We start from the raw sequence: 230686 nt of genomic DNA, 5'->3' as shown, positions 1-230686 counted from the left end.
AGCCGTCGGCGGCACTGATCGGTGCGGAGGCGGAGACGGCACGAGTGGACACGTTCGAATCGTCGACGAACTCCGTGTCGGTGCCCTCTGCCTCGTCATCGGTCAGAAGTGGGCCGGGGCAGATCACACGGGTGTCGGCGGTGGGCATTCTCACCTGCTCGGGGCTGCGGTCGAGTGTGCCCGGTGTCAGCGGGGTCAGGAATGAGGTCGTGGCTACGAGCACTCCAGGCACGGCGATCGCCGCGAAGGTCACGATGCTGCGCATGTGTTTCATGGCTTCGCCTCCACAGGATGCTCGGTTGTTCGGCCGGACTTCCGCTTGGATCTCACACCAGTCGGTCGCTTGGTTTTCGCACCAGTAGGTCGCTTGGTTTTCGCACGAGTTGTTCGTGACCAGGCCAGGGTCTGGCGCTGAGATCCGAAGGGGATCGCAACGATGATGGTGAGGAGGCCGAGGATCCAGCCGACGATGATGCCCGGGGCATAGAGCGCCGAACCGTAGGTGAGATCAACTCCTCCGCCTGCGGCGGGCAGTGAGAATTCGGAGGCCCAACCGATCGCGGACTTCTCCGGCTGCGGCAGGTCCTTGCCTTCGATGCTGGCGGTGATGTTGTCTGAGCTGTCGGACACGATCAGGGTGCGGCCATCGTCACCGGGGGCCACCTCGGCGATGCTGCCGTGCATCGGTGCGGTGCTCATCGAACCGTCGGGTTCTCGGATGAGGAACCGGCCGCTGTAGGGGGTGTCGACCCGCCACAGTCCGCCCGATTCGGTCGGTCCGACCTGGACCACTCCATCGGCGGCGGCCACCGAATTCGCCAGGTTCTTCGCACCCGAGTCGACGAGGACGAAATCCACGCCCAGCTGACCCAGAATGGATCGGACATCTCCGGCGTCATCGCCCGAAAGCGCTGCAGCGGCCTGCGCGATGAGTGTCTGGTCTTCGCTGATGGGCAGGGGTCTGCGCTCCCACGGCCAGCCACCGACCGCCTTTGCCGACTGGATGGTCGAGGTGCCGATGACGGTTCCGTCGGCGGATGAGAGCAGTCGGGCGCGGACCTCGCCGTCGAGGACATCGAGTCGCAGGGTGCGTGCCTGGGTGTCACCAGCGGCACGGTCGGCGGCCAATGCCGGGACGGTGCCGTGTTCCTGGGTGGTGACGATGTCCGCCGAGGCGGTGCTGCCTCCGGCGCTGACGACGATGAGGCCGACGGCCGCGATGACCACGAGCCCGGACAGACCGCGCATGGGCAGTCGGCGGGAGTTCGTCGATCGCGTCGTCGTGGTCTGTGCACCGAGCGTGAGCAGCATGATCGCGCCGAGGCTGAGCAGGGTCAGGCCTGCGGCAGGATAGGAGCCGATGAGGTGGAAGGGGCCGGTTTGGGCCGGGATGAGGACCTGGACTGTGGCCAAGAGCAGACCGGCGAGGTAGAGGCCCACGGCCCACACCAGGCGGGAGAGTTGGAGGTGAGCTTCGATGAGCGTGAGGAACCCGAGGATGAGCATCGGCAGCACCAGGATCGGGGCCCACAGCTGCAGGATCCCGGGACTGACGCCGCTGACGCCGACGGCGGACAGCAGGTCTGCCAGCCAGCTCATGTCGATCTGCGAGGGGAAGCCGACCGCAAGAAGGTAGGTCGGAGGAGCAGGTGGGGCCAAGGTCTGGCCGGGCATGACGAAGACCGCACCCGGGTCGCTCACGAGCGCGACCAGCCATGGCCAGGCCAGGAACAGGGTCGGGGCCAGCAGCCACAGGTGACGCAGACCGCAACCGGTACACAGCAGCACGACAGTGAGGATGATGCCCAGTGGCAGCATCAGCGGCACGCCCGCGATCATCAGGAACAGCAGGAGTCCCGCACTCGCGGCAGCGGCGATCGACCCGGTGCGCAGGCTGCGACGCAGGGCGATGACGAAGAGCGGTGCCGCAATCCAGACGAAGATCACACCGAGGCGGCCGGCCGAGAGCGCGGTGACGAAGAGTGGAGCGGCGATCCACAGCAGACCGGCGAATCCGCGCACCCATTTCCGTTTCACGATCGCACCCGCCGCGCTGTAGGCGGCGATGACGGCAAGGATCGGGGCGAGGAGAATCAAGGTGCGGACCATGATGTCGACGTCACCCAGGAACGGAACACTGAAGGCTGCGAGGACTAACTGGTAGGGGTCGGCGACAGCCGCGGCCCCAGTGGAGACGTCGAGGTGAGGGCTGAGCAGACGGCCGACGAGATCGCCCAGAGTCACGTCGGTGGAACCCAGCCCACCGCCGACAACGTGGCCGGGACCGAAGAGGCGGAACGAGGCGAAGCCGCTCAGCGCCGCGGCCGCGAGGAGGAGGTAGGTCAGGGGATTGCGGAAGAGCCCCGAACCTCCGGTGACCTCGAGGCGTGAGAACGAGTCGATGGCCTCTTCCGTGTCACCTACAGGGTTGAGCTCGGTTTCGTCGATGTGCTCCGGGCCTGTGCCGGCTGCCGAGCCGGCCTGGGTCTGCCGGGCTTCCTCGGCGGAATTCATGCTCCGGCGCTGGACGGCGAGTTCGTCCGGGTCCGCGTAGAGCGCGGCCACATGGGAGTCGGTGGTGCGTTTCGCCAGACGGCTGCGACGGGCGTTGGACCGTCTCAGATGCGAGGTGGTGCGGGCGTCGGCGACGAGCCCGAGCAGCGCGGAGAAATACCAGGAAGCGGCGCGGACGTTGTTCGACAGCAGACCCGCCAGGGTGTTCTTGAGCTGGGTGAGGATGAGGAGGCAGAAGATGCCGCCGAATCCGGGGCTGGCGAGGCTGAGTCGGTAGCGCTGTTCGCTCCGGATCTGAGACTTCGAGCGCGGTGGCAGCGGTGAGGACCCCAGCTGGGCGGCCGAGGTTGCGGACACCGTGAGTCTGGCACGTGGGGCGACGACGACCCGACGGCCGAGATCGCGCAGTCGACGCGAGTATTCGAGGCCACGATAGGCCACGCCGAGTACACGGGACGGAGCTCCGATCCTCTCGAGCTCAGAGGTGGAGATGAGCATGCCGGGCAGGTCGAGGCCCAGCGCCTCCGACTGGCCGTCACGCTGCCCCTGATCGATTTCTCCCTCCGCCACCGGGTTGACCCTGGCCCCCGCCGAGGTGGTGGTGACACCAGCGGAGACGATGTGGTCTGTGTGCATGATCTTGGGGCCCACAGCAGCGATCGATTCGGTCGCACCGATGGCGTCGAGCAGTTCTCCGAGGCAGTCGGACTCTGGACGCGAGTCTGCGGTGAGGAACCACAGATAGGTGCTGTCGGCAACAGCAGGGAGGGCAAGGGCCTCCCTAACGGCAAGACCCCCGAGATCCACGATCGGAATCCCGGGGTAGGTCGTACTCAGAGCTGTTTCGAGCTCCATCCTGCTGTTGTCGTCGCCTGAGGCGACGACAACGGTGACGGCAGATTTCACACGACCTGTTTCTTGAGTCGACGGCGTTCACGTTCAGACATGCCACCCCAGATTCCGAAGCGCTCGTCATTGGCCAGCGCGTATTCGAGGCAGTCCGAGCGGACGTCGCACGAGGCACAGACACGTTTGGCCTCACGAGTCGATCCGCCCTTCTCAGGGAAGAACGCCTCGGGGTCGGTCTGAGCGCACAGCGCTTGGTCCTGCCAGGAAAGTTCGCCGTCCTCTGCCGCCCCGAAGAGCAGTGAGAGCGGCGATACGGCGGAGTTGTCCGTGGGCAGCGGTGTCAGATCGTTCGGATCGATCGCCAATGGATCAGGCAGAGTATCCGGTGTACGCGCCCCTGGTTCGACGAACCAGTCTTCGGCACTTCGTGAAGTGACTCCGGGCACGACTGTGGAGAAGTCTTCCCTCTCCTGCCTTTTGCTCTGTGCGCTTTGCACGGTTTTCCCCTTTCTCACGCTCAGCTCACCTACCACTGCGAGCTCCTGTTCCGGTACCGTTCGAGGAGTGAAATGGTCTGGGTGCGACCGACTCCCCGGATGGTTCCGGAGGTGAAGCTCGTGCTGACGGCATCAGCGTGGTGGATGCTCGAATCCGAGGATTCGTGCTAAGTGCGTTCCCCTGTTAAGTCTAAATTACACGCGTGTCATTACCGCCTCGTCAAGCCCTCGTGGAGTATTGAGGGGGACACTTGCGGGTTATTCGAACACACCTTCACATACACACGCGCCAGGAACACCACATATAGCGACCACTGTCTGGCGTTGACACAACCTGTGGTGCCCACCTGATCAAATCTGGAGAATTTCGAAAACATTTGCCGTCGGTGGGATTATGGAGGCATGAGAGTCGAATCACTCGCGATCGTCGCCCGATCCCCGCATCTGCCCACTGAACTCGGGCGCCGAGGCTGCCCGACGACGATACGGACGCGATGATGAATGACCGACTGCTCACCGTCTATGCGCCGCCCGTCGAAGAGGACATCGCGCCCGGTTCCGATCTGACAGCGATACTTGTCAACTCCTTGCGCCGAAATCGGATCGACCTCAAGGACGGCGACATCCTCGTCATCGCGTCGAAAGTAGTGTCCAAAGCTGACGGACGCCTGCGCAGCGTGAATGATCGGGCGGAGTTCGAGGACCTCGTCAAGGAGTGCTCGAACCACCTCGTTGCCGAACGGACTTATGCCTCCGGGTCGACCGTCCAGATCGTGCGCACCCATTCAGGCACCGTGCAGGCGGCGGCCGGACTCGACCAGTCGAATTCGAGCGGCGCCGTCGTCCTCCACCCTCATGACAGCGATGATTCGGCTGAGAAGCTGCGCCTTCGGGTCGAAGAGTCCTTCTCCGTGCGGATCGGGGTCGTCATCTCCGACACCATCTCGCGGCCTTGGAGGATCGGCGTCGGTGACTTCGCGCTCGGTCTCTCCGGCTTCTCCGGCCTCGACGATCAGCGCGGCAAACCTGACGACGATGGCCGCGTGCAATCGGTGACTGTCCGCGCGGTGGCCGATGAGATCGCCGCCGCAGCCGATCTGGTCAAGGGATCATCACGAGGTCTGCCCATGGCACTCGTTCGAGGTGCCGGCGGATACCTGGACAACGGCCGAGCCGGGGCAAAGGCTCTGAGCCGCGACCTCGGTGAGGATTGGTTCCGCTACGGCCATGTCGAAGCAATCCACAGGGGACTCGGCGTCACCGAGTTGCCGGGCCGTGCCGCTGCCGGTGACAACAGCGACGACATCCTCGAACGCGTCTCCCGCGCCATCCGGGTCGTCCGCGCCGGAGCCTCACGCACCCCCGGGCAGGCTGCTTGGCGAATGCGCATCGAAGGGTCCGGATCCCGGATCACGATGGGGCCCTCCGACTCACCCGCAACGCCGCAAGCCGGTGGCCCTCCCCTCCTGGAGGCGATGGTCGGCCTCGGCTCTCTCGTCGAGCGCATGCACACTGCACTCTTCGCCGAGGATCTCAGCGCGACCACGAAATGGGAGTGGGCCGACGGAGAGCTCGGAGCATTCCCCCGCGGGGTCCGCATCAACATCGGGCTTCTGTCCCACTGAACGCCTCACAACCATTGAGAAAGCAGGTCATCCCTCGTGGATCTTTCCATCATCAGCCGCACAGGCGGACCCGTCCTCTTCTGGCGCGGCCCAGACTTCGACCGACTCGACCTCACCGGTCCGGTCGTGGCGAACTGGGTGAACAAGGGCGTTGGCCTCTTCGGAGACTACGATCTCGGCCCTGATTTCACACTCTTCGTGCCGATGCCTGCTGGACTGCACTGGCGGGAACTCGTCGCGATTCTCAGCGTCCTCCTCGCCGACGGTCGTGTCGTCCTCGGCACGGACGCTCAGGCCAGCGGATCGGCAGCACCGGATGCCGACTTCCACGCGTTCGTGCCACTGGGCCACGAGGACGATGAAAGCCTCACCGCGGCAGAGGAGATCTTCGTCTACAACCCACCCGCCCTGGCTCTGAGCACACCGATCGATGAGGACTTCATCGACGTCAACTCGGCGATCCGCGCCTACCCGGACGTGACACCTCGGCGCCTCCAGTCCACCGGGACTCTCCTCGTCGGTGACCAAGAGATCCAATGGACCGAGTCTCCGAACGACTCCAGCTCAGGCATCCTCGTCTCGAACTCGACACCCCGCCCCGAGGAGTGGGCGACGTTCCTGTGCCACCTTCTTCGCGGGGGTGAGTCTCTGCTGGCCAACGGGATGGACGATGGTGGCATGACGGACCTGGCGAGCAGCCTCGGCGAGGTCCGTGGCAGACTGGGATCATGGACAAAGTAGTTGATACCCCCGCTGCAGCGGTAGCCGATATTGCAGATGGATCATCGATCGCCGTAGGCGGTTTCGGTGTCGTCGGCGTGCCTGAGTTCCTGATCCGAGCGATCAAGGACCAGGGTGCCAAGGACCTCGAGGTGATCTCGAACAACGCCGGAGTCGACGGGCGGGGCTTGGGCCTGCTGCTCGCTGATCACCGCCTCCGCCGCATCATCGCCTCCTACGTCGGCGAGAACAAGGAATTCGCTCGCCAGTACCTCTCCGGCGAACTCGAGGTCGAGCTGACCCCGCAGGGAACCCTCGCCGAGAAGCTGCGCGCCGGTGGAGCCGGAATCCCCGCGTTCTACACGATCACCGGTGCCGGCACCCAGGTCGCAGACGGCGGGATGCCGTGGAAGTACGACGCGCAAGGCAACGTCGTCAAGGAATCACCGGCCAAAGACACACGCGTCTTCGACACCTTCGGCGAAGAGAAGGAATACGTCCTCGAAGAGTCACTGGCACCCGACTACGCGCTCGTCCGCGCCGCTGTCGGAGACCGCCACGGCAACCTCGTCTTCAACTCTTCGGCCAGGAACTTCAATCCCCCGGCCGCACAGTCGGCCCGGATCACCATCGCCGAGGTCGAGAAGCTCGTCGAGCCCGGAGAGATCGATCCCGATGACGTCCACGTTCCCGGCATCTTCGTCCACCGCGTCGTCGAGCTGACTGCGGAACAGGTGGCGGACAAACCCATCGAAAAACGCACCGTTCGCACAGATCCAACTGTTGACAAGGGCTGAGGAGAACCAGATATGTCATTGACAAGAAACCAGATGGCGGCCCGCGCAGCCCTCGAGCTCGAAGACGGCAGCTACGTCAACCTGGGCATCGGAATGCCGACACTCGTGCCCAACTACCTGCCCGAGGGGGTCGACCTCGTCCTGCAGTCGGAGAACGGTCTCCTCGGCGTCGGCCCCTACCCCACCGAGGACGAGATCGACCCTGATCTCATCAACGCCGGCAAGGAGATCGTCACGATGCTCCCCGGTGCTTCCTACTTCGATTCTGCCGCCAGCTTCGGCATGATCCGCGGCGGCAAGGTCAATGCTGCGATCCTCGGCGCCATGCAGGTCGCCACGAACGGCGACATCGCGAACTGGATGATTCCCGGCAAGATGGTCAAGGGAATGGGCGGTGCCATGGACCTGGTCCACGGAGCGCAGCGCGTCATCGTCATCATGGACCATGTCGCCAAGGACGGCTCACACAAACTCCTGTCCAGCTGTGAGCTGCCACTGACCGGCAAGGGCGTCGTCAGCCGCATCATCACCGATATCGCCGTCCTCGACGTCTCCGGGGACTCCTTCACCCTCGTCGAACTGGCTCCCGGTGTCACCGTCGAAGAAGTCAAGGAGAAGACCGGCGCCCAGGTGAACGTCCCCGACGACGTCCCCACCATCAGCGTCGACGCCGCCTGAGGCACTGACCGCCGGGTGGCTGGAGGGTTGCGGCGTTCAGCCTCCTGATGCACCCAAGCGCTGGGTGGTACCACGAGGTGCTGCTGTCCTGGTAGTTTGCTGCGAGGCCGTTCTGGGCCGATTCCTTCCGAGGAACTCTGCCCGGGGCGGCCTCTTTGCATGTCTCAGGGTGCCGCGAGTGACCCGGGTGAGCACTTCGCAAGCGCGTCTCGGCGATCAGAGCACTTGCCGGCCCGGTGCACCACGCACCACCAGTCGCTGAACACCGCGTTAGCTGCATAGACACCATATAGTTCAGCAACCCCTACACTCAGCAGCAAACGGCACCTCAGCAACGAGTTGATCTGCTGCTGACGGTACGGGGTGCGCGAGGCCTCAGTGCCCAAATCGCCCGCTGCCCAAATCGCTTGCGCCCACCAACACACATCGAATATGCGAGAGGCACAGGCGGAATCTGCGCGACACGTCCAGCAACGGCAGGTGGCTCGGACCACCGCCAGTCGGCTCGGACCCAGCGCAGACGGTTCAGGCGAAGGGCAGCGAGGTATCGAGACCGGTAGTCGCCACGAACAGATCCCCATGGCCGTCCGCGGTCACTGTGGGCTCATTTGCCGGGATGAACACGCTCTGACCACGTGTGAGTGTCACTGTGGACCCGAGGGAGGCCACAGTGATGCTTCCCGACGTGCACAGGGCGATGCTCGCGCCTCGGCGTTCAACCTGCGTCAGTCGTGGGCACCGCAGCGACTGCAGTGCGAAGTCCTCGGTCGTGCCGAGGAGGATTCCGTCACGGTCAGGTTCAACCATGCGAGGCTTGGCCGCGGTGAACTTCGCAACCTTGCCCAGCTCCGGGATATCGATGTGCTTGTTCGTCAGTCCCCCGCGCAGAACATTATCGCTCGAGGCCATGACCTCGATCCCGGTCCCACCCAGGTAGGCGTGCAGCACGCCCGATTCCATCGTCAGGGCTTCCCCCGGTTGGAGATGGACGCGATTGAGCATGAGTGCCATGAGCACTCCCGGATCGGAGGGGTAGTCAGCCACAAGTTCGTGAAAGGTCTCAGCAGGATCGACTGCTGTGCCTGAACGACTGATGTGGCCTTCGGGCAGTTCTGCCAAATCCTGACTGGCGACCTCGTCAACGAAGCCAGCAGACCGCGAGTCGCCGAGGACGAGCTCGACTGCTTTGGCGAAGGCCTTGGCCTCGGTCACGGATTTCAGCGCCGAGATCACGTCACCCAGAAAGTCCAGGGAGGTCGGTGACAATGACAGTGACAGCAGACGCTCGAAGGTTGCACGCACGGCCTTGCGCGACCGGAATCCGGTCAGCGCGTGGAATTCGGTGAGGGCGTAGATGAGTTCCGGTTTGGCGGAGGTGTCTTTGTAGTTGCGAGTCGGGGCGTCGAGATCGGGGCCCTCAGACTCCTCCCGGGCGAATCCGATGACCGCCTGCTCCGGATTCGGATGCACCTGGATCGAGAGCGCCTTCCGCGCGGAGAGGACCTTGAGCAGGAATGGCAGACGTGGACCGAATACCTGCAGCGAATCGTGGCCCAACAGGCCCGCAGGGTCGCCGGCAAGGTATTCGATGAGGTTGGGGCCAACCGTGCTGCTGTCCGTCTTCACATCCAGAGATGATGATCCCTGCTGCGCGGCACGGCAGGTCGAGCGCTGCTGATCAAACTGTCCGGTGTCCAGATGAGAGGGGCTGAGGGGGTGCGCTCCGAGCCAGAGCTCTGCGCAGGGAGTGCCGTCGGGTGCGGTTCCCAGAATTGCTGGGATCGCGTCCGTACTGCCCCAAGCGAAATTCTTGACCGTGTTGTGCAATCGACGCACTGTCTTGGTCCCCTTCGGCTGGACTCATCGGATGAACATACGCAATTGTCGTGCGTGTTTCTCCACGTTAGCGCGTTCACCTGGACTAATCACGGTTTTCCGAGGTGGCTTCACTGACTGTTCAGACCAGGACATCTGCAATTCATCGCATGGTCAAAGGCGCATGGAACCGCAACCAAAAGTGCCTCGCGGCCGGTTCATTTCAGAACCGGCCGCGAGGCACTGGAGCTATCTGCCGAGTCTTACCCGACCGATGCAACCTTGCAGTCATCAGCCGACGACGCGAATGACCTTCGCTCCACGATTGAGCATCCAGCTGTAGCTGCGCTTCGTCGTGTTCGTCCGGGTCGAGCCCGCATCGTACATCTGCCCCTTGGTCTCGGAGATGATGCCGATGTGTCCTGGGATCCAGATCATGTCGCCTGCTTTGGCTTCGCTGGCCGGGATGACCGTGCCGGCGTTACGCTGCTGACTAGTAGTTCGCGGCAGGTTGATGCCGTGTTTGCCATAGACGTACTGGGTGTATCCCGAGCAGTCCCAGCCCCTCGTCGGTGAGGTTCCACCCCAGACGTACCTCACGCCGAGGTGAGCTTTCGCTTCCTTGACGATGGAGTCACGCTGAGCCTGGATCTTCTCAGCCTTCGACGGCTTGTCGTCCTTCTTGTCGTCCTTGGACTTTTCGTCCTTAGACTTTTCGTCCTTGTCTTTCTTGTCATCCTTAGGCTTGTCCGACTTCGGCTTGTCGTCGTCCTTGGACTTATCGTCCTTGGACTTGTCGTCCTTGGACTTATCGTCCTTGGACTTGTCGTCCTTGGAATCCTTGTCGTCACCCTTGGCGTCTGTATCGTCTGTAGAACCTTCCCCGGAGTCTGCAGCCGAACCGCCATCGGTGGCGTTGTCCCCCGGTGGCGCCGACTCATCGGCACCACCGGAGGCCTTGGCATCATCGGGATCACCCGGACCATTGGTATCGACTACGCCGCCGTCAATGGTTCCGGTGGGCGAGAACTCTGTGGTTCCATAGCCCTCGGCCCAGACGAGTCGAGCACCTTCGAACAGCTGCTCTCCTCGTCCGTCCTTGTACACCGGATCCGACTCGGGGTAACCGAGGTGTCCTTTGACGGTACCTTTGTCACCCCAATACTTCAGAAGTGTTCCGGTGGTGTAGTGAGCACCTGTGTCTTTCGACCAGTAGATATTGCCCTTCTGGAACGACTGCGCCGCTCCCCCGTCCTTCAAGCCACCCTTCTCTTTCGAAGTGGGCAGGCCCAGCTGGGTCACGACATCACCCTTATACGAGTTCTTGATCGCTCCCGAGAGGTGGTAAGCACCGGTCTTCTTGGACCAGTAGACGTTGCCCTTCTCGTAGGCACGGGCACGTGCGCCGTCCACGCCCTTGAGGTCGTGTTCCTTGCCTGTGGCCTTGCCGAGTTCCTTCGCGTGGTCCGCAGCGTACTTCTCGATCTCGGTCTTCGGCTTCGGCGTCGCCGTCTTGCCGTCGTCCTTCTTGGAGTCGTCCTTCTTGGAGTCGTCCTTCTTGGAGTCGTCCTTCTTCTTGTCGTCCTTCTTGGAGTCGTCCTTCTTGGAGTCGTCCTTCTTGGAGTCGTCCTTCTTCTTGTCGTCCTTCTTGGAGTCGTCCTTCTTGGAGTCGTCCTTCTTGGAGTCGTCCTTCTTCTTGTCGTCCTTTTTGCTGTCGTCCTTCTTCTTGTCGGACGGCAGGTCACCGGACTTCATGACGTCGGAGACGGTTGAACGGATTTCGCCGAACTTGGCGTAGAAGGCATCGCCCGGGCAGGCAGTGGTGCCGAGGTTACGGTGACCGACGATGGTCGACTTACCGGCCTTGACGTTGTTGAGAGAGAACTTCCAGGCGATGGCCGCTGCCACCGCATCGCGGGTCTTCTTCGGCGGCGCCTTGGTGTCGAAGCTGCCCATCACGGAGATTCCGACAGTGCCTGTGTTGTGTCCGGCAGTATGTGCACCGATCACTGCTTTGTTGATGTCACCGCCACGGCCCTGCCACAGACGGCCGTACTTGTCGGCGAGGATGTTGTAGCCGATGTCGTTCCATCCACGGCCTTTCTGGTGGAAGCTCTGGATACCGCGCAGAATTGCCGGCACGTCTTCCGCGGAGTAGCTGTTCGATCCATCGGTGTGGTGGATGACGGCCTGTTTGATTCCGCTGGCGTAGTCGGGGCTTCCGCTGTAGGACTTCGCCCCCCATGAAGAGCGCGAGCCGATCTTGGGCTTCGGCACCTTCTTCGACTTCGCAACAGTCGTCACTGAAGACGAGTCAGGTACGTAGTTCTGATTGCTCACCTCAGCCTGACCGGGGGCGGCAACTGTCTCCACAGTTGAGTCATCTGAGGCGGCCGGTGAAGAGCCTCCGACGCCTTCGGATGGGTTGGAGCTCTGCGGCTCGATCTGAACCGGGTCATTTTCAGCCACAGCGGCAGCATCGTTGGCGTCGCGTTTGGGATCAACGAGGACGAGTTCGGCGTCGCTGGGCGCCTTGTCGCCCAGAATGCGCATCTGCACACCCGAGGCATGGTTGATCGTAAACGGCTCGGAACCCCGGTTCTTCGATTCGTCCTGCCGGTCCTCATCGAGAGAATCCCAGCTGCCCCACTCAGAACCGCTCTTGACCCGGACCTGGATGCGGATGTTGGACTGCGACTCGGAGAAGGTGAAGCCGACGAGGCTCGGGTTGTTGGTGGGAACGTCGAGCACGTCGGAGATCAGCGCGATATTCACGCCGTCCTCGGTCTTCTGACGAACCGAGCCGGAGATGTCGTCGCTGTCGCCGGATTTGTCGGACGATTCAGCCCCCTTGGACTTCTCGTCCTTCGTTGCTGAGTCCTGCTTACCTGATTCATCGGCAGGAGCAGATGGAGCGGCCTTCGAGGCGGACTCTGCAGGGGCACTGGCTTCGCTTCCGCCCTCGGGTGACGACAGTCCCGTGGAGACGGGATTGATCGAACCGGTGGAAGCGCCGACAGCAGAAGCGCCCGAACTCACGTTGACGGTGGCAGGCACACGCGTAGAGGCGACAGCGGTCTGCGACTTGAAGATGTTCGGCAGGTTGCTGGTTGCGCTCTGGTTGGCGACATTGGCAGAGGAATCACTGGAAGCGCGGGCGCCGGGGACGTTGAGTCCGTCTTCGCTCACGCTCAGCGCCTCTTGGGTCACTTCCGGCTCAGTCGACGCCGCGAAGGCAGTCGGTGCCGTGACCGCTAAGGTGCCGACGAGTGCGACCGAAGCGCAGCCCGCGACTGTGGGCAATAAAAGTTTCATCGTTACAGCCTTTTCGAGGAAGTCAGGGAAGTTCAGGCCCTGGAATCATCTCACCGTTGGCAGGACGGTGGGTAATCCCAACATCTCAAAATTGTTACACATATACGGCGTGTCAGACTAGCCAAATAACAAAATAATCAAGTTACACCGGTGTGATTCCCAGTGTTTGCAAGGGACACACCGAGCGAAACTTTTTCCTGGAATCCGTCGCAATTCCCGGCTGCGGTCAGCCAGCGCACAAGGTCGACTGGGTCATCGATGCCTCAAGGCACGTAGCAGATAGCTCTCTCTGCACTCTCTTTGCCCTCGTCAGAGCCGCTTCCGGTGCCACGTTGAGCACTGATCTGGGTGCTGATACCGGTTGCGAGTCCACGGCTCGCATTGACCCCGGCGAGTGCTCCGGACGTGTCGCCTGGCGCTGCTTGAGCGTCTTTGTCCTTCTCAGCATCCTTGGATGATTCTGCGATCGCGTCCGCAACCAAGGTCCTGGCGGCGTCAAAGTCAGGGTGTGATGGTGTCACGTTCGGCGGAGTGAGGTCAAGCGATTCAATCTTCTGCGACTTCACCTTCAGCGCCAGATCCACGAACTCGTCCACCTCGGAGGAGGGAATGTCCGTCGACAGTGCCCCTGGGGTTGCCTTGGCGATCTCCTGGTACCGAGTGAGAACTGTGGCGGGGTCGAGCTGCTTGACCATAGCCGTCTGCACGCAGCGCTGCCGGATCATCCGTTCGTAGTCGCTGGAGAACTCACGAGAACGCGCGAACCACAATGCGTGGAAGCCGTCGAGCTTCTGCTTGCCCGGCTCAATCCACCCCTTGACTGGACCATGCTCGCCGGTGGTCGGATCGACTTTCGAGGAGATCGGCACCCGCTTTCCCGAAACCAGCGTGATCCCGCCCAGGGAATCGATGAGATTCTCGAATCCCTTGAGGTTGACCATGGCGAAGTATTGGACTTCGAGACCCGTGACCGCCGAGGCGGCATCCATCGTGGCCTGCTCCCCTGCTCGTTTCGGGTTCTCGAACTCGTCCTTGTGTCGCTCACCTTGCTGGAAGACCGCATTGAGCAGGCATTCGTCGCCGCAGTTGAACCCCTGTGGGTACTGCTTATGCAGCGGCGAATCCTTGGGAAAAGGCACATTCTCCATGTTGCGCGGAAGACCGACGATGACGGTCTTGCCGGTCTTCGCATCGATCGAGACCAGGGACAGCGAATCCGGGCGGATGCCGGTGCGCCCCTTGCCCGCATCTGAGCCGAGGAGAAGGATGTTGTAGCGACCGTCCACGGGTTTCGCGGCCTTCCCTGAGGCGAAGAGATCAGCCATCAGTCCGCGCTGGGAGTCCAGCAGCGTCGTGCCCCAGGCCAGCGGGCCCACAACGACGAGAACCAGAGCGCAGAACGCGGCGAGGAAGCGTTTGCGCGCCCTCGCCGACAGAGTGACCAGCTTGATCCGGCGCAGAGCATCGAAGAGGCACACGATCCAGTTGATGGCGATGACCGGCAGCCAGATGGTGAGGAACGTCAGCAGGAAGGTATTCGTGCCGATGGTGAAGAGGAACTTCTTGTCGATGAGAACCACGATCAGTGCAATGATCGCGAGTATCCAGCTGAGCGCGGTGATCGACAGCGAGATCTTGGCCCAGCGACGAGCCCGGAACAGCAGCTGCACTCCCCCGGGAATGAGAACGGTGACCAGGAGAAGAATCCACGCCCGTACATCCCGCGTCGGCTGTGAAGCGTACGACGGATGATGGATGGGGTCGACGTATCTCGTTTCGGCCACTGACCTACCTTTGCCTCGCGCTCGTTGCTGTTATGGCCACCTGCGCGGACCCGAAGCCCGCGGCGACACAGACCACTGTGCCAAACCTTCTGGAGAGTCCACTGTGTTCATCTATTGTGGCGCGTGCGAACCCGGGATTCCGGCACATTCGGCCTGCGCATGTCGCGTCGGGACAGGTGTACTTGATCACAGACGCTCGGCGCGTGTGCCTCAGTGTGAGCGCGCAGAGAAGAAGGCCACCTCCCGCAGGCGGTGACCTTCTTGCTTGAAGCATGAGCTCCTCCCCGCCGAGGCGGGTCTGGACTCAGCTGATGAGCTTGCGCCCCATCACCATGCGCTGGATCTGGTTGGTGCCTTCGTAGATCTGTGTGATCTTCGCATCACGCATCATCCGCTCGACAGGATGGTCGACGACATATCCGGCACCCCCGAGCAGCTGCACGGCATCGGTCGTGATCTCCATGGCTGCGTCCGAGGCGAAGGCCTTCGCCGCGGCTCCGAAGTACGTCAGGTCGTCATCGAAACGCTCGCTCTTGGCTGCCGCCGTGTACGTGAGCTGACGGGCTGCTTCGAGTTTCATGCCCATATCGGCGAGCATGAACTGGATCGCCTGGTTCTCGGCGATGTTCTTGCCGAACTGCTGGCGTTCCTTGACGTAGCCCAGCGCATAGTCGAGCGCCCCCTGGGCGATGCCGACGGCCTGCGCGGCAATCGTCACGCGAGTATGGTCCAGAGTCCGCAGAGCGATCTTCAGGCCCTCACCGGGGGCACCGATGATGCGGTCGCCGGGCAGACGGACATTGTCGAAGAGGAGTTCGCGCGTCGGCGAGCCTTTGATGCCGAGCTTGCGCTCCTTCTCACCGAAGGTGAATCCTTCGTCGGACTTCTCAACGACGAAGGCGGAGATGTTGCGTCCGCGCGCACCGTCTGGGTCAGTGACGGCCATGACCGTGTAGTAGTCGGAAACGCCGGCGTTCGTGATCCAGGTCTTGACGCCGTTGAGGATCCAGTCGTCACCATCGGCCAAGGCACGGGTCTTCATCGAGGCCGTATCGGACCCGGCTTCGCGCTCTGAGAGCCCATAGGAGAACCCGGCCTCACCGCGGGCCACTGACGGGAAGTACTTCGCCTTGATCTCTTCGCTGCCGCCGAGCTGGACCGGCATGCTGCCGAGCTTGTTCACGGCGGGGATCAGAGAGGACGAGGCGCAACCACGGGCGACCTCTTCGATGATGATGGCCACTGCCAGCGCGTCAGCACCCATGCCGCCATGTTCCTCGGGGATGTGGGCGGCGAAGAAGTCGGTCTCGACGAGAGCGTCGTGGGCTTCCTGCGGGTAGCGGGAATCGGCGTCAACCTCGGCGGCAAAGGGTGTGATCTTCTTCTCGACGACGTTGCGCACTGCGGCGCGAATCTCTTCGTGTTCTTCGCTGGGCTGATAGAGGTCGAACATCATTCTCCTATAACTGATCGATCGTTAAGTACCACCATTATCGCCGCAGGGCCTGCCCTTTGTCGAGAGCGATCTGCCGCAGCTGGCTCCGATACTCGTCGAGCCGGCCGCGGATCGCCTCCGCTGCAGCGGTGTCACCGGCGCCTAAGATTCGGGCGGCGAGGAGTCCTGCATTCTTGGCTCCGCCGATGGAAACGGTGGCCACAGGGACGCCTCCGGGCATCTGCACGATTGAGAGCAGAGAGTCCATACCATCGAGGTACTTCAGCGGGACGGGGACCCCGATGACCGGAAGTGATGTCATCGAAGCGATCATCCCGGGCAGGTGGGCCGCTCCCCCGGCGCCGGCGATGATGACACGCAGTCCGCGGTCTGCGGCGGTCTTGGCCCATTCGACCATATCCTCGGGCATGCGGTGGGCTGAGACGACCTCGGCGGTCGACTCGATGCCCAGTTCCTCCAGGGCCTCGGCCGCGGCCTTCATCGTCGGCCAGTCCGAGTCCGAGCCCATGACGATTCCAACGACAGCGGTGCCTGAATTCGCAGAGTCCGGCACCGAGGTGGCTCCTGGGTTGTCGTGAGTCGTGGAGCTGGCGTCATTCGCTGGAGACATATCAGACCCTTTCGTCGCCGGAGATGGCGGGAATGCCTGCGGAGTCATCGGCACCTGAATTCGTATTCGCGTCAAGGTCTGCCGGGGCCGGCATCTGAGGATGCGGGTTGACGTCGACGCCGGCGATGAAGTCCGCTGCATGACGGGCGCGAGCGAGCACGAGGTCCGCGTCCTGCCCGTAGGCGTTGACATGGCCGACCTTTCGGCCCGGGCGCACTCCCTTGCCATAGAGGTGGACCTTGACCGCCGGGTCGTGGGCCATCACATGCAGATAGGGGTGGTAGAGGTCTTCGTGGTCGGCGCCGAGGATGTTGACCATCACGGAGACATCTTCCCGCGCCGCGGGACTGCCCAGGGGCAGGTCGAGGACCGCGCGAAGGTGCTGTTCGAACTGGCTGGTCACGGCCCCGTCCTGGGTCCAGTGACCGGTGTTGTGAGGACGCATCGCAAATTCGTTGATGAGGAATCCCTCGGCGGTCTCGAACAGCTCCATCGCCATCACACCGGTGACGTCGAGGGCACCGGCGACCTTGAGGATCGCCTCGGTGATCTCTCTCGCCTTATCTGCGGCCAGCCCCGGTGCAGGCGCGATGGCCTCCTTGCACACACCGTTCTGCTGCCAGGTCTCGACGACGGGCCACACCGCCGTCTGGCCCATCGGGGAGCGTCCGACCATGACTGCGAGCTCACGGGTGAAGTCCACCTTCTCCTCGGCCAACAGCTGCCCGACCTCGTCGAGCCAGGTGAGAGCCTCATCGATGGTGTCAATGACTCGCACACCCTTACCGTCATAGCCACCGCGAGGTGTCTTGAGGATGAAGGGGAATCCGACTCGCTCCGCGAATGCGACAACATCGGCGCGCGATGTGATCTCCGCCCAGGCTGGATTCGGCAGCCCGAGTTCGTCCATCCTCCTGCGCATGAGGATCTTGTCCTGAGCGAAGATGAGGGCCTGCGGTCCCGGGCGGACTGCGTGGCCCGCCTCGGCGAGAGCCTGCAGGTGTTCCGGGGGAACATGCTCATGGTCGAAGGTCACCACGTCCACCGTCTCGGCGAAGGCCTTGAGGGTCGCGAAGTCCGTATAGTCTCCGACGCTCACCTCATTGATGACCTGAGTGGCCGGGGCATCGGCGGTCTCAGCGAGAACTGAGAAGCGGATGCCGAGGGCTTCTGCGGCAGGGGCAAGCATACGTGCCAATTGGCCTCCGCCAATGACACCAACACGAGGAAAAGTCACATTCTCCATCCTATCGTCCACCGCAGACATGAGACGCGCAGGTTCAGCATGCGAGTCCCGGCCGCGCTGAGGGAGCCCGGCCTCAGTTGGAGAGTCTCAGGCGCCATAGCGAGGTCACCTCTACGCCGCGTGCCCTGTGAAGTTCGTCCTCGGTGTCCGAGGCACGAGGGTGGCGTGGAGCTGTGTCGTGTCGATCATGGACTCGCAGCCCCGCAGCGGTGATGCGCTCAAGCAGAGCCTCTCGGGTCCTCAGACCAAGGTGCTCGGCAAGATCGGACAGAATCAGCCATCCCTCGCCGGCAGGGCTCAGATGCGCAGCCAGACCCTCGATGAAGCGGTGGAGGACATCGGAGTCGGGGTCGTAGATACCGGCCTCGAGCGCAGACGTCGGGCGGGCGGGCAGCCACGGCGGGTTGCACACGATGAGGTCGGCGCGTCCCTGCGGGAAGAGATCGGCCTCCACCACCTCGGCGGACTCAGCGAGACCCAGATGCTCCAGATTCTCCTGGGCACAGGTCACCGCACGGGGATTGATGTCCGTGGCCACGACGCGTTCGACCCCGCGGCGCAACAGCACTGCGGCGAGCACGCCGGTGCCCGTGCCAAGATCGAAGGCCGTCTCGGGTGCAGATGAATTGCCTGTCACGGACTCGGGAAATGGTGTCTGAGCGACGAGATCGACGTATTCGCCGCGGATCGGGGAGAACACACCGTAGCGGGGGTGGATGTCCTCACCGAGGGCGGGAATGGCCACGCCCTTCAGTTGCCATTGGTAGGCACCGAGCACCCCGTTCAACTCGGTCAGCGAGACGCACATCGGTCCCGTCGACGGCCCGTAGGCGGCCTCACAGGCCAGCCTCACATCGGGGGCGCGGCGCAGGTTCAACTGGTAGCCATCGTCGAGTTCGACGATCAGCGCACCGAGCAGACGGGCACGATCGGCGATGGAGCGACGCTGCGCTTCGAATGCCCCCGCACCGCTGCCTCCGCCGCCACCGTGTTTGCCGGCTCCGCGGCGGGCACTGTGGCGTTTGACACGGCGGTCCATCGCCTGCAGCAGCTGACGACCGTTATGGTAGTCCCCGCGCCACAGCAGCCCAGCCCCGGATCGGGCCAGACGGTAGGCGGCATCGGCAGTGATGTCGTCGCTGATCACCGTCACTTGCGTCGGGGCTGCGGACTGGTTCTCCGAATGCCAGTGCGCCGACCGTTGGGCCCCGTCCTCGGTCCAGTCGAGTGCGGTCGTTGAAGGTTCGAGGCCGGTCACTGGGGGTTCCTGAAGGCGCTGATCACGGGCCCGGCTCACACCACGAGCAGAGGAATCTGCAGCTCTCGTGCCGTCGTCGAACCATGGTGTCCGATGAGCGCGATCGCGGAGGCAGATTCGTTGTCCGAGTCGACGATGGCGAATTCGTCCTGGCAGATGACCATGAAGTCCCCGATGCGCTGCCGGAACCGGGGATCGACAGGGCCGAAGTAGCCGCGCCGGATGGCCTCATCGCGACTGAGGATGAGCGCCCTGTCCCCCACCGTCTCGGTCCAGGCCGAGTAGACGTCGGCCTCGGCACCTTCCTGGGCATAGAGATGGACCGCGCGCGGCTCGCCGCCGACGTGTCTGACCCCCGAACGCAGCGCGGGGGCATCGGCGAGGTCGAGACGCAGAGTGTGGTCGATGTCGACCATTCCGTGATCGGCGGTGACGATCATCGTCGAATCGGCCGGCAGGCCGTTGGCCAGCTGCGACAGCGCCAGGTCGACGTGTTCGAGTTCCTCGGTCCACTGCGAGGAGTTCGACCCGTGGACGTGGCCGGTTTTGTCGAGGTTGCCCCAGTACAGGTAGACGAGTCGACGGCCGGGGGCCTTCGCCTCTTCGATGGCCTGGGCGCAACGCTGTTCGAGTGTCTTCGAAGCCCGGAACCGTCCCCCGCGCAAGGAGGCTCTGTTCAAGCCTCGTCCGGCGAACTTGGCCTCGCCGAGGCTGACCACGTCGACCTCGGCCTCGGTGAGACGTTCGAACAGTGTTGCGTCGGGCACCCAGGAGACCGGATCGACGTCGAGGTCCCAGGTCAGCTGGTTGAACACGGCGTCTTTGGCCGGGTCGAGCACACGGTATCCGACGACTCCGTGGCCACCGGGCAGACGTCCTGTGGCCAGCGAGGACAAGGAGTTCGCGGTCGTCGAAGGGAACCCTGTGGACAGAGTTCGTCGCGAAGCCGCCAGGGACCGGAAGAAAGGGGTGTAGCCGCTGTACTGCTTGAGCTGACTCTCCCCCATACCGTCGATGAGCACGACGATCGTTGTCCTCGAGTCCCTATCGAGGCCCAGAGACTGAGCCCGAGCTCGCGCCGTATCGTCGAAGATGTCCCCCGCGCCGAGGCTGAGCGCCGCGGCCGGAACCACGTCGGAGAGGATGGGACCCGAATAGTCGGGCGGCCCCGTCAGCGGTGAAGCGCTCGCATCCGCCATCAGCGGCGTGACCGGAGCCTGGCGTGGAACACGGCGGCACGCAGCTTTCCGGCGAATTCCGCGATGCGGTCAACCGCCGCCTGCCCTTCGGCCTCGGCGGACACGCGCAGCATGACGTCTTCTGAGAAGATCGATCCGCCGTAGCCGTGGTCAGCTGCGCATTCCGGGTCGCCGCAGGTCTCAGGGAAGGCTTCGATTCGTCGGGAGGCACCCCATGACATGGTCAGAGACACCTCAACCGGTTTATCTCCGGGAATGAATGCGGCCGGGTCTGCGAAGGTCCGGCCGACCATGACGGTGCCAAGACGCTCGAGTTCGATGTCCTCGCTGCTCGTCACGGCCCGCGGTTTGGAGCCGGGGGCAGCGTTCGGGTCATCGTCGACGTGCGCGAGCAGCAGTCGCGTTTCGGTGAGCACGAAGGCAGTGACGTGACGGTGGATGGATTCGATGTCGACATGTGTGTCGATGTGGACGAAGTGAGCGAGGACCGGTTCGCCGAACAGAGAATCAGCCAGAATCCCCTGTGTGAGCTGTGGGTAGTATCCGGCCGACTGCAGATCGTGAACGAGAACTTCGGGTAAAGCCATGACTCCCATTGTGCCGTACTCGACCGGCTCTTCCCACTTTGCCCCATTCCTTCGGTGCCTGTTCTGCGACCTTGCAGTTCACGGACGGCCGGGGACCCTCGCCATCCGCTTATGCTGGGAACATGGAAAACTATCCTGCCGAGTGGGAAGCGGATGTCGTCCTCCGCGACGGTGGCACCGCCCATCTGCGTCCGATCGTCCCTGCCGATGCCGAAGCCCTGTCGAAGATGCACGAGGCCCAGTCACCCGAGTCTGTCTATCTGCGTTTCTTCGCGCCGCTGCCTCGGCTGCCCAAACGCGACCTCGACCGGTTCGTCACCGTCGACTACCGTGACCGTGTTGCCATGGTCATGCTCGTCGGATCCGATATCATCGGGGTCGGCCGCTTCGACAAGATTTCGGCCACCTCCGCCGAGGTGGCCTTCAACATCGCCGATGCCCACCAGGGTCGCGGCATCGGCTCGATCCTCCTTGAACATCTCGCCGCCGCGGCCCGGGACCTGGGGATCCGAAAATTCACCGCCGAGGTGCTGCCTCAGAATCGACCGATGCTGCAGGTCTTCCAGGCCGCCGGCTACGAGGTCTCCCGCGGTTTCGACGACGGCGTCGTGGCCGTGAATTTCGACATCGACCCGACTGCGCGGTCGATCGAGGTTCAAGCCTCCCGGGAGCACCGTGCCGAGGCACTGAGCGTGCGCACGGTCCTTCACCCCACCTCGGTGGTGGTCATCGGTGCCAGCCGCAAACGCAAATCCACCGGTCATCTCCTCATCCGCAACATCACCTCGGCGAAGTTCACCGGCGACCTGTGGGTCGTCCACCCGGAAGCGGACCAGATCGCCGGAGTCCAGGCGTACCCGAGCCTGGGCGATCTGCCTGGCAAGGCAGACCTCGCCGTGATCGCGGTGCCTGCAGAGTCCGCCACCGAGGTGGTCCAGGAGTGCGCGGCCCACGGGGTCAAAGCGGTCCTCGTCATCTCCTCGGGCTTCGCCGAGACCGGTGAGGCCGGGGCCGAGCTGCAGCGCCAGATGGTCTCCACCGCCCGCGCCTACGGGATGCGCGTGGTCGGCCCGAACTCGTTCGGCCTCGTCAACGAGTCCGAGGAGATCTCCCTCAACGCATCCCTGGCCCCGTTCCTGCCGGCGTCGGGCACACTCGGCCTGTTCAGCCAGTCGGGCGCGCTGGGCACTGCCCTGCTGGCGGCCGCGAAGAAGCGCGGTCTCGGCATCTCCACGTTTGTCTCCGCAGGCAATCGTGCAGACCTCTCCGGCAACGACGTCCTCCAATATTGGGAGGAGGATCCTGCGACGAAGACCGTCGGCCTCTACCTCGAATCGATCGGCAACCCCCGCAAGTTCGCCCGTATCGCCCGCCGGGTCTCGCGCGTCAAACCGGTCGTCGTCATCAAATCCGACCTCACCGGCCGGGAGCTGCCACCCGGGCACATCGTGCGCACCTCGTCCCTGGCACCGAACACCCTCGATCAGGTGCTCGGGCAGGCCGGGGTGATCAGGGCGGATACGATCCACCAGCTCTTCGACCTAGCCCAGGTGTTCTCAACTCAGTCTCTGCCGGCAGGCAGGCGCCTGGGAGTCATCGGCAACTCGGCGGCGATGGCCACCCTCGTCGCCCAGCGCGCACGCGCGGAGGGTCTGCACGTCGAGGCCGAGCCGGTGTCGCTGCACCCGGAAGTCGAAGCCGAGACGTTCCAAGCGGAACTCGAGGCGATGTACTCCCGCGAGGACGTCGATTCTGTCGTCGTCACCTTCACCCCCTCGGCAGGGGCGCAGGAGTCCGAGATCGCCGCTCACCTCGCCGAGGTGGCCGCTCGTTCGAAGAAGACAACCGTGGCCTGCTTCCTCGGCATCCAGGGTGTCCAGGACGAACTGACCACCCACCTCAACGAAGGCGAAGGCTCGCGAGTCTCGCACACAGTGCCCAGTTACGTCGGCCCCGAGGATGCCGTGTGGTCTCTGGCCAGAGCCACCGATTATGCCCGCTGGCGAGGCGCCGACCACGGCCGCTTCCTTGAGGTCGAAGACCTCGACGACAAAGGGGTGCGATCGATCATCGAATCCGCACTCTCGAAGGCACAACCGGGCCGACCCCACCAGCTCGAGCGGGATCAGGCCAGGACTCTGCTGTCCTGCTATGGGATCGAGGTGCTGCCCCACATCACGGCTGCCTCGGTGGACGAGGCGCTGTCCGCCGCCGAAGAGATCGGCTATCCGGTCGCGCTCAAAGCCGTGTCGAGCACCCTGCGCCATCGGATGGAGCTGGGCGGCGTGCGGCTGAACATCGACTCACCAGAGGAGTTGCGCGAGGACTTCCAGGCGATCCAGGAGACCATCAGTACCCTCCTCGTCGATGAGGACCCTCGGGTCGACGTTCAGGCCATGGCGCCCCCGGGGGTGCCCTGCGTCATCCGCGCCGGCGAGGACCGACTGCTGGGGCCGCTGCTGTCGTTCTCCCTGGCCGGAGATACGACCGAGCTGCTCGGCGATGTCGAACATCGCGTGGCCCCACTGACGGACAAGGATGCCGAAGACATGATCCGATCGGTCAAGTCCTCGCCGAGGCTGTTCGGCTACCGGGGTCTGCCACCGGTGAACATCGCCCCCCTCAAAGACGTACTCGAACGCCTGTCGGTGCTCGTCGAGAGGCACCCGCAGATCCTCGAACTCGAAATCCACCCCATGGTCGCCACCGTGACCGGGGGACATCTGCTGAGCGTGAGGATTGATCTGCTCACCGACTCCACACGCATCGATTCAACGCGGAGACTGCTGAGCTGACACCTCCGAGGAATTGAGATATGCCTCATTGAGTGGGAACCGACTGGCAGTTTGGCGAGTCTTATACCAATTCTTCTCTATTGCAGGTAGTGTCTGTATCCGTTCGACACGAAACGTTATGAATTTGTGTTTTAGTATGTGGTCAAACATTGGCCATAGTCCATGGCCAACCGTTGGTCACCCACCGTCCACAAGGCACCAGCACCGCAGGTGCCACAAAAGAGTGAGGCCCGAAAGAAATGATTTCACGAAGAGACGTCGTCACCGACTCCGCAATAGCCGTCGTCGCCGAACAGGGAGTTCGTGGACTCACCCACAGGGCAGTCGATGCCCTTGCCGAGCTGCCCGTCGGCTCCACGTCGAATGTCTACCGCACCCGTGATGCACTGATCACCGGAATCATGGAGCGAATCGGAGAACTCAACTCCCAGCAGCTCGAGCGCCTGACGGACACGTTCCGTGCCGATACCAAGCCCGACCTGGAGATCGCCGTCGATTTCTGCATGAACTGGCTGACCACGGACCGCAACCGCTTCTACACGATGATCATGCTCAGCCTCGATCCCGCCCTTCCAGACGAAGCGTTGACTGCGAAGCAGAAGAATATGGCGAAATTCGAAGAGTTCGTCATCAGACTGGCCGATGTCGATGCTGAAGTGGCGCACACGATGAACAGCTCAGTGATAGGAATGATGGTCACCGAACTGATCGCAGGAACGGCCGATCGCGCCCACGTCGAAACGTTCATGGACCAATTCCTGACGTCGATTCCCAACACCGCGAACCAAGCCTGAACCTCTCTGCTGACACACTTCTGAAACCAGCCCAGAGCACCGGCGCGGGCACACGTGCGAACGACACGGACGCCTCGGAAATGCGGGCTTGAGCCGTAGAACTCAAATCGAACGCTAGAATCGACAGGTGCTCTCAGTTGTCGATGCCGAACCTCGGCGCGTGAGAGGGCACCCGGAGCGGAAAATTCGTGCGTCAAAGGAGTTCCATGACCGAAGGAAGAGTCATCGATGTCGACGTCTCGTCAGAGATGGAGAGTTCGTTTCTCGAATATGCGGTCTCGGTCATCCACTCTCGCGCCCTGCCCGATGCACGCGACGGTCTGAAGCCCGTCCAGCGTCGCATCGTCTACCAAATGGGCGACATGGGCCTGCGCCCCGAGCGCGGACATGTGAAGTCCTCTCGCATCGTCGGCGATGTCATGGGCAAGCTCCACCCCCACGGTGACACCGCGATCTACGATGCGCTGGTGCGCCTGAGCCAAAGCTTCATCATGCGTGTGCCGCTCGTCGACGGCCACGGAAACTTCGGTTCCCTCGACGACGGTCCTGCCGCCCCGCGCTACACGGAGGCCCGGCTGACTTCGGCCTCCATGCAGATGATCGCCGGCCTCGATGAGGACGTCGTCGACTTCGTCGGAAACTACGACAACACGCTCACTCAGCCCGAGGTTCTGCCCAGTGCGTTCCCGAACCTGCTCATCAACGGCACGTCCGGAATCGCCGTGGGCATGGCCACCAATATGGCTCCGCACAACCCGGGCGAGGTCATCGCCGCCTGCTGCCACCTGATCCGCAATCCAGAGGCCGGCCTGGCCGAGCTCATGCGCTTCGTCCCCGGCCCCGATCTGCCCACCGGTGGACGGATCATCGGCCTCGACGGGGTCCGTGAGGCGTACGAGACCGGTCGCGGAACGTTCCGCACCAGAGCCACAGTCTCGATCGAGAACATCAATGCCCGCCGCAAGGGCATCGTCGTCACCGAACTGCCCTACCTCGTGGGACCTGAGAAGGTCGTCTCGAAGGTCAAGGACGCTGTCGGCGCGAAGAAACTCACAGGCATCGCCTCGATCGACGACTACTCGGACCGCAAGAACGGAATGCGTCTGGTGATCGGCATCAAGAACGGGTTCAATCCAGAAGCCGTGCTCGCCGAGCTCTACCGGCAGACGCCGCTCGAAGAGTCGTTCAGCATCAACAGCGTCTGCCTCGTCGACGGTCAGCCGCGGACGCTGGGACTGCGCGAGCTGCTGACCGTCTACCTCGCCCACCGCATCGACGTCATTCGCCGCCGCACCGCGTTCCAGCTCCGCAAGGCCAAGGACCGCCTCCACCTCGTTGAGGGTCTGCTCATCGCGATCCTCGACATCGACGAGGTCATCCAGCTCATCCGCTCCTCCGACGATGCGGCCACAGCCCGCACTCGCCTGATGGACGTCTTCGAACTCTCGGAGCTCCAGGCCACCTACATCCTCGATCTGCAGCTGCGCAGGCTCACGAAGTTCTCGCGTATCGAGCTGGAGGCCGAGCGTGACGAACTGCGGAAGAAGATCGACTACCTCGAGGCGCTGCTCGCCGATGAGGCCAAGCTGCGTGAGCTCGTCGCCACAGAGCTCGAAGCAACGGCGGAGGCGATCGGCTCACCTCGGCGCACGGTTCTCATCGAAGGATCGATGAAGGAGCTCTCCGCCAAGGGCAAGAAAGCTCAGTCTGACCTCAAGATCGCCGACGCCCCCTGCCGGGTCCTCCTCTCGACCTCGGGGCGCATCGCCCGAACCGCTGATGCCTCGCCTTTGCAGAGGAACGGGAAGCGCTCGAGCCATGATGCGCTGCGTTCAGAGATCGTGTCGACAACTCAAGGCAAGGTCGGGGCGGTGACCTCAACAGGACGTCTGCACATGGTCGATGTCGTCGACCTGCCGGCTCTGCCACCGGCCGCAACACGTCCGAATGTCGCCGGCGGCGTCAAGATCGCTGACTACATGACGCTGGATAAGAACGAGACCATCCTCGGCCTCATCGACCTCGACGCCGAATTCGTCATCGGCACCGCAAGCGGTGTCGTCAAACGCGTATCCGTGGCCGCCCGGCCGAACAAGAGCGAATGGGAGGCGATCACGCTCAAGGGCAAGGACTCCGTCATCGGGGTCGCTCAGCCGAAGAACATCGATGAGTCCCTGGCCGTGTTCGTGACCTCGAACGCGCAGCTGCTGGCCTTCGATGCCTCGGGGCTGCGGGCCCAGGGCTGGAACGCCTCAGGTGTGGCGGGAATGAAGGTCGCCGCTGATGCGCGAGCCCTCTTCTTCGGCATGACTCCCAAGGAGGCCAAGACCGACGAAGAAGGGGACGCCGATACCAGCATCGGCACGTTCGCCGTAGTCACCGTCGCCAGCGGAGAGAATTTCTACGGCGCACCGTCATCATCGATTAAGGTCAGCGACTTCTCCGAGTACCCGACCAAGGGTCGTGCGACCGCGGGTGTGCGTGCCCACAAGTTCCTCAAGGGCGAGACCGAGCTGTCTCTGGCGTGGGTCGGTGACACGCCGCAGGCTGCTGCCCAGGCTGGCGGGGCTAGGACTCTTCCGGCCGAGATGTCCAAGCGCGATGCCACGGGCTCGCCCCTCGAGTCCAAGATCGATGTCATCGGAACGGTCCCCCGCCTCGGCGACGCCGAAGATGCTGCCGGAGACGGTGACACAGACGACAGCGGCGCGGGCGACGGCGCTGTTGCGGGGGCGGGCTCCGACGCTGGCTCGACTTCCTCAGGTGCGACGCGCAGCCAGGGGTTGGCGACGAGCTTCGACGAACTGGACCTCGACGTTGAGAATGGGCGTGATCTCGATGAGGCGAAGGAAGAGATCGCTCGCTCGAAGATCGACTCCGATGGCGCTGTCATCGTCTCCCATGACGATGACGACGACACGGCACTGTTCTGAGAAATTCGGTGCGAAAAGCCACCCTGCCGTCAAACGTGATTTCCATCACAGTCCACTTCACACGTGATATTCGCACTCGCAAAGACAACCACTGCAGCTGTACTACTTCCGACTAACGGTGCGTAGTGCAACCAGCGGTGCCGCGGGTGAGGTATGGGTATACGGGTACGTGCCGGTGTGTGACGCACACCGGTGTGCTGCGCGGCGGCGTCTGACTCAGCTTTCGTCGTCGTCGAGGTCCAGCTGCATCCGAGCAGCCGTTCCACGCTTCATCTCGCCGATGCCGGTCTCCCCCAACCCATGGAGTGAGAGAGATTCGCGTCGCTCGAACACATAGGCATCCGAAGCGGAGAGCACCCGAGCCGTGTCCTCATCGGTGAAGATCGTGCCCGGATCGGCCACAGCGGTCAGCCGGGCGGCCAGGTTGACACTCGACCCGAAGATGTCGCCCAGGCGAGACAGAACCCTGCCCCAGACGAAGCCGACGCGGGCCTGCGGCAGGTCCTCTGCCGCGCTCACACGCTCCATCAGCGTCATCGCGATCTCCGCTCCGCCCAGCGGCGTCTCGGCGGCGAAGAACACCTCATCGCCGACGGTCTTGATGACTCGACCGCCGCCGGTGGCCACGATGTTGTAGGCCATGCCCTGAAATTCCTGCACCAGATTCGCCAGCTGCCGCGGCTCCATCTTCTGTGACAAACGCGTATAGGAGACGAGGTCGATGAAGCCGACCGCACGCGCCAGCGGCATCGAGGAGTCGTACCAGCCCTGCCTGTTGTCGATGGCCAGACCATCGGAGACGTTGACATTGAGCCGACCCATCACCTCGGCGAGGTTGCGCCGCCACGAATATGTCAGCATCTTCTGCAGCGGGTCGACCATGTCCTCGACAACCTGCAGCGCGTCGCGTCTGGCCTCGGGGTCGGTCAGCCCCTTCTCCTCGGTGAGGAAGTCGACGAGAGTCTCCATCTGCCATACGACGAGACGGTCTGTGGTCTGTCCGATTGCGCGGGCCAGGGACAGAGCGGTGCCCTGATCGATGAGGCCCTCGGCCACGGGCTTGGCCCACATGCGCAGCGCATGGGCATCGCTGACCGTGTAGGCCTTCTCCTCCGCGTCCGTCTGAGACATGCCCAACGCACGCCACATCTTGCGAGCCGAGACCGTGGAGATGCCGCCGAGTTTCGCCGCTTCGCGCCGGTCGAGCACGCGTTTGCCGTCGAGCAGAATCTCCTCGAGCCGTTCGGCTGCGCTGCGGGTTTCGTAGATGGTGTCGTCCTCGTCTGCCTCGTCAGCCTCGTCGAGGATCTGCAGTGCCACGGTACGCGGATTGTTATGCAGTCCCCCGGAGAAGTCACCGGCCGCCTCATCGCCGGAGGCGCCTTGGTCATCCGCTTCCTCGTCGTCTGCCCACGGGACCGTCGGCATCACCGAGGTGGCAGGCAGGTCCTCGTCGCCGTGTTCGATCCCGTAGACAGAGGCAGGCGCTGAGGTGGCCGGCGGCTCGGCGGCGTTCGGTGACGAGCCAATCTGGTCATCCGTGATCACCGGAAACGAGTTCAGTCCCTGGTTCGAGTCGCCGGGTTGGTAGGAGTCCTCTGCGTCGGCCGCTCGGGGACTCCGTCCGCTGGAGTCCCGGGTGTCAGAAGACCCTTGAGCTTCGCTGCTGTCTCGCACCTCGACAGAATCGTGCTCTTCTGTCCCGACCGAATCTGTCCCGACCGAAACCCTCCCACCTGAAACTGTGGAGTTAGAATCGGCACCGTTCGAAGAGGTGCCGTCGGTGCCATCGGAATTGTCATCGGCAACGAGGTTGAATTCTGCGGTGAAGTCCGAGACACCCGTCATCTGCAACCCCCGGCTTCCGTCCCCAAGGATTGCGGCCCCGTAACGTGCCCGGCCGGTCGCAGGTGGTGGACGTCGCCTGCGCTGACACGGATGTCATTGTCGATGATGAGGTCGCCGCCGGCGTCGAGCCCGGTGGCACAACCGTGCAGGTTACTTCCGTCGGGGCGTTCGACCCTGACCTGCGTCCCAAGAGTCACCATGTTCGCACGCACCTCATTGCCGACTGTGCTGCGGCTGAAATCGTCATCGTCATACTCGACAAGCTTCCGGTAGGCAGGAATCAGTGTGCTCAGAATCGAGATTAACAAGTCTTCATGAGCAACTTCTGAACCGTCCGTGTCCTTCTCAATCGCAATGGAACTCGCGCTTTCGCGAGGCAGATCCTCACGGTGCAACCGCGTATTGATCCCCACCCCCAGAACGATTCGCGGCCCGGCCGGCAGCGGCTCGACTCGGGCGAGGATCCCGCAGAGCTTCTTCCCGTCCTTCGTCAGCACATCGTTGGGCCACTTGAGCACGGCAGGCACGCCCGCCTCGGCGATGGCGGCTCGCACGGCCTCACCGGCGATCAGAGGAACCCACCCCCACGAGTCGAAGACGGCACCCGGCTCCAGCAGAATCGAAAACGTCAGTGAACGGCCTGCCGGCACCGTCCAAGTCCGACCCAGTCGACCGTGTCCGGCGTTCTGATGATCGGTGCCGTAGACGCAGAACTGGCCAGGCACCTCGGCGAGGTCGATGCCGTCGGAGCTCGCGATCAGGCGCGTGCGATCGGTGGGAAAGTCGGTGAGCGTGGACTGTCCCCGCACCAGTGCAGCCAGTTCGTCGTTCGTCGACGGGCACACGTCGTCCCAGATGACTGCGGGTAAATCGATGCCGCGGACCGCTGCCTTGCGATGGAGGGATTCGACATCGACGAGGAGGGGAATGTGTTGGCTGTTCACCAGTCCACTTTAGATTCTTTTGGCGCGAGTGCACAATGATCGCACCGTGCGTCGTTATTGTGGAGTCATGACGGATACCCCACGTACAACAGCTGAGCGCATCGACGCTTTCACCCAGCGCCGGGATGCGGCCCACACCGGCAATGTGAAGTCGGTGGAGAACCAGCACAAACGCGGCAAGCAGACCGCCCGCGAACGCATCGAAGCGCTCCTCGACGAGGATTCGTTCCAGGAGATCGACGAATTCGCGCGCCACCACAACCACCAGTTCGGGATGGAGAACAACCGCCCCGACGGCGATGGTGTCGTGTGCGGTCTGGGCACGATCGAGGGCAAGACGGTGGCCGTGTTCGCTCACGACTTCACAGTCCTCGGCGGTTCCCTCGCCGAGGCGAATGGTCGCAAGATCGTCAAGGTCCAGAAGCTTGCCATCAAATTGGGCTGTCCCATCATCGGCATCAACGACTCCGGCGGCGCCCGCATCCAGGAGGGCGTGGGCTCGATCGCTCTGTTCGCGGAGATCTTCCGCCTCAACGTGGCCTCCTCCGGCGTGATCCCACAGATCTCACTCATCATGGGCCCCTCGGCCGGCGGTGCCGTGTACTCCCCCGCGCTCACCGACGTCACGATCATGGTCGATCAGACCAGCCACATGTACATCACCGGCCCCGACGTCATCAAGACCGTCACCGGCGAAGAGGTCGGCCATGAGGAACTCGGCGGCGGGCGCACGAACAACACCGTCTCCGGCAACGCCCACTACCTGGCCAGCGACGAGGACGATGCGCTGAACTATGTGCGCGATCTGCTCTCGTTCCTGCCGCAGAACAACCTCGATCCCGCCGATGCCGATGAGTTCGAATCGGACCTGTCAACCGGTCCCGCCGACGAGGCTCTGGATTCGCTCATGCCTGATTCACCCTCGCAGCCCTATGACATCCTCGACGTCGTCACGACTGTCCTCGATGACGCGGAATTCCTGCAGGTCTCGGAACTCTTCGCCCCGAACGTCGTGACCGGCTTCGGCCGTGTCGAAGGTGTCAGCGTCGGCGTCATCGCGAACCAACCGATGCAGCTGGCGGGAACATTGGACATCGACGCCTCGGAGAAGGCTGCCCGTTTCGTGCGCCTGGCCGATGCGTTCAACATTCCGATTCTCACCTTCGTCGACGTGCCCGGCTTCCTGCCCGGCACCGACCAGGAGTTCAGCGGCATCATCCGCCGCGGGGCCAAGCTCATCTACGCCTACGGTGAGGCGACAGTTCCCCTGATCACGCTCATCACCCGCAAGGCCTACGGCGGAGCGTACTGCGTCATGGGTTCCAAACAGTTGGGCGCCGACATCAACCTCGCATGGCCCAGTGCCCAGATTGCTGTCATGGGCGCTCAGGGTGCGGCGAATATCGTCTACCGGCGCAAGCTCAAGGCTGCCGGTGAAGCAGGAGAAGACGTCGATGCGCTGCGCGAGGAACTGATCCAGGACTACGAGGATGCGCTTCTCAACCCGTATCTGGCGGCCGAAGAGGGCTACATCGACGCGGTCATCAAGCCCAGCGAGACCAGGAACCGGATCGTTCGCGGGTTGCGGGCGCTGAAGAACAAGCATGTTGACGCTCCAGCGCGCAAGCACGGTAACATCCCACTATGAGCCAGGAAGCACAGGAGGCCACAGCCACCTCGGCTGAGGACCAGGCCCCAGCCACCTCGGTCGACGACCGAACACAGGTCAAAGCACACGACGGAGAACCCGTCAGCGATGACATGGCCAGCGCGGCAGCGGTTGCGGCAGTCGTGGCGATCCGCCAGGTGGCCCTTGCCTACGCTGCCAATCAAGCGGCGGCCGTGGACCAGATGGAGACGACGAAGCACGATCGTGCAGGGTTCAATGCTCCGCGCCGCAACGTGCGCCGACGCCTCCCCCAGACCTGGACGCAGACCCTGGGCCGTTGACAACTCGGCAGCTGACCGCAATGGGAAGCGCTGAGCAGTCAGACACACTGAGCAGTCACACACTTCGGGCGCCGACAGTTCTTCTGTCGGCGCCCGAAGTGTGTCAGCCCGCGTCCGCTCGTCGTAGGGACCACTTACCGTCGAGCGGACTGATTACAGCTGGTCCTCTCGATGACAAGTGGTCCCCACGGCACCACCGGCAAATCAGCGGCATCGCATCAGCTCACTTCAGCCGATACTGGTCCCTGTCCGGGTCATGCCCGTCCTCGACGGTGACCGTGCTCAAACGCTGTTGGCCGCGAACATTCGCCCTCGCTGAGGAGGATGCTGCGTCCGCACCAAGCGAACCATCCGCACCGAGCGGACCATCCGCACCGAGCGGACCATCCGCACGAAGCGAACCGTCCGTGGCGGCCGAGTCTTGCGCAGGGATCGTCACGCCTCGCGTCGGACCGCCCATGTCGTCACCGTAGACAGCTTCACCACGGGCCACCATTCCGGCGACATCGGAGAGCTTGAGCTGCGGCAGGAACCAGGCGAGGACGAAGGCGACGAGGAACACAGGCACCATGTACCAGAACGAGGGTGCCAAAGCATCCGCATAGGCGTTGACGACAAGGTCGTGGATGGGTCCGGGCAGCGAGGCGACGGACTCAGGGGTCATCGAGTCAGTGCTCGGACCTCCACTGCCTGCGCCACCGCCGGGGGCCTGCGACAACGCTTCACCGAGCTTGTCTGCCAGTCGGGAGGTGAAGATCGACCCGAACAGTGCCGTGCCCACAGCGGCACCGATCTCGCGGAAGTAGTTGTTCGTCGAGGTCGCGGTGCCCACCAGCTCCGGTGCCACGGAGTTCTGGATGACGAGGACGATGATCTGCATGACCAGGCCCAGACCGAAGCCCATGGTGAAGATCATGGCGCCGATGAGCACCATCGAGGTGTCGGCCGTCAGCGTGGTCATCCAAGCCAGGGCAATGCCGGCGATGAGGGTGCCGAAGAGCGGGTAGATCTTGTACTTGCCGGTCTTTGACACGATGAAGCCGGAGACGATCGAGGTCAGCATCACGCCGGCCATCATCGGGAGCATGAGCAGGCCGGAACCCGTCACATCGGTCCCAGATGCCATCTGCATGAACGTGGGCAGGAACGCCATTGCGGAGAACATGCCCAAACCCAGCAGCAGGCCGATGGCTGTGGAGAGGACGAAGGTCTTGTTCTTGAACAGGTTGATCGGGATGATCGGGTTGCTGACCTTGGACTCGACGTAGACGAAGACGAGGGCAGAGACCACCGTGCCGATGATCAGGGAGATGATGGTCGGCGAATTCCAGTCATAGTCGTGACCGCCCCAGCTGGTCACGAGGATCAGCTGCGAGGTCGCGGCCACCATGAAGATGATGCCGAGAACGTCGACCTTCTTATCCGACTTATGGCTCGGCAGCTTGAGTGCGAAGAGTGCGATGAAGAACGCGACGATGCCGATCGGGACATTGACCCAGAAGCACCAGCGCCAGTCCATGTGCTGTGTGAAGAATCCGCCCAGGACCGGGCCGAGCACGCTGGAGATTGCGAACAGGCCGCCGAGCGGACCCATGTATTTGCCACGTTCGCTGGCGGGAATGATGTCGGCGATGATGGCCTGCGACAGGATCATCAGACCGCCGCCGCCCAGACCCTGGAAGCCGCGCCAAGCGATGAGTTCCCAGAAGTTCTGTGCCATGCCGGACCCGAACGAGCCGACGACGAAGATCGCGATCGCGACGAGGAAGATGACCTTCCTGCCCCACATATCGCCGAATTTGCCATACAGCGGCATGACGATGGTCATCGCCAGCAGGTAGATGGTGACCAGCCATGCCTGATGCTCGACGCCGTCGAGTTCACCCACGATCGTCGGCATCGCCGTCGACACGATCGTCTGGTCAAGGGTTGCCAGGAACATGGCGGCCATGAGCGCGGAGAAGATCAGGACGATCGTCTTCCTGGTCAAGACGATCGGCGCCGTCTGCGCAGTTGCGGTTGCTGAACTCATGCGGACTCCTCCTCAAAAACATCTCGCAGCTCGTCGAACAGTTCTCTGATGACCAGGGCGGGGGCGCCCTCAACCTTGCGCAGACGCATGAACGTCGCCTTGATCGCCATCATCGCCAAGGCGGCAAGGGCCTCGGCCCGAGTGGAAACCGGTACGGCTTCGTCGTCATTGCAGTGACCGGAGTCGGTGCCGGCAGATGAGGAATCCATCGCCGAGGTGGCGCTGAGATTCTTCTCGGCCGCTGGGTTCTCGTCGACTGCGGGCGTTGCCGAGGCCGACGCTGCCCCGTCGAGACGACGTTGGATCATTTCCCGAAACAGGCGCTCGTTGTTGCCCATGCGCGACATCTGCACCTGCATCAGCGAGGGATCCTGCTTCATCAGCAGGTGATACTGATGCATCTCTTCGCGCTTGTTCAGACGCGTCCGCACCACCGAGGCCAGCAGGTGCTGGAGGTCGGCCAGGAGTCGTCCGTTCGGACCGCCGGCTTCGAAGGCGGCGATGTCGGGCTGATCCTCATCGTCGAAGACTGTGTCGGCACGGCCCAGCAGGGCTTCTTCTTTGCTTGAGAAGTAATTGAAGAAGGTGCGCCGGGAGACCCCGCAGCGTTCGCAGATGTCTTCGACGGTGACGTTGGTGTACCCGTTCTCGAGCGCCAGGTCGAGGGCAGCCTGGCGCAGAGCCTGACCGCGCTCGCGCTTCTTCCGCTGCCGCAGCCCCTCGGACTGGTCGGCGCAGCCGGTGGCGTCGGAAGGCTCGGTCGCGGCAGAGTCGGTGCGCGTGGATTCGCCGGAAGGTGTGGATTGCATAGCTACATTATTGCACCCAGTGCATTTTTGCCTCAAGTGCAACTAATGTGCTTTGCGGCACATTCCCAGCCCGCTCCCCGACTTCAATCGGTTCGCCAGCGCCCGGGCGCTGGAAGGTTATTCCTCAGTACCCGAGCTTCGCGTTCCTCAGCACCGGAATCGCCTCGGCGGCCTTGTCAGCTCCGGCAAGGTCCACCTCGACGACCTCGAGAGCCTCTTCACCCTCGAGTGAGGAGATGACATGACCGAAGGGATCGGAGACGAGACTGTGGCCGACACCTGTGGGCCCCTTCTTCGGCACCTCGACACCACTGACCTCGGGATCGGCCTGGCCGATGGCTGCCACGAACATGTTGGAGTCCAATGCCCGAGCACGGGTCAGAGTCTGCCACTGCTCGACCTTGCCAGTCCCAGCACCCCAAGAGGCGGCGACGATAGCGAGTTTGGCACCACGACGGCTGACCTCGGCGAACAGCTTCGGGAAGCGGATGTCGTAGCAGAGTGTCAGCCCTACGCTCTCACCGCCAAGGTCGATGACGACGGGATCCTCACCGGGGACGACGGTGTCGGATTCCTTGAAACCGAAGGCATCGTAGAGATGGATCTTCGCATAGTCGCGGCGTTCACCCTGCGGCGGGTAGACGGCAAGCAGGTTGATCACCTTCTCACCTGAGGTCGCGAACTCGCCCACGATGACGGTGATTCCGGTGTCGGCCGCCAGCTGGGCCATCGCAGCCCGCCACGACACGGTGTTCGCCTCGGCGACTTCGCGCAAGCCGGGACCGAACGCGGACATCGTGGCCTCGGGGAAGACGACGAACTCGGCTCCGGCCTCAGCGGCCTTGTGCGTGTAGTCCCGAACCTTGTCGAGGTTGTCCGCAACTGTGGTGGTGGAATTGATCTGCGCGAGTGCGAATTTCATGGCCAGTCCTTGCGATCCGGGAGTGTCAACGATGCGTTCAGGCTATCGCGATCACGCGGGCGGAGAAACCTCCACCCAGCTGAGAGGGACCTCAGTGCAGGTATTCGCGGCCGGGACGGCCACCTCGGCGACGGCCGTGGACGATGTAGTACACGACCATCCCGAGGGCCACAAGCACGGCACAGAGCATGAACATGCCGTTGCCGCCGGTCAGCGGCATGATGGCGCCGAGGATGATCGGGCCGATCCCCGACCCCGCGTCGAGGAGGAGGAAGAACGAGGCCGTGGCCACCGGCACCCGCGACATCGGTACGGATTTCACGGTGATCGCCTGCATGCACGGCATCAGCGACCCGAAGCCCAGGCCGACGAAGACGCCGGCGAGGATGATTCCCGTCATCGTCGGCCACATCGCCAGCAGAATGTTGCCGACGAGGTTGAAGACGAAGACAGGATAGATGACGAAGTTGTCGCCGAGAGTGTCCTGCAGGCGACCGACGAACAGTCGCGCAACCAGTGACGCCACCGCGAAGGCGACGAAGAACAGGGATGCAGCGCTCGCAACACCGTTGTCCGCGGCATAGCCGGCCAGGAACACCAGGGCCGCTGCATAGGCGGTACCGGCGATGAGCATGATCGACCCGATGCGCAGACCATCGCGATCGACGAGCGTGCTGATCTTCAGATGCCATTTGGTCCGGCGCTGGTAATCGCTGAGTTCCTGCTTGGGCAGCTTGATGCCGACGCAGAGGATGAAGGCGACGAGCGACATGAACGCTGAGGCGCCGAAGAGCATCGGGAAGTCGTAGGCACGCGGGAGAACTACACCCAGATAGGGTCCCAGAGCGGTGGACAGCGTTGTTGCGGTACCGAAGTATCCGGTGCCCTCACCTCGGCGAGAGGCCGGGATGACGCTTTGGATCGCGGTCATGATGGCTGTGTTGCCGGCCCCGAAGGCGATGCCGTGGATGATGCGGATGGCGAAGAGCCAGACCAGGGTGTCGGCGAAGATGTAGGCCACAGAGGCGAGGATCGAGACCGCCATCGTGATGATGAGCAACTTCCGGCGACCGATGAAGTCGAGGTACTTTCCGGTCAGCACACGGGCTGCGACGGCGCCCACGACGAAGGACGAGGACGCGAACCCAGCAGCTGCTTCACCAGCGGAGAACCTGGCGACGGCATAGCCGGCCATAGACGTCATGAGGAGGTAGAACACCATCGCCATCGACAGGTTGAGACCGATGCCGACGACGAAGTCCTTGGTCCATAGCTGTGCCCGTGCCACTGAAGATCAGTCTCACTTCCTGTTGAATGATGCGTCCAGTCCCCCGGGGGTGCCGCTGAGATGGGTGATCTGCTGTGATGGCCCATCGGCTGTGATCGACTGATCCGCTGAGATCGAGGCGGGAACCTATCCATGCTATCCGGTGGCTCCTGTCGCTGGCGCCCCACCGCGGAGTGATCTTGCTCTAGTCGTCCGTCAACAACCACCCGATCTCCTGGCCGAATATGAGTCGACGCGGCCGGGCTGTGGGTCCAAATCGACACAAGCTGGTGTGTTCTCAGTCATATAGGGTGAGAGACATGACCCAGAAGAGAACCCCCTCGGCCATTGACGCCGTCGCTGAAGAATACGTCGACAGATCACTTGCACTCTCCCCCTCCCTCGCCCTCTACCTCGGTCTCGACGGCGCGACGGGTTTCGATGACTTCTCCCCCGCTGGTCTGGCTGCCGCCAACGATCTCACCGTGGAGACCCTGGCCAAGCTCACAGAGGCTGAGAAGTCAGCAGACCTCGACGACGTCGACCTCGTCACCATCGATGCGATGCGCGACCGGCTGACCGTGGATCGCGACTATTTCGAGGCCGGCCTCGATCATTCGAGTCTCAACGTCATCGAGTCTCCCTTGCAGTCCATCCGCGATGCCTTCGATCTCATGCCCACCGAGACCACCCACGACTGGGAGACGGCCTGCACCACGATGGCGGCGGTTCCAACTTCGGTCGCCGGCTACCAGGAGTCCCTGTCCCTGGCCAAGAGCCGCGGCCAGGTATCCGCCCGCATCCAGGTCGAGAAGGTCATCGAACAGGCTCGCACACTGGCCGAACCCGGCAGCAACTTCGACCAGCTCATCGCCGGGGCCACCGCTGTTCCGTCGTCGTTGCGTGAGCAGCTGAACACCCACGCCGAGGCGGCCCGTGAGTCGTTTGCCCACCTTGCCGATTTCCTCAGCTCGGAGCTGCTCCCGGCAGCGCCGGAGAATGAGGCCTGCGGTCGTGAGGCCTACGCTCTGCACTCCCGGAACTTCCTCGGTGCCGAGGTCGACTTCGACGAGACCTATGCGTGGGGACTCGATGAACTTGCCCGCATCGATGCCGAGCAGCGTGAGGTCGCAGCCGCGATCCAACCCGGTGCCGATCTGTTCGAGGTCATGGAGACGCTGAACAATGATCCCGAGCGGACCCTGCACGGAGCCGACGGGCTGCGTGAGTGGATGCAGAAGGTCGCCGACGAGGCGATCACGGAGCTCGGGAAGTCCCATTTCGACATTCCCGAGCCCGTGACCACGATCGAATGCATGATCGCACCTTCGGCCACCGGAGGCATCTACTACACCGGACCCACCGACGACTTCTCCCGCCCGGGACGCATGTGGTGGTCGGTGCCCGAAGGTGTCACCGAGTTCGCCACCTGGCAGGAGAAGACCACCGTCTATCACGAAGGCGTGCCGGGCCATCATCTGCAGGTCGGCCAGGCCACGTATGTCTCTGACACCCTCAACCGCTGGCGCCGGCTCATGTGCTGGGTCTCCGGGCATGGTGAGGGCTGGGCCCTCTACGCCGAGAAGCTCATGGCCGACCTCGGCTTCATGGATGACCCAGGTGACTACCTGGGCATGCTCGACTCGCAGCGTCTGCGTGCCGCACGAGTGGTCCTCGACATCGGCTTCCACCTGGGACTCGACGCCCCGGCCAGCCTCGGCGGAGGAGTCTGGAACCGGGAGAAGGCATGGCAGTTCCTCACAGACAATGTCGCCATGGACCGCAGCTTCCTCGCATTCGAGCTCGACCGGTACCTCGGTTGGCCCGGGCAGGCCCCAAGCTACAAGATCGGTCAGCGGCTGTGGGAGCAGTTCCGTGACGAGGCCAAGGCCGAAGCCGGAGCAGACTTCGACCTCAAGGCATTCCACACCAAGGCCCTCAACCTGGGATCGGTCGGCCTGGACACCCTGGGCCGAGCCATGAAGCGCTGAACTTCGGCACGAGGCTGAGTGGTGCTGAGATGCTGATGAACACTGGTGGGAGAATGACCTGGTGAAGAACAATGGCAGTCCGCGCAGCGATGGCCCGCGCTCTGAGACCGTGCGGGTCACCGAGGTGCTGCGCGACGAGATCATCGACGGCGTCAGGCTGCCCGGCAGCAGACTGGTCGAGCGGAATCTAGCGACGGAGCTCGGTGTCAGTCGTGTGCCGATCCGCGAAGCCCTCAAACAGCTCGCCGCTGAAGGGTTGGTGGCGAATCGGCCCAACACCTGGTCAACGGTGCGCGAGTTCTCCCCCAGTGACATCGCCGACCTCAACGAGGTGCGGACGGTCTTTGACATCCTGTCCTTCGAACTCGCCGCGCAACGGCATAATCGGGAGGGTCTGGCCAAGCTCGAAGCCACGCTGGCCAAGGGCAAGGAACTGTCGAAAGCCGGTGACGTGGTCGGCGCCCATCGCTCGGCGGCGGACTTCCATGCCATTGTCACCGAGCTCTCCGGCAACCGGCTCCTGACCGAGATCGGTGAGCTCCTCGACTCCCGCATGCGCTGGCAGCTGAGCCAGCACGACGACCTCGATTTCGTCGCCACGGAGCACGCCCAGCTCTATGATGCGATCGCCCATCGAGATCAGGCGAAGGTCAGAGATCTGGCTGCCCGCCACCTCGGGGCGAGTCAGGACCAGCACGACAAGCACAAGGAACGCCTCGCCAAGGCCGTCGACGAGGGACGCGAATCAGGCGAGGACTGACATCACGCAGCGGAGAAGGGCCACCCGCTCAGCTGCTTCGGACGGGCCGGCGCGTAGGTGCGGACCTTCGAGGTCTTCAGCCCCAGCCCCACGAGTGATTCGGCCAGTTTCACTGCGGCGGTGACCCCGTCGACGACGGGGACATCGCAGCGTTCGACGATGACCTGCTTGAGGTCGGCCAATCCCCCGCACCCGAGGACGATGGCCTCTGCACGGTCACGTTCGACCGCCTCGGCGGCCTGATCGGCGATCGCTTCGACGGCGCGCTCGGGCTGATTCTCCAGCTCGAGCACGGCCATTCCCGAAGCCCTCACCGAGGTGCAGTGAGCGTTCAGTCCGGCCAAAAGGAGCCGGTCCTCGATGAGCGGAACGGTGCGATCAAGCGTCGTGACGACCGCGTACCTGTGGCCGAGGAACATCGCCAGGGCGGCCCCCGCCTCGGTGATGTCGATAACGGGCACGTCGAGGAGTTCCTGCAGTCCTTCGCGCGCATGCTCGCCGTACCCGGCCTGGATGACGGCATCGAAGCTCCCCTGGTATTTCATCACCGCATCCATGACCCCCAGCGCCGCAAGGTAGCTTTCGACGTTGCCTTCGCAGGATTCGGCTCCGAAGTTGGGAGTCAGCGCAATGGTCTCGGTGGTCGCCGAGGCGGCCTCCCGTGCCGCACGGGCGATGCCCTCGGTCATTGACTCAGTTGTATTCACGTTGACGACGAGAATTTTCATGATGAGCTCTCAATCAGTGAGTGGTGGGGACGGCGATCTCTTCGCCATCGACCTCACGGAAGGTGAAGTTGCGACGGGCGATGATGAAGTAGATGACCGCGGCGATGCCTGCCCCGCTGAACCAGGAGAACTCGGAGAATCCGGCGAATGCGGGAACCAGGGCGAAGACAAGTGAGATGAGGGCGGCCGGGATGAAGGCTCCGATGGCGCGCCAGTTGATCCCACGGTGGTAGAAGTACTCGCCGTCGTTGGCTTCGGTGTAGAGCTGGGGAACGTTGACTTTCGTCTTCCGGATCACCCAGTAGTCGACCATGATGACGCCGAACAGGGGTCCCAGCAGTGCGCCGAGTCCGCCCAGGAAGTAGACGATGACGACCGGTGAGTCGTAGAGATTCCACGGCAGGATGACGAAGCCGATGACCGCACTGATGATTGCCGCGCTGCGGAAGTTGAGGTAGCGCGGAAACATGTTCGTCAACGCGTAGGTCGGGGCGACGAAGTTGGCCATGAGGTTGACCGCGACCGTGAGGATCAGCAGGGCCAGGGAAGCCAGCGCCAGCAGGATCGGATTGCCGATGGTCTGCACGATGTCGGCTGGTGAGGTGATGACCGTGCCGTCGATCGTGTACTGAGCACCGGCCAGAGAGATGACGACGAGGCCGAAGACCAGCATATTGATCGGAATGCCCCAGAAGTTGCCGACGACGATCGACCCCTTGTTCTTGGCTGCGCGGGTGAAGTCAGAGAAATTGAGGACGAAGGTGCCGTAGATCGCGACCCACAGGGGCCCTCCGCCGAGGATGTGCATCCACATCGGCCAACCGGACAGGGCACCGTCTCGGGCCCAGGAAATGGAGAAGTCGACGCGAGCGAGCATCCAGATGGCCAGCGAGACGAAGGTGACGAGGATGATCGGCCCGGCGATCGCCTCATATCTGCGGATCATCTCCATGCCATAGCTGACGATGATGACCTGGACGATCCAGAGCAGAGTGAACGAGAACCAGCCCAGCCCGGAGAGACCGAGGAACTCGACCTCGGCCCACGACTGGAAGCCGGGCACAAGGGTGATGAGCAAGACGCCCAGGACACTGGAGGCCAGGTAGGTCTGGATGCCGAACCAGGCGATGGCGACGATGCCACGCACCGAGGCTGCAAGCTGCGCACCGTGGATGCCGAAGGCGATGCGGCTCATCACGGGATAGGGCACCCCGGTCTTGTGGCCCATGAAGCCGGAGAGCGTCAGCAGGAAGAAGAGCAGGCCGGCACCGACGAGAAGTGCGACGAGGATCTGCCAGGCACCGAGGCCGAGCGCGAAGAGTCCGAAGGCGAAGCCGTAGTTGCCGAGTGAGTGGACGTCATTGGCCCAGAGGGTGAAGACGCTGTAAGCGGTCCAGCTGCGCCCTTCTTTTCGACTCGGCGCCAGATCCGAGTTGTAGAACCGTGGGCTGATGTGATGAGCCGCCAACTGCTCGGGGCTCGGCCCCATCCACTTGGGCGCGGAGTCCTGTGTGGCCTCAGTCTTTGCCATGGGGGTCCCTCACATCTGAAAAGCACACCCCTGGGATACCACATGTCGGATCACAGCGCTGTGGTGGTGATTTCTGTCCCGGTCAGCGTAACCTGAGTCACAGATCACACGCAATGGACCTGCTCGGAAATCCACGCTGAAATGCTCTACGACAACGGTTGCGCGGGACACAAGATCGCTGACCACAGGCTCGTCGATTGCTGAAATGAGCGTCATTTTTTGGCATACCATTATCTCGCTATGCGAGAGAAAGGGCGCCACCGGCTGACAATCAGCCGATGGCGCCCGAGTGCACTCAATTCCTGCGTCAGAGCGTCACAGCTCCTCTTCGACGTCCTTCGCCGTCGGATCCCACTTGACGATGCCCACTGCGATCGCGCCGGCCAAGGGTGCACAGGCGACGATCCAGAAGACGCCGGTGCCCATGGAGCCGGCCAGAATCGGGAACATGATGAGGGAGACGATCGAAAACGCACGCAGCACGGACTGGTTGAAGCCGATGCCGATTCCGCGCAGCCTCGTCGGGTAGGACAGGGTCGCGTAGTTCATCAGGTTGGCTCCTGGCCCACCGGCCTGGGCGAAGACGAAGGCCGCGAGCATCGCCACGGAAACGAGCACGAGAGCACCGGTCGGGATGCCGACGATGGCCAGCAGAGCCAGTGCCACTGCCTGGATCACGAAGCCCACGAGGGTGATGCGGCGGGTGCCGAAACGATTGACGATCGTCATGCCCAGCAGTCCGCCGATGGCTCCGAATCCGAGGTTGATGACGAGCGAGGCGATGATCGTGACCAGTGGCGTCTGGTGGAACAGGGTCGTGATGATCAGCGGGGTGCCGTAGGCGACGGCGTTGTACCCGAAGGTGGAGAACACCGACACGCACAGTGCGACGATCGTGCGCACACGATACTGCGGGGCGAAGAGTTCCGCGAACCCGCTCCACTTGCCGCCGCTCTTCGACACCGCGGGTGTGCCTGTCCCTGCGGTGCCCACATCCGCGGCGAGTTCCACGTCGAGGTTGTGGTGTGAGCGCATGACGTCAACTGCCGCGCGCAGGTCGCCCTGGTTCGCGAGCCATTCGGGTGATTCGGCGAGGTAGCGGCGGCGGACGATGAGCACCACGAGTGCTGGGACCGCACCGAAGCCCACCACGAGGCGCCACAGGATGGCGTGCTGGTCATAGGGCAGGCTGATGAAGATGATGAGGACGACGAGGTAGCCGATTCCTGTGGCGATGTACCAGGCAGGAGACCAGGCATTGACGCGCTGCGAACGGTTGCCCTTGCCCTTGAGCTTGGAGAATTCGGCGAGGAAGGCCATCGCCACGGGCAGATCGAGCCCGACGCCGATGCCCATGACGAAGCGGAAGAAGATGAGAACCCATTCGTCGGGGGCCACGGCACAGCCGATGGCGGCGACGACGAAGAAGACCATATCGGCCATGAACAGTTTGTAGCGCCCGAAGCGGTCGACGAGGTATCCGCCGAACAGTGCACCGATGACGGCTCCGACCATGATCGAGGCGTTGACGAGCCCGGTCATGAAGCCCGAGAGCCCGAACTGCTCCTTGATCGCGGTGATGCCGAAGGCCAAGGATGAGAAGTCGTAGGCATCCATGAAGATCCCACCCAGGGCGAGGATGATGACCGCCTTGGTCTTCGTGCCCTGGGACCCGAATTCGGCGAGGACGGAGTGGATGTCCGAGGCGCTGCGGATGATCCGTGGGGACGCCCCTCCCTCGCTTGTTCGCGTTCCATCGTCTCGGCAGGTGGTATCTGGTGCGTGTGCCGAAGTACCGGCAGGTTCTGGACTATTCACAATGACTCAGTATTGTCTGGGCAAGCCCCAGCCCGGCGCCCCGGCCGTCACAATATGTCATGGACGCCGATCGTCCCCGTTGGGACTGGCCCGATATGCCGCCTGGCCGCCGTCGATGTGCCTCCGTGATACCGACGTCGATGTGGACTTGCGTGCGACTATTGGGGATATTTCGAACGCCGGCCCACAATGACGCAGCATACGTCCGAAAGTCGTTGGCCTTTGCACGACCTTCGTCCGAGCTGACGGGGCCGAACCTGCCTTCAACTCGCGTGCACAGCTCCATGGCGGGGGCCACCACTCATGTGCAAATGGCCTGTGGATGCCAGATCTTCCTCCACAGGCACGCTCCTCATTGTTCCGTTGCAGGTGGGAAAGTGTCACTGTCACTGGTTATGAAGACCGACCACGACATGGCAGGACAGTCCAGCCCAGCGCCACTAGATCACCACCGCCTGACCGGGAACCGCCCAGTCCAGTTCCTCACCGCTCCTGTGCCATTCACCCGCCACGAAGCGTCCGCCCGTGGCATCAGCCCGTATCGGCTGCGAACCGACTCCAGGTATGTTCAGCTCATTCGCGGTATCTGGATCGACACTCAGCCCGAGACCTCTGTCATCGCCCCGCTGTGGGCTGATCACCAGTGGCTGCGGAAGCAGATGCATGTGAAAGCCATGCTCAAGCTCGACGACGAAGTCGCCGGGTGCAATCTCACCGCTGCACGACTCTATGGGCTCCCCCTCCCAGCTCACCTGAATGAGCGGAGCGTGCATGTCGTTACCCCAGCACTCAACGCGTCGATGACTCGACCCGGGGTAGCACTCCACCGGTACAAAGAGTTGAGGACCTCGAGCTTCTTCGACTTGCCACTCATATCTGTGCCGCAGCTTTTCGTCGAGCTTGCCCCGATTCTGAACGTCGCTGAACTCACAACGCTCGGCGAGGCAGCAATCGGCCCGTGGCATGGTGAGGCTCTTACCTCGCTGTCGTCGCTGAGGAGAGAGGTCACCGACCGTGACCGCATTCACGACAGGAAGACTACGGAAAGCGCTCTTGAAATGATGCGTGAAGGCGTCGACTCTCCGCGTGAAACCTGGCTACGACTCTGGCTGATCAATCATGGCTTCCCTGAACCTGTCATCCATCCTGCCATCCGCTGTTCAGTCGTACCCGGCGTGCTCCACCCCGACCTCGGATACCCCGAGAAGAAGGTGGCAATCGAGTATGAAGGTGACCACCACCGAAGCTCCGACGCACAGTTCGCCGCGGACAATCGTCGGTTAGAGGCGCTGAACGCCGCAGGCTGGACCGTGCTCAGAGTGTCGAAGAAAACCAACATGATGCAATTCGCAAGAATTCTCAAGCACCACCTCACATAGCGGCGAGGGCACAAACCTTTTCTGAGTGGCTCTCCCCTAGGTGTCCCTCCCTGCGAAGTTCTGGCTGGTCGAGTGCTCATCATTGTGGCCTAGCGTTCGACAACCTGGGTAATTTCGAACGCTAGGCCACAATGACGCGGGAATGCTCCGACCGTCCCTGGCCGGACGGGCCTGCCCGCTCCAGTTCGATGCCGCTATTCCAGTTCGATGCCGCTATTCCAGTTCGATGCCGCGCTTCTCCGGCAACAGGAACATGGCGAGGAACTGGATGATGTAGATGATCGGCAGCAGCGCGAGTGCGAACGCGAACCCGAAGGAGTCGGCGAGCAGGGCGATGACCACGGGTGCAAGTCCGCCCAGGGCACGTCCGATGTTGAAAACGACGTTCTGTGCTGTGGCTCGCACCTGCGTCGGGTACATCTCTGCCAGCAGTGCCCCGTGCCCGCCCAGCATGCCGTTGGCGAAGGCTCCCATGAAGAATCCTCCCACCAGCAGCGCGGTGGGATCGGTCATTTGGCTGTACACCAGGATCGAGACGATAGCTCCGGCCTGAAAGATCCAGAACGCCGGACGCCTGCCCAATCGATCGGCGACCTGACCGAAGATGAGGATGCCGGCGAGCATTCCGATCACCGTGACCGCAGTCCACAGCGATCCCTTCGTCACACCGAGCTCCATCTTCTCGGAGAGGTAGTTCGGCAGCCAGGCGATGATGCCGAAGTATCCGAAGTTCTGCACCGTCGAGAGGACGATGAGCGCGAACGTGATCTTCGCGGTCGCTTAGTCCCTGACCAGCGCACGGATTTTCGCGCCGAAGGTCGGAAGGTTCACTGCGGGTGCGCCGGCACCGTCGGACTCCGAGCCCTCCGACTCCCCTGGGCCCTCCGACTCCCCCACTTCATGACCCTGCCGAGACTGCACGAACTTGTCCGGTTCCTCGACACCTCGGCGGATGGCGAAGGCGAAGACGGCCGGGAACAGCCCGATGACGAAGAGTGCTCGCCACCCCCACAACGCTATGACGGGAGCTGCGACGATTGCGGCGGCGAAGACGCCGATCTGGAATCCCACACCGACCCATGATGTGGCGCGGGCACGCTGATGGGCCGGGACCGCTTCGGCGGCCAACGCCATGCCGATGCCGAACTCACCGCCGATTCCGATGCCGGCGATGAACCGATAGGCGGCCATGTCCCAGTACCCCTGGGCGACAGCACTCAGGCCGGTGAACACGGCGAAGACGAGAACGGTCCAAGTCAGAACCTTCACGCGTCCGTAGCTGTCGGCCAGGGAACCGAAGACGATACCGCCGAGGACTGCGCCGAAGAGGGTGATCGTCGACAGCGATCCCGCCTCGACATCGCTGAGCCCGAAGGTGGCGATGATTCCACCCAGTGCGAAGCTGAGAATGAGCAGGTCGAAGCCGTCGAGCCCGTATCCGACAGCAGCGGCGAAGAGTGCCTTGCGTTTGTAGGCGGGTGCCGAGGTGGTCTCGGCGGATGTCTGGGGCGTCGCTGCGCTCATGCGGGATCCTTGGTCAATCGGCGGATCGGAAAATGGCCGCAGACCATTATCCACCAGAAGTCACCGGTGGATGAACTCGCAGGGTCGCAGCGACCAGCTCACACGAGAGCGTTGGCACCCAAGCGGAATCCGGCACCCTTATGGTCATCGGCCAGGTGGGGGCCCTGTCCGGTGAGCTGTTCGCGGGCGGTCGCGCACTCGACCGGTTCGGGCAGGAGACCGCGGCGGCGCAGTTCGGGCGAGACATATTTCGTGAATCGTTCGGCGTCGGCTGGGCGCACGGCAGCGGCGATGTTGAATCCGTCGATGTCGGCCTCGGACATCCAGCGTTCCAACTCGTCGGCAATCGTCGCGGGTGAGCTGGTGATGACGGGTCCGCGTCCGCCGATGGCGACGAACTCGGCAAGGTTGCGGATGGTCCAGGTCCTATCACCGGCCAGGGTGGTGAAGGAGGCGAGCGCGAACTGATTCGCCTCGGTGGCCACGTGCTCCAGCGGGTCGTCCGGCTTGGTGCCGGAGAGGTCGACGCCGGTCCAGCCGCCGAAGAGCGAGAGCGCGGATTCGGTGTCGACATAGCGTGTGTAGTCGGCAAGCCTGAGTTCGGCTGCTTCCTCGGTGCCGTCGACGATGGCGGTGGCTAGCGCGAAGATCTTCACGCTGTCGCGGGACCGTCCTCGTTCCTCGAGGCCGTCGCGGACCTTGTCGACTCAGGTGCGCAGGATCTGCGGTGTGGGACCGGAGAAGAAGATCGCCTCGGCGTGGTCGAGGGCGAACTCCTGTCCGCGCTTTGAGGCACCGGCCTGGAACAGCAGCGGTGTCCCCTGAGGTCCAGGCACGGCGAGCGCCTGCCGGGGAAGGGTGAAGAACTTGCTTTGGTGGTTGATGTCGTGGACCGGCTCGGGATCGACGAACACGTTTTCCTCGGCGTCGGCGCGCAGCGCCTCGGGGGTGATCGAGCCTTCGAAGAGTTTGTACATGACGTCCATGCGCTCATCGGCCCGGTCGTAGCGTTCATCGTGGGGATTCTGGCCCTCGAGTCCCAGGTTGCGTGCCGTGGAGTCGACGTAGCTGGTGACGATGTTCCAGGCCACGCGCCCATTGGTGAAGTGGTCGAGGGTCGTCAGTGTCCGGGCCAGCAGGTAGGGCTGTTCGTAGGCCACCGAGGCGGTTGCGACGAATCCCAGCGTCTTCGTCGCTGCGGCCATGGCGGGGACTGCGACGAGCTGGTCGAGAAGGGGGAACTGGACTCCCCCCACGGTTTGTCTCCTCGGCGTTGCCGTTGTCGATGTCGTAGACGCCGAGGATGTCGGAGAGGAACAGGGAGGAGAATCCTCCTCGCGCGAGAGTCTTGGCCAGATCCGTCCAGAGGGACAACTGGGTGAATTCCTCGACCCTGGGTTCGGGATGGCGCCAGAGGTCTGGTCCCTGGTCGCCAGCTCACCAGCGGGGCCCTTCGCCACCAGTGCCGCGATGAGTGAGAGCAGGCACAGCAGCGTGAGGTAGCCGCAGATCTGCCACGGCGAGTGGCGGCCGACGACGAGTGGCGACCGACGACGCAGAGCAGAGCCGCGACCGTCGGCATGATGGCCGCGCCGATGACGGTGCCCAACTGGCAGCCCATGTTGACTCCTGAGTAACGGATCTCGATGGGGAACTGTTCGGCGAACCAGGCTGCCTGAGGTCCGTAGATGGCGTCGTGGGCGAGGTTCATACCGATGATGCCTCCAATTCTCACGCGCTTACGAGCGACTTTGTCAGAGCCCCCCCCCAAAGGGGCTCGGTGAACAGGCCGATGGCGGAGGCGATCATGACGGCGGTGACACCGGCGGTCGAGTCATCACGGTTATCGGCCAGGTAGCTGAGCGTGTAGACGGTGATGAGGTAGAAGACGCTGTTCTGCGCCAAGTGGAGTCCACTTGTCACGAGGAGGAGCCGCGGGAATTTGGTCAGGGCGTCGTGCAGGGGTGTTTTGGCGACGTTGCCGGAGTCCTTGAGTTCCTTGAACGCTGGAGCATCGGAGACGCCGAGGCGGATCCACAGTCCCAGTGCCACCAGCATCGCCGAGGTGAGGACCCGCTTCTTCCCGTCCAGGAGCCGCCGAGGTGGGCCCTGGGTGATCGTCTCCGCTACGGAGGACTGTGGCATGGGGGTATCCCTCATCGGCATGGTCAGGGTTCTCATCTGAGTCAGATTCCTCATCAGAGTCGACGTTTCGTTGAGCAATCCAGGGACTCCGCCGTGACCCGTGCCGCAGCCCTGTCACTGTGGGACTTTGATCGTCATATTGGAACACACGATGACCGGATGGCGTTCTAGACGGATGTGCTTGTCCTCAAAATCTGTGATGATCACACAAGACCAGTGGGGTATTGTTGAGCAGTAAACTTCATCATTCACAGCGCCGCAACACTCACATTCCACCGGAGGCAAGTTCATGACGACGATCACACGAGCCGCAGCTGTGTCACCGGATGCTCTGCGCGAGACCTTTTCGCATTTCCCACAGGGTGTCGCACTCATCGGAGCGGAGGTCGCCGGAGCTCCCCTCGGGCTGGTCGCCTCGACGGTGACTGCGGGTGTCTCACTCGACCCGCCGTTGATCAGCGTCGCGGTCCAGACCACCTCGAGCACGTGGCCACTCCTGCGGACTGCGCCCGCGCTGGGGATCTCCCTCCTCGGCACCCATCAGTCACTCCTGGCCAGGCAGTTGGCGTCGAAAGACCGCGCATCGCGTTTCGCTGGGATCGACCCCGAGATCACTGCCGATGGCGCGCTGACCATTCCGGGCAGTCCCGCCCGCCTGTGGACGCGCCTCTACAACGAGGTCGAAGCTGGCGATCACACTGTCGCACTGCTGGAGGTCCTCGACACCAGCAGCGCTGATGTCGGCGCTGATGCCGGATCAGACAGCGACGCACTCGTGTTCCACCGCAGCGAATTCAAGGGCATGACGGTCTCATAGCGCGCATTCACGACCGCCGCACATGCCATTGACTTCGACTAGAACACGTGTTCGAATGTAGTCATGAGGTGGAATCAGCAGAGCGCGCTTGACCCGACTTCCGGAGCAGACGCCGGATCAGACGCCGACACTGAGGCCGGCACTGAGGCCGCCGGCGCCGATGCCCCGCCTGCCGAACTCTTCGGCCTCAAGGGCCTGGTGCGCAGTGTTCGAACACCGGAGTTCGCCGGCGTCACCTTCCACGAAGTGTTGGCCAAGTCAGCCCTGAACAAGGTGCCAGCCGCCAGCTCGATGCCTTTCACCTGGACGATCAACCCCTACCGCGGGTGTTCTCACGCCTGCGTATACTGCTTCGCCCGCAGCACCCATCGCTACCTCGACCTCGACTCCGGTGAGGATTTCGACCGGCAGGTCATCGTCAAGGTCAACACCCCAGAGGTCCTCGCTGCCGAGGTCGCCAAACCGAAGTGGTCACGTGAGCTGGTTGCCTTAGGTACGAACACGGACCCCTACCAACGCGCTGAGGGTCGCTACTCACTCATGCCGGGTATCATCACCGCCTTGGCCGAACACGGGACTGCGATGTCGGTTCTGACAAAGGGCACCCTGCTGCGCCGCGACCTGCCGCTGCTCGCCCGCGCCAAAGAGGACGTCGACGTGGAGATCAGCATGTCCATCGCCGTGTACGATGACGCCCTCCAGCAGACGATCGAGCCAGGCACACCGACGACAACAGCACGCCTGGCCACAGTACGCGCGGCCGCGAACCTCGGCTTCGATGTCACCGTCTTCCTCATGCCGGTGATGCCCAAGCTCACCGACTCGGTGGACCATCTTGATGCCGCGCTTCGCGCCATCAAAGAAGCAGGTGCGAGCAGGGTGGTCTATGGAGCCCTACATCTGCGTCCGGGTGCCCGCGAATGGTTCTTCGCCTGGCTGGAACGTGAGCATCCGGAACTGCTGCCCCGCTACCGTCGCATGTATGCGAAGTCCTCTTATGCGTCGAAGGACTACCGTGCTTGGCTGAGTCGACGCATCAACCCGCTCATCGACACCTACGACCTGCGCGGCTCCGCCGACGATGATTACCCGATGACCAGGCGTAAGGACCGTATGCAGGCTGCAGCGGCGTCGTCGACCCTCACACACGCCGCAAGCCTGACTCCCCCACCCCAGGAAGCACTGTTCTGAGACACTTCCATTCCCTCGGGACGTCTCGGCTTCGTCTACCTCGCCGTCACCGAGCCCAGAGATGACGGTTTTCGGTGTGGATGAGACCGGGGAATAACCCGCACGAACTCCGGGTTCAAACTGCCATGAGGATTGAAATCTGGTCGGATATCGCCTGCCCCTGGTGCTTCATCGGAAAACGTCGCTTCGAGACCGCCCTGGACGGCTTCGCACATAAGGACGACGTCGAGGTCGAGTGGCGCAGCTACCAGCTCGACCCGAGCCTGCCCGACCACTATGCGGGCACAGAGACCGAATACCTCAGTCAGGCCAAGGGCATGCCTGCCGATCAGGTTCGGCAGATGTTCGACCACGTCACTCAGCAGGCTGCTGGTGAGGGGCTGGACTACGACTTCGATGCCATCGTCGTCGCCAACAGCTTCACCGCTCACCGCTTCCTCCACCTGGCCAAGACCCACGGGGTCATGAACCAGGTCAAGGAGGAGTTGCTGTCCGGGCACTTCGAAAAGGGCCGCAACATCGGTGACGTCGATTATCTCGCCGCGGTGGCACAGACGGTTGGCATCGACGACGATGAAACTCGTCGAGTCCTCTCCAGCGACGAATACACCGCCGAGGTCAAAGCCGACATCGCCGAGGCTCAGGCACTTGGCGCCACTGGAGTCCCGTTCTTCGTCATCAACCGAAAGTACGGAATCTCCGGCGCCCAGTCGCCCGAGGTCTTCGCCCAGGCCCTCGAGACCGCGTGGGATGAAAGCCAGAACCTCACCGTGCTCGCCGGGGCCGGATCGGGCGCGGACGATGCCACCTCAGACAAGGGTGACGACGAGACCTTCCGCGATGGCGCAGTGTGCGGCCCCGAGGGCTGCGACTGATCCAGACCCCACGGCGGCACCAGTCAGACCGGAGACACAGCCCAGAGAAAGCGGCATCGACGGATAGCGACCTCGGGTGACGTCACAGGTTCGACCGAATACACGGCCGCCACCGCGGGTGACGGGCTGACGCCTCATTCCGCCGTGTGATCGTTTGGCTGCTTCCGATGCGTCAGATGTTCCGAGACTCAGATGCACACGATTCCGATGGAACGAACGATGGGGATACAGTCAGGAGGACTATGGGTTCACACATCGACTTCTTCGGTCCGACCGGCCTCATCCAGGCCGAGTTGCTCCTGGCCAGCTTCGTCCTGTGCTCGCTGATCGGATTCGAACGGCAGTTTCGGCAGAAGAGCGCGGGCTATCGCACCCACGTTCTCGTGGGCATCGGTACATGTGCGTTCACGTTGGTCTCCGCCTACGGGTTCGCCGGTGTGCTCGAGAATGACATCCGCTTGGATCCGTCGAGGATCGCGGCGCAGATCGTCTCAGGCGTGGGCTTCCTGGGTGCTGGTGTGATCTTCAAGGGCCGGAACATGGTGCGCGGACTCACTACAGCCGCCACCGTATGGGTGACGGCTGCCGTCGGCATGGCCTGCGGAGCGGGAATGCTGTCCTTGGCTATGATGCTCACTGCGCTCCACCTGCTGACGTTGTTCGTCATCGCTCCCCTGATCCGGCAGATCCCCGACAGCGATCACCGCAAACTGCTGCGCATCACCTACAAGGACGGTTCTGGGGTCCTCCGCGATATCCTCGCTGTGGCCGGCACCATGGGCTACTCGAACACGATCGTCGATTCCAAACGCTTCGAATCCGAGGACGGAGTGCGCATGGTCCAGATCGATGTGAAGTTCGAGGGCAAACCACCCCTGCATATGCTCACACCGTCGCTGATGGAACTGTCCGGCGTCGACAAGGTGAGCATGCGCGAGGATCAGGTCCACTCGGTCGACGAAGACGGCGACACCGTCTGACCCGAAACCACCTGCCCCGCACTGCCCTGACCTCAGACCAGCACTCCGCTCTATCCCGAGTCGGTCAGCCTCGCAGAGACCGCTCCCATGCAAGGGTGGCCAGCGCCGCAGCCTGGTCCGGCAGGTATGCGTCATCGAAGAGGACCTCAGGCGAGTGGTTCGTCGCAGCCGTCGTAGGATCGATGTCGTCCGGGGAGATGAAGAGGAAGATGAACGCACCGGGCACCTCATTGAGCACGAAGGAGAAGTCCTCGGAGCCCATGATCGGATCGGGTGCCTGTACGTAGCGGTCAGCGCCGAAAGTCTCCCTGAGCGTCGCCGCGACGAACTCGGTTTCGTCCGCATCGTTGATCGTCACAGGATACTGCTCGTTCCACACCACCCCGGCGGTGCATCCGTGTGCAGCCGCGATCGATTCGGCCAAGCGGGTCGCGGCTTTGGGGAACTTCTTCGTGGTCTCGGTCGACAGCGTGCGCACGGAGGCACCGAGCTTCGCTGTCGGGGGGATGATGTTGACGGCGTTGCCGGCCTCGAGCTGAGTCACCTCGGCGACGATGGGGTCGAATACGCTGAACGTTCCGGTGATCATCGAATACAGGGCCTGTCCGAACTCCATGAGCGGACGAATGGGATCGGTGGAGTCCTCGGGGCGTGAGCTGTGCCCGCCCTTGCCGTGCATCGTCACATGGAGAGTGTTGGCTCCGGCCATGATGGTGCCTGGGCGGCTGACGAAGGTACCGGGAACGCCGGGAGCGACGTGGATCGCGTAGGCGGCATCGGGTGTCGTGCCGATGGACTCGAACATTCCTTCCTCGAGCATGCTCTTCGCTCCGCCCAGTCCCTCTTCGCCGGGCTGGAACATGAAGGCAACGGTACCGGCAAGTTCGGCCTGGTGCGCGGACAGCAGTTTGGCCGCACCGACGAGACCCGTCACGTGCAGATCATGGCCGCAGGCGTGCATGTTTCCGTTGATCGATGCGAAGTCGAGACCTGTGGCCTCGGTGACGGGCAGGGCATCCATGTCTCCGCGCAGCAGAACCGTGGGGCCGGGCTTGCCACCGCGGAGCACAGCGATGACCGAGCTGAGACCGGTACCCGTCGCGATCTCCAGCGGCAGACCCTCGAGGGCATCAAGGATCTTCTGCTGAGTGAAGGGCAGCTCCAACCCCAGCTCAGGATTGCGGTGAAGCTCACGGCGCAGGTCACGCAGCTCGGTGGTCAGGGACAGCGCCTCTGTCTTGAAATCAGTCGACATGGTGGTTCCTCTTCTGTGGCGGAGATGATGTGATCTGTGGTGGAGATTGTGTGTGTCGTTTTCGGCGTGTTGTGGTCTCTGTTCCCGAGAGTTCCCGTGAGGGATCAGCTCAGGTTGCCGATGAGGTGAGACAGCGAGTGCAGTGTGGCGATGTCGGCTGCCTCGAACTCAATGTTCAACGCCTGGAGAGCGTTGGGCAGACGATCGTACCCGCTGCCCCCATCATTCTGAGTCCCCCCACCGTTGTCGCTACCCTCGTCTGCCTCGGCGAATCTGTCGTCGGGATCGGGTATTGCATCGACACGTGCGCTGGGGTCGATGTGTGCGAAGTGCAGATGATGGTCGGTACCGGCCTGGAACGCCTCGCCGATGTCGAGGATCACCGAGTTCCCGCGGTTCGGGGACTGCACATCGAAAGGGCCCACCAGTTGCAGGGACAGCGGCAGCCCACGCTCGTTCAATCCCATGGGCAGTGCCAGCGATGGGTGACCTGTGGCGCAGAAGGCTGCGGTGAGATTCCACTCCTCCTCCGGGGTGCCGCCGGTGAACACATAGGGTGGTGCAGGTTCTGGCCATGTCGGCAGGGCGAGGGCGTCGACGCCGGACAGAGCCGCATCGAGGCGAGCGCCACAAGCACGGTGCCCACAAGCACGGAGATGATTCCGATCCGCAGCATTCGCCTATGGCCGAAGATGTCACCGAGTTTGGCAAGAATCGGCACACACGCCTGCCGCCAGTGTCTGTACGGTGATGAACCAGGCGATCGAGGCATCAGTGACGCCGAGGTGGTCACGGATATTGTCCAACAGCGGCACATAGTAGCCCTGCAGGAAACCGCTGGAGAATTCGACGAAGACGAGGAAGCCGACGACCGCCAGCACGCGTTTCTGTGAATTGTCTACCAGTGAAGTCGGAGTCATGGACACACTGATTCCTTTCTTTCAGGATTGCTCGTCTAAGGCACGGCAGCAGTGCCGTGTCATTTGGGGTGTATGAGTTTGGACAAAGAGGTGGCGCAATTTGTGAGGCATCTGAAGGGCTTGGGGTCTCACAGATGATTCGCTGGCCGGGTTGCGATTCGCGAACCAGGCGCAGCCCGGTGGGGCGAAGTCAGTCCGGTGGGGCGACGTCAGTCCGGGGACGCGACCAGGGACCGCACCAGTTTTCGGTGGGAATCCTTGAGCTCGGCATCGCTGTGAACTCTGGCGTCGGGTTTGAGCGAGAGACGGAACAGAGTCAGCCCGGCTATGGTGTCGATGATCAGATCCTGATCGAGACTGCTGCTCGCCTGTCCACGGGCAACGGCACGGTCCAAAATCTCCCGGCCCATCGCGTGACGCTTCTTCATGTAGCGCGCCTCGATGAGTGGAATGACCTCAGCATCGAACATCGCCAGGAGTGTGCGGTTGTGTGTAGGCGTGAGCTGCCCGTCGTGTTTGAAGTTCCGGACGTGCTGCCAAGCATGTTCGACTAGGCCCTCGACGACGTCACCCGTATCCGGTGTTTCACCGGGGTCGACCCCATCGAGAATTGCCGCCGCCACGAACTCAGCCTTGGTCGGCCAGCGACGATAGATCGTTGTCTTGTCACAGCCGACGGCAGCGGCGACCTTCTCAATCTTGAGATTGACGAAACCCTCATCGCCGAGAGCCTCGCGCACTTCGTTGAGCACTCGTCCGGTCAGCTCGTCGTCGAGCGGTCGGCCATTAGGTGTGGCTTGCGTCTTATGTGTGTCGTGGCACACTCATGGTGACTTACGCAACACTACGTTCCGTTTCGTATGTGCAGTTGGGCAGGCTCAAGGCAGAGCTATGCGGCCCCAGACCAGCCTCAGCCCACGGGGCCGAACGCCGCAGCGCCTCAGTCCACGAGCTCAGCAAGTAGCGCTTCGACAGCACTCGTGATCCGCGCGTGCGAACCGTCGCCGAATATCGCGGTCTGGACAATGGCGCCCTGCATGACAGCCAGGACCGCCGGTGCGAGCTGATTCGCCCTGGCCTGTGCGACATCTTCAGTCAGCCCCGCACCCCGGTGGAAGTACACACTCAGATAGGACGCGAAGCGCCCGATGAGATCCTCGTATACCTCGGCGGCGACCTTAGCGAAGTCGGGGGAATGCGATGCCTCCCCCCACACCTGCAGCAGCAGTGGGGCGAAAGGGGTGTCGTGGAGGATCGTGTCCAGAAGCTGGCGGAAGACCTGCTGCGGAGGTGGAACCTCTTCTGCTGCACCGAAGTCCTGCAATTCGGCCGCACGCTCTTCCATGATCCGCTTGCCGGCATCGAGCGTAAGCTCCGCCTTCGACGAGTAATAGACATAGACAGCCCCGGCGGAAAGTCCCGCCTCCTTGATGATGTCGGCCATCGAGGTACCCGAAAAACTCTTGCGAAAGAAGCATGCGAGCGCGGCATCCTGGATGCGAGCGCGCATGGCTTCCCTGTGTTCGTCCGTGACCTTCGGCACCAAACCCCCAAAAACGAATGACCATTCTTGATATATCGTACTCGACAGAGTAAAAAGAACGAGCATTCGTTTTCAATGATTGGACAGGCATGCAGGCGAGACTCCTCACCACCTCGGACGGCGCAGAGAATGGCCGCGGCAGCAAGAACACTGTCAGCAGCGAGAACGCGGCCAACGCAGCCATGTCCGACCCCGGATCCGCTGTCGCTGCCGACACAAGTGCACGGAAGCCCAGCATCAAACAGGCTCTGCTCGCCGCTGTCTTCGCCGCGGCCATCGTCACGGTCATCTTGCTCGCGTTCAGCTGGCCGACCGTCACATCTGATCCCAAGGATCTTCCTATTGCGGCCGTCGGCGATCAGGAGCAGATCGATCAGATCACGGCCAACGTTCCCGACGGGATGCTCGATCTCAAGAAGGTCGACTCCCGCGCCGAGGCAGGGCAGCTCATTCGTGACCGTGAGGCCTACGGAGCATTCGTGTTTGGCGACGACCCCGAGATTCTCACCTCGACCGCTGCCTCCCCTCCAGTTGCCCAGCAGCTCAATGGGATCGCCACTCAGATGCAGCAGAAGATCGACAAGCAGGCGATCTCGGGCATGCAGGATGGAATGAAGCAGATGCAGGACGCACTCGCTGCTGCCGCTCAGTCGCCTGCCGGGCCCCAGGCCAACCCCGGCGCACCAGGGGACAACCCCGGGGGCAACCCGGGCGACCAGGCACAGACCCCAGACGCCTCGGCAGTGGAAGTTCCTGAGGTTACGGTCACGGACGTCGTCCCGCTCAACGAAAACGACTCCACCGGTGCCGGTCTTGCGATCGCCGGTCTGCCCCTGACCATCGGTGGAATCGTCGGCGGTGTGCTCACCAGCATGATCGTCCACTCACGCCGCATGCGTGCTGTCGCGGTTGTCGCCTACGGCGCAATCGGCGGCCTTGCCTTGACCCTCGTTCTGCAGTCGTGGTTCGGCATTCTGCAGGGCAATTTCGGGCTCAACGTGCTGGCTGCCGGCCTTGCCGTAGCGGCAACGGCGGCACTCATCAACGGCTTCGTCTCACTGATAGGCCCGGGCGGCATTGCGATCGGCGCGGTGCTCACAATGTTCATCGGCAACCCGATCGCGTCGCTCCAAGTGCCGAAGGAGTTCCTCGCAGGGGCTTGGGGAGACATCGGCCAGTTCTTCGTCCCGGGCGCGTCGGGGACCCTTCTCCGAGACCTGTCCTACTTCCCGAATGCACCCATGGCGATGCAATGGTGGGTACTCGTCGGCTGGTTCGCCTTGGGCATCGTTCTCATCCTCGTCGGGCACCTCAAGGCTCACGCGAAGAAGCGGGCTGCTGCGGGCTGATCTCTAGGTTTTCCACGACGACGTGGAGCCGATGATCGAGGGACACGCGACACCTGCTACCTGTCACCTGGCCCCACCTGCACTCGAGGACTATCCTCAGGTGCAGGAGGTGCACACCGATGACAGCACTGACGAACGTGACGATCTGCCGGACGTGCGGTGTCGAGACGAGCACGCCTCCACCGGAGGTGTGTCCGATCTGCTCGGATGAGCGCCAGTGGCTGCCAGCCTCGGGGCAGGACTGGACGACGCGCGAAGAACTCGAATCCGAACACCACAGCGTCTCCATCATCGAGCGCGAACCAGGTCTCTACGCTCTGCGTGTGGAACCGAAGCTGGGCATCGGGCAGACGTGCTATCTGGCGCAGACCGAACACGGCAATCTGCTCTTCGACGTCCCGCCCTACATCGACGAGGACGTCATCGCCGCAGTCTCAGACCTCGGCGGTGTTCACGCCATCGCGGCCAGTCATCCTCACATGTTCGGTCTGCAGCTGGAGTGGAGTGCGGCTTTCGACGATGCCCCGATCTTCGTCTGCCGTGCAGACGCGAACTGGGTCCAGCGCGAGGGCCCGAACATCTGGCGCTACTACCATGTTGCCGAGCCCGTTCCCGGGGTCCGCTTGGTGCGCACGGGAGGCCATTTCCCCGGCAGTGCTGTGGCCCTGTGGACTGGCCAGGACGGCCGAGGCGTCATGCTCAGTGGAGACTCGATCGCGCCGGTGGCCAGATCGGGCTGGGTGACGTTCATGCGCAGCTTTCCCAACTATCTGCCACTCTCAGCCGGAGTTGTCCGACGCATCGCAGCCTCGGTGGCTGACCTCGACTTCGATCGGATGTACGGCAACTTCGGTCAGACGATCTCGGCCGAAGCCAAAGAGGCGGTGGCGACCTCGGCCGAACGCTACGCTGAATGGGTCACAGGCGTTCACGACGACCTCACCTGAGCAGCCGGTACGAGCAACTGCCCCGGCACGATGCCCCTGTCCTGGCACGAAGGAAATCCGGGCACGAAAAACCGGCCAGGTCCGGGTTGACGGACCTGGCCGGAAGAACCAGCGATGCTGAGAAAGTCAGCGTGAGCGGAACTGCGCGGTGATCGGGCAGTCGAAGGGGTCGGCCTGGCCCAGTCCGGCCCGGTTGAGGTAGCGGACGATGATGCCGAATGATTCGAAGAGCGTTGTCTCCGTGTATTTTATGTCCTTCTGAGCACAGTATTCGCGGACCATCGGCTGGACCTTGTGCAGGTTGACGCTGGGCATGCTGGGGAACAGGTGGTGTTCGATCTGGTAGTTCAGTCCGCCCATGAGGAAGCCCATCGGGCGACCGCCCGAGATGTTGCGTGACATCAGTGTCTGGCGGCGCAGGAAGTCGATCTTGACGTCCTTGGGAACGATCGGCTGTCCCTTGTGGTTGGGAGCGAACGAACCGCCCATATGCAGTCCGAAGACCATGACCTGGACGATCGTGAAGACGATGCCGATGAGTGGGCCGGCGGCCCAGATGGCGATGAGGGGGAATCCGATGATGCGGATGGCGATGAGGATGCCTTCGATCCAGCGGCGCTTGATCGAGGACTGTCCCTTGATGATCGCCTGCACAGAGTTCACGTGCAGCTGCAGGCCCGCCAGAGTCAGCAGGGGGAAGAAGAACCAGCCCTGGTGTGCGGCCAACCACTTCCGCAATCCGGTGAGTTCGTGAGCATCTTCTGGGTCGAAGATCAGGGCGCCCGGTGCGATGTCACCGTCGACGCCGGCTTTGTTCGGGTTGGCGTGGTGGAGAGCGTTGTGCTTCTTCAGCCACCAGCCGTAGCTGAGACCGATGAACAGGTTGCCGACGATGGTGGAAACCCACTCGCCGACCTTACCGTTGGTGAAGATCTGACGGTGCGCCGCGTCGTGGGCGACATATGCCGTCTGGGTGAAGAGGATTCCGAAGACGACTGCTGTGGCCATCTGCCACCAGCTTTCGCCGATGAGGAAGAGCATTGCGAAGGCAACGACGTAGGAGAGTCCGAGGAGGACGAAGCGCAGAGTGTTCCAACCCGGGCGTCGAGCGAGCAGACCGGCCTCTTTGACCTGCGCCATCAGCGCGCTGAAGTCGCTGGTGAACTCCTGCTTATCGGTACCGCGATTAGCTCGCCTCTGTTCGAGCACCTCAGCCCTTGATTCCTGCCCAAGGGTGGGTGTCGACAGCGGCCTATTCACGACATCTACTGGTTCCATATACTCACAGTACGAGGCGGGCCATAGATCTGGCGTCACCCCAGAGCACCGTATTTCACCCCCTACTCGGGTAGGGGGTGGCCGATCAGACCTGTGCGCCGGGCACTACGAGCCCGGACTCGTAGGCGGCGATGACTGCTTGAGCACGGTCTCGGGCGTCGAGTTTGTAGAGGATCCTCGAGACATGAGTCTTGACCGTCTGCATGGCGATGAACAGTGAGGCCGCGATCTCTGAGTTCGTCTCTCCGCGTGCCACCAGCACCAGGATCTCGCGTTCGCGGTCGGTGAGGTCGGGCAGGGCGGCAGCATTCGATTGCTGCGGTCCTGCGGCGAAGTGCTCGATGACGCGACGGGTGACGCTCGGGGCCAGCAGGCCATCACCAGAGGCCACCACCCGCACCGCCTCGGCGAGTTCACTGGGTGGGGCATCTTTGAGGAGGAAGCCACTGGCACCGGCACGGATCGCATCGAAGACATAGTCGTCGATGTCGAAGGTCGTGAGCATAATGATGCGCGGAACGTCATCGCCGATGGCGCTCGTATCCTTGGCACTCGTATCCTTGGCGCTCAACGTCGACTTCGGCGTTTGCGGGTTCGTGGTCTGCCGAGACCAAGCCGAGAGGATCTCACGGGTGGCTTCGATGCCGTCGAGTCCCGGCATGCGCACATCCATGAGTACGATGTCGGGTTTCAGCTCGGCAACGAGGCTGACGCATTCGACGCCGTCCTGTGCCTGGCCCACCACCTCGATGTCGGGGTGCGCGTCTAGCAGCGCCGCGAAGCCGGCTCGAACCATTGCATGATCATCAGCAATCACAATGCGAATCACGCGTTGCTCCTCTCGTCACCCGGCGATTGATCTGCCGTGTCATCTGCATCTGCGCCCGTGTCGTTTTTGGCTGTGGCGCCTGCGCCCGTGCCGGTGAGAACCTCGCGACCGCTGGTCTTGTGTGGGTCAGCCTTGAGTGAGTCAGCCTTGCGAGATTTGCTCGTGTCCGAATCACCCTTGCGCGAATCGGCCACTGCCAGCGGCAGCACGGCCTCTACTTCGAAACCGCCGCCGCTGCTCCAGCCGGTCCGGAGTTCCCCTCCGACCGAGGCGGCACGTTCCCGCATCCCAATGAGGCCCTGATGACGGTGAGCCTCGTTCTTCGCCGCTTCCGTCGGGCCTTTTCCAGCAGTGTTGACGACGTTGATCCACAGGGCAGTGCCGCCGCTGTCGACCTTGATGTGGATCTGTGATTCGGCGGCGTGACGGATGGCGTTGCTCAGCGCCTCCTGGACGATGCGATATCCGGCCAGCCCTGTGCTGTCGCGCAGGCTGTGATCGAGCGGTTCCCCGCTGCGTTCCATGGTGACGTTGACTCCGGCCTGCTGTGCCTTCTTCACCAGGCCCTCGACTTCGGAGAACTTCGGCTGGGGCGCGAGCTCCTGGCCCGAATCGTCATTGCGCAGCACGCCCAGCAGCCCTCGCATCTCGGTGAGGGCATGACGTGCGGAGACAGAGATGTCTTCGAACTCCTTCTCCACGTCCGAATCGATGTTGGGATGGCGGAACGGTGCGCTCGAGGCCTGGATATTGATGATCGACATGCTGTGGGCGACGATGTCGTGCAGTTCACGGGCAATCCGCGTCTTCTCCTCGACGACGACGCGCTTCGAATGTTCCTCTGCAGTGTTCTCCTGTTCTTGCAGCAGCTGCGATCGGATCAGATGCCACTGCTGGACGATGACTGCAGCCACATAGAAGCCACCGGCGATACAGGAGAAGACGACGATGTTGACGATCGCGGAATCCGACCTGCTTTCGGGGTACTGAATGTGCCCGAAGACGGCCGCGGCCGCAGAGATCGCGATGCTCGCCAACAACGCGGCTAAAGCCACACCCCAGTGGGCACGAAGTCCGACGATGAGGATGATGAGGGTTTGAGTGATCATCATCGGCACCATCCACGGCCAAGGTGCACCTGAAAGATACGGGCCGAGCAGCGGCAGGACACCGCAGGCGATAACGGAGACGATCGCACCGAAGAGTGGACGCAACATCGACAGCGGCATCGACCCCGCGTGGATCACGGTTACGATGAACGCCAGGGCAACGGGAACTTCATGGACTCCCACCGCGATCGAGGATTCGACGGCGAGCATTACGATGGCAGTGAAGATCACCGCCACCCAGGCCAGGGCCTCAGGATTGAATCTGCGGTCTGGTGGCAGAAATCTGTCGAACAGCTTGCTGAACAGCACGAATTCCGGTTCTCCTTCTGCGGCCTTGAGCCGACCTGAAAGATCGAATCACTTGGCACACTACGTCAGTGTGACATTAGCAAACACGGCTATGCGTCCGGTGAGAGTTCCGAGCCTGCACCGCTGCGAATCGGAAAATGGGAAAGCAGAAGCCAGAGACCGCCGAGGTGGTCTCTGGCTTCTGCCAGCTGTTCAACCTGATCCGATCGTGTTCAGCCTGATCCGATCACGTCGCTCAGCCGAGTGAGATCTCGATCGGGTCGGAGAAGAGTCCGCCTTCGAATGTGAGTTTGTCCGGTGAGACATCGGCGGGGACGTCGAAGACGAGCACTCCCTTGGCTGTGTTGCCCGGGTTGATCTCTTCGGCGAAGAGGATGGAATCCTCTGCCGCATAGAGTCCGGCTTCCGAATCCGCGGAATAGGTGTTCCCGGATTCGTCGCCGAGCTTGATGTTGTCTTCCCAGAAGAAGTCCGGTGCTGAAGCCGTGTTCTTCACGGACAGGTCGACGACGACGAACTGTCCCTGAGCTTCTGTTCCCATGAACTCGTCACCGACAGAGGAGATACCGTCCTTGACGGAGTTGACGGTGACTTCCCAATCGTCGGCAGCCACCGCATCGCCGATGCCATAGCTGGCGGCAGCGTCCTCTGCAGCTGGCTCGCCTGCGGCTGGTTCTTCCTTCGCCTTGTCCCCGCCTGCTTCCTCATCCTCGGCGACGGCAGCGGATGATTCGGTGTTCTCTGTCGCATCGTCTCCCCCGCCGGAGATGGCACTGCCGATGACGACGACGACCAGAATGAGAACGATCCAGAACCACCAGCGCTTGAGCAGCGGCTTCTTCCGTTTCGGCGGCTTCTGTCCCGAATTGCCGGGACCATTCGCGCCTGGACCGTACCCACCGGGTCCTGCTGTGCCGGTGCCCGGATAGGCAGCACCTGGGTACCCCGACGCCTGCGGATCAGTCATCTGCGGGCCGGGCACGCGATAGGTGGGGCCTTGCGCATGGGTATCAGGCTGTGTTTGGGGCTGGGCACCGGGCTGTGTTTGAGGCTGGGCACCGGGTTGCACGTGAGGATCGTTATGAGTGGACATCATGCTCCTTTGAAGATGAGCGCCGCACTCCGCTGCGAGGCGGTTCGAAATGGCGGGCGCAAGGGAAATAGCGAGGTTCGCGTTGATACCCCTTCAGCATTTCGCCTCGGCGAAGAACGAACATCAACCGATCGGATCGACCTCGATCATCGATCGGCCAGGCGACGGTATCCTGATGGTTGACCTCTGGTGTCAGTCCGTGCGGTTACGATTCCTGTTGTGACAGGACATCCGCTTCCACCGCCGCATCATGGCTCCCCCGTCCCACCGAGGCCGGCCCAGCCACCAATGCCTGCTGCTCCCACAGCACCTCACACCACGTCCCAGAACCCCCGGCAGTCGGCTCCGGCGGCTGCCCGTGCAGATGGTCATGTGGCCTCACCTCCCCCTGTTGCCTCGCGTCCCCCTGTCGCCTCGCGTCCCGACCGCAAACGGCACCTCGGGCACGGAGTCCAGCTGGCGGTGAGCATCCTCGTCGGCGTTGCCGCCTATGTGACGGGCTTGGTCATTTCAGCGATGGCGCTGCAGGCGAACCCGTGGGCCTACGGCAGCAACGGTGAGCTCACGAACACGGGAATCGTCGTAGTCTTACTGCTGAGTCTCGTCTGGCTCAGCGTCTTCTTGCGTCGTCGGTGGCCTCTCGTCCCGTTCATCGTCGGTGCGCTCCTCGCGGCGGGCTGGGGCGATGGTCTTCTGCTCCTCATCGGCATGTTCCATGTCGTCGTTCGTGGGCCCCGAGTGCGGATGCTCGTCACCTCCGTCATCGGGTCGGCGCTCATCGCCGCCGGAGTGATACGCCACTGCCTCCTGCCGCCCGAGCTCAACCCATTCGGGATCATGATTGTGGGAGATCCAGCGGTGATCACCGACGCCGAGGCTTCTGCCCCGTCTACGGACTCTCTGCTGGCCATGAACCTGATGACGATCATCGTTGGTGTCGTTGGACTCGGCGTGAGCATCGGGTTCGGGCTGCTGCTGCGTCGGACTCGCAGAATGAGGGCAGTCGAGACGATCGCCCAGCGTGAGGCCGAACGCAGCGAATCGCTGACCTCGGAACTCGCTCGTCAGTCCGAGCGCAATCGCCTGGCCCGGGAGCTTCACGACACCCTCTCCCACCGCTTGTCCGTCATCTCCCTGCACTCCAGCGCCCTGGAAGTCGGAACCCAGGACGACGCCGAGGTGGCAACTGTCGCCTCCGCGCTGCGGCGAGAAGCACGTGCCTCGCTGGAAGATCTGCGCCACCTCGTCGGTGGTGTGCGTGAAGGAACCTTGAGTGAGCACAGCCAACTGGGACCGACATCGACCCCGCCGAGCCTGGCGTCCATGGATTCCATTCCGCAGCTCATCGCTTCGGTACAGGCAACCGGCACCCAGATTCGTCCGTCAATCATCTTGCAGGACGTTGAGAGTGCTCCCACGGTGCTTGACCGTGCGGTCTATCGCATTGTGCAGGAGTCGCTGACGAACGCGTTGAAGCACTCCCCGGACGCACCTGTGGATCTGAACCTGAGCGTTTCAGCGAATCAAGGAGCACGCATCGTCGTCTCGAACTCACTGCCGACGGCCACGACGAACCGAGATTCAGACTCAGTCTTGTCGACGAGCGGTTCGGGAGCCGGGCTTGAGGGGATTCGTGAGAGGGCGCACATGCTCTCGGGCACGGTCGATATCGGTCCTCGTGAGAGTTTTTTCGTCGTGGACGTGTCCTTCCCACCGTTCGAACGCCAGCCTCAGCGCTGAGGCTTCTCACCTGCCAGACGGCGTCCGTTCGTGGTAACTCTTCTCTGCCGATGCGGTGCCCGCACAGTTCCACCACTCCCGTGTCCTAGGCCTCCTGTAGTCTGTTTTCATGGCTCAGACTTCTCCCAGCATTCGTGTCCTCCTCGTCGACAATGACTCGATGGTGCTGACTGGTCTCAAGGCCATACTTCAGGTCGCTGACGACATTGACACGGTCGGAACCGCTGTCAATGGTGAAGGGGCGCTGGAGCAAGCCTCGCTGCATTTCCCGGACATCGTGCTCATGGATGTGCGGATGCCGGGAATCGGCGGCATCGAGGCGACACAACGGTTGACCAACAGTGTGCGACCGCCCAAGGTCATTGCTCTCACCAGTTTCGATTCTGATGACTATCTCTTCGGCGCTCTTGAAGCGGGCGCCAGTGGCTTCCTCCTCAAGGACATCGGTCCTGCGGAGCTCGCCGAGGCCATCAGGAAGGTTCACTCCGGCGAGTCGATTCTGGCACCACAGGCCACGTTGAGAATCATCAGAGCCATCACGTCCAAACAAGACAATCGGACCAAACGCGAAGCTGCCGAGCTCATCTCCACACTGACAGCGAAAGAACGTGAGATCGCCGTCCTCGTCGCACAGGGGTTGTCGAATCGGGAGATCGCCGAGGCAACCTATTCCAGCGAGGCCACCGTGAAGACTCATCTCAACCGAGTGAACGTCAAATTCGATGCCAGCAACCGAGTCCGCATCGCTGTCCTTGTCGAGAGGTCTGGCTTGACCGAGGGATCCAGCATCAGCTGAAGGTTACCGGCCCGCTCACGCCCGAAGATCACCACTGATATGTCCTCATGATGGTCTGGTCTGGTCTGGTCTGGTCTGGTCTGGTCCGGTCTGGCCTGGTCTGGTCCGGTCTGGTCTGGTCCGGTCTGGTCTGGTCTGGTCTGGTCTGGTCTGGTCTGGCCGGATCCGGTCTGCTCAGTAGCCTCGCGTCTGCACCTGGCTGGCACAGTTCTGCTGTGGTTCAGAACGGTGGCGGATCATTCGCGAGATCGTGTTCCCATTGAACGCGTGCGGATCGCCAGGCCTTGTTGATGAGAACGTACTCGATCTTCGAAGTCCGGTTATCGGCTGACTTCTTCGTTCTGTAGTAGGGATGGATTCTGCGACGACCCCGCGGTAGTCGTTTCATTGTCACAGGGTTCGGCCCCTGCGGCAGGCAGCGTTGGAATGCTGCGTTTTCCCAATCCAACATTCGATCGATCATCAGTTGTCGGCGCTTGACCCTCGCCAGGTCATAGCTCTCCTGCAGGCGCCGCTGCTGGTCAGCACGTTCCCATTCGCGCCGCCTCGCTTCGTCACGTTTTCGAATAGCTGTCTCACCTGGCATAAGTTCCAAAACGTACGGCGGTGGAGGAACTTTGTCCTTCGGAAACCGCCACTTTCTAGGACTGACCTCAGTGAGTGCGTAGAACTCGAGCGCTTGAGCGGCGTCGACGGGCTGATCGGGAGCCGCGACCGTGGCCGTCACACCATGAGAGAACTCGTATTCGACCAGACCAGACTTTGGCATACGCACTGAGTAATTTCGGGCAGTCTTCACCGCATGGTGCTTTTTGCACAAAGGATGCAAGTTACTGAATCGAGTCAGCCCGCCCTGGTCAGTGTGTCCATGGTCGAAGGGAATGATGTGGTCGATCTCTGACTTCTCTGCTGGTCGACTGCACCCCGGTACTGTGCAGATCGCCCATTTTGCAATCAGTGTTTTCCGAACATCGTTTGGAATCCGATAGGTGGTGGCCTTTGCGTCAATGGGCGTGCCAGTTGCCGGATCTGTCAGTATTCTTGTCAGCGTTTTCGAACGGGCCCCGATACGTCGTGCGGTCTCTGCTGGCACCGGCGAACCGTCCGCCAGAGTTCCCGGAAGTTCGGATTCGCCGGCCAGTGTCAGGAAGGGAACCGTGACCACGACGGCCGCTTGGTTTGATATCCACCACTGGTCGGTGGGCATGCCAACCGTGACATCATATTCGGCGATTTCTTCTTGCCGTGGCGAGCCGGGTGAAAAGGCCGTGCTGCTCGAGGCTGACCCTGCAGTACCTTTCGCACAGTCGGTTAGCCCGCTGACACCTTGATCATCGAAGTCGAACAGTGGATTCCCGTTGTCGTCAAGAAGCGAGAACTCGGAGGTGTTTTGGATTCCGGTCACCGGTTCGATCCGCTTGACCTTGATGTTCAACTTCGGCTGTGGGCGGGTTGCAATGTCAAACATGAGATTGCTGATGGTGCGCTCGTCGACGACTTCAACACCGGGCGCCAGATTGAAAGTGTTGGTCTGTCCTGCGTGAATCGCTCGCGCCATGGCTTGGATGCGCTGAAAACTGGCATGGACCTCAGCCGCCGGACCTGTCAGCGTCATGCACGCGGTTCCATCCTTGAACGTGTCGACATCTACTCGACGACGACGAGCGGCTGCCTCCGCCCGGTCTTCTGCCGGTTCGAGGAGTTGAATCTTCTTACGCAGTGCGGTTCGGAAGTACTCGCTCGTCACGTCGGCTCTTCTGACGGAGAGATGCTCGTCCAGTCGGGGCAGGAAACGCATGGCAACCGTTTGGCACAGGTCGGCGGCGGCATCAACGTGGGCCTGGGTGAATTCTCCGTCGCGGACGCGGTCGGCGAATAGTGGGAGACCGTGTATCACCGTCATCGCCGAGGTAAGGCGCCGGTATGTGCGGGGCGTGGAGGTTCCAAAAATTGCGGAGATCTCAACGAGGTCCTCGGTGAACACATTGTCGTGGATCCAACGTGAGAAGTCGGTTTCAGGGTCGAAGCCAGGGAAGTCCGGAGGTTCAACGGTTTCGGGTTCAGGTTCAACCTCCGGCGTACGAACGTTCTGCGCAAATTCGGCGTCATAGTGCATCACTGTCGTCGGTGTGTCGACGACGACTACGAGATCGGTGCAGGGCTGGTCGAAATCGAATTCGTCCAGCGGTCCCGAATTCCAAGCAATATCGCTGACGGTCACACGTTCCGCGGCCTCTCTGACCCGTTCCTCTCCTGAGGATTCTCGACATCGTTCGACTGAGCCGGCAATCGTGGCGAACGTGTACGGGTCGTCTCCATCAGGAACATCGGTTCCGTGGTGCTGGATGACCTGCTCGAGGATGACTCCAGCGCCGAGTTCGAATACCTTCAGCTGCGCTTGGTCGCACTCAGCAGATGCACTGCCGAGACGGGTGACACTGGATTCGTAGCGAACGCTGTACCGAGGCGACGCACTTTCATCTGCACTTGCGCCGGCGTCTTTGCCAGCGGAGCCGGGCTTTCCCGTTTCTTCGCGGCGTTGGTCGTTGTGGATTTCGGATGTGCTTTTCATCGTGTGTCACCTGCCTCGTACATCTTTGTCGGGAAGAGTGAGTAGAGCATTGACTGAATCAGATGTTATCTACAGTTTATATTATTCGAATGACATTTGTACATACTTGACTTCGATTTACTTGTGACTCTTTTCAAATGCCTTAGCTGCTCTCAGGTCCTTTCGTTATTCAATACTCTCAGGCGGCACTGACTCGAGTGCGTTGTCATGACACCCCACAACCCACGGCCCACATAAGGGTCAGTGCCCCGATAAAGGCACCCGGCCTCACCTCTGCCAAGAGCGACTCACTCACCGGCCATACCATCGCCTGCATTGCGAGATAGCGCTGTCAGCAAATGAGATTCTGCTGAAGTTGAAGGGCACGTGGTGTGCGGTTTCATCTACAAATCGTCCTCGGGCTGATGTTCGTCATCGGCACCTGGCGTGACATCAACATGGGCCTGCTGGGCTTCGTTGCGGCGGCAGGAGTCAGCGGGCTCGTCCTCCACCAGGCCCCAGAAGAGTTTCTCGCCGGCTTTCCCGTCGACCTGTTCCTTACACTTGTGGGTCTGACCTATCTGTTCGGCTTCGCCCAGAACAACGGAGTCATTGAGGTCATCGTCAGTTGGTGCGTCAGGCTCGTCGGCGGTCGAACAGCTCTCATGCCGTGGATCTTCTTCACGCTCACCGCGATCCTCATCTCGCTGGGTGCGCTCTTCGCCGTGGCCATCATCGCGCCGTTGGCATTGTCGTTCGCGCGTAAGCACCGGATCAACCAGTTCATGGTCGGCCTCCTCGTCGTCCACGGCGCATTGGCTGGAGCCTTCTCCCCCATCAGCGTCTACGGCATCTTCATCAACGACTACCTCGCTAAGAACGGTCTGACTCCGACCCCGGTGTCACTGTTCTTGGCACCGCTGATCTTCAACGTGGTCTTCGCTCTCGTCGTCTACTTCGCCCTCCATCGTCGACCTGGATTGCGCGCCGAGCCAGACGATGCCCTGTCCCGTGGAATCGAGAGCTCCGAGACCGGGAGTTCCGTAGCCGCTACAAACATCACCTGTACAAGCATCACCCGGTTGACCCGGAGCCAGGTGCCGACCCTGATCGGACTCATCGCTATGGCGCTGTCGGTGCTGATCTTCGGCTGGGACGTCGGCATCGTAACGATCACAATCGCGGTCGCTCTCACCTTCATCAGCCCGGCCGCGGGTAAGGCTGCGATGACCAAGGTCTCGTGGTCGGTCGTCATTCTCATCACCGGTGTCCTCACCTACATCTCCGTCCTCCAGGCCGCTGGCACCGTCAAATGGGTCTCGGCGGGGATTTCGGCGATCGGCGTTCCACTGCTGGCCGCCCTTCTGCTCTTCTACATGTCGGGGCTCATCTCTGCGCTGGCCTCATCGCTGGCGATCATCGGCGTCGTTATCGCCTTGGCCGTCCCCTTCCTCGAGTCAGGGGACGTGCATGTGGGCGGATTCGTCGCAGCATTGGCGATAGCGGCGACGATCGTCGACATCAGCCCGTTCTCAACCAACGGTGCGATGCTGCTGGCCAATGTGCACTCGACGATCCGTGACCGTTACTACAAGCAGATGATCGGCTACGCCGGCCTTATGTCCCTCATCGGTCCCGGACTGGCTTGGGTGGTCGCAGCGGTGCCGACCGTGCTGACGGTGTGAGGGTCGACCGTGCTGACGGTGTGAGGGTCGACCGTGCTGGCCGCATGCGGCCACCGACGAGTGGTGTGCTGTCGACTGAGACAAGAACTGAGACATGAACTGAGACATAGCCTCAGACCGATGAGCCGGGTGCGACAAATTGGCCGGGGCCAGTCCCCGACTCACAGGTGAGCTCGGCAGAGGAGACGACATGATCACGGACGCAGCGATACAGCGAATACTTGCGGCAGTCGACGCCGGGTTCGATAACCAGCTAGCCGCGACCGCTGAGCTGGTGAACTCGCCCTCCAGACGTGAACATGAAGAACCCGCACAGGATCTCATCGAGTCCCACCTGCAGAATCTCGACCTCGGCATCGACCGGTGGACCATCGACTCCCCCGAACTGAAGGCGCACCCTGGCTTCGGTCCTTCCACAGTCGACTACACGGGGATGACCAATATCGTCGGCACATACCAGCCCGCCCAAGACGACGGGAGGTCCCTGATCCTCAACGGCCACATCGATGTCGTGCCGCAGGGTCCGGAGGACAAATGGTCGCGCTCACCCTGGGACGCCGAGGTGCGCGATGGCTGGATGTACGGCCGCGGTGCCGGTGACATGAAGGCCGGGCTGATCGCCAATCTGTTCGCGTTCGACGCCATCCGCCAGGCTGGATTCGACCTCACCGGTCGTGTCCACCTTCAGTCCGTCGTCGAGGAAGAATGCACCGGAAACGGGTCCTTGGCCGCACTGCTGCGCGGATACACTGCAGACGCCGTCATCATCTCGGAGCCCGAGGAGGATGCCCTCGTGCGTGCCAATGTCGGCGTCTTGTGGTTCACAGCCCGCGTGACGGGCAACCTGACGCATTCACGGGAGATGGCCAATGGCTTCAACGCCATCGATGCTGCCTACGAGGTGATGCGCGCACTGCGCACCGTGGAAGAATCGTGGAACGAGAGGAAGGGAGAGCATCCCTATTTCGAGGATCTCGACTACCCCATCAACTTCAACTTCGGCGGAATCGAAGGCGGCGACTGGCCCTCCAGCGTCCCCGCATGGTGCGAACTCCAGGTCCGAGTCGCCACCTATCCCGGCACCAGTGCCGACGAAGCGTGGGAGGAGATTGTCGAGGCCCTCGCCGAGGTGGGGCGCGGCGGATCGGCGAGCCAGGGCTCGTCGTCGGCACCGTCATTCGAGATCGAGCTCACCCCGAATGGCTTCTACGCCGAAGGCTACGTCCTCGAACCGGGCAGCGATGCGGAGAGATTGCTCGAACGCACACACCGAGAGGCATTCGGTGCGCAGCTCACCAGTTTCACCACTCCGGGCTATCTGGATGGTCGGGTCTTCGTCAACTACGGCAACATGCCCACCCTGGTCTATGGTCCCGTCTCTGAGAATATCCATGCTTTCGACGGACGCGTGAACATCGAATCCGTGCGCAAGTGCACGAAGTCGATGGCGCTCTTCATCGCCGAGTGGTGTGGGATCGACGAAGGCTGAATCACCTCTGGCAGCTACGACTTCGCCGGTGCAGATACCGGTGCCGGTGCCGGTGCGCCTCGCAAGCTCGGTATCGTCACATCCGCCCGGTGGCCTGAAAATTCCCGTGCCAGGACAGGGCCTCCCCCAGCAGGTGCGGGGTGTGGCGTCCATGCGGGTTGGCCGCGATCGCCCGATCCAGATAGTCGCCGAGGCGGTCCCGATAGTCCGGGTGCGCGCAGTTGGCGATGATTGTGCGCGCTCGTGCCACCGGTGAGAGTCCGCGCAGATCGGCCAGTCCCTGTTCGGTGACGAGGATCTGGGTGTCGTGTTCGGTGTGGTCGATGTGGCTGGCGAAGGGCACGACCGAGGAGATCGCTCCGTCCTTGGCCAGAGAGTTCGAGACGAAGAAGTTGAGGTAGGCGTTGCGGGCGAAGTCACCGGATCCGCCGATGCCGTTGATGATCGACGAGCCCATGACGTGGGTGGAATTCACATTGCCGTAGATGTCTGCTTCGACCATCCCGTTGATCGCGATGACGCCGAGGCGGCGGATGGCTTCCGGATGGTTCGACATCTCCTGCGTGCGCAGCAGGATCCGTCCCTTGTAGGACTCGATGTTCTCGTTGAAGTCGGCGGCGCGCTCGGCAGACAGTGAGAAGGCGGTGGCCGAGACCGAGGCGAGTTTGCCGTTGTCGATGAGGTCGAGCATTCCGTCCTGAATGACCTCGGTGTAGGCGGTCAGTCCTTCGAATTCGCTCTCGGCCAGGTTGCCCATGACGGCGTTGGCGACGTTGCCGACGCCTGACTGCAGCGGCAGCAGTTCGGGCGGGAGTCGGTCGGCGCGGATCTCGTGGCGCAGGAAGTCGACGAGGTGGGAGGCAATGGCCGTCGAGTCCTCATCGGCGGGTTTGAACGGCAGGTTGCGATCGGGCGCGTTCGTCTCCACGATGGCAACGATCTTGGCCGGATCCACGCGCAGGTACGGGTCGCCGATGCGCTGCATGGGTTCGAGGAGTTGGATCGGCAGTCTCTCGGGTGGTCGACGGGTGCCGTAGTAGACGTCGTGGAAGCCTTCGTAGGCGCGCGGATGCCAGGAGTTGACCTCGAGGATGACCTTGTCGGCCAGGTCGAGCCAGGTCTTCGAGTTGCCGACCGAGCTGCCGGGGACCAGCAGACCGTTGGGCAGGATCGCAGCGACCTCGACGACGGCCACGTCGAGGTTGCCGTAGAAGCCGAACCACGCCTGCTGGGCGGAGTGGCTGAGGTGGGTGTCGACGTATTCGGTCGAGCCGTCGTTGATCGCCTTCCGCATCGCCGGATCGGATTGGAAGGGCAGACGTTTGCTCACGGCGTCCGCCTCGGCGAGGGCACCGTCGAGCTCCGGGGCCGTCGAGGCTCCGGTCCAGAGTTCGATGGCGAAGTCACGACCGTCTTCGTGCTCAGTCCGAGCTTGGGAGGCAAGCGCACCAGGCACGGCCTTCGGGTAACCGGAGCCGGTGAATCCGCTCATGGCGACGCGATCGCCGTGGCTGATATGGACAGCCGCCTGTTCAGCGGTGACGACCTTCGAGCTCAGGTCCGAGCATGTGATCCTAGACATCACTTGCAGTTTATAGGACGCATGATGGACCACCTACACAGCCCTCGCCGAGCGCACAAAGCCCAGCACAACGCCCCTCAGACCTATCGCCCCAGCCCGGCCAGGAACTCCCCCGCTCCCAGCGCAACCTTCGTCTCCGCCTCGACCCCAACGGCGAGCATGTCCTCGTCGACGTCGAAGCGCTCGGTGTGGTGGCCCCAGGAGGTGGCCATGCCGATCTGGACGTAGGTCGCCAGCCCCCCGCACTCCTTGACCCGCTTCATCATCGCCGTCGCGTCCTCGGATCCGCCGATACCACTCGTGTCGCTGATCGTCGAGACTCCCTGTACCCCCGAGAAGCTGTCCCGGATGTATGGCAGGAGTTCGGGGCTCGGGTCCTCCCTGTCTGCTCTGCCCTCGACCGTGAGCTCATGATCGAGGTCGTACATGCGTGCTGCCCCGGCGACGATGTCCTGGGCCCGGGCAAACATGAAGTCGTTGATCTCGCTGTTCAAGCCCCGCGTCTCGACCCTGATCGTGGCGGTACGCGGCACGACGTTGCGTCCTTCGCCGGCCTGGAATGTGCCCACGTTGATGCGGCTCGCACCTTCGGAATGCCGTGGGATCGCGTGCAGGTTCAGTGCCGCCGATGCGGCCGCCAGCAGCGCGTTCTTCCCCTTCTCCGGGTCCCCGCCAGCGTGCGAACCGAGCCCGGTGAACGTGACGTCGAACTTCGTGCTCGCGAGGTATCCGTCGGCGCCGGTGACGATCGCGCCTCTCTCGCCGTCGGCCATCAGGTGTGTGGCGACGAACAGGTCCACATCATCGAACCATCCCGCGGCAACGATCGAGTGTGCCCCGCGCACCCCCTCCTCGGCGGGTTGGAAGATGATCTTCACGGTGCCGGTCAGCTCGTCCCGGCGCTCTGCCAAGGTCGTGGCCAACCCGAGGCCGATCGCTGCGTGACCATCGTGGCCGCACCCATGCATGGCGCCAGCGTTGATCGAGGCGAACCCCTCGGCGAAGGGCCGGTGCGAAGCCTCGGAGCACTCGACCAGGTCGTTCGAGTCGATGTCGAAGCGAAAGCACACGACCGGTCCGGGCCGCCCGGACTCCAGCACGCCGAGGACACCGGTGAACCCGTCCCCCATCGCCTCGACGAGACCAGGATCCGCACCCTGGTCAACGGCGCGTTTCCGCTCGGCGGCGAGCACCTCGGCGCTGGGCACCCCCAACCGGGATCCTGCGGCATGGAGCTTCGGTCCGTACACCGTGTCCCACCCCAGGTCACGAAGGACGGAGATAATCGCCGAGGTGGTCCGGAACTCCGTCCATCCTGTTTCGGCGAACGTGTGGAAGTCTCGTCTCCAGGTCTTGAGCTGGTCGCTGATCTGGGGTGTCACAGTCACGTGGGCGGCCTCGATTCGATCGGCAGAAGGATGTCTTCGCATCCTATTCCTTCACACCAACGTGGATCGCTGGTATCGCCGTTGAAATCTGCGGGGCAGATGGCTGTCTGATAGAACGGATGCATGCGCACTCCCCGACCAGCATCTGGACTCCGTCTCCTCACTCCATTGTCCTTGCTCACTGCTGCGATCGTGATCTCCTTTGCCTTCCAGCCGCAGTGGTCGACGATTCCTCTCATGCTCGTCCTCGTCGGCATCGGTGGCGGACGGAGTCTCTTCCGTGAGGAGAACTGGCAGCCCGCCGATGACATCACGACGCTTCGCCTCGGGCTCTTCTTGATCTTCACCGCCCTCGTCCTCGACTCGGTGGGCTTCTCGTGGCCCGCCATTGCGGTAGGCGCAGCGGCACTCATCCTCGACGCAGGCGATGGGTATGTGGCACGCCGGACCACACCCACATCGGCAGGGGCGGGCTTCGACGAATCCGTCGATGCACTCATCGTCCTCATCCTCTCCGTCGCGCTCATCCCGGTCTGGGGATGGTGGGTGATTCTGCCGGGCATCTTCTACTACCTCTTCCGCGCAGCACTCTTTCTGCGACCTGCTTGGAGACAGCAGCTGCCGCCGTCTCTCCGGCGCAAGACGATCGCGGCGAGCCAAGGCATTCTCCTGCTCGCTGCCGGGTCCCCCGTGGCGCTGGCGAATCCGTGGTTCGGCTTCACGTGCGCCGTGATCGCCCTCGTCTCCCTTGTCTATTCCTTCGGACGAGACCTCCTCTGGCTCGAGCAGCACGCCGGAATTCCGACACCGGCACATGCCCATTGACCTCGAGAAGGACCCCAGCCTTCCTCGCACAGACCCGCCTGACCGTACACTTGGATAATGACCGCCTGGCAACGAAGCACGGACCCGATCGGACTGAGCAGTGGACCGCCGAGCAGGCTGCCCACCGCCCATGGAGTCTTCACGCTTCGCTCGTTCACCTTTGATGGGATGACCCACGCGGTGATGTCGCTCGGCAACCCGGCGATGGTCGATGCTCCCTTCGTGCGAGTCCACAGCGAATGCCTCACCGGCGACGCTCTGGGCTCACATCGCTGCGACTGCGGAGACCAGTTGTCGGCCGCTCTGGCGGCCATCGCCGACGCCGGTGACGGCCTCCTCATCTATCTGCGCGGGCACGAAGGTCGCGGCATCGGGCTGGAGAACAAACTGCGCGCCTATGCCCTCCAGGATGATGGCCTCGACACCGTCGCCGCCAACCGTGCACTCGACCTGCCCGACGATGCCCGGGACTACACTGCCGCAGCGGCGATCCTCCAGGAACTCGACTGCCCGCAGATCACCCTGCTGTCCTCGAATCCGAGCAAGATCACCGCGCTCGAGGACCTGGGAATCACGGTGACCGATCGTCGTGGCCTCCAGGTGCCCGACAGGCCGGAGAACTCCGCCTATCTTGAGACCAAACGTCGGTTCATGAACCACATCGTCCCTCCCGATCACCCGCACGCCGGCTCAACCGATCACCCGCACGCCGGCTCAGCGGAGACGAGTACTGACAACGCTCTCGAGGTCTACGACACGATCGCCGACGGTGATGAAGTCGTTGCGCAATTGGCGCAGAGTGAGGACGGTTTCATCGCGACATCCGATGGTGACGCCCAATTCGTCTCCGGGCAGATCGACCGTGCACACCTCCATCGGATCCGGGCCTCCGTCGGTGCCGTTCTGGTCGGATGCGGCACGGTCATCGCCGATGATCCCCAGCTGACCGTGCGCGCCGTGCCCGGGAAGAATCCTGTCCGCGTCGTCCTCGACCCGCATGGTCGGGTCCCGGCCACAGCAACCGTCCTCACCTCGCCGGAGGCACCGACGCTGTGGCTCATCGGCGCCGAGGTTGCCCCCGGTTCGGACGTCGGCGACCACGTCCGTATGGTTCGGCTCCCTGTGGCTGAGGATGACGAGATCTCTCCAGCACTCATCGTCTCGCTCATCCGTGAGCATGTCGCCGGGTCGATCCTCGTTGAGGGCGGCGGACGGACCGTGTCGTCGTTCCTTGCCGCCGGCGTGCTCGACCGACTGTTCCTCACCTCGGCACCTGTGTTCATCGGCAATGGAATCCCGGGGATCCGCTTCGAGGGAACTCCGGTCATGGCGCAGGCGCTGCGTCGGCCATTCCGGCGCTACCAGTTCGGGGAGGATATGTGCACTGAATACCTGCTCAGCGAGCTGGCGAACGGTGCCTCAGCGCAGGACTCTCACCGCTGTCGTGGCGGCGGCCCCACAGCCTAGCAACAAGGGTGATCGCGCCTGGCAGAGTTGAGATCACAGCCAGGAGGCCGTAGCCGGTCGATGAGGTGACCGCCCATTCGACGGAGCTTGCGAGGCTGCCGGCCAGAATGCTCACGCTGATTTCGCGCACTCCCCAGCCACCGACTCCCAGGGGAATGCTCATCGCTGCGAGGCCGACGACGGCGAGCGCCGGAATGACCGGGCCACTGAGCGCGAGCATCGCGATGAGGTAGAGCCCAAGGAACGATCCGATGGTCACCGCTGCCGTCAGCCACACGAGCCCTATCGTCGACGCGCTCATCCCCTGCATGCCCAGGATGGAGAGGACTCCGGTCATTGCGGCGACCGCTGCGGCAATCCACGCGAAGTGTGGGGCCACCGGGATGAGAGTGAACGTGGCCGTGGCGAAGAGCAGGGTGGTGGCACTGAGCCGTTCGGCACCGACGATGCTGAGCGGGGACAACCACCGACGCTCGCCGGTATCGCGATAGGCGGCGACGCGCGCCAGGTCTCCGCCCAACCCGCCAGGCATGATCATGTTGAGCAGACTGGCCGAATAGCAGTCGGCGAGGGCTCGGCGTCGAGTCACATGTGTTCCGGACTGCTTGAGCAGCAGGGAGAATCGCATGGACTGTGCCACCGTGGCGAGAAGGCCGAGACCCAGCGATGCGAGAACCGTCAAAGGGGTGACCACGCGTCCGCCGTCGAGCAGGGCCTGGACTCCGACGATGCGCACGGTGAGAGCAAGCAGGATGACGGTGATGAGCAGCATGAGTACCCGCCGCACCCACATCGAGCTCATCGTTGTCATTGCTTCGGCTCGCCGGACGTCTGAGCATGCTGGTCGGCAGTTCGGCCACGGTTGCCTGCAGCGTCGATGAGCAGATCAGTGTGGTCGACGACGACGCTGAGCCCAGCAGCCTGACCGTCCGGCCGACCTGCCTGACTGTCCGACCGCGACTCGATCTGCTTCAGCCGTTCCTGCAGCCACGTTCGACCCACCTCTCGCAGACCGGGGTCTTCCTCAATGGCGGCATCGACGCGTTCGGTGAGGAATCGCGTGAGGAAGTCCGAGTCTCGTGGTGCTTCGAGATGCCAGGGACTGGCGGAGGTTTCCACTCGTGCACCGGTACCGCCTGCCTCGGCCTCCAGCGCCGGCGCTGACTGTGTGCCAAGCCGTGATTCGCGTCGCTGGTGGCGAGCGAACGCCTCGTCGATGACGCTGTCGTCTGGATGGGGCGGGCTGAGATGCCACTGACCCGAGATGCTGAGCAGGAAGATTCCGATTCCGGAGAAGCGCTGCAGAGTGTCGACGATGGCCGCCATGTCATCACGAGTGAGCACATCGAGCAGAGCGCTGCCGGTGATGAGGAGATCGCATGGATGCGGCGACACAGTGGGTGCCTTCAAAAACACCTCAGCCAGCGCCTCGGCTGCGATGTCCGGCAGGGAGGAGATCGGGGCCGCCACAGTGCGCACGGGGATGTCGAATCTGTCAGCAGCGATCTCGAGTGCGGCTTCATCGGCATCGACGAGAACCCACTGCACACGACGTCCGCACAGCCGCTGGGTGAGATGGGCATCGAACCACCGCATGGAGTTACCGGTCCCTGCTCCGATGTCGATGGCTATGAGCGGTCGTTCTGTGCCGGCTGTGAGCGAGCGGTTCGACAGCGCACTGGCCGCCTCGTCGAGGAGCGGGAACGCATACTCTCTGGCGGCATCGTCAACGGGCACCCTCAGGTCCAGCCACCCCGGCTCGGCTGCAGTCATAACACTCGCTCCACACCATCCAGGACGGCAAGCACGGTGCGCGCCGTGTCAGCCCACTCGTGCATCGCAGACTCACGGGCGGCAAGAGCTTTTGCAGCGAGCTCGGCTCGGTCAGCCTCGTCGCCCAACCACCGTTCCAGCGAGTCTGCCCACGTTGAGACGTCGAGTGCCAGGCCACGACCGGCGCCAAGTGCTTCTTCTGCCCCGGTGCCCGCGGTGACGAACGAGGGAATAGCCGCGGCCGCGGCTTCTCGCACGACCATTCCGAAGCTCTCTGCCTTCGAAGGCAGGAGAAGCAGGTCCGCGTGGCGGTAGAGGTCGTCGACAGCGTCCTTGTCGAGCTCGCCCACACGCTCGACGGATGCCAGGCCCTCCAGCGCATCATCAACGTCCTGTGCGTAAACGGTGTCGGTGATGGGGCCGGCCAAGGTGCAGCGCCAGCCGGTGACACCCCGCCGTCGCAGTTCCTGGAGCACGCAGCTGAGAAACAGCTGGTTCTTGTTGTCCTCCATCGCACCAAGGCAGATGAAGTGAGCCGTACGCTGGCCACTGGAGTCACCGCTGCCTGCTGCTCCGACTGCGGACAGAGATATTGACAGAGATGGAGATGGAGACAGGTCGGGCTGGGTCAGGGGACGTCTGTGCGTTCCGGGCTGGGCCACCTCGGCGGTGATGCCATATCTCCGGGTCACCTCAGCGGCGGCGAAGGCACTCGGAGTCACCACTGCGGATGCGGCTCGCAGGTGCTGGCCTTCACGGTGCTCGGACGCGGGTGTCTGTGCAAGCGAATGCTGGAGCATCACGATCGGGCCCGGCAGTGACGTGGACAGACTGCACCCGATGAGCCCGTCGATGAGAACCGGGCGGCTCTGCGCATTCGGCTCATCGTTTGAACCCGATTGGCACTCGGCAACCAGCTGGCGCAGCCTGCGCACGTCGTCGTCCGAGGGTTCGGGCCAGGCGCCGGGAGCGACGATGCGTTCGAGTCTGCCTCCTGATGCGGCACAGAGCTCGGCGTTGAAGCGCAGTCCCCCGCTGATGCGCCCGAGGTCGGGTTCGATGAGGGTGAAGTTCACGGCCGATTCACAACAGTGTAGGACACCGCGGCTCGAGGGTTCTCGCGAAGGTGGACCGAGATCCCGATGTCGGGACGATCAGCGAGGGAAACGGACAGACTGGTGCCGATGTGCTCGGCGATCGCTTCGCTCGTCGAGAAGCGTCCGGCGAAATCGGGATGCTCATCGAGGTTGGCATACCGCAGCGGTGTCAGAGCATCGTCGAGCATCTGCAGAGCCTGCCCGATGTCGAGGACGACCGAATGCTCGTCGAGCTGGTCTCGCGTGAACGTGGCTTCGACGGCGAGTGTGGCACCGTGGAGAGCCTGAGCAGGCCCGAAGAATTCGTCTGGCAGGCTGTGAGCGATCATGACGTGATCGTTGACGCTGAGGCTGAACATTCAGGCACCTTCTTCATAGTCGAACACATGACACAGCGTCTCTGCCGCTGTCGTGGTGTCGCTGCTGAGTTCGTCCATCAGCTGCGGCAGGTCCTGCCACCGGGACGTCCCGGTGATGAGGGCGTCGAACCGGTCATCGTGGAGTGCGGAGAGTGCGGCGCGCAGTCGCTGACTTCGAGTCCTCCGCGCGCGGTGTCCGGCGGGGACCTGGCCCACTTGGCTGGCGACGATCGACAGGCGCCTGGCGTGGAAGTCGGCACCGAGGGCCACGGTGGGGCTCGTCTCGCCGTACCACGAGGCTTCGACGACGGTCCCGTCATCGCCGGTGATCTCGAGGGCCCGCGCCAACCCGCTTTCGTTCCCCGAGGTGTGGATGACGATGTCACAGTCGTCGCCTGCATCCTCAGGGGCGAGTGCGGTCAGGCCCAAACCGGTGAGTAGGGCACGCCGTTCGGGGTTCGTGTCGATGATTTCGAGGCGCTCGAGGCGAAGGTGCGACGCCAGCAGCGCGGTGGCGGTTCCGATCATGCCCGCACCGATGATCGCCACCCTGTCACCGTAGCGCGGCGGGGACTGCCAAAGAATGTTGAGCCCGGTTTCCGCGGCGCCGGCCAGCAGGGCCCGATGGTCAGAGATTGCCTCAGGGATCGGTTCGACGTCGTCGGGGGTGACCAGATGGTGACTGTGGTGGGGCAGCAGTCCGAAGACATGGGTCCCGAGCCACTCGGCCGGTCCTTCATCGACAACACCGACAGCGAGATATCCGTAGGAGACAGGAAAGGGAAAGTCACCCAATTGGTGCGGTGCGCGCATGAGTTCGGCGATCCGCGTCGGCACTCGACCGGTGTGAACGAGGGCTTCGGTGCCCTTCGATACCGCCGAGGCGGTCGTGCGGATCCGCATCATTCGTTCTGCGCCGGCTCCTGCGTGAGGGGTCGTCACCTGCCTCCAACATCCCTGTCGGTGGGCCTCGGTCCAGTACTGCCAAGCCATACGTGCATTCTAACAGCGCAGGTGAGTTCGGGTAGCGGGCAGCATTCGACTGCTGCGTCGGCCGCTCATACCCCACCTGGTTGAGGGCAAGCCCCGCCGCATCAGCGACGGGGCTTGCCCACGATCGTCATTCTTGTGACGAAGCTCAGGCATGCACGCGCTTGGGCCGGTCGAAGGCGAGTGCAGCCAGGGCAAGTGCACCGACGAGCAGTCCGAAGTCGCGCAGGGCGATGTCGAAGTACGTTCCCATCGAGACGAGGTCGATGATGATGCCGGCCAGCCAGGCGACGACGAGCAGCGATCCGAACTTCGGTGCGATGGCCACGGCGAGTCCGGCGATGATCTCGATGATGCCGATGGCAAACATTGCCTGATGGGCCGTACCGGGCAGGATTCCGTCGATCCACGGTGCAAGATAGTGATCCCAATCGGTCAGCAGTCCGAAGAACTTGTCGAGGCCGAAGAGGATCGGGGCCACGGTGAAGACCGTGCGCAGCAGGAAGAAGGCTCGGTCCGAGCCGAGGTGTGATCTCAGAGCAGTCGAGCCGGTGCCCATCGGGGCAGGTGCGGCTGCGGGAGTAGCGAGATTGTGTGACATGATCGCGTCCTTTCAGGATCGAGATCGCCTGATGGCGTTCTTTGCCCTGTTCGTGTCGTACTCTCGAGACGTTCTTACCCTGTTCCGAAAAAAAGAATCTCCTCGTCATTCCCGGTAAGACCGACCGCACCGGCTGACACTCACGAAGTATGACCGTTTCAGCACAGCGGAGGATGACCTCTCTCTCGGCACGTCTGTCCTCAGCTCTGCCCTTCTCAACCCGACATGGTGGTGGCAAAATGACGATCGTGGGTGATCTCCCCGTCTCCGTCGGTGACGAAATGCGCGAGGACAACTGGCACCACCACCTCGGCGCCGGTGGTTCTGTCGGACTCGACGCTCAGCGACAACTGCACGAACTGCTGCTCAAGGCCACGCGCTTACAGGTGTGGCGCCTGCGCCACCAACTGCCGGGGGCGGGAACGACCGACCTCGACGATCTGGCTCAGCAGGCCGCCGACGATGCGCACCTGGCGGTGCTGCGCAAGATCGGCACGTTCGAGGGGCGCAGCAGGTTCAGCACCTGGGTGTACAAGTTCGGAATCCTGCACGCCGGCGTCGCAATCCGGCGGCAGGCGTGGCGACACCATGAGGTCACACTGTCAGAGACCCTGCCGCTCATCGATGGGCAGCACTCGCCGGCCAGCATCGCCGAAGGCGGTGACCTGCGGCAGGCGGTTCAGGAGGCGATCGCCTCGACACTGACGTCACATCAGCGGCAGGTCGTCACCGCGTTGCTCATCGATGACGTTCCCATCGACGTTCTGGCCGAGCGGATGGGCACCACCCGAAACGCGCTGTACAAGAATGTCCATGATGCGAGGAAGCGACTGCGCGAGGCACTCATCGCCTCCGGCCATCTCGACGCACGATCCGGAGGGACACCATCATGACCGACCCCACCAATCAGCCGCTGTCGCCGGACATGATCGACAAGCTGCTCAAGGACACGGACCCGTATCTGTCCTGCGACGACTGCTTCGCCCGCATCGACGAGTACATCGAGCACAGACTCGCCGATCCGACGTATCAGGACGAACTCATGGACGTGCACCTGTCCGGATGCGAGGTGTGCGCCGAGGAGGCACGGACCCTGACTGCGCTGCTGTCCTGACCGCGCTGCTGTCCTGACCGCGCTGCTGTCCTGATCGGGATGAGCGCGCTGACCAACCGTTGGACGGCCGCGCCCACACCGGTCAGAGGACTACCGCATCAGAGGAACGGACGCATCGGCCGCAGCACCCATTCCGCGGCCTGGGTCAGCTGATGGCGGTCCAGCCAATCCGGTCCGAGCTCCTGGCTGTGCTCGCCGTCAGCGAGGAACGTCTTCTCCATCTTCGCAGCGAAATCGCTGTCGATGACCTCGACGTTGGTCTCGTAGTTGAAGGTCAGGGAGAGACGGTCGATGTTCGCGGTGCCCACTGTCGACCACTTGCCGTCAACCGTGGCGATCTTCGCGTGGATCATCGATGCCGTGTACAGAAGAACTGTGACCTTCGAGCGCACCATCTGCTCGAAGAAGCCCCGAGACAGATAGTCGCCGAGGATGTGGTTGGATTCCTGCGGCACCATGACTCTGACATCGACGCCGCGTTCGGCTGCCTCCATCAGAGATTTGAGAAGCTGCTGGTCAGGAATGAAGTACGGAGTAGTGAGCCAGATGCGATCCTGTGCGCGTTCGAAGGCGTTGAGATACATGGACCGGATCGGATAGATCAGCTGAATCGGCTGATTGGCTGAGACCCGGATCTTCGACTCCCACGCTGAGGGTGCGACCCACGCGATCTGCTCACCGGCGTCGTGGTATTCGTTCCACACCTGGCAGATGGAATGGCGCAGTCCCCAGGTGCCGGGCCCAGTCACTTTGAGGTGGGTGTCTCGCCAGTGGCGGGCGTAGAGCGAGCCGATGTTGAAACCGCCCACATAGGCCACATCGTTGTCGATGACGAGGATCTTCGAATGATTGAGCCCGGAATAGCGCAGTGGGCCCTTCCAGAACTTCCTCGCCACGGTCGACAGGCGCAGAACCTTGATGCGATCATCCAGCTGGGCGTAGAACGAGCGCGGGATGGTCAGGTTGGCGAACCCGTCGTAGATGAGGTGGATGTCGACGCCGCGCTGCGCTGCGGCATTGAAGGCGTCGACGAACCTCTGACCGATCTCATCGTTCTTCCAGATGAAGGTCTCCATCTGAATCGACTCCGTTGCGGAGCCGATCACCTCGAGCATGTCCTCGTACAGGGTCTCACCGTCGGTGAAGATGCTCAGCTGGGAGCCTTCGACACTCGAGTGGAAGGTGCCGGGGCGCGGAGCCTCCCTCTGCTCGCGGTCGCGCTTCTGCAGCAGATCGATGACCATCGAGGCTCCGACAGTGGCCGGAATCAGCGCGGCGGCCCCGGCAGCGACCAGGGGCGCGATATTGCGGAGTCTCTCAAAGCCGTGCTTCTTCTTCAGCGGATTGAATCCCATAGCGATTCACTTTAGCGTCTGGAACCGATCTGGCCACGACGATTTCACCGATCACGGGTGATATGGAGGAAGTATTGCCGGATCGATCAACTTCCGCTCGGAATCAGCGACAACCCTCGCCTAACCCAGGTCGAAGTCGACTCCGCGCTCCTCGGGAGGGCGGGGTCCAAGAATTCGTCGATCCGCCTCGGCGATGGGGACATCGTTTCGTTGATGCTGGCCTCCCTGCGCGCCATGAGACCGATGTCGGTGAATTCCCACAGTTCGTTGCCGTAGCTGCGCCACCACTGCTCGTCGGCATCATGCCATTCGTACTGGAAGCGCACAGCGATGCGGTCATCGGTGAACGACCACAGGCTCTTGCGCAGGACGTAGTCGCATTCGCGCTCCCACTTGCGGGTCAGGAATGCCACGATCTCATCCCGGCCGGTCACGAACTCATCGCGGTTGCGCCACACCGAATCGGGTGTGTACGCCAGCGCAACCTTCTGCGGATCGCGGGTGTTCCACGCATCCTCCGCCCCCTGCACTTTCTGCGCGGCGGTCTCGGCGGTGAACGGCGGGAAGGGCGGGCGGGCCTCTGCCGGCGCCTCTGTTGCTGGCTCTGCTGCTGGCTCAGACTCTGACATTTTGATCCCTCTCAGTCCTGGCGAAGTGGTGTTCTTCAATCACTGTAGCCCTGAGCGTCGTCATCGGCGGTGGACTCGTCTGGCCCGAAACTTCCGGCCGCAGAAGCACTGCGGCGCCCCAACCCTTATTTGGGTTGAGGCGCCGCAGTGGTGCTTCAGCAGGTCAGGTGAAGATGCTCACTCCGCCTGGGCCGACGAGACAGCCGACGACGATGAGGACGACGCCCCACAGGATCTGCTTGCGGAAGATCGCGAAGATGCCCGAAATGACGAGCAGCGCGGCAATGATCCAAAGGATAGTAGCCATTGTCTTGTCCCTTCTGTTTCACACTTGGTGTTGCACCAACAGGACTGTTTGCCTGTCGGGGTCTGAGGAACTCTCAGTGCCGCGGAGTGTCCGGGTCTTCGAAGTTCCTGCCCTCTGCGGCACGTGGATCGTAACTTTGGTCGGTGAACCGAGGATCATTCTCAGCGGCTCGTGGGTCATCCGCGACTGGACGGTTGCCGCCCATACGGTAATCGTCCTCGACCGGACGGTTGTTGTCCACCACCGGTCGGTTGTTGTCCGCCACCGGTCGGTTGTCGTCGACGACAGGGCGATCACTGTGTTCGACAGGCTCACGGCCTGCCCCGTTGTCCGCAACACGCGGATCATGATCGACAGGCGCCTGACGCTGGTCGGCGACCCGAGGATCGTTGGCGACGGGCTGCTGGTCGGCGACAGGTCCTCGGTCATCGACGCGACGATCGTCAGCGGGACGACGATCGTCAGCAACGCGAGAGTCATCGGCAGCGTGACGTTCGTCTGCTGCCGGACGTGCGTCGGCGACAGGACGATCATCGGCAACCCGAGGGTCGTGACCCGCGTGACGCTCATCAGCAACCTGACGCTCGTCAGCAACCCGACGATCATCGGCAACCCGACGGTCATCAGCAACCCGACCCTCGTCAGCAACCCGACGGTCATCGGCAACCCGAGGGTCGTGATCACGATGGTGCTTGTCCGCTGCATGACCGTCTCCGGCAACCGCTCCGGGAGCCGGCTTCCGATTGCCATGCGCGTCCACGTCAGGATCGAGCTCATCGGCGTGCTTGAGCTTGCGTTCGTGCTCAAGACGCGTCTCCTTGGCCAGACGATCGCGTTCAGCGGCGTCGGCGTCCAGCTTCTCGGCCTCGGCGGCCTTGCGCTTGGCTTCTGCAGCCTGAACTTCAGCGTCGGCGTCGGCCTTCTTCGCTTCGGCCTTGCGGTGTTCGGCGTCCGCTTCCCGAGCATGGACTTCATGCTGGTTTGCGGCGGTTTCCTGCCGGATGCTGGCGGCCTCCTTGCGCTGGTGTTCGCGCTTCTTAGCCGCGGCCTTTCGGCTGACCGCGATGATGATGCCGACGACAATCAGAACTACGACGATCGCTACGACTATCCAGATGATGGTAGTTGTACTCATGCGCTCTCTCCTTGCTGTCTATTCGGTTCTCATTGATCATGTGGACCCGATCAACAGGTTAATTTCATAGTTGCACGGCATGTCACCTCTGACAAGCGCATGAACAGTAACAACTTCGGTGTGTCGAGTGCACTTTGGCCCCAACGGACCCTTTTATTGCACCTTTCGTCCTTCTAGTATCTGCGGCATGCCAGAGATTCGGTCTGAAGCGTCCGCGACACCCGGGTCGACCGCCAGAGCAGCGATCTGCTGGATTCTCGCCAGCATCGTCTATCTCCTCGCCGAGGCCCTTGCCGCATCTGCGTTCCCTCACTACTCATATGCGACGAATGACATCAGCGGTCTCGGCGTGCCCGATGTCGAGATGCTGGGTGATCGGGCCATTGATTCGACCCTGCATGTGGTCATGAACATCGCCTTCCTCGTCCACGGTCTCCTGTTCGCGTCGGCGGCCATATAGATATGACACGCTGACCACGGGTGCCCTTGCCAGTGCCGATCATCACCCACGCGATCACCCAGGCCCTCGGAATGGCCCTCATTGCCGTGGTCAACGGCGGAGCGCAGAACAACAGCCTCGGCTGGGTCCACCTCCTCGGCGCGTTTCTCGCCTTCTTCGGCGGGCACCTGACGGCAATTCGCATCGGCATCTCCCTCCTGAGGCGCCGCCGCAACCGCCTCATGCGCCGCAGTAGCCTGACCGGTGTCCTCAGCGTCGTCATCGGCATCCTCGGGATGTATTCGATAGTGGTGTGGGAACTGCTCTTCGGCACAGTCCTGCTCAGCCGGCTGAGCCAATTGCCCCTGTCGAAGACTGCCACCACACTCCTAGACTGACTGCAGACCCCCACGGATCGAGCCCCTTCCGGAAAGGCGGCCACATGCCAACCACCAATTCTGAGACCACGACCATCCGCGAGCTTGCGGAGTCGCATGGTCTCGACATCGATCCCAAGACCATCATCGTCAATGAGCTGGGACTCGACTTCCAAGTCGCCATCGCCAAGACGGTCGACGGTCAGTCCTGGGTGTTGCGGATTCCCCGCCGCCCGGACGTCACCGACCGTGCCACCGTTGAAGGACGATTCCTCCGAAATATTGCACCCCACCTGAGCGTCGCGGTCCCCGATTGGCAGATCCACACCGAATGCCTCATCGCCTATCCTCTACTTCCGGGTGAGCCTGGACTGACGATCGATGAGCAGGGACAGCCACAGTGGCACTTCGATGTCGAAGCCGCGGAGTATGCCGAGTCTCTTGGTGATATCCTCGCGGAACTGCACAGCGTTGATCCGTCGATCGTTCGCTCCTCGGGGATCGCCGAGTATTCCCCCGCCGAGGTGAAAGCGCACAAACGCGATGACATCGCTCGCGTCGTGGCCGAGTTTGATGTGGAGCAGAGTCTGCGTGAACGGTGGAATGCGTGGCTCGACGATGACAGCTATTGGCCCAAGTTCACGACGGTCACCTACGGAGAGGTGTATCCGGCACACCAGCTTATGGACGGACCTAAGAACCTCAGCATCCTCGACTGGACGACGGCGGCCGTCGGCGACCCGGCCAGGGATTTCATGTTCCACCATGCCAGCGTCTCGGCCGAAGCATTTGACGCGACTATCCGGCGCTATGTGGAGAACGGCGGCCAGGTATGGCCGAAGTTCGCCGCGCACTGCGGCGAACTGTTCTCAACCTCTCCGGTCGAGCTGGGGCTCTACGCACTGCAGACCGGTGATGCCGACCATATTGAGGCAGCGAAGGCTCAGCTCAATCCCAGCAAATAATGGAAGCGCAGGTCAGATATGAGTGCGAACAATCTCGTCCCCGATAACGCGGAGACCGTGACCACCGATGTCATCGTCCTCGGTGGTGGACCGGTCGGTGAGAACGCAGCCCAATACGCAACCGAGGACTCCGGCCTCGAAGCGGTCATCGTCGAAGAGGAGCTGCTGGGAGGTGAGTGCTCATATTACGCCTGCATCCCGTCCAAGACGATGCTGCGACCCATCGAACTCGCCCACGCGACTCAGCATCTGGACGGGCTGACCGGCGCCACGGTCGACCGGCGAGCGCTTTTGAACAGACGTGACGAATGGGTCTCACACTACGACGACACCGGTCAGGTCGAATGGGCACAGGCTGCCGGGCTGCGAGTCGAACGCGGTCACGCACAGCTCATCGGAGAACGACAGGTCCTCGTCAACGGCCCCAAGCCCGTGCTCGTGCAGGCACGACAAGCGGTGATCATCGCCACCGGGTCCCAGCCGTCCGTGCCGTCGACGTTTGCCGATGTCTCGCCCTGGTCATCCCGCGATGCAACTGGTGTTCAGGAGATCCCGGAGTCGTTGATCATCGTCGGTGGCGGTGTCGTCGCGGTGGAGGCTGCGACGTGGATGGCCGCACTGGGTACACGGGTGCGAATGCTCGTGCGCGGCGGTGGCCTTCTGGCCGGACACGAACCGTTCGCCGGCCACCACGTCACCGAGGCGCTTGACAGAGCAGGGGTCAGAATCGATCTGAGAACCGAGGTCACCGACTGCAGCCGACAAAGTGGCGAAGACACGGGCCTCGGCCGTATCCATGGCGGAGAAGTCACGATCCAGACCAACGGCCCGGACGGGGAATCCGCCTTCGAAGCCGACGAGATCCTGGTCGCGACGGGGCGAAAGCCACGCCTCGACGATCTGGGGCTGGAGAGTCTCGGACTGACCAGCAATGACATCACAGCGGGCACGATGCCGGAGTGGCTCTATGCGATCGGAGATGCCAGCGGCGAGGCGCCCGTGACTCATTGGGGCAAGTATCGTGCACGAGTCCTCGGCGCACAGATCCGGTCCCGGGCACTCGGGGAAGAAGCCGAGGAGATCCGGGAGAACGTGCCGGTCCCCCAGGTCGTCTACAGCGATCCGCAGGTCGCCTCGGTGGGAATGACCGAGGCAGAAGCCCGCAAGGACGGCCACCAGGTCGAGATCTCCCAACTGCCGTTTGCCAGCAGCGCCGGAACCTCGCTGCTGCGCGATGACGCCGAGGGAACAGCACAGATCGTGGTCGATGCCCGCACCGGAATGCTCCTCGGTGCCACGTTCGTCGGCCCGGAGGCGGCCGAACTGATCCACCCGGCCACAGTAGCGATCGTCGGCGATCTGCCCGTGCATGTCCTGCGGCATGCGGTGCCAAGTTTCCCGGCGGCCTCGGAACTGTGGCTGCCACTGCTGGAGGGGTTGCCGAGGCGGTTGCGGATTCCCCTCCCCATTTGATCTGGATCCTCTCCGACTAGGCTGGAGACATGCGAGACTACGTCAAAGAGCGCGCCGACGCCCCACGCGGATTCTTCGCGGCCGAGGCTGCCGGTCTCCGATGGCTGGCCGAACCAGATGTTGCTCCCGTCGTCAGTGCAATCGATCATGACAACGGCAGCCTGCGACTGGACTACATAGAAGAGTCGGCACCGAATGCGCACTTGGCGTTCGGTTTCGGTCGCCAACTTGCACTACTGCATAACTCCGGTGCTTCCGCATTTGGTTGGGCACCTGCGGAACCAGCCTGGTTCGGTCCGCTGGAGTCTCCGTTCGAGGTAGAAGTCGCCTCGTGTTCTTCGTTCACCGAGTTCTGGGTGGAGACACGATTGGAACCGATGGCCACGGCGCTTGCCGATCACCTGTCGCAGGACCATCGGGAGACGATCACCAGTGCGATCCGGGCGATCGCCGACGGCGCATTTGAGGGCATTTCAGGCACAGAAGGTGAGAAGCCTGCCCGAGTTCACGGCGATCTCTGGGCCGGAAACCTTATGTGGACGCCAGCTGGCTGCACGCTGATCGACCCCGCCGCACATGGTGGGCATCGTCTCGAGGACCTCGCTATGTTGGCGCTGTTTGGGACGCCGTTCCTTGAGGAGATCTTCGCCGGCTATGAGGCGACAAACCCCATGCCGGTCGGTTGGAGAAACGATCTGCCGGTGCACAGTTTCTTCGCGTTGCTGGCACACGTAAGGCTGTTCGGCGCGGGGTTCCTCGGGCAGACGCTCTCGGCGGCGCGGTCGATCATAGAACGCGCTGCAGATTTGAAGGGCTGAGGCACCTGAGCTCAGCACCTGACGAATATTGCTGAAGCCCATTGTGCGACCCGGTCGAATACCCGGCAGCTCCACCCCTCAAGATCACCAACTTTTCTGGCTCTTCACTATAGATCTTGTGGACTAGTTGGTCTGAAGCCACCGGATTCGAATAAGCACCTCACGATGTAATGAGTGAGATTGCGGAACCCCAGTGCCGATCCACGCAGATGCTCGAGCCGACCATTGATCGATTCGGTTGGACCGTTCGACGTTCCCGGACGTGTGAAGAACACCACCACGTCGGCTGCTCGTCGCTTCAACGTTCGACCGAACCGTTTCAATTCCGCCAGCCCTGTTGGCAGACCCTTTCGCCTTAGCGAAGCTCGCACCAACACATTGTCTTCAGTGCTTGGTAGTTGCTACTTCGCCTACTTCACCGCGACATAGACTTTGTCAGCGAGCATGTCGGGGCTGACTGCCACGACACCAGCGTCAGCATCATCCGAGGGGATCTGGATGGCAATGGACCCGGATGTGGTTGCACCGTTGTACATGTTCTCCAAAGTATCGAGAGCGTTTGGCGCTACCACCATGTCGTCGAGACCGTCGAAGGTATTTCCTCCAGCGGACACGTATTCGAAGGTAGCCATCGGCATTTCACCATCGGGTGCGTCGCCTGTATATGTCATCTCGACATCAATCATCATGTACTGGTTGCCGGCATCCGGCGACTCGTTAAATTCATTCTCTGCAAGGACTTCGTCCGTAGCATCCAGTGTGACGTTCGTAATCGTCATCTCCCAGGCGTCGCTGCTGATCTTAGTGCCGATGGAGTACGGATTCTCTCGGGTACCTTCTTCGGCTCCAGCTTCAGCCACAACCTCTTCGGCTGGCGGTTCCGCCGACACATCATCGCTGAAAGCATCGTCGAACGAAGAGGCAACGACAAAGAAGAACACAAGAATTGCCACAATAGTTCCAACGACAGACAAGATTAACGCCGCAATGGATAATCCCTTTCCACCCTTCAGGAAAAACGAAATGATCGCCAAAAGGAATGCAATTGGAAGAAGAATCCATCCCAAAATCAGTGCGCCCGGAATGCACCCAAAGATGAACCCTACGACGGCGAGTATGAACGCGACGATACCCATCACGTTTTTCTGACGCTTCCGTGTCGGGCGCGCGAAATTTCCACCGGCCCACTGCCCGTCCTCGCCGTATGCATTGGCGTCGCTGTACTGCGGATGAGCATTGGCCTGCATGTCGGGCTCCTGGTACTGAGTACCCTGAGGCTGCCCCTGGATCGGGCTCTGTGGCGGACGACTGTTGGGGTCAAAGTTCTGGCTCATGCTACCTCGGTACTAGGAAGTTCAAATTTCTACCAGAATACCCTCCAGGAAACACTGACATTCCCCCAAGGAACCTCAACTACTCCAATGGTTACACAACCGTTACTACCACTAGAACCCCTCCGAAACATTGGGCCACGTTCGAAGTTCTTAATATTTTCTTAATATGTGTTGCCAGTCACAGAAATGAATAGAGTTCAGACAAATCTCCCGCGAAGAAGCCCGACGCCGCAGGAGCTTCCCGAGTGCTCAACTCAGCTTCAAGTTCTCGAAATGAAATCTTCAGCACGACCCCCGCCCTTCCCTGGACGGAAAGCGTAGGGGCACCCCCAGAGGCAGAGCCACTGCGAAGTCACCTCCGTGCGCCCGGAATCCCACCTTTTTGGCAGCCGCGTTCGGTCAGTTGCAGTGAGGCCACCGAAGAATAGGATCCTCGCCGCGGCGTCGACGATGGGGAAAGAAACAGTTCTACATTTTGTAGAATAGTTGCTATAATTGTAGTGACGAGGTCGATCGTCACCACCACGGCTTTCGTCTTCGTCGCAAATACGGAAACTCCGATGAGAGGTTTGCAATGAATGGCGACGCTGGCACGACTCAAATCACCACTCCCTTCGATTCCGCGGAGCGAGATCTCGAGATCTTGGTCGGGTTCGACGGCTCCGATCACTCACTTTCAGCACTCCACTTCGCAGCCGTCGAGGCGATGAGCCGCAATGTCGGGCTCACAGTTGTCACCGCGTTCACTGTGCCGGTGATGATCTATCCCAATATGGCCTCGCTGCCGGCCAAACCCGAAGACGAGTTCAGGCAGGAAATCGCCGAGAAGACACTGGACGCGGCGCGCGAATACCTGAAGGAATATCCCGGAAAGGTGAGCTTCGCAACCGTGCAGGGAGACGCCACCGGTGCCCTCGTCGATCTGTCGACCCGGGCCAAACTCGTCGTCGTAGGAGCCCGCGGCCGGGGTGGATTTCTTGGCCGCATCCTGGGGTCCGTGGCCTCGGCATTGCCCGCGCATGCCCACTGCCCCACCATAGTGGTGCCCAGCGACTACGAGCCGGGGCAGGCAGAGGGAGTCAAACGCTTCACATCATCACAGAGCGATTCCCCAGTGCTCGCGGCAATTGATGGATCTGACAAGAGTCACTTGGTTCTGCTGGCAGCCGCGCAACAGGCGGAACACCGCGGCGCACCGCTGAAGGTCTTCGCTGCCATGCCACTTCTCGGGGAATGGATGTATTGGTATCCCGAGATCCACGCCGACGAAGGCTCGATCGAAAAGCGCCGAGCTCATCTGCAGCAGTCGATCGATGAGGGACTCGCCTGGCTGCGTGATGACCACCACTCGTTGGACATCACGCTCGAAGTCACCGTCGGCGATCCCATTGCACTCATCGAGGACAAGACTCGCGCCTCGGCTCTCACTGTCGTAGGCACTCGCGGCCGCGGCGCAGTCAGGAGCGCACTGCTGGGTTCGATATCGCGGGGAGTGCTCAACCACGCAGAAGGGCCAGTCATGGTTGTCCCAACCGCCGCGGACGACGACAGTCGCGAGCAGTAGTCAAACGCCCACTGCTACTGTGAAGGCGGTCGAGAGGGAAACCAGGGGAACCTCAGCTCGGGCAGTCAGAAACCGGCATCGACGAGCTTGCGACCGAAGCTCAGGAGGTGGTCGATGAGAACGGGGCCGAGCTGGTCCTGTGCGTCGAGGACGACGCGGACAGTTGCCTCTTCCTTGTCCGTCGGGCCCATTCTCTGGCCCCGCAGATCACAGATCGTCTGTCCGCGTCCGGGACCGTCAGAAGTATCGACGGTGACCGGGACTCGCGGCGCATTCCCTGGTGCGATGGCTCCGATGGCGATCGCTGCGGCCAGAGGATCGTGCAGTGCAGAGCATCGCCGGCCGAACTCGCCCATGTAGTAGTCGAAGTAGGGGTCGAGGATCTGCCCGAGGCTGCGGACGAACATCGCCTCCGCGGCAAGCAGCTTCTGCCGATCGGAGTCTTCGAAGACATTGGTCATTGTGGCATCCAGCGGTACGATCGTCACCGGCCAAGGTGCTGAGACCACAGCCAACGCGGCCTCAGCGTCGTTGGCGATATTCGCCTCGGCGACCGCGGTGATGTTGCCCGGATCCAGCGCCGCTCCTCCCATGAGAGTCACCGAGGAGATCCGGCCGGCTACCGACGGATCTCGCTGCAGAGCAGTGCCCAGGTTGGTCAACGGCCCCACCGCAATAACTTCGAGAGCTCCCGCGTACTCGTGTGAGAGGCGAAGGAGCATGTCGGCTGCATCTTCTTCCACCGGTGTCGCCGCCGTGGCCGGCAGAACTATGCCGCCGAGTCCGTTGGAACCGTGGATATGGGGAACTCCACCGCCGAAATCACCGTACAGAGGCTGATTCTCTCCAACCGCCACGGGGATATCATCACGGCCTGCCAGAGAGAGCAGGCGCAGTGTGTTCTCCACTCCCTGAGCGGCGCTGACGTTGCCGTGCACGCCCCCGATGCCAACGAGGTCGACCTCAGCAGAAGCAAGCAGGAGGCCGAGGGCAATGGCATCGTCGACCCCGGTATCGCAGTCTAAGTAGATGGGTGTGGTCACAGGATGTCCTTTGCGTGTCGTCGAATACCGAATATCGAGAGGCGCAGATTGCAGGTCCCAGTCATTCGGCCCGCGCTCGGAGTGAAGACCTGAGAGCACAAGAGGTGGGACACGGCCACTCGCTTTCAAGTATGATGTTATACCTCTTGAGTATGATGTGTATATTTCGCAGCATTCTTGTCTGAATAGGCACATGCTGGCTACCAGCTCCGATCGGTCGGAAACCGACCGATCGCTTCACCTCTCGCAGCAGCCCGCCCGACCGAAGGAATGACGATGACCGACGCCGAATCACTGCTGTCGACACCGCTGAGCACAACAGCAGGCCAGCCGATGCGAGTCGCTGTCTACTCACGCATCGCCCAGGGTATCCGGTCGGGAGCCTTCCCCGTCGGTTCCGCTCTGCCTCGCGAGACGGAGATCGGGACTGCGCTGAGAGTCAGCCGCACAGTCATCCGCGAAGCACTGATGCTCTTGGAGGAGGACGGCCTCATCAGCACTCGCCGAGGGGTAGGGCGATTCGTCACCGCCTCGGTGCCCAGACTGGGCCTCGAGGGTCTGCGCCCCTTCGAAGTCGTACTGGCCGGTGAGCAGTCACCGCTCACGGTGGATGCCTCGCCGATGCTGCTCCAGCCGAACACAGAGTTCGTCTCCGACCACCTCAACCTCGAAGCAGAGGCCAATGCTTGGTTCCGCGAGAGCGTGCTGCACCGTGCCGGCGAACCGGTGGCCATCGTCCAGGAGCACCTGCCGGCGGGGAGGTATCTCGGCGATTCCCACCCCCTCATCTCCGCGGCCCTGCCGCGTGCCGCAGAGGCGCAGGCCACCCTGCTCGCCGGAATCCAAGAAATCTGCGGCCCGGTACTCACAATGGCCAGCTGCCAGATCACACCGAGCATCATCGGCGCGTCTCGAGGCAAACAGCTCAACCTTCTCGAAACCGATCCAGTGCTCATCCTCACCCAGGTTGCCGAAGCCGATTCCGCCCCGATCTACCTCGCAAAATGCATCATCTCCTCGATCGTGGGGCCTCTCACCGTGATCCAGAGCCCCACCACATGACATCTGCCCTATCCTGACCGAAAACAGAGGACACCTAGTGACCATCACTCCCGATACACGCCCAGAACCGGCTCCGACCTCCTCCGTCAGCCTCGCCGTCGTCGGCAGCATCAACATCGACATCACCGCAACCTCTCAGCGGCTGCCGCAGGCCGGAGAGACCGTCAGCGGCGGCGCCCTCACCCGAAGTGCCGGCGGAAAGGGCGCCAATCAGGCAGCTGCCGCCGCCCGCTTGGGAGCACGAACACGAATGATCGGAGCGGTCGGCGACGACTCCGACGGCACGGCGATGCTTACCTCCCTGCAGCGGGCAGGCGTCGACGTCAGCGGTGTGGGAACCTCGACGGAGGCCACCGGCACGGCTGTGATCATGGTCGACGCCGCTGGGGAGAACCAGATCTCTGTCTGCGACGGAGCCAATGCCACAGTCACCGTCGATGGTGTGGACTTCGGAGCGGACGAGACTGTGCTCGCTCAGCTGGAGATTCCGCTGGCCACCGTCGTCGCAGCTGCACGACGCTGCCGCGGGTTCTTCGCCCTCAATGCCGCTCCGGCCGCTCGACTGCCCCAGGAACTCATCGAGCGTGCGGACCTCATCATCGTCAATGAGTCCGAGTTCGCACTCAACCCGGACCTGCGTGAAGCACCCTTGGTAGCAGTGACCTACGGTGCGAAGGGAGCAGAGATTCTCCACCACGGTGAGCAGAGCGCCTTCGTCCCCGGGCGCAGCGCCGAGGTTGTGAGCACAGTGGGAGCCGGTGACGCCTTCTGTGCCGCGCTGACCATAGCACTGTGCTCTGGTACCTCCCACACAGAGGCCCTGCACACCGCGAATGCCGTCGGCGCTGCGGTCGTCGCCGATGCACAGGCCCAGCCGCAGTTGAAATCGATCACTGCATATTCACAACCTGCCTGCCCCCAGTGATGTGGCCATAGCCGAGGCGTAGACTGAGAGCCACTTCACAGGTGATTGCGAAAGGTGAACATCATGCCGATTGAAGACGGGATGCGCAAGGCCACCAAGAACCTCGACAAAGCGGCGGGAGCGGCTCCCACTTCGGATGTCGTACATGCCAATGACCCGGGCCAGCAGCACGGCGACGATCGCGACAAGGAAGAAGAAGTCGAGCAGAACGACGCCGAAGTCCCAGACGACGAGCCCGAAAACGACTAAGCGTTCCGCATAGATTCAGAACTGAATTCCTCGGGTCAATGCGCCATCGATCAAGAGGTTCGCACCAGTGGTTCGACTCGACAACGGGCTGGATAGGAAGACGACGCTCGCAGCTGTCTCTTCGGGAGTGCCCATACGCCCAGTGGGATTCAAACTCAGCGCTTGCGCGAACAGTTCAGGATTGGACGATTCGATTCCGGGCCAGACCCCTTCCTCGTGATATGTGTTGCCTGGCGACACGGTATTGACCCTGATTCCTTTGCCCGCAAGGCTCAGCGCAAGCCCTGCCATGTAGCCGATGATCGCGGTCTTCATCGTGCCATAGGGCCCGGAAGCGAAGTCAGCTTCTCGACCCGAGACACTCGAAATGGAGACCAGCGAGGCGACCTCGCTTTTCTCCAAATACGGAATCGTGAGTTTGGACAGATGCACTGTGCCCATCATGTCGACATTGAACGACTCGTACCAGTTCTCTTCTGTATCCGGAATCGCCAAGGCACTAACACTGTTGACGACCATGTCGATTCGGCCGAACTCAGCGGCTGTAGCCTCAACCCAAGCGGACAGAGACGTGGAATCGCTGACGTCCAAGACCGTGCCCACAGCTTTTCCGTCTCGGGCCAGAACCTCTTCTGCCTCGGCGACTTCCGTGCCATTTCTGGCGCAGAACGCAACGTGCGCACCCTCGGCGAGGAACCTTTCCACTATGGCACGCCCGATACCGCGTGTACCACCGGTGACCATCGCTGTCTTTCCGTGTATTCCTAAGTCCACAACTCGCCTTATTTCTTCTTTGCTCTCATGAGCTAAACCAATGAACGTGCACGTTCTCGCAAGTCCGCGTGAAGCCCGTCGAACGCACTGCGCTCAGGCAGCAGGGACTTCGGGATCTTCGTCACGACGCTGTAGTTGGTGTCCACGACATTGGCGACCGGGACGAGGGAGATCTGGGTGAGCAGCTGATAGGCGTCCATGGTCTCCAACCCGTAGAGTTCGCCGAGCCAGCGGATCATTTCGACCTGGGAGATCCTCCACGAGTCCTCCATCGGCCGTGAAGACCCGACGACCATCCAATGACCGTCATCCTCCAGCCGCGGCCAAGCCGGACCGCCTCCCTTGATGAGATCGACGATGATCGTCGAGTTCATCGCTCCCTCGACCGCCGTGCCGCACGCTTCACCCTCGCCCTGGCGGTAGTGGCCGTCGCCGATGGAGAACATGGCGCCGTCGACGTTGACTCCGAAATAGGCAGTCGTGCCGACCTTCATCTCCGGTGTATCCATGTTTCCGCCGTAGCGTTCGGGAGTCAACGACGAATGCACCTCTCCGCCGGCTGGCGCTACGCCGACGGTGCCCAGCATCGGCTCGAGAGGCAGCGCCAGTTCGAAATCGCCCCTGCGCGTCTGGAATCCCACTGTCTGCGCGGCGGCATCAATTTCGTAGATCCAGACTCCTTCCGGCAGAGGCTCATGCAGAAGGCTGGTTCTGTCCGTGGCCGTCAGCCCGCCGAAGAACGGGATCATCGCAGAGGCTCCCCACCCGCGGGCGGGTGTGAGATCGGCGATATGGATGGCCAGGGTGTCCCCTGGTTCAGCTCCTTCGACGCAGAACGGTCCTGTCTGCGGGTTCAGGAACCGTGGATCCAACTTCTCGCTTGGGATATCAGCGACAGAGGTGATCGCATTGTTGAACGCATCCTCGGACCACAATCGCAGGGCAGTGCCAGGCTTGATCGTGGCGACAGGTTGAGAACCGCCAAAGGTGTAGACGAACTGGTCTCGCTTGGGAACAAAATCGAGGCCAGCCATACTCGATGCTACGTGATACACGTCATAACGCCAATAGTGCCGATCGGCACGCTGTGTCGATATTCAACCCCCATGATTCAGCCGTTTCCACGTCGACACCTCGAAGCGACTAAACTCACCCTTGATGGTTGTCGATTCGCGTATGGCGCCTGATGGTCCGACCGGCCTTCCCTCCGCTCGTGGCCGAATACAGGCTCAGAGTCAGGGATGGCTTAATCGGGCAACCTCAATTTGGGCACTGGCACTCGGATTCGTCGTGTTGGCAATCATCGCCGCGGGACCCTTGCGGGTCTGGGACTACCAACTCAATCGACGTTGGCTCTACCTCTTCGACCCTGATCTGGTGTGGTTCGCACAGAATGTTCTGGATCGCATTGCCGCGCAGGCGGTCTGTACGCCGGTGTTGGCGGTTGTCGCTATTGTGCTCGCGCACAGGAGGCAGTCCTGGCGCCCGATCGGATTTGCGCTGGCAACCGAGGCGGCCTTCTTCATCGGCATCGGAGGACTGAAGGTTCTGCTCGCCCGGCCAGCGACGACTCTGCACGATCCGAGATTCTTCCAAGGGGGTCTGCTCGAGCTCGGCGACCGTGGGATCAGTTTTCCCTCCGGACACTCTGCCGAGGCGGTCCTCATCTACGGCGCGGCCGTCTATCTCATCGCCAACTACAGTGGCGCATCCCGGCGGCTCGTACGAGTTCTGTGCTGGGTCGTCATCGCCATCAGCGTGAATTCCGTGGTCGTCTCATTCCTCCTCGGGTGGCACTGGGCCACCGATCTCATCGGCGGCCTCATCGCGGGCGGCCTGTTCCTGCGCATCCTGACCCAGTACGACACTCGTACGCGCTACCGGTTGAATCGTATGGGGAGCGTCGCAGCACCAGCACTGTGAGTCTTCGTGATTCGGCTAGATTCCCCTACTAACCCAGGGAACCACCCCTCGGTGCAGACTCACCGAACAGACCGCCGATGGACATCAGCTCAGAAAGTAGCCGATCATTCCTGAGCTCGGGGGAGAATCCGTCCAGCTCTTTCTATCTGAGAAGTCCGATTTCACTGTGCCAGCCAGACCTTCTTCATCGCATCAATTCGGATCGTGTCGTGACACGAGTTCAGCCAATCCCGCTGGGCAGTGCAACTCGACGTCGGATTGCCTGGCTTGAGAAGGAATGTGCCATGGATGTCATACAGGGTGATGCTCCGCACCAGCTGGAACCGAATAGGAAGCGAACAGCTTGGCAGGCGCTGTTGCTGCTGATTCCTTTGGAATGAACAGCCTTTGCGTCAGTTCCACGGATGTTCGGGGCCCTTGGGACAAGAATCTTTGGCGTGGCGCTTCATCGATGAGGCAGGACAAGCAACGCCCCAACTCGCTGATCTGACGTTTCTCCTGTGTGCTCTCCGTCGGTGAACCTATGCAGCTGGAGCCCGTGATGACTGTCCCAGCAAAGGCGACCTCGATATCGCCGCCCATTGTGACCTCTCCGATGTTTGGCTGGCTCTTCGAACCTCGGTGCAGACACTCGCTGACAGAGTCAATCGCCCCCGGAACAATGCTCGTCTCCGGGATGAACGGAATCCGGGTCGGATCACCGCTGAGAATCCAGCGATTCGACGACGACCGTGTCGCGGAGTGCACGACAGGCCGGATGACAACCCCGTAGACCTTGGCCAACGTCAACAAAGCGCGCCACCACAGCAAGCCGATGTCCCGGCCCTTTCTGGCGACGCGCTCGTCAGCTCAACTGTGAACTGATCAGCAGCGTCCCGGCGGGTCGCTGGCGGGGAATGATTCGTCTTCCCATTCGTCGACCATCTTGTCGTCGTGGTCATAACGGATCTGTTCCGCCTCTGACCGTTGAGCGGAACTGCCGGTTGCCTCGGCGGGGGAGGTTGAGGACTCGTCCTGCCCGTTCTCTGGCTGATGATTCTCAGACATGGCTGCACCTCCTCTCGGATATCAGTGCTCGAACCTGTTATCACCATCATGCGCGCTCAATCACCTTTGCGATACGGCAAGCCCATGATTTTCGAGGACCATTTCGGACACAATCGCCCCACCAGCGGTGAGCAGCCTGCACCAGGGCTTCACATCCTCACAGGCACGTGTCATCCAGGTCGGTGAAGGTTGACGGGCCACTCTCCACAAGGTCGAACCAAGGCCCGGTCTGCGGCAGCTCGTGAACGAAGAAGTAGCGGGCTGCAGCGATCTTCCCGCGCCGCAGCGCCGAGTCACCACGCGAGCGCACGGCGGCCTCGGCAGCCATGCCCTGCTGCAGCCACAGCCAGGCGATGACCGTATGTCCCACCGCTTCGAGGTAGGTCCACGCATTCTCCAGCGCATGAACCGGCTCAGCCGACTTCCACACGGCAGCAGTCACGGTCTCGACACGGTCGATGGCCTCTGACAGGGCACCGGATTCGGCGTTCCACGAGGTCCCACCGGCCGCCTCGGCGAGGGTGGATCGCATCTCCTCCACGAGGATCTTCAGCCCCTCTCCCCCGGCCATGATGACCTTGCGGCCCAGAAGATCCTTGGCCTGGATGCCGTGTGTGCCTTCGTGGATCGGGTTGAGTCGGTTGTCACGGTAGAGCTGCTCGACGGCGTGGTCGCGGGTGTAGCCAGCCCCGCCGAGGACCTGAATCGCGTGGTCATTGGCCTTGAGACCCCACACGCTTGGCCAGGTCTTCACAATCGGGGTCAGCACGTCGAGGAGGAGCGCCGCGCGTGCACGGTCGGCCTCGGTGTCTGCGGTTTCGGATTCGTCGAGGAGCGTGGCCGCGTAGAGGATGAGACCGAGCCCTCCCTCGACGTAGCTCTTCGAAGACAGAAGCATGCGGCGGACATCGGCGTGTTCGATGATCGGCACCTGCGGGGAATCCTTGCCGCGGCCGTCATCGGAGCGGCCCTGGCGGCGTTCACGGGCATAGCGCAGGGCGTCGAGGTAACCGTGGTAGCCGAGCGCCACGGCTCCGGCGCCGACCCCGATGCGCGCCGAGTTCATCATGTGGAACATGTAGGACAAGCCCTTGCCGCACTCCCCCACGAGGTAACCGATGGCTCCGCCTGATCCGTGGGGTGTGTGCGTGCCCTCGCCGAAGTTGAGCAGCGTGTTCGTGGTCCCACGCCAGCCCATTTTGTGGTTGAGTCCCGAGAGCACGACATCATTGCGCTCGCCGAGGCTGCCATCGTTGCTGACCAGGTGTTTGGGGACGATGAAGAGGCTCAGCCCTTTGGTTCCCGGCACGTCACCTTCAGCACGGGCGAGGACGAGGTGGACGATATTCTCGGACAGTTCGTGGTCGCCGCCGGAGATCCACATCTTCGTTCCGTGCAACCGGTAGGTGCCTTCATCTCCGCCAGGATCGGGAACGGCACGAGTGGTGACGTCGCCGAGTGAGGAGCCGATTTCTGGTTCGGACAGGCACATGGTGCCAAAGAATCGACCCTCGATTTCAGGGCGGACGAAGGTCTCGATCTGCTCTCTTGTCCCGTATTCCAGCAGCAGGCTCGCGTTGGCCATGGTCAGCATCGGGTAGCTCGAGGTCGCGATGTTTGCCGATTGGAACCAGGTGAAGCAGGCCGTGGCCACGGTCTGGGGCAGCTGAATGCCTCCGACCTCTTCGTCCATGGTCGCCGACAGCAGCCCGACGTCAGCGAATCGTTCGAGTGCGGTCTTGATCTCGGGGATGAGGGTGACGCTCTCACCGTCGAAGGTCGGTTCGTTGAGGTCTGACTTTCTGGCGTGCGGGGCGAAGTGCTCCTTGGCCAGCTCTTCACTGGCGGCCAGCACCGAGTCGAAGGTCTCGCGGGAGTGCCCGGCGAATCGTTCGCGCTCACAGAGCTTATCGACTCGCAGCCAATCGTAGAGGAGGAACTCAATGTCTGCTGGCGAGAGCAGGGAGTCGGTGGAGGCCGGGGGGACAGCATTGTCCAGGTTCTGATCATTCACGAAACCCAGTCTAAACTAATTGATCGTTAAGTATAGAGTGTTTCGGTCGCCGCTCTCACAGACATCTCTCGCAGAAGGGGACGGCGCAGCCGGCATTCGCTCAATCCTTTAGGATTTCCTGGGCAGTTCTCCCTGCTCTCATCGCACCCCGATACTCCCGGAAGGTTCTCGCTCTATGCCATCCCCTGCAGGCCGCTCAGCTGCCAGCATCCCACCCAGGTCCCCGTCGAAGCTCGGCCGTGTCCTGCGCAACTATCGGTTCCCGCTGTTCATCCTCGCCGGCGTAGTCATCGGAGCGATCATCGGGTTGATCTTCGGGGAGAAGGCCACGGTCATCAAACCCTTCGGCACGCTGTTCATCAACATGATGTTCACCCTCGTCGTGCCCCTCGTCTTCTTCTCGATCTCCTCGGCGGTGGCGGGCATGTCCTCGGCCAAGAGGCTGGGCACGATCCTGAGCAGCATGCTCGGCATCTTCGCGGTCACCGGCGTCATCGCCTCGATCGTCATGATCGCCGCCCTCTGGATCTCCCAGGCCACCGAGGGTGTCCAAGTTGAGATGAGCGACCCCGAGAACCTCGAAGAGGTCGGATCCATCGGCGATCAGCTCGTACAGACCTTCGTCGTCGATGACTTCTCGAAGATTCTCTCTGCCGAGCACATGCTCGCCCTCATCGTCTTCGCCGTCATCGTCGGCATCGCCACGTCCAAGATCGGCGACATGGGCAAACCGTTCGCCCAGTTCCTCCATTCGGGCTCCGAGGTATTCCTCAAGTTCACGTCGATCATCATGTACTACGCCCCGATCGGCCTGGGAGCCTACTTCGCGGCCCTCATCGGTGAACTCGGGGCCCAGCTCGTCGGCGACTACGTCCGCGTCTTCCTCGTCTACTACCCAGTGGCGATCGGTTACTTCTTCATCGCGTTCACTCTCTACTCATTCCTCGCCGGCGGCCGACGTGGGATCACCGCGTTCTGGTCGAACATCATCGAACCGACGGCGATCTCCTTGGGTACGTCCTCCTCGGTGGCGTCGATCCCGGCCAACCTTCGCGCGGGCAAACGCATCGGCGTGCCTCGCGACATCCGGGAGACGATCGTCCCGATCGGGGCGACGATCCACATGGAGGGCTCGAGCCTGTCCGCGATCCTCAAAATCGCCTTCCTCTTTGCAGTTTTCCAGCGCGATTTCTTCACTCCTGGCAACATCCTCATCGGCATCGCCGTGGCCTTGTTGGCCGGCATGGTCATGGCGGGCATCCCCTCCGGCGGGTTCATCGGCGAGCTGATGATCATCACCCTCTACGGGTTCCCGGCCGCGGCCCTGCCGATCATCCAGATCATCGGCACCGTCATCGACCCTCCCGCGACCACCGTCAACGCGGTCGGCGACCAGACGAGTTCCATGATGGTGGCCCGAATCCTCGACGGCAAGGGCTGGATGGACAGGGACAATGAATCGGAGAACACCCTCGCCGAGGTGTCTTCCACTGAAAATTCTTGATCACGATCGTATTTCAGCAGCTGAGTCGGAGGTGCCCCTGGCGGGTGCCCGAGTCGGCTTTTCACAAGGATTCATGTGACTATGTCAATTCTGCGATGGCACTGAAATAGCAGATCCGCAGAACTGTAACAGTCTCTGAGGATTTTCTCAGTCTGTGCGGTCATCGGGCGTCGGCGCCGATTCCAAGGTCAGAGACCGGGCCGTGCAGACGGTCATCGATGACCTTGCCGCCCACGGAGATGCGCACGTGACTCGCTGGCATAGGGTCGCCGCAGATACGGGCGCGGACCCGAAGGTGGGCACGACTCACGTGGCCTATGTGAACTTGGATACCGACGAAGTGATAACCCTTCGCGTCGACAATGCGCGATCCGACAACGGCGACGCCGAGGCTGTTCGCCAGGTCAGATTTCACGGCTGAAGGCGAGCCGGCGTCTCGCGATCGCCTTGCACCCGATCGCGTTGCGGCTCGCAGTAGACTCGGGAACCATGGTCAACCTGAACGAGCTGCCACGACGCCGCTACACCAATGGACCCACCCCGCTCGAGCACCTCGAACATCTGAGTACACAGCTGGGTGGACCGCAGATCTGGATCAAACGTGATGACCTGTTGGGTCTGACTCAGGGTGGGAACAAAACTCGCAAGCTCGAATTCCTCATCGCCGATGCGCTGGCACACGGGGCTGACACCCTCGTCACCGCGGGTGGGGTGCAGTCCAATCACTGCAGGCTCGCGCTCTCGGCAGCCCGGCGCGAGGGGCTCGACTGCCACCTCGTGCTCGAAGAGGATCTCGGTTCCGATGGCGCGCCGGTACCTGCGGACGCCGGTGGAAATCCGCCGAAGCTCACGGGCAACTTCCTGCTCTTCGACCTCCTCGGCGCGGACTCGACTGAGGTTCATACCAATGGCAGTGACCTGGTTGCTCGCGCCAATGAGTTGGCCGCCGAGCTCAAGACTCAGGGAAAGAAGCCCTATGTCATCCCGGTCGGTGGCTCCAACGTCACCGGCGCCCTGGGCTATGTCGACTGCGCTCAGGAGCTGCTCACCCAATTCGCCGAGGTGGGCCTGGATGTATCGTCGATCCTGGCCCCGAGTGGGTCTGCTGGGATGCAGGCAGGACTCATCGCCGGCCTCCACCGCGCTGACAGTCAGATCCCCGTGGTCGGAATCAACGTCAGCCGCACGCAGGAGGACCAAGAACCGAAGATCGTCAACCTCGTCGATGAGGTGGCCTCGTTCCTCGAACTTCCACCAGTCCCGCGCGAACGCAGCCTCGGCCTGGGCGACTACTTCGGCACCGGGTACGCACTGCCCACGCCTGAGATGGTCGAAGCCGTACGACTCTTTGCCAGCACCGAAGGAATCCTCCTCGACCCCGTCTACACCGGGAAGGCCGCGGCCGGCCTCATCGATCTGATCCGACAAGATCGCTTCGGGGACGACGATAATGTGGTCTTCATCCACTCAGGTGGAGTGCCCGGACTCTATGCTCGGGCCGGAGCATTCGCATAGTCTGGAACCAACGACGAATGTCATCTCAACTGACCTATCTGGAGGAAAACACCATGACTGTCTCCACAGCTGATCTCTGGGACGAACGCGGACCAGAACTGAATTCGATTGCTCTGAACTTCGGTGACTTCGGCGCCAAGGACTCGTTCTCCGGCCCTGCCCGGACCGTGCGCTGCTTCGAAGACAATGCACTGGCGAAGTCGACACTGTCCCAGCCCGGCGACGGAGCCGTGCTCATCATCGATGGTGGCGGTTCGATCGCGACTGCACTCATGGGTGACATGATCGCCGAACTCGCCGTGAGCAACGGCTGGGCAGGTGTGATCATCAACGGAGCCGTCCGCGACCGAGTGGCACTGTCGTCGATGGGACTGGGCATCAAGGCCCTGGCCAGCAACCCGCGCAAGAGCGCAAAGACAGGCCAGGGCGACCTCGATGTCACGGTTGAGGTGGGTGGAGCCACGATCCGCCCCGGTGCAATGGTGTTCGCAGATCCTGATGGTGTTGTGGTGGAGCAGTAGCCGCACGCTGCGCCACATCCAACCGGTTTAGCGGACAGATTCTCACCTGACGAAAAAGTGCGGATAAGGCTGGTGCCTCGCAAAGTAGAATTTCAACTAGGAGCTATGGCCGTCGCGAGTCACCGATGAACTCCGAAGATGGTCAGATCGGCTTCGTTTCAACGATGAAAGGTCAGTCTCACATGAAGGCAGCACGTTTCTACGACCGCAATGACATCCGCATCGAAGACATTCCCGAACCAGAGTTGCAATCCGGGACCGTCGCAATCGACGTCGCCTGGTGCGGAATCTGCGGCACCGACCTGCACGAGTACCTCGAAGGACCGATCTTCGTTCCACCTGAGGGACACCCGCATCCAATTTCGGGCGAGTCCGCCCCGGTGACCATGGGACACGAATTCTCGGGAACGATCACCGACCTCGGCGACGGCGTGACTGATCTTGAGGTGGGACAGAAAGCCGTCGTCGAACCGTACATTATCGCCGACGACGTCGATACCAGCATCGGGCAGAGCTATCAGCTATCGAAGGACATGAACTTCATCGGGCTCGGCGGTCGTGGCGGCGGACTTGCCGAGAAGATCGTCGTCGAACGTCGTTGGGTTCATCCAGTCGGTGACATCCCGCTTGATCAAGCGGCTCTCATCGAACCGCTCTCCGTGGCCCATCACGCAGTCGTCCGCTCCGGCGCGAAATCTGGTCAGGTCGCCATCGTCGGCGGAGCCGGCCCAATCGGCCTGCTCACCGCTGCCGTACTCAAGGCCGAAGGCCTCACAGTCTTCATTTCCGAGCTTTCTGAGGCGAGGAAGAAGATGGCACTCTCGACCGGAGTTGCTGACGAAGTCCTGGATCCACGCGAAGGCGACGTGGCGGAAAAGGTCCGTGAACGCACAAACGGCCAAGGCGCAGACGTCGGCTTCGAATGTTCATCAGTCCCGGTGGTACTCGACATGCTGCTCGACGCGGTTCGCCCGGGATCAGTGGTCGTCAACGTTTCCATCTGGGGCCACAAGCCGGAAGTCGATATGCCGAAGCTTGTGCTCAAAGAGATCGATCTGCGAGGAACTATCGGTTACTCGGGAGACCACCCGTCCACGATCGAACTGGTACGCAGCGGGAAGATCGACCTCTCCCCTTTCATCACCGGGCGCATTGGTCTCGATGAGTTAATCTCGGGCGGATTCGACGAGCTCATCAACAATAACGAACAACATGTGAAGATCATCGTCGATCCTCGAGCCTGATCTGCCCGACAGTTGCCCTGCTTGGGCTCCACCCCTTCTGAAATGGAGCCCAAGCAGTTTCAACGATCTACTACTTTAGTAGTATGCTTCATTCATGAGTACAGACCTTCAGACATCTGCCGCATGGACGTTTACGTCCGAACGCCCCATTCCCGACGACCTCGGGCCGCTCCTGGTACCGGGCGAAACCCCGGTCACCGCTTTCAAAACCATCCGTGACTCGGCGATCTTCACGAACAAGAGACTCATCATTCGTGACTCTCAGGGTATGACGGGCAAGAAGATCAAGATCGGCAAGGGCTTCGAAGTCCGACGCCTCGACTACCTCATCGCCCAGGCCGTCATCGGCTGATTCGGCCGGGAGCCAGGTGGAATCAGATGTGTGCGCTCAGCCTCAGCGATGCACCGAATCGAAATCCTGGTCCGCGACGTCCCACACCGTGTCAGCTTCGACGACAGATCCTCCGCCTGTCAGCTCATCCACACTGTCGGTGCTGAACATATACGACCAGGTGCCCGCGTCGGTGGTGCCGGTGACCATGAGCACGTCATAGTCGAATTGGGCGCTACCTGCAGCTTGGACGGCATCGGCGGTGGCCTTCTTGTCGGTGTTCGCCTGCCCGGCTGACGGAAACTCTACGTGCAGGCGCTCGGCATCTCCCTCGTGGTCGAAGTCCGGGTTGCTCTCGGACTCACGGTGGACATGAACCTCGTCGATGCTCTCGCGAAGGTAGTCACCGAGCGCGTCGGTGCTGTCGAAGTCACTGCTGGGCACCTCGGCACTCTGCCCCGGTTCGATGTCACCAGCATCAGGCTCGCCGGTGCTGCAGCCGCCGAGCGAAAGGGCCAGTGCCACGGTCAACGCCGAGCCGAGCTGAGGAACACACTTCATAGTTCCACCCTATCTACCTCGGGCCAGCACACTGCACCCCAGGTGCCCCTCACAGTCCGCGTTGCCGATCAGCTCGCACTGAGCAGAATCCTCGGGGCTTTCACAGCGGCCAGAGCTATAATAAGTCCAAGAGATCTGCGATGAAGCGGGGCGAATCATCATGAACGCAGAAGTGAAGAATTCACACAAATCCACCAATCGGTTCAGCCGCTGGGCCAAGCGATTCACAAGCGTGAACATCGGCCAGGGACAGAAAGTCGGGTACACCGAAGACAGCTCAGAAGCGCGGATGCAGTCTACTGCGATGCACGAAGGAGTGAAGCTCTATCGGAATCCAGACGGCTCACATGAGGCTATCGATGAGTCACAAGCGGGAAAGACATTCGACTGACCACTAGGAATGGTTTTCCGCACGGATCGAAGCCGGTCCAGCCGTCACCGTGGACGGGATCCGGCCCTCCTCAGACGAGTACTTCAATGAGCCGCGGCCCCGAATCGGCCAAGCCCGCACGGAAATCGCGATCAAGCTCTTCGATGGTCCCGACTCGTGTCGCTGGCACGCCCATCCCGTGGGAGAGGGAGACCCAGTCGATGGCCGGGTTGCCGATGTCGAGCAGCGACTCGGCCTTCGGTCCGAAGTCGGGAACGCCGACATTGGACATCTCATTGCGCAGAATCTGATATTTCCGGTTGGCGAAGATGAGGACGACGATGTCGAGCTGCTCCCGCGCGTAAGTCCACAGAGACTGTGGGTTGTACATACCCGAGCCGTCGGATTCTAAGACGATGATCTTCCTGTCGGGGCTCGAGATCGCAGCCCCAGCACCCACCGGCAGTGCCCAGCCGATGGACCCACCGGTGCCGCCGAGGTAGTCGTGGGGCTGTGACTGCGCCGTCTGAGCATAGAAGTCCCACCCTGTGGTGATGGATTCGTCGAGGACGATCGCATTCTCAGGAATGGCACCCGAGAGCCACGCGGCGAGCTTCGCCGAAGTGATAGTGCCGCTGGGAACAGGAGCCGGAGCCAACTCCGCGAGCAAGGACGAACGACCACGTGAACTGCCTACCGCCTCGGCGAGGTGGTTGCCTGCCGACCCTGCCCCGACCGCCTCGTCAAGGTCCTCAAGTGCCCGCAGCGAATCGGCGCCGATGGGACTGAGCGTGAAGAAGGTGGTGCCTGGTGCGGTGAGCACGCTCGGCTTGTCGGGGTAGGCGAAGAAGGCGACAGGTGGTTTCGCATCAACGAAGATGAGGGCGTCGAAGTTCTGCAGGAGCTCGACAGATGGTTCGACCGGATACGGGATCTTTGTCACCGAGGGCCGGCCAGCCCCTCGTTCGGTCCGTGCGGCAAACGTCTCCGCCAGCAACGTCGCACCGGTCGCCTCAGCAATTCGAGCGGCGGCCTCGAGCTGCGAGGTACGCAGGGCACGTCCGCCGAGGAGGATGGCAGTACGGGGACCGGAAACTCTCAGGCGTGCAGCGGCCGCGTCAACGTCGACCGGATTGATCGACACTGAACTGGGTACGACCGCGTTCGGTGGCTGGGTGTACTGATCCGCGTTGTTCCACGCGGTGTCGGCGGGGAGAATGAGCGAGCTGATCTGCCCTGAGAGGCTGTAGCCGATGGCATCCGCGGCGTCCTTGGCGATGGAGTTCGCCGATGGTGAGGTACGCACCCAGTTGCTGAAGGGCCGGAGTGCCCCCTCGATGTCAGAGGTCAGCGGTGCGTCGAGGCTCCGGTGGTAGCCGGCATGATCGCCGATGATGTTGACCATCGAGGTGCGAGCCCGCAGTGCGTTGTGGAGACTCGAGAGGCCGTTGGCGGCACCCGGTCCCAGGTGCAGCAGTGTGGCCGCAGGCTTGTCGAGCATCCGTGAGTAGCCGTCGGCGGCCCCGGTGACGACTCCTTCGAACAGGCCGAGGACGCCACGGACGTGGGGCTGCCGGTCAAGGGCCGCCACGAAGTGCATCTCCGAGGTGCCGGGGTTGGCGAAGCAGACCTCGATTCCGTTGTGACCAAGTGTCTCCAGCAGGCTCTGGGCACCATTCATGCCATCATCTCCTTTGACGTCGCCATGGTGGTCTCGGGCCACAATGGACAGCAGTTTCCTCTGTCGTATCACACCCCACGGATCTGCCGCTGGACTGTCTGGGTGGGTGGACGGGAATATTCCCCTTGCCCTCCCGGTGACGCCGCCAAACTGCCCGGCGTCGACCACAGCCGGGCGTCGACCTGTTCCACACCGCAATTCACCGCGCGGCTGAGGCAGATGCCTCCGGTCGCAGGTCCAGCCTGCGCAGCAGCTGGGCGTTGAGCGCAACCACAACCGTCGAGATCGACATAAGGATCGCGCCCACACTCATCGGCAGCACGAACCCGATAGGCGCTAGGACACCAGCGGCCAGCGGCACGGAGATGAGGTTGTAGCCGGCCGCCCACCACAGGTTCTGCTTCATCTTCCGGTATGTGGCTCGAGAGAGCTCGATGACCGAGAGCACGGAACGCGGGTCATCGGAGGCGAGGATCACTCCCGCCGAACCAATGGCCACATCGGTTCCAGCTCCGATGGCGATGCCGACATCTGCGGCAGCCAATGCGGGCGCGTCGTTGACTCCATCACCGACCATGGCGACCTTTCGGCCCTCCCCCTGCAGTTCGGCGACCTTCGCAGCCTTGTCAGCAGGATGGACTCCGGCGAAGACACGGTCGATGCCGAGTTCTGAGGCCACAGTCTGCGCAACCGCCTCGGCGTCACCGGTGATCATGACGACCTGCACCCCGCGCTGGTGCAGCGCATCGACTGCTCTACTGGACTCGGGACGGATCTCGTCTGCCAGCTTGAGCGCTCCGATGACATCTCCGTCGACGAGGACGTGAAGGATGATGGCGCCTTCCTCGCTCCACTGCTCAGCAATGGCAGCTTCGCCCACGTCATATTCGCTGAGCAGATTCGGCCCGCCCACGGCCACCTTGGCGCCGTCGACCTCGGCCTTGACTCCGACGGCCGGGGAGGACGAGAAGCCCTGGCCCCGCGCGATGTCGAGGCCACGGCCCTGGGCGGCGCGGACGATAGCTCGCGCCAGGGGGTGCTCGCTATCGGCCTCAGCAGCTGCGGCGAGCGCAAGGGTCTCATCCTCGGTGTAGTTCGTGGTCGTGACTTCGACCGCAGTGACTGTCGGTTCGCCCTTGGTCAGGGTGCCGGTCTTATCGAAAAGCACCGAGTCAACAGAGCGCATCGTCTCCAGCGCCAGCCGGTCCTTGATGAGGACGCCCGCGCGGGCGGCTCTCTCGGTGGCGATGGACACGACGAGCGGGATGGCCAGGCCCAGGGCGTGGGGACAGGCGATGACGAGGACGGTGATGGTGCGCACGACCGCCGAATCCGGCAACCCCACCAGAGACCACACGATCGCGGTGATCACGGCGGAACCGAGGGCGAACCAGAACAGCCATGCGGAGGCCCTGTCGGCGATGCGCTGTGCCCGCGATGTCGAGTTCTGAGCCTCGGCGACAAGCTTCTGAATGCCAGCGAGTGCAGTGTCATCGCCCGTGGCCGTGATTTCGAGGCGCAGGCCGGAATCTGTGGCGACAGTGCCTGCCACGACAGTGTCCCCCACCGAGCGGCGGACGGTCGTCGATTCGCCCGTGACCATGGACTCGTCCATGCTGGCCGAGCCGTCTATGACCCGACCGTCAGCAGGAACCGCAGAACCAGGACGGACCACGACAGTGTCGCCGAGGCTGAGGTCGGCCGGGTCGACCATCACAGCTTCTCCGTCGACGATCGTCTCCGCCTCATCGGGCAGGAGCGCCGCCAGGCTGTCGAGTGCCGACGAAGTCTGCGCCAGAGATCGCATCTCCAGCCAGTGCCCGGCCAGCATGATGACGACGAGCAGAGCCAGTTCCCACCAGAAGTCGAGTTCGGCATCGAGGATCCCCAGCGAGGACCCCCAGGAGGACAGGAAGGCGACCGTGATGGCCAGGGCGATGAGGAGCATCATGCCCGGGTTGCGGTCCTTCATCTCGCTCAGCCCGCCGGCCAAGAACGGCCTTCCGCCCCAGAAGTACATGACAGTACCGAGGATCGGCGAGAGCCACCGCAGCCAGCCGAGGATGCCGCTCTCCGGAACCTCATAACCAACGAGGTGGCCGAACATGGGACTGAAGACGATGACCGGAATCGCCATGACCAGCATGATCCAGAACAGGCGACGGAATTGAGCGGCATGGTCGCCATGGCCCGCGTGCCCGCCGTGGCCTTCGTGGTCTTCGTGGCCTTCGTGGCCTTCGTGGCCACTGTGCTCGGCGTGACCGTCGACGTCCACATGACCATTGCGGTGCTGATGTTCGTTCTGTGCTTCCATCTCAACAGGATATACCCCTATAGGGTATAAGCCAATAGCAATAGTCGTCGCAACGTCAGGCCGCGACGCATGTAGCTGCCTCGGCCACACATTGCATACTTGAGCATCTATGCGCAATACTTGCTCAAGCTGTTCAACTTCACATTCGGTTCACAGGGAACCGGATCGGCTCAACCCCGACTCCACGACTGAGTCGGCCTCACTGCGGAGGACCTCATGGACCTGCAACTCATCGTGGCGCTTGTCGCCGGGATCGCGACGATCGTCGTCATCGTCTTGGCGACCCGACTCGACGCCTTCATCGCACTTCTCCTGGCATCGGTCGTCACCGGCATCGTCGCCGGTCAGGACCTGCTTTCAATCGTCGACTCCATCACCACCGGCTTCGGCGACACCCTGGCCAGCATCGGCATCGTCATCGGACTGGGCGTTGGAATCGGCAAGATCCTCGAAGTCTCCGGCGCCGCCGACTCCCTGGCCCGAGCCTTTTTGAGCGCCTTCGGCAAGGGTCGCGAACCTTGGGCCATGGGCACCGTCGGTTCGCTTGTCTCCATTCCGGTCTTCTGCGACTCCGGCTACGTCATCATGAATCCTCTGGCCCGCTCCATAGCTCGCGTGAAGAGGGGCGGCTACGTCACACTTGCACTCGCCCTGGGCTGCGGCATGACGCTGACCCACCACATGGTGCCACCGACTCCAGGCCCACTGGCCGCGACCGGGATCCTCGGCGCCGACATCGGCTCCGTCATCCTCGCCGGCGTTGTCTTCACCATCTGCCTCCTGCCCGTCGTCGTCATCTACGCCCGCTGGATCGGGCCGAAGCTCGAACCCGTCCTCAACGCGGCCGTCAAGCACGATGTCTACGGTTCGGTGACAACTGCCTCCGCGGATGTGCACTCGACCAGCGGCAGCGTCGATACCCTCACCGGCGATGCCTCCACCGCAGACCAAAGCTCTGCGACCGACAACTCGCCCGCCGACGCAGCCGGCGTCGCTGCCGGAAACGACGGATCCACCTCAGCGAAGAAGCCGGGTGCCTTCCTCGGATTCCTTCCGCTCGTCGTCCCACTTCTGCTCATCGTTGCCAACACCGTGTCCACCGCGATCGACAAGAACGCTCAGGGCGAACTGTCCGGCGACGCCTATGAGCCCTCGGCCTGGGTCGCCCCGCTGGCGTTCCTCGGCAATCCGGTCATCGCCCTCATCATCGGTCTCGTCCTCGCCGTCTACACGCTTCTGCCCCGCGTGACCCCACGCAACAAGGTGCAGAACTGGCTGGCCGACGGCGCAGCCTCCGCCGGGCTCATCCTGCTCATCACCGGAGCCGGCGGCAGCTTCGGCCTGGTACTGCGCGAATCGGGCGTCGGCGATGCTCTCGCCGAGGCGATCGCATCGATCAGCCTCCCGGCCCTCCTTGTGCCGTTCCTCATCGCCTCGCTCGTGCGCCTGGCTCAGGGTTCGGGAACCGTCGCGATGATCACCGCGGCTTCGGTCACCGCACCATTGGTCGCGCCCCTGGGTCTGAGCCCGCTCGTGGCAGTCATGGCCTGCACTGCAGGCTCGATGGTCTTCTCCTACTTCAACGACTCGTACTTCTGGGTCGTCACCCGGTTCGCCGGCCTCGACGGCATCGGTGCGATCAAGGGCTGGTCGGGCATCACAACGGCCGTCTGGATCTGTTCCCTTCCGCTCCTGTTCGTGCTCGACTTGATCGTATGAGCCAGCAGAACTCGGCCGCAGACCCCGGCTTGCCTCAGTCCGGCCCACGGATCCTCATCCTTGCCGACGACCTCACCGGCGGCAATGCCTGCGGTGCCCTCTTCGCCGAGGCAGGCCTGCGCACGATGACGATCACCGGCACGGGCGGCAGTGACTCGGTCAGCCTCGATGGGATGCTCGACGACTATGACACCGTCGTCGTCAACGCGAACTCCCGGCACATGGATCCCGCCGAAGCCGCCAGCCTCACCGATGCCCTCGTCCGCATCGCGGGGCCCGTCGATCTCGTGTCGTGTCGGATCGACACGACCCTGCGTGGCAATGTCGGCCCCACCGCCGAGGCGGCCCTGCGCGCCCGTCAATCCCTGGCGTCCGAATCAGGGCCGAGCCGAGTGATGGGGCTGTGCCTTCCCGCCTTCCCATCCTCCGGTCGGGTCACGGTCGGCGGGCGGCAGCTGCTCAACGGTCAGCTGCTCGAACACACGGAACTGGCCCATGACGTCCGCTCGCCCATGACCACCTCGGTCGTCGAGGACATTCTGCGTCTCAACACCGATCTCAAGTGTCACACCATCGAGCTTTCGACAGTGCTGGATGGCAAACACGCGATCCGCGCCGACGTTGTCAGCGCCATCGCAGCCGGCGCCGAGGTCATCGTCGCCGACGCCATGACGAATGAGCACATCAACCTCATCGCGGCCACCGTCGTCGACCTCAGCCGTGAGGTCGCGTCAACTCCCGCCGGTGCTCCTGGTGAGAATGCTCGCCTGCATGCGAATCTGCGCCACGGTGAGCGCCTCGAATGGGTGTCCATCGATCCCGGCCCGGGCAGTCTGGCCCTGGCTCGGGCGCTCCTGCCGGCTCGCGAGACCGGGATCATCCTCGGGGTCTCCGGTTCGGCGACCGAGATCACTCGGGCGCAGCTGGCCAAACTCGACGACGATCCCACGATCACGGTGCTGCGAACCATCAACGATGCCGACGCCCTGCCCGATGTCGCCGCCACGGTCGAGCAGGTCCGCGCAGTCGCCTCGGCGCAGCTCGGATCGGTGCAGGCGATCATTCTCGCCACCGTCGTCGATGCCTCCGATCTCCTCGAGCTCACCGACGAGCAGTCCGAGATCATCCCACGCAGGCTGGCCCAGACCACCGCCGAGGTGATGGCTTCGCCCGTCCCCTCCGTCGCGGGCCTCTACACGACCGGCGGTGATGTCACGGCAGCGGTGCTGCGAGAGGTCGATGCCATCGGCATGGAGATCGAGGCCGAGATCATCCCCCTGGCAGTCGGCGGTCGCATCGTCGGCGGAACGGCAGCAGGCCTGCCGATCGTGACCAAGGGCGGGCTCATCGGGGACTCAGACACGACGGCACTGTGCTTGGACCACCTCCAAAAGGCCGCACGGAACGGGCGCTCATGAGGACGTGCACGAAGCCGGACCCCACCCAGATGTTCGCGTACATCGTGCGCGTGACCCCAGAAAACGCAATGTTGAGGAGACTGACATGACCGCACCCGTACTCGCCATGACCGTGGGCGACCCGGTGGGCATCGGCCCCGAGATCACCGCGACGGTGCTCGCCGAGTTCTCCGGTCGCGACGACCAGCACGGTGTCGCCGTGGCCGACTTGGCCGTGATGACGCGGGCCGTTGACGTACTCGGCCTTGACGTCGAGCTGCGGCCGATCACCGACTGGTCGACGCCGTCCGCCGGGCAGGGTGTCATCGACGTCTTCGACATCGGAGTGCTCGGCGACGATCTGCCCGACTGGGGTGTCGTCGATGCCCGCGCCGGCCAGGCCGCCGTGACCGCGATCGAGGTCGCCACCAAGGCCGCGATGGACCGTGAGATCGCCGGCATCGTCACCGGCCCCATCAACAAGGAAGCCGTCTGGAAGTCGGGGTCTGCTCACCTGGGCCACACGGAGATGCTCGGCGAACTCACCGGCGTGACCAAGCAGGACACGATGTTCGTCGTCGAGAACACGAAGGTCCCCGAGCACAAGCTCCAGATCTTCTTCGCCACTCGCCACATGTCGCTGCGCAAGGCCATCGACGCACTCACCGTCGACACTCAGGTCGATTCGATCGAACGCGCACACCGTGCCCTGCAGCTCTACGGTGTGGCCTCGCCGAGGTTGGCCGTCGCCGCGCTCAACCCACACGGCGGGGAGAACGGTGCCTTCGGCGACGAGGAGATCGAGATCCTGTCTCCCGCTGTGGAGCGCGTCGTCGACTCCGGTCTCGAGGTCGCCGGGCCGATCCCAGCCGACTCGGTGTTCCACCAGGGACTGTCCGGCCGCTTCGACGGGATCCTCTCCCAGTACCACGACCAGGGTCACATCGCCTCGAAGACCTTCGACTTCGATGGCACGATCTCCGTCACCGTCGGGCTGCCGATCCTGCGCACCTCGGTCGATCACGGAACCGCCTTCGACATCGCAGGCCAGGGCATTGCCGATGCCGGCACCATGCGCTCGGCCTATACCGCAGCCATCGGCTACGCACCATTCGTCGACGGCATCCGCGCGGAGTACCTGCCGAAGTAGGATTCTCACTATGGCAATCCGCACCCGAACGCAGAAGCGTCGTGATGACATCCAGTCGCTGCTGGCGACCGGTTCGTGGACCATCGGCCGCTTGGCAACCGAGCTGAACACCTCGGAGTCGACGATCCGACGGGACCTGCGCGAGATGTCGGTCACGGGCGAAGTCATCCGCACGATCGGCGGTGCCACCGCCGCCGGCTACATCGAACCTCCGCTGGGTCAGCGCATGGAGGCCAACGCCGAGGCCAAGGACACAATTGCCACGGCCGCGATGGACTACCTCGGCGATCAGAGCGTGCGCACCGTTTTCCTCGATGCCGGGTCGACCACGGTCCGGGTGGCCCAGCGCATCCGTGAACGACAGGATCTCACTGTCTACACGCGCGGACTCGAGGTCGCCCAGACGCTGGCCCATCCGACCGGTCCTGAAGTGATCATGGTCGGGGGCCGCGTCTCAGCCAAGTCCCATGGGACGACCGGGGCCTTCAGCGATCATGCTCTCAGCCGGATCCACGTCGATCTGGCCCTGTTGGGGGCTGACGCGGTGGATACGACGAGGGGTCTGGGCGAGCCGACCTTGGACGAGGCTCGGACCAAGGAGCTCATCTCCGACCATGCTCGCATGGTCGTCGTCCTCGCCGACAGCTCCAAGGCGGCCCGCCAGGTGGCTGCGTGGGCGCCGTTGCCCAACGGCTGGGTGTGGATCGATGAGCACGGACCCCACACACAGCGTTGAGCCTCAGCTCACAGTGCCGCTGACGATCAGACCAGGTTCTGTTCCTTGGCCATCTGCCTGACATAGACCGGCGCTGCGAACAGCGAGGGCAGCATGACGAAGCCCACCGGCACTGCGGTGATGACGATCGCGGACTGCAGTGCGTCGACCCCGCCATCTCCCAAACTGATGAGCACGGCAGCGGTGACACCGATGAGCAGAGCCCATGTGGCCCGCAGCTTCGGCGAGGGTTCACCGCTGGTCATGCACGACTGCGACATCGCGAACGACATGGAGTCCGTGGTCGTGGCTACGAAGGTCATGGTGAGAATCAGGAAACCGATGCTGATGATCAGCGACAACGGAAGATTGTCACTGATGGCCATGACAGCGGCCGGCAGTCCCCCATCCGACAGCGGTCCGGAGATGGATCCAGCGGATTTCTGTTCGAGGAAGATGCCGGTGCCACCGAGAACAGCGAACCAGAATGTCGTGGCGATGGGAGGCAGCACAGTGGTGCTGATGAGCAGGTCCCGCACGGTTCGTCCCTTCGAGATGCGGGCGACGAAGATCGCCATCAGCGGGGCATAGCCGAGGAACCAACCGAAGAAGAACACTGTCCAGCCCGAGAGCCATTCGGTGTCACCGCGGTAGAGCGTCATGCTGAAGAAGTCGGTCATGTACAAGGCGAAGCCGCTGAAGTAGCTCTTGATCACAAACCATGCCGAGCCCAGCGCGAGCACCGCGGCCATGAGCGCCAAGGCAATCCAGACGTTAGCGCTGCTGAGGAAGCGGATTCCTCGGCTGACACCGGAGAAGACGCTGACGCCGGCGATGGCGGTGAGCACTGCGATCACGACGAGCTGCACGCCATAGACATCAGGGATGCCGAACAGGGAGTGGAGTCCATAGGAGACCTGCATGCCGAGGAATCCGACCGGCCCGATCGTTCCCGCGGCCACCGAGATGACACACACGACGTCGACGATTGCGGCGATCGGTCCGGTGGCAGCGCGCTTGCCCAGCACCGGGTACAGGAGACTGCGTGGCCGCAGGGGCATGCCCTTCTCTGCCGCGCGCATCATCACGATGGCGCCGAGTGAGCCGAGGATCGCCCAAGCGAGGAAGCCCCAGTCGATGAAGCTCGTGGCCAGAGCGGCAGCCACCGCATCGACGGCGCTGCCTCCGTCGTCGGTGAAGTGCGGCGGAGTCGTCGCATAGTGATACATCGGCTCTGCCGCCGCCCAGAATACTCCTCCTGCAGCGAGCAGAGTCGTCATGATCATGGCGACCCAGCTGAAGCGCTTGAAGTCCGGGCGTGCCTGGTTGCCCAGCCGTGCCTTGGCCCATGGGGTGAAGATGAGGACGAGTGCGATGAGGAACGTGGCCAGCAGGAGAATCTGCCAGTACATGCCGAAGATGTTCGCGCAGGCGGTGAATGCGGTCCCGACCCACGAGGACATCGTGTCGGGAATGATGAGGGCGAGTGCGACGAAGGCGGCAAGGATGCCGACGCTGGTGCCAGCCACCGGCAGGTCGATGCGGTGACTCAATTTTGTTTCAGACGCCTCGCCCGACCTCGGTTCGGGGTCCCCGTCCGCGTCGACATCGGCGCTGCCCGTCATCGGCGGCGTCTCCTGTCTGACTGATCCTGATTGATCCCTGGTCTCGTCCATGTGTCTGCTGCCTTCCGGACTCCATCACATCGAATGCTCGAGGTGGAGCCACTTGTTGCCGTCGATCGTTCTGTCAGATTTCGCAGCGACCCACTTTAGTGCCTGAAGGCCTTGAACGGTACCTTGCCTACACGGAATACATCGTGATATCCCACTCATTGCCGAAGGGACGCGGTGCAGGTCTTCCGCAATCTGTTCACCGGGCACTGGAGGCAGCTCCTCCTCCTCGGTGGCGTGGTTGCCGCAGTCCGCGTCGTCAACTACACGCTGCTGTCCTGCATGTCCACCTATCTGCAGGGCCCGGCCGGCATGAACTCGAACGCCTCGCTGACGGTGATGTTCCTGGCCCAGGCGTTCACGATGATCCTCGTTCCGTTCGGTTGGATGCGCTCGACCAAAGACGCGGTCATCGCCGCCACGGGGAACACGATCGTGCCTGCCTATTTCGTGATGGGCGCCTGTATGGTCAGCTTGATCGCCATTCGGTTCATGAAGGAGACCAAGGGCGCATCGCCGCACGGTTCGGGCCTGCTGGATTTCCAGCGGGCCCGAGCTCTGTTCTTGGCCACGACAGCCAACAACTCAGTCAAGTTCTTTCACTGGTACTGCTCACCGTCGGCAGAACGGTCTCAGCAATTGCCAACACGGCAGACAAGGACGCACTTCCATGAGTCCGCAGATGTGCAAGGTACACCACCGACGCCTCGCCCACAACGTCGAGCGGAATTGTCACAGTGCCGGGTTCGCGCATGGATGTTGCAACCGAGTCAAAGGTGATCGTCAGTCCCATGCCCGCTGCGATCAGCGCAGAGATCGTCTGCGCGTCAGGAAGCTCCAGAATCACTCGAGGCGAAAAGCCTGCGTTATGGCACAGTCGGTTAGTCGTCTCGCGAAGCGTCGAGTTCGGGTTCGCCGGAAGGGAGAGCAGGTCCTCATTGGCCAGTTCGTCGACGCGAAGGAGTTTCCTCCGGGCAAGACGATGCGAGTCAGGCAGGGTGACGACGGGGTGTTCGATCAGCACAGCCCGTCCCGCAATCGTCGGCGGTTGCCGTGTCCACCTCACAAGAGCAAGATCGAGACTCCCATCAGCCAACCGGGTCAGTCCCTCGTCGGCGAAGACATTTGACTCGATGCCGAACGTGATGCCGGGATGGTCTTCATAGGCCGCCGCCACCAATGATGCAGCAATTCCACGCGACGACGAGCGGGCAAACCCAAAGTCCAATTGCCCAACTTCTCCAGCCGCCGCGCGCTTCACCGAATCGATCGCCACCCGCTGCAGACCGATCATCTGTCGAGCTGGCTCGAAAAGCGCCAACCCGGCCGGCGCAAGGCGCACGTTGCGAGTAGTCCGCTGGAACAGTGTGGCGCCGAGCTCATCTTCGAGTTGCCGAATCATCCGACTCAACAGCGACTGCCCCATTCCCAGACGTTGCGCAGCGCGGCCGAAATGCAGCTCCTCCGCGAGAGCCATGAACACGCGCGCCTGTTGAACTTCCACTCATCACCTTCCACACGGCTCATGCTCACTGGCTTGAGCAAGAGCATTCCCTCACAATGACGTCTGTTGCGTTGCGAAACGCAGGTTATCGCTGCAGCGATCAGTCTGGCATGCGGCTCGAAAGCTGTGGATCCGCACCTGGTTGGCTGGTGGTCTCACATTCTAGACCGTCTTCAGCCTCGCTTCCTACAGATCGGCCGAGCCCTTCCACGCGCTCCATTTCTCGGGAATGTCGTCCTTCTTCGGTTTGGTATCCATGAACTTATTCCATTCTGTGCGAAGCTGCTCACCTCGTTCGATCAGCTCGTCGTTGCGCTTCTGCGCCTCGTCCGTCCACTGACCATTCTCCTTGAGCCAAGCGATTGTGCCCGGGTGGAAGGGAATGACTCGAGGCATGGTCTCAACATCGTCGGGATTCCACCGCGGCGTATTGAGAGTTGACGATTCGAACTTCGGGAACGTCGATGCCATCGAGCTCACCAGCTTGTACACCTCGTCCTCAGAAGCATCTGCATACGTGGATATCGGCAACGTGTAGACGAAACCATGTGTGCTGGTGCCGTCTTCTTGCCCTGGGGCATCTTCGAACGGCAGGATATTGAGTTGTGGTGCCAGCTCGTGCACTCGCTCGATTCCCGCTTTGTCTTTGGGATCGAGTTCAATCCAGCTGACGTCGAACTTCGACTCGAGCTCGAAGAGCGATGACCCATAGACCTGCTGATAGAGAGCGTCGATCTGCCCGGACTCAAGCGCCGCCGGCTGCTCCGAATACGCAACGTCGACGAGTTCCACATCGTCCAAGGTCAGACCCGCATACGCGAGATAAGCCTCGATCTTCCCGTTCACCGAGGGGTTTGCCGTGACATTGGGGATCTTCCTGCCCTTGAGATCGGCGGGGGTCTTTATCTGGTCGGATTTTCGCGTCAGCAGCGAGTGCGGCGACAGCGGCGCCCAGACAACCCGAAGGTCCTGTGGCCCCCAGTTCTCGCTTGCGAACTCGTTCTGACCTTCAAAGCCGAAGATGTACTCATCACCGAGTCGACCCATCTGGGCGATTCCTGCTTTCATCGGTGCCAGTCGGCCGATAGCGGTGTCCGACGTGATGATGCGCAGTCGAGCCTCGGTATCGGTCGACACCGCATCAGTGACTGCAGCCAAGTCCGCATAGGTCGACGTTCCAGTGCCATAAGTGGCGAAGACCAACGGATCTCGAATCCCATTCACCGTCTTGGTCGGCGGTGTGCAGGCGCTCAGGGCCAGCGTAAGAGCGAGGAGACTTGCGAGTAATGCGCGAAACTTCATTGTTCGGCCTTCCACATCGGCATGGATCACGGTGTCGTTCTCAGTGGCACGAACGAAGCCGCAGAATTGCAGGCACGAACGTTCCGCTGACACGTATTGCAGAATATATGAACCTAGATTATTGTCATTTAGGTAATATATGCAACAAAGCACACTATCCGGCCGGGCACGTCCGCAACTTTCAAGGAAGAAGTGCAGACGTTCGCGCCGACGGACCAAAAACCACACCACGACACCGCCAGTGCACAGGCCGCGAATCAGCTGAGGAACGACAATGAACGTCCGAATCACCCCTTTCTGGAAAGCCACCGTCATCACGCTCACCGTGATCGGAGTGCTGATAGCGATGAATCAGGCGTTCTTCTGGAACCCGGGCGGAATCTCCCTGCTGAAGAACGCGTACATGTACGCAGTTCTCGCTTCGTTCCTCCCCATAGTCTTCATCGTCTTTCCGGCGAAGAAGACGCAGGATGAGCGACCAATTCCCATCTATGACATCGCGCTGATCGTGATCACCCTCGCCACGTGCGTCTACTTTTGCGTCAATGCAGAGAACATCGTGACCCTAGGGTGGGACTACGCCCCAGTGCCCACTGCCTCGGTGCTGTCATTCGTCTTCTGGTTCATCGTGCTCGAAGCCTTGCGCCGCACGGCGGGACTCGTGGTCACGATCATCGCCTTGGTCTTCTCCCTGTACCCGATCTTCACGGGATACATCCCGATCTCGTTCCTCCAGGGCATCCCCTTCGACATCAAGACCGCAGCTCAGATCCACGCCATGGGAGTCGATTCGATCCTCGGCCTACCGCTGCAGACCGGTGCCACGATCCTCATCGGCTTCCTGCTCTTCGGAGTCGCACTCCAGCATTCCGGTGGTGCGACATTCTTCTACGAGCTGGCAATGGGGCTCTTCGGTCGTTACCGCGGCGGCTCGGCCAAAGTCTCGGTCATCTCTTCGGCATTCATGGGAATGATGAGCGGATCTGCCGTCTCCAATGTGCTCACCACCGGTCCGATGACGATCCCGGCGATGAAGAAGGCAGGCTTCAGCGGACGTTACGCCGCGGGCATTGAGGCAACAGCTGCAACCGGCGGCACGATCATGCCGCCGATCATGGGCACTGCGGCCTTCCTCATGGTCTCCTTCGTCGGTGTCCCCTACGGACAGATCGCCCTCGCCGCTGTCATCCCGGCACTCCTCTACTACATCGGGATCTTCGTCCAGGCTGACGCCTATTCCGCGAAGTCAGGACTCAAGGGGGTCGCGAAGAACCTTCTTCCCAATGTCGGCAAAGTCATCGTTTTCGGGTGGGCCTATCTGGCAGCACTCCTCGGCCTGGTCCTTCTCTTGGTTGTGCAGAAGAATGAAAGCCAAGCGCCGTACTGGATTGTCGGGTTCCTCCTCGTCGTCGCGGTATTCTCCAAGAAGCACCGCATGCGGCTCAAAGGGTTCAGCGAATTCCTCTACAGCTCTGGCAAAACAATCGCAGAAATCCTCGGTATCATCGCCGGCGTCGGGCTCATCGTCGGCGGATTGTCGATGACCGGCGTGAGCCTGTCGCTGGCTCGTGAACTCGTCAATGCGTTCTCCGGTAACCTCATCCTGGTCCTGATCGCCGCTGCGATCACGTCGTTCGTCCTCGGCATGGGTATGACCGTGTCTGCGGTCTACGTCTTCCTGGCTATTGTCATGGCCCCGGCACTCGTGGACCTGGGTGTCAATCCAATCGCGGGCCATCTCTTCGTCATCTACTGGGCGACGGTCTCATACATCACTCCGCCGGTTGCTCTCGCGTCTTTCGCCGCAGCGAACATCGCCGGAACGCCACCGATGCAGGCCTCACTGACCGCTATGCGCCTGGGCGCCGTGAAGTACGTGGTCCCATTCGCCTTCGCACTCAATCCCGCGCTCGTAGCACAGGCTCCCCTGCCCGAAGTCCTCGCAACCTTTATCCTCGCAGTCATCGGAGTCTTCTTCCTCGGCTGCGCATTCGAAGGCTGGCTGGTCATCGTCGGACGGCGCCCAAACTGGGTGATGCGCGCACTCCTCGTCGTGGCCGGACTGCTCAGCTTTGCGCCAGAGCTCGTCTTCGCGCTCATCGGGGTCGTCCTCGGATCTGCTTGCTTCCTCATCTCCCGTTTTTGGAACCGTGGGGGCGAATATACTCCGCTCTCAATCAGCAAAGACGCTCAGTCAGAAGAGTCAGCATTTGCGGAGAGATAGCTTCGTCGTCGGTTAGTCTCGAGTCATGGTCACGTTGATCCCTCAGCACCCTGATTTCAATGGCTCCACCGCCGAGGCGACAGTGTGGAATGCCCTGTGTCAGCAGCTTCCCGACGAAACGACGATGATTCACGGCCAGCGACTGACCGGAGACGACAAGGACGTCGAGATCGACATCCTGGTGCTCTGGCCCGGCTTCGGCATTGCCGTCGTCGAGGTCAAAGGCGGTCGGGTCGGCGTCGAGGACGGCCGTTGGATCACGCAGGACTCTCAGGGCCATCGCAATCGGCTCAAGGTCTCCCCACTTGAGCAGGCGATGGTCGCCAAGCACACCCTCGTCGACTATCTTCATTCGCGGGTCTCCGCGACGCCTGGTCCTATCAGCCACCTCGCTGTCCTCCCCTACACGCAGCTGCCGACGGACTGGGACCAGCCCGACGCGCCGAGGCGGCAGCTCGTCGACTCCACTCAACTAGCCTCGATAGCAGCGGCGATCTCCACTCAGCTGCGCTTCGACTTCGACCCGGGTCGTGACAACCTCAATACGCCCCACGAATTCGTCCTCAAGAACCTGCACCGGACCAACCAAGCCGTGGAGAACGTCAGTCTCAAAGCAGCCGAGATCTCTGACCGTGCTGATGCGCTGAGCCGGGAGCAGGCGAAGCTCATCAGCGTTCTGCGCCACCAGAATCGTGCGGAGATCAGCGGCGGCGCGGGTTCGGGTAAGACCTACCTGGCACTGCTCAAAGCCAGGGCGCTGACGCGGGCGGGCAAGAAGGTCGCGCTCATGTGCTATTCACGTGGCCTGGGCCGACTCCTCCAGCTCTTCACCACCCAATGGCCAGAGGAAGATCGTCCCGCATATGTGGGACTGTTCCACGACCTGCCGATCTCCTGGGGAGCTGCTCCAGGCAGCGACGACGACTCCGACTACTGGGAGAACAGTCTTCCCTTGCAGCTCAAGGAGCTTGCTGATGGACGGCCGCGCAAAAGCCTCTTCGATGCGATCGTCATCGACGAGGGGCAGGATTTCAGTCTTCTGTGGTGGGAGGCGGTCCAGTCGTGTCTGCGCAATCAGGTCGAGGGGATCCTCTATGCCTTCACGGATGAGAGACAGCGAATCTTCGGCCGTGAGGGCGAATCACCGATCACGATGAATCCCATCCAGCTCGACGAAAATCTGCGCAACTCCGAACAGATCGTCGCCGGCTTTGCCGACCTCGCGTTCGAACCGCCCATCCCCCGCAACGGGCCAGGTGAGGACATCGAGTTCAGCGAGGTCGACATCGACGATGCCCTCGCCGAGGCGGATGCCCAGGTGGAATCGCTCATGGACTCCGGATGGAGCCCCGGAGACATCGCACTGCTGACAACAGGCAGCCGGCACCCTGTCCAGCGCGAGATCGTCGAGGCAGAAGGCACCTCGGCCTATTGGGATCAGTTCTTTGCCGCCGAGGACGTCTTCTACGGCCACGTGCTCGGATTCAAGGGCCTCGAACGTCCCGTCGTGGTGCTGTGCATCAACGGGTTCCGCGACCCCGACCGGGCATTGGACATGCTCTACGTCGGAATGTCGCGGGCAACGACGAAACTCGTCGTTGTCGGTGACCTCAGCATCTTCGACCAGGTCTACGACGCCTGAGAACGACACACGACTCGCCCGACCTGCCTTCGGACAGTCGATCGTTGACTTCCAGCACGCGCGCTTCGAACTCGCCGAGCGCCACCGCCAGAAGTGATCACTCGCCCTTGACCTCGAGCAGGACCTTTCCCTGCACGCTGCGAGAATCGAGTTCGCCGATCGCGGCTGCGGCCTGAGCAAGGGGGTAGGCGGCGTGGATTGCCGGATTGAGTTGGCCCGCGGCCACGTATTCGGCGATCGCGTCCCACTGTTCGGCGATGTAGCCGGGTCGCTCACGGGTCGCGGCACCCCAGGCCACCCCGTCGACCGAGATGTTCTTCAGCAGCAGACGATTGACCTTGATGGAAGGGATCTCACCGGCAGTGAATCCGAGGACCAAGAGACGGCCATAAGGGGCGAGGACTCGGGTCGAGTCCGTGAAGCGGTCCCCGCCGACCGGGTCGAAGACATAGTCGACTCCGTTCGGGTAGAGCTCTTTGACAGTGTCCTTGAAGCCATCAGCCATGACCACATGCGTCGCGCCGAGCTCGCGGACAGTCTGCGCCTTGGCCTCAGTCGACACCACCCCGATGACGTCGAGGCCGATGGCCAACGCCATCTGCACCGCAGCCGAGCCCAACCCACCCGCGGCCCCGTGGACGAGGATGGACTGCCCGGCTTTGGCGTGGGCCCGAATCCGAAGGGCGAAGTCAGCGGTGAGCAGGTTCATCGGCATTCCTGCTGCGTGAGCCAGGCTGATGCCATCGGGCACCGGCACCGTCTGCTCGTCGCTGACGACCATGAATTCGGCGAACGAGCCTGTGCCGGGAATTGCGGCAACACGGTCACCCACGGAGAACCGTGAACCAGCGCCGGCCTCGACGACGACTCCGGCGGCCTCGGAACCGAGAACGAAGGGAAGTTCGTGCTTCGTCTGGTACATGCCCCGGGTCTGGAGCAGTTCGGGGAACGTCACGCCGGCAAAGGCCACCTCGACGAGGACTTCACCGTGTCCCGGGCTGGGCCGGTCCACCTCGGCGAGCTCAACATCGTCTGGTCCGGTCAAGGTGGCAACGCGAATGGCTCTCATGGTTTCCTCACTGTGGATGAAAGATGCTTGGGATGACCCATTCATCACTATCACATTCGGTGGTGACCGGCATCACGATTTCAGCTTGACTCCCACGCCTGGTTTGAATACTGTGATTGAAACTGAACGATTGTTCACTCGGGAGGGTCGACGTTGACCACAGCACCTGCAGGATTCGATGTTTCAACCATTGGACGATGGATTGAGGACCGGTTCGGAGTCACGGACTTCGACGTCGAAGTCATGTCCATCGGACGTTCGAATCTCACCTTCACCATCACCGTGGACGGACTCCCGCGATGGGTGCTTCGACGTCCACCGCTGGGTCACTCCGGGGGAAGCGCCCACAACGTCTCACGCGAGGGTCGGATCATGGCCGCGCTGGCAGACAGCCCCGTTCCTGTCCCTCATGTCATTGACATCGTCGACGATCCTGAGGTCCTCGACGTACCGTTCGTCTTCATGGATCACTGCCCCGGGTTCGCCATGAATGAACCCGCCGATTGGGCACAGATTCCCGATGGTCCTGGCCCTGGCGACAAGCGGGCTTGCGCGTTCGGCATGGTCGACACTCTGGCGGCGATCCATCGCGTCGACATCGACGAGGTGGGGCTGGGGGATCTGCGCAGGAACGGCGGCCTCATCGAACGGCAGCTGCGACGCTGGCTCGGCCAGGTCGAAGAGATCTCGATGCGCGACATCCCCATCATCCGCGAGGTCCACGACGCCCTCGCCCAGAGAATGCCCGACCCGGCCGGCAGCCCTGTCGGCCTGGCCCACGGCGATTTCAAACCCAACAACATGATCTTCGCCCCCGATGGAGGGGTCAACGCGGTCGTCGACTGGGAGCTCACCGCCGTCGGCGAGGTACTGACCGATCTGGGCTACTTCGTCGCAATGCTCACGGTGCCAGAGGAATACACAAGCATCTGGGTGCCGACCCCCGAGCTCGGCTTCCCGGATTCCGCCGAGATCATCGATCGCTACCAAGAGGTCAGCGGGCACGAGGTCCACGACGTCGACTACTACGCGGCCTTCGCCATGTGGAAGCTCGCGTGCATCCGCGAAGGCGTCTACACCAGGCTGCTGACCGGGAAGATGGGCGACCTCGACCTTGATCCGGAAACCGCCGGCGCCGGAGTCGAAGACCTCGCCCGGCAGGCGATGACACTTCTGGAGAAGTCATGAGCACATCTGAGAACAACGCGACGATCACCACCGACAGCGTGAAAAGCCCCGTTGCCGACAAGCGCGTCATCGTCACCGGTGCTGCCGGCGGCATCGGCGCAGCACTTGCGACCGAGCTCATCGCACGAGGCGCCCGAGTGGTCCTCGCCGATCTCTCCCCCGCGGTCACCGACACGGCTGCGGCTCTCACCGCCTCTGCCCATGCCTGGGTCGGGGATGTGTCCTCGGTGGACGGGATCGCCGATCTCATCTCCTTCGCCGATGACCACCTCGGCGGGGTCGACATGTACTTCGCGAACGCCGGCATCATCGGACCCGCAGGACTCGGCGACTCCGACGGTGATTGGGATGCGATCATCGACGTCAACCTTCGCGCCCACATCCGCGCAGCTCAAGCCCTCATCCCCCGCTGGCAGAAGTCGGGCTCAGGATATTTCGTCGCGACCGCCTCGGCGGCGGGCCTGCTCACCCAGATCGGATCGGCTGCGTACTCGGTGACAAAGCACGCCTCGGTCGGATTCGCCGAGTGGCTATCTCTGACCTACCGCGACGACGGAATTCGGGCCTCGGTCATCGCTCCGATGGGCGTCGACACCGATCTGCTTCGCGCCAGTGACTCCGACGGGCCAGCACAGTCCGCGGTCACCGAAGCCGGCACGGTGCTCACACCCTCAGTGGTCGCAAACGTGGCCCTCGATGCCGTCGAGGTTGAGCAGTTCCTCATCCTCCCCCACCCCGAGGTGCTCGACATGTATCGCATGAAGGGCAGCGACTACGACCGCTGGCTCAAAGGAATGAGCCGCTACCAGAACCGACTCAACGAAGCGACCCGACTCAACGAGGAGACCACACATGCTGGAAACGACTGACCGCGGCCGCGAATACCAGGAGCGTCTGTCAAAGTTCATGGACGACTTCGTCTACCCCGCGGAGTCCGTCTATGCCGAGCAGATGGCGGCGGCACACAGCCCGCACATCCAGCCGCAGATCCTCGAAGACCTCAAGGCTGAGGCCAAGAGCCAGGGACTGTGGAACCTCTTCCACCCCGATCCCAAGTGGGGGCCGGGACTGACGAACCTCGAGTACGCTCCCCTGGCTGAAATCACCGGCCACAGCATCGAAATCGCACCCGAGTCGATCAACTGCAACGCCCCCGACACGGGCAACATGGAAGTCTTCACCCGCTTCGGCACCGATGAGCACAAGGAGAAATACCTGGGGCCACTGCTCGATGGCACTATCGCCTCGGCGTTCGCCATGACCGAACCCGCGGTCGCCAGCTCCGATGCCACAAACGTCGAGATGCGCATGGAACCCGCGGAGGACGGGTTCGTCCTCAACGGCCGCAAATGGTTCGCTTCGAATGGCATGCACCCCCACTGCCGTGTCCTCATCGTCATGGGCAAAACCTCCCCCGACGCCGAGGTGCACCGTCAGCAGTCGATGCTCGTCGTTCCGATCGATGCCCCCGGTGTCACCGTGGTGCGCAACCTGCCCGTCTTCGGCTACCACGATCGGGAGGGCCACGCGGAGATCACCTTCGAGGACGTCCATGTGCCCTCCAGCGATATCCTCAAGGGCGAAGGCGAGGGCTTCGCGATCAGTCAGGCCCGCCTGGGCCCGGGTCGCATCCACCATTGCATGCGTGCGATCGGGGCGGCCGAACGAGCGCTGGAACTCATGGTCAAACGCGCCGAGGAGCGCGTGACCTTCGGTGAGAAGCTGTCGTCTCGTGCCAACATCCAGGATTGGATCGCCGAGGCCCGGATCGAGATCGATCAGGCCAGGCTGCTGACGCTGCACGCGGCGGACATGATGGACAAGCACGGCAACAAGGTCGCCAAGAACGAGATCGCGGAGATCAAGGTCGTCGCTCCGGCCATGGCACTGAAGATCATCGATCGCGCTATCCAGGTCCATGGCGGCGCCGGCGTGACTGAGGACTTCCCATTGGCCAGCATGTGGGCGCACATGCGCACTCTGCGCCTGGCCGACGGGCCCGATGAGGTGCACAAGCGCAGCATCGCTCGGAATGAGATGAAGAAGTACCGGAAGTAGGCGACAGAACAGGCGACCTGGCTGACGAAGTCAATAGTCTTTTCGACACACCATTCAACGATGAAGGAAGTAAAGCGATGAGCACGTGGGCAGACACCCGTCCCTGGCTGAAGACCTGGGGAGATCTCGCGAACAAGCCGTACACACTGGAGAAGTCAACAACGCTGCAGGACCTGGCCACGACGGTTGCCACCCACGGTGATGAGGAGGCCATCAGCTACTACGGGTTCGGCCTGTCCTGGTCGGAGTTCGATCGGTACTCGACGGCCTTCGCCTCGTATCTGGCCGAATGCGGCATCGCTACGGGTGACCGCGTCGCGATCTATGACCAGAACACTCCTGCCTTCATGATCGCCACCTACGGAATCTGGAAGGCGGGTGCTGTCGTCGTTCCGCTCAATCCGATGTATCGCGGAGAGCTGGAGCACATCTTCGCCGACGCCGAGGTGAAGGGACTGATGGTCTCAAAGGCGGCATTCCTCGACCGGGTGGCTCCGTATGCGACTTCCATCCCGGTGGTCGTGCTCAGCGACGACCGCAGCTTCCAAGTCGACGGTCCCGAAGCGATCTTCTCGATGTTCGACGCGCTGCCCGGCACACCCGGTCAGAACCCCGAATCCACCGAGGTGCCCAACCTCCCCGATTTCCAGGCCGTCGTCGAGTCCCGACTGGACACCGATTTCACTCCCGCCATCCCCTCTCCCGAGGACGGCGCGATCGTTGTGTACACCTCCGGGACTTCAGGGAGGTCCAAGGGTGCCGCCGGCACCCACGGGTCCGTGTCGAGTAACTCCCGGTACTGCGTGCGGACACCGACGTTCGAACCCGGGGATGGATTCCTCACTCTGGCTCCGATCTTCCACATCACCGGGTTCGTCTGCCAGTTCATCGCCGGTGTGGCCGGTGGTGCGCGACTGATACTCAACTATCGCTTCGAACCAGGTTCCCTCCTAGATCTCTTCCTTCGCGAGAAGCCGACATATATGGCGGGTCCCGCCACGATCTATACCGCCATGTTGGCCCATCCCGCCGCGTCGGCGCAGCACTTCTCATCCTTCAAGCGGATCATGTCGGGAGGTGCTCCGCTGCCTGAGGGCTTGGTCAATAAGTTCGAAGACAAGACCGGTGTCTACATCGGGCAGGGCTACGGTCTGACCGAGACCTGCGCCCAAGTCGCCACGGTCCCGCCCGGACTGAAGGCCCCAGTCGATCCCGACAGCGGCAACCTTTCCTGCGGTCTGCCGCAGCCGGACACGATGATTCGCATCCTCGATGATTTCGGCGAACCCCTGGGCCCGAACGAGATCGGAGAGGTCGCCATCTCAGGCCCCGAAGTCGTCTCCGAGTACATCAACAATGAGAAGGCCACGGCCGAGCAGATCCCAGGTGGGGAGCTGCGCACTGGCGATGTCGGCTATATGGACGAGGACGGTTGGCTATTCATCATCGACCGCAAGAAGGACATGATCAACGCCTCTGGTTTCAAGGTCTGGCCGCGGGAGGTCGAAGACGTGCTGTACACCCATCCCGCGATCCAGGAGGCAGCGGTCGTCGGCATTCCCGATGAGTATCGGGGTGAGAGCGTTGCTGCGTTCGTGACTCTGCAGTCAGGGCCCGAAGCCGATGAGGTCACCGAGACCGCGATCATCGAGTACTGTCGCGAGAAGTTGGCCTCCTTCAAGGCTCCACGTCAGGTGACCATCATAGACGAGTTGCCGAAGACGAGCTCAGGCAAGATTCTGCGGCGCACTATTCGCGCCGATGCGGTTGCTGCCGCGCAGGAGGCGAAAGCCAGCGCGGTCGGCTCCGACTGATCTGGGCGTCACCGGCACGCTGCCAATGATGTCAGCCGGTCATGGCCGTCGCGTCTGCTCGACGCGGCGGCCGTTTCTGTTCATTGGGTCTGATTGTCTGAGGTGCGAGTGGTTACGTCAGGCTCACGGTCTTCGCTCCACCGAGGCGGGCAAAACGGTCGGGCTGGCAGGTGAGCACAATGACCTGAGCGCTCTTCCCGACTGTGCTCAGGATGACGTTGAGTGCATTGAGGCGCTGCGCATCGGCAAAGCCGAAGGCATCGTCGAGGACCACAGGTGCCCCAGAATCGCTGTCGACGAGTGTCGCCACTGCGAGTCTGCCGATGAGCGCAAGCTGCTCCTTCGTCCCTCCTGAGAGTGATTCGAAGGGCACGGTTCGTTCGTTCACGGTGCGTGAGACGATCTCGAGATCTTCAGAGACCTCAACCGAGAGCCCTTGGCCGAAGACCAGCCTGCCCAAACGCTCGATCTGTTCCTTGAAAGGAGCCACGTACTTCCGCTGGGATTCTTCCTTGTGCTTAAGGACAGTGGAGCGCAGCAGGTCGATTGCCCTCGCCTGACGGTCCAGTCGCGCCTGTTTCCTCTGAGCCGATTCCATAGTCTCTTCGGCGGCCGCGAGCTTTTCGTAGATGCCTTCGCTGGCACGATCGTCGATGAGAGCCGACAGGCGATCGACCTCCTGCCGCACTTCTTCTCGCTGGGCTTCCTTGCTGCCGACGAGTTGCCGCACGTTCTGCAGCTGCATCTCCAAGGTCTCGGGATCGGCTGCCTGATAGGCGGCTTTTGCCTTGTCGACATGCGAGTCCACATTCCTCGCTCGAGCCTCGGCAGTCTTCACTGCCTCATCCAGATCGGCGTCGGAGTCCGTCTTTCGTGCCGCAGCCAGACTGCTCGTCAGTCGCTCGTGCTGGGTTTCGGCTTCTTTCAGGCTGGTCTGGGCTCGTACCGTCTCCACGCGCGCGTCATCTCGGCTCGTGCGAATTCGTTCAAGTTCGACACGTGTGGCATCCAGTGCGGACTGCGCGTCGTCGGCGGTATTCTCGGACTCTGTGACTGCCGTTTCGAGCTCGCTGAGGCTCCTGTCACCAGTTTGGCTGCCCGCTTCGGTGCCGTCTCCAGCTTTTTCATCGGTGCCTGGGCCCGTTCCATCGGCTCCGAGGATCTGCTGTGCGCGGGCGAGCGCGGCTTCGAGCTGGTCTCGCTCGTCGTGGCCCAGAAGCACCTTGAGCGTCGAATCGGCCTCTGCCTTGACCGCTTCTGCATCAGCACGATCATTGGCTCTCGCCCGGGCCTGCACCACGGAGTCGACGTCGAGGCGTTTCAGCTCTGCTTCGAAGGCTTGTTTTGCCGAGGTCAATGCGTTGTCCAGCTCGACGGGAGATGCTCCTGGACGCACGGTGATGTCGGCGATGCCGTCGATCGTGATTCGCACGTCCTTGACCGCGGCGAATTCTCCGGTGACTCCGTCGCCGAGTTCACTTCCGTCGACGCTGATCGGCTGCGAACCGAGCTGTTTCGCAACTATCTGGGCCGCGGCGGAGGTTTTGGCGTTCTCTGCGATCCGCACCTCTGTCTCCAGCGAGCTCAGCGCCTCGACGTCCTTGGTCGTGACTGTGATCGATGCGATCGTCGCCTGGGCCCGGCTCTTCTTCTCATCATGGTCACGAATAGTGTCGAGCCGTCGCGTGAGTTCGGTGAGTTCAGTCTGTGCGCGTGCCTCAGTCACCTCTTTGGCTGCGGCTTTTGCCAGTGCACGTGCCTCGTCGAGTGCGTTCTGCTTCTCTGCGAGGGTCTTCTGCGCGCAGTCGAAGTCGGAGTCCTTATCACTCTGCGTCGTTTCGAGGTCAGTGACCGAGGTCCGAGCAGCCTTCACGGTCTCCTCGGCGGCGGCAACATCGTCAATGAGCTGTGTGCGTCGGTCCAGAGCTTCCCGGGCGATCTGGACGTCACGCTGCGCTGACTTCGCCTGTTCGACTGCCTGGTCGAGCATTGCCTTAAGTTCGGCTACCGCCTTTGCCGCCTGTTCGGCTTCGTCACGGTCAGTCAGTGCCTGTGCCAGCTGGACACGCACAGATTCCAGGCGAGTGGCGGCCCGGGCGTGGTTGTCGACGAGGTCGTCCATCCCGCGGCTGCGTTCACGCAGTTGATCAAACGCAGCTTCGGCACGAGGGACTTCAGCATTCGCGGCTTTGTAGTCACCGGTCACTTTGCCGGACCTGGTGAAGTACTTCGCGTATTCGGCCTCGATCCGGTCAAGGAAGTCGTCGTGGTCGGCGACCTCTACGCCCGATTCGTTGAGTGCACTGTGCAGAGCCTTGATCTGAGCCAGCGGTGCCTGCGCCAGACTCTCCCCCTGTGCCACCTCGAGGGCGACGAGGAGGTCGATGTCGATGGTGTCAGCGAGGATCGAAAGAAACCGGTCGTGCGCATCATCGCTGCTCAGCTGTTCCGGCCTGGGACTGATGACGCTGAGTTCGGTGAAGGGCTGTTTGATCCACCGCTTCCGGTACTTGAGTTCGTAGTCCCCGGTGCTCAGGTGCAGTTCGACTTCGGGTCCGGCATCAACACCGACCGGTTGGGTCTCTTTGACGCTGGCCTTGCGTGAACTCGCTTTGTCCTCGCGCAGATGGGTGATTGCCTCATGGATTGAGGACTTGCCGACCTCGTTGGGCCCTTCGACTACGGTGACGCCATCGCCGAATTCGACGCGAGAGTCGGCAATACCGCGGTAGTTGCGCAGGTGGATGGAATGGAATTTCATGATCCGCTCCTCGCAAATCTATACAGCAGCCCCAGCGCGTCCTGTGCTGCTGTGGCAGTCGAGTCCTCTGCTGCCGCCGATTCCGCCAACTCGTCGAGAGTCTCCTGCATGTATCCGCTCAAGCCGAGGCCGGCGAAGTCCTCGTCGGCAGCGACCACGGCAATGTCCGTGTGCCGTTCCCACAGGGAGACTAGGGCGAACAGGTCTGTCGCGTGGTCGAGGACTTCGTCGAGTCGTGACTTCGCTGCCGTGGACAGGGTTCCCCGGAGGATAAGCCAAACAGCGGTGCTGTCCTTGTTCGGGATATCTGTCAGTCGCTGTTCGAGGCGGCTGACGTCCTCATCCGAGTTCATGTCCTCCTCAACGACGAGGTAGGACCAGCGACCGATGTGCACCTTCTCCACCGAGCTCGCATGGGTCTGCAGATCGATATCGACGAGAAGAACATTGCCCGGATCGTCTTCTCGGCGTGAGGTCACCTCCGGGGCACCTGGATACCAGATGCGTTCGTCCACAGAATGGGTGGCGTGCCGGTCACCGAGTGCGATGAACTGGGCACGGTTTTCTCGCAGCACGGTCTTGAGGCTCTCGGTATCGATCGTGGCCAGAGACTCCCGATCCGGGTCCAGAGTGCTCACGGCGCCGTGACCGGCGATGATGCGCACCTTCCCCGGTGCCACCTCGGCGAGGTTCTGTGTTGTTTGGGCGACCAGGTCCCCTTGGGGACGCTTCGAGAACCACGGGGCACCGACGATCTCGACATCGGGGATGGGCTCGAACGGCTCGCTGTCGCGCAGGACGTGGACGTGGTCAGGCTGACGGGAGGTGAAGGCCGGGGAATCGTAGATGGAGGCGGCGTCGAGGGGATCGTGGTTGCCTGGCAGCAGAACAACGGGCACGGTGAAGGCGCTCAGTGCTTCGAAGGTGCGGGAGATGATGGCTCGGTCGAGTTGGTTGGACTCGAACACGTCACCGCAGACCACAACGAATTCGCAGGACTGTTCGGCAGCGATCTCACCGATGCGTTTGACGGCGTCGAGGCGGGCACGATGAAACCGCGGGCGGGCTTCAGCACTGAGATAGTGCGCCGTCATGCCCAACTGCCAGTCTCCGGTGGCGACGAATCTCATGGGTTCCTCCTTGGCTCTCCCCCATCCTATGTATGCACACCCACCCTACGGACAGGCACTGACATGGAATGTGAGCCAAGTCATCCACGCGTCGATTGACCACGACGTGAGCATGACCAGCCCCACGCTTCGGGCCTGCACCAGTGCTACCACCGCACACCCGTCGTCCACAGTGTCATTCCCGGTCAGTTCACGGCGCTCATCGGTTCCAACGGCTGCGGCAAGTCCATCGTCCTGCGGTCTCTGGCCCGCTTGCATCCGATCGCCTCGGCGATGTCAGCGTCGAATCCGTCGGCTCGACTATTCCCACAACTGCACTCTCTGTGCCGGTGCTGCATCGCCTCACTCACTGCCGGCGGCAGAGCTGCGATCGACAAGGCTCTCACGTTGGCAGGAACGCTCCCGTGCGGACTTCCTGCCGGTCTCATCGTCGCTATCCTCGGCGCCCCTACTTCGTGTACTTGCCTGCGCACTCACGAGCATGCGGGCTTCTGCGGGGTGTGGCGTTGCAAGGTGCGGCGACTGCTGGCGCGTCCACAGCGGTACCCATCATGATCGTTCGCCTGCACTCAGTCTTCCTCTCTCAACGGCATCGCGGCTGGAAGGACGCCAAGGTCAGGCCTCCCACCTGGCGGGACATTGGTGGAATGCCACACCATAAAACAGCCAGCGTTGTGGCATGGCTGATTGAACGGGGGTCGGTTGGGATTTAGTGTGAGCTACAACACCTACCGTAAGGAAGTTCACATGAAGGTCCGTCTCCCCCGCCGAGCGCTCGCGATCGGTTCAGCTCTCGCCCTCACCTTCGGTCTAGCCGCTTGCAGCGGAGGAGACAAAGGAGGAGGTGAGTCGGGCGATACGATCGTTGCCGAGACCGCCTTCAACCTCAAGACGATCGATCCTCACCGGCAGTTCGAGTTCACCGGTTCAACGATCGACAATGCGATCTACCAGACGGCTCTCAAATTCAAGGACGGCGACCTGACCAAGCCGACCGATGGCCTGTGCTCCTACGAGTTGTCTGACAACGACAAGAAGATGACGCTCACACTCAAGGAGAAGGACGCGAAGTTCTCCAACGGCGATCCCGTCACCGTCGACGACATCGTCTTCTCCTTCAAACGTCTGCAGGGACTCAAGGGCAACCCTTCGTTCTTCCTCGATGGTGTCACCGTGAAGAAGGTCGATGACGAATCTCTCGAGCTGATCAGCAAGAGCCCCAATCCGGCACTGCCCTACATTCTGCCCAACTCCTCGATCGGCATCGTGAACTCGAAGGTCGTGAAGGAAAACGACGGCTCCACGGATGCCGACGACGGCGCCGAGGCGTTCCTCAACGAAAACTCCCAAGGTTCAGGCCCCTACAAGGTCGACACCTACAACGCCGACAGCAAGGTCGTGCTGACCGCGAACGAGCACTACAACGGCCCGGAACCGAAGTTCAAGCGCGTTGTCCTGCGCAATGTTGCCGCAGAGACTCAGCTGACCGACATTCAGTCCGGTCAGGCCCAGGTCGCCTTCGACCTCAACGCCGACCAGGTCAAGTCGATCGATGAGTCCATGGGCGAGATTTCGAGTCTGCCGTCGACGCGCAGCCTCTACATCTTCAACAACACCGATGAGAAGATCGGTGGCCCCGCAGCCGACCCGAACTTCCGCAAGGCAGTCATGTCCGCCATCGACTATGACAAACTCATCGACCTTGCAGGCGAAGGGTCACAACGGATGGCCAGCCTCGTGCCCAACGAGTTCATCGGCGCCGTCGACAAGGACAAGGCTCCGGAACGCGACCTCGAGAAAACGAAGAAGCTGCTGAAGAAGGCCGGCTACAACGGCGAAAAGATTCCGTTCCACTACTCGAGTGACCAGGCTGTCAACGGCGTCGATCTGGCCCAGTTGGCCCAGACACTGCAGGCACAGCTGAAGGAAGCAGACATCAATCTCGCCCTCAAACCGGCACCGAGCTCAACCCAGCTCGACGGTTTCCGTTCCGCCAAGCAGCCCATGGGCATCGGCACCTGGGGCGCTGACTTCCCGGATCCGACGAACTACAACGTCTTCACCCCCGGCGGCAGCGTCGCCGAACGCGTCAACTGGGCCAAGGATGCTGACCCGAAGCTGGCGAAGCTGGCCAAGACTGCGGGGAAGGCCAAGGGTGAGGACCGCGACGCCGCCTACGCAAAGCTGTTCCAGGCGACCACGGACACCGGTGTCTGGATCCCGTTGGTCCAGCCGGTCAGCACCATCGCGGTGGGTTCGAGTATCAGCAAGTACGTCTCCAACGCTGACGTCTCATTCGACTTCGCGAAAGCTGAGTGAGAATGTCGGTCACCACTGCCGACAGCACTTCCGCCGATAGCCCGAGCAACGACGAGGCACAGCGCATCAAGCCTCCGCTGCTGCCCCCGCTGCTGCGCTACATCCTCATCCGGATCGGGATCAGCCTCCTCCTCATCTGGGGTGTCACCATTGTGACGTTCCTGCTGACCAACCTGGTCCCCACCGACCCGGTCGCCGCGATCCTCGGCGACCGGGCGGCTGCGGATCCGGAGATCGTCGCTCAGACCCGCGAGCGCCTCGGCTTGGACGAGCCCCTCATCGTGCAGTACTTCACGTACCTGAGCAACCTCCTCCAAGGGGATATGGGTGTATCGAACCAGACCCGGACACCGGTGCTCCAATCGATCGGGCAGGTATTCCCCGCCTCGATCGAGTTGGGCATCGGCGCCATCCTGATCTCGGTCATCATCGGTCTGATGCTAGGGCTGGCCAGCGCCCTCAATCAGAACCGGTTCCTCGACCATGCCATCCGCACACTGAGCCTCATCGGCATCTCCGCCCCGACGTTCTGGATCGCGGCTGTCGGCTACTACGTCTTCTTCTTCAAACTCCGTGTGGTTCCCGGTGCAGGGCGCCTCGACCCGTGGCTCCAGCCACCGCCCAGGGTCACTGGCCTATACACGGTCGATTCCCTTCTGGCGGGGCAGATGTCGACCTTCGTCAACGCCTTCGGGCATCTGATCCTGCCTTCCTGTGTGCTGGCACTGTTCACGATCGGCCTGCTCACAAGGTTCAGCCGCTCCAGTGTCCTCGACATCATCCGACTCGACTACGTCACGGCGGCCAAGGCGAAGGGGCTGCCTGCTCGCACCGTCATCTTCAAATACATCTTCCGCGGCGCCCTCGTCCCCATCATCACGGTGGTCGGCCTGGCCTTCGGCTCGCTCCTCTCGGGTGCGGTCCTCACTGAGACCGTGTTCGCCTGGAACGGGCTGGGCCAGTACGCATTCCGTGGCGCAACGACCCTCGACCTCCCGGTCATCATGGGAGTCGGTCTCGTCATCGGCGTCGTCTACATCCTCGTCAATTTCATCGTCGACCTGATCTACGGCTTCGTGGATCCGAGAGTGAGGGTGCGATGAGCATCAGTTCACCCAAACAGCCACCGACGAACACCGATTCCACCGACGCCGAGGGCCTCGATCGCAATCCTGTCGACCTCGGTGTCAAACGGTGGAAGCTGAGACTCCCGAAGGCGCTGCGCACACCGTTGGGATTCGTGGGAGCAGTCATCCTCGCCATCTGGCTGATCGTGGCGATCTTCGCTCCCCTCATTGCCCCGTTCAATCCGCTCGCGCAGGACTTCACCCGGCTCAGTTCTCCAGGAGGTGAGAACCTGTTGGGCACCGACACCTTGGGCCGTGACGTTCTGTCTCGACTCATCGTGTCTGCCCGCACCACACTGCCGGCAGCCGCCTTCGTCGTCGTCTGCTCTGCAGTGCTCGGATCCGTCCTCGGTGCGATCGCGGGCTACTTCGGACGAGCCGTGGATGAGATCATCATGCGCATCGCTGACCTCGTCTTCGCGTTCCCCACCATCATCCTTGCCATGGTCATCGCGGCGGCACTGGGACCGGGCCTGAAGAACGCCATCATTGCCATCCTCCTCGTCTCGTGGCCTTCCTACGCCCGTGTCACCAGATCTCTGGTGATGTCTGCACGCAACAGCGAATACGTCATCGCGGGCCGGCTGCTCGGCTTCAGCGCCGGCAAGTCCCTTATCCGGGAGATCTCACCGAATGTGCTCTCCCCGGTTGTGGTCCTTGCCACCCTCGATGTGGGCTCGGCGATTCTCACGATGGCCGGACTCTCGTTCCTGTCCCTGGGCGTCGTCCCACCGACACCGGACTGGGGCGCCATGATCAGCGAGGGAGTCTCGCAGTTCGCCGCCTGGTGGATCGCTTTCTTTCCCGGCCTGTGCATCCTCACGATCGTCATGGCCTTCAATTTCATCGGTGACAGTCTGCGCGATGCACTTGACCCGCACACCGCACAGGAAGTGGGAGAAACCAGCTCATGAGCATGATCAGCATCAAAGACCTCAGCCTGTCGGTGTCAACGGGCAAGGAGGAGAAACACATCCTCCGCAATGTCTCGTTCGATCTGGAGGCGGGCAAGATCACCGGCGTCGCCGGTGCCTCCGGTTCGGGCAAGACCCAGACGGGCCTGGCGATCATGGGCCTCTCCCCCGCCGGTGCCCAGCTGACTGGCAGCATCGACTTCGACGGCACAGAACTGGTGGGAATGCCTGCCAAGGTCCACAACCGGCTGCGCGGGGTCCAGCTGTCGATGGTGTTCCAAGATCCTGCCTCGGCGTTCCACCCCATGCTCACCGTCGGCGATCAGATCACCGACCACCTGCGCCATCACAAAAAAGTCTCGAAGAAGGCAGCCCGCGAACGCGCGGTCCACATCCTCGAACGTACCCGGGTGCCGCACCCTGAGGAAGCGATCGGAAAGTACCCGCACCAGTTCTCCGGTGGTCAGCTGCAGCGCATCGCCTTCGCCTCGGCGATCATCTGCGACCCGAACGTACTCATCGCAGATGAACCGACCACCGCCCTCGATGTCACCGTGCAGGCAGGAATCCTGCGGCTGCTGCGTGAACTCTGCGATGACCTCAACCTTGCTGTCCTGCTTGTGACTCACGACTTCGGCGTGCTGTCATCGGTGGCCGACACCATCGTCGTAATGCAGAACGGCTTGGTCGTCGAAACCGGCGATCGCGAACCTGTCATCACCGCACCCAAACACGAATACACCAGGTCGCTCATCGAATCACTGCCCGGAGCGGAGGTCTCACGCTGATGACAACCACGACAACGACCGCGAACACCCCTCGTGCATCCGAGGCGCCGCTGCTCGAACTCGACACCGTCTCCTGCGAATACAAGCTGGGTGGCGGCGGCCGGTTCCGGGCCGTCAGCGACGTCTCACTGCAACTGGGCCATTCGGAAGTGCTGGGACTCGTCGGCGAATCTGGTTGCGGGAAGTCCACACTGGCCAAACTCATCTGCGGACTCGAGAAGACCGCCGGCGGCACCATCACCTTCGAATCCCACCCGGTGAAACCCTTGGGCCTTGCTCGCCGGCCCAAGAACCTGCTGGGAGTCCAGATGGTCTTCCAAAACCCCTACGCATCATTGAACCCGCGCAGACGCATCAGAGACCAGCTCACCGACGCGCTCGCCCTCGACCCGAAGCACAACTGGACCGTCGAAACCCTCCTCGAGGCGGTCGATCTGCCGGCAGACGCCGCCCAGAGGTTCTCCCACTCCTTCTCGGGTGGTCAACGGCAGCGCATCGCCATCGCACGTGCGCTGGCGGCTGGACCCAAAGTGCTTGTCGGCGATGAGCCGATCGCCTCACTCGACGCATTCCTCCAGGCCAGAATCGCGCGGATGATGAGGGATTTGGCCATTGACTCCGGCGCATCGATGATCTTCATCAGCCACGATCTCGCAGTCGTGCGAGAGATCGCCGACAGGGTCGCTGTGATGGAGGCAGGTAAGATTGTCGAAGTCGGTTCGACAGAACAGATCTGGGATGCCCCCCAGCATCCCTATACGAAGAAGCTGCTCGCGGCCATCCCGAAGGTCGACGGCAAGGGGATCATTCCCGGATAACCCTCGCAAGGAGAAGACGAAACATGGTGACATTGCTGCGCGGAGCCGATATCTGCGCCCCGGAACGACTCGGGAAGCAGGACATCCTCATCGAGGGGCAGCAGATCACCTTCATCGGTGACCTACCCGCCGAGGCGTTCGATGGTCTTCCCAACTCCACCGTCATCGATGCCCAGGGGCTGACGGCCACTCCAGGCTTCATCGACCCGCATGTCCACATCGCTGGTGGCGGAGGCGAGGGCGGGTACGCCAACCGCACCCCCGAGATCCTCATCAGCGACATCGTGAGCGCCGGAGTCACCACCGTCGTCGGCTGTCTGGGAACCGACGGTGTGACCCGCAGTCACGCCGATCTCCTCGCCAAGGCCAGAGGGCTGGAGGCGGAGGGCATCTCCACCTATATCTATACCGGCAGCTACCAGGTCCCGGCACGGACGCTGACCGGTGCTGTCGTCGATGATGTCGTCCTCATCGACAAGGTCATCGGGGTCGGAGAGGTCGCGATCTCGGATCGGCGTTCGTTCCAACCCACCGTCGAGGCTCTGGCCGAGCTCGTCAGCCAGTCTCATGTCGGTGGGCTGCTCAGCGGCAAGGCCGGAATCACCCACTTCCACGTCGGTCCATACTCGACCCGCCTTGCCCCGCTGCACCGACTCCTCGACGAGTATCCGATCGCACCGCAGGCCATCTACGCCACCCACATCACCCGGTCCCCTGAGCTCTTGGCCGACGCGGTGGATCTGGCGGCCAAGGGCGCCATCGTCGATATGACGGCCGCGTCCACAACGACGGAATCCCTCAAACGCTACATCGACCTCGGCGGGGATCTCAGCCGTCTCACTCTCTCCTCCGATGCCAACGGCAGCCTGCCGCAGTTCGACTCGGACGGGCGGCTCATCGGCATGGATGTTGCCAAGCAGACGACTCTGTACGACCAGGTGTGGGCGTGTGCCGATATGCCTGGCATGGACCTGTCTCAGGCCATCTCCCTCGTCACATCCAATACGGCAGATGTACTCGGCCTCGAACGCAAGGGACGCCTCCGTGCCGGAGCGGATGCCGACATTCTCCTCACCGACGACAACCACACCATCCAGCTCGCCTTCGCCCAGGGGCGAGAGGTCGTGCGCAACGGCACACCGCAGATCCACGGAACCTTCGAATGAGCCACGAGCACGACACGACGACTCTCACCGACGATGTCAAGGATAAGCGTCCACCCTTGGGCTGGTCACTGGTCCCCCTGGCGGCGATGCTCGTACTGCTGGCGGTGGGCTACGGCGTTCTCGGGCTCGCACCCGAACCGCTGCTGATCCTCTCCGCGATCATCGCCGGCCTGGTGGCACTGCGAATGGGGCTGACCTGGGAGGAGATGCTCCTCGGCATCAGAGAGAAGCTCGACACCGCGATGCCGGCTCTGCTCGTGCTCATCTCGATCGGCATACTCATCGGCACATGGATGATCGCCGGAACCATTCCGATGATGATCTACTACGGCCTGGGACTCATCAGTGCACAGTTCATCGTTCTCATCGCCTTCGTCATCTCCGCAATCGTCTCAGTCATCACCGGAACATCATGGGGTTCGGCCGGAACCGTGGGGGTCGCTCTCATGGGAATCGCCGCCGGCCTCGACGCTCCGTTGGCCGCTACGGCCGGGGCTATCGTCGCCGGCGCATACTTCGGTGACAAACTCTCACCGCTGTCTGACACGACGAACCTGGCTCCCATCGCTGCCGGCACCACCTTGTGGGAACACATCCGGCACATGTTCTACACCACGATCCCGGCCACCGTTGTGGCGCTGGCGATCTACCTTTTCGTCGGCATCAATCAGCAGTCAGGCGGGACCGAGTCGGATCAGATCACTGCGGTCACGGGGACCTTGGACAGCCTCTTCTCCTTCAACGTCCTCTTGCTCCTGCCGATGCTCATCGTCCTCGGCGGAGCGGTTCTCAAACTGCCCACGCTTCCGACGGTCATCGGCTCCTCACTGGTGGCCGGGATCCTCGCGGCGATCTTCCAGAAGGTCAGCCTCGAATCGATCTTCGCCTCCACAGTCGACGGATTCACACCGGATATGCTCGAGGTCGGGTCTTCGACTCTCGAGAGCCTGGACCCCGACGTCGTCGAGTTGGTGTCACAGGGCGGGATGGCATCGATGACCGGTGTCATCCTCATCGCGTTCAGCGCCTTCGCCTTCGCCTGCATCATGTCCAAGTCCGGTGCTCTCGAGACCATCATCCGGTCACTGCTGAAGTTCGTGAAGCGCACAGGAGATCTCGTCCTCTCCACAGTGCTCTCCTGCATCACGATGGCCGTGGTGACCGGCAATTCCTACCTGTCGATCATCGTTCCGGGCGAACTGTTCAAGCAGGCCTACGCTGACCGGGGTCTGGACGCCAAGAACCTCTCACGCACGCTCGAGGACTCCGGCACCGTCGTCGTCCCACTCGTTCCCTGGTCCTCGGCAGGCGTGTACATGGCCGGCGTTCTGGGAGTCTCCGTCCTCGACTACGCGCCATGGGCGGTGTTCTGCTATGTCGGCTTCGCCTTCGCGATCATCCTCGGGTACACGGGAATCGGCATCGCCAAACGCCGCTGAATGATTGCGTCCCGAGTCTGCCCGGAACGACTCCGGCTGCACGACACTGGCTCAGAGTCGTAGCTGCGCCACGCTGATTCACTGCTGTGACCGGCTGCTCCGCTCGCGGGCGCTGAGGTATTCGGTCGGGGTGTATCCGGTGACACGGTGAAAATCCGCTGTGAAGTGCGATTGGTCGAACCAACCGAACAATGCCGCAAGCTCGACAAACGACCGATCCCACCCCTGATCGATCGTCGCTACAGCATCTGTGACACGGGCACGAGTGAGGATCTTCTTGACCCCGACACCGCAGTATTCCTGGAACATTCGCTGCAGCGACCGTTCGCTCATTGCACAGCGCGATGACAGTTCACCGAGGCTGATCACACTCGGGGCCTCGAGGCGATCCAGCACTTGTGCGAACCGGGCATATCCCTCGGTCATCGTCGGGCGCAGAGTGAGCAGCCAGGCCTGAAGCACCTCGGCGGCGGAGTGCAGATGCGCATCGCGAACCTGGTCGACGTCCAGTAGCTCACCGAGTCCCAGTTCCTCATCAATCCCCTGAAACCAGTCGCCGGCTGGCACTGTCGTGTCCCGAATCAGTGCAGGTGCCTCGTTCGCGAACGCCAGTGTTCCGCCGAGGTGGAAGTTGACCCCGATGACACCGCCACGACCGTAGAGACCGACGTCGAATCGACGAGTGGTCACCGGACCGGTCAGCCAGATGCCTGCGCCTGTCGTATTCGCCCGATGGATATCGCCGAACTCCACGGTGAGGTTGATCCCCGGTTCCGATACGGTCGCCGTCTGATAGCGCTCGCCCTCTGGCAGGTCCCAGGTCACCGACCATAAGCGCTTCAACCAGGGACGTAGCCCCTCGGCGACTGCGGCCGGCACTGAATACTGGGCGTGCTGAAGCATCTCCGCCGGTTTGAGCACACGTCCGTAGAAATGTTCGGGAGGAGAATTCCCCGGTGGCGGATTTTTCCTAGCGACGACATCGTCCATGGCACAAGAATGGCAGACATGACTGACACACAGATGAACGAAACCCTTGCCACTGCCTTCACCACCGATGCCACACCGGTCGCGAAATTGGCCATGATCACTCTTGACGCCTCGGATGCCGCCGCACTCGGCGACTTCTGGTCGAAGGTCCTGGGCTGGCCGGTGGCGTATTCAGACGAGAACTATGCCATGCTCACCGGCCCCAGCCATGCGCTGGGCATCGGCACCATCCCCGACTATCAGCGACCAGACTGGCCCGACGATGGTCACAAACAGTTCCACCTGGACCTCGCGGCCGAGGACATCGAGGCTGCTGCCACCCGCTGCGTCGAGCTTGGGGCCGAACGGGCCGATCCTCAGCCCGGCGAGACATGGGTGGTCCTCCTCGATCCAGCCGGCCACCCGTTCTGCATCACCGATGCTGAGAACTGGGGCTGAGGAGTACGCGTCTAGAGCTTCGCCACCCGCACAATGTAGTGGGAGGAGTCGAGACCATCGACGAGGATCGTAGCCGAGTACTTGTCATTGGCGCCGGTGACCACCCAATTGGGTTTGAGGATTCCGCGAGGCTCCCCTACTTCGTCGATGTTCACCCCCATACCCAGCTTCACCGTCTTGAGCACCTTCGTGCGCACCAGCGAGCGAGCCGTACGCCTGACCTCGGAGCTCTCGGGACGGACGCCTGCCTGATCCGAGGATTCGAACGCATCGAGCCACTCTTCGATGGGAACGGCGTGCCCCCGCGGTTCGAATTCGGCGATGAACCCCTTGCCCGAATAGGCATTGACCAGAACGTTCATCCGCTGCCCAGCCACCGGCCCCGCCGATCGCGAACCGGCTGTGGCTGATCCGGGTCGCATCGACGATTCTCTCCGCCGGAAGATGCTGCTCGTGCGCGCATTGAACACCGTCCACCAGAAAGGATGGAACCTGGATCGAACCTCGGCATCGGCACCGGGGAGCTTGCGCCGGAACACGGCGAGCGCCTCGGCGTCGGTGATGTTAGGTGCCATCCTCAGCGCCGTCTCGGGAACGAACGGACGGGGCTGGCTCTGCCCTTCAACCTGTCCGGTGAAGCCGGATTCCGGGTGCTCACGCATCCTTGGGCACCTGCCCGCCCAGGGCATCGTTCTGCCCGGTGAGCATGTGTGCTGGGATGGCACCGATCTTGTCGGTCTCCTTCAGCGCGGCGACGACGTGTGCCGGCACCGGGTGGGACTTCTGCGTGGCCAGAGACACGAGGATGAGTGCCAGGGTTGAGCAGACGATGCCGACTCCCATCGGATCGACACCGGTGACATCGACGAGGCCCGTCAGCTGCCACACGACCGAAGAGACTGTGCCCAGGACCATCGAGGAGAGCGCGCCGGGAACGTTGGCCTTCTTCCACCAGGCGGCGGCAACGTAGACGGGAACGAATGCGGCACCGAGCACGGTTGTGGAGAAGATGACGATCTCGGCCACGGCAGGAGGGTCGTTGACAGCCACGACGTAGCCGATGGCGGCGAGGATGAGGACCGTGAAACGCGAGACCCATACCGACTGGCTGTCGGACATGTCCTTCTTGATGAAGCGTTGGAACAGGTCCTGGCTGGCGATCGTGCCCGACTGCAGGAGCAGCGCATCGGCGGTCGACATGATGGCTGCCATGATCCCGGCCATGACGATGCCCACGGCGAAGTTCGGCAGCACGGTGTCCGCGACTTCGAAGACCGCGAGCTCGGGGTTGTCGAGGTTGGGCAGGATGATGAGCGCCATGATGCCCACGATGTAGGGCGCGGGGATGAACAGGAGGTTGAAGCCGGTGGCGTACATGCTCGCTGTGCGCGCGACCGAGGGCCGCTTCATCGCCATGTGGCTGACGTTAACGTGCGGCCAGCCCATGTAGCCGATGGAGAAGACGAGCACCGCTCCGATGATCACGCCCCATTGGACGGACCCGATGCCCTCGGGGCCCCACATGGTCAGCAGGTTCGGATTGATCTCTCCGACTGCGTCATTGCCGGCAGTCCAACCGCCCACGGCTTGCATGGTGCCGATGAGGATCCAGGTCATGCCGATGAGCATGATGATGGCCTGCACGAAGTCGGTGTAGGCCACGGCCAGGTATCCGCCGAGGAACGTGTAGAAGACGATGACGCCGACGGCGATGAGCAGAGCCCAGGCATAGGGCACGCCGGTGACCATCTCGAGGCCGCGTCCACCGGCGATGAACTGGCTCATGACGTAGAAGAAGATGCAGAACACGGCGACCGGGGCGGCGATCGCGCGGATCCACTTCGAGGGGTACCGGTGCTCGAGGTATTCGATCGAGGTCAGGGAGCCCAGTATCTGAGAGAGTTTGCGCATCCGTCTGCCCAGGATCGACAGGTTGAGGACCCCGCCGCCGATGTCGCCCATCGCATACCAGAGGGAGAAGTAGCCCTTGGTGAAGGCCAGGGAGCCGGCGCCGAGGAACATATAACCCGACATCGACGAGCTCTGCAGGCGCAGCGCGGTCACTGCCGGGCCCAGGCTGCGCCCGCCCAGCAGGAAGCCTTCGCTGCCTTTGGCTCCGATCTTGAGCGTCCACACGCCGATTCCGGCCATGGCGAGGAAGTAGATGATGAGGAACCAGGTTTCGAGATTCATGCCAGTCCTTCGTTCTCAGTCTCCGAACGATGGACGTTCGTCGGGGCGGATGGACCGGAAGGTGCTGTGGTGAGCTGGTCCTCAGCGATGTCCTCGGCCTTCCAACCGCGGGAGAGGTAGACGAAGACAAGCGTGTAGATCACCCATATTGCGGGGATGCCGAAGATGATGACGACTGTTGCCGTCGGAAGGCCGAACATGGAGACCACCTCATTGTGTCGCTGAACAGAACTGATGGGTGCGCCTGGGAGGCGCGACCCCGAGTTGCTTTGATAGCCGCTCGCAGTGTGCGAACGCCGGTGCCGCACTGAAGTGACCATACAACGTTTCCTCAGAGGGATCACAAGCTTCTCAGATTGAGCCATCATGCAGTCGAATTTCGGGCGCGCCCGGAGTCCGCCGTTCGCACCCCTACTCACCAGTGCATTCGTGACATCATTGAATCGACTCAGCGCGGTGCATCCGCTTCGCCTATCGCGACGACACCACCGCTGACGGCCGAGACGGACAGAGCAGCACCGAGACGGACAGAGGGAGCGATACATGGACAGGAACAAGCTCTGGGAACCCAGCGCAGAGAGAGTCAGGGACTCGGAGATCCGCCGGTACCAAGGCTGGTTGCAGGACACCCACGGTGTATCGACGAACTCCTACGACGAGCTCCACCGATGGAGCATCGAACACCTCGACGAATTCTGGGAATCGGTCTGGGAGTACTTCGCCGTCATCGGTCAGCGAGGAGACTCACCCGTGCGCACAGACGAGTCGATTTCGAGCACACGCTGGTTCCCGGGAGCCACGTTGAACTTCGCGGAGAATCTTCTCAGACAGGCCGATTCGACTCCCGACACCGAGGCGGTCGTCGGCCTCCATGAAAGCCGCCCGCGGGAGGCTCTGACCTGGGAGCAGCTGCGTAGGCAGGTCGCCGCGCTGAGCAAGCACCTGCGCAGCCTCGGCATCGGTCCCGGTGACACGGTCTGTGCTGTCCTGCCCAGCTTGGCACAGACCGTCGTCGCCCTCCTGGCCAGCGCCAGCCTCGGCGCGATCTGGTCGGTGGTGAACACCGACTTCGGAGTCGACGGCATCGCGGATCGGTTCGCTCAGATCGAACCCAAGGTCCTCATCACCGTCGATGCACACGAGTTCAACGGTCAAGTCATCGACCAGGTGCCACAGCTGCCGAAGATCCTCGCCGCACTGCCAACGGTGCGCCACCACATCCTCGTCGACTCAGGAGCCCTGGTCAGCTCAGGCGAGGGCTCCCCCATACCCGCGGCCGAGCTCGGCCTCGAAATACCCAGCGTCCGGTTCAGCAAGATCGTGTCTGACCCGGCCGAGCCGAAGTTCGAAATCCTGGACTTCTCCCATCCGCTGTGGGTGCTCTACTCCTCCGGCACGACAGGCAAGCCCAAGGGGATCGTCCATTCCCACGGCGGAATCGTGCTCGAGGCGCTCAAGGCGAATGCGTTCCAGTACGATGTTCGGCCCACCGATCGAGTGCACTTCGCAGTCTCGACGACCTGGGTGGTGTGGAACCTCATGGTTGATGCAATGATGCGCGGAGCCACCATCATCACCTATGACGGCGCCCCGACCTTCGAACGCCCCGACCGCCACCTGAAGATATGCAGTGACGAGGACGCTACCCTGTTCTGCACCGGGGCGGCAGTCCTGTCACTCGCAGCACGCTCGGGAGCATCGCCGAAGGAATCCTACTCGTTGACGAATCTGCGCACGATCATCTCGACAGGCTCACCCCTGCCAACGGCTACCTGGGCCTGGGTCTATAAGCACGTTAAGGCCGACATGCTCGTAGGCTCCGATTCCGGCGGCACCGACATCTCCTCGGGAATCCTGGGTTCGAACCCGCTCGATCCCGTCTACAGCGGAGAGCTTCAGGGCCCCTACCTCGGAGTGGATGCTCGCACCGTCGACGGCGCGGGCACCAGTGTTGAGGGCGAGGTGGGCGAACTAGTCATGGCACAGCCGCTTCCGTCGATGCCGGTGATGTTCTGGAATGATCCGAGCGGAGAGAAGTTCCGCAGTGCCTACTTCGACGACTTCCCGGAGCTTTGGCGGCAGGGCGACTGGGCGACGAAGGTGCCTGGAGGCGGCTTCATCATCCACGGGCGTTCGGACGCGACCATCAACCGGGGCGGCATCCGCATGGGATCGGCCGATATCTGCCAGGTCGTGGATTCGGTTCCGGGCGTACACGAATCGATGGTCCTCGGAGCCGAACTCGAGGACGGAGACTACTTCATGCCGCTGTTCATCGTCCCTGTGCCCGGCACGGAGGTTGACGATGCGCTCAAAACCGAAGTTGTGCAGGCGATCAGGTCACGCGTGTCCCCCCGATATGTTCCCGACGAGATATTTCCGGCCCCCGGTGTGCCCCGCACCCGCACCGGCAAGATCATGGAGGTCCCGATCAAGAGAGTCTTCCAAGGTGGAGATCCCGCTGCGGTGAATCGGACCACGGCCGCCGAGGCTGACATCGTCGAGTGGTTCGTCGACTTCGCCCACCGCTTCGCCGAGAACCGGGGCGCTCGCCCACGCTGAAACGCTCAGTCCACGACGAACTGGCGGTCGTGGAGGCCGGTGGCGCTGCCGGGAATCGCGGGTCGGCGTTCGGAGATCTGGACGTTGCCGTCGGCATCGACTGCTCTCACCGTCACAGTGTGGGTGCCGGGTTCAAGGTTGTTGAAGGGACACCGCCATTGCCGCCAGGTGTCGGTGGTCAGTTCCTTGCTCAGCTCCGCTGTGTGCCAATCGCCGTTGTCGATGCGGACTTGCACCTCGGCGATGCCGACGTGCTGAGCCCAGGCCATTCCCGCGGTGATGATCTGTCCGTCCTTGTTGGGGCTGGCATGGTCACCGGCACGGGGAACGTCAACGCGGGAGGCCACGAGTACGGGCCCGTGGGTGGCCCAGCCGCGTTTCGTCCAATAGGCCTCCTTATCAGTGAAGCGGGTGACTTCGAGTTCCGTCACCCATTTGGTCGCCGACACGAAGCCGTAGAGTCCGGGCACGACGAGCCGAGCGGGGAATCCGTGGTCGCGGGGCAACGGTTCACCGTTCATCCCGACGGCCAGCAGGGAGGCCCGATCATCGGTGAGGACCTCGAGGGGTGTTGAGGCGGTGAAGCCGTCGTCGGATGTCGACAGCACCATGTCTGCGTCCGCGCTCGGTTTGGCGCGTTTGAGCAGGTCTCGCACCGGGTAGCCCAGCCAGGTGGCGTTGCCGACGAGGTCACCGCCGACCTGGTTCGAGACGCAGGTCAGGCTCACTCGGTGCTCTTCCAGTGGCAGGTCGAGCAATTCGGCCATGGTGATCGTGACTTCGTCTTCGACCATTCCGTGAATGTGCAGCGACCAGGAGGATGCGTCGACCGACGGTGGGATGAGCGCGGTGTCGATGCGGTAGAAGTCGTCGTTGGGTGTCATGATCGGGGCGAGTCCGTCGATATCCAGGTCGGCTCCCGCTGGGATCTCCGGCGCCGAGGCGGCCGGTCGTGGCAGCACCAGCTTCGTCACCGCTCCTGCCGCGTTCCGGGCGAGGATCGAGGCCGACTGGCCTGCCGCAATCGCAGCGATGCCGACAGCGCTCAGGCCCGCGGCAAGACCGAAGAAGGCACGCCGGTCGGTGCCTGGCCGGCCGTCGAAGTCGGCACTCCGGTCTGTGCTGGCGGAGTCCTCCGAACGTAGTTCTCGGCCATCGCCGAGGCTGATCAGTCCCATGTATGCCGCGCAGCCCAGTGCCACTCCCCCCAGTGCCGGAATCGAATCGAGGAGCGCCCCGCCTGTGCTCAGCAACAGGAAGACGGGCAGGATGCCGAGACCGATGAGGAGCACGAATGACAGGGTTCGCCGACGTAAGCCGATTCGTCCGATCACACCCCCGACGGCTGCTCCGACGATGACGAGGGTGATGATGAGAGCGAGTTTGTCGTTTGTGCCGAACACGCTGATGGCGGCCTTGATCATGGCCGTAGGCGTGAGAGGAATGATCGCCTGCCCCAGGATCAGCAATGGGGCCGTCGTCGCGGAGAAGGCACCGGCAATGAATTCGGCAGCCCCGAAGTAGACAAGGGTAGCCACGCCACCGGCGAGGGTGAAGAGCAGTGGGCGGCGATCGGTCATCTGAATTTCGCACCTTCTCGGGGCAGCGGATGGCGCCCTCGATTATCCTCGTCTGCGACCGTCCGTGGGGGCGGAAGACCTTACAGAACAATGACGTCGGCTTCGTCTAGAGGGTTCGGAGGCATCAGGCCAGAATTCGTCAGTGGTTGCCGATGGTCTCAGGCAAGGCCCCGACGGAGTCGAACCGCGGCGTCCAGCATCAGCTCCAGACGCTCCAGTCGCTGTGTTTCCGGCAGGTTCGCAGCAGACTCTATTCCGTCGTCGATGAGCACCACGACCTGGTCAGCCAGGCTCTGATCTCCCAGTTCCGGGACCGCGCGGCCTTCGGAGCCGATAGACGAGAACTGCGCAAGCGCCTCGGTGATGGTGCCGCGACGTGACAATATGCCAGCCGTGCTGTCGGGGGAATTCGGACCTGTCTCAGCGAGCTGACGAGGGTTCAGGCCGATGATGCGGATACGCAGACGGCGGACCTCTGTTTCGAGGTCCGCCGTCACGTTGTTCATGGCTCAATCATAGACGTCGATCCCGGGACCACACAGCTGGTGTGTGAGGCCTGGGGCCGGGAGTGTCTAGTTCCTGAAGTAGGAGATGAGGCGCAGGATTTCGATGTAGAGCCACACGAGGGTGACCATGAGGGAGAATGCGCACATCCAGGAGTACTTCTCCGGAATCCGCTGCTTCACACCCTGTTCGATCATCTGGAAGTCCATGATCAAGGTCATGGCCGCGAGCACCGTGGCGACGATGCCGATGATGACACCCAGCGGCATGGTTATACCCATGATGTTGATCTCGACGCTGCGTGCGCCACCTGAGCCAGTCATCATCGCGATGCCGAAGTTGATGAGCGAGAAGATGGCATAACCACCGACGGCGATCAGCATGAACTTCTTCATCTTCGAGCCGTAGCGCACGCCCTTGAACTTGAACAGGGCGAGCATGACGCCGAAGACGCAGAGCGTGGCGAGAACCGCCTGGATGACGATGCCGGGGAACATGGTCTCGAACATAGAGGAGATGCCGCCGAGGAAGACACCTTCGAAGGCGGCATAGCCGATGATCAGGCCCTTGTTCGGCTCCTTCTTGAAGGCGTTGACAAGTCCGAGGACCAACGCGATGAGCATCGCGGGAAAGGCCAGGGGCGTGACGAACCAGCCGAGTACGGCGCCGGCGAGGAGAATGGTGAAGAGGACACCGGTCTTCATCATCACATCGTCGTAGGTCATTGCCCGTTCGGCGGTCTGCGGACCGGCATTGCGGGTCTGCGCGGCAGGCTTGTCGAACAGGTTGTTGAGCTCCTGGTCGGACATGACCGGTTCGTTGCGTCCGGCCTGAACTCCCTGGTTGAGAGCCCGGTTCATCATGGGGTTACTCACGGTCGAGATCCTTTCGATCTGAGCAGGTTGCTCGCACAGACGAAATGCCGCACGAGAGTTGAATCATGGTCTGAGTCTAGTCACTTGAGCTGAACACACACTGAAGATCTAGTGCTCGAGAAGACGAGCGTTGCACGATCGTAACGCTCATCCACTGCCCGACTATTCCCGCAGCCACAGGTGTCGCTGCGACCCTCCCACATCGAACGCAGAGCCGAACGTCGAGAGCAGGCTGCAGGAGTCTGCTCTCGACGGTGCAGCTTGCTTTCGCCGGTGCGAGACAGTGCGGCCTCAGCCCATGTGGTAGCTCGTGGCCGAGCCCGGTCCCCAGGGGATTCCGGTGGACCACCAGATGAAGAACAGCAGTCCCCAGAAGACGAACATTGCGAACGACAACGGGATCGTGAACGAGAGCAGGGTGCCGATTCCCGCGTCCTTCTTGTAGCGCTGGATGAAGCCGAGGACAACGACGAAGTAGGGGCTCATGGGCGAGATGATGTTCGTCGTCGAGTCACCGATGCGGTACAGGGCCTGCGTGGTCTCTGGGGCGATGGACAGGAGCATGAACATTGGCACGAGCACCGGGGCCATCAGTGTCCACAAACCCGATCCCGAAGTCAGGAACAGCGCGCCCAGGGCCACGAGCACCCATCCGCCCATCAGGATGACGAACGTCCCGGTGTTGAGCGAGCCGAAGAACTCCGCTCCCCGGATCGCGAGGATCTCGCCGAGGCTGGACATCTTGAACAGGGCCAGGAACTGGCTGGCGGCGAAGAACAGGACGATGACGGGCACGAATGGAAGGAGCCCCTTGCCCATCATGTCGGGGATATCGGAGGTCTTCTTGATCGTACCGGTGGCGTAGCCGTAGACGATGCCGACGATGAAGAAGCCGAAGCCGATGATGGCGGCGATGCCCGACATCAGTCCTGATTCGGGGCCGAATGCCCCGGCCTCGTCGCGGAGGAACGAATCCTGGGGCCAGGCGAGGAGGAACAGGATCGCTGCGCAGGCGACGATGGACAGCACGGCAAGGACCATGCCCCGCTTCTCGTTGGAGTCCAACGCCATCTTGACGTCGAAGTTGTCCGGATCGTTCTCGTCAGGTGCGTCGAGTTCCATCTGATCGGCACGTTTGGTCAGCAGGAGTTCGGTGACCAGGGTGATGGCACCTGCCACGACGAACATCGAGATGAAGTTGAAGTAGAAGTTCGCGAGCGGGCTGACGACGTAGTCCGGGTCGATGATCTGAGCCGCCGAGGTGGAGAGTCCACCGAGGATTGTGTCCATGGAGTTGACCATTGGCGCCGCAGAATACCCGCCCGAGGTGGCAGCGTAGGCGACGACGCAGCCCAGCAGAGGGTTGCGCCCCACCGCTTTGAACGCAAGTCCGCCGAGGGGAATCATGATCATGTACGAGGCATCCGAGGCGATCGATGCGGCGGTGCCGGCGAGTGCGACGATGAAGGTGATCCACTTCGGTGAGGCACCAGCGATCGTTCCACGCAGCATCGCCGGAATCAGTCCGGACTGCTCAGCCACGGCGACGCCGATGAGGACGATGAGGACCAGACCCAGTGGTGGGAACGTGACGAAGTTGTTCGTGGCTCCGGCGACGATCGCACGCAGGGACTCAGTACTGAAGAGGTTGGTGACCGTCACCGTCTCATCGGTGGCCGGATTGACGGCCTGCAGGCCGGTGGCGGAGAAGATCGCCGAGAGCGCCATGACCACGACGGCCAGCGACAGGAACAGCCAGAATGGGTGGGGAAGTTTGTTTCCGGCCTTCTCGATGATGACCAGCAGGCGCATGAGCCAGTTGAGATCGGCCGGCCTTTTCGTTTTGGTGTCGGTGACAGCGGCGGTGCGCGACATCGATGCTCCTCAGTGATTCGTACAGGGTATGTGCAGATGAGCCGGTCGGTGCCCCTCATACAGTGGTCGAGACACGACTGATCTGTGGCAGGGGACACTGTGTGCACCGCCCAGTGTTATAGAGATCACTGATTGCGGCGAGACGATCTCATATCCTGGATCGACTGCGACATCCGCTGCGCTGGTGCAAGAGCATGTGCACGCCTGCGGACAAAGAGAAAGCCGACCGCACGAAGGTGCGATCGGCAATCTCAGGCTGCTGGGGCGTTCATCTCAGCGTTCGAGGTTTCCTTGGATGAAGGCTTCGACTGCGTCGTGAGCAGAATCGTCGCCCGTCTGTTCCGGAGGCGACTTCATGAAGTACGACGATGCCGAGATGAGGGCTCCGCCGATTCCGCGGTCGAGTCCGATCTTTGCCGCACGGACGGCGTCGATGATGACTCCGGCGGAGTTCGGCGAGTCCCAGACTTCGAGCTTGTATTCCAGCGACACCGGAGCATCACCGAAGTTACGGCCCTCGAGACGGACGAAGGCCCATTTGCGATCGTCGAGCCACTCGATGTAGTCGCTGGGTCCGATGTGGACGTTGCGGGGAGCGAGCTCGGCCGAGGTGTTCGAGGTCACGGCCTGAGTCTTCGAGATCTTCTTCGACTCGAGGCGCTTTCGCTCGAGCATGTTCTTGAAGTCCATGTTTCCGCCCACATTGAGCTGGTACGTGCGGTCGAGGACGACGCCGCGGTCTTCGAACAGTTTGGCCATCACCCGGTGAGTGATGGTCGCACCGATCTGACTCTTGATGTCGTCACCGACGATCGGCACACCAGCGGCACGGAACTTCTCGTCCCACTCCTTGGTCCCGGCGATGAAGACAGGCAGGGCATTGACGAATGCGACCTTCGCGTCGATGGCGGCCTGTGCGTAGTACTCGACGGCCTCCTGCGAACCTACGGGCAGGTAGCAGACGAGAACATCGGCTTTCGCGTCGCGCAGCGCCTGTGCGGCGTCGACAGGTTCGATATCGGATTCGACGATGGTCTCGCGGTAGTACTCGCCGAGCCCGTCCAGGGTCGGTCCGCGTTGAACCTCGACTCCGGTCGCTGGCACGTCGGCGATCTTTATCGTGTTGTTCTCACTGGCCGTGATGGCCTCAGCAATATCGGTGCCGACTTTCTTGCCGTCGACATCAAATGCGGCAACGAATTCGATATCACCGACGTGATAATCGCCGAATTCAACGTGCATGAGGCCCGGTACTTTACTTCCTGGGGCCGTATCCCTGTAATACTCAACACCTTGGATCAGGGAAGAGGCGCAGTTGCCCAATCCGGCAATCGCGACTCGAATCGATTTCGTTCCCACGTCTGTGATCTCTCCTTTGTCATTCCGGGTCTCCCCGAGCGTCAGGTCTCCCCAACTGGGGCCACCTTGAAATGACCCCGACTATTCATCTTAATGTCCTCGTCAAAACGGCGAGACGTCTTCGTCGAAACTGCGAGACGTCTTCGTCGAAACGGCGAGACGTGTGATCGGCTGAGGGTTTGGCCTCCGCCGATCGCGGTGTGTGGGCTCAGCTGACGACGAGCGGTTCCAAGACCAGATCCGGGTGATTCTTCTGCACACCTTGGAGACGCCACCTATCCGAGAACAGGGCGAGCAGCTCACCGTCAGACCGGTGCAGAACCTCAACTGATCGTTCCCTTGCCAGAGTCGGCACGCATTCCGGTGTGGTGCGCCGAGCCAAGGAGAAGTTGAGGCGCTCCAGCGCACAGGGTGCGTGGAATTCGTTGTTCATCCGGTCCTCGGCAACCTCGAACTGCATCGGCCCGACAGCTCCGAGGACAGGGGCCTGGTCACCGCGCAGGTCAGAGCGCAGCACCTGAATGACGCCTTCGTGGTCGAGCTGTTCGATACCGCGGCGGAACTGCTTGTACTTCGAGGAGTCCTTGGCCTTGATGACCATGAAGTGCTCTGGAGAGAACGTCGGAATGCCGGGGAATTCGACCTTCTTGTCCAAGTAGAGCGAATCGCCCACGCGCAGAGCACTGGCGTTGACAAGGCCGACGACGTCTCCTGGAAATGCTTCGTCTACGACGTCACGGTCACGGCCGAAGACCTGCTGCGCGTACTTAGTGGCGAAGGGTTTGCCGGTCGCAGCGTGGGTGAGCACGGAGCCGCGTTCGAAGACACCGGAACAGACCCGAATGTAGGCCAGCCGGTCGCGGTGGTTGGAGTCCATGCCGGCCTGGACCTTGAAGACGAACCCGGAGAACGGGTCGGCCACGTCGCGGGGCACATCGTTCTTGTCCAGACGGGCCTCTGCGGCAGGCGCCAGGTCGACGAGCATGTCGAGGAGTTTGTGGATGCCGAAGTTGAGCACCGCCGAGGCGAACATCACCGGAGTCGATTTGCCGGCCAGGAACATCTCTTGATCGTGGTTCTGATCTTCCATGTCGAGGAGATCGGATTCGTCGACGGCGGCTTGCCAGGCATCACCTTCGAGCTCGATGGCCTTGTCTGCTGCGTAGGTCTCTTCGCCGGCGATGGTGGCGCCGGCATTGGTGCGGTCGTACTTCGTGTAGTCACCGGTGAGACGGTCAAGAACACCCCTGAAGTCACCGGACTGTCCGACGGGCCAGGTCAGCGGGGTGGGCAGGAGACCGGTGCGTTCCTGGACCTCATCCATGAGCTCCAGAGCGTCGAGACCGGCACGGTCCCATTTGTTGATCACGGTGATGATGGGAATATTGCGGTGGGCACAGACTTCGAAGAGCTTCATGGTCTGCGCTTCGAGCCCCTTTGCCGCATCGATGAGCATCACTGCGCAGTCGACGGCGGAGAGCACACGGTAGGTGTCCTCGGAGAAGTCCGCGTGGCCCGGGGTGTCGACGAGGTTGAAGACCGCATCCCGGTACTCGAACTGCAGCGCGGCCGAGGAGATCGAGATGCCGCGGTCCTGCTCCATCTTCATCCAGTCGGAGACAGTGGCGCGGCGACCGGCCTTGCCATGGGTCGCGCCGGCCTTGCCGATGGCTCGCGCGTGCAGGGCGAGCGCCTCGGTGGTCGTCGATTTACCCGCGTCGGGGTGCGAAATGACAGCGAACGTCCGACGGCGAGCCGCCTGGGTTCGAATGTCCTTGTCAGAATACTGGCCAGAAGTCACCAAAATATCTTATCTCTCTTCTGTCCCTGAACGTGTGTCCGGTCAGTCACAGTTGTGTTCGGTGTGCGTATGCGGTTCCGCGGAGGCATCCAGCGTCCTGTCGGATTCTGCGTTTATGCTGGGTGGCGATGAATGAGGAATTTGTTGAATACGCCGGACGCTCCGAACCGAAGGAACGACTGCTCAAGGCCCTGCCGCTGATTCTCGCGGCGATCCTCGGCGTCCCCTTCCTGGTGTTGGCGATCAAGTTCTCACTTTCGATCGCGCAGGTCACGAAGTACATCTTCGACATCGGGACCTCCGGGTGGGAAGCCTTCAGCATGGTGATGCTCAGCCTCTCCGGTGCATTCTGCCTCGTCTTCTACCTCGCGTTCCTGTTCATCGGCACCCGCAGACGCACCTGGAAGTGGCGTATCTGGTGGTCCGCCGCCGCCTTCCTGGCTGCGGCCATCCTCCCGATATGGTGGCTGTTCGCCGGCTACTTCACCAACGCCTCCGCATAGCCGCGGCTTCCGGTGCCAAGTCCTGCACATAGCGACGTTACCTACCCGCAGTGTCACTTCCTCCCGTGAGTTTCGCACCCCACACCCGCAGCACCTAAACCTCTCGTTGCAAAGGTACATTGAGAGACTAACGGCGCGGGGTGCGTGCCCGCCCCAGCCACAGGCACCGCCCCAGCCACAGGCACGGCCACAGCCGCGGCTCATCACAACTGCGCGAGGGCTTTCGCGATCCTCTTCTCCGACACCGGGTGGGCAGTACCCAGTGAGTTCGCGTAGAGGCTGACGCGCAGCTCTTCGAGCATGATGATCGTCTCCCGCCACTGGCTGGGCACCGAGACCACAGTCTGTGACCAGTCCGCCTTGACCAGATCGGGGAACCTGTTTCCGACCTTCTTCGTCACCGCTTCTGCGCTGCCACTGAGGCGGTCCATGAGCTGTTTGTCACGCATCGGCGAGTTCTGCATTCCTTCGATACGCACCACCTCCGCCTGCACCCATCGCGGCAGATCGCGAACCATCTGCCCGGTCATCGCGGCCACAGACTCTCCCGTGACTCGCGAACCGCGCCATGCCTGGACATCGGCGAGGTTTGACAGGATCGCCAGGGACGAGGCCTTCGACACAAGCCGGTCGAGCTCGGTCGCCGACCGCAGCGCCTTCATCAGATGAGGCAGCAGGCTCGAGCACATCTCGGTCAGCGTCGCCTGCATGGCGGTTTCAAGCCGCCCGAATTCGTCGGCATCTGCCACCCAAGCGGTCTCTGCTGGTCCCAGTTCGGCCTCGACGACATTGCGGATCCCAGCCCTGATGAGTGCGTGGAGCAACTCGTCCGAGGATTTCTGGTGACCGGCGAGGACGAGTTTCTCATCGGTTGTCAGTCCGTCTCGCAGGTATTTCAGTGCCTCGTTCGTGCGCAGGCTCAGCAAGGTGATCAGTGCCTCGCGTGAGGCCAGACGCGCCTGGGCGGCGGTGTCGAAGGCGATGAGGTCGACACTGGTGCCACGGTCGACCAGACCCGGCACAGCACCGACTTCCGCCTCGTCCGGGCTGGTCAGCGCGCCGAACGACCACGAGGTCAGCCCGGTTTCGGCAGTGAACGAAACTTGCTTCGCCCGAGCCTTGCGCACCTGGGGTTTGGCCGTTGCCGTCAGCGTGGTCAGGTCCTCGCCGATACCCACTGTGGTGGTCCCGTCGATGACGCGGAAGCGGATCCGCAGGTGCGGTGGGATCCGATCCCGGTCGAAGTCCTCGGCGCTCACGGTGATGGGCACGAGGTCATTCAGGCCTCCCCCGCCTGCACGTTCGCTCAGATGAGCGGCAAGCACCTCGGGCAGCGCCCCGCGATAGGGAGTGAGCACGGGCAGGATGTCGCGGGCGACGTCCGGTGCGGGCACGAAGTAGCGGCGTTTGTTCTTCGGCAGTGACCGAATGTAGGCGGCGACGAGTTCCTCACGCAGCCCCGGGACCTGCCAGGAGAATTCATCGGAATCCACCAGGGGCACGGCGGCTGCGGGCAACTCAACGGTCACCCCGTCCTCGGTGCTGCCCGGTTCGAAGGAGTACCGCAGCTTCGCCATCGAACCGTCGACCAGTTCCCATTCCATCGGGAAATCATCGGCCACCGAGGCGGTCAGTTCCTCGCTGTCGTCACTGAGCAGGATCGACGTGGTCAGATCCAGCAGGTGCGAGTCGCGACGCTTCTGCTTCTTCCACCAGGCCCGGAAGTCCGCCGCCGAGGTGGTCGTTGTCGGAATCCGTTCATCGTAGAACTCGAAGAGCGCATCGTCCTGGTCGAGGACCCGTCGGTTGCGTGTGCGTGAGGCCAGCGCTTCTGCCTCATCGATGACGAGTGCATTGTGGTCGAGGAATCCGAAGTGTTCGTGCCAGTCACCTTCGATGAGGCCCTTGCGAATGAACATGTCACGTGCGGCCTCCTGGTCGAAGGTGCCGTATCCGACGCGGCGGTCGGTCACAAGGGTGACGCCGTAGAGCGAGATCTTCTCATAGACCATCGAGCCGCCGGCTTTCTTCGACCAGTGCGGGTCCGAGTACTGCCTGGTCACCAGGTCACCGGCTGCTTCGACGACCCAGTCGGGTTCGATCGCTGAGACGGTGCGCGCCCATAGCCTGGACGTTTCGACGAGTTCGGCGGCCATGACGAAGTCGGGCTTGTTCTTGAACAGGCCCGAACCGGGGAAGATCGCGAAGCGGGTGCCTCGGGTTCCCTGATAGTCCTTGTTCCGCTCTGACCTGACTCCGATCATCGACAGCAGCCCGGACAGCAGCGCACGGTGAATGGCCGCGGCATGCGGGTCGAGCCTCGCACTGGCGGCACTCTGCCCGGAGCCCTTCTCAGCGTCCTGCCCGCTGTTCTTCTTCGCGCTGCGTTTCTGTGCACTGAGTTCGGCGAACCCGACCTTGCCATTGGCGCTCTTCGGCCCTGTCGTCGCTGCGGCAGCGTTCGACGCGGTCGCTTTCGCACCGGTCGCCTTCGATCCCTTCGCAGTCGAGGCAGATCCAGAACCCGCCTCGCTACGGCCCTGAATCCCGGAGGTCGATCCGGAGGATCCCGCATTGTCGACAGCAGACGCGTCGACCGGGCGCCACACGGACTTGTTGACGCGGATGCCGGCGGACCCGAGCAGGGAGCGCAGCTGGCCGACGAGGTCCTGCCATTCGCGTATGCGCACGAAGTTGAGGAACTCGGCCTTGCACTGGCGGCGGAACTTCGAGCTCGTCAGGGCCGACTGCTGATCGTCCAGGTAATTCCACAGATTGAGATAGGAGAGGAAGTCGCTGCCCGGGTGGGTGAAGCGGGCGTGCTTCTCATCGGCGGCCGCGCGCACCTCGGTGGGGCGTTCGCGGGGGTCCTGGATGGACAGTGCGGCCACGATGATGGTGACCTCTCCCCCACATCCCGCCTCGGCGCCGGCGATGACCATACGCGCCAGTCTCGGGTCGATCGGGAGCAGCGACAGCTGCCGACCGGTCGGTGTGACCGTGATCGTTCCGGCCTTATCGCTGGTCAAGGCTCCCAGTTCGGAAAGCATGGTGCGCCCGTCACGGACGGCCTTGGCTTCTGGCGGCGTGAGGAACGGGAATTCGAGGATCTCTTTGTCACTCGACGCGAACCCGAGGTCAGCCATCTGCAGGATGACGCTGGCTAAGTTTGTGCGCAGAATCTCGGGATCGGTGAACTCGGGTCGCGAATCGAAGTCGTCTTGCGAATACAGACGAATGCAGATGCCGTCGCTGGTCCGACCGGACCGGCCCTTGCGCTGATTCGCACTCGCCTGGGAGATGCGCTCGATCGGCAGACGTTGGACGCGGGTGCGGTTGGAGTACCGGGAGATTCGGGCGGTGCCGACGTCGATGACGTATTTGATGCCGGGTACGGTCAGTGAGGTTTCAGCGACGTTCGTGGCCAGCACGAGGCGAGGCCTGGAATGGGGTTTGAAGACCTTCTGCTGTTCGCCGGCGGAGAGGCGGGCGAAGAGCGGCACGACTTCCCAATTGCTCAGGCGTGGACGCCCCCGCAGGTGAGCCTCGAGGGCATCGGCGGTGTCGCGGATCTCGCGTTCCCCGGAGAGGAATACGAGGATGTCCCCGGGATCTTCGGTACTGAGTTCGTCGAAGGCTGCGATGATGCCTTCGGTCTGTTCCTCGGGCCCCGTTTCGTAGCTGCCCGACTCTCCTGGTCCATCGACGTCGTCGTCTTCCTCGTCGTCGATCAGCGGACGGTAGCGCACCTCGACCGGATAGGTTCGGCCTTCGACCTCGATGATCGGAGCATCGTCGAAATGCGCGGCGAAGGACTCCGGATCGATTGTCGCCGAGGTGATGATGACCTTGAGCTCGGGCCGCTTCCCCATCACTTCCTTGAGATAGCCGAGCAGGAAATCGATGTTGAGACTGCGCTCGTGCGCCTCGTCGATGATGATGACTTCATAGTCGCGCAGCAGTTTGTCCCGAGACAGCTCTGCGAGCAGGATGCCGTCGGTCATGACCTTCACCCGGGTCGATTCGGCAACCTGCGCGGTGAACCGCACTTGGTAGCCGATGGTCCCACCGAGATCCTCACCAAGCTCGTCGGCGATGCGATCGGCCACGGTCCTGGCAGCGATTCGCCGAGGCTGTGTGTGCCCGATCAGCCCGTTGACTCCCAGCCCCAGCTCGAGGCAGATCTTGGGCAGCTGGGTGGTCTTGCCCGACCCCGTCTCACCGGCGACGATGACGACCTGGTTGTCGCGGATGGCCGCGGCGATCTCGTCCTTCGCAGCGGAGACCGGCAGGTTCGCCGGGTAGGTGACGTCGACGGACTGTGACTGGCGGGCAGCTGCCAGCCGGGCCCGGCGATCGCGATGACCGGCGCCGGTGTTCTTGTGCCGCTGGTTCTTCCGCCGAGGCGAGCGCTTCGCAGATTGCCCGTCCTTGTCGGATTTCGCGACTCTGCGGGGGGACTGCGCTTCGGTCTGCGGGGAGCGCGTTTCGCCGCGCGGGGACGATCCGTCGGTGCGCGGGGGTGACGATGCTGAGTTCTCATGTGCCATTTCAGTTCCCAGCTTAACGTCTGCCCCCAGCGGTACGGGCGCACTCAACTGCGTGACGTTCACGAGCGTTGCCTGTCGGTGTCCGCGATCCGGTGATGCAGGCATCCCAGTGTTGATCCTCGGGGGTAGCCGGAGCGGCGAAGAAGCACGCATTCGCGGCGCCGAGTCCGACCCGGACGTCGAGGCTCTCGCAGAGGAACGGCGGCTGAAATCGTCGCACAGTGGCTGGCTTTTCGACCACAGCGGCTATCCTCGATATGTGACCTCCGATGACTCACGCGGCAGGATCGCCAGACGGATGTTTCCCGACGGCGAGGATCCCGATCCGCGTTTCACCCTCGCCAACGAACGTACCTTTCTGTCGTGGATCCGCACAGCACTGGCGTTTATCGGTGGTGGTATTGCGGTCGAAGCCTTCACCTCGGCGATATTCACCTCCGGGCTGCGGGCGACCCTGTCGATCGTGCTCATGACCATCGGCTTCATCCTGGCCGGCGGTGCCGCCTTCAGATGGCACCGCATCGAAACGGCCATGCGGCACAAGACCTCGCTGCCGCTGCCCCTCATCATTCCCATCGTCAGCCTCGCGTCCGCACTGGGTGCGGGCCTCCTCGTCCTGGTCTTCGCCGGAGTCCTGTGAACACGCCGCGTCCCAGGCGGCCCCAGCCCCATACCGATCCGGGTCTGCAGCCCGAGAGGACGACACAGTCTTGGCTTCGCACCAGTCTGACGATGACGGTTGTCAGTCTGCTCTTCATCCGCTGGATCAATGTGTTCGAAGGCCTGTCCGTCGTGGTCTTCGTCGTCTGCATCACGTTGGCGATTGCCGCGATCGCCATGCAGGTCAGGCGCTACCGCCTCGGAGCAGTGTCCATTCGTGCCGAACGAGGCCGCCCGACTCCTTGGGCGGTCATCTTCCTCACATGTTCGGTTTGCCTCATCGCAGCTCTCGGGATCGCCTCGGTCCTCAAGATCACCGTCGGTTGACCGTCCTCGTTGTGAGACCGCTGTCCGGGTGCCGACCGACGTTGCCTAAACTGGGCTGTATGAAGGACGCACGTGAAGTTTCGACCGCCCCACTTGTTGCCGTTGGCCTGGTCGGCGGATTTCTGACCGCTCGCGAGACCGGGATCCGTCCCCTTGGTGGGGTCGTGCTCGCAGCGGCCGGCGCCTACGCCGCCCGCACCTGGTTCACCAAGCAGGGCTGGCCCATCGGCACGGCGCTGACCCTAGGCTACCTCGGTGGGTTCGGAGCCTCGCACCCCCTGGCGAAGAAGATCGGTGCGTGGCCCGCAGTACTCAGCGTCGCCGCCGCCAATGCTGCGGTCGCCTACATGGCCGTCGACTCTGCCGAAACCAACTGAACCGGCTACCACTCCCCCGCCTCGGCCGCGGCTTCCTGACCTGTCACAAGAGTCTGCCTCGGCCTCAGCCGACTGATCCCGAAAGCGAGGACCACAGGTAGCTCATGCTGGCTGTCTTCGAAGGCTTCGCCGTCATCGCAGGTGTCATCCTGGTCGGATTCATGCTGGGACGATCCGAGGTCCTCGGGCCCACTGGCCAGCAGGTCATCGCAAAACTCGTCTTCTACGCCGGCACCCCAGCACTTCTCTACGTCACTGTTGCCGATACCGACCTGGGCCTGATCTTCAATACAGCGCTCCTGGCCACAGGCGGGTCCGCGGTGATCGTGGGCCTGCTGCTCTTCGTCCTCACCCGCTACATCCGCAGACGCAGCACCGGCGAGGCGATGTTCTCCGCCTGGGCTGTCAGCTACGTCAACATCGGCAATCTCGGCATCCCGATTGCAGCCTACGTGCTCCACGACATCGGATATGTCGCACCCGTCCTGTTGTTCCAGCTGCTCATCCTCGCGCCCATCGGCATGGCCGTTCTCGACGCCGCTGGCAAGAAGAAACACGATCAGCGTTGGTACTCGGGCGTGCTCCCCGTCCTCCGGAACCCTATTGTCCTCGGTGCTGCAGCAGGTGTGGCCGCCTCGGCGACGGGATTCGAACTTCCGCGCTTCATCTTCGAGCCCATAGACATGATCGGCGCCACGGCAGTTCCCGGAGCACTGCTGGCCTTCGGCATCTCACTCAAGGACGGGTGGGCGCTGCCCGCACCGGGGACTAGGAAGCAGCTGACGTACATCACGATCGCCAAGCAGGTCATCCAACCGGTGCTGGCCTGGGTCATCGGTGGCCCTCTGCTGGGTTATTCCGGCATCGCACTCTTCGCCATCGTCGTCACTTCGGCGCTGCCGACGGCACAGAACGTCTACATCTACTCCATGCAGTACAGACAGTCCGAGGCCCTCATGCGCGATGCGGTCTTCATCACAACCGTGCTGGCTGTGCCGACTCTCGTCATCATCGCAGCCCTGCTGGGCTGACCATCCAGGCGGACTGCGGGGCAGAATTCAAAGACGGCGAGCCACCTCGGCGATCCCGGTCGCCTCGGTGATCTGGCGGTCTGTGGCGTGTCGGAGCCCGCTTGCCCGTCCGGGTCAATGACAATGGGAACGTGGCTGGAGACGAGAAGAACGAGACCGAAGACCTCCTGAGCAGACGGATGAGTTCAGGATCGGGTAGTGATGCCGAAAAGCAGACGGAACATCCTCTGGAGGCCGCGAACGATCCTTCGACCGACACCGAGGCGTTCGACCCGATCCGGGAGCCGATCGCCAAGGACGAGCCCAAGCCTTCGACCGGGCCGGTGCGCGTTGCGCCCGCCCATTCTTCGAATCCTGCCGAGACCGCCAGAACCCGGGAGGTCCCGGCCAATTCCCGGACCGCGGTGATGAGCGAAGCGGACTGGGCCGCCGTGACACAGGCCGCGACGTCGACCGAGACCCGAGACCCCGATGTGCCCGAGCGGCGCCGCAGTGTCCTCGATATCATCGGCACCATCTGGATCACATTGGCGACGCCATTCATTCTGCTGGCCCTGGCGGTACGCTTCGTGGCCTCGGGGGTGTTCCTCAAGTTCGAGTACTTCCGCCCCGGCTTCCCGGCTGACCAGTTCGGCTTCGGCAGCGCCGACCGCGAACATTACGGCACATACGTCATCGACTACCTGGCGAACCTCGACTCTCGGCGCTACCTCGCCGATGTGATCATGCCCAACGGCGAGCCCATCTTCATCTCCGAAGAATTGGGTCACATGGCCGACGTCAAGGGCCTCATCTCACTGCTGTACCTGATTGCGCTGATCGGCCTCATCGGTGCGGTTCTCTTCGGCCTCTACATGTCACGCAGGCACGGCACGGGCTTCCACGTCGGACTGCGTTTGGGCGCCATCATCAGCATCATCGCCATGGCGGGCGCGGCCACGCTCGCGTTCCTCGGCTGGGACACCTTCTTCCGCGGCTTCCACAAGATCTTCTTCTCCGACGGGACCTGGGAGTTCTACAGCGACGATTCCCTCATCCGACTGTTCCCACCCCAGTTCTGGGTCGACGCGGGCATCGCCGGAGGCGGACTCTTCGTCCTTCTGGCCATCGTCCTCTTCTGGCTCAGCTTCGCCGGCCACAAGAAGCGCCGCGCACTGAAGAAGGCTCGGCGGGAAGCCTGAGCAAGGCGGGCGTCGCGCCCCAGTGAACGCTGCGGACTCTGCCCGCTCCACAAATGTCGGCCGGGTGGTCTTTCCCCTTCCACCCGGCCGCAGTCCATTCACCCCCGCAGCTGGCTCACCGGCCGCCGGTCCAGCTCACCCGTTGGCGGCTGCTCAGTCGTCGACAGCGTCGCGACCGCGGCGGACGATGATCGGATCGGGTGCATAGACAACCGAGGGATCCTTGCCCTCGTAATCGAATTGGTTGAGGAAATAGCGCATGGCGTTGAGCCGTGCGCGTTTCTTGTCGTTGCTCTTGACGGTGATCCAGGGGGCGTGATCGGTGTCTGTACGACGGAACATCTCTTCCTTGGCCGCGGTGTAATCGTCCCATCGGCCCAGGGATTCCAGATCCATCGGCGAGAGCTTCCATTGTCGCACCGGGTCGATCTGACGGATCGCGAAACGAGTCCGCTGCTCACGCTGCGTGACGGAGAACCAGAATTTCGTGACGTGGATGCCCGAGTCGATGAGCATCTTCTCGAACACCGGCGCCTGCCCCATGAACGTTTCATACTCCTCGTCACTGCAGAAGTTCATCACCCGCTCGACGTTGGCCCGGTTGTACCAGGACCGGTCGAACATGACGAACTCTCCGCTGGTCGGCAGGTGGCTGATGTAGCGCTGGAAGTACCACTGCCCCACTTCCTTGTCCGAGGGCTTATTCAGGGCCACGACTCGCGCCGCTCGCGGGTTGAGGTGCTCGGTGAACCGTTTGATCGTCCCGCCCTTGCCAGCCGCGTCACGGCCCTCGAATACGATGACGTGTCTGCTGTCGGTGTCCTGCCCCCAGTATTGGAATTTCAGCAGCTCCACCTGCAGCTGATACTTCTCGAGCTCGTATTCCTCACGATCCATGAGCTCCGCGTACGGGTAACCTTCGCGCCAGGTTTCGACCGCTCGCCCCATCGGGTCGATGAGGTGCGGGTCCGTGGTGTGGGAGTCCTCGACCGTATAGCCTTCTACCCGGAGTTTGTCGATGTATTCGCGCAGATTCTCATTGAGCAGGTGGTTCACAAGCGCTCCTCATCATCGGCCGCCTCGGTCGTATCGGGTGGATCGGTCTCGTGATCTCGGGATCGTCACCAGTCTTCAAGCACAGTACTGAGGGAAGTTGAACATCAGGTTATCCGATCGACGTCCTGCTTCGGAATGAACCCCAGACTGAGCAGGGGCGCAGCCGCCACGATCGCGAAGGACAACGGATAGCCGAATACGGTGATGAGAGCACCGAATCCTGGGCCGAGGATCGCCGACATGGCGAACTGGCCGGTGTTCTGCGTTCCCATCGCCTTGCCGGACCATCGGGGGCCCGCCGCCTCTGCGACCGAGGCGAAGGCCAGCCCGTTGTCAGCAACCGAGACCGCGGATGCCAGGATGAACACCACAGACGCGATGATCGGCTTCGGGCTCAATGAGAGCAGCGCAATCGCCGCGACGAAGACCACTGCGGCGATCGCGACGACCCGCAGCAGCCCCACCCGAGAGCCGAGCCGATCGGAGAGCCCACCGACGACCATTCGACCGAGAGCTCCCACGATCTGAGAGGCGGCGACGATGCCGCCAGCGATTCCAGCGCTGATGTGCTGATTGGCGATGAGCCAGATGAGACCGTAGGTGGCGAACGCGAACTGGGGGATGACGAGCAGCGCGGAGACACCATGGATTCGCCACAAGAAGGAATCCATCCGGTACGGATTCGTCATCTTCGCTGGTTCCACCCGAGGTTCTGACTCAGGGGCGGGGGCCAGTCGTGCATCGTCCCCAGAGGTTCTTGCGACGGCAGCCTCCGCCCCCGCACCGGGAGGGTTCCGAACGAAGGCAAAGCAGACGAGGGTCATGGCACCGGTCAGGGCAGCGACGAACCAGAGGTAGCCTGTGAGTCCGTGGGCCGCGGCGATGGGCGGAATTGCCAATGCGGCCACACTGGTGCCCAAGGGCGGAGACATCTGTCGGATTCCCATGGCGAGCCCGCGGCGATGCCGGGGGAACCAGCCCATGACGACTCGACCGCTGGCAGAGTTCACCGAGGCGGCTGCAGCACCGGATGCGGCGATGCCGATGACGGTCCACACCGGTGAGTCGACAACGAGCACTGTCAGCGCGCACGCCACCGCCGTCAGACCGATGCCAAGGGTCATCGCCAGTCGTTCGCCGAACCTGTCGGCGAAGGCGCCCCAGGCGATGAGAGTCACGATGAGGCCGAAGCTGGGGGCCGCGGCCACGGTACCGGCCTGGGTGAGCGTGTAGTCGAGTTCCGTGTGCATATACGGAATGAGGAAGGCCGGCCCGGTGATCGCGACAGTGGCCGCCATCTGTGACAGCACTCCGATGACGAGGATCACCCAGGCCTGTCTGCTGGGCGGATTCTCTGTCATGAGTTTGAGACTAGCCGTCTCACGTAGGGCCCGTTGTCGTGTCTCAGATCGCGGCGGACGCCGCACTGCCGTGTCTCGGATCGCGGCAGACCTCGTTACGCTATAAAGTGAGTGCTGGCGTTGCGATCGCAGTGCACGCACATCCCCCTATAGCCCAATCGGCAGAGGCAGTCGACTTAAAATCGATCAAGTGTGGGTTCGAGTCCCACTGGGGGGACATTTTTCTGCCCGCCACTCTCTTCACCCCTGTGCACAATCTGATCATTCGCCGAAGGCAAGCACAGGAGATTCACCATCATGGCCGCGACCTAGCCGGCTCGGCGTCCTCGGCGGTAGTCTTCGTCTACCCTGGCGACCAGCATCTCTTCACCGACTCATCTCTGGATTCTTTCGACGCGGTCGCGAGTGCGCTGCTGCTGAAACGGGCTCGTGGGTTCCTCGCCGCCATCTGAGCGTCGCACGCACGGAACGTGGGCAAGCGGGGAGGTTCGCATCCGGTTGCTCGCCCAGGCAAGATGGTGACATGACGAATGTTCTGCTCACCCCGCAGGGTCCGCCTCTGACAGTCGGCGGCATGGGAGATCCCAGCGTCGCCACCACACCGGGACCTGCCGTTCTCTTCGCGACTCCAGCGACTTCGGGAGATGTCGGCCGAGGCGCAGCGCCTGAGACGCCGGAGGCAGAAAGCACCGTAGCTACTGCGTCCAACCGCCCTCTCGCTTACCGCGAAGCAGGTGCCGATTGGCACCAGCTCGGCTATGAGGCGGCCGACCACTGGGAGGGCCTCTCCCCCGAATTGCGTCAGCGACTGATCGCCGACAGGACGGCGCAGCTCAGCCGTGAGGAGTACTCGACCACGACCGATGGCGCGAGTGCGTCGATGATCACGAGCAACTGGACCTACTTCGGTTCGACTCGCATGTACCGCGTCGCGGGTGAGCTGCGCGAGCTCGCCGAGGTGCTCGCGGAGATCACCAGTGATTGACACTTGAGTCGAGTCCCGGTTCTCGGCTGTGGACTCGATGGCATCGTTGACGGCATTGCAGAGCTCGTCCTCACCCTGGGCAGCTCAGTTCCGCAGTGGTCTTCGGAAAACGGCGAACCACCATCGAAGTACGTGCGTCGGCCGGACGGTCTGGGCGCAGTCCACTGGTGGAGGAACCTGGACTCGAACCTCAGATTCTCCGGGCCGATCCCTCAGACCTTCTGAGCCCACCTCGCGAGGCAGGGAATGACAAGAACCGCCGGGAGTGCGACAGTTGCACTCCCGGCGTTCTTCAGACCTCATCAGGGTTCACATCACGATGACGACCAGACGCGAATCCTGTACTCAGATCTCAGGCTTTGGCGGTTTCCTTCTTGGGAGCCGGCTTCGAGTTGGCAGCCTCGACGAAGTTCCTCCGAGGAACATCGAGATCGGCAAGCGGCATCGAATCGCGGCCGACGATTGCATTGAGGATCCAGTTGCCGAAGACCTTGACCTTGCGGTCCATCGTCGGAATCGCGTAGCCGTGGTAGGCACGGTGCATCAGCCAAGCGAGGACGCCACGGGCTTCGAAGTCGCCCATCTGCGAAACGCCCTTGTACAGGCCGAGGCCAGCCACGGAGCCGATGGTCTTGTGGAAGTACTGTTTGAACTCGGTCTCTCCGCGCAGCGCGGCGAGAACGTTGGCAGCCAGCACTGGCGCCTGGCGCACGGCGTGCTGAGCGTTGGGCACGCAGTAGCCACCCACGCCGCCACCGGAGAGGTCAGGCACGGCAGCGTTGTCACCGGCGGCCCATGCGCCTTCGACCACACCGTTGTCGCCCTCGATGCGCAGATCGGCGCGCACGGTCACACGACCGCGCTCATCGAGCGGAAGGTCTGAGTCGACGAGGATCGGGTTGGCTTTGACGCCGGCCGACCACACGATGGTGTCGGCGTCGAATTCTTCCCCGCTGGAGAGCTTGACGTGCTTGTCGGTGCAGTCCTGGAGGAAGGTCTCGAGGTACACGTCGATGCCGCGTTCGCGCATGTGCTCGACGACCCAGCGAGCCTGAGCTTCGCCGACTTCGGGCATGACACGGTCGAGTGCTTCGACGAGGACGAAGCGGACATCGGCTTCGGTCAGCGTCTCGTACTGAGCCACCGCGGACCGAACGACGTCTTCGAGCTCGGCGAGGAGTTCGATGCCGGCGAATCCGCCGCCGACGAAGACGAAGGTCAGCGCCTTGCGACGCTCCTCATCGTCTTCCATCAGCGAGGCGTCGGCCAAGCGGCTGAGGAGGTGATCGCGCAGTGCGACGGCTTCCTCGATGCGCTTGAGCGCAATGGCGTTCTCCTTGAGGCCGGGGATCGGCAGAGCACGCGCCACCGAACCGGCGGCCATGATGATGTGGTCGTAGTCGAGCTCGAACGCTTCATCGTTCTCCGGCTCGACGGTGACGAACTTATCGCCGTGGTTGATCGAGGTGACCTTCGCGGTGATGACCTCAGCACCGGAGAGGTTGCGACGCAGCGGCACGACGGCGTGACGCGGTTCGATGGACCCGGCTGCCACCTCGGGGAGGAACGGCAGATAGGTCATGTAGGGGTTGGGATCGACCACGGTCACTGTGGCTTCGCCACGACCGAGGTTCTTCAACAGATTCTGAGCGGTAACGAGACCAAGGTAGCCGCCACCAACGACGAGGATTCGAGGACGCAATTTTGAGTTTCTGATGAGTGCCATATTCCCATCCTAGGCCCTTGTGAAAACTTTCACGAATTGCATCTCGACGCTCCAGATCAGAGGTTCAGCGCTGGGTTCGATCACCGGCGGCGTCGGATGAAAACCACTGCGGAGAGCACGAAGAGGATCACCGCGATAAGTCCTCCGGCACCCAGCACCGAGAAGCCCAACTTGGGTGTCGACTGCGATGAGACAACGTCCTTGGGCGCGACCGCTTTCGGGCTGTCGTCATGCGCTGGGGTGGCATTCTCAGTCTCAGCCGGGTCGGACTTCGCCCGCCTGTGCATCTTCACCCAGTCGGCGAGAGCCTTCGCTGCGCTGGGCACCGTCTTCGGAACGTCCGCCTTCATCGCGGCTTTCGGATCGAGGCGACCCCAGCCGACGGTCGGATCCGGCTTATCCTTTTTGGTCTGCCCCTTGTGTCCGGGGACGGGCTTGGCCGTCGAGGTCAGTTTGGCGGTGACCTCGTCGGCGCTGAGGTCGGGGTCGTCAGCCCGGATCAGCGCTGCCACTCCGGAGACTATGGGTGAGGCGAAAGAACATCCTTGTCCCACTGCGTAGCCGCCTGAGTAGTAAGGGATCGGGATGTCTGCCGCTGGTCCCATGAGATCCACAGCTGTTCCAGGAGCGGTCGACTCGGATTGTACACGGTCGTTCCTGCCCAGTCCGCCGACGCCGATGACTCCGGGCACCGTCGATGGCGACCACGCCTGAGTCGCCCCCTGAGATGCGTTGCCGACACAGGCGACGATGACAACATCCTTCTCATAGGCGTAGGCGAAGGATTCGTCCCAGCTGGCGGGCCAGGCAGGATCGTCCCAGCCCAGCGACATGTTGATGACCTTGGCTCCGGAATCCACGGCCCATCGGATTGCCCTGTCAGCCTGCTCGCGAGTGGAGCCTGATTCCTTCGGGCGGTCGGGCCCCAACCACATCGAGGCAGACAGGATGTCGACGTCGGGGGCGACTCCCGTCGGCCCGGCGCCCTTGCCCTGTCCGGCGATGACACCGGCTACGGCTGTACCGTGGTGGATCGTGGTCTTGCCGCCGATCGGCGTTTTGCCGTCTTTGTCGAGTCCGCTGAAGTCCTTGGACTTGCTCACCACACCGCGAAGGTCTTCGTGCTTGGCGTTGACTCCGGAGTCGATGACAGCGACCTTCACCCCTTTGCCCGTGGACTTCTTCCACAGATCGTCGATGCCGTAGTCCTTGATGAACCACTGACCCGGGCCAGGCTCCGGCGCGGCCATGGCAGGTTGAGTCGTGCCCATGACCAGTCCCAGCACAAGAGAGCCGACGACGGCGAATTTCGCGGTGCGCTGTCCAGCGCGTGGACGTTTGGATGCTGTCGGTATCCGCGCAGCGGCGGGCCTCACGACTGCCGGCGCGCGAGATCGAGCGCGGTGCCGTCGAGGATGTCCGTCTCCGAGACCATGATGTCGAGTTCGGCTCCCACACCTTTGACTGCGGTGTCGATGCGGGCCGCGATTCGCGCGAACAGCAGTCCCCCCGCCGCGATGACGTCGACGCGTCCGGGGTGCATGTATGGCAGTGCCGCACGGGCCTCACGCCCCATGCCCAACAGTTCGTTGGCTTCGCCGTCGATGTCTGCAACGCGCAGATGGGTGCCGTGGATGCGCTCGCGCTGGTAGCTGTCGAGGTCGAGGATTCCCGCGGTCAGTGTGGTGACGGTGCCTGCGACTCCGATCATCGTCCGCGGAGCAGCGAGATCGACGATCTCTGCCGCCTTGTCGAGGTTGGCATCGATGTCGTCGATGGCCGCCTGGATCTGCGCCTGATCAGGGATGTCGACGGACATGTGACGTTCAGTCAGGCGCACGGACCCGATGTCCATGCTGACCGCCGAGGTGACGCTTTCGGTGCCAAGCACCAGTTCGGTAGACCCCCCGCCAAGATCCATGACAAGGAACGGGCCGCTCTTAGCGTCGTGTCCGACGGTGGCGCCGAGGAACGACAAGTGGGCCTCTTCGTCACCGGTGATGACGTCGGGCACGACGCCCAGGATGCCGAAGATGCCTGCGGAGAATTCGTCACGATTCTTCACATCACGGCTGGCGGAGGTGGCGACGAATCTCAGCTTCTCCGGTGAGAACTCGGTGGCCACCTCGGCGAATTCCCGGGCTGCGGTGAATGTGCGTTCGAGCGCTTCGGGGGCGAACTCACCCGTCGCGTCCACTCCCTGGCCGAGGCGCACGATCCGGGTCTCGCGACGAAGCTCGGTCATCTGCCCCTGCGCATCGACGTCGGCGATGAGCAGACGCAGGGAGTTGGTCCCACAGTCGAAGGCGGCAACTCGCATGAGTCTCTCCTATTCGCTTGTTTCGGCCGACGGGTTCTCTGCGCCCGCCGGGGTGGGGACGTCGGTCATGAAGGAGATTGCGCGGTCGCCGATCGGGTTGAGACCGGGCCCGACTGCCAGGGAATGTCCGACCAGAGCGTGCAGGCATTTCACTCGGTTGGGCATGCCACCGGCGGAGTAGTCCTTGATCTCGGTCACCTCAGCGATGCCGGCTGCCTCACCGATCTCGGAGCGTGTCGCGAGGTAGGCGGAGTGGGCCTTGGCGTAGGCAGCTGTGAGCTCTTCGTCCTCGGCGAGCTCAGCGGTCCACTCGGCCATGATTCCCGAGGCCTCGAGGCGCGAGCATTCGGCGACGAAGGCGGGATGTGTGAGGTAGAAGGTAGTGGGGAACGGCGAGCCGTCCTCGAGTCTGGGAGCAGTGGCGACAACCAGAGGCTCACCCGATGTGCTGCGGGCGGCAACCCCGACGACGCCGCGCGGAATCCGCCCGAGCTGGTCCTTCAGGATGGCGAAGTCCGCCTCGGTGCACTCTGTGATCATCAGCCCTTCTCCACGGTATTGCCGACCTCTTGAATCGACTCCAGCAACTCAAGGTACCAGGCTTGTTTGCGTTGCGGGCGGTCCGTATCCGAATCGTCACCGTCGATCGCCTCTTGGTTGGTGACGATGACCGCGTTCTTGCCCTCTTCCACGTAGTACTGGTCCTTACGCGCCTTGCGTTTGATGTACGCCGGGTCCTTGAGATTCTCGTTCCGCTCCTCCAGACCCTGGACTTCGGACTTCGTCGATTCGATCTCGCTGTTGAGCGCGGCTATCTGCTGTGCCTGCTTGAGGGCTGAGTTGATCGAGGGCAGGAAGGTGACGAGCACGATGGCGATGACGAGGAGGAAGACGCCAGTCTGCCAGGACAGCTTCCGTTTGCGAGTGTCTTCGGTGGGCTGAGCCTCGACGACCGGTGTGGGGCGTCGACGGGGAGCGGCTCTGCCCTGAGCCGATTTGGGGGCGCTGTTTCTAGGCTTGCTCGGAACCATGTCTCTTTCCTCTGCGACCGGGGATGGGGAAGGCAGTCGCAACACGTCTAAGTCTGCCGTGTCAGCATCCGGACTGCGAGGATTTGGGTGTCGTGGCGTGTTCTATTTTTCGAAAGCTGGCATCCACCGGGCGGCTTCGGTCGCGTCACATGCCCGCTTCGGTCGCTTGCGGCGTGTCCGCCTCCGCCTCGATCGCCCGTGGCGTGCCCGCCTCCGCCTCGGGGCCACGCCCTACCTGTATCTCTACGTCATACAAGTAATTCGGCTACCAGTCCCGCTGACTCTAAAACCTCCCGCTGCTCATGGGTGATTTGAAAGTCACGGTACGGGGTGCGAAATCTGCGGCCCCCTTCTGCACCCCCGCCGCATGCTCGAATGCCCGCCAGCACTGCGGAATTCGCTGGTCCCTCTCTCCGCGTCCACCACAAGCAACACCTATCCACAGACTTATGCACAGGTTGAATATTCATCATTGCACTTGCTTATCTTTTGATGCCGTTTAATATCATGTACAAGATTATGACCACACAACAGATCATCCGACTCGGTTTCACTCACGCAGACATCCGGCGTATCCGAAGCTGCTGCGTTCGTCGCCTGTCGCGCGGCGTCTATTCGGTCAGACATGTCTGCGCCGTGGAAGACCACCGGCGGTTGTGGGCGAGCATTGATGAAGGAACGCATTCGGAGTTCACAGAGCACGGAGACATCCGTGATGAGATCGCAGAGCTCGACGCCGCAGTCATGGCGCGATGCGAAGTCAGATTCCAAATACAGGGGCAACAGGAACGTCGGGCAGAATCTGACGCCGCCGCAGGGTCAACCGCATCAATCCGAACGTCGTCTGCTTCACCCCCACCCGAGGTGTTCTCGCACATCACCGCTGCTCTCATCCACGGCCTGCCTATTGCTTATCCTGTCACCCACCAGGTGGAGGTAGTGCGCCCCGGAGTCAACCGCAGGTTCAAGAGCATCCATGTCAGGGGCGTGACAATACCGAAGCATCACCGGCAGGAAGCTCGCGGGACCGAGGTGACAACGCTCGAACGCACGCTCATTGATGTGGCTCGCACATACAACCCCGATATCTCGATTTCCATGCTCGACAACGCTTTGCGCCGCGGCCTGACGACGCGGGAGAAGATCCTCGCGACGCTGGCACAATGTCTGGAGACGAGGAACACCAAGAGAGTTCGTCTCGCTCTCGACCTGGCCGATGCCCGTCGCGAATCCCCCGCCGAATCGATCGCCGCGGTCAGATTCTTCCAACACGGATTCGTCGGCTTCGTCCCTCAAGTCGAGTTCGACGCTACCTCACTGCGGGCAAAGGTTCGCGTCGACTTCTGCCACCGAGCAACTCGGCTGATCGTTGAAATCGACGGAATCGGGAAGCTGTATCTCGGCTCGGGAGTGCCACGTGAGGAACTCGAACGCGAAAGGCGCAGAGAGCAATGGCTGCGTGATCAAGGATGGCGAGTCATCAGAATCAGCTGGAAAGAGCTGTTCAAAGAGTCAAAGTTCGAGGAGATCAGGCGAGTTCTCGTGGGAACCAAATGATTGTCCGAAGATGCTCTCAGAGATCGCAACTGCTGCAACAGCCGCAATGGCCACCCCTCCCCTGCAGCTTCGTGAACAACCTCTGCAGCAGTATAAATTGCGCGGGACAGGTGGACTTGGGTGACTCCCGGGGTGTTCTGCGAGTCCCGGGAGGTTTTGTGGCCGCCGGGACGCTGTGCTTCCTCCGGAGAATTTTGGCGATGAATAGCGCCGAGGCGGGGGTCCGGTGACCATTGATGATCACCTGACCCCCGCCTCGGGGACGAAGCCATTCAGCCGTCGAAGCGTGGGAAGGCTCCTCGGCCGGCGTAGCGGGCGGCGTCGCCGAGCTGCTCTTCGATACGCAACAGCTGGTTGTACTTGGCCACGCGCTCGGACCGTGCCGGAGCGCCGGCCTTGATCTGGCCTGCGTTCGTGGCAACGGCCAGGTCGGCGATCGTCGTGTCCTCGGTTTCACCCGAACGGTGAGAGATCATCGTCGTGTAGCCGTTGGTCTGCGCCAGCGACACTGCATCGAGGGTTTCCGTCAGCGTGCCGATCTGGTTGACCTTGACCAGCAGCGAGTTGGCGGTGCTGTTGTCGATGCCGCGCTGGAGGCGCTCGGGGTTCGTCACGAACAGGTCGTCGCCGACGAGCTGAACCTTTGAGCCGATGGACTCGGTCAGGGTGGCCCAACCTTCCCAATCGTTCTCGTCGAGTGGATCTTCGATCGACACCAGCGGGTATTTGGCAAGCAGGCCCTCATAGTAGGCAGCCATGTCCTGAGCCGACTTCTTATCGCCTTCGAATTCGTAGGCTCCATCGGAGTAGAACTCAGAAGATGCCACATCAAGTGCCACCGCGATGTCGCGGCCCGGACGGTGCCCAGCGAGTTCGATGGCCTCGAGGATGAGGTCGAGTGCCGCGGCATTGGAGTCGAGGTTCGGTGCAAACCCGCCCTCATCGCCGAGTCCGGTGGACAGGCCGCGCTCCTTGAGCACGCCCTTGAGCGCGTGATAGACCTCGACGCTCCACTGCAGACCCTCTTGGAAGCTGGCCGCTCCGATCGGGGCGATCATGAATTCCTGGATGTCGACGTTGGAATCAGCGTGCGACCCACCGTTGAGGATGTTCATCATCGGAACGGGCATGACGTGGGCATTCGGTCCGCCCAGGTAGCGGTAGAGCGGCAGGTCCGCGGACACGGCTGCTGCACGAGCAACTGCCAGCGAGGTGCCTAGGATGGCATTGGCACCCAGGCGGGATTTGTTCTCGGTTCCATCGAGGTCGATCAGGGCCTGGTCGACCAAACGCTGATCATCACTTTCGAGACCGACGATAGCTTCATGGATCTCATCGACGACTGCGTCAACAGCACTGGTGACGCCTTTGCCCAGGTAACGTTCCGGGTCTCCGTCGCGCAGCTCCACAGCTTCGAACTCACCGGTGGAGGCACCGGATGGGACACCAGCACGACCGACAGATTCGTCGGCCAACAGCACTTCCACCTCTACGGTGGGATTTCCCCGGGAATCCAGGATTTCACGGGCGTTTGCGGCAACAATCTCAGCCACTGATTACTCCTTCGCAATTGGTTTCACATGGGGAACATGTGCCTGCAGGACAGCTTAGTGCACCGAAGGACCGAGCTCATTTTCAGTCCCGGACGGTTTGTTCTCTGTCCGCAGGCGTCAACAGCTGCCCGCGCAGTCTATCCGGGCTCGCCGGGTCCATTCCATGCTCGAGCAGATAGGATTCGACTCCGCTCTTGGCGTACTGCGCGTCGATGGAGTCGAGGATCTTCGCCATGAGTTCCGGCGGTGCCGCTGTTGCAGTCTCGGCGAGGTTCCCGGAGATGCCGGCGTCGGAGAAGTTCCTGATGATGTTCTCGAGGAATCCTCCTGACAGGTGCTGCGAGGTGATCGCATACTCCTCGAGGATCTCGTGACGCCCGACGCCCAGAAGGGTGAGGATGAAGGCGGCGACGACACCGGTCCGGTCTTTGCCGGCAGAGCAGTGGAAGACCACTCCGCCTTCGCAACGCTGTGCAACGACGTCGACTGCCTTGGCCAGACGGGGTCCGAAATGACCGATCATGAGGTCATAGATCTTGCTCAGCGAGCGATCGGAGAGGTCCATCCCAGTTGCCTCGGCGACCTTCGCCATCTCCTCGCGGCTGAGCTGTTTCGCGGGGAAGAAGTGATCGTCGAAGATGGGCAGCTCGATGTGTTCCACCTCGAGTCCTTCGAGCGCATCGGGCAACTTGGAGCGTTCCCCGACGTCACGCAGATCCACGACGGTTCTGATCCCGAGTGCTCTGATGTCGACTCGCGACCTGTCGGTGAGTTGAGCGAGACCGTCGGAGCGGTAGACCTTCCCCGTTCCGACTCTCAACTCCCCCGCCGAGGTGGGAGATCCTCCGATGTCACGGAAGTTGAATGTGCCTTCGATGTCGATCCGGTCCAAGCTCACTGATTCGTGTCTTTCTGCTGTTTCTCTTCGGTCTTGATCCGGCGGTACTCCCGCTCGACGTCCTCGAGGGATGCCATCTGCTCATCGCTGGCGTCCTCACCGAATGCCAGGGGATGGCGGCGGATGAGTTTTGCTTCCAGCCCTTCGACGATCATCCCCAAGGTGTGCCCGTAGGGAGCGGAGCCACTCTCGTCCAGCAGAGCGGAGTGGAAGAGCACCTGGTAGAAGACGTCGCCGAGCTCCTCGACGACGGCGGCGCGGTGGTCCGGGTTCGGATCGGCTCGGTAGTCTGCAAGCGCTTCGATGAGCTCTTCGGTCTCTTCACGCGCATACTTCTCGAGGCTGCTGTGGTCCTGCCGGCTCGACCAGGGGCACCGGCGCCGCAATGTCGCCATTGCCTCGATTGCTCCCTGCGTCCGAGCACCGATGACGCCCGCTGTCTCTGGCTGCTCCACTGTTGTGACACCTTCCGATTCCTGCGCCGCTGCGAGGGCTCGACGCGCTATCAGGGTCGAACAATAAGAATGACCCCCACCGCAAGCGCGATGGGGGTCGAGTTCTGCATTACTTGCTGAACTTATCCTTGACGTCGTTTCCGAGGTCCTTGACCTTCTCGCCGACCTGCTTTGTCTTGCCCTTGAGCTGGTCTGCGGAGCCCTCTGCCTTGAGCTCATCATCGCCGGTGGCCTCACCGACGGTTTCCTTGGCCTTGCCAGAGAATTCTTCGGCCTTGTTGTCGAACTTGTCGTCAAAACCCATGGTGGCTCTCCTTAAGTCTCACGGTACTTCTGTACCCGTATTCTCACTCTACGCCAGGAAAGGCGGATGAATGTGAGTTTTCAGAATACGCGCAGATTCCTATCGAGTCGATCATCGTGGTTCAATCGTCGCGGCCTTTTGGCATTCAGACTCCAGCCTCGACGACCTCGGAGACGATGACGGGGACGATCGCGTCGAGGAACTGGTGGGCCCAACGCAGGATGTCGGAATCCGTCATCTCCTTCGCATCGAAGCCGCTTCCGGACATCGGCTTGGGCACGAGCACCGACCGGATCGCCGGCTTGAGCAGCGACTTCGGGTACAGGCGTTTGAGGCGCACGACCTGCGAATCCTCGAGCTCGAGCGGGCCGAAGCGGACGAAGTTGCCTTGGACGACGATGTCGTTGATGCCCGAGGCTTTGGCTCTGATCCGCAGCCGGGCGACATCGGCGAGCACTCCCACGGCTTCTGGGTAGGGACCATACCGATCGACGAGTTCGTCGAGGACTTCCTGCAGCTGGTTCTCGTTGGCCGCTGCCGCGAGTTTCCGATAGGCCTCGAGTCGCAGACGTTCGTGGGCAACGTATTCGGCCGGCAGGTGCGCGTCGACAGGAAGTTCGATCCGCATGTCGGCCTCGGGTTCCGTGTCCTCGCCACGGAAGTTCGCAACGGCCTCTCCCACGAGGCGCACGTAGAGGTCGAATCCGACCCCTTCGATCTGCCCGGACTGCTGTCCGCCGAGGAGGTTGCCGGCGCCGCGGATCTCGAGGTCTTTCATGGCCACCTGCATGCCAGCGCCGAGTTCGGTGTGGGCGGCCAGCGTCGTCAGCCGATCGTGGGCAGTCTCCGTGAGCTGGGTGTCAGCCGGGTAGAGGAAGTAGGCGTAGGCACGTTCTCTGCCGCGTCCGACTCGACCCCGCAGCTGGTGCAGCTGGGACAGCCCGAACCGATCAGCATGGTCGATGATGAGTGTGTTGGCGTTGGAGATGTCGATGCCGGTCTCGACGATGGTCGTGCACACGAGCACGTCGAACTTCTTCTCCCAGAAGTCGACGATGACCTGCTCCAGTCGCTGTTCGTTCATCTTTCCGTGGGCAATCGCGATCCGGGCCTCGGGGACGAGTTCGGCGATGTGACCGGCCACGGATTCGATGTCCTTGACGCGGTTGTGGATATAGAAGACCTGGCCCTCGCGCATCAGTTCACGACGGATCGCGGCCTTGATCTGTTTGTCCTCTTTCTTGCCCACATAGGTCAGCACCGGATGGCGTTCCTCGGGCGGGGTGGCTAGGGTCGACATCTCGCGGATGCCGGTCACTGCCATCTCCAGGGTCCGCGGGATCGGAGTCGCGGACATCGCGAGCACGTCGACGTTCGTGCGCATCGCCTTGAGCGTCTCCTTGTGCTCGACGCCGAAGCGCTGCTCCTCGTCGATGATGACCAGTCCCAGGCTCTTGAATCTCACCTCGCCGCTGAGCAGGCGGTGCGTGCCGATGACCAGATCGAGTTTGCCCGCGGCCAGATCCTCGACGACTTTGTCCGACTCCTTCTTAGTCTGGAAGCGCGAGAGCGCACCGACGGTGACGGGGAACCCCGAGTAGCGTTCGGCGAAGGTCTCGAAGTGCTGCTGGACAAGCAGTGTCGTAGGGACGAGCACAGCAACCTGCTTACCGTCCTGGATCGCCTTGAACGCGGCTCGAACCGCGATCTCGGTCTTACCGTAGCCGACATCGCCGCAGATCAGACGATCCATCGGCACCGCCTTCTCCATATCCCCCTTGACCTCGTCGATGGTCGTCAGCTGGTCGGCTGTCTCCACGTAGTGGAAGGCATCCTCCAATTCACGCTGCCACGGGGTATCGGGCCCGTAGGTGTGACCGACGGTGGCCTGACGCGCGGAGTAGAGGCGAACGAGTTCTCCCGCGATCTCCTTGACCGCTTTCCTGGCCTTGGCCTTTGTCGTCGACCAGTCGGCGCCGCCCATCTTGTTCAGGCTCGGGCTCTCCCCGCCGACGTAGCGACTGACCTGGTCGAGCGCGTCGCTGGGCACATACAGGCGGTCGCCGGGCTGACCGCGTTTGGCTGGGGCGTATTCGACGATGAGGTATTCGCGGGTGTGCTTGTTCGGGCCCTTGCCGGTCGTTCGCTGCGTCATCTCAACGAACTTGCCGACACCGTGCTGGTCGTGGACGACGTAGTCCCCGGGTGCCAGGTTGAGCGGGTCCACCTGATTGCGTTTTCGTCGGGTGGGCAGGCGACGCATGTCCCTCGTCGAGGTGGCTGCGGCGCGACCGAGCACTTCGGCTTCTGTGAGCACAGCCAGTTTGAGGTCATCGAAGACGAATCCGCCGAAGGGCGCGGCCGTGGTCACGGTCACCAGAGCTTCTGCAATGTCTGTCGGGTCATCGACGAATGTCGCCGGCACGCCAGCCTCCGAGAACACCTCGACCATGCGCTGGCCCGGCCCCTGTCCTTCAGTGAGCACGAGGATGCGCCACCTGTTGTGGATGAGTCCCTTGACGTCGGTGAGAATCGCCTCGACGTCACCGGCATATCCTCGAGGCGCGCGAGCCGGAACGGAGAACAGATTCTCCGCGGGTGAGACGAGTTCTTCGTCGGTGGCGAATCCGCCGAGCTCCCACCAGGCCAAGCCGATGAGGCGAGCGCCGGCTTCCATCTCTTCCATTGTCCGGAACGTCGCAGCAGACAGATCGATCGGGGATTCGCCGCCGGCTGCGGCCCCTGACCATGCTGCTTCGAGGAATTCGTTCGTCGTCACGACGAGGTCGGCGGCCCTGGCCTGCACCCGTTCGGGTTCGGTGATGATGATCTTCGTGGATTCGGGCAGCAGAGCGATGATCGGCTCCATGCCATCGGCCAGCACCGCCGACAGTGATTCCATGCCTTCGACGGCGACACCTCCGGCGATCTTGTCGAGCATGTCCGATGCTGCCGGCAGCGTCTGTGACAGTGCGGCCGCACGCTCCCGGATGGAGTCGGTGAGCAGGAGTTCCCGGCAGGGTGGAGCCGACAGCTTCAGTGGCACAGCGTCCGCCTCGGCGCGGATGGATCTCTGGTCGCTGACGGAGAACTCGCGGATCTCGTCGATCTCGTCACCGAAGAACTCGATGCGCAGGGCATGATCCTCGGTCGGCGGGAAGATGTCGACGATGCCGCCGCGAACCGCGAACTCTCCTCGGCGGGAGACCATGTCCACGCGTGAGTAAGCAAGTTCGGTGAGGCGGTGGGAAAGCTGGTCGATCTCGTATTCGTCGCCGACGGCCAATTCCACCGGCTCGATGTCGCCGAGCCCCTTGACCAACGGCTGCAGGAAAGCGCGCACGGGGGCGATGATGAAGGTCAGAGGCCTGTCCGGGCTCGGGTGGGCCAGGCGGTGCAGAATCTGCAGACGCGCTCCGACGGTGTCAGACCGAGGTGAGAGCTTTTCGTGTGGGAGGGTCTCCCAGCTGGGGAAGATCGCGATCGAATCCTCGGCAACCCAGTCCGCCAGCGACCGGGCCAGGTCTTCCGCTTCACGCGTGGTGGCCGTGACGATGAGCTGCGGCGCCGAGGTGGACGGATCACTATCAGCCGACACCAGCGTTCGGCGCAGGATCGATGGCCACAGACCTCTGATCGCATCAATCGTTCCACCTGCTGTCTCCTGGTCGTTGAACGCTGAGACGAGGTCAGTGATGGTGGAGTTCTGGCGTGTGAGATCGAGTCCGTTGAGCACCATGCAATTCTAGGCCACCGGCCTGACACGAGAAATTGCGGCGACCAGACTCCAACCACTCTTCGTGGAAACGTGTGAAGATGATGACATGTCTAACCGGACCCTGTTCGCATCTGTGGCGGCCGCGGCGCTGCTCCTGTCAGGATGCGCCGCCGAAGAAGAAGTCCCACAACCCGAACACTGGGACTTCCAGACCAGGCCCGACCTGGACCCGCCGAAGTTCGACATCGACGTCAACTCTCAGCCGCCCGAAGAAGAGAATGATCTCAAGACGTTCCTCGCCCCCAAGGGCCAAACTGGCGATGACGAGGAGTCCTGGGTCGGCGGACTCATCCTCGACTCGGCCGGAGAGCCGGTCTGGATCCGGCAGGGTTCAGGCCAGATGTGGGACCTGCGGGTCCAGGAGTACAAGGACGAACCCGTTCTCACCTGGTGGGAGGGGTTGGCCGAGACTCCCCACACCGCCGGTGAGGTTGTCATGCTCGACGACAGCTACAACGAGATCGCACGTGTTGGCATGGGCGGGGATATAGCCCACAAGACCGTCGATCTGCACGACACGACGATCACCGACGACGGAACGATGCTCCTTCTCTCCTACATCAAGACCCAAACGGATCTCAGCTCCGTCGGCGGCCCGAAGGACGGCTGGGCCTGGGAGGGAGTGGTCCAGGAGGTCGACATCGACTCCGGAGATCCCGTTGTCGAATGGCGATCGCTCGACGACGTTCCCATCGACCAGACACAGTCGAAACTCAAAGACGGCGAAGGCACAGAGGAAGAGCCCTTCGACTACATCCATGTGAATTCGGTGTCCGAAGACGACGGTGATTCCCTGCTCGTCTCCGCCCGCAACACCCATGCGATCTACCAGCTCGACCGGAAGACAACCGACCTGAACTGGGTGCTGGGCGGATCTGCCAGCGACTTCGAGATGGGCGAGGGTGCGACCTTCGCCTGGCAGCACGACGCCATCCGCCGCGACGACGGCACGATCACCCTCTTCGACAACCATGCCGCGCCCCGCCTCGGCGAGACACGAGGGCTGCGCCTCGACGTCGATGAGGACACGAAGAAGGCCACTGTCGACACCGAGTACCCAGCCCCCGACGATCGCTCATCGGGAAGCCAAGGCAATCTGCAGGAACTCGACAACGGCAATGTGTTCATCGGCTGGGGCTCCGAACCCTACTTCTCGGAATTCACCAACGATGGCAAGCTGCTCTACGATGCCACTTTCACGGGCGGCTCGAATTATCGGGCCTACCGCCTCGCCTGGCAGGCGACCCCGTCAGCACCGCCCACGGCGACGAAGTCCGAACCGGGTGAGGGCATCACTCGGGTGCACATGAGCTGGAACGGAGCGAGCAGCGTCGCGGCCTGGCGCATCCTCAGCGGCGACAGCGAGGAGCAGCTTGAGGAGACCGCAGTCGTGGATCGCACGGGCTTCGAAACCGCGGCTGACATCACGCCCGCCGGCTCCCGGATCGTCGTCGAAGCCGTGGACGAGAACAACGAGCGACTCGGCAGCACTGCGGTGGACTGAGGCACCGGAGATCTCAAGACCGTAACGGGACTAACGGATCGGAAACGATTGTCCGCAGGTCCCGGTTCTTCGGCGTTCTCCAAGCTTCATCACCGACAATTGAAGCATGAGCCCCGACCAGTCCCCTCGCTTCACCGCTGAAGAATCCCAGTTCATCTTCGGCAAAGAATCAACTGCCCCCGATTCACCCAGGTCAGGCGGTCACCCACACTCAGGACAACCTAAGATCGCCAACTTGCGGACCACCGTCAGTCGCGATCACCGCTTCTCGCGATTCGTCCCTGTTCTCGTCCTGCTGGCGATCATGTGGGTCATTGAGATCGTCGACACCATCCTGCCCGCTGATCTCGACATGTTCAGCCTGGCGTCCTGGAACCCGCTGTCCCTCTACGGGGTGATCACGTCTCCCCTCCTGCACTCGGGATACGGGCACCTCACGGCCAACACGTTCCCCTTCCTCATTCTCGGCCTGTGCATCGCCATCGAGGGGGCACGGCGATTCTGGCTCGTCACCGTCATCACGGCCGTGGTGTCCGGGCTCGGAGCCTGGCTGACGACGCTGCCGGTTGGTCAGCACATCGTCGGAGCCTCTGGCATCGTCTTCGGCTTCTTCGGCTACTTGGCCGTGCGCACCTGGTTCACCGACGACGTGCTCCGCAAGATCGTCTACTTCACCATCGGCTTCTTCGTCTTCATCACCTACGGCGCGTCCATGGTGTTCGGGATGATGCCGCAGGCCAATGGGATCTCCTGGCAGGGGCATCTGTTCGGCTTCGCCGGAGGCATCTTCGCAGCCTGGTTCATCCACCGCAGGCGTCCGAGTCGCCCGTCTGAGAAGCGACCGGCGTCTGAGCGATGATGACACTGTCATTTCGAGTGGTATTCGAGCTGCACTTTCTCCAACCCCTCGACGATGTACATCTCGACGGCATCTGCGATATCCGAGATGAACATCGGCAGTGTTGCGCGTTCGTCCTTGGAGAAGGGTTTGAGAACGTAGTCTGCAGTGTCCTGACGCCCCATGGGACGTCCGACGCCGGCACGGATGCGGGGATAGTTCTTCGTCCCCAGCGCCGATGTCATCGACCGCAGTCCGTTGTGTCCGCCCTCTCCCCCGCCCACCTTGGCCTTGATCGAGTCGAAGGCAATGTCCACGTCGTCGTGGACGGCGATGATCCGGTCGGTGTCGATCGAATAGAAATCGGCCAGTTGCCTGACCGGGCCGCCGGATTCGTTCATATAGCCCGTCGACGTTGCGAGCACCACTCGTGGCCCCGGAACCCCGGGAACTGAGCCTGAAGGCAGTCGGGACGTGCCGACGTTGGAACGCAGTTTGGTTCGCGTCAGATTGACGCCGATACGGTGTGCGAGTTCGGCAATGACCATCTGTCCGATGTTGTGTCGGGTCGATTCGTATCTGGGGCCAGGATTGCCCAGGCCGAAGACCAGCCATGCCTCATTCGTCATCGTCGTCCTTCGCTCGTTCTTTCTCGCTGCTCATCGAGGTTGTCCGGTCAGCCAGGATGCCCCACACCTTGCGTGTTCACAGAACGAATTCGGTGGGCCGCTTCTGCAACGACCCACCGAATTCGTGCCTCAGGCTGTGCCCAGATGCTGGGCGCAGACGGAAGAAGTCGAGGTCACTCGTCCTCGGACTTCTCCGCTGCTGAGTCCTCGGCCGACTCCTCGGTCGACTCTTCGTCGGTCTCGTCTGCATCCGACTCGGTGTCCATCTCGGCTTCTTCCGAAACGTTGACGACGAGAAGTTCGGGATCGGCAGCGAGTTCGACACCCGAAGCCAGCTCGACCTGTCCGGCCAGAACGTGCTCGCCGGCGGCGCGACCATCGACGGTGACCTCGATGTACTCAGGCAGCTTGGTGGCGTCGGCCTTGATGAGGATCGTCGACTCTTCCTGCTGCACCATGGTGCCCGGAACGGATTCGCCGATGATGTGGACTGGAACGTCGACCTCGACCTTTTCGCCGCGCTTGACGATGATCAGGTCAAGGTGCTCGATCTGGCGAGTGACCGGATCAGTCTGCACGTCGCGAGCGATTGCGAGAACGTTCTTGGCACCGTCGGTGCTTTCGATCTCGAAGAGGGCGTTGGCGTGCTTGAGTGCCATCATGGTGGCGTGGCCATCAATCGAGATGTGCACAGGATCTCCACCGTGTCCGTAGACGACTGCGGGGATGCGTCCAGCGCGGCGAGTCCGGCGGGCAGCGCCCTTGCCGAATTCATTGCGGGGTTCGGCGATGAGTTTGAAGTCAGCCATTTTCTCTCCTTCGTGGTGTACTTATCTTGCAAGCACCACGGCGAAACAGCCTTCAACCACACTGCACTGACTCAAATCGGCTCCGAAGGGCCGGTCAGCGTTGTGGGTCAGGACCGCGTCGATCACGGAAACAAGTGTTTCCCTCGCCGAGGCAACCCTATGATTCTAGGCCACCTTCATCGGTGGCGCCAAGTCGGGCGGTCACAGCCTCAGCGCAGGCATCGATGCCTGTCTCCGTGAGCAGGATGTCGTAATGATTCGTGCCGGGCACCTCAATGACTGTCAGGTCCTCCCACCGTTGCCGGTAGGAGGCCACCAGTTCCGGTGGGTAGAGACCGGGCTCGGACGCGACGAGGTCACGTTCGGCGAAGAGGAAGGTCACTTCGGACTGGCGCCGCTGGCTGCTCATGATCTGGTCCAATGCGTTCTGGTAGGCGCCGCCGGAGTACATGTCCGCCGCGTCGGCCTGCATCGCCTCGATGGATGTCGAAGGTTGGAAACTGTGATCGTCTTTGGCCGCGAGATCGTAGACGAAGCTCTCAGTGGCCACAGTGTCGAGGCCATCGACGAAGGCCGGATGTGCGGCGAAGAACGCGAGGTACTCTTCGACCGAGGCAAATGACATCGACAGTCGTTCGGCGGCGGGCCCGAGCACCGCGGCGATGAGGTCATCGGTTTCGAGATCATGGTCGTTGAGATCGTCGGGGGCTTCTGTGGCTTCGTCTCCCCCGGCCGGTGGCACTGGCAAGGGCAGCCCTCCGTCGATGAGGACGGGGCCATGGAAACGGTCGGCCACCTCGGTGTCGGAACCGACACCGGCGCCCATACCGGCCACTGTCATGGCGACGAACCCGCCCATGGAATGTCCGGCCAGTGTGACCGGCCCAGGATCGGCGAAGGTGTCGATGGCGACGAGGACGTCTTCGGCATGGGCCTTCATCCCAAACGGTCCACCCAGCAGACGAGAGTCTGCACGTCCGCGCAGGTCGGGACCGATGATGCGCACCCCGGGCAGCGCCGAGGCGAGACCGGCGAAGAACAGATGGTTCGAGGTGATGCCGTGGATGACGCACACGGTGGGAACGCGACCGGGCCCGTAGGCCACAGGTTCCCAGACGCCGACGGACAGTTCACCGCCGAAGACGCTCACCCGGTACCGGTTGTAATCGTGGGACGACATCGTCACGGTTCCCTTCACTCAGTTGTCTCCAGTGTAGATCGAACTCCACACCACAGAACAAACCCCGAGCCGAAAGATCGGCTCGGGGTTCGAATCAGCTGGAATGCCGGGAAAGGTAGCTCAGACCTCGAAGAGGCTGGTGACCGATCCGTCCTCGAAGACCTCGTGCACGGCGCGGGCGATCAGCGGAGCGATCGACAGCACGGTGAGCTTGTCGAACATCTTGTCCTCGGTCAGCGGCAGCGTGTTCGTCACGATGACCTCCTGCGCAACGGAGTTCGACAGACGCTCGACGGCCGGGCCGGAGAACACCGCGTGCGTCGAGACCACAATGACTCCGGTGGCTCCGGCTGCCATGCAGGCGTCGGCGGCCTGGACGATCGTGCCGCCCGTGTCGATCATGTCATCGACGAGGACACAGGTGCGGCCCTCGACCTCACCGACGACGCGGTTGGCCTTGGTCTCATTCGGGCGCGTGATGTCACGAGTCTTATGGATGAAGGCCAGCGGCACTCCGCCCAGGGAGTTCGACCAGTTCTCCGCGACCTTGATACGGCCGGCGTCCGGTGAGACCACGGCCAGATCGGTCGGATACTTGTCCTTGACGTAGCCGGCGAGGATCGGCATCGCGATGAGGTGATCGACCGGCCCGTCGAAGTAGCCCTGGATCTGCGCGGTGTGCAGGTCCACGGCGATGATGCGGTCGGCACCGGCTGTCTTGTAGAGATCGGCCACGAGGCGAGCCGAAATGGGCTCCCGTCCACGGTGCTTCTTGTCCTGCCGGGCGTAGGGGAAGAACGGTGCGATGACCGTGATCCTCTTGGCCGATGCACGCTTGAGCGCGTCGACCATGATGAGCTGCTCCATCAGCCATTCGTTGATGGGTGCACAGTGCGACTGGAGGACGAAGACGTCACAGCCGCGGACCGATTCGGAGAACCGGACGTAGATCTCTCCATTGGCAAAGTTGTAAATGTCAGTGGGGAGAAGTTCTGTCCCCAGGTTCTCAGCGACTTGCTCAGCAAGCTCATTGTTCGCGCGCCCGCTGACCAGGACGAGCTTCTTTTCGCCCGCCGTCGTAATTTCATTCACTTGCCGGTTCCCCTTCAGATGCGGCCTCGGCTGCCTGCGCTGCAGGTGTGCCGGGGCGGTTGCTGACGACCCAGCCCTCCAGGTTACGCTGTGGCGCCACGGTCATGGCAAGCGCTCCCACAGGGACATCTTTGCGCACCGTTGTGCTCGCACCGGAGTAGGCGCCGTCGCCTACCGTGACAGGGGCAACGTACATGTTGTCTGCGCCCATGCGTGCGTGCTTTCCGACGACGGTGCGGTGCTTGTTGACACCGTCGTAGTTGACGAAGACCGATGCGGCACCGATGTTGGAACCCTCGCCGATCTCGGCATCGCCGACGTAGGACAGGTGCGGCACCTTCGCCCCGCGTCCGATGTCGGCGTTCTTCGTCTCCACGAAGGTGCCGATCTTTCCATCCTCGCCGAGGTTGGTCCCAGGCCGCAGGTAGGCGAACGGTCCGACCTTGGCATGGGGCCCGACAACGGCGAGTTCCGAATGTGTGCGTATGACCTGTGCGCCAGCACCCACCTCGGTGTCCTTGAGGGTTGAATCGGGACCGACGACGGCGCCGGTGCCGATGTCGGTGGCACCGAGGAGCTGAACCCCGGGGAGGATCGTGACGTCCTCACCCAGGGACACGTCCATGTCGATCCAGGTGGTGTCAGGGTCAATGATGCTCACGCCTGCGCGCATCCACTGTTCGCAGACGCGGCGGTTGAGCTCCTTGCCGAGGTTGGCCAGCTGCACACGGTCGTTGGCACCCTCGACCTGCCACAGGTCCTGGGTGGCGGTGGCGGCGACGGACTGACCGGCGTCGCGAGAGAATCCGATCACGTCGGTGAGGTATTTCTCACCCTGAGCATTGTCAGTGGTCAGTGAGCCCAGACCCTCTTTCAGCGCCGAGGCGTCAAAGGCGTAGATGCCGGAGTTGATCTCCCTGATGCTGCGCTGATCATCGCTGGCGTCCTTCTGCTCGACGATGCGCAGCAGGGCTCCGGAAGCGTCACGGACGATGCGCCCGTACCCGGAGGGATCGTCCACCTCGGCGGACAGGACGGTGACGGCGTTGTGTGAGGATTCGTGGACCTCGACGAGGCTGTTGATCGTGTCAGCAGTCAGCAAGGGCACATCGCCGTAGGTCACGACCACGGTGCCGGACAGGTCCTCGGGCAGTTGGGTGAGCGCGCATTCCGTGGCGCGGCCGGTGCCGGGAACCTCGTCCTGATCGGCGATGAGCACCGTCTGCGTGGAATTGATCGGAAGAGATTCGAGATGAGAGACGAGCTGGTCGCGTTCGTGTCTGACGACGACGACGAGGTGCTCGGGAGCGGCGCCGGCGGCTGCCGCGATCGAGTGGTGGAGCAGGGAACGGCCACCGATCGGGTGCAGGACCTTCGGCAGGGTCGACTTCATACGGGTGCCCTGGCCTGCGGCCAGAACGATGACGGCGATGGGTCTGGTCTGCGACATCTGTTGAATCCTTCGCAAGTCGGATTGGGCCAGCTCCGCCCATAGGATTCGAACCTATACCACACGGCTCCAAAGGCCGGCGTGCTGCCATTACACCAGGGCGGAACAGCGTGCACCAGTTGAGGGCCCGCGCTCACGAGACACCATCATGCCACTACGATGAACCGTATGGAAATTCTTCGCGAGATTTTACTTGCCCTCCACCTCATCGGAATGGCCATCATCGTGGGAGGATATTTTACTCTCATCCGCTCTCCCAAAGTTGCTCCCGGCATGCTGCACGGCGCCTACCTTCAGCTGATCACCGGCCTTCTCCTGCTCACGATCGCCGAGATGGGTGACGGCAACGTCAACCACATGAAGATCGGCATCAAACTCCTGATTGCGATTCTCGTCACCGTCTTCGCATTCATCGGCAACAAGAAGCAGAAGGCCTTCGCTGCGGGCTCGGCTGCGAATGTCGCACCTGCTGGAGGCGGCACCGATGGAGCCGTCGCGACAGCGGTGAAGAACCCCTCGGCGACGATGGCGCACCTGGTCTTCGCCGGAGCGATCATCAATGTGCTGGTGGCCGTTTTCGTCCACTGAAGTTCTCGTCCCAACTTTCCCGCAGTCCTTTGGCCACCTTCCGGGCGCTGGGCAACCTCTAACTGGGTTTGCGCAGCACCCGGAAGGTGGCTGAGTCGGCTCTGCCGTTCTCCCGGCCCTTTTCTCTGCGTCAGTCCCGGACGGTATCGTTGATCGGGACATGACTGCTGCAGCTGAAAACATCGAAGAAGCCACTCCGGGAGCCGACTCACGTGCGGCCGAACTCCTCACCGGACTCAACCCGCGACAACGCGAGGCCGTTGCCCATACGGGTTCACCACTCCTCATCGTGGCGGGTGCCGGTTCGGGTAAGACAACCGTTCTGACCAGACGCATCGCCTATGCTCTGGCCACCGGCCGAGCGCATCCCGGTGAGGTCCTGGCGATCACGTTCACGAACAAGGCGGCCAAGGAGATGGCTGAGCGTGTGCGCTCCATCGTCGGTCCGGCTTCGCGAGCGATGTGGGTCTCGACCTTCCACTCCTCATGTGTGCGGATCCTCCGTCGTGAGGCGAAGGTGCTGGGCATGAAGACCAACTTCACGATCTACGATGCCCAGGACGCTCAGCGGCTCGTGTCCCAGATCCTTAAGGAACTCGGAATCGACACGAAAAAGTACACGCCGCGATCGATGCTGCACCGGATCTCCAATCTCAAGAACGACCTGCAGACACCCGATGACTTCATGCCCCGGCCGAACAACCCCGCGGATGAGGTCCTTGCCGACGTGTTCAAGCGCTACACCTCCCGCCTGCGTCTGGCCAACGCCTTCGACTTCGATGACCTTATCGCTGAGACTGTTCATCTCTTCGGTGCCTTCCCCGAGGTGGCCGACTTCTACCGCCGACGGTTCCGGCACATCCTCGTCGATGAGTACCAGGACACGAACCCAGCCCAATATGCCCTCATCAAGACTCTGGCTGGCGACGGCGCCGGTGGTGCCACCGGTGCTGAGCTGACAGTCGTCGGTGACGCTGACCAGTCGATCTATGCCTTCCGCGGGGCGACCGTGCGCAACATCGTGGAGTTTGAGAAGGACTTCCCCGATGCGGAGACGATTCTATTGGAGCAGAACTATCGCTCCACACAGAACATCCTCGATGCCGCGAATGCTGTGATCGCAAACAATCAGGACCGCAAGGACAAGAAACTGTGGACGTCAGAAGGCACAGGCGAATCCATCGTCGGCTGGGTAGCGGAGAACGAGCAGTCGGAGGCCCGTTTCATCGTCGACCGGGTCGATGAACTCATCGACAATGAGAAGTACACCTATGGTGACTTCGCCGTCTTCTATCGCACCAATGCTCAATCCCGCGCCATAGAGGATGCACTGGTCCGCTCGGGCATCCCCTACAAAGTCGTCGGGGGCACACGATTCTACGAGCGCAAGGAGATCAAGGACGCACTCGCGTATCTGCGCGTGGTCGCCAATCCGGACGACGATGTGAATCTGCGCCGCATCCTCAACGTCCCCAAGCGGGCCATCGGTGACCGCACCGAGGGCATCGTCGCAGACTTCGCCGATCGTGAGGGCATCAGCTTCTACACGGCACTGGGACGTCTTGATGAGATCGTCCATCTGTCCGCCCGGGCGAAGACCTCCGTGTCGAAGTTCTACGATCTCATGCGTGACCTGGCGGCCACTGCCGAGGCGGCTCCGCTTTCGCGGGTCATCGAGGCGATTCTCGAGCAGAGCGGCTACCTTGAGTCGCTGCAGAAGAGCACAGACCCGCAGGACGAGTCACGTGTCGACAACCTCGCCGAGCTCGTGGCCGTGGCCGAAGACTTCGTCGCCACTCAGGCCCTGGCCGGCACCGGCGATGAAGACGATGAGGACGATGCCGATGCCGAAACCGCGGTGAGCAAGATCGCCGAGAGTGATGCTGCGGTTGCTGACGAAGGTGATGCAGGTGCGCATATTCCTGAGTCTTCTGCGGCAGGAAGTTCGTCGATCGAGGCCTTCCTCGAGCAGGTGGCGTTGGCCTCCGACACGGACCAGATCCCCGATGCCGAACTTGGACAGGTCACGCTCATGACCCTGCACACAGCGAAGGGTCTGGAGTTCCCGGTCGTCTTCCTCACCGGCCTCGAGGACGGCGGCTTCCCCCACGCCCGTTCCTTTGAGAACCCCAACGAACTCTCAGAAGAACGTCGCCTGGCCTATGTGGGTCTGACCCGGGCCCGGCAGCGCCTGATCGTCACTCGTGCGGAGACACGCAGTATGTGGGGACAACCGCAGTACAACCCGCCAAGCCGGTTCCTCGCCGAGATTCCCGAGAACCTGATCGAATGGGAGAACACCGGCACCTTCTCATCGAGCCTCGGCGGCTTCTCTTCCGGCGGCTATGGCGGGGGCAGCCAGGGCTACAGTGGCTCGCGCAGCGGCGGGTTCGGTTCCGCCCGGGAATCGGGCAGTTCGTCTCGCTCGCGCTCAGGTTCCGCAAGCTCTTCCTCTCCTGTGGCCGGTTTCCCGAATCGGATCCGGCCCAACCGAGAGGTCATCACCGTGTCGGTGGGCGAGAAGGTCTCACACGAGTCTTTCGGACTCGGAACAGTGACAGAGGTCAACGGTGTCGGCGACAAGACAGTGGCTGTCGTCGACTTCGGCTCCCTGGGCACGAAGCGCCTCCTGCTGCGCTACGCCCCTATCGAAAAGCTCGGCTGAGAACCACCACCAGGAGAATCTCTCCCGCTCCCTCATCCAGTTGCCGCCCACCGGTTCACCGCCCCACCAACGTGCAGACATAAAAGAAGCGCCGAGGTGAAATGCATTCACCTCGGCGCCTTCCCATGCCGGACGCGGCTATGGGTTAAAGATCATTCGTTGCCAAGCTTGTCATCGGCGCCGTCGCGACCCTTGTCGATCTGGTCTTCGAACTTACCGCCGGTCTTGTCATTGGCGAAGTCAGTAGCCTTATCCAGACCCTGATCGCTGAACTCTTCACCCTTGTCGCTATTCATGGCGTCCTTGGCTTTGTTTGTAAGATCGTCGAGTCCCATACTGTCTCCCTTCAATGGAAAAGGTTCTTGCGAACCTCCTTACATCTCTTACCCTGTCATTTATTCTGCTCTGGTGTAACCAAACCTTCCCATTTCTCAGGAAATGCATAAAGTGACTGCAGTTCGGCTGCCGGTAGCTTCAGCGTGATTCCGGAACAACGAACGCCAAAGCCACGAGAACCAGAGCGAAAAACAGGCCCGTCGCCACGTCGACGCTCTTCGACCGATTGGCCCAGACCTCAGCCCAAGGATCGGGCATCGCACGCATCATCGCCAACCCGGCCGGCACAACGGCCAAAACGATCGCGCCGAGACGGAAGTCGATGATGGTGCATGCGGCCGCAATCAAGATGCCCAGCAGACAGGCCAAGAGAGCCCAGTCGCGGAGTACGGGGTTCGAGTAGCGCCGTTTCCAATAGATCCAGCGCTTGGCGATCGGGCCCCGCCCACGCCTGGCATGGCGTGGGTGGGGCTTCGTCTTCTCAGTGGAAGAAATGGCGGCTCCCGGTCAGGTACATGGTGATCCCTGCCTTCTCGGCCGCTTCGACGACCTCATCATCACGGATGGAGCCACCTGGCTGCACAACCGCGCTGATGCCGGCATCGATGAGGATTTGAAGTCCGTCTGCGAAGGGGAAGAAGGCATCCGAGGCAGCCACGGCACCGGTTGCCCTCTCCTCACCGGCCCGCTCGACGGCCAACTTCGCTGAGTCGACCCGGTTGACCTGGCCCATGCCCACGCCCACGGACGCACCGTCCTTGGCCACGAGAATTGCGTTGGACTTCACTGCACGGCAGGCCTTCCACGCGAATTCAAGATCGGCCAGCACCTGGGCGGAAGCGGGTGTGCCCGCGGCCAGGGTCCAGTTCTTCGGCGTATCGCCGTCGGCCTGGAACGCATCGCGGTCTTGCACGAGGAACCCGCCGGTGATCGGCTTGATCTCCGAGGGTGCGAAATCGACGTCACCGAGTTCGAGCAGGCGCAGGTTCTTCTTGCCTGACAGCAGCTCCAGTGCTTCGGCAGAGAACGAGGGTGCGGCCAGACACTCGGTGAAGATCGGCTTGATCGAGGCAGCCAGCTCGGCGTCGACCTCACGGTTGGTCGCGATGACCCCACCGTAGGCGGACAGGGAGTCGCAAGCATGTGCTGCCTTGTGAGCTGCGGCCGCAGTGTCTGCCACGGCGATCCCGCAGGGGTTGGCGTGCTTGATGATTGCCACAGCCGCGCGGTCGAAGTCGAAGGCCGCACGAATCGCGGCATCGGTGTCCGTGTAGTTGTTGTACGACATCGCCTTGCCGCCCAGCAGTTTCGCACCGGCGATGCCACGTGTTCCGTCGGAATACACGGCCGCGGCCTGGTGGGGGTTCTCGCCGTAGCGCAGGTCGGTCAGCTTCTCCCCCGTGACTCCTGCGAAGGCAGGCTTGCCAGCCGCCGAGGCTGAATCGCCGGCTCCTGCTTTCTCTGCACCGGAAGCGACTTCGGCGGCGAACCAGGAGGCCACGGCGGTGTCATAGGCTGCGGTGTGGGCGAAGGCCCGGGCGGCGAAGCCTCGCCGGGCGTCGAGATCGAAGCCCTGTCCTTGTGCCGCTTCGATGACGGCGGTGTAATCGCTGGGGTCGGTGATGACGGAGACGGTCGAGTGGTTCTTCGCCGCTGCCCGGACCATGGAGGGTCCACCGATGTCGATCTGCTCCACACAGTCGTCGAAGCCGGCTCCGCTGGCCACGGTTTCGGCGAATGGGTAGAGGTTGACGATGACAAGGTCGAAGGGTTCGATCTCGAGCTCTTCGAGCTGCCTCATGTGATCCGGCTTGCGCGAATCGGCGAGGATGCCGGCGTGGACCCGCGGGTGCAGGGTCTTCACTCGGCCTTCGAGACATTCGGGGAACCCTGTCAGGTCTTCGACTTTCGTGACTGCAGCGCCCGCCTCGGCGATCTTCGCTGCTGTGGAACCGGTGGACACGATCTGCACACCGGCGGCTTGCAGTCCGCGGGCCAGATCCTCCAATCCCGATTTGTCGTAGACGCTGACGAGCGCTCTTTTGATCGCGCGGGTTCCTGTCACAAGTCCTCCTTGAAGGCTCGGTTGCCGTTTCGTGCGGTTGGTGAGTGGGTCAGGCAGGGAATGCCGAGGGGGCATATCCGCTGACATGCCGTCCATCGATGACGAGGTTGTGATGTGCGAGGTGGGTCAGGAGGCGGACGAGCTCCGACCTCTCCTGGGTCTTGATGCGTTCGTGCACCGTGTCTTCTGTGTCCTCGTCGCTGATGGGAACCGCAAATTGAGTGATGATCGGGCCCGTGTCAACCCCAGAGTCAACCAGGTGGATGGTGCCACCGGTGATGCGCACACCGTGGGCTAGCGCATCGCGGACACCGTGTGCGCCGGGGAACGCCGGCAGCAGAGCCGGGTGGGTGTTGATGATGCGGTTGTGAAAGGCCGCGATGAATGCGGGGCCGAGGATCCGCATGAATCCGGCCGAGATCACCCAATCTGGTGACAGGTCTGCTACGGCGTCACGCAGGTGGAGATTCCAATCCTCACGGCTCGCACAGTCCCTGGGTCGCACGACGAAGGTGGGGATCGAGTGGGCTTTCGCCCGGTCGAGAACACCCGCCGTCTGCGAGTCGGATCCGACCCCGACGATCTCGACCCCGCGATGCGATTCGGCGAATGCGTCGATGACTGCCTGTGTGAGGGTACCCGAGCCGGATGCCAGAAGAACGATGCGCACAGACCCATTCTAACGTTTGAATCACCTGCTGTCGGTCGCGGGCTGGAAGACTGCGGACTCTGACTTCCGTCAAGGCATTTGTCAGTGGACTGTGACAAACTATTGCTGTGACGTCACCAAACAATACTGAAGAGAAAAGCGCGCCCACTCCCGAAGAGGAGAAGCAGGCCGCGCCCGCTCGACATGGCCTGGTCCTGATCCTGCTGATCCTCGCCTCGGTCCTGACGTTCACGTACCCGCTGCCGTTCAAGGTCGCGGCAATCGCATTCGCCATTGCCGCCGTCGTATGGTCGATCCGCTACATCATCGCCGTGGTCAGGACGAAGCAGAAGCGCAACATGTCTCTGGGCATTTTGGGAGGACTGCTCAGCATCTACCTCATCTTCTCGACGCTGTCGTCCGTTGTCCTCTGGCCAGTCCAGTCGAAGTATGAGGAGTGCGTGCGCGATGCCATCACTCAGCAGGCCCAGCTCTCCTGCACGTCGGAATATCAGACCGGCCTTGGCGATTGGTTCAAGCAGCTGACCGGCCAGGACCTGCCCGGCACGAACTGAGACATCCCCGGTCCACAGCACCGGTCTTTGCCGCTCAGTCCTTGTAACTTCGCCTTCGTCCGCCCTCGCGGCCCGGCCCAGCCATCGTCGTCATCATCCGATCAGTCATCGTCTGAATAGTCGGCGCTTCGTTCATCTCCAATGCGACCGAAGGGCTCGTCGTCTTCGTCGGAACCCTCCTTGTCCTCGGAGGCCTGGAGTCCGGCCTGCATATCGGAGAGTCTGGTCAGGAGCAGCCCCCCAGCCATTCCCACCGCCAGCCACGCGGTGATAACCAGCGCAGATGTCAGTGCCGAGGGCCCGAATGCCGAAAGACCCAACGGCCCCATGGCCCCTCTCGCGAAGATCGCAAGGACCTGGAGCACGACGAAGAGTTTGACTGCCGCAGTGGCCAGCCCGGGCCACGAAGCCATCATCACCAGGCGGGCATGGCCCCGCCCGACGATGACGCTGAGCACTCCGACCAGCACGAGCAGCACCGGCGCCGCATTCGTCCACGCCGGGTAGTCACCGACGAGCAACTGCAGCACCGGAACATGTGGAACTGGTCCCGCAGCGGTCTGGAACACCGAGCTCACCGCCCCGTCTCCCACACTCACACCGGTGCCTGCGATCCAGGACAGGGAGGCGAACAGGATTCCCGGAGCGAAGAGAATCTGAATCATCAGCAGGCCCACGCCGGCCGACAGGGGTGAGCTGTAGCCCTGCAGTGACTGGGCCAGTTCGTCCCACCTCAGCACGATGCCGGTGGCGAGGACGAGGACCGAGAGGAACGCCGCTGCCCAGAGGAGCCTCTTGACCAGGTATGCGCCGGCATCCCAAACTTCGCTGTCGAGATTCTGCAGTCGCGGGATGTCGTCGACACCGCGCACCCAAAGGAACCCGGCCGCCGAGGCGGACAGCAGCATGAGTGCAAGTCGGAGAAAGCCCAATGGTGTCAGCGTCCCCTCCCCTACCAAGAGGGTCAATACGATCAGAGGGACGGCATAGGCAATGACGTAGGTCGCCACCGCGACGAGGACCGGCTTCCACCAGGAAGCTTCCATACTTTCGGTGTCATCGAGGCCTGCTTCTGTGAAGCCGGCGACCAGCCGTTTGGCGCCTGCGGCGAAGAAGAACCACACGCCCAGTGTGATCAGGCTCGGAGCCAGCGAGAACTCGAAGCCCATCGTCGACACACTCAGGCCGTGGACGACGCCCCACAGGGCGAATGCCCACTCCGGGATAATCGAATACGGCAGCTGTGAACCGAGTCCGATGATCCAGAAGACGGTGGCGATGACGAAGGCCGCGGGGACGGCGATGAGGTCGATTCGCAGTGCCTCCAGCAGTCCCAGCAGGACTGGATGGCGGTGGGTTCGAGAGTGCGGAGAAGTGTGCATCTCTTCCATTTTCGCTGACTCGGCACCTGCTTCCTGGTATTGACCACGCGATTCTCTTTCGTGGGAAGTACAATTGCGCCAGGACACGCTTGAAGACACGAAGGATGCATCCAACGATGAGCAACGGGAACGACGAACCGAATTTCCCGCCGCCTCCTAAGAACCCTCCCGAGAACAACAGAACGGGATCCGGTGCGGAGACGTCGGCGGACAACACTACTGATGATTCGGTGGATACCAGCAGCTCCGGTCCGCAGGCGCCAGCCGGTGGACCCGAACAGGCTCCGTCCTACCGCGACGATCAGGCCCCTCCGTTCACGGCGAACGATCAGACCAAGAGCAATCAGCCATCCCAGCCGAACCAACCCGGGCAGTACCAGCCGCCGCGCCCCGAAGTGCAGCAGGCAACCTCGAATCAGGCCCCGAACTACAACGGCGGTCAGCAGAATGGTGGTCAGCAGCAACCCGGTCACCACCAAGGTGGCCAGTATCAGGGTGGCGCACCTTATCCGGGCGGTCCGCACCAGCCGGGCTCAGCACAGGATTCGTCCTATCAGCCGGCGTCCGGTCAGCCCAGTCATTACCAGACAGGTCATCCTGGCCAGTACCAGACCGGTTCAGGTCCCGCTGCCCCTCGGACGGGTTCGGGTCCGGGCCAGTCCCAGGCGATCCCACAGCCGGCGCCGGCTCCCGGGTTCGCCGGCCCTGCAGCCACCGCGACGCGCGCCGATGTTCGCCCCAAGAAGAAGAGCAGGATGCCTCTCTTCATTGCTCTGGGTTCGGTGGCCCTCGTCATCGTTCTCGTCCTTGTCGGGTTCCTCGTCGTCAACACGGTCAATAAGAACAACTACGGCCCCGATAAAGTTGCCGAAGACTACGTGTCATCGTTGAGCAAGGGCGACTTCGCTGCTGCTGAGAAGATCGCGCCCTCGCCTCGTCCGGAGGGAACGAATCTGGACCTCCTGTCCAGGAAGTTCACCGACGCGTCCTCGGCGAAGGTCGAGAATGCAAAGGTCGAGTCCTCGAAAGTCGACGGTGACAAGGGCACAGTCATCGTCTCCTACGATCTCGACGGCTCCAAGTACAACGTCGAGCTGAAGGCGAAGAACGATGGCAAGCAGGATCTGTTCTTCGACAAATGGTCACTGACCGGACCTGCGCTCAACGTCATCGCGCTCGACATCCCTGCATCTGATGGCCTCAGCGTCAACGGCAAGGATTACACGGCTCAGGCTGGCACCACGTCCTTCGCTGTGTATCCGGGCAACTATGACTTTACGATCCCCAAGAACAAATGGGTCGGTGAAGCCAAGGACACGGCAGCGGTGAACTTCCCACAGGCCTTCGCCCCAGGTGAAAAACCGACCTACGATGAGGTGTCGCCTATCACGCTCAATCTTGATCTCGCCCCGACGAGCGCCTTCCAGAAGGAAGTTCAGAAACAGGTCGAGAAGGAGCTCAAGAAGTGCTTCGACAACAAGGACATCAAGCCGAAGTGCAAATTCATCAAGTTCGATCCGACTGAGATCCCTGTCGGCGGCACCGACAAGAAGCTGGCCGATCTGGCCAAGAAGAACTCCGCCAAGTGGGACATGAAGGACATGCCCAAGGTGGAAGCGAGCTTCGGTTCGGGTGACACGACCACCGGTTCGTTCTTCACCAAGAAGCCGGGCAAGTTCGACTTCACTGTCCAGGGCACGAAGGCCGGTTCGTCGTACTTCTCCAACGGCAACACGCTGTCGGTGTCCGGAAGCGTGAAGATCGACGGAGACAAGCTCTCGGTCGAGTTCTTCGACTTCTGATTCGAGTCAACGACGACGTGCGGCGCTGCCCTCGCCGAGGTGGTCGCGCCTGAGTGGGAAAACGTAATTGAGGAGGGCCTGGGTTCTGCAGAACCCAGGCCCTCCTCACGTCCTCGCCTTCAGCTCATCGCAGCACGCACGGGTGCTGGCACATCCGCTGCCTGTTCGAACCAGGACCCGGCCGCCATCACGAGCTCGTCGGCGAAGCGACGACCCGAGATCTGAGCGCCTATGGTCCGACCGTCATTCGTGTAGCCGGCCAAGACGGTGCCTGCTGGCTGCTCTGACATGTTGTAGGGCATGGTGAAGCCGATGTGTCCCATCGGTTCGTGGACCCTCGGGTAGGGCATGGGCTGTTCGGCTGGGAATGCTGCGTCGGGTGAGACCGGCGAGATGACCAGGTCGTAGGCCGCTGTGGCTGCCACACTGCGACGTCTGATCTCCTGCACGCTGTGGTAGCACTCCATGAGCCGCAGTCCCGTGACGTCAGCCCCGCCCTGGGCCCATTGCTGGATGTAGGGCAGGATGAGCGCCTGTTCCTCCACCGGCAGGGCGCGTAAGTCACTCCATGAGCGGACTCGCCAGAACAGGTCCATGTCTCTCAGCAGCCCATCATCGATGAAGGGGTCGACTGTGTCGACGACGGCTCCGGCTCGTGCGAAACGTTCGGCAGCCTCGGCGATGGCAGACGCAATTTCCGGGTTGACGGGTTCTCCACATCCGGCATCGAGCTGGAGCCCGATCTTCAGCCCCTTCGGGTCGAAGCCGGGACGGCTGGGAGTCTCAAAAACTGGCTGAGGCAGGCGGGAGTAGTCACGGTCGTCGGGGGCGGAGATAATGTCCATCGCGGCCTTGACGTCGGGCATCGTCCTGGCCAGTGGCCCGGCGCATCGTCCCATGTACGGGGCATCGAGCGGGACCCTGCCGAAGCTGGGTTTGAGGCCGGCCAGTCCCAACCAGGTGCAGGGCAGACGGATCGATCCGCCGATGTCAGAGCCGATGTGGATGGGGCCGTAGCCGGCAGCGGCGGCGGCACCTGCACCTGCGCTCGATCCACCGGTGGTGAGGCTCGGGTCCAGGGGCGAACGGGTGATGCCGTGCAGTGAGGAGACACCGGAGGAGAGCATGCCCCAGTCGGGCATCGTCGTCGATCCGAGGATGAGCGCACCGGCTTCTTCGAGGCGCTGCGTGATCGGAGCGTCGTGCGTCGACACCGGAACCTCGGCCCAGGCGTGACCGCTGGGCATCGGCACTCCCCTTCGTGCGACGTTCTCTTTGATCGTGACCGGCACCCCGTCCAGGGCACCCCGGGACCGGCCCTCGCGCCAACGCTGAGCGCTGGCTTCTGCCGCGGCGAGTGAGCGTTCGTCGTCCCGATGGTGGAGTGCGTTGACAACGGGTTCGCACTCGTTCATTCTCTCCACGACTGCGGCGAGAACCTCGAGGGGAGTGAAGTCTCCCGAGGTGTAGCCGCTGGTCATGGCGTCCGCTGTGTGGTCGGCAAGCGTGTTCTGACTCAAGTGCCGTCCTTTCTTCTATTGCCTCTGCTGAGGAAGTGGCGCAGAGTCGGATTCAGGTGGCTGAGGCGAGCGCTCCGGCCAGACTCGGGGTGGCCGCGATGAGCTTGCGGGTGTAGTCCTCGCGCGGGTTGGCATAGATGTCTTCGGTCGCTCCGGATTCCACGATGCGCCCGTCCTTCATGACGATGACGTCGGAGCACAAGTGTTTGACCACACCCAAATCGTGGGAGACGAAGAGCAGGGTCAGCGCGTAGTCATCGACGAGGTCGGTGAGCAGGTTGAGGACCTGGGAGCGCACGGAGACGTCGAGAGCAGAGACGGGCTCATCGGCGACAAGGATCTGCGGCCGAGTCACCAGCGCCCGGGCGATCGAGATCCTCTGCCGCTGTCCACCGGAGAATTGGTGCGGGTAGCGTCGCATGGCCTTCGTATCGAGATCGACGGCCAGCAGCATCTCTTCCACCCTGGCCAGGCGTTCTTCCCGTGCCATACCGCGAGCGATGAGGGGTTCGGAGACGATGTCTTCGACGCGCATACGAGGATCAAGGGAGGCAAAGGGGTCTTGGAAGACGATCTGCAGATCCTCGCGCAGCGACCTCAGCGCCGATGCGCTCGCTGACTCCACCCGGATGTCGCCGACCCTCACCTGGCCGGAGGTCGGTCGGTCCAATCCGGAGAGGATGGTCAGTAGGGTCGATTTGCCCGACCCCGACTCCCCCACGATTCCCAGGCGCTGGCCGGAAGTGACGCTGAAGCTGATGTCATCGAGTGCGTGAACCGGGGACCGTCGTCGCAGCAGTCCTCGCGAGCGGAAGTGCTTCGAGACTCCGCTGACGTCGATCAGCGGCGCGGATTCGTCTGCTGTGCCAATCTCCCTCGCCGAGGCGGACGCGGGGTCTCGCACATCGGCTGGCACGCCGGCAGCAGTCGAATCTGCTTCGACCGGCTCTGCCTCGTTGGCAGGCTCTGCCTCGTTGGTATGCCCAGGCATCTCGCCCGACCCGGCGCCATCGACCGGTCCGGTGTATGACAGCGCGGTTTTGAGAGTGAAGAGTTTCCCATGCGTGTCGGTGGCTTCGAGGTCGGAGGAGGCAAGCAGCCCACGGGTATATTCGTGCTGGGGATCGGTGAAGATCTGGTGGACGGTGCCGGTCTCGACGATACGACCGGCGTACATGACGATCACCCGATCACAGACTCCGGCAACGACGGCCAGGTCGTGGGTGATGAACAGCAGTCCTGCCTGCACTGCTGCGACGCGTTCGGCGATGAGATCGAGCATGTGCTTCTGCACCGTCACGTCGAGTGCGGTGGTCGGTTCGTCACAGATGAGCAGCCGTGGCGAGTTCGCCAGGGCGATTGCCAGCATCACGCGCTGTCGTTGGCCCCCTGACATCTGGTGCGGGTAGGCGTAGCGGGCACTGTCCGGATCGGGCATGCGCACGCTTGTCAGCAGGTCGAGGACTCGTCCGGGAATGTCACCGCGCGCCACCTCACCGTGGATGCGCAGCACCTCGGCAATCTGGTCGCCGATGCGCATCAGCGGGTTGAGTGCGCTCATCGGCTCCTGGAACACCATGGAGACGATGTCCGAACGCATCTTGGCGAGGGTCTTCTCCTTCGCTTCAAGAACGTTTCCAGCAAAGCCCTGCAGAGACACAGCGCCTTGGGCCCGCAGCTCTTCGGGCAGCAGTCCCATCACAGACTGCGCGGTCAGTGACTTCCCCGATCCTGATTCGCCGATGAGTCCGACTCTCTCACCGGGTGCCAGACTCAGCGACACATCGTGGAGAACAGGCGCCTCGGCGCCCGCAGGGGTGATGGTGAGGTCACGGACCTCGAGCAGGTTCTCAGCCATTGCCGCGGGCCTCCATCTTCGGGTCGAATCGGTCGCGGAGCCCGTCGCCCAGAAGGTTGAACCCGAGCACGGCGAGTGCGATGAACAGCCCTGGCCACAGCGCAAGTTCGGGCTGGGTGGACAGGAACTGCTGGGACTCCTGCAACATCCGGCCCCAGGAGGGCACGGGAGCCTGTGTGCCCAGTCCCAGGAAGGACAGGCCCGCCTCGGCGAGGACGGAGATCGCGAACGCCACGGAGGCCTGCACGATGACCATACCGGCGATGTTGGGCAGGACGTGGACGATGGCGATCGCCGGGGCACTCCGGTTCGAAGCCTTGGCCGCCCGGACATATTCGGAGCCGAGCACCTGCATCGTGCCCGAACGGGCGACCCGGGCGAACCCGGGGATCGCAGCGATTCCCACGGCCACCATGGCCGGCCCGGTGCCGGGTTGGTAGACGGCGGCGAAGACGATCGCCAGCAGCAGCGCAGGAAAGGCGAGGAGGATGTCGTTGGCGCGCATGATCACCGCGCTCAGCCACACGCCCCACGGATACTGCGCGAAGACCGCGGCGATGATGCCGATGGGAGTGCCGATGAGCACGGCGATGCCGACGGCCACGATGCCGACCATGAGGGTGATCCGGGCCCCATACATGATCCAGGTCAGAGTGTCGCGGCCGAATTTGTCCGTGCCGAACAGGTGCTCGGGACTTGCTGACTGCAGCCGTGCGACCGGGTCGACGGCGCTGGGATCGTAGGGGGTCCACACAAAGGACACAAGAGCAAGCGCGACGATGACGAAGATGAGGACGGCACCGATGACCATTGAAGCATTGAGCCTCAGTTTCGTACGTCTGCGACGATCCTTTAAGGCCTCCCCCGCCGAGGTGGTGCTCGAATTCTCGCTCATGACGCGTTCCTGATCCGGGGATCGACGATCGGGTACAGCACGTCGACGATGAGGTTGATGATGAGCACGAGGAAGACGAGGACCATGACGATGCCCTGGACCGTGACGAGGTCGCGGTTGGCGACTGCGCGAACGAGTTCGGAGCCGATGCCGGGGATGACGAAGATCTGTTCGATGATGACGGCTCCGACGAGGAGTGTTGCCAGCTGAACCCCGGCCACGGTGATGACGGGGATGGCGGCGTTGCGCAGACCATGGACGAACAGCGCCTTGGTTCGAGTCAGGCCTTTGGCTCGGGCGGTGCGAATGTAGTCCTCGCGCATGACGTCGAGGACCGCCGATCTCACGTACCGGGTGAGGATCGCGGCCTGAACGAGTGCCAGGGACACGACAGGCAGCACCAGGCGGATGAGGAACCCGCCCAGTCCTTCGACCGGGGCCATCCACCCTTGGGAGGGGAACCAGCCAAGCGTCAGGGAGAAGACGATGACGAGGATGATGGCCGCGAGGAAGTTCGGCACGGCGATGCCGATCTGGCTCAGCGCGGAGATAGTGACTCCGATCCAGTTGCGCTGTTCAAGTGCCGCAAAGGTGCCCAAAGGAACGGCGATGACGATCGCCAGAAAGATCGCGGCGATGACGAGGATGCCGGTGACTTGGACGCTGCCGACGATGACCGGGGTGATCGCTGCCCCGGTCACATATGAGGTTCCGAAGTCGCCGGTGAGCATGCCCATGACCCAATTGAAGTAGCGGATGAGCGGCGGCTGGTCGAGTCCGTACTGGGCCTCCAGCGCCGCCACCGCATCAGGTGTGGCGTTCGTGCCCAATGCGACCTGCGCGGCGTTGCCGGGCAGGATGCTCATGAGCGCGAAGACCACCACGGAGGCGACGATCAGCGCCAGAAGGAACTGTATCGCACGGTTGGCCACATAGATGATCATGGGTGAGGGTACTTCAGTTCCAGCTCAGATCCGCGATCCTGAATGCGTCGGAGACCCTGTTGGCCGGGATTCCGGCGACGTCGGATTTCGCGATGACGAGGTTCGGAAACAGGAACAGGAAGTCAGAGGCTGCGTCTTCGGTGATCGTCTTCGCGATCTCCTTCATCCCTGAGACGTATTCCTCTTCCGTACCGGTGTCGGCCTTCTCCGCGATCTTCTTGATCTTGGAGTCGTCATAGCCGATGTAGTAGTCGTTGGAGAAGACGGTGAGGATGTCACGGGGTTCGGCATGATTGATCACTGACATGTCGAACTTATGCTCGGTGAAGGTCTTGTCCAGCCAGACTGCCGGGAATTCCTGCGTCTCGATATCGGCTTTGAGCCCGACCTCTTTGAGCTGAGCGGACACGATTTCGGAGATCGCCTTCGCATACGGCAGGTTCGGCACGGTGAAGGCGAACGTCTCCCCCTCGATACCGGCTTCTCTGACGAGATCTTTGGCCTTCTGCGGATCGTAGTCCCAGACTCCCGTCAGATCCTCGTAGTACGGGTCCGTCGGCGGGACCATTGAGCCGATGAGCTCTCCGTAGCCGGCCCATGCGGTGTCAAGGACTGCCTTGCGGTCGATGGCATGCATGACCGCCTCGCGCGCCTTTTGGTCTTTGAAGATGCCCTTCGCGTTGTTCATAGAGAGCACGACCTCACCGTTCGTGGTGCCCGAGATGATCTGGTAGTCGCTGCTCTGGAATTCTCCGGCCAGTTCGGGGGCCTGGAGGTTGGAGACGACGTCGATCTCACCGGACTTCAGGGCGTTCGAGGCAGAGACCGCGTCTTGGAAGTATTTGAATTGGACGTTCTTGACCCCGGGTGTCTCACCCCAGTAGTCATCCCGCGCTGTGAAGTCGATCGACTGTCCGCGGGTGAACTTCTCGATGGCGAAGGGCCCGGTTCCGATGGCTTTGTTGGCCAGGTCGTCGGTGCCCTCGGTGTCGAAGACAGCTCCGACGAGGCTGGTGAGGTTGAACAGCCACGTATTGGACGGCTTCTTGAGCGAGATCTCGACGGTGAGATCGTCGGGAGCCTTGATCGAATCGACGATGTCCATCTTGGACTTCAGTGCGTTCTTCCAATCATTCTGCACTCGCTCATAGGAGAACTTCACATCCTCGCTCGTGAGGTCGGCACCATTGGAGAACTTCACACCCTTCTGCAGATGGAAGGTGTAGGTCTTGCGGTCCTCGGACACGTCCCAGTCCTGGGCCAGGCCCGGCTGGATCTCGCCCTCACCGTCGACGCGGACGAGCGATTCATAGACATTCTCCATCAGTGCCTCGGGAATGGCGATCCCCGAGGTGGAGGTGAAGTCGAGGTTGACCGGTTCAGCGGTGAACGCGATCGTCATCGAATCCTTCTTCGCCTGCCCCTCGGAGTCCGAGGCTCCTGCCGAACAGCCGGCCATGAACAGGCTCGAGGCAACCATTGCTGCCATCCACGTTCTGATGCCCGAAGTCTTCATCGCTCTCCCAAATTCACGAACCCACGCTGGCTCATTCGTCTTCTCCGGCCGGTCCTGCGCTGTCGCACACCAGCCTCGCCAGCTTAGCGGAAGTTCTCACCATTCGAAGCATCCGTGTTCATATCGTGGCGCAGCTGGAGAAACGGCGATACGGCACAGGCAGGTCTCACAGTCCTGCCTGTGCCGCGAGGACTGCGGCGAGCTTGTCGAAGGCGACTCTTCGATGTGACCGGGAATTTTTCTCCTCCGGTGTCATCTGCGCCGCGCTGATGTCACCGCCGTCGGGGATGAAGATCGGGTCATAGCCGAACCCGTGCTCTCCCGATGGGCTTGTGGCCAGGCGCCCTGGCATGATTCCCTCGGCTGAGAATTCGCGGCCGTCCGGCGTCACTGCTGCGGCAGCGCAGCGAAACTGTGCCCCGCGATGTTCGCTCGAAATGTCCGACAACTGGGCGAGGAGAAGCTCGAGGTTGGCCCGATCGTCTCCGTGTCGGCCTGCCCATCTGGCGGAGAAGATTCCCGGCGCCCCACCCAGGACGTCCACAGCGATCCCAGAATCATCGGCGATGGAGGTCCGGCCAGTGGCCTGCGCTGCGGCTCGGGCTTTGATCAGGGCGTTCTCTGTGAACGTGACCCCGGTTTCCGGGATGTCGCCCAGGCCCGCCTCGGCGGCGGTCATGACGTGGGTGTCCTCCCCCAAGGCGGGGAGTAGAATCGCGAGGAGTTCGCGTCTCTTCCCCTCGTTGTGGGTGGCCAGCACGAACGTGGTCATCTGCCCAGCACCTCGGCCTGGATACCGGTGAGGTCGGTGCAGCCCTTAGCAGCGAGGTCGAGCAGACGGCCCAGTTCCTCACGGTCGAAGGGTGCGCCTTCGGCAGTGCCCTGGACCTCGACGAACTGTCCGCTGCCGGTCATGACGACGTTCATATCGGTATCGGCACGCGAGTCCTCGACGTAGGGCAGGTCGAGGACGGGTTCTCCGTCGATGATGCCGACGCTGATCGCAGCGATCGAGTCCTTGATCGGGTTGTTCGCAGCGGGGATGATGCCCGTTGAACGACCCCTGTCGATCGCATCGGCGAGTGCCACGTAGGCGCCGGTGATCGAGGCGGTTCGAGTGCCGCCGTCTGCTTGGAGGACGTCGCAGTCGAGAACGAGGGTGTTCTCGCCGAGCTTCTCGAGGTCGATGACAGCCCGCAGGCTGCGGCCGATGAGGCGCGAGATCTCATGTGTGCGACCACCCAGCTTGCCCTTGACCGACTCGCGGGTGTTGCGGGAGTCCGTGGCGCGCGGCAGCATCGCGTATTCGGCGGTGACCCAGCCACGGCCCTGCCCCTTGAGCCAGCGCGGCACGCCCGCGGTCAATGAGGCCGCAACCAGGACGCGGGTGTTGCCGAATTCCACCAGGGCGGATCCTTCGGCAGTGTTGATCCAATTGCGGGTGATGGTCACTTCGCGGAGTTCATCGGCGAGTCGTCCGTCTGCGCGCACTGTGTGCCTCTTTCATTGTCGGTGCTGTTCTGTTCTGGTCGGTGCCTCACACGGTCCAGCTGTTGCCCGGTTTGGCCAGTTCGATGGGTCCCCAGTATTCGCGGGCGGCTTCACCGCGGACGATGGAGCAGTCCGTCCAGGAAGGAATATGGGTAAGGACGAGGGACTTGGCGTCGGCCGCCTGAGCCACGCGTCCCGCACGTTTGCCGGTGAGGTGAATGCCGCGAGTGCTGTCGCGGTCTTCCTGGAAGGCAGCTTCGCAGAGGAACAGGTCTGCTCCGCGGGCGGCCTCGACGAGGTTGTCGCATTCGTCGCTGTCACCGGAGTAGGTGATCACTGCGCCGTTGGCGTCTGTGATCCGCAGGGCATAGGCCTCAACCGGGTGGTCAACGAGGAAGGATTCGATCTGCAGGCTTCCCACCTGATGGCTGGTCCCGTGGTCGAGGTCGGCGAAGTCGAAGGCATGGCTGAGGTCGGTATCATGTCCGCTGTCGGCGACTGGGGACTTCCCGGGGTCCGTGTAGTAGGCCCGGGTCAGTCGTTCTTGTGCGCCGGCCGGGGCGAGGACGCTTGTCCTGGTGCGGATCGATCCGGTGTCGGAGATGTTGCCGTTGAAGAACTTCGGATCGTAGCAGTGCTTGACGTACAGGCCGGTCATGTCCATGCAGTGGTCTGGGTGCAGATGACTGAGTACGACCGCGGTCAGCCCATCCGTGTTGACGGCACGCTGCAACGGGCTCAGCGCCCCGGACCCGAGGTCGAGCACGATGCGCGTCGGCGATTCCTCGTCGGTTTCGATGAGATAGCAGCTGGCTGCGGAGTTGGGGCCGGGGAAGGAACCGGCGGTGCCGATGGCAGTGAGCTTCATGTGTCGTCGTCCCCCGGCAGATCGCTGAGCAAGGTGGTGGTGAGTCGATCCTGAATCCAGGTCAGGAAGTCATACAGGGTCAGTGTGAGATCTTCGGACTCGTCGAGGTCGTCCCGGTGAGCATATTTCTCCTCTTGGGCTTCCTCCGTGTCGATGCCCATGCGAACGGCAAGCACCAGGCGTAGGTCGTTGAGCCCCTTCATCCATGCCAGAACCTCATCGTGGCTCAAAACAATCGAGGAGCCTTTGGCCAGACCGTTGAGGACGATTCGAACGTTGTGGGCCTTCGCCTGCTGGAGGTCGAACTCGGTGAGACGCCGAAACTCCTGTGAGCGCTCCTCGTCGAGCGGGTCGACGTCGGGGAAGAGTCGCAGCAGCGCCGGGTCCTGGGGGCGCGGCCGTTCGACCAGTCCGAGGCGTGCTTCCCAGTTCTCCGAGTCGGGACGACCGTCTTCGTTGTCGTCTTCTGCCAGGAGTGCTGCCAGATCGGTGAAGACGGTGAGCATGAGGGATCGTTCGTTGTCCTCGAGCTTGAGGACGACGTCGTCCCCACGAGCGTCAATTGCTGCCATATGTCAGTCGGATCCTGTTTCAGGTTGGCACGCGGCCCACAAACCGTATTCGTGCATGGCTTGGGTGTCCCTCTCCATGGCTTCGCGTCCGCCTGTGGCAACGACACAGCGACCGTTCTCATGGACTTCAAGCATCAGCGACTGAGCCTTCTCGGCCGAATATCCGAAGTAGGCCTGGAAGACGTAGCTGACGTAGCTCATGAGGTTGACGGGGTCGTTGAAGACGACGGTCTTCCATGGCTTCGCCTGTTCTGTCGCCGGTCGAATGTCGACCTCCGGCTCCAGAACTGGAGTCGTTGGATTGCTCACGTTTCCACCTTACGGCAGAACACTGACGCTGTCGTGACGTAGTATCGCGCCTATGAGTGATCTCACACGGACCGCTTCGACGGCTTTTTACACCGATCAGTACGAATTGACGATGGTCCAGGCAGCACTGGAATCAGGCGCCGCTCACCGTAGGAGCCTGTTCGAAGTCTTCGGTCGCAGCCTGCCTGCCGGCCGGCGCTACGGAGTCGTTGCCGGCACTGGCCGCATCCTGGAGATGCTCCGGGATTTCCGCTTCGGCGACGAGGAGCTCTCGTTTCTCAGCCGCGAGCAGATCGTCGATTCGAGAACCATCGACTGGTTGGCTGACTACTCCTTCTCCGGCAACATACGTGGGTATGCGGAGGGTGAGATCTACTTCCCAGGCTCCCCGCTGATGACGATCGAAGCCACCTTCGCAGAAGGGGTCATCCTCGAGACGCTCATCCTCTCAGCGATGAACTATGACTGTGCGGTCGCCTCGGCGGCCTCGCGCATGGCTCAGGCTGCAGGAGATCGACCCTGCGCGGAGATGGGCGGTCGCCGCACCAACGAACATGCCGCGGTCGCCGCTGCCCGCGCGGCCGTCATCGGCGGTTTCGCGTCGACGTCGAATCTCGCCGCCGGGCTCCGGTACGGTCTGCGCACGATCGGCACGTCTGCCCACTCCTTCACGCTGCTCCACGATTCGGAGCAGGAGGCCTTCGCCGCTCAGCTCAAATCCTTGGGCACAGACACGACTCTGCTCCTGGACACCTATGACGTCGAGGAGGCGCTGGCGACGGCGGTCCGCCTGGCAGGTGAGAATCTGGGTGGGGTGCGCATCGACTCGGGCGACCTTGTCGAACAGGCCAGTGAAGTCCGTGCGGGCCTCGACCGTCTCGGCGCTCATGATACGACGATCACGGTCACCAGTGATCTCGACGAATATGCGATCGCTGCTCTCGCTGCCTCCCCCGTAGATTCCTACGGTGTCGGAACACGAGTGGTCACAGGCTCGGGCGCTCCGGCCGCCGGGCTCGTCTACAAGCTCGTGGCCCGCGCCGACGAGTCGGGGGCATGGACCTCGGTGGCGAAGAACTCCACCGGCAAACCCTCACGTGGAGGGCACAAGGACGCTTTGCGCCTCATCGATGGTGCGATCGCGGTCGAAGAAGCCGTCGGCATCCCGACGCTGCCAGACGACCTCGGCGATGGCAGGTCATTGACCGTTGATCTCGTCGTCGACGGTGAGGTCAATGAGACCTATATCGGCGCCGCCGGGGTCACGAAGGCCTGCGCTCGGCATGACGAGTCCTTGGCCGAGCTGCCGCGTTCGGCCAGGCGTATGCAGGACGGCGAACCGGCGATCCCCACAGTGTTCTATCCCAAATGATCGGGACCGAGTCAGTTGAGCTGAGGTCGGTCCGTCTGCCTGCATAGACGCAGTGGACGTCATTTCTTGCCGACGAACCAGCCTTGGAGCTTTGCGATCCGCGCCTGTATCTGCTCCCGGGTCGCCTGTGCCACGGCCGGTCCCCCGCAGGCCTTGCGCAGTTCGACGTGGACGGTCTTGTGGGGTGAACCGGTTCGCCGAGACCAAGCGCCGACGAGGCTCTGAAGCTGATTGCGCTCTTCCTTCATCGCCCGGTGATCGAGCTCGCTGGGCTCGGTTTCTGGTGCCGGTGGTGCCGCAGCAGTCTTGCGTTTCGCCTGACGCGCCTGTTGTGTCCGCAGCAGTTCGTGGACTTGGTCTGGTTCGAGCAGCCCGGGAATGCCTATGAAGTCGAGTTCGTCCTCAGAGCCGACTGCTCCGCCCGTGCCGAACTCGCCACCGTCGAAGAGCACCCTGTCGAAGAGCGCCTCGGCGCCCAATGCCTCGAAGGAACCCAGCTGGTCAGAGGCGCCCTCTTCACGGTTCGCCTGCTCCATGGCCTGGTCGTCGAAGACGACGACATCGTTCTCATCCTCGTTCTTCGGTCGGTCGAGGGCGTGGTCGCGTTCGACCTCCATCGTGTTGGCCAGCGCCAGGAGAATCGGGACGGAGGGCAGGAACACGGAAGCGGTTTCACCGCGTTTGCGCGCACGCACGAAACGTCCGATGGCCTGAGCGAAGAACAGTGGAGTCGCTGAGGAGGTCGCGTAGACCCCGACGCACAGGCGCGGCACGTCGACACCTTCGGAAACCATGCGAACCGCGACCATCCACCGATCAGTGGAATTCTGGAACTTCTCGATCCGTGCCGAAGCTCCTGCTTCGTCGGAGAGGACGACAGTAGGTGCCTCGCCGGTGAGCTCGCGCAGCACCTTGGCATAGGCACGGGCGTTGTCCTGGTCTGTGGCAATGACGAGGCCCCCGGCGTCGTGCACGGTCCGTCTCACCTCTGTCAGACGCCGGTCGGCGGCCTTGAGCACGGCCGGTATCCAGTCGCCGCCCGGGTCGAGAGCAGTCCTCCACGCCTGAGAGTTGATGTCCTTCGTCGTCTCTTCGCCGAGTACGTGGGACATCTCATCACCGGCTCTGGTCCGCCAGGACATGGCACCGGCATAGGCGAGGAACAGGACGGGGCGGACCACGGAGTCCTTGAGTGCCCGACCGTAGCCGTAGGAATAGTCTGCCACCGAGGTTCGGATACCGTTTTCGTCCGGGGCATAGGTGACGAATGGGATCGGTGAGGTATCCGATCGGAAGGGGGTGCCGGTCAGGGAGAGTCTGCGCACTGCCGGACCGAACGCCTCCCGAACTGCATCACCCCAGGACAGTGCGTCACCTCCGTGGTGGACCTCATCGAGGATGACGAGAGTGCGGCCCGCCGCGGTGCGGTTGTGGTGCAGCACGGGCTTGGCAGCCACCTGCGCGTAGGTGATGGCCACACCGTGATAGCCGGGGGCATGTTTGCCTTGGGCGTTCTTGAAGTGCGGGTCGAGTTTGATGCCGACGCGTGAGGCGGAATCGGCCCACTGCACCTTGAGGTGTTCTGTGGGTGCCACGACGGTGACTCTATTGACGACGCGTTGCGCCAACAGCTCGGCAGCGACCCGCAGAGCGAATGTCGTCTTGCCTGCGCCCGGTGTCGCGACTGCGAGAAAGTCCTTCGGCTGATCCCGAAAATACTGTTCCAGGGCCTCAGCCTGCCAGGCGCGCAACTTTCCGGCCGTTCCCCAAGCAGCGCGCTCGGGAAAGGCCGGTGGCAGTTGTTCGGCGGCGGAGGTCCCGGGGAGACGTTCCGCGGCCATTTACTCCTTGGGTCCTTCAGACATTGTTGAGTAGATTTCCTTGCATCGCGGGCATACAGGGAACCGCTCGGGGTCTCGGGTCGGCACCCACACCTTTCCGCACAGGGCAATCAGCGGTGTGCCCGTGACCATGGATTCCATGATCTTGTCTTTAGGTGCGTAGTGGCTGAAACGTTCGTGGTCTCCGGGTTCAACACGCTGCTCGGACTGCTCACGCTCGATTGTTGCTGAACCACCTGATGCTGGATAGGTCATGGCTCCATTGTAGTTCCCTAGAATGAGTGCCATGGACAGAACTCACGAGGACTCCCTCACAGAACGCTATCGCGAACTCAGCGACGATATTGCTGCCGCAGTGGCTGTGGTCTCGGCCAAGCGGGGCAACGCCTTGCACGCGATCACCGTCGACTCATTCCTCGACGTGTCCTATGATCCGCCGACGATGGCAGTCAGCGTCTACGGCGGATCACGGATGATGGAGACCTTGGAGATGAGTGAGCACTACGCCATCTCCCTGCTCAACTCATCCCAACGCGACATCTCCGAGCGGCTGGGTGCGTCCGGCCAGCCTCTCTACGGTTCGCTGAAAGGCATCGATACGTTTCCCGCTCCGCACTCGGGGCAGCCTGTGCTCACGGACGCGATCGCCTGGTTCGAACTGCGGACCACGCAGATGCTCGAAGTGGCAACGCACAGCCTCGTCGTCGGAGAGGTCGTATCGGTGGGGGCTGGCGCGCACAGCAGCAAGGACAAACCACTGCTGAGGTGGCGCAAGGCCTACGGAACGATGGGACCTCGCTGACCCGGGCCTTCGGGTGAAAGCCAGCGGCCCTCCGAACTCTCATTAGCTCCGTGTGAAGCTGACTGAGAATCGGAGGGCCGCTGTGCGCCGATCAGTCCCGGCTGGCGTCTGTGCCTTGTCTGTCTGCGACTTGTCGCTGAGGTCAGACGACGCCCTGTGCAAGCATCGCTTCGGAGACACGGATGAAGCCTGCAATGTTGGCGCCGGCAACGTAATCGCCTGGTGAGCCGAACTCTGCGGCTGCAGCAGCGCAACTGTCGTGGACGTCGCCCATGATCTCTGCCAGCCGGGCTTCGGTGAAGTCGAAGTCCCAGGTATCGCGACTGGCGTTCTGCTGCATTTCCAGTGCACTGGTGGCCACACCGCCGGCATTGGCCGCCTTGCCCGGGGCGAAGAGAACGCCGGCATCGGAGAAGGTCTTCACGGCCTCGGGCGTACACGGCATGTTCGCTCCCTCGGCAAGGGCGATGACTCCGTTGCGGACGAGAGTTCGGGCTGAGTCGGCATCGAGCTCGTTCTGAGTGGCGCAGGGCAGTGCGACGTCGACCTCGATTTCCCAGACATTTCCGCCCTCATGGTAGGTGGCACGTCCTCCACGTTCGTCGACGTAATCGGAGATGCGACCGCGTTCTTCGAACTTGATCCGCTTGACGATGTCCGTGTCGATGCCGTCCGGGTCATGGATGAACCCGCTCGAGTCTGACATGGTGATGACGGTACCGCCGAAGGCTGTGGCCTTCTCGGCGGCGAACACAGCCACGTTTCCCGATCCGGAGATCGAGACGGTGCGTCCGTCGATGTTCTTCTTCGCAGCGGCGAGCATGTCCTTGAGAAAGTACACAACACCGAACCCGGTGGCTTCCGTGCGGACCATGGATCCGCCGTATGAGAGGCCCTTACCGGTCAGGACTCCAGCTTCGTACTCGTTCCTCATGCGTTTGTACTGACCGAACAGATAGCCGATCTCGCGCCCGCCGACACCGATGTCGCCGGCCGGAACGTCTCGGTATTCCCCGATATGTCGAGAGAGCTCAGTCATGAATGACTGGCAGAAGCGCATGACCTCGAGGTCGCTGCGGCCCTTCGGGTCGAAATCAGAGCCGCCTTTGCCACCGCCGATGGGCAGTCCGGTGATCGCGTTTTTGAAGATCTGCTCGAAGCCGAGGAATTTGACGATTCCCAGATTCACCGAGGGGTGGAAGCGCAGCCCACCCTTGTATGGGCCGAGAGCAGAGTTGAATTGCACGCGGAATGCTCGGTTGATCTGGACAACGCCCTGGTCGTCGATCCACGGCACCCGGAAGATGATCTGCCGTTCTGGTTCGCAGAGACGCTCGAAAGTGGAGAGTTCGAGGTATTCAGGGTGTTTGTCAACGACAGGGCCCAGGGAATGGAGAACTTCCTGTACCGCTTGATGAAACTCCGACTCTCCGGGATTGCGGTGGAGCACCGTGTCGAAGATTGGCTGCAGTGATGGATGTAAGCTCATGGGGCCAATTTACCGTGACCTGCATAACATGAGCTGATGCGCCCGAATAATGGACAGTACGGTGTTGGAAAGCACGATTGGTATAATGCGGGCGTCGGTGAGGAAAGATGCGTCACGGCCTCCGCCGCTAGACTCATCGTATGGATTTAGAAGAAGTCTGGCCACCGTTTGCCTTGAGAATCCGGTGCGGCGATATGCAGTTGTCGCCGGTGCGTGAGTCCGACTATCCGGAATTGGCCGTCATCGCAGACGGCGGCGTGCGCCGCCACGACCGACCAGCCTTTCTCGTCAATTGGGATTCGGGTACTCGGACGGATATCGCTCGGTCCATCGCACAGTATCAGTGGAGTACGAGGGCGAATTTCCGAGCCGAAGACTGGACCATCGAGCTCACCGTCAGGGTTGACGGGCGTGTTGTCGGCGTACAGGGATTGAGTGCCAAGGACTTCGTGCGTACCCGATCGGTATCAACAGGCTCCTGGCTGTCCCTGCACGAGCAGGGCAGAGGGTACGGCACCGAGATGAGGAGGGCTGCGGTGACAGCGTTTGCCGACTGTTTCGATGCCGCAGTCTTCCACTCCGAATATCTTGAGGGCAATGACGCCAGCCGCAGGGTCTCAGAGAAGCTCGGCTACTCCCCCAACGGGGTGAAGTCCATCGTCGCGCAAGACGGGCTGGCTCACACCGAACACCAGATGATTATGGCAGCTTCGGACATTGTCCGCGGTGCGAAGCCGGTGGAGGTTGCCGGGACAGAGGTGGTTCGCCGGTTCCTGGGACTCGACCCTCCTTGAAGGTGTAGCCAATAACCTGAGGCGCAGCCGATGACCTGCGAGGCAGGGGTTCATCGATGGTGATTCCCTGCCCGCGATAGTGGTTCTGTGCCGCCGACTCGCCTGTGAATGGTCGAAGGGGAGGAATGCTCCCACCCGCCGCCACGGCCAACAGGAACGAAACTCCCCCACCACATACAAGAAGAGGCCACCCCCAAAAAGGGGATGGCCTCAACTCTCAAAGAATATTGCGGCAGTCACTTACTCTCCCACAACCACCAAGTTGCAGTACCATCAGCGCGAATGGGCTTAGCTACCGGGATCGGAACGGTTAACCGGGCGTTTCCCCACCACTATCACCACCGCAAAACCAACAAACCAACTACCACCCCAAGAACACACAGTCCTCAAAGAGTCAGTAGCGGTCCAAGAACCGTACAGCGAACGCGAACACCACACATAACGTGACTCGTTAAAAACGTCTCGTGAAACCCTACAAATGTTACTCACACACACCAACCACAATAAAGGATTGTATGAGTGATCGGCGTATTAGTACCAGTCAACTCCACACCTCACGATGCTTCCATACCCGGCCTATCAAACCCATAATCTATAGGACACCTCACCCCCAACAAGTGGGGTTGGAAATCTCATCTCGAAGCAGGCTTCCCGCTTAGATGCTTTCAGCGGTTATCCTTCCCGAACGTAGCCAACCAGCCATGCACCTGGCGGTACAACTGGCACACCAGAGGTTCGTCCGTCCCGGTCCTCTCGTACTAAGGACAGGCCTCCACAAATTTCCTACGCACGCAGCGGATAGGGACCGAACTGTCTCACGACGTTCTAAACCCAGCTCGCGTACCGCTTTAATGGGCGAACAGCCCAACCCTTGGGACCGACTACAGCCCCAGGATGCGACGAGCCGACATCGAGGTGCCAAACCATGCCGTCGATATGGACTCTTGGGCAAGATCAGCCTGTTATCCCCGAGGTACCTTTTATCCGTTGAGCGACCACGCTTCCACAAGCCATGGCCGGGTCACTAGTCCCAGCTTTCGCTCCTGCTCGACACGTCCGTCTCACAGTCAAGCTCCCTTGTGCACTTACACTCGACACCTGATTGCCAACCAGGCTGAGGGAACCTTTGGGCGCCTCCGTTACTCTTTAGGAGGCAACCGCCCCAGTTAAACTACCCATCAGGCACTGTCCCTGAACCCGATCAGGGTCCGAAGTTAAGAAATCCAGTATAGTCAGAGTGGTATTTCACTTGACGACTCCACCCCCACTAGCGTGAAGGTCTCACAGTCTCCCACCTATCCTACACAAACCACACCGAATCCCAATACCAAACTATAGTGAAGGTCTCGGGGTCTTTCCGTCCTGCTGCGCGTAACGAGCATCTTTACTCGTAATGCAATTTCGCCGAGTTCGTGGTTGAGACAGCAGAGAAGTCGTTACGCCATTCGTGCAGGTCGGAACTTACCCGACAAGGAATTTCGCTACCTTAGGATGGTTATAGTTACCACCGCCGTTTACTGGGGCTTAAATTCTCCGCTTCACCCCCCTCAAGGGGTTAACGAGTCCTCTTAACCTTCCAGCACCGGGCAGGCGTCAGTCCGTATACATCGACTTACATCTTCGCACGGACCTGTGTTTTTAATAAACAGTCGCTTCTCTCTGGCCTCTGCGACCACCACCAGCACATCACCAAGCAAGTTGGCTTCACCGGGATGGTCCCCCTTCTCCCGAAGTTACGGGGGCATTTTGCCGAGTTCCTTAACCACGATTCTCTCGATCACCTTAGTATTCTCTACCTGACCACCTGTGTCGGTTATAGGGTACGGGCAACACACAACCTCACGCCGATGCTTTTCTCGGCAGCATAGGATCACCAGATCACCCCACCAAAATGGGGCGCCCATCAGCTCTCACACTCAATGTGGGGACGGATTTACCTACCCCCACGTGCTACGACCTTAGACCACGACTACCATCGCGTGGCCTGGCTACCTTCCTGCGTCACACCTCGCGCTTACCGACTCCACACTCAGGTCCCACACCACACACCAACCAGACATCCGAAGACATCACGGGCATGTGACATGGTTAGTATCACGTGTTTTGGTATTGACGGTTATGCGTCGGTACCAGAATATCAACTGGTTGTCCATCGACTACGCCTGTCGGCCTCGCCTTAGGTCCCGACTTACCCAGGGCGGATTAGCCTAGCCCTGGAACCCTTGGTCATCCGGTGGACGGGTTTCTCACCCGTCTTTCGCTACTCATGCCTGCATTCTCACTCGTACCGGCTCCACCACTCGTTCACACGGCGACTTCACTGCCAGCACGACGCTCCCCTACCCAACACCCCACCATTACGGCTTATTAGGATGCTGCCACAACTTCGGCGGTGTACTTAGCCCCGCTACATTATCGGCGCTCAATCACTTGACCAGTGAGCTATTACGCACTCTTTTAAGGATGGCTGCTTCTAAGCCAACCTCCTGGTTGTCTTCGCAACTGAACATCCTTTCCCACTTAGCACACGCTTAGGGGCCTTAGTTGATGGTCTGGGCTGTTTCCCTCTCGACAATGAAGCTTATCCCCCACTGTCTCACTGCCACGCTGAACCTTACCGGCATTCGGAGTTTAGTTGACGTCAGTAACCCGGTGGGGCCCATCAGCCATCCAGTAGCTCTACCTCCGGCAAGAACCACGCAACGCTGCACCTAAATGCATTTCGGGGAGAACCAGCTATCACAGAGTTTGATTGGCCTTTCACCCCTAACCACAGGTCATCCCCTCCATTTTCAACTGAAGTGGGTGCGGGCCTCCACGCGCTCTTACACACGCTTCACCCTGCCCATGGCTAGATCACTCCGCTTCGGGTCTAGGACACGCGACTGAAACGCCCTATTCGGACTCGCTTTCGCTACGACTACCCCACAACGGGTTAACCTCGCCACGCACCGCTAACTCGCAGGCTCATTCTTCAAAAGGCACGCCATCACCCCAACAAGGAGGCTCTGACGGATTGTAAGCACATGGTTTCAGGTACTATTTCACTCCCCTCCCGGGGTACTTTTCACCATTCCCTCACGGTACTATCCGCTATCGGTCATCAGGAAGTATTTAGCCTTACCAGGTGGTCCTGGCAGATTCACACGACATTCCACGAGTACCGTGCTACTCGGGTATATGCACAACGTTGGGGCCACATGTTTCGTCTACGGGACTCTCACCCACTCCGGTACTGTTTCCCACCAGCTTCGACTACACGCAGCACACATCAACGTTCCGGTCATGCTGGACCGAACACGCATACCCCACAACACCAAGCCAGCAACACCAGCACGTTTGACACTGACAAGGTTTAGGCTCTTCCAGTTTCGCTCGCCACTACTCCCGGAATCATATTTTATTTTCTCTTCCTACGGGTACTGAGATGTTTCACTTCCCCGCGTTCCCCCCACACACCCTATATATTCAGATGCGGGTCACCACACTCTCATGTGGCGGGGTTTCCCCATTCGGACACCCTCGGATCACAGCCCGTTTATCGGCTCCCCGAGGCTTATCGCAGATTTCCACGTCCTTCATCGGCTCCTGATGCCAAGGCATCCACCATGCGCTCTTACACACTCATACCAACCACAATGAAGTCAGTCGATAATTGTGTGCGCGAAAAAAACACTTTCGGATTTCACAAGAAAAATCACATTACATAAACAACACACACAAGTGTGTTGTTGATGCTCGCGTCCACTATACGATTCTCAAACCACTACCAAACACCACCCACACCCACACTGCTACAGCAGTATGACCATGACCTGGGTCGGTCCGTTAGATTGAAACCACCACACCACAACCACCACACCCTCAAAAGAGTGCGCATCGTTGCGGGGCCTGTGATTCCAGGACCCAATAACGTACTTGTTCTAGCCCACCACACAACCCCCGCGAACACGGAACATACCGTGACCACGCAGGTCGGATGAGCGAAAATAGCAATGTTCCACCCTTGAGCTGCCCAACCAGACACACAATCGGTGTCTGTTGTCGGGGTTCTTATGTGTGCTCCTTAGAAAGGAGGTGATCCAGCCGCACCTTCCGGTACGGCTACCTTGTTACGACTTAGTCCCAATTGCCAGTCCCACCTTAGACGGCCCCCTCCACAAGGGTTGGGCCACCGGCTTCGGGTGTTACCGACTTTCGTGACTTGACGGGCGGTGTGTACAAGGCCCGGGAACGTATTCACCGCAGCGTTGCTGATCTGCGATTACTAGCGACTCCGACTTCACGTAGTCGAATTGCAGACTACGATCCGAACTGAGACTGGCTTTAAGGGATTCGCTAAAACCTCGCGGTCTCGCATCTCTCTGTACCAGCCATTGTAGCATGCGTGAAGCCCAAGACATAAAGGGCATGATGATTTGACGTCATCCCCACCTTCCTCCGAGTTGACCCCGGCAGTCTCCTATGAGTTCCCACCATTACGTGCTGGCAACATAGAACGAGGGTTGCGCTCGTTGCGGGACTTAACCCAACATCTCACGACACGAGCTGACGACAACCATGCACCACCTGTACACCAACCTCAAAGAGGAAAACCTGTTTCCAGGCCGGTCTGGTGTATGTCAAGCCTTGGTAAGGTTCTTCGCGTTGCATCGAATTAATCCGCATGCTCCGCCGCTTGTGCGGGCCCCCGTCAATTCCTTTGAGTTTTAGCCTTGCGACCGTACTCCCCAGGCGGGGCACTTAATGCGTTAGCTACGGCGCGGAGAACGTGGAATGTCCCCCACACCTAGTGCCCAACGTTTACGGCATGGACTACCAGGGTATCTAATCCTGTTCGCTCCCCATGCTTTCGCTCCTCAGTGTCAGTTACAGCCCAGAGTCCCGCCTTCGCCACCGGTGTTCCTCCTGATATCTGCGCATTTCACCGCTACACCAGGAATTCCAGACTCCCCTACTGCACTCTAGTCAGCCCGTACCCACTGCACGCGCAACGTTAAGCGTTGCGTTTCCACAGCAGACGTGACCAACCACCTACGAGCTCTTTACGCCCAATAATTCCGGACAACGCTTGTACCCTACGTATTACCGCGGCTGCTGGCACGTAGTTAGCCGGTACTTCTTCTGCAGGTACCGTCACCACCCGAAGGTGGCTTCTTCCCTGCTGAAAGCGGTTTACAACCCGAAGGCCGTCATCCCGCACGCTGCGTCGCTGCATCAGGGTTTCCCCCATTGTGCAATATTCCCCACTGCTGCCTCCCGTAGGAGTCTGGGCCGTGTCTCAGTCCCAGTGTGGCCGGTCGCCCTCTCAGGCCGGCTACCCGTCGTCGTCTTGGTGAGCCATTACCTCACCAACAAACTGATAGGCCGCGAGCCCATCCCCAACCGAAAAAACTTTCCACTCCAACTCATGCGAGTCGGAGTCATATTCGGTATTAGACCCAGTTTCCCGGGCTTATCCCGAAGTCGGGGGCAGGTTACTCACGTGTTACTCACCCGTTCGCCACTCATCCACCCCAGCAAGCTGGGGCTTCAGCGTTCGACTTGCATGTGTTAAGCACGCAGCCAGCGTTCGTCCTGAGCCAGGATCAAACTCTCCATAAAAAAATTATGTTGCGTTAATAACCCCGGCAAGACAGTCAAGCAACGATCACGGGGTGATCGCAGTTGACCTAAAAATTTCATACCCACACACAACAAAGTGCCCATTCCCGGCGAGGGGAACGAACACTGGTGTCTGGACATGTGATTGTCTTACCAGAAAAAATGTTTCTGGCATCACTATCTGTTCAAACAAATACGCTATTGGATTCTCAAACCACACACACTCACCCGTCACCACAAACCATAAATGGCCGTGTTCACCAGGGGTGTCAGTTTCAATTGTATACTTTTTGCCTTTCGGCCCGCCGTACCAGCGAATATCCACTCTACAGTGTTGTTTCGACCTTCGCAACTTGAAGTTCATCTTCAGTTTGCTGGGACCAAACCTGATCAGAGTGACCGTTGCCTTTCCTTGCGGGCTGGCAACTCGGTACACACTACACACATCCAGCGGCCGGCGCAAAACCGGCTGGTTCTGGCCCGTTCGACTCAGGCTAAACAGTGCCTGGGACATCGAGTGGTCCACTGTGCCGGCTGATGCCTCGCCGGGCATCGTCTGCTGTTTCGCATGACCGTGTAGAAGCCGGTCAGCCCACGGGCGTGGTGAGTTCTGGGCCGTCGTTGCGAACATTGCCCACACTCTTGCCCACTTTATGTCGAGTCACACTCGCCGGGTCGACCTGCGCGAGGGTCGACGCCAACAGTGGAGGTACGTCGGCACTCGATACCGCTGGGTCGATCCATCCATCGACGGCGCCTTGGCCGAGGAAGACCGGCATCCGGTGGTGGACATCGCGCAGATGCCCTGCCGCTTCCATCGTCAGGATCGTCGTCGACACCAACCAGGACTGGTCCGGCTGCTTCCAGAACTCGAACAGGCCGGCCATGAACAGCGGGTCATCACCTGCCGCTGACATCATCCATGGCTGCTTGCCGTCCTCCGTAGCCTCCCACTCGTAGTAGCCAGGTATCGGAAGAGCGCAGCGCCGCCTCCTGATGGGCTGCCTGAACATTGGCTTCTCAAGGACAGTCTCCGAACGCGCGTTGAATGCTTTGAAACCGATCTTTGCGTCCTTCGCCCACCCGGGGACCAACCCCCACGAAGCGGTCTCCAGTCGACGTATCAGCTGTCCTTCATCGTCCAGTCGTTCGACGACGATCGGCACGAAAGAACCCGGGGGTACGTTGTACCTGGGCGTGTAGTCGTAGGAGATGACGTCAAGGCGGAGCTCATCGGCGAGATCTGCCGGATCGAGAGACATATTGAGTCGACCGCACATGCGCTTATCTTCTCACTTCACTACACTGTCGACAATGGCGGCGGAAAAGACAGCAGCGAGCAGACTCGACCCGATCGAGGAGTCCAGGAAACAGTGGCTCGCCCACGGCTGGAATGATTCGACCGATGGCATGACGACCGTGATCTCGGTGATGAGAGTCCATCAACTGTTTCTCGCCAAGGTCGACGCCGCGCTCAAGCCATTTGCGCTGACCTTCTCACGATACGAAGTCCTCACTCTCCTGTCGTTCACCAAGTCGGGGACGTTGCCGATGTCGAAGATCTCGGCCCGACTCCAAGTCCACGCCACCTCGACGACGAATTCGGTCGATCGACTTGAGAAGGCCGGCCTCGTGAAGAGGCGCAGCCACCCCGATGACCGTCGCACCACGCTCGTCGAACTCAGCGAGATCGGCCGTGAGCTGTCGTCACGCGCGACTGCCGCCCTCAATGACGAGGTCTTCAGCTCACCTGCGCTGGCCGAGGCCAATCTGAGCGGGCTCCTACCCCATCTCGAATCACTGCGGTCCGAGCTCGAAGACCACGCCTGAGGCTGCTGCCCTTGCGCTGACCAACACCTCGACGAACCAACTGCCTCCAATTAGTTGGACGTCCAAGTAATTTCTCCGTATCGTAGTGAATGTCATCACGTATGCGAGAAGCCTCAATCGTGAATAGCCCCAACCGTGGAGGAACAATGTCCCGCAGCACAGCAGCTGCCCTGCCGTTCGGTCTCACCGAAGAACAACAGACAATCTCCGGCATGGTGCGCGAATTCGCCGACTCCGAAATCGCTCCGCATGCTCTGGAGTGGGACGCCGATCACCACTTCCCCGTCGACGTCATCAAGAGGTCCGCGGACCTGGGCATGGGCGGAATCTACGTCAGCGAAGAAGCCGGGGGCACGGGCATGGGGCGCATGGACGCCGCCCTCATCTTCGAGGCGATGTCGACAGCCTGTCCCTCGGTCGCCGCCTACATCTCCATCCACAACATGGTGGCGTGGATGATCGACAAGTACGGAGATGCTCCGCAGAAGGAGAAGTACCTCGCTCCCCTGGTCTCAATGGAGCACCTCGGCAGCTACTGCCTCACTGAGCCCAACGCCGGTTCCGATGCTGCCGCTCTGCGTACCTCGGCGCGAGAGGACGGTGACTCTTATGTCCTCAACGGTGTCAAACAGTTCATCTCTGGCGCCGGCACCTCCGACACGTACCTGGTGATGGCACGCTCCGGTCAGGACGGATCGCGTGGAATCTCCGCGTTCATCCTCGAAAACGGCATGGAGGGGCTCTCTTTCGGCCCCAACGAACAGAAGATGGGATGGCGGGCGCAGCCGACCCGCCAGGTCATCATGGAAAACGTGCGTGTGCCGAAGGAGAACCTCCTCGGCGAACCGGGTCAGGGCTTCAAGATCGCCATGTCCGGTCTCGACGGAGGCCGGCTCAATATCGGAGCTTGCTCGCTGGGTGGCGGGCAGTCGGCGTTGGAGAAGGCCATCGACTACATGGGCGAACGACAGGCCTTCGGCACTGAGCTCTCCGCATTCCAGGCCCTGCGATTCGAAGTCGCAGAGATGCAGACAAAGCTCGAGGCCGCTCGCTCCCTCCTGTGGCGCGCTGCCAGCGCCTACGACGCGGGCGATCCGAACACCTCGCTGCTCTCAGCGATGGCGAAGCTGACAGCCACGGATTCGGGCTTCGACGTCGCCAACAGGGCACTCCAGTTGCACGGCGGCTATGGCTATCTGACAGAGTATGGAATTGAGAAGCTGGTGCGTGACCTGCGCGTCCACCAGATTCTGGAAGGCACCAACGAAATCATGCGCGTGATCATTTCGCGCAAGAGCACAGGAGTGGGCTGATATGACGACTGAAGCTGCGGCATCGCCTAGCGAACCCTCCGTCATCACCTCGAGTCACAACGGGGTGGGGCGGATTGAACTCAACAAACCGAAACTGATCAACGCACTGAGCCAGGAAATGGTGGGTGCCATCGATGACGCGCTGAAGAGCTGGCGCAATGACGACACAATCAAAACGGTCCTGGTCACCGGACGCGGCGAACGCGGGCTGTGCGCCGGAGGCGACATCAAGGCCGTGTACAACGACATTGTGGCCGGCACCGATGAGAACGCCCGGTTCTGGAATCGCGAATACAAGATGAACCATGAGATCTCCGAATTCCCCAAGCCCTATGTTGTCATCATGAATGGCATCACGATGGGCGGCGGCGTCGGAATCTCGGGCCACGGCTCGCACCGCATCGTCACCGATTCCACGAAGATCGGGATGCCAGAGACTGGGATCGGCCTGTTCCCCGACGTCGGCGGCACACATCTGCTGGCCAATGCGCCGGGCGAACTCGGCACCCATCTGGCACTGACCGGACTGCCGGTCGGAGCAGGAGCAGCGCTGGCCATGGGACTGGCCGACTACTACGTTCCCGACGCAGATGTGCCAGGGCTCATCGCCGAGCTCGAAGCAGGCGGCGACGTTGAGACGGTGATCGGGCGCTACGCCACCGATGCTCCGGAGAACGAACTCGCCGAGTCCACGAGCTGGATCGACGAATGCTATACAGGAGACCGGGCGGAGGACATCGTCGCAGCGCTGGCCGCGCATGCGGATCCTGATGCCAATGCTGCAGGGAAACTGATCGGGACCAAGGCTCCCACTTCGGTGAAGGTGACTCTGGCCGCGCTCCGCGCTGCCGGAAACATGTCCTTGGCCGAGGTCCTCGAACAGGACTACCGCGTCGCCGTCGCGCTGACGCATCGCCCGGACCTCAAGGAGGGCATCCGCGCTCAGGTCATCGACAAGGACCGCAATCCGCAGTGGTCACCGGCCGCATTCGACGAGGTCAGCGACGAAACAGTCCACGACATCCTCACCACCGATCACAAAGAGAAGGTGTTCTCATGAGCGACTACGAAACCATCCTCACGGCCGTCGACCAAGGCGTCGCCACCATCACGATCGACCGCCCGAAGGCTCTCAACGCGCTGAACATGCAGGTGCTCACCGATGTCACAGATGCGGCCACCGGATTCGATGCCGATGATGAGGTCAAGGCGATCATCATCACCGGCGCCGGCAAGGCCTTCGCCGCGGGCGCCGACATCAAGGAGATGTCCGATCTCGACTTCGCCACCGCGTTCAAGGCCGACTGGTTCGCCGGCTGGACCCGTCTGACCAACGTGCGCAAACCGGTCATCACCGCTGTCAACGGCTTCGCCCTGGGCGGCGGCTGCGAGCTGGCGATGATGGGCGATATCCTCATCGCGTCGACTAAGGCGAAGTTCGGCCAGCCCGAGATCAACCTCGGCGTCCTCCCCGGTATGGGCGGTTCCCAGCGTCTGACTCGTGCCATCGGCAAGGCCAAGTCCATGGACATGTGCCTGACCGGACGCATGATGGACGCCGAGGAGGCCGAACGTTCAGGCCTCGTCGCACGTGTCGTCGAACCCGAGGAACTGCTGACAACGGCCAACGAGATCGCGCACACGATCGCGTCCAAGTCCCGCATCGCCTCGGCGATGGTGAAAGAAGCGGTCAACACCGCATTCGAAACGACCCTCGAACAGGGACTGCGTTACGAACGTCGCCTCTTCCACTCCACTCTGGCCACAAACGACCAGTCCGAGGGAATGGCCGCATTCGTCGAGAAGCGGGACCCGAACTTCACGGATTCCTGACCCACCGCACGACGCCGCAGAGCACACGCGGCTGCAACGATGGCGCAGACGAATCGAACTCGTCTGCGCCATCGGCGTCTCTGCCCCCATGATCACTTTTAACAATCGTTCGGTTAGAGTGGAAATGTTCATCCACCCAAAGGAGGCACAATGAATTCTTTCGCCAATCTTCTCCCCCAGCTGCGACTTCCAGTGTTCGGCTCCCCCATGTTCATCGCATCCGGGCCTGACCTGGTCAAGGCCCAGTGCCAAGCCGGCATCATCGGCTCCTTCCCCACGCTCAACGCCCGTCCTGCCTCGATGCTCACCGACTGGCTGGACGAGATCCGTGAATCCAACGCCGCGTTCACCACAGCGAACCCCGATCGTCCGGCGGCACCGTTCGCGGTGAACCTCATCGTTCACCGCTCAAACAACCGTTTGGAGGCAGACCTCGCCGAGGTGGTACGCCATCAGGTGCCCATCGTGATCACTTCCTTGGGTGCACGTGAAGAGGTCAATGAGGCCGTGCATTCCTACGGCGGCATTGTCCTCCACGACGTCATCAACAACAAATTCGCGCACAAAGCCGTGGAGAAGGGCGCCGACGGTGTCATCGCCGTGGCCGCCGGCGCCGGTGGACATGCCGGAGCACTCTCACCGTTCGCCCTGGTCCAGGAGATCCGGACCTGGTTCGACGGTCCGCTGCTGCTCTCCGGAGCCATCGCACACGGTCGTTCGGTCCTTGCCGCGCTGGCCTCGGGCGCTGACTGTGCCTATGTAGGCTCGGCCTTCCTGTCGACGGCAGAGGCCAACGTCGCCGAAGACTACAAGCAGATGGTCGTCGACTCCGCCGCCGAAGACGTCGTCTACTCCAGCTACTTCACCGGAGTCAAGGGCAACTACCTGCGCGGTTCGATCACAGCTTCGGGCCTCGACCCCGACAATCTTCCCGACGCCGACCCGACGAAGATGGACTTCGGCACGAAGGAGGGCTCGGACTCGAAGGCGTGGAAGGATATCTGGGGCTCGGGCCAGGGCATCGGCGTCCTCGGCGCCAAGCGCACCACCGCAGAACTCGTCGAGAGCCTGGCCGCCGAGTTCGAAGCCGCGAAGAAAGACCTCGCCGCTCGCAACTGAGCCGATCTCAGATCGTGGAGATGATGCCCCGTTCGGTCAGGCGTGAGGACAGTCCTGCACCGTCCGGGGCATAAATCCACGGCACGCCCTGACCGCGACCGTGGCGCTTCGAACGACCACCAGCCCAAACCGCTTCGCCCACAGTGAGCTGGCGGATTGCGACCGCGGCGACATTGTCGGGATGGTTGTCCACGAACTCTCCGTAGACTTCCTCGTCCTTCTGACCGTCGTCGCCGATGAGCAGCCATTTCATCCACGGGAACTCACGCGATAACCGCTCAAGAGAGTTGCGTTTGTGCTCCTTGCCCGAACGGAAGACTCGAGTTGTCGTCGGTCCCCAGTCAGTGAGCAGCAGGGGCCCCATCGGGTAGAGGTTGCGGGAGAGGAACCGTTTGATCGTCAGGGCCGAATTCCACGCGCCCGTTGACAGATAGACCATCGGTGAGTTTGGGCGCATATAGGTTATTCGGTCGTAGAGAACAGCCATTCCCGCTACCGGTGACCTGGCATGCTCGCTGAGGACGAAAGTGTTCCACGCGGCCAGAAACGGTCGGGGCAGTGAGGTGACCATGACGGTGTCGTCGATGTCGGAGATGATGCCGAACGTCGAGTCCTCGCCGATGATCCGCACCGCAGCGGAATCGACGAGCGACCCATCGGTCCACAGTTCGATCTCCGTCTCACCGGGCTGAAAGTCACCGGGAATGACCGTGTCGATGATGCCGCCCCGGTCAGCAGTGACCATGTGCTCTTCGTCATTGACGCGCACCCATGCAGTGTCGTTGGGCAGAGGCACACTGACAAAGGACTTCCACCCTCGGATGCTCGCCTGCAGATCCGCGGCAGGCTGACCGGTCGG

197 protein-coding genes, 2 tRNA genes, 3 rRNA genes and 1 pseudogene (2 of these 203 running past the window's edge) are annotated in these 230686 nt (G+C 62.2%); 87 read left to right on the top strand and 116 right to left on the bottom strand.

Translation table 11 applies throughout. The features are described from left to right. The 3 genes in view from AAFP32_RS06060 to AAFP32_RS06050 are tightly spaced (each overlapping or abutting the next) and all read right to left on the bottom strand, a layout consistent with a single transcriptional unit that may run on beyond the window. On the bottom strand, positions 1 to 274 hold the start of the coding sequence (locus AAFP32_RS06060; RefSeq protein ID WP_350271050.1) for a DUF5719 family protein. Its footprint begins 1184 nt before the window's first position; 274 of the gene's 1458 nt are visible here — the first part of the coding sequence; the start codon lies at positions 272 to 274; its stop codon lies beyond the left edge, outside the window. After that, positions 271 to 3420 (bottom strand): glycosyl transferase, encoded by a 3150-nt coding sequence (locus AAFP32_RS06055; protein WP_350271049.1) that lies wholly within the window; start codon positions 3418 to 3420, stop codon positions 271 to 273. Before AAFP32_RS06055 ends, AAFP32_RS06060 begins: the two co-directional genes overlap by 4 nt. After that, positions 3417 to 3860, bottom strand: a complete 444-nt coding sequence (locus tag AAFP32_RS06050; RefSeq protein ID WP_269465931.1) for a WhiB family transcriptional regulator — start codon at positions 3858 to 3860, stop codon at positions 3417 to 3419. The genes AAFP32_RS06055 and AAFP32_RS06050 overlap by 4 nt, the downstream gene beginning before the upstream one ends. A gap of 494 nt (positions 3861 to 4354) precedes the next feature. Here AAFP32_RS06050 and AAFP32_RS06045 point away from each other — a divergent pair, with 494 nt between their 5' ends. From AAFP32_RS06045 to AAFP32_RS06030, 4 genes are read left to right on the top strand one after another with little or no spacing between them, the layout of a single operon-like run. Continuing rightward, positions 4355 to 5485 (top strand): coenzyme F420-0:L-glutamate ligase, encoded by a 1131-nt coding sequence (locus AAFP32_RS06045; RefSeq protein ID WP_350271048.1) that lies wholly within the window; start codon positions 4355 to 4357, stop codon positions 5483 to 5485. A 36-nt stretch (positions 5486 to 5521) separates the two neighbouring features. Then, positions 5522 to 6226, top strand: coding sequence for a hypothetical protein (locus AAFP32_RS06040; RefSeq protein ID WP_350271047.1), 705 nt, complete (start codon positions 5522 to 5524; stop codon positions 6224 to 6226). Beyond that, a complete protein-coding gene (locus AAFP32_RS06035) occupies positions 6214 to 7002 on the top strand; it encodes a CoA transferase subunit A (RefSeq protein WP_101642474.1) in 789 nt (262 codons plus the stop codon). The genes AAFP32_RS06040 and AAFP32_RS06035 overlap by 13 nt, the downstream gene beginning before the upstream one ends. A gap of 12 nt (positions 7003 to 7014) precedes the next feature. Continuing rightward, the gene (locus tag AAFP32_RS06030; protein WP_096177442.1) at positions 7015 to 7680 is read left to right on the top strand and encodes a CoA transferase subunit B; all 666 of its coding nucleotides are present in this window, start codon (positions 7015 to 7017) and stop codon (positions 7678 to 7680) included. A gap of 525 nt (positions 7681 to 8205) precedes the next feature. On the opposite strand, the gene manA is transcribed toward AAFP32_RS06030, so the two are convergent. The 9 genes from manA to AAFP32_RS05985 all read right to left on the bottom strand — a co-directional run bounded on the left by manA (position 8206) and on the right by AAFP32_RS05985 (position 20950). Continuing rightward, positions 8206 to 9516 (bottom strand): mannose-6-phosphate isomerase, class I, encoded by a 1311-nt coding sequence (gene manA, locus AAFP32_RS06025; RefSeq protein ID WP_350271046.1) that lies wholly within the window; start codon positions 9514 to 9516, stop codon positions 8206 to 8208. A 270-nt stretch (positions 9517 to 9786) separates the two neighbouring features. Then, complete coding sequence (locus tag AAFP32_RS06020; protein ID WP_350271045.1) at positions 9787 to 12810, bottom strand: NlpC/P60 family protein; 3024 nt, start codon at positions 12808 to 12810, stop codon at positions 9787 to 9789. Positions 12811 to 13073: 263 nt separating this feature from the next. Continuing rightward, on the bottom strand, positions 13074 to 14594 hold the full coding sequence (locus AAFP32_RS06015) for an LCP family protein (protein WP_350271044.1): 1521 nt from the start codon (positions 14592 to 14594) through the stop codon (positions 13074 to 13076). Between the two features lie 304 nt (positions 14595 to 14898). Continuing rightward, complete coding sequence (locus AAFP32_RS06010; RefSeq protein ID WP_180959914.1) at positions 14899 to 16050, bottom strand: acyl-CoA dehydrogenase family protein; 1152 nt, start codon at positions 16048 to 16050, stop codon at positions 14899 to 14901. Positions 16051 to 16084: 34 nt separating this feature from the next. Beyond that, positions 16085 to 16660 (bottom strand): 5-(carboxyamino)imidazole ribonucleotide mutase, encoded by a 576-nt coding sequence (purE, locus tag AAFP32_RS06005; RefSeq protein WP_373270349.1) that lies wholly within the window; start codon positions 16658 to 16660, stop codon positions 16085 to 16087. Between the two features lies 1 nt (position 16661). Then, on the bottom strand, positions 16662 to 17906 hold the full coding sequence (locus AAFP32_RS06000; protein WP_096167471.1) for a 5-(carboxyamino)imidazole ribonucleotide synthase: 1245 nt from the start codon (positions 17904 to 17906) through the stop codon (positions 16662 to 16664). A 73-nt stretch (positions 17907 to 17979) separates the two neighbouring features. Further along, complete coding sequence (locus tag AAFP32_RS05995; RefSeq protein WP_350271043.1) at positions 17980 to 19164, bottom strand: class I SAM-dependent methyltransferase; 1185 nt, start codon at positions 19162 to 19164, stop codon at positions 17980 to 17982. Between the two features lie 35 nt (positions 19165 to 19199). Further along, complete coding sequence (locus AAFP32_RS05990; RefSeq protein ID WP_350271042.1) at positions 19200 to 20363, bottom strand: nucleotide pyrophosphatase/phosphodiesterase family protein; 1164 nt, start codon at positions 20361 to 20363, stop codon at positions 19200 to 19202. Then, entirely contained in the window at positions 20363 to 20950 is a 588-nt protein-coding gene (locus AAFP32_RS05985; protein WP_096167603.1) for a DUF5998 family protein, read from the bottom strand. Before AAFP32_RS05985 ends, AAFP32_RS05990 begins: the two co-directional genes overlap by 1 nt. A gap of 122 nt (positions 20951 to 21072) precedes the next feature. Between AAFP32_RS05985 and AAFP32_RS05980 the strand changes: the two genes are divergently transcribed. From AAFP32_RS05980 to AAFP32_RS05970, 3 genes are all read left to right on the top strand, one after another. Next, complete coding sequence (locus AAFP32_RS05980; protein WP_350271041.1) at positions 21073 to 23745, top strand: GNAT family N-acetyltransferase; 2673 nt, start codon at positions 21073 to 21075, stop codon at positions 23743 to 23745. Between the two features lie 239 nt (positions 23746 to 23984). Next, the gene (locus AAFP32_RS05975; protein ID WP_350271040.1) at positions 23985 to 24539 is read left to right on the top strand and encodes a TetR family transcriptional regulator; all 555 of its coding nucleotides are present in this window, start codon (positions 23985 to 23987) and stop codon (positions 24537 to 24539) included. Positions 24540 to 24745: 206 nt separating this feature from the next. After that, on the top strand, positions 24746 to 27472 hold the full coding sequence (locus AAFP32_RS05970; RefSeq protein ID WP_350271039.1) for a DNA topoisomerase IV subunit A: 2727 nt from the start codon (positions 24746 to 24748) through the stop codon (positions 27470 to 27472). 216 nt (positions 27473 to 27688) lie between these two features. On the opposite strand, the gene AAFP32_RS05965 is transcribed toward AAFP32_RS05970, so the two are convergent. After that, positions 27689 to 29320, bottom strand: a complete 1632-nt coding sequence (locus AAFP32_RS05965; protein WP_350271038.1) for an adenylate/guanylate cyclase domain-containing protein — start codon at positions 29318 to 29320, stop codon at positions 27689 to 27691. Then, positions 29317 to 30264: a biotin--[acetyl-CoA-carboxylase] ligase gene (locus AAFP32_RS05960; protein WP_350271037.1), complete on the bottom strand. Its 948-nt coding sequence runs from the start codon at positions 30262 to 30264 to the stop codon at positions 29317 to 29319. Before AAFP32_RS05960 ends, AAFP32_RS05965 begins: the two co-directional genes overlap by 4 nt. A gap of 67 nt (positions 30265 to 30331) precedes the next feature. Between AAFP32_RS05960 and AAFP32_RS05955 the strand changes: the two genes are divergently transcribed. Both AAFP32_RS05955 and AAFP32_RS05950 read left to right on the top strand, forming a co-directional pair. After that, on the top strand, positions 30332 to 31912 hold the full coding sequence (locus tag AAFP32_RS05955) for an acyl-CoA carboxylase subunit beta (RefSeq protein ID WP_350271036.1): 1581 nt from the start codon (positions 30332 to 30334) through the stop codon (positions 31910 to 31912). Next, positions 31909 to 32214, top strand: a complete 306-nt coding sequence (locus tag AAFP32_RS05950) for a hypothetical protein (RefSeq protein WP_350271035.1) — start codon at positions 31909 to 31911, stop codon at positions 32212 to 32214. The genes AAFP32_RS05955 and AAFP32_RS05950 overlap by 4 nt, the downstream gene beginning before the upstream one ends. Positions 32215 to 32437: 223 nt before the next feature. On the opposite strand, the gene AAFP32_RS05945 is transcribed toward AAFP32_RS05950, so the two are convergent. The 4 genes from AAFP32_RS05945 to AAFP32_RS05930 all read right to left on the bottom strand — a co-directional run bounded on the left by AAFP32_RS05945 (position 32438) and on the right by AAFP32_RS05930 (position 37265). Further along, positions 32438 to 34246, bottom strand: coding sequence for an MDR family MFS transporter (locus AAFP32_RS05945; RefSeq protein ID WP_350271034.1), 1809 nt, complete (start codon positions 34244 to 34246; stop codon positions 32438 to 32440). Continuing rightward, positions 34243 to 35055 carry a TetR/AcrR family transcriptional regulator gene (locus AAFP32_RS05940; RefSeq protein WP_350271033.1) on the bottom strand — a complete coding sequence of 271 codons (813 nt, stop codon included), beginning with the start codon at positions 35053 to 35055 and terminating at the stop codon, positions 34243 to 34245. The genes AAFP32_RS05945 and AAFP32_RS05940 overlap by 4 nt, the downstream gene beginning before the upstream one ends. Positions 35056 to 35179: 124 nt before the next feature. Further along, the gene (locus AAFP32_RS05935) at positions 35180 to 35977 is read right to left on the bottom strand and encodes a carbon-nitrogen hydrolase family protein (RefSeq protein ID WP_350271032.1); all 798 of its coding nucleotides are present in this window, start codon (positions 35975 to 35977) and stop codon (positions 35180 to 35182) included. 91 nt (positions 35978 to 36068) lie between these two features. Then, the gene (locus AAFP32_RS05930; protein ID WP_350271031.1) at positions 36069 to 37265 is read right to left on the bottom strand and encodes an MFS transporter; all 1197 of its coding nucleotides are present in this window, start codon (positions 37263 to 37265) and stop codon (positions 36069 to 36071) included. Between the two features lie 299 nt (positions 37266 to 37564). On the opposite strand from AAFP32_RS05930, the gene AAFP32_RS05925 reads away from it, so the two are divergent. Both AAFP32_RS05925 and AAFP32_RS05920 read left to right on the top strand, forming a co-directional pair. Further along, positions 37565 to 39235, top strand: coding sequence for a DUF885 domain-containing protein (locus AAFP32_RS05925; protein ID WP_350271030.1), 1671 nt, complete (start codon positions 37565 to 37567; stop codon positions 39233 to 39235). A gap of 61 nt (positions 39236 to 39296) precedes the next feature. After that, the gene (locus AAFP32_RS05920; protein ID WP_350271029.1) at positions 39297 to 39995 is read left to right on the top strand and encodes a GntR family transcriptional regulator; all 699 of its coding nucleotides are present in this window, start codon (positions 39297 to 39299) and stop codon (positions 39993 to 39995) included. Between the two features lie 2 nt (positions 39996 to 39997). Here the strand turns inward: AAFP32_RS05920 and AAFP32_RS05915 are convergent, their stop codons facing one another. The 3 genes from AAFP32_RS05915 to AAFP32_RS05905 form a co-directional block, all read right to left on the bottom strand. Continuing rightward, on the bottom strand, positions 39998 to 40723 hold the full coding sequence (locus AAFP32_RS05915; protein WP_350271028.1) for an aspartate/glutamate racemase family protein: 726 nt from the start codon (positions 40721 to 40723) through the stop codon (positions 39998 to 40000). Positions 40724 to 40736: 13 nt separating this feature from the next. Further along, the gene (locus AAFP32_RS05910) at positions 40737 to 42254 is read right to left on the bottom strand and encodes an NCS1 family nucleobase:cation symporter-1 (RefSeq protein ID WP_420883385.1); all 1518 of its coding nucleotides are present in this window, start codon (positions 42252 to 42254) and stop codon (positions 40737 to 40739) included. A gap of 315 nt (positions 42255 to 42569) precedes the next feature. Continuing rightward, a complete protein-coding gene (locus AAFP32_RS05905; protein WP_350271027.1) occupies positions 42570 to 44072 on the bottom strand; it encodes an MFS transporter in 1503 nt (500 codons plus the stop codon). Between the two features lie 665 nt (positions 44073 to 44737). Here AAFP32_RS05905 and AAFP32_RS05900 point away from each other — a divergent pair. Continuing rightward, positions 44738 to 45451 carry an endonuclease domain-containing protein gene (locus AAFP32_RS05900; protein WP_145998047.1) on the top strand — a complete coding sequence of 238 codons (714 nt, stop codon included), beginning with the start codon at positions 44738 to 44740 and terminating at the stop codon, positions 45449 to 45451. Between the two features lie 213 nt (positions 45452 to 45664). Here AAFP32_RS05900 and AAFP32_RS05895 read toward each other — a convergent pair whose 3' ends face one another. From AAFP32_RS05895 to AAFP32_RS05875, 5 genes are all read right to left on the bottom strand, one after another. Next, complete coding sequence (locus AAFP32_RS05895; protein WP_350271026.1) at positions 45665 to 46189, bottom strand: MFS transporter; 525 nt, start codon at positions 46187 to 46189, stop codon at positions 45665 to 45667. Positions 46190 to 46231: 42 nt separating this feature from the next. Then, on the bottom strand, positions 46232 to 46975 hold the full coding sequence (locus tag AAFP32_RS05890; protein ID WP_350271025.1) for an MFS transporter: 744 nt from the start codon (positions 46973 to 46975) through the stop codon (positions 46232 to 46234). A gap of 98 nt (positions 46976 to 47073) precedes the next feature. Next, positions 47074 to 47631: a hypothetical protein gene (locus tag AAFP32_RS05885; protein WP_350271024.1), complete on the bottom strand. Its 558-nt coding sequence runs from the start codon at positions 47629 to 47631 to the stop codon at positions 47074 to 47076. A gap of 51 nt (positions 47632 to 47682) precedes the next feature. Next, complete coding sequence (locus tag AAFP32_RS05880; RefSeq protein ID WP_350271023.1) at positions 47683 to 48231, bottom strand: LLM class flavin-dependent oxidoreductase; 549 nt, start codon at positions 48229 to 48231, stop codon at positions 47683 to 47685. Positions 48232 to 48706: 475 nt separating this feature from the next. Then, entirely contained in the window at positions 48707 to 49120 is a 414-nt protein-coding gene (locus AAFP32_RS05875) for a hypothetical protein (protein ID WP_350271022.1), read from the bottom strand. A 289-nt stretch (positions 49121 to 49409) separates the two neighbouring features. Here AAFP32_RS05875 and AAFP32_RS05870 point away from each other — a divergent pair, with 289 nt between their 5' ends. The 4 genes from AAFP32_RS05870 (at position 49410) to AAFP32_RS05855 (ending at position 52983) form a co-directional block, all read left to right on the top strand. Then, entirely contained in the window at positions 49410 to 49937 is a 528-nt protein-coding gene (locus AAFP32_RS05870; RefSeq protein WP_101619886.1) for a flavin reductase family protein, read from the top strand. Between the two features lie 63 nt (positions 49938 to 50000). Next, positions 50001 to 51128 (top strand): Rv2578c family radical SAM protein, encoded by a 1128-nt coding sequence (locus AAFP32_RS05865; protein WP_350271021.1) that lies wholly within the window; start codon positions 50001 to 50003, stop codon positions 51126 to 51128. A gap of 125 nt (positions 51129 to 51253) precedes the next feature. Then, entirely contained in the window at positions 51254 to 52003 is a 750-nt protein-coding gene (locus AAFP32_RS05860) for a DsbA family oxidoreductase (protein WP_350271020.1), read from the top strand. 242 nt (positions 52004 to 52245) lie between these two features. Then, the gene (locus AAFP32_RS05855) at positions 52246 to 52983 is read left to right on the top strand and encodes an MgtC/SapB family protein (RefSeq protein ID WP_350271019.1); all 738 of its coding nucleotides are present in this window, start codon (positions 52246 to 52248) and stop codon (positions 52981 to 52983) included. 64 nt (positions 52984 to 53047) lie between these two features. On the opposite strand, the gene AAFP32_RS05850 is transcribed toward AAFP32_RS05855, so the two are convergent. From AAFP32_RS05850 to AAFP32_RS05830, 5 genes are all read right to left on the bottom strand, one after another. Next, positions 53048 to 54238 (bottom strand): M20 family metallopeptidase, encoded by a 1191-nt coding sequence (locus AAFP32_RS05850; RefSeq protein ID WP_350271018.1) that lies wholly within the window; start codon positions 54236 to 54238, stop codon positions 53048 to 53050. Positions 54239 to 54342: 104 nt separating this feature from the next. Beyond that, a complete protein-coding gene (locus tag AAFP32_RS05845) occupies positions 54343 to 54789 on the bottom strand; it encodes a hypothetical protein (RefSeq protein ID WP_350271017.1) in 447 nt (148 codons plus the stop codon). Positions 54790 to 54933: 144 nt separating this feature from the next. After that, positions 54934 to 55158 (bottom strand): hypothetical protein, encoded by a 225-nt coding sequence (locus AAFP32_RS05840; RefSeq protein ID WP_350271016.1) that lies wholly within the window; start codon positions 55156 to 55158, stop codon positions 54934 to 54936. 209 nt (positions 55159 to 55367) lie between these two features. Then, positions 55368 to 55982, bottom strand: coding sequence for a TetR-like C-terminal domain-containing protein (locus AAFP32_RS05835; RefSeq protein ID WP_350271015.1), 615 nt, complete (start codon positions 55980 to 55982; stop codon positions 55368 to 55370). A gap of 116 nt (positions 55983 to 56098) precedes the next feature. Next, positions 56099 to 56668 (bottom strand): TetR/AcrR family transcriptional regulator, encoded by a 570-nt coding sequence (locus AAFP32_RS05830; protein ID WP_350271014.1) that lies wholly within the window; start codon positions 56666 to 56668, stop codon positions 56099 to 56101. A gap of 122 nt (positions 56669 to 56790) precedes the next feature. Here AAFP32_RS05830 and AAFP32_RS05825 point away from each other — a divergent pair, with 122 nt between their 5' ends. Together AAFP32_RS05825 and AAFP32_RS05820 are read left to right on the top strand one after the other, a co-directional pair. After that, positions 56791 to 58050, top strand: coding sequence for an ABC transporter permease (locus tag AAFP32_RS05825; RefSeq protein WP_350271013.1), 1260 nt, complete (start codon positions 56791 to 56793; stop codon positions 58048 to 58050). A 119-nt stretch (positions 58051 to 58169) separates the two neighbouring features. Beyond that, positions 58170 to 58997: a hydrolase gene (locus AAFP32_RS05820; RefSeq protein ID WP_350271012.1), complete on the top strand. Its 828-nt coding sequence runs from the start codon at positions 58170 to 58172 to the stop codon at positions 58995 to 58997. 126 nt (positions 58998 to 59123) lie between these two features. On the opposite strand, the gene AAFP32_RS05815 is transcribed toward AAFP32_RS05820, so the two are convergent. The 4 genes from AAFP32_RS05815 to AAFP32_RS05800 form a co-directional block, all read right to left on the bottom strand. Then, positions 59124 to 60275 carry an acyl-CoA desaturase gene (locus tag AAFP32_RS05815; protein ID WP_350271011.1) on the bottom strand — a complete coding sequence of 384 codons (1152 nt, stop codon included), beginning with the start codon at positions 60273 to 60275 and terminating at the stop codon, positions 59124 to 59126. 85 nt (positions 60276 to 60360) lie between these two features. Continuing rightward, complete coding sequence (locus AAFP32_RS05810) at positions 60361 to 61104, bottom strand: response regulator transcription factor (RefSeq protein WP_350271010.1); 744 nt, start codon at positions 61102 to 61104, stop codon at positions 60361 to 60363. Beyond that, complete coding sequence (locus tag AAFP32_RS05805; protein ID WP_350271009.1) at positions 61101 to 62522, bottom strand: sensor histidine kinase; 1422 nt, start codon at positions 62520 to 62522, stop codon at positions 61101 to 61103. Before AAFP32_RS05805 ends, AAFP32_RS05810 begins: the two co-directional genes overlap by 4 nt. Positions 62523 to 62757: 235 nt before the next feature. Beyond that, the gene (locus AAFP32_RS05800) at positions 62758 to 63615 is read right to left on the bottom strand and encodes a DUF4352 domain-containing protein (protein ID WP_350271008.1); all 858 of its coding nucleotides are present in this window, start codon (positions 63613 to 63615) and stop codon (positions 62758 to 62760) included. A gap of 372 nt (positions 63616 to 63987) precedes the next feature. Between AAFP32_RS05800 and AAFP32_RS05795 the strand changes: the two genes are divergently transcribed. Together AAFP32_RS05795 and AAFP32_RS05790 are read left to right on the top strand one after the other, a co-directional pair. After that, positions 63988 to 65355 (top strand): sensor histidine kinase, encoded by a 1368-nt coding sequence (locus AAFP32_RS05795; RefSeq protein WP_350271007.1) that lies wholly within the window; start codon positions 63988 to 63990, stop codon positions 65353 to 65355. A gap of 109 nt (positions 65356 to 65464) precedes the next feature. Continuing rightward, complete coding sequence (locus AAFP32_RS05790; RefSeq protein WP_350271006.1) at positions 65465 to 66151, top strand: response regulator transcription factor; 687 nt, start codon at positions 65465 to 65467, stop codon at positions 66149 to 66151. Positions 66152 to 66371: 220 nt separating this feature from the next. On the opposite strand, the gene AAFP32_RS05785 is transcribed toward AAFP32_RS05790, so the two are convergent. Beyond that, complete coding sequence (locus AAFP32_RS05785; RefSeq protein WP_350271456.1) at positions 66372 to 68267, bottom strand: HNH endonuclease signature motif containing protein; 1896 nt, start codon at positions 68265 to 68267, stop codon at positions 66372 to 66374. 827 nt (positions 68268 to 69094) lie between these two features. Here AAFP32_RS05785 and AAFP32_RS05780 point away from each other — a divergent pair. Beyond that, positions 69095 to 70387 carry an SLC13 family permease gene (locus AAFP32_RS05780; protein WP_350271005.1) on the top strand — a complete coding sequence of 431 codons (1293 nt, stop codon included), beginning with the start codon at positions 69095 to 69097 and terminating at the stop codon, positions 70385 to 70387. A 190-nt stretch (positions 70388 to 70577) separates the two neighbouring features. After that, positions 70578 to 71876, top strand: a complete 1299-nt coding sequence (locus AAFP32_RS05775; RefSeq protein WP_350271004.1) for an ArgE/DapE family deacylase — start codon at positions 70578 to 70580, stop codon at positions 71874 to 71876. 76 nt (positions 71877 to 71952) lie between these two features. Here the strand turns inward: AAFP32_RS05775 and AAFP32_RS05770 are convergent, their stop codons facing one another. Both AAFP32_RS05770 and AAFP32_RS05765 read right to left on the bottom strand, forming a co-directional pair. After that, a complete protein-coding gene (locus tag AAFP32_RS05770) occupies positions 71953 to 73458 on the bottom strand; it encodes an acetyl-CoA hydrolase/transferase family protein (RefSeq protein ID WP_350271003.1) in 1506 nt (501 codons plus the stop codon). A gap of 83 nt (positions 73459 to 73541) precedes the next feature. Further along, entirely contained in the window at positions 73542 to 74888 is a 1347-nt protein-coding gene (locus AAFP32_RS05765; protein WP_350271002.1) for an amidohydrolase, read from the bottom strand. Between the two features lie 81 nt (positions 74889 to 74969). On the opposite strand from AAFP32_RS05765, the gene AAFP32_RS05760 reads away from it, so the two are divergent. Together AAFP32_RS05760 and ribA are read left to right on the top strand one after the other, a co-directional pair. After that, positions 74970 to 75671: a CDP-alcohol phosphatidyltransferase family protein gene (locus tag AAFP32_RS05760; RefSeq protein ID WP_350271001.1), complete on the top strand. Its 702-nt coding sequence runs from the start codon at positions 74970 to 74972 to the stop codon at positions 75669 to 75671. A 57-nt stretch (positions 75672 to 75728) separates the two neighbouring features. Continuing rightward, positions 75729 to 77138: a GTP cyclohydrolase II RibA gene (ribA, locus tag AAFP32_RS05755; protein ID WP_350271000.1), complete on the top strand. Its 1410-nt coding sequence runs from the start codon at positions 75729 to 75731 to the stop codon at positions 77136 to 77138. Here ribA and AAFP32_RS05750 read toward each other — a convergent pair. From AAFP32_RS05750 to AAFP32_RS05725, 6 genes are all read right to left on the bottom strand, one after another. Continuing rightward, positions 77068 to 77940: a lysylphosphatidylglycerol synthase domain-containing protein gene (locus tag AAFP32_RS05750; protein ID WP_350270999.1), complete on the bottom strand. Its 873-nt coding sequence runs from the start codon at positions 77938 to 77940 to the stop codon at positions 77068 to 77070. The genes ribA and AAFP32_RS05750 overlap by 71 nt on opposite strands. Positions 77941 to 77945: 5 nt before the next feature. Continuing rightward, positions 77946 to 78911, bottom strand: coding sequence for a class I SAM-dependent methyltransferase (locus tag AAFP32_RS05745; protein ID WP_350270998.1), 966 nt, complete (start codon positions 78909 to 78911; stop codon positions 77946 to 77948). Beyond that, positions 78908 to 79987, bottom strand: a complete 1080-nt coding sequence (locus AAFP32_RS05740) for a glycosyltransferase (RefSeq protein WP_350270997.1) — start codon at positions 79985 to 79987, stop codon at positions 78908 to 78910. Before AAFP32_RS05740 ends, AAFP32_RS05745 begins: the two co-directional genes overlap by 4 nt. Continuing rightward, a complete protein-coding gene (locus AAFP32_RS05735; protein WP_350270996.1) occupies positions 79984 to 80367 on the bottom strand; it encodes a 6-carboxytetrahydropterin synthase in 384 nt (127 codons plus the stop codon). The genes AAFP32_RS05740 and AAFP32_RS05735 overlap by 4 nt, the downstream gene beginning before the upstream one ends. Continuing rightward, positions 80368 to 81360, bottom strand: a complete 993-nt coding sequence (locus AAFP32_RS05730; protein WP_350270995.1) for a zinc-binding alcohol dehydrogenase — start codon at positions 81358 to 81360, stop codon at positions 80368 to 80370. Positions 81361 to 81505: 145 nt separating this feature from the next. Further along, positions 81506 to 81958 (bottom strand): hypothetical protein, encoded by a 453-nt coding sequence (locus AAFP32_RS05725; protein WP_350270994.1) that lies wholly within the window; start codon positions 81956 to 81958, stop codon positions 81506 to 81508. Positions 81959 to 82197: 239 nt separating this feature from the next. Between AAFP32_RS05725 and AAFP32_RS05720 the strand changes: the two genes are divergently transcribed. Further along, positions 82198 to 82851, top strand: coding sequence for a sigma-70 family RNA polymerase sigma factor (locus AAFP32_RS05720; RefSeq protein ID WP_350270993.1), 654 nt, complete (start codon positions 82198 to 82200; stop codon positions 82849 to 82851). Continuing rightward, positions 82848 to 83072, top strand: coding sequence for a hypothetical protein (locus tag AAFP32_RS05715; RefSeq protein ID WP_350270992.1), 225 nt, complete (start codon positions 82848 to 82850; stop codon positions 83070 to 83072). The genes AAFP32_RS05720 and AAFP32_RS05715 overlap by 4 nt, the downstream gene beginning before the upstream one ends. Positions 83073 to 83170: 98 nt before the next feature. On the opposite strand, the gene AAFP32_RS05710 is transcribed toward AAFP32_RS05715, so the two are convergent. The 3 genes from AAFP32_RS05710 to AAFP32_RS05700 all read right to left on the bottom strand — a co-directional run bounded on the left by AAFP32_RS05710 (position 83171) and on the right by AAFP32_RS05700 (position 85363). Next, the gene (locus tag AAFP32_RS05710; protein WP_350270991.1) at positions 83171 to 84427 is read right to left on the bottom strand and encodes a phospholipase D-like domain-containing protein; all 1257 of its coding nucleotides are present in this window, start codon (positions 84425 to 84427) and stop codon (positions 83171 to 83173) included. 86 nt (positions 84428 to 84513) lie between these two features. Continuing rightward, positions 84514 to 85056 (bottom strand): nuclear transport factor 2 family protein, encoded by a 543-nt coding sequence (locus tag AAFP32_RS05705; protein WP_350270990.1) that lies wholly within the window; start codon positions 85054 to 85056, stop codon positions 84514 to 84516. Positions 85057 to 85219: 163 nt separating this feature from the next. Beyond that, positions 85220 to 85363, bottom strand: a complete 144-nt coding sequence (locus AAFP32_RS05700) for a GPGG-motif small membrane protein (RefSeq protein ID WP_167389433.1) — start codon at positions 85361 to 85363, stop codon at positions 85220 to 85222. A 136-nt stretch (positions 85364 to 85499) separates the two neighbouring features. Between AAFP32_RS05700 and AAFP32_RS05695 the strand changes: the two genes are divergently transcribed. From AAFP32_RS05695 to AAFP32_RS05670, 6 genes are all read left to right on the top strand, one after another. Continuing rightward, the gene (locus AAFP32_RS05695; protein ID WP_350270989.1) at positions 85500 to 86534 is read left to right on the top strand and encodes a hypothetical protein; all 1035 of its coding nucleotides are present in this window, start codon (positions 85500 to 85502) and stop codon (positions 86532 to 86534) included. A 151-nt stretch (positions 86535 to 86685) separates the two neighbouring features. Continuing rightward, on the top strand, positions 86686 to 86958 hold the full coding sequence (locus tag AAFP32_RS05690; protein ID WP_350270988.1) for a hypothetical protein: 273 nt from the start codon (positions 86686 to 86688) through the stop codon (positions 86956 to 86958). A 20-nt stretch (positions 86959 to 86978) separates the two neighbouring features. Beyond that, a complete protein-coding gene (locus AAFP32_RS05685) occupies positions 86979 to 87335 on the top strand; it encodes a hypothetical protein (protein WP_350270987.1) in 357 nt (118 codons plus the stop codon). A 44-nt stretch (positions 87336 to 87379) separates the two neighbouring features. Continuing rightward, a complete protein-coding gene (locus tag AAFP32_RS05680) occupies positions 87380 to 88279 on the top strand; it encodes a macrolide 2'-phosphotransferase (protein WP_350270986.1) in 900 nt (299 codons plus the stop codon). An 18-nt stretch (positions 88280 to 88297) separates the two neighbouring features. After that, positions 88298 to 89752, top strand: a complete 1455-nt coding sequence (locus AAFP32_RS05675; RefSeq protein ID WP_350270985.1) for an NAD(P)/FAD-dependent oxidoreductase — start codon at positions 88298 to 88300, stop codon at positions 89750 to 89752. A 29-nt stretch (positions 89753 to 89781) separates the two neighbouring features. Then, positions 89782 to 90570 (top strand): fructosamine kinase family protein, encoded by a 789-nt coding sequence (locus AAFP32_RS05670; protein WP_350270984.1) that lies wholly within the window; start codon positions 89782 to 89784, stop codon positions 90568 to 90570. Positions 90571 to 90677: 107 nt separating this feature from the next. Here AAFP32_RS05670 and AAFP32_RS05665 read toward each other — a convergent pair. Together AAFP32_RS05665 and AAFP32_RS05660 are read right to left on the bottom strand one after the other, a co-directional pair. Continuing rightward, positions 90678 to 90917, bottom strand: a pseudogene (locus AAFP32_RS05665) (transposase); the annotation flags it as partial. Positions 90918 to 90980: 63 nt separating this feature from the next. Continuing rightward, a complete protein-coding gene (locus AAFP32_RS05660; RefSeq protein ID WP_350270983.1) occupies positions 90981 to 91904 on the bottom strand; it encodes a DUF4190 domain-containing protein in 924 nt (307 codons plus the stop codon). A 574-nt stretch (positions 91905 to 92478) separates the two neighbouring features. Between AAFP32_RS05660 and AAFP32_RS05655 the strand changes: the two genes are divergently transcribed. Next, positions 92479 to 93468, top strand: a complete 990-nt coding sequence (locus tag AAFP32_RS05655; RefSeq protein ID WP_350270982.1) for a universal stress protein — start codon at positions 92479 to 92481, stop codon at positions 93466 to 93468. A gap of 65 nt (positions 93469 to 93533) precedes the next feature. Here the strand turns inward: AAFP32_RS05655 and AAFP32_RS05650 are convergent, their stop codons facing one another. Beyond that, the gene (locus AAFP32_RS05650) at positions 93534 to 94511 is read right to left on the bottom strand and encodes a nucleoside hydrolase (protein WP_350270981.1); all 978 of its coding nucleotides are present in this window, start codon (positions 94509 to 94511) and stop codon (positions 93534 to 93536) included. 276 nt (positions 94512 to 94787) lie between these two features. Between AAFP32_RS05650 and AAFP32_RS05645 the strand changes: the two genes are divergently transcribed. The 3 genes from AAFP32_RS05645 (at position 94788) to AAFP32_RS05635 (ending at position 96747) form a co-directional block, all read left to right on the top strand. Then, a complete protein-coding gene (locus tag AAFP32_RS05645) occupies positions 94788 to 95573 on the top strand; it encodes a GntR family transcriptional regulator (protein ID WP_350270980.1) in 786 nt (261 codons plus the stop codon). 37 nt (positions 95574 to 95610) lie between these two features. Continuing rightward, on the top strand, positions 95611 to 96498 hold the full coding sequence (locus tag AAFP32_RS05640) for a PfkB family carbohydrate kinase (RefSeq protein ID WP_350270979.1): 888 nt from the start codon (positions 95611 to 95613) through the stop codon (positions 96496 to 96498). 63 nt (positions 96499 to 96561) lie between these two features. Further along, a complete protein-coding gene (locus AAFP32_RS05635; protein ID WP_350270978.1) occupies positions 96562 to 96747 on the top strand; it encodes a hypothetical protein in 186 nt (61 codons plus the stop codon). 15 nt (positions 96748 to 96762) lie between these two features. On the opposite strand, the gene AAFP32_RS05630 is transcribed toward AAFP32_RS05635, so the two are convergent. Both AAFP32_RS05630 and AAFP32_RS05625 read right to left on the bottom strand, forming a co-directional pair. Then, the gene (locus AAFP32_RS05630; RefSeq protein ID WP_350270977.1) at positions 96763 to 97521 is read right to left on the bottom strand and encodes an SDR family oxidoreductase; all 759 of its coding nucleotides are present in this window, start codon (positions 97519 to 97521) and stop codon (positions 96763 to 96765) included. 32 nt (positions 97522 to 97553) lie between these two features. Continuing rightward, positions 97554 to 98555, bottom strand: coding sequence for an acetamidase/formamidase family protein (locus AAFP32_RS05625; RefSeq protein WP_350270976.1), 1002 nt, complete (start codon positions 98553 to 98555; stop codon positions 97554 to 97556). Positions 98556 to 98811: 256 nt separating this feature from the next. Here AAFP32_RS05625 and AAFP32_RS05620 point away from each other — a divergent pair, with 256 nt between their 5' ends. Next, on the top strand, positions 98812 to 99444 hold the full coding sequence (locus AAFP32_RS05620; RefSeq protein ID WP_350270975.1) for a phosphatase PAP2 family protein: 633 nt from the start codon (positions 98812 to 98814) through the stop codon (positions 99442 to 99444). 864 nt (positions 99445 to 100308) lie between these two features. Here the strand turns inward: AAFP32_RS05620 and AAFP32_RS05615 are convergent. Then, entirely contained in the window at positions 100309 to 100491 is a 183-nt protein-coding gene (locus AAFP32_RS05615) for a hypothetical protein (RefSeq protein ID WP_350270974.1), read from the bottom strand. 157 nt (positions 100492 to 100648) lie between these two features. Beyond that, positions 100649 to 102505 (bottom strand): acyl-CoA dehydrogenase, encoded by a 1857-nt coding sequence (locus tag AAFP32_RS05610; protein WP_350270973.1) that lies wholly within the window; start codon positions 102503 to 102505, stop codon positions 100649 to 100651. A 175-nt stretch (positions 102506 to 102680) separates the two neighbouring features. Between AAFP32_RS05610 and AAFP32_RS05605 the strand changes: the two genes are divergently transcribed. Beyond that, entirely contained in the window at positions 102681 to 104009 is a 1329-nt protein-coding gene (locus AAFP32_RS05605; RefSeq protein ID WP_350270972.1) for a dicarboxylate/amino acid:cation symporter, read from the top strand. 160 nt (positions 104010 to 104169) lie between these two features. Here the strand turns inward: AAFP32_RS05605 and AAFP32_RS05600 are convergent, their stop codons facing one another. Then, positions 104170 to 104424, bottom strand: coding sequence for a hypothetical protein (locus AAFP32_RS05600; protein WP_350270971.1), 255 nt, complete (start codon positions 104422 to 104424; stop codon positions 104170 to 104172). A 74-nt stretch (positions 104425 to 104498) separates the two neighbouring features. On the opposite strand from AAFP32_RS05600, the gene AAFP32_RS05595 reads away from it, so the two are divergent. The 4 genes from AAFP32_RS05595 to AAFP32_RS05580 all read left to right on the top strand — a co-directional run bounded on the left by AAFP32_RS05595 (position 104499) and on the right by AAFP32_RS05580 (position 107641). Further along, positions 104499 to 105524 carry a D-cysteine desulfhydrase gene (locus AAFP32_RS05595; protein WP_350270970.1) on the top strand — a complete coding sequence of 342 codons (1026 nt, stop codon included), beginning with the start codon at positions 104499 to 104501 and terminating at the stop codon, positions 105522 to 105524. 53 nt (positions 105525 to 105577) lie between these two features. Then, positions 105578 to 106045: a ribonuclease E activity regulator RraA gene (rraA, locus tag AAFP32_RS05590; protein WP_350270969.1), complete on the top strand. Its 468-nt coding sequence runs from the start codon at positions 105578 to 105580 to the stop codon at positions 106043 to 106045. A gap of 182 nt (positions 106046 to 106227) precedes the next feature. Continuing rightward, on the top strand, positions 106228 to 107289 hold the full coding sequence (locus AAFP32_RS05585; RefSeq protein ID WP_350270968.1) for a 2,3-butanediol dehydrogenase: 1062 nt from the start codon (positions 106228 to 106230) through the stop codon (positions 107287 to 107289). A gap of 94 nt (positions 107290 to 107383) precedes the next feature. Continuing rightward, positions 107384 to 107641 (top strand): PH domain-containing protein, encoded by a 258-nt coding sequence (locus AAFP32_RS05580; protein ID WP_350270967.1) that lies wholly within the window; start codon positions 107384 to 107386, stop codon positions 107639 to 107641. A 42-nt stretch (positions 107642 to 107683) separates the two neighbouring features. Here AAFP32_RS05580 and AAFP32_RS05575 read toward each other — a convergent pair whose 3' ends face one another. From AAFP32_RS05575 to AAFP32_RS05565, 3 genes are all read right to left on the bottom strand, one after another. Next, a complete protein-coding gene (locus AAFP32_RS05575) occupies positions 107684 to 108181 on the bottom strand; it encodes a hypothetical protein (protein ID WP_350270966.1) in 498 nt (165 codons plus the stop codon). A gap of 461 nt (positions 108182 to 108642) precedes the next feature. Next, positions 108643 to 110232: an acetolactate synthase large subunit gene (locus AAFP32_RS05570; RefSeq protein WP_350270965.1), complete on the bottom strand. Its 1590-nt coding sequence runs from the start codon at positions 110230 to 110232 to the stop codon at positions 108643 to 108645. Between the two features lie 199 nt (positions 110233 to 110431). Continuing rightward, positions 110432 to 112546, bottom strand: coding sequence for a heavy metal translocating P-type ATPase (locus AAFP32_RS05565; RefSeq protein WP_350270964.1), 2115 nt, complete (start codon positions 112544 to 112546; stop codon positions 110432 to 110434). A 216-nt stretch (positions 112547 to 112762) separates the two neighbouring features. On the opposite strand from AAFP32_RS05565, the gene AAFP32_RS05560 reads away from it, so the two are divergent. From AAFP32_RS05560 to AAFP32_RS05545, 4 genes are all read left to right on the top strand, one after another. Beyond that, complete coding sequence (locus AAFP32_RS05560) at positions 112763 to 114265, top strand: GntP family permease (RefSeq protein ID WP_350270963.1); 1503 nt, start codon at positions 112763 to 112765, stop codon at positions 114263 to 114265. Further along, positions 114262 to 115683, top strand: coding sequence for a four-carbon acid sugar kinase family protein (locus AAFP32_RS05555; protein WP_350270962.1), 1422 nt, complete (start codon positions 114262 to 114264; stop codon positions 115681 to 115683). Before AAFP32_RS05560 ends, AAFP32_RS05555 begins: the two co-directional genes overlap by 4 nt. Before the next feature lie 85 nt (positions 115684 to 115768). Continuing rightward, positions 115769 to 116812: a 4-hydroxythreonine-4-phosphate dehydrogenase PdxA gene (gene pdxA / locus AAFP32_RS05550; protein ID WP_350270961.1), complete on the top strand. Its 1044-nt coding sequence runs from the start codon at positions 115769 to 115771 to the stop codon at positions 116810 to 116812. A gap of 10 nt (positions 116813 to 116822) precedes the next feature. Then, positions 116823 to 117548: a DeoR/GlpR family DNA-binding transcription regulator gene (locus tag AAFP32_RS05545; RefSeq protein ID WP_350270960.1), complete on the top strand. Its 726-nt coding sequence runs from the start codon at positions 116823 to 116825 to the stop codon at positions 117546 to 117548. Between the two features lie 26 nt (positions 117549 to 117574). Here AAFP32_RS05545 and AAFP32_RS05540 read toward each other — a convergent pair whose 3' ends face one another. The 3 genes from AAFP32_RS05540 to AAFP32_RS05530 form a co-directional block, all read right to left on the bottom strand. Continuing rightward, the gene (locus AAFP32_RS05540) at positions 117575 to 119152 is read right to left on the bottom strand and encodes a BCCT family transporter (RefSeq protein ID WP_350270959.1); all 1578 of its coding nucleotides are present in this window, start codon (positions 119150 to 119152) and stop codon (positions 117575 to 117577) included. 637 nt (positions 119153 to 119789) lie between these two features. Continuing rightward, complete coding sequence (locus tag AAFP32_RS05535; RefSeq protein ID WP_350270958.1) at positions 119790 to 120704, bottom strand: LysR family transcriptional regulator; 915 nt, start codon at positions 120702 to 120704, stop codon at positions 119790 to 119792. Positions 120705 to 120890: 186 nt separating this feature from the next. Beyond that, positions 120891 to 122321 (bottom strand): TAXI family TRAP transporter solute-binding subunit, encoded by a 1431-nt coding sequence (locus AAFP32_RS05530; protein ID WP_350270957.1) that lies wholly within the window; start codon positions 122319 to 122321, stop codon positions 120891 to 120893. On the opposite strand from AAFP32_RS05530, the gene AAFP32_RS05525 reads away from it, so the two are divergent. After that, the gene (locus AAFP32_RS05525; protein ID WP_350270956.1) at positions 122281 to 124230 is read left to right on the top strand and encodes a TRAP transporter permease; all 1950 of its coding nucleotides are present in this window, start codon (positions 122281 to 122283) and stop codon (positions 124228 to 124230) included. The genes AAFP32_RS05530 and AAFP32_RS05525 overlap by 41 nt on opposite strands. A 25-nt stretch (positions 124231 to 124255) precedes the next feature. Continuing rightward, positions 124256 to 125872, top strand: a complete 1617-nt coding sequence (locus AAFP32_RS05520) for a nuclease-related domain-containing DEAD/DEAH box helicase (RefSeq protein ID WP_350270955.1) — start codon at positions 124256 to 124258, stop codon at positions 125870 to 125872. Positions 125873 to 125969: 97 nt separating this feature from the next. On the opposite strand, the gene AAFP32_RS05515 is transcribed toward AAFP32_RS05520, so the two are convergent. Next, a complete protein-coding gene (locus AAFP32_RS05515) occupies positions 125970 to 126941 on the bottom strand; it encodes an NADPH:quinone oxidoreductase family protein (RefSeq protein WP_350270954.1) in 972 nt (323 codons plus the stop codon). A 153-nt stretch (positions 126942 to 127094) separates the two neighbouring features. Between AAFP32_RS05515 and AAFP32_RS05510 the strand changes: the two genes are divergently transcribed. From AAFP32_RS05510 to AAFP32_RS05495, 4 genes are all read left to right on the top strand, one after another. Then, the gene (locus AAFP32_RS05510) at positions 127095 to 128129 is read left to right on the top strand and encodes a phosphotransferase family protein (RefSeq protein ID WP_350270953.1); all 1035 of its coding nucleotides are present in this window, start codon (positions 127095 to 127097) and stop codon (positions 128127 to 128129) included. Then, positions 128126 to 128998 carry an SDR family oxidoreductase gene (locus tag AAFP32_RS05505; RefSeq protein ID WP_350270952.1) on the top strand — a complete coding sequence of 291 codons (873 nt, stop codon included), beginning with the start codon at positions 128126 to 128128 and terminating at the stop codon, positions 128996 to 128998. The genes AAFP32_RS05510 and AAFP32_RS05505 overlap by 4 nt, the downstream gene beginning before the upstream one ends. Further along, the gene (locus AAFP32_RS05500; RefSeq protein WP_350270951.1) at positions 128982 to 130187 is read left to right on the top strand and encodes an acyl-CoA dehydrogenase family protein; all 1206 of its coding nucleotides are present in this window, start codon (positions 128982 to 128984) and stop codon (positions 130185 to 130187) included. Before AAFP32_RS05505 ends, AAFP32_RS05500 begins: the two co-directional genes overlap by 17 nt. Before the next feature lie 77 nt (positions 130188 to 130264). Continuing rightward, entirely contained in the window at positions 130265 to 132001 is a 1737-nt protein-coding gene (locus tag AAFP32_RS05495) for a class I adenylate-forming enzyme family protein (protein WP_350270950.1), read from the top strand. Between the two features lie 112 nt (positions 132002 to 132113). Here AAFP32_RS05495 and AAFP32_RS05490 read toward each other — a convergent pair whose 3' ends face one another. Both AAFP32_RS05490 and AAFP32_RS05485 read right to left on the bottom strand, forming a co-directional pair. Next, a complete protein-coding gene (locus tag AAFP32_RS05490; RefSeq protein ID WP_350270949.1) occupies positions 132114 to 134762 on the bottom strand; it encodes an AAA family ATPase in 2649 nt (882 codons plus the stop codon). After that, positions 134759 to 135892 (bottom strand): metallophosphoesterase family protein, encoded by a 1134-nt coding sequence (locus AAFP32_RS05485; protein WP_350270948.1) that lies wholly within the window; start codon positions 135890 to 135892, stop codon positions 134759 to 134761. The genes AAFP32_RS05490 and AAFP32_RS05485 overlap by 4 nt, the downstream gene beginning before the upstream one ends. A 135-nt stretch (positions 135893 to 136027) precedes the next feature. On the opposite strand from AAFP32_RS05485, the gene AAFP32_RS05480 reads away from it, so the two are divergent. From AAFP32_RS05480 to nhaC, 8 genes are all read left to right on the top strand, one after another. Further along, positions 136028 to 136447: an ATP-binding cassette domain-containing protein gene (locus AAFP32_RS05480; RefSeq protein ID WP_350271455.1), complete on the top strand. Its 420-nt coding sequence runs from the start codon at positions 136028 to 136030 to the stop codon at positions 136445 to 136447. A 192-nt stretch (positions 136448 to 136639) separates the two neighbouring features. Next, positions 136640 to 138211, top strand: coding sequence for an ABC transporter substrate-binding protein (locus tag AAFP32_RS05475; RefSeq protein ID WP_350270947.1), 1572 nt, complete (start codon positions 136640 to 136642; stop codon positions 138209 to 138211). A gap of 2 nt (positions 138212 to 138213) precedes the next feature. Further along, on the top strand, positions 138214 to 139314 hold the full coding sequence (locus tag AAFP32_RS05470) for an ABC transporter permease (protein ID WP_350270946.1): 1101 nt from the start codon (positions 138214 to 138216) through the stop codon (positions 139312 to 139314). Continuing rightward, complete coding sequence (locus AAFP32_RS05465) at positions 139311 to 140252, top strand: ABC transporter permease (RefSeq protein ID WP_350270945.1); 942 nt, start codon at positions 139311 to 139313, stop codon at positions 140250 to 140252. Before AAFP32_RS05470 ends, AAFP32_RS05465 begins: the two co-directional genes overlap by 4 nt. Beyond that, positions 140249 to 141040: an ABC transporter ATP-binding protein gene (locus AAFP32_RS05460; protein WP_350270944.1), complete on the top strand. Its 792-nt coding sequence runs from the start codon at positions 140249 to 140251 to the stop codon at positions 141038 to 141040. Before AAFP32_RS05465 ends, AAFP32_RS05460 begins: the two co-directional genes overlap by 4 nt. Then, complete coding sequence (locus tag AAFP32_RS05455) at positions 141040 to 141858, top strand: ABC transporter ATP-binding protein (protein WP_350270943.1); 819 nt, start codon at positions 141040 to 141042, stop codon at positions 141856 to 141858. The genes AAFP32_RS05460 and AAFP32_RS05455 overlap by 1 nt, the downstream gene beginning before the upstream one ends. A 23-nt stretch (positions 141859 to 141881) precedes the next feature. Next, positions 141882 to 143024 carry a beta-aspartyl-peptidase gene (gene iadA, locus AAFP32_RS05450; protein ID WP_350270942.1) on the top strand — a complete coding sequence of 381 codons (1143 nt, stop codon included), beginning with the start codon at positions 141882 to 141884 and terminating at the stop codon, positions 143022 to 143024. Next, entirely contained in the window at positions 143021 to 144463 is a 1443-nt protein-coding gene (nhaC, locus tag AAFP32_RS05445; protein ID WP_350270941.1) for a Na+/H+ antiporter NhaC, read from the top strand. Before iadA ends, nhaC begins: the two co-directional genes overlap by 4 nt. 78 nt (positions 144464 to 144541) lie before the next feature. Here the strand turns inward: nhaC and AAFP32_RS05440 are convergent, their stop codons facing one another. Next, positions 144542 to 145453 carry a helix-turn-helix transcriptional regulator gene (locus AAFP32_RS05440; protein ID WP_350270940.1) on the bottom strand — a complete coding sequence of 304 codons (912 nt, stop codon included), beginning with the start codon at positions 145451 to 145453 and terminating at the stop codon, positions 144542 to 144544. An 18-nt stretch (positions 145454 to 145471) separates the two neighbouring features. On the opposite strand from AAFP32_RS05440, the gene AAFP32_RS05435 reads away from it, so the two are divergent. Next, on the top strand, positions 145472 to 145891 hold the full coding sequence (locus AAFP32_RS05435) for a VOC family protein (protein WP_350270939.1): 420 nt from the start codon (positions 145472 to 145474) through the stop codon (positions 145889 to 145891). An 11-nt stretch (positions 145892 to 145902) separates the two neighbouring features. Here AAFP32_RS05435 and AAFP32_RS05430 read toward each other — a convergent pair whose 3' ends face one another. From AAFP32_RS05430 to AAFP32_RS05420, 3 genes are read right to left on the bottom strand one after another with little or no spacing between them, the layout of a single operon-like run. After that, the gene (locus AAFP32_RS05430) at positions 145903 to 146553 is read right to left on the bottom strand and encodes a hypothetical protein (RefSeq protein ID WP_350270938.1); all 651 of its coding nucleotides are present in this window, start codon (positions 146551 to 146553) and stop codon (positions 145903 to 145905) included. Further along, positions 146546 to 148084, bottom strand: coding sequence for a sodium/proline symporter (locus tag AAFP32_RS05425; protein WP_350270937.1), 1539 nt, complete (start codon positions 148082 to 148084; stop codon positions 146546 to 146548). Before AAFP32_RS05425 ends, AAFP32_RS05430 begins: the two co-directional genes overlap by 8 nt. After that, positions 148081 to 148284 (bottom strand): hypothetical protein, encoded by a 204-nt coding sequence (locus AAFP32_RS05420; protein ID WP_350270936.1) that lies wholly within the window; start codon positions 148282 to 148284, stop codon positions 148081 to 148083. The genes AAFP32_RS05425 and AAFP32_RS05420 overlap by 4 nt, the downstream gene beginning before the upstream one ends. 343 nt (positions 148285 to 148627) lie before the next feature. On the opposite strand from AAFP32_RS05420, the gene AAFP32_RS05415 reads away from it, so the two are divergent. Then, complete coding sequence (locus tag AAFP32_RS05415) at positions 148628 to 150646, top strand: acetoacetate--CoA ligase (RefSeq protein ID WP_350270935.1); 2019 nt, start codon at positions 148628 to 148630, stop codon at positions 150644 to 150646. A gap of 5 nt (positions 150647 to 150651) precedes the next feature. Here AAFP32_RS05415 and AAFP32_RS05410 read toward each other — a convergent pair whose 3' ends face one another. The 6 genes from AAFP32_RS05410 to AAFP32_RS05385 all read right to left on the bottom strand — a co-directional run bounded on the left by AAFP32_RS05410 (position 150652) and on the right by AAFP32_RS05385 (position 158640). Next, positions 150652 to 152226 carry a molybdopterin-dependent oxidoreductase gene (locus AAFP32_RS05410; RefSeq protein ID WP_350270934.1) on the bottom strand — a complete coding sequence of 525 codons (1575 nt, stop codon included), beginning with the start codon at positions 152224 to 152226 and terminating at the stop codon, positions 150652 to 150654. Positions 152227 to 152384: 158 nt separating this feature from the next. After that, entirely contained in the window at positions 152385 to 152732 is a 348-nt protein-coding gene (locus AAFP32_RS05405; RefSeq protein WP_101619956.1) for a hypothetical protein, read from the bottom strand. 66 nt (positions 152733 to 152798) lie between these two features. After that, positions 152799 to 153593, bottom strand: a complete 795-nt coding sequence (locus AAFP32_RS05400) for a Bax inhibitor-1/YccA family protein (protein ID WP_101619957.1) — start codon at positions 153591 to 153593, stop codon at positions 152799 to 152801. Positions 153594 to 153896: 303 nt separating this feature from the next. Then, on the bottom strand, positions 153897 to 155480 hold the full coding sequence (locus AAFP32_RS05395) for an AbgT family transporter (RefSeq protein ID WP_101644457.1): 1584 nt from the start codon (positions 155478 to 155480) through the stop codon (positions 153897 to 153899). A gap of 273 nt (positions 155481 to 155753) precedes the next feature. Next, positions 155754 to 156839: an inositol-3-phosphate synthase gene (locus tag AAFP32_RS05390; RefSeq protein ID WP_101619959.1), complete on the bottom strand. Its 1086-nt coding sequence runs from the start codon at positions 156837 to 156839 to the stop codon at positions 155754 to 155756. A 208-nt stretch (positions 156840 to 157047) separates the two neighbouring features. Continuing rightward, positions 157048 to 158640, bottom strand: coding sequence for a peptide chain release factor 3 (locus tag AAFP32_RS05385; RefSeq protein WP_350270933.1), 1593 nt, complete (start codon positions 158638 to 158640; stop codon positions 157048 to 157050). 128 nt (positions 158641 to 158768) lie between these two features. Between AAFP32_RS05385 and AAFP32_RS05380 the strand changes: the two genes are divergently transcribed. After that, entirely contained in the window at positions 158769 to 159143 is a 375-nt protein-coding gene (locus tag AAFP32_RS05380) for a hypothetical protein (RefSeq protein ID WP_350270932.1), read from the top strand. A gap of 203 nt (positions 159144 to 159346) precedes the next feature. Here AAFP32_RS05380 and hrpA read toward each other — a convergent pair whose 3' ends face one another. Next, entirely contained in the window at positions 159347 to 163693 is a 4347-nt protein-coding gene (gene hrpA / locus AAFP32_RS05375; RefSeq protein ID WP_350270931.1) for an ATP-dependent RNA helicase HrpA, read from the bottom strand. A 259-nt stretch (positions 163694 to 163952) separates the two neighbouring features. Between hrpA and AAFP32_RS05370 the strand changes: the two genes are divergently transcribed. The 5 genes from AAFP32_RS05370 to AAFP32_RS05350 all read left to right on the top strand — a co-directional run bounded on the left by AAFP32_RS05370 (position 163953) and on the right by AAFP32_RS05350 (position 167269). Then, complete coding sequence (locus tag AAFP32_RS05370) at positions 163953 to 164333, top strand: YidH family protein (RefSeq protein ID WP_350270930.1); 381 nt, start codon at positions 163953 to 163955, stop codon at positions 164331 to 164333. A 92-nt stretch (positions 164334 to 164425) separates the two neighbouring features. Continuing rightward, complete coding sequence (locus AAFP32_RS05365; protein WP_233429522.1) at positions 164426 to 164680, top strand: DUF202 domain-containing protein; 255 nt, start codon at positions 164426 to 164428, stop codon at positions 164678 to 164680. A 59-nt stretch (positions 164681 to 164739) separates the two neighbouring features. Then, positions 164740 to 165057, top strand: coding sequence for a hypothetical protein (locus AAFP32_RS05360; protein WP_350270929.1), 318 nt, complete (start codon positions 164740 to 164742; stop codon positions 165055 to 165057). A 104-nt stretch (positions 165058 to 165161) separates the two neighbouring features. After that, on the top strand, positions 165162 to 166088 hold the full coding sequence (locus AAFP32_RS05355; protein WP_350270928.1) for an AEC family transporter: 927 nt from the start codon (positions 165162 to 165164) through the stop codon (positions 166086 to 166088). Between the two features lie 131 nt (positions 166089 to 166219). Then, on the top strand, positions 166220 to 167269 hold the full coding sequence (locus AAFP32_RS05350) for a TIGR01906 family membrane protein (RefSeq protein ID WP_350270927.1): 1050 nt from the start codon (positions 166220 to 166222) through the stop codon (positions 167267 to 167269). 153 nt (positions 167270 to 167422) lie between these two features. Here AAFP32_RS05350 and ppk2 read toward each other — a convergent pair whose 3' ends face one another. Both ppk2 and AAFP32_RS05340 read right to left on the bottom strand, forming a co-directional pair. After that, entirely contained in the window at positions 167423 to 168325 is a 903-nt protein-coding gene (ppk2, locus tag AAFP32_RS05345) for a polyphosphate kinase 2 (protein ID WP_127362889.1), read from the bottom strand. Between the two features lie 104 nt (positions 168326 to 168429). After that, positions 168430 to 169752 (bottom strand): MFS transporter, encoded by a 1323-nt coding sequence (locus tag AAFP32_RS05340; protein ID WP_350270926.1) that lies wholly within the window; start codon positions 169750 to 169752, stop codon positions 168430 to 168432. Positions 169753 to 169829: 77 nt separating this feature from the next. Here AAFP32_RS05340 and AAFP32_RS05335 point away from each other — a divergent pair. The 4 genes from AAFP32_RS05335 (at position 169830) to AAFP32_RS05320 (ending at position 170896) form a co-directional block, all read left to right on the top strand. Beyond that, positions 169830 to 169903: transfer RNA gene (locus AAFP32_RS05335), tRNA-Leu, on the top strand. 31 nt (positions 169904 to 169934) lie between these two features. After that, a complete protein-coding gene (locus tag AAFP32_RS05330; protein ID WP_350270925.1) occupies positions 169935 to 170138 on the top strand; it encodes a hypothetical protein in 204 nt (67 codons plus the stop codon). Between the two features lie 71 nt (positions 170139 to 170209). After that, the gene (locus tag AAFP32_RS05325; protein WP_350270924.1) at positions 170210 to 170671 is read left to right on the top strand and encodes a hypothetical protein; all 462 of its coding nucleotides are present in this window, start codon (positions 170210 to 170212) and stop codon (positions 170669 to 170671) included. A gap of 3 nt (positions 170672 to 170674) precedes the next feature. Then, positions 170675 to 170896, top strand: coding sequence for a hypothetical protein (locus AAFP32_RS05320; RefSeq protein ID WP_350270923.1), 222 nt, complete (start codon positions 170675 to 170677; stop codon positions 170894 to 170896). Between the two features lie 127 nt (positions 170897 to 171023). Here AAFP32_RS05320 and AAFP32_RS05315 read toward each other — a convergent pair whose 3' ends face one another. The 5 genes from AAFP32_RS05315 to AAFP32_RS05295 form a co-directional block, all read right to left on the bottom strand. Next, positions 171024 to 172397, bottom strand: coding sequence for an NAD(P)/FAD-dependent oxidoreductase (locus AAFP32_RS05315; protein WP_350270922.1), 1374 nt, complete (start codon positions 172395 to 172397; stop codon positions 171024 to 171026). 80 nt (positions 172398 to 172477) lie between these two features. Beyond that, a complete protein-coding gene (locus AAFP32_RS05310; protein WP_350270921.1) occupies positions 172478 to 173668 on the bottom strand; it encodes a S8 family peptidase in 1191 nt (396 codons plus the stop codon). Between the two features lie 101 nt (positions 173669 to 173769). Further along, positions 173770 to 174717, bottom strand: coding sequence for a Ppx/GppA phosphatase family protein (locus AAFP32_RS05305; RefSeq protein ID WP_350270920.1), 948 nt, complete (start codon positions 174715 to 174717; stop codon positions 173770 to 173772). A gap of 9 nt (positions 174718 to 174726) precedes the next feature. Further along, a complete protein-coding gene (locus AAFP32_RS05300) occupies positions 174727 to 175257 on the bottom strand; it encodes a DUF501 domain-containing protein (protein WP_350270919.1) in 531 nt (176 codons plus the stop codon). Further along, complete coding sequence (locus tag AAFP32_RS05295; RefSeq protein ID WP_350270918.1) at positions 175257 to 175748, bottom strand: FtsB family cell division protein; 492 nt, start codon at positions 175746 to 175748, stop codon at positions 175257 to 175259. The genes AAFP32_RS05300 and AAFP32_RS05295 overlap by 1 nt, the downstream gene beginning before the upstream one ends. A 519-nt stretch (positions 175749 to 176267) precedes the next feature. Here AAFP32_RS05295 and AAFP32_RS05290 point away from each other — a divergent pair. Further along, entirely contained in the window at positions 176268 to 177305 is a 1038-nt protein-coding gene (locus AAFP32_RS05290; RefSeq protein ID WP_350270917.1) for a DUF559 domain-containing protein, read from the top strand. A 272-nt stretch (positions 177306 to 177577) separates the two neighbouring features. On the opposite strand, the gene eno is transcribed toward AAFP32_RS05290, so the two are convergent. The 5 genes from eno to mfd all read right to left on the bottom strand — a co-directional run bounded on the left by eno (position 177578) and on the right by mfd (position 184254). Beyond that, the gene (gene eno, locus AAFP32_RS05285; RefSeq protein ID WP_350270916.1) at positions 177578 to 178858 is read right to left on the bottom strand and encodes a phosphopyruvate hydratase; all 1281 of its coding nucleotides are present in this window, start codon (positions 178856 to 178858) and stop codon (positions 177578 to 177580) included. 82 nt (positions 178859 to 178940) lie between these two features. Continuing rightward, a complete protein-coding gene (locus AAFP32_RS05280; RefSeq protein ID WP_350270915.1) occupies positions 178941 to 179756 on the bottom strand; it encodes a tyrosine-protein phosphatase in 816 nt (271 codons plus the stop codon). Continuing rightward, positions 179753 to 180211, bottom strand: coding sequence for a MazG nucleotide pyrophosphohydrolase domain-containing protein (locus AAFP32_RS05275; protein WP_350270914.1), 459 nt, complete (start codon positions 180209 to 180211; stop codon positions 179753 to 179755). The genes AAFP32_RS05280 and AAFP32_RS05275 overlap by 4 nt, the downstream gene beginning before the upstream one ends. A gap of 109 nt (positions 180212 to 180320) precedes the next feature. Then, the gene (locus AAFP32_RS05270) at positions 180321 to 180515 is read right to left on the bottom strand and encodes a CsbD family protein (protein ID WP_101619978.1); all 195 of its coding nucleotides are present in this window, start codon (positions 180513 to 180515) and stop codon (positions 180321 to 180323) included. A gap of 145 nt (positions 180516 to 180660) precedes the next feature. Continuing rightward, entirely contained in the window at positions 180661 to 184254 is a 3594-nt protein-coding gene (mfd, locus tag AAFP32_RS05265) for a transcription-repair coupling factor (protein WP_350270913.1), read from the bottom strand. A gap of 85 nt (positions 184255 to 184339) precedes the next feature. Between mfd and AAFP32_RS05260 the strand changes: the two genes are divergently transcribed. Together AAFP32_RS05260 and AAFP32_RS05255 are read left to right on the top strand one after the other, a co-directional pair. Next, complete coding sequence (locus AAFP32_RS05260; RefSeq protein ID WP_350270912.1) at positions 184340 to 185797, top strand: arylsulfotransferase family protein; 1458 nt, start codon at positions 184340 to 184342, stop codon at positions 185795 to 185797. Positions 185798 to 185903: 106 nt separating this feature from the next. After that, a complete protein-coding gene (locus tag AAFP32_RS05255) occupies positions 185904 to 186656 on the top strand; it encodes a rhomboid family intramembrane serine protease (protein WP_350270911.1) in 753 nt (250 codons plus the stop codon). An 8-nt stretch (positions 186657 to 186664) separates the two neighbouring features. Here the strand turns inward: AAFP32_RS05255 and pth are convergent, their stop codons facing one another. The 6 genes from pth to AAFP32_RS05225 form a co-directional block, all read right to left on the bottom strand. Further along, entirely contained in the window at positions 186665 to 187264 is a 600-nt protein-coding gene (gene pth / locus AAFP32_RS05250; protein WP_350270910.1) for an aminoacyl-tRNA hydrolase, read from the bottom strand. A gap of 173 nt (positions 187265 to 187437) precedes the next feature. After that, positions 187438 to 188073, bottom strand: a complete 636-nt coding sequence (locus AAFP32_RS05245) for a 50S ribosomal protein L25/general stress protein Ctc (protein WP_350270909.1) — start codon at positions 188071 to 188073, stop codon at positions 187438 to 187440. Between the two features lie 157 nt (positions 188074 to 188230). Beyond that, positions 188231 to 189253, bottom strand: a complete 1023-nt coding sequence (locus AAFP32_RS05240; RefSeq protein ID WP_350270908.1) for an alpha/beta hydrolase — start codon at positions 189251 to 189253, stop codon at positions 188231 to 188233. 120 nt (positions 189254 to 189373) lie between these two features. Continuing rightward, positions 189374 to 190345 carry a ribose-phosphate diphosphokinase gene (locus AAFP32_RS05235; protein WP_350270907.1) on the bottom strand — a complete coding sequence of 324 codons (972 nt, stop codon included), beginning with the start codon at positions 190343 to 190345 and terminating at the stop codon, positions 189374 to 189376. After that, the gene (gene glmU / locus AAFP32_RS05230) at positions 190338 to 191795 is read right to left on the bottom strand and encodes a bifunctional UDP-N-acetylglucosamine diphosphorylase/glucosamine-1-phosphate N-acetyltransferase GlmU (protein WP_350270906.1); all 1458 of its coding nucleotides are present in this window, start codon (positions 191793 to 191795) and stop codon (positions 190338 to 190340) included. Before glmU ends, AAFP32_RS05235 begins: the two co-directional genes overlap by 8 nt. Positions 191796 to 191828: 33 nt before the next feature. Then, positions 191829 to 191900, bottom strand: a tRNA-Gln gene (locus AAFP32_RS05225). 63 nt (positions 191901 to 191963) lie between these two features. Here AAFP32_RS05225 and AAFP32_RS05220 point away from each other — a divergent pair. Next, the gene (locus tag AAFP32_RS05220; RefSeq protein WP_350270905.1) at positions 191964 to 192383 is read left to right on the top strand and encodes a hypothetical protein; all 420 of its coding nucleotides are present in this window, start codon (positions 191964 to 191966) and stop codon (positions 192381 to 192383) included. Between the two features lie 160 nt (positions 192384 to 192543). Beyond that, positions 192544 to 195048 carry a UvrD-helicase domain-containing protein gene (locus tag AAFP32_RS05215; protein ID WP_350270904.1) on the top strand — a complete coding sequence of 835 codons (2505 nt, stop codon included), beginning with the start codon at positions 192544 to 192546 and terminating at the stop codon, positions 195046 to 195048. 152 nt (positions 195049 to 195200) lie between these two features. Here AAFP32_RS05215 and AAFP32_RS05210 read toward each other — a convergent pair whose 3' ends face one another. The 4 genes from AAFP32_RS05210 to purN form a co-directional block, all read right to left on the bottom strand. After that, positions 195201 to 195383, bottom strand: a complete 183-nt coding sequence (locus AAFP32_RS05210; protein ID WP_101644498.1) for an antitoxin — start codon at positions 195381 to 195383, stop codon at positions 195201 to 195203. 139 nt (positions 195384 to 195522) lie between these two features. Next, entirely contained in the window at positions 195523 to 195732 is a 210-nt protein-coding gene (locus AAFP32_RS05205; protein WP_233429528.1) for a DUF3017 domain-containing protein, read from the bottom strand. A 133-nt stretch (positions 195733 to 195865) separates the two neighbouring features. Then, a complete protein-coding gene (purH, locus tag AAFP32_RS05200; protein ID WP_350270903.1) occupies positions 195866 to 197449 on the bottom strand; it encodes a bifunctional phosphoribosylaminoimidazolecarboxamide formyltransferase/IMP cyclohydrolase in 1584 nt (527 codons plus the stop codon). Positions 197450 to 197498: 49 nt separating this feature from the next. Beyond that, positions 197499 to 198119 (bottom strand): phosphoribosylglycinamide formyltransferase, encoded by a 621-nt coding sequence (gene purN, locus AAFP32_RS05195; protein ID WP_350270902.1) that lies wholly within the window; start codon positions 198117 to 198119, stop codon positions 197499 to 197501. 107 nt (positions 198120 to 198226) lie between these two features. Here purN and AAFP32_RS05190 point away from each other — a divergent pair, with 107 nt between their 5' ends. Further along, a complete protein-coding gene (locus AAFP32_RS05190; RefSeq protein ID WP_096177513.1) occupies positions 198227 to 198673 on the top strand; it encodes a hypothetical protein in 447 nt (148 codons plus the stop codon). A 101-nt stretch (positions 198674 to 198774) separates the two neighbouring features. Here the strand turns inward: AAFP32_RS05190 and AAFP32_RS05185 are convergent, their stop codons facing one another. Further along, positions 198775 to 200055, bottom strand: a complete 1281-nt coding sequence (locus AAFP32_RS05185; RefSeq protein ID WP_350270901.1) for a DUF6350 family protein — start codon at positions 200053 to 200055, stop codon at positions 198775 to 198777. 116 nt (positions 200056 to 200171) lie between these two features. Between AAFP32_RS05185 and AAFP32_RS05180 the strand changes: the two genes are divergently transcribed. Further along, complete coding sequence (locus tag AAFP32_RS05180) at positions 200172 to 201857, top strand: hypothetical protein (RefSeq protein ID WP_350270900.1); 1686 nt, start codon at positions 200172 to 200174, stop codon at positions 201855 to 201857. Positions 201858 to 201976: 119 nt separating this feature from the next. Here AAFP32_RS05180 and AAFP32_RS05175 read toward each other — a convergent pair whose 3' ends face one another. The 10 genes from AAFP32_RS05175 to clpS all read right to left on the bottom strand — a co-directional run bounded on the left by AAFP32_RS05175 (position 201977) and on the right by clpS (position 211830). Then, on the bottom strand, positions 201977 to 203377 hold the full coding sequence (locus AAFP32_RS05175) for an amidase (protein WP_350270899.1): 1401 nt from the start codon (positions 203375 to 203377) through the stop codon (positions 201977 to 201979). Between the two features lie 52 nt (positions 203378 to 203429). Beyond that, positions 203430 to 205235 (bottom strand): ABC transporter ATP-binding protein, encoded by a 1806-nt coding sequence (locus AAFP32_RS05170; RefSeq protein ID WP_350270898.1) that lies wholly within the window; start codon positions 205233 to 205235, stop codon positions 203430 to 203432. Then, positions 205228 to 206130: an ABC transporter permease gene (locus AAFP32_RS05165; RefSeq protein WP_350270897.1), complete on the bottom strand. Its 903-nt coding sequence runs from the start codon at positions 206128 to 206130 to the stop codon at positions 205228 to 205230. Before AAFP32_RS05165 ends, AAFP32_RS05170 begins: the two co-directional genes overlap by 8 nt. Next, positions 206127 to 207074, bottom strand: coding sequence for an ABC transporter permease (locus tag AAFP32_RS05160; protein WP_350270896.1), 948 nt, complete (start codon positions 207072 to 207074; stop codon positions 206127 to 206129). Before AAFP32_RS05160 ends, AAFP32_RS05165 begins: the two co-directional genes overlap by 4 nt. 13 nt (positions 207075 to 207087) lie before the next feature. After that, positions 207088 to 208590 carry an ABC transporter substrate-binding protein gene (locus AAFP32_RS05155; RefSeq protein WP_350270895.1) on the bottom strand — a complete coding sequence of 501 codons (1503 nt, stop codon included), beginning with the start codon at positions 208588 to 208590 and terminating at the stop codon, positions 207088 to 207090. A gap of 166 nt (positions 208591 to 208756) precedes the next feature. Continuing rightward, positions 208757 to 209362 carry an RdgB/HAM1 family non-canonical purine NTP pyrophosphatase gene (gene rdgB / locus AAFP32_RS05150; protein ID WP_350270894.1) on the bottom strand — a complete coding sequence of 202 codons (606 nt, stop codon included), beginning with the start codon at positions 209360 to 209362 and terminating at the stop codon, positions 208757 to 208759. After that, positions 209359 to 210081 carry a ribonuclease PH gene (gene rph / locus AAFP32_RS05145; protein ID WP_350270893.1) on the bottom strand — a complete coding sequence of 241 codons (723 nt, stop codon included), beginning with the start codon at positions 210079 to 210081 and terminating at the stop codon, positions 209359 to 209361. Before rph ends, rdgB begins: the two co-directional genes overlap by 4 nt. A 46-nt stretch (positions 210082 to 210127) precedes the next feature. Next, positions 210128 to 210949 (bottom strand): MBL fold metallo-hydrolase, encoded by an 822-nt coding sequence (locus AAFP32_RS05140; RefSeq protein WP_350270892.1) that lies wholly within the window; start codon positions 210947 to 210949, stop codon positions 210128 to 210130. Beyond that, positions 210946 to 211521 carry a DUF2017 family protein gene (locus AAFP32_RS05135; RefSeq protein WP_350270891.1) on the bottom strand — a complete coding sequence of 192 codons (576 nt, stop codon included), beginning with the start codon at positions 211519 to 211521 and terminating at the stop codon, positions 210946 to 210948. Before AAFP32_RS05135 ends, AAFP32_RS05140 begins: the two co-directional genes overlap by 4 nt. Before the next feature lie 3 nt (positions 211522 to 211524). Continuing rightward, the gene (gene clpS / locus AAFP32_RS05130; RefSeq protein WP_101620002.1) at positions 211525 to 211830 is read right to left on the bottom strand and encodes an ATP-dependent Clp protease adapter ClpS; all 306 of its coding nucleotides are present in this window, start codon (positions 211828 to 211830) and stop codon (positions 211525 to 211527) included. Positions 211831 to 211882: 52 nt separating this feature from the next. Between clpS and AAFP32_RS05125 the strand changes: the two genes are divergently transcribed. Continuing rightward, the gene (locus AAFP32_RS05125) at positions 211883 to 213202 is read left to right on the top strand and encodes a nicotinate phosphoribosyltransferase (protein ID WP_350270890.1); all 1320 of its coding nucleotides are present in this window, start codon (positions 211883 to 211885) and stop codon (positions 213200 to 213202) included. Between the two features lie 59 nt (positions 213203 to 213261). Here the strand turns inward: AAFP32_RS05125 and AAFP32_RS05120 are convergent, their stop codons facing one another. Together AAFP32_RS05120 and AAFP32_RS05115 are read right to left on the bottom strand one after the other, a co-directional pair. Then, positions 213262 to 215043: a DEAD/DEAH box helicase gene (locus AAFP32_RS05120; RefSeq protein ID WP_350270889.1), complete on the bottom strand. Its 1782-nt coding sequence runs from the start codon at positions 215041 to 215043 to the stop codon at positions 213262 to 213264. Further along, the gene (locus AAFP32_RS05115; protein WP_092102889.1) at positions 215044 to 215298 is read right to left on the bottom strand and encodes a DUF3039 domain-containing protein; all 255 of its coding nucleotides are present in this window, start codon (positions 215296 to 215298) and stop codon (positions 215044 to 215046) included. It lies immediately after the preceding gene. Between the two features lie 31 nt (positions 215299 to 215329). Here AAFP32_RS05115 and AAFP32_RS05110 point away from each other — a divergent pair, with 31 nt between their 5' ends. After that, on the top strand, positions 215330 to 215845 hold the full coding sequence (locus AAFP32_RS05110; RefSeq protein ID WP_350270888.1) for a flavin reductase family protein: 516 nt from the start codon (positions 215330 to 215332) through the stop codon (positions 215843 to 215845). A gap of 142 nt (positions 215846 to 215987) precedes the next feature. On the opposite strand, the gene gdhA is transcribed toward AAFP32_RS05110, so the two are convergent. Next, complete coding sequence (gene gdhA, locus AAFP32_RS05105; RefSeq protein WP_350270887.1) at positions 215988 to 217334, bottom strand: NADP-specific glutamate dehydrogenase; 1347 nt, start codon at positions 217332 to 217334, stop codon at positions 215988 to 215990. A 140-nt stretch (positions 217335 to 217474) separates the two neighbouring features. On the opposite strand from gdhA, the gene AAFP32_RS05100 reads away from it, so the two are divergent. Beyond that, complete coding sequence (locus AAFP32_RS05100) at positions 217475 to 218128, top strand: GNAT family N-acetyltransferase (protein WP_350270886.1); 654 nt, start codon at positions 217475 to 217477, stop codon at positions 218126 to 218128. Between the two features lie 227 nt (positions 218129 to 218355). Here the strand turns inward: AAFP32_RS05100 and rrf are convergent. The 4 genes from rrf to AAFP32_RS05080 form a co-directional block, all read right to left on the bottom strand. Further along, a 5S ribosomal RNA gene (gene rrf, locus AAFP32_RS05095) occupies positions 218356 to 218474 on the bottom strand. A 165-nt stretch (positions 218475 to 218639) separates the two neighbouring features. Then, a 23S ribosomal RNA gene (locus AAFP32_RS05090) occupies positions 218640 to 221758 on the bottom strand. Positions 221759 to 222198: 440 nt separating this feature from the next. Further along, positions 222199 to 223732: ribosomal RNA gene (locus AAFP32_RS05085) — 16S ribosomal RNA — on the bottom strand. Together the 16S, 23S and 5S rRNA genes form the textbook arrangement of a ribosomal RNA operon. A gap of 587 nt (positions 223733 to 224319) precedes the next feature. Then, positions 224320 to 224994, bottom strand: a complete 675-nt coding sequence (locus tag AAFP32_RS05080) for an SOS response-associated peptidase (RefSeq protein WP_350270885.1) — start codon at positions 224992 to 224994, stop codon at positions 224320 to 224322. A 52-nt stretch (positions 224995 to 225046) separates the two neighbouring features. Here AAFP32_RS05080 and AAFP32_RS05075 point away from each other — a divergent pair, with 52 nt between their 5' ends. The 5 genes from AAFP32_RS05075 (at position 225047) to AAFP32_RS05055 (ending at position 229827) form a co-directional block, all read left to right on the top strand. Next, positions 225047 to 225562, top strand: a complete 516-nt coding sequence (locus AAFP32_RS05075; protein WP_350270884.1) for a MarR family transcriptional regulator — start codon at positions 225047 to 225049, stop codon at positions 225560 to 225562. 146 nt (positions 225563 to 225708) lie between these two features. Beyond that, positions 225709 to 226875: an acyl-CoA dehydrogenase family protein gene (locus AAFP32_RS05070; RefSeq protein WP_350270883.1), complete on the top strand. Its 1167-nt coding sequence runs from the start codon at positions 225709 to 225711 to the stop codon at positions 226873 to 226875. A 1-nt stretch (position 226876) separates the two neighbouring features. Beyond that, a complete protein-coding gene (locus AAFP32_RS05065) occupies positions 226877 to 227935 on the top strand; it encodes an enoyl-CoA hydratase/isomerase family protein (protein ID WP_350270882.1) in 1059 nt (352 codons plus the stop codon). Continuing rightward, complete coding sequence (locus tag AAFP32_RS05060; RefSeq protein ID WP_350270881.1) at positions 227932 to 228708, top strand: enoyl-CoA hydratase; 777 nt, start codon at positions 227932 to 227934, stop codon at positions 228706 to 228708. The genes AAFP32_RS05065 and AAFP32_RS05060 overlap by 4 nt, the downstream gene beginning before the upstream one ends. Positions 228709 to 228858: 150 nt before the next feature. Continuing rightward, positions 228859 to 229827, top strand: a complete 969-nt coding sequence (locus AAFP32_RS05055; protein WP_350270880.1) for a nitronate monooxygenase family protein — start codon at positions 228859 to 228861, stop codon at positions 229825 to 229827. Positions 229828 to 229834: 7 nt separating this feature from the next. On the opposite strand, the gene AAFP32_RS05050 is transcribed toward AAFP32_RS05055, so the two are convergent. After that, positions 229835 to 230686, bottom strand: the 3' portion of a protein-coding gene (locus AAFP32_RS05050) for an App1 family protein (RefSeq protein WP_101621042.1). The gene runs 198 nt beyond the window's last position; 852 of the gene's 1050 nt are visible here — the last part of the coding sequence; its start codon lies off the right edge, out of view; its stop codon occupies positions 229835 to 229837.

Origin of the sequence: Brevibacterium sp. CBA3109, assembly GCF_040256645.1 — a bacterium.
GTDB lineage: Bacteria > Actinomycetota > Actinomycetes > Actinomycetales > Brevibacteriaceae > Brevibacterium > Brevibacterium koreense.
The sequence above is the reverse complement of the archived record's forward strand: the minus strand, read 5'-3'. Positions and strand labels throughout refer to the sequence as shown.

Bases quoted from the DNA above. Each gene is read 5' to 3' on its own strand.
- AAFP32_RS05825 (WP_350271013.1), top strand. From the start codon at position 56,791: ATGCAGGCGAGACTCCTCACCACCTCGGACGGCGCAGAGAATGGCCGC.
- AAFP32_RS05120 (WP_350270889.1), bottom strand. From the start codon at position 215,043: ATGGCCGCGGAACGTCTCCCCGGGACCTCCGCCGCCGAACAACTGCCA.
- purE (WP_373270349.1), bottom strand. From the start codon at position 16,660: ATGTCTCCAGCGAATGACGCCAGCTCCACGACTCACGACAACCCAGGA.
- AAFP32_RS05605 (WP_350270972.1), top strand. From the start codon at position 102,681: ATGCCATCCCCTGCAGGCCGCTCAGCTGCCAGCATCCCACCCAGGTCC.
- AAFP32_RS05660 (WP_350270983.1), bottom strand. From the start codon at position 91,904: ATGAGCCAGAACTTTGACCCCAACAGTCGTCCGCCACAGAGCCCGATC.
- AAFP32_RS05220 (WP_350270905.1), top strand. From the start codon at position 191,964: ATGGAAATTCTTCGCGAGATTTTACTTGCCCTCCACCTCATCGGAATG.
- AAFP32_RS05325 (WP_350270924.1), top strand. From the start codon at position 170,210: ATGACGAATGTTCTGCTCACCCCGCAGGGTCCGCCTCTGACAGTCGGC.
- AAFP32_RS05770 (WP_350271003.1), bottom strand. From the start codon at position 73,458: ATGTCTAGGATCACATGCTCGGACCTGAGCTCGAAGGTCGTCACCGCT.
- AAFP32_RS05180 (WP_350270900.1), top strand. From the start codon at position 200,172: ATGAGCAACGGGAACGACGAACCGAATTTCCCGCCGCCTCCTAAGAAC.
- AAFP32_RS05560 (WP_350270963.1), top strand. From the start codon at position 112,763: ATGGACCTGCAACTCATCGTGGCGCTTGTCGCCGGGATCGCGACGATC.
- AAFP32_RS05420 (WP_350270936.1), bottom strand. From the start codon at position 148,284: ATGTTCGGCCTTCCGACGGCAACAGTCGTCATCATCTTCGGCATCCCC.
- AAFP32_RS05070 (WP_350270883.1), top strand. From the start codon at position 225,709: ATGTCCCGCAGCACAGCAGCTGCCCTGCCGTTCGGTCTCACCGAAGAA.
- AAFP32_RS05155 (WP_350270895.1), bottom strand. From the start codon at position 208,590: ATGAAGACTTCGGGCATCAGAACGTGGATGGCAGCAATGGTTGCCTCG.
- mfd (WP_350270913.1), bottom strand. From the start codon at position 184,254: ATGGTGCTCAACGGACTCGATCTCACACGCCAGAACTCCACCATCACT.
- AAFP32_RS05915 (WP_350271028.1), bottom strand. From the start codon at position 40,723: ATGAAAATTCTCGTCGTCAACGTGAATACAACTGAGTCAATGACCGAG.
- AAFP32_RS05415 (WP_350270935.1), top strand. From the start codon at position 148,628: ATGGACAGGAACAAGCTCTGGGAACCCAGCGCAGAGAGAGTCAGGGAC.
- hrpA (WP_350270931.1), bottom strand. From the start codon at position 163,693: ATGGCACATGAGAACTCAGCATCGTCACCCCCGCGCACCGACGGATCG.
- AAFP32_RS05785 (WP_350271456.1), bottom strand. From the start codon at position 68,267: ATGCACTATGACGCCGAATTTGCGCAGAACGTTCGTACGCCGGAGGTT.
- AAFP32_RS05935 (WP_350271032.1), bottom strand. From the start codon at position 35,977: ATGAAATTCGCACTCGCGCAGATCAATTCCACCACCACAGTTGCGGAC.
- AAFP32_RS06000 (WP_096167471.1), bottom strand. From the start codon at position 17,906: ATGGAGAATGTGACTTTTCCTCGTGTTGGTGTCATTGGCGGAGGCCAA.
- AAFP32_RS05875 (WP_350271022.1), bottom strand. From the start codon at position 49,120: ATGCCACAGTCCTCCGTAGCGGAGACGATCACCCAGGGCCCACCTCGG.
- AAFP32_RS05260 (WP_350270912.1), top strand. From the start codon at position 184,340: ATGTCTAACCGGACCCTGTTCGCATCTGTGGCGGCCGCGGCGCTGCTC.
- AAFP32_RS05430 (WP_350270938.1), bottom strand. From the start codon at position 146,553: ATGCGTGAGCACCCGGAATCCGGCTTCACCGGACAGGTTGAAGGGCAG.
- AAFP32_RS05540 (WP_350270959.1), bottom strand. From the start codon at position 119,152: ATGACGGGCAGCGCCGATGTCGACGCGGACGGGGACCCCGAACCGAGG.
- AAFP32_RS05760 (WP_350271001.1), top strand. From the start codon at position 74,970: ATGCGCACTCCCCGACCAGCATCTGGACTCCGTCTCCTCACTCCATTG.
- AAFP32_RS05545 (WP_350270960.1), top strand. From the start codon at position 116,823: ATGGCAATCCGCACCCGAACGCAGAAGCGTCGTGATGACATCCAGTCG.
- AAFP32_RS05990 (WP_350271042.1), bottom strand. From the start codon at position 20,363: ATGGCGGATGCGAGCGCTTCACCGCTGACGGGGCCGCCCGACTATTCG.
- AAFP32_RS05775 (WP_350271004.1), top strand. From the start codon at position 70,578: ATGATCACGGACGCAGCGATACAGCGAATACTTGCGGCAGTCGACGCC.
- AAFP32_RS05505 (WP_350270952.1), top strand. From the start codon at position 128,126: ATGAGCACATCTGAGAACAACGCGACGATCACCACCGACAGCGTGAAA.
- AAFP32_RS05065 (WP_350270882.1), top strand. From the start codon at position 226,877: ATGACGACTGAAGCTGCGGCATCGCCTAGCGAACCCTCCGTCATCACC.
- AAFP32_RS05750 (WP_350270999.1), bottom strand. From the start codon at position 77,940: ATGAGCTCGATGTGGGTGCGGCGGGTACTCATGCTGCTCATCACCGTC.
- AAFP32_RS06045 (WP_350271048.1), top strand. From the start codon at position 4,355: ATGATGAATGACCGACTGCTCACCGTCTATGCGCCGCCCGTCGAAGAG.
- AAFP32_RS05690 (WP_350270988.1), top strand. From the start codon at position 86,686: ATGCCAGAGATTCGGTCTGAAGCGTCCGCGACACCCGGGTCGACCGCC.
- AAFP32_RS05255 (WP_350270911.1), top strand. From the start codon at position 185,904: ATGAGCCCCGACCAGTCCCCTCGCTTCACCGCTGAAGAATCCCAGTTC.
- AAFP32_RS05570 (WP_350270965.1), bottom strand. From the start codon at position 110,232: ATGAATGGTGCCCAGAGCCTGCTGGAGACACTTGGTCACAACGGAATC.
- AAFP32_RS05675 (WP_350270985.1), top strand. From the start codon at position 88,298: ATGAGTGCGAACAATCTCGTCCCCGATAACGCGGAGACCGTGACCACC.
- AAFP32_RS05365 (WP_233429522.1), top strand. From the start codon at position 164,426: ATGACGGTTGTCAGTCTGCTCTTCATCCGCTGGATCAATGTGTTCGAA.
- AAFP32_RS05395 (WP_101644457.1), bottom strand. From the start codon at position 155,480: ATGTCGCGCACCGCCGCTGTCACCGACACCAAAACGAAAAGGCCGGCC.
- nhaC (WP_350270941.1), top strand. From the start codon at position 143,021: ATGAGCCACGAGCACGACACGACGACTCTCACCGACGATGTCAAGGAT.
- AAFP32_RS05075 (WP_350270884.1), top strand. From the start codon at position 225,047: ATGGCGGCGGAAAAGACAGCAGCGAGCAGACTCGACCCGATCGAGGAG.
- AAFP32_RS05725 (WP_350270994.1), bottom strand. From the start codon at position 81,958: ATGTCACACAATCTCGCTACTCCCGCAGCCGCACCTGCCCCGATGGGC.
- AAFP32_RS06035 (WP_101642474.1), top strand. From the start codon at position 6,214: ATGGACAAAGTAGTTGATACCCCCGCTGCAGCGGTAGCCGATATTGCA.
- AAFP32_RS05950 (WP_350271035.1), top strand. From the start codon at position 31,909: ATGAGCCAGGAAGCACAGGAGGCCACAGCCACCTCGGCTGAGGACCAG.
- AAFP32_RS05530 (WP_350270957.1), bottom strand. From the start codon at position 122,321: ATGACGGTGGCTTTCCAGAAAGGGGTGATTCGGACGTTCATTGTCGTT.
- AAFP32_RS05635 (WP_350270978.1), top strand. From the start codon at position 96,562: ATGCCGATTGAAGACGGGATGCGCAAGGCCACCAAGAACCTCGACAAA.
- AAFP32_RS05945 (WP_350271034.1), bottom strand. From the start codon at position 34,246: ATGAGTTCAGCAACCGCAACTGCGCAGACGGCGCCGATCGTCTTGACC.
- AAFP32_RS05615 (WP_350270974.1), bottom strand. From the start codon at position 100,491: ATGTCTGAGAATCATCAGCCAGAGAACGGGCAGGACGAGTCCTCAACC.
- AAFP32_RS05485 (WP_350270948.1), bottom strand. From the start codon at position 135,892: ATGAGATTCGTCGCCACCGGAGACTGGCAGTTGGGCATGACGGCGCAC.
- AAFP32_RS05455 (WP_350270943.1), top strand. From the start codon at position 141,040: ATGACAACCACGACAACGACCGCGAACACCCCTCGTGCATCCGAGGCG.
- AAFP32_RS05110 (WP_350270888.1), top strand. From the start codon at position 215,330: ATGGACAGAACTCACGAGGACTCCCTCACAGAACGCTATCGCGAACTC.
- AAFP32_RS05645 (WP_350270980.1), top strand. From the start codon at position 94,788: ATGACCGACGCCGAATCACTGCTGTCGACACCGCTGAGCACAACAGCA.
- AAFP32_RS05870 (WP_101619886.1), top strand. From the start codon at position 49,410: ATGACGACGATCACACGAGCCGCAGCTGTGTCACCGGATGCTCTGCGC.
- ribA (WP_350271000.1), top strand. From the start codon at position 75,729: ATGACCGCCTGGCAACGAAGCACGGACCCGATCGGACTGAGCAGTGGA.
- AAFP32_RS05715 (WP_350270992.1), top strand. From the start codon at position 82,848: ATGACCGACCCCACCAATCAGCCGCTGTCGCCGGACATGATCGACAAG.
- AAFP32_RS05720 (WP_350270993.1), top strand. From the start codon at position 82,198: ATGACGATCGTGGGTGATCTCCCCGTCTCCGTCGGTGACGAAATGCGC.
- AAFP32_RS05115 (WP_092102889.1), bottom strand. From the start codon at position 215,298: ATGACCTATCCAGCATCAGGTGGTTCAGCAACAATCGAGCGTGAGCAG.
- iadA (WP_350270942.1), top strand. From the start codon at position 141,882: ATGGTGACATTGCTGCGCGGAGCCGATATCTGCGCCCCGGAACGACTC.
- AAFP32_RS05440 (WP_350270940.1), bottom strand. From the start codon at position 145,453: ATGGACGATGTCGTCGCTAGGAAAAATCCGCCACCGGGGAATTCTCCT.
- AAFP32_RS05160 (WP_350270896.1), bottom strand. From the start codon at position 207,074: ATGATCATCTATGTGGCCAACCGTGCGATACAGTTCCTTCTGGCGCTG.
- AAFP32_RS05165 (WP_350270897.1), bottom strand. From the start codon at position 206,130: ATGAGCGAGAATTCGAGCACCACCTCGGCGGGGGAGGCCTTAAAGGAT.
- AAFP32_RS05475 (WP_350270947.1), top strand. From the start codon at position 136,640: ATGAAGGTCCGTCTCCCCCGCCGAGCGCTCGCGATCGGTTCAGCTCTC.
- AAFP32_RS05655 (WP_350270982.1), top strand. From the start codon at position 92,479: ATGAATGGCGACGCTGGCACGACTCAAATCACCACTCCCTTCGATTCC.
- AAFP32_RS05820 (WP_350271012.1), top strand. From the start codon at position 58,170: ATGACAGCACTGACGAACGTGACGATCTGCCGGACGTGCGGTGTCGAG.
- AAFP32_RS05310 (WP_350270921.1), bottom strand. From the start codon at position 173,668: ATGGGCACGACTCAACCTGCCATGGCCGCGCCGGAGCCTGGCCCGGGT.
- AAFP32_RS05500 (WP_350270951.1), top strand. From the start codon at position 128,982: ATGCTGGAAACGACTGACCGCGGCCGCGAATACCAGGAGCGTCTGTCA.
- AAFP32_RS06020 (WP_350271045.1), bottom strand. From the start codon at position 12,810: ATGAAACTTTTATTGCCCACAGTCGCGGGCTGCGCTTCGGTCGCACTC.
- AAFP32_RS05315 (WP_350270922.1), bottom strand. From the start codon at position 172,397: ATGGCACTCATCAGAAACTCAAAATTGCGTCCTCGAATCCTCGTCGTT.
- AAFP32_RS05965 (WP_350271038.1), bottom strand. From the start codon at position 29,320: ATGACGGGTGTCTCGGACTTCACCGCAGAATTCAACCTCGTTGCCGAT.
- AAFP32_RS05670 (WP_350270984.1), top strand. From the start codon at position 89,782: ATGCGAGACTACGTCAAAGAGCGCGCCGACGCCCCACGCGGATTCTTC.
- AAFP32_RS05580 (WP_350270967.1), top strand. From the start codon at position 107,384: ATGAGTACAGACCTTCAGACATCTGCCGCATGGACGTTTACGTCCGAA.
- AAFP32_RS05840 (WP_350271016.1), bottom strand. From the start codon at position 55,158: ATGACTCCGACTTCACTGGTAGACAATTCACAGAAACGCGTGCTGGCG.
- AAFP32_RS05745 (WP_350270998.1), bottom strand. From the start codon at position 78,911: ATGACTGCAGCCGAGCCGGGGTGGCTGGACCTGAGGGTGCCCGTTGAC.
- AAFP32_RS05215 (WP_350270904.1), top strand. From the start codon at position 192,544: ATGACTGCTGCAGCTGAAAACATCGAAGAAGCCACTCCGGGAGCCGAC.
- AAFP32_RS05400 (WP_101619957.1), bottom strand. From the start codon at position 153,593: ATGATGAACCGGGCTCTCAACCAGGGAGTTCAGGCCGGACGCAACGAA.
- AAFP32_RS05490 (WP_350270949.1), bottom strand. From the start codon at position 134,762: ATGAAATTCCATTCCATCCACCTGCGCAACTACCGCGGTATTGCCGAC.
- AAFP32_RS05680 (WP_350270986.1), top strand. From the start codon at position 87,380: ATGCCAACCACCAATTCTGAGACCACGACCATCCGCGAGCTTGCGGAG.
- AAFP32_RS05700 (WP_167389433.1), bottom strand. From the start codon at position 85,363: ATGGCTACTATCCTTTGGATCATTGCCGCGCTGCTCGTCATTTCGGGC.
- glmU (WP_350270906.1), bottom strand. From the start codon at position 191,795: ATGTCGCAGACCAGACCCATCGCCGTCATCGTTCTGGCCGCAGGCCAG.
- AAFP32_RS05140 (WP_350270892.1), bottom strand. From the start codon at position 210,949: ATGAAGCTCACTGCCATCGGCACCGCCGGTTCCTTCCCCGGCCCCAAC.
- AAFP32_RS05300 (WP_350270919.1), bottom strand. From the start codon at position 175,257: ATGATCACAGAGTGCACCGAGGCGGACTTCGCCATCCTGAAGGACCAG.
- AAFP32_RS05295 (WP_350270918.1), bottom strand. From the start codon at position 175,748: ATGGTTCCGAGCAAGCCTAGAAACAGCGCCCCCAAATCGGCTCAGGGC.
- AAFP32_RS05730 (WP_350270995.1), bottom strand. From the start codon at position 81,360: ATGGCTTGGCAGTACTGGACCGAGGCCCACCGACAGGGATGTTGGAGG.
- AAFP32_RS05595 (WP_350270970.1), top strand. From the start codon at position 104,499: ATGGTCAACCTGAACGAGCTGCCACGACGCCGCTACACCAATGGACCC.
- AAFP32_RS05815 (WP_350271011.1), bottom strand. From the start codon at position 60,275: ATGGAACCAGTAGATGTCGTGAATAGGCCGCTGTCGACACCCACCCTT.
- rdgB (WP_350270894.1), bottom strand. From the start codon at position 209,362: ATGACCACGTTCGTGCTGGCCACCCACAACGAGGGGAAGAGACGCGAA.
- AAFP32_RS05955 (WP_350271036.1), top strand. From the start codon at position 30,332: ATGACGGATACCCCACGTACAACAGCTGAGCGCATCGACGCTTTCACC.
- AAFP32_RS05625 (WP_350270976.1), bottom strand. From the start codon at position 98,555: ATGGCTGGCCTCGATTTTGTTCCCAAGCGAGACCAGTTCGTCTACACC.
- AAFP32_RS05970 (WP_350271039.1), top strand. From the start codon at position 24,746: ATGACCGAAGGAAGAGTCATCGATGTCGACGTCTCGTCAGAGATGGAG.
- AAFP32_RS05135 (WP_350270891.1), bottom strand. From the start codon at position 211,521: ATGGCAGCAATTGACGCTCGTGGGGACGACGTCGTCCTCAAGCTCGAG.
- AAFP32_RS05170 (WP_350270898.1), bottom strand. From the start codon at position 205,235: ATGGCTGAGAACCTGCTCGAGGTCCGTGACCTCACCATCACCCCTGCG.
- AAFP32_RS05185 (WP_350270901.1), bottom strand. From the start codon at position 200,055: ATGCACACTTCTCCGCACTCTCGAACCCACCGCCATCCAGTCCTGCTG.
- AAFP32_RS05240 (WP_350270908.1), bottom strand. From the start codon at position 189,253: ATGTCGTCCCACGATTACAACCGGTACCGGGTGAGCGTCTTCGGCGGT.
- AAFP32_RS05270 (WP_101619978.1), bottom strand. From the start codon at position 180,515: ATGGGTTTTGACGACAAGTTCGACAACAAGGCCGAAGAATTCTCTGGC.
- AAFP32_RS05060 (WP_350270881.1), top strand. From the start codon at position 227,932: ATGAGCGACTACGAAACCATCCTCACGGCCGTCGACCAAGGCGTCGCC.
- AAFP32_RS05925 (WP_350271030.1), top strand. From the start codon at position 37,565: ATGACCCAGAAGAGAACCCCCTCGGCCATTGACGCCGTCGCTGAAGAA.
- AAFP32_RS05360 (WP_350270929.1), top strand. From the start codon at position 164,740: ATGAAGGACGCACGTGAAGTTTCGACCGCCCCACTTGTTGCCGTTGGC.
- gdhA (WP_350270887.1), bottom strand. From the start codon at position 217,334: ATGAGCTTACATCCATCACTGCAGCCAATCTTCGACACGGTGCTCCAC.
- AAFP32_RS05940 (WP_350271033.1), bottom strand. From the start codon at position 35,055: ATGCAATCCACACCTTCCGGCGAATCCACGCGCACCGACTCTGCCGCG.
- AAFP32_RS05830 (WP_350271014.1), bottom strand. From the start codon at position 56,668: ATGCGCGCTCGCATCCAGGATGCCGCGCTCGCATGCTTCTTTCGCAAG.
- AAFP32_RS05525 (WP_350270956.1), top strand. From the start codon at position 122,281: ATGAACGTCCGAATCACCCCTTTCTGGAAAGCCACCGTCATCACGCTC.
- AAFP32_RS05435 (WP_350270939.1), top strand. From the start codon at position 145,472: ATGACTGACACACAGATGAACGAAACCCTTGCCACTGCCTTCACCACC.
- AAFP32_RS05465 (WP_350270945.1), top strand. From the start codon at position 139,311: ATGAGCATCAGTTCACCCAAACAGCCACCGACGAACACCGATTCCACC.
- AAFP32_RS05410 (WP_350270934.1), bottom strand. From the start codon at position 152,226: ATGACCGATCGCCGCCCACTGCTCTTCACCCTCGCCGGTGGCGTGGCT.
- AAFP32_RS05790 (WP_350271006.1), top strand. From the start codon at position 65,465: ATGGCTCAGACTTCTCCCAGCATTCGTGTCCTCCTCGTCGACAATGAC.
- AAFP32_RS05555 (WP_350270962.1), top strand. From the start codon at position 114,262: ATGAGCCAGCAGAACTCGGCCGCAGACCCCGGCTTGCCTCAGTCCGGC.
- AAFP32_RS05405 (WP_101619956.1), bottom strand. From the start codon at position 152,732: ATGAACAACGTGACGGCGGACCTCGAAACAGAGGTCCGCCGTCTGCGT.
- AAFP32_RS05355 (WP_350270928.1), top strand. From the start codon at position 165,162: ATGCTGGCTGTCTTCGAAGGCTTCGCCGTCATCGCAGGTGTCATCCTG.
- AAFP32_RS05800 (WP_350271008.1), bottom strand. From the start codon at position 63,615: ATGTCCACTCATAACGATCCTCACGTGCAACCCGGTGCCCAGCCTCAA.
- AAFP32_RS06030 (WP_096177442.1), top strand. From the start codon at position 7,015: ATGTCATTGACAAGAAACCAGATGGCGGCCCGCGCAGCCCTCGAGCTC.
- AAFP32_RS05245 (WP_350270909.1), bottom strand. From the start codon at position 188,073: ATGGCTGACTTCAAACTCATCGCCGAACCCCGCAATGAATTCGGCAAG.
- AAFP32_RS05850 (WP_350271018.1), bottom strand. From the start codon at position 54,238: ATGTCGACTGATTTCAAGACAGAGGCGCTGTCCCTGACCACCGAGCTG.
- AAFP32_RS05080 (WP_350270885.1), bottom strand. From the start codon at position 224,994: ATGTCTCTCGATCCGGCAGATCTCGCCGATGAGCTCCGCCTTGACGTC.
- AAFP32_RS05520 (WP_350270955.1), top strand. From the start codon at position 124,256: ATGGTCACGTTGATCCCTCAGCACCCTGATTTCAATGGCTCCACCGCC.
- pdxA (WP_350270961.1), top strand. From the start codon at position 115,769: ATGACCGCACCCGTACTCGCCATGACCGTGGGCGACCCGGTGGGCATC.
- AAFP32_RS05735 (WP_350270996.1), bottom strand. From the start codon at position 80,367: ATGTTCAGCCTCAGCGTCAACGATCACGTCATGATCGCTCACAGCCTG.
- AAFP32_RS05055 (WP_350270880.1), top strand. From the start codon at position 228,859: ATGAATTCTTTCGCCAATCTTCTCCCCCAGCTGCGACTTCCAGTGTTC.
- AAFP32_RS05495 (WP_350270950.1), top strand. From the start codon at position 130,265: ATGAGCACGTGGGCAGACACCCGTCCCTGGCTGAAGACCTGGGGAGAT.
- AAFP32_RS05100 (WP_350270886.1), top strand. From the start codon at position 217,475: ATGGATTTAGAAGAAGTCTGGCCACCGTTTGCCTTGAGAATCCGGTGC.
- AAFP32_RS05515 (WP_350270954.1), bottom strand. From the start codon at position 126,941: ATGAGAGCCATTCGCGTTGCCACCTTGACCGGACCAGACGATGTTGAG.
- pth (WP_350270910.1), bottom strand. From the start codon at position 187,264: ATGACGAATGAGGCATGGCTGGTCTTCGGCCTGGGCAATCCTGGCCCC.
- AAFP32_RS05305 (WP_350270920.1), bottom strand. From the start codon at position 174,717: ATGCGAGTTGCCGCCTTCGACTGTGGGACCAACTCCCTGCGTCTGCTC.
- AAFP32_RS05710 (WP_350270991.1), bottom strand. From the start codon at position 84,427: ATGGGATTCAATCCGCTGAAGAAGAAGCACGGCTTTGAGAGACTCCGC.
- AAFP32_RS05975 (WP_350271040.1), top strand. From the start codon at position 23,985: ATGATTTCACGAAGAGACGTCGTCACCGACTCCGCAATAGCCGTCGTC.
- AAFP32_RS05575 (WP_350270966.1), bottom strand. From the start codon at position 108,181: ATGAAGTGTGTTCCTCAGCTCGGCTCGGCGTTGACCGTGGCACTGGCC.
- AAFP32_RS05980 (WP_350271041.1), top strand. From the start codon at position 21,073: ATGGAAAACTATCCTGCCGAGTGGGAAGCGGATGTCGTCCTCCGCGAC.
- AAFP32_RS05425 (WP_350270937.1), bottom strand. From the start codon at position 148,084: ATGAATCTCGAAACCTGGTTCCTCATCATCTACTTCCTCGCCATGGCC.
- AAFP32_RS05565 (WP_350270964.1), bottom strand. From the start codon at position 112,546: ATGGAAGCACAGAACGAACATCAGCACCGCAATGGTCATGTGGACGTC.
- AAFP32_RS05125 (WP_350270890.1), top strand. From the start codon at position 211,883: ATGAGTGATCTCACACGGACCGCTTCGACGGCTTTTTACACCGATCAG.
- AAFP32_RS05585 (WP_350270968.1), top strand. From the start codon at position 106,228: ATGAAGGCAGCACGTTTCTACGACCGCAATGACATCCGCATCGAAGAC.
- AAFP32_RS05890 (WP_350271025.1), bottom strand. From the start codon at position 46,975: ATGAGCGCAGCGACGCCCCAGACATCCGCCGAGACCACCTCGGCACCC.
- AAFP32_RS05985 (WP_096167603.1), bottom strand. From the start codon at position 20,950: ATGGCTTTACCCGAAGTTCTCGTTCACGATCTGCAGTCGGCCGGATAC.
- AAFP32_RS05865 (WP_350271021.1), top strand. From the start codon at position 50,001: ATGAGGTGGAATCAGCAGAGCGCGCTTGACCCGACTTCCGGAGCAGAC.
- AAFP32_RS05765 (WP_350271002.1), bottom strand. From the start codon at position 74,888: ATGCGAAGACATCCTTCTGCCGATCGAATCGAGGCCGCCCACGTGACT.
- AAFP32_RS05705 (WP_350270990.1), bottom strand. From the start codon at position 85,056: ATGTCAGAGTCTGAGCCAGCAGCAGAGCCAGCAACAGAGGCGCCGGCA.
- AAFP32_RS06010 (WP_180959914.1), bottom strand. From the start codon at position 16,050: ATGATGTTCGACCTCTATCAGCCCAGCGAAGAACACGAAGAGATTCGC.
- AAFP32_RS05380 (WP_350270932.1), top strand. From the start codon at position 158,769: ATGAATGAGGAATTTGTTGAATACGCCGGACGCTCCGAACCGAAGGAA.
- AAFP32_RS05860 (WP_350271020.1), top strand. From the start codon at position 51,254: ATGAGGATTGAAATCTGGTCGGATATCGCCTGCCCCTGGTGCTTCATC.
- AAFP32_RS05470 (WP_350270946.1), top strand. From the start codon at position 138,214: ATGTCGGTCACCACTGCCGACAGCACTTCCGCCGATAGCCCGAGCAAC.
- AAFP32_RS05460 (WP_350270944.1), top strand. From the start codon at position 140,249: ATGAGCATGATCAGCATCAAAGACCTCAGCCTGTCGGTGTCAACGGGC.
- AAFP32_RS05290 (WP_350270917.1), top strand. From the start codon at position 176,268: ATGACCACACAACAGATCATCCGACTCGGTTTCACTCACGCAGACATC.
- AAFP32_RS05910 (WP_420883385.1), bottom strand. From the start codon at position 42,254: ATGGCAAAGACTGAGGCCACACAGGACTCCGCGCCCAAGTGGATGGGG.
- AAFP32_RS05855 (WP_350271019.1), top strand. From the start codon at position 52,246: ATGGGTTCACACATCGACTTCTTCGGTCCGACCGGCCTCATCCAGGCC.
- AAFP32_RS05210 (WP_101644498.1), bottom strand. From the start codon at position 195,383: ATGGGACTCGACGATCTTACAAACAAAGCCAAGGACGCCATGAATAGC.
- rraA (WP_350270969.1), top strand. From the start codon at position 105,578: ATGACTGTCTCCACAGCTGATCTCTGGGACGAACGCGGACCAGAACTG.